General features: G+C 68.4%; 182 protein-coding genes, 2 tRNA genes, 1 other RNA gene, 4 pseudogenes and 1 riboswitch (1 of these 190 only partly in view). Of the genes and pseudogenes, 81 read left to right on the forward strand and 108 right to left on the reverse strand.

What is annotated here, in order from left to right; all coding sequences use genetic code 11:
• The 3 genes from HH310_RS06795 to HH310_RS06805 form a co-directional block, all read right to left on the reverse strand.
• Positions 1-283, reverse strand: the start of a protein-coding gene (locus HH310_RS06795; protein ID WP_169174557.1) for a glycosyltransferase 87 family protein. It extends 869 nt beyond the left edge of the window; 283 of the gene's 1,152 nt are visible here — the first part of the coding sequence; it begins with the start codon at positions 281-283; the stop codon falls past the left edge of the window.
• A complete protein-coding gene (mptB, locus tag HH310_RS06800; RefSeq protein ID WP_169174558.1) occupies positions 280-1,683 on the reverse strand; it encodes a polyprenol phosphomannose-dependent alpha 1,6 mannosyltransferase MptB in 1,404 nt (467 codons plus the stop codon). Before mptB ends, HH310_RS06795 begins: the two co-directional genes overlap by 4 nt.
• A 69-nt stretch (positions 1,684-1,752) precedes the next feature.
• Positions 1,753-2,598 (reverse strand): S-methyl-5'-thioadenosine phosphorylase, encoded by an 846-nt coding sequence (locus tag HH310_RS06805; RefSeq protein WP_169174559.1) that lies wholly within the window; start codon positions 2,596-2,598, stop codon positions 1,753-1,755.
• Between the two features lie 137 nt (positions 2,599-2,735).
• Between HH310_RS06805 and HH310_RS06810 the strand changes: the two genes are divergently transcribed.
• From HH310_RS06810 to HH310_RS06820, 3 genes are all read left to right on the forward strand, one after another.
• Entirely contained in the window at positions 2,736-3,293 is a 558-nt protein-coding gene (locus tag HH310_RS06810) for a YqgE/AlgH family protein (RefSeq protein WP_169174560.1), read from the forward strand.
• 72 nt (positions 3,294-3,365) lie between these two features.
• Positions 3,366-3,438, forward strand: a tRNA-Ala gene (locus tag HH310_RS06815).
• Between the two features lie 690 nt (positions 3,439-4,128).
• Entirely contained in the window at positions 4,129-4,344 is a 216-nt protein-coding gene (locus tag HH310_RS06820; RefSeq protein ID WP_169174561.1) for a hypothetical protein, read from the forward strand.
• A 53-nt stretch (positions 4,345-4,397) separates the two neighbouring features.
• Here HH310_RS06820 and HH310_RS06825 read toward each other — a convergent pair whose 3' ends face one another.
• The 3 genes from HH310_RS06825 to HH310_RS06835 all read right to left on the reverse strand — a co-directional run bounded on the left by HH310_RS06825 (position 4,398) and on the right by HH310_RS06835 (position 8,952).
• Positions 4,398-7,691 (reverse strand): S8 family serine peptidase, encoded by a 3,294-nt coding sequence (locus tag HH310_RS06825; protein ID WP_169174562.1) that lies wholly within the window; start codon positions 7,689-7,691, stop codon positions 4,398-4,400.
• Positions 7,692-7,973: 282 nt separating this feature from the next.
• Positions 7,974-8,516 carry a hypothetical protein gene (locus HH310_RS06830; protein ID WP_169174563.1) on the reverse strand — a complete coding sequence of 181 codons (543 nt, stop codon included), beginning with the start codon at positions 8,514-8,516 and terminating at the stop codon, positions 7,974-7,976.
• A gap of 43 nt (positions 8,517-8,559) precedes the next feature.
• Positions 8,560-8,952, reverse strand: a complete 393-nt coding sequence (locus tag HH310_RS06835) for a helix-turn-helix transcriptional regulator (RefSeq protein WP_169174564.1) — start codon at positions 8,950-8,952, stop codon at positions 8,560-8,562.
• 156 nt (positions 8,953-9,108) lie between these two features.
• Between HH310_RS06835 and HH310_RS06840 the strand changes: the two genes are divergently transcribed.
• Positions 9,109-9,498 carry a hypothetical protein gene (locus HH310_RS06840; RefSeq protein ID WP_169174565.1) on the forward strand — a complete coding sequence of 130 codons (390 nt, stop codon included), beginning with the start codon at positions 9,109-9,111 and terminating at the stop codon, positions 9,496-9,498.
• Between the two features lie 72 nt (positions 9,499-9,570).
• Here HH310_RS06840 and HH310_RS06845 read toward each other — a convergent pair whose 3' ends face one another.
• Positions 9,571-10,242, reverse strand: coding sequence for an SDR family oxidoreductase (locus HH310_RS06845; protein ID WP_169174566.1), 672 nt, complete (start codon positions 10,240-10,242; stop codon positions 9,571-9,573).
• A gap of 73 nt (positions 10,243-10,315) precedes the next feature.
• Here HH310_RS06845 and HH310_RS06850 point away from each other — a divergent pair, with 73 nt between their 5' ends.
• The 6 genes and pseudogenes from HH310_RS06850 to HH310_RS45725 all read left to right on the forward strand — a co-directional run.
• Positions 10,316-10,870 carry a TetR/AcrR family transcriptional regulator gene (locus HH310_RS06850; protein ID WP_169174567.1) on the forward strand — a complete coding sequence of 185 codons (555 nt, stop codon included), beginning with the start codon at positions 10,316-10,318 and terminating at the stop codon, positions 10,868-10,870.
• 274 nt (positions 10,871-11,144) lie between these two features.
• Positions 11,145-12,530 carry a stress response protein gene (locus HH310_RS06855; RefSeq protein WP_169174568.1) on the forward strand — a complete coding sequence of 462 codons (1,386 nt, stop codon included), beginning with the start codon at positions 11,145-11,147 and terminating at the stop codon, positions 12,528-12,530.
• Between the two features lie 293 nt (positions 12,531-12,823).
• On the forward strand, positions 12,824-13,888 hold the full coding sequence (locus HH310_RS06860; RefSeq protein WP_169174569.1) for a type IV toxin-antitoxin system AbiEi family antitoxin: 1,065 nt from the start codon (positions 12,824-12,826) through the stop codon (positions 13,886-13,888).
• A 37-nt stretch (positions 13,889-13,925) separates the two neighbouring features.
• The gene (locus HH310_RS06865; RefSeq protein ID WP_169174570.1) at positions 13,926-14,711 is read left to right on the forward strand and encodes a hypothetical protein; all 786 of its coding nucleotides are present in this window, start codon (positions 13,926-13,928) and stop codon (positions 14,709-14,711) included.
• Positions 14,712-14,792: 81 nt separating this feature from the next.
• Positions 14,793-14,951: a type II toxin-antitoxin system HicB family antitoxin gene (locus HH310_RS06870; RefSeq protein ID WP_169174571.1), complete on the forward strand. Its 159-nt coding sequence runs from the start codon at positions 14,793-14,795 to the stop codon at positions 14,949-14,951.
• Between the two features lie 71 nt (positions 14,952-15,022).
• Positions 15,023-15,172 (forward strand): annotated as a pseudogene (locus HH310_RS45725) (type II toxin-antitoxin system HicA family toxin); the annotation flags it as partial.
• A 404-nt stretch (positions 15,173-15,576) separates the two neighbouring features.
• Here HH310_RS45725 and HH310_RS06880 read toward each other — a convergent pair.
• Together HH310_RS06880 and HH310_RS06885 are read right to left on the reverse strand one after the other, a co-directional pair.
• Complete coding sequence (locus HH310_RS06880) at positions 15,577-15,828, reverse strand: Txe/YoeB family addiction module toxin (protein ID WP_169174572.1); 252 nt, start codon at positions 15,826-15,828, stop codon at positions 15,577-15,579.
• Positions 15,825-16,100, reverse strand: coding sequence for a type II toxin-antitoxin system Phd/YefM family antitoxin (locus HH310_RS06885; protein ID WP_169174573.1), 276 nt, complete (start codon positions 16,098-16,100; stop codon positions 15,825-15,827). The genes HH310_RS06880 and HH310_RS06885 overlap by 4 nt, the downstream gene beginning before the upstream one ends.
• Positions 16,101-16,294: 194 nt before the next feature.
• On the opposite strand from HH310_RS06885, the gene HH310_RS06890 reads away from it, so the two are divergent.
• Together HH310_RS06890 and HH310_RS06895 are read left to right on the forward strand one after the other, a co-directional pair.
• The gene (locus tag HH310_RS06890; RefSeq protein ID WP_169174574.1) at positions 16,295-16,711 is read left to right on the forward strand and encodes a hypothetical protein; all 417 of its coding nucleotides are present in this window, start codon (positions 16,295-16,297) and stop codon (positions 16,709-16,711) included.
• A 337-nt stretch (positions 16,712-17,048) separates the two neighbouring features.
• Positions 17,049-17,378 carry a hypothetical protein gene (locus HH310_RS06895; RefSeq protein ID WP_169174575.1) on the forward strand — a complete coding sequence of 110 codons (330 nt, stop codon included), beginning with the start codon at positions 17,049-17,051 and terminating at the stop codon, positions 17,376-17,378.
• Between the two features lie 667 nt (positions 17,379-18,045).
• On the opposite strand, the gene HH310_RS06900 is transcribed toward HH310_RS06895, so the two are convergent.
• The 8 genes from HH310_RS06900 to HH310_RS06935 form a co-directional block, all read right to left on the reverse strand.
• Positions 18,046-18,612 (reverse strand): hypothetical protein, encoded by a 567-nt coding sequence (locus tag HH310_RS06900; protein WP_169174576.1) that lies wholly within the window; start codon positions 18,610-18,612, stop codon positions 18,046-18,048.
• A 5-nt stretch (positions 18,613-18,617) separates the two neighbouring features.
• Positions 18,618-19,124, reverse strand: coding sequence for a hypothetical protein (locus HH310_RS06905; RefSeq protein ID WP_169174577.1), 507 nt, complete (start codon positions 19,122-19,124; stop codon positions 18,618-18,620).
• The gene (locus tag HH310_RS06910) at positions 19,111-19,866 is read right to left on the reverse strand and encodes a TIGR04255 family protein (protein ID WP_169174578.1); all 756 of its coding nucleotides are present in this window, start codon (positions 19,864-19,866) and stop codon (positions 19,111-19,113) included. Before HH310_RS06910 ends, HH310_RS06905 begins: the two co-directional genes overlap by 14 nt.
• A gap of 143 nt (positions 19,867-20,009) precedes the next feature.
• Entirely contained in the window at positions 20,010-20,351 is a 342-nt protein-coding gene (locus HH310_RS45730) for a transposase (protein ID WP_169174579.1), read from the reverse strand.
• 258 nt (positions 20,352-20,609) lie between these two features.
• Positions 20,610-21,149, reverse strand: coding sequence for a hypothetical protein (locus tag HH310_RS06920; protein ID WP_169174580.1), 540 nt, complete (start codon positions 21,147-21,149; stop codon positions 20,610-20,612).
• A 376-nt stretch (positions 21,150-21,525) separates the two neighbouring features.
• Entirely contained in the window at positions 21,526-22,035 is a 510-nt protein-coding gene (locus HH310_RS06925; protein ID WP_211191834.1) for a hypothetical protein, read from the reverse strand.
• Between the two features lie 126 nt (positions 22,036-22,161).
• Entirely contained in the window at positions 22,162-24,774 is a 2,613-nt protein-coding gene (locus tag HH310_RS06930; protein WP_169174581.1) for an ATP-binding protein, read from the reverse strand.
• 488 nt (positions 24,775-25,262) lie between these two features.
• Positions 25,263-25,844, reverse strand: a complete 582-nt coding sequence (locus HH310_RS06935; RefSeq protein ID WP_211191835.1) for an XRE family transcriptional regulator — start codon at positions 25,842-25,844, stop codon at positions 25,263-25,265.
• A gap of 245 nt (positions 25,845-26,089) precedes the next feature.
• On the opposite strand from HH310_RS06935, the gene HH310_RS06940 reads away from it, so the two are divergent.
• Complete coding sequence (locus HH310_RS06940; protein WP_169174582.1) at positions 26,090-26,728, forward strand: hypothetical protein; 639 nt, start codon at positions 26,090-26,092, stop codon at positions 26,726-26,728.
• Positions 26,729-26,799: 71 nt separating this feature from the next.
• A complete protein-coding gene (locus tag HH310_RS06945) occupies positions 26,800-27,348 on the forward strand; it encodes an HD domain-containing protein (RefSeq protein ID WP_169174583.1) in 549 nt (182 codons plus the stop codon).
• A gap of 3 nt (positions 27,349-27,351) precedes the next feature.
• Here the strand turns inward: HH310_RS06945 and HH310_RS06950 are convergent, their stop codons facing one another.
• Genes HH310_RS06950 through HH310_RS06960 form a run of 3 tightly spaced genes read right to left on the reverse strand, consistent with a single transcriptional unit; the run spans position 27,352 to position 29,015 of the window.
• Positions 27,352-27,804: a hypothetical protein gene (locus tag HH310_RS06950; RefSeq protein ID WP_169174584.1), complete on the reverse strand. Its 453-nt coding sequence runs from the start codon at positions 27,802-27,804 to the stop codon at positions 27,352-27,354.
• Positions 27,797-28,273: an NUDIX hydrolase gene (locus HH310_RS06955; RefSeq protein WP_169174585.1), complete on the reverse strand. Its 477-nt coding sequence runs from the start codon at positions 28,271-28,273 to the stop codon at positions 27,797-27,799. The genes HH310_RS06950 and HH310_RS06955 overlap by 8 nt, the downstream gene beginning before the upstream one ends.
• 7 nt (positions 28,274-28,280) lie before the next feature.
• Entirely contained in the window at positions 28,281-29,015 is a 735-nt protein-coding gene (locus tag HH310_RS06960; RefSeq protein ID WP_169174586.1) for a helix-turn-helix transcriptional regulator, read from the reverse strand.
• A 360-nt stretch (positions 29,016-29,375) separates the two neighbouring features.
• Here HH310_RS06960 and HH310_RS06965 point away from each other — a divergent pair, with 360 nt between their 5' ends.
• The 5 genes and pseudogenes from HH310_RS06965 to HH310_RS45735 form a co-directional block, all read left to right on the forward strand.
• Positions 29,376-29,570, forward strand: a complete 195-nt coding sequence (locus HH310_RS06965; RefSeq protein ID WP_169174587.1) for a hypothetical protein — start codon at positions 29,376-29,378, stop codon at positions 29,568-29,570.
• 1 nt (position 29,571) lies between these two features.
• A complete protein-coding gene (locus tag HH310_RS06970) occupies positions 29,572-30,261 on the forward strand; it encodes a DUF2637 domain-containing protein (RefSeq protein WP_211191836.1) in 690 nt (229 codons plus the stop codon).
• Positions 30,258-30,575 carry a hypothetical protein gene (locus HH310_RS06975; RefSeq protein ID WP_169174588.1) on the forward strand — a complete coding sequence of 106 codons (318 nt, stop codon included), beginning with the start codon at positions 30,258-30,260 and terminating at the stop codon, positions 30,573-30,575. The genes HH310_RS06970 and HH310_RS06975 overlap by 4 nt, the downstream gene beginning before the upstream one ends.
• A 59-nt stretch (positions 30,576-30,634) precedes the next feature.
• Positions 30,635-32,314, forward strand: a complete 1,680-nt coding sequence (locus tag HH310_RS06980) for an FtsK/SpoIIIE domain-containing protein (RefSeq protein ID WP_312033885.1) — start codon at positions 30,635-30,637, stop codon at positions 32,312-32,314.
• A 398-nt stretch (positions 32,315-32,712) separates the two neighbouring features.
• Positions 32,713-33,741, forward strand: a pseudogene (locus tag HH310_RS45735) (recombinase family protein); the annotation flags it as partial.
• A gap of 592 nt (positions 33,742-34,333) precedes the next feature.
• Here the strand turns inward: HH310_RS45735 and ssrA are convergent.
• Positions 34,334-34,713: a transfer-messenger RNA gene (ssrA, locus tag HH310_RS06995) on the reverse strand.
• Between the two features lie 22 nt (positions 34,714-34,735).
• Positions 34,736-34,981: a hypothetical protein gene (locus tag HH310_RS43610; RefSeq protein ID WP_312033886.1), complete on the reverse strand. Its 246-nt coding sequence runs from the start codon at positions 34,979-34,981 to the stop codon at positions 34,736-34,738.
• On the opposite strand from HH310_RS43610, the gene HH310_RS43615 reads away from it, so the two are divergent.
• On the forward strand, positions 34,974-35,573 hold the full coding sequence (locus HH310_RS43615; protein WP_248293762.1) for a hypothetical protein: 600 nt from the start codon (positions 34,974-34,976) through the stop codon (positions 35,571-35,573). The two genes, HH310_RS43610 and HH310_RS43615, sit on opposite strands and share 8 nt — an antisense overlap.
• Here the strand turns inward: HH310_RS43615 and smpB are convergent.
• From smpB to HH310_RS07030, 6 genes are all read right to left on the reverse strand, one after another.
• Positions 35,486-35,962 carry an SsrA-binding protein SmpB gene (gene smpB / locus HH310_RS07005; RefSeq protein ID WP_169174591.1) on the reverse strand — a complete coding sequence of 159 codons (477 nt, stop codon included), beginning with the start codon at positions 35,960-35,962 and terminating at the stop codon, positions 35,486-35,488. The two genes, HH310_RS43615 and smpB, sit on opposite strands and share 88 nt — an antisense overlap.
• A gap of 84 nt (positions 35,963-36,046) precedes the next feature.
• Positions 36,047-37,273, reverse strand: coding sequence for a peptidoglycan DD-metalloendopeptidase family protein (locus tag HH310_RS45250; RefSeq protein ID WP_169174592.1), 1,227 nt, complete (start codon positions 37,271-37,273; stop codon positions 36,047-36,049).
• Between the two features lie 181 nt (positions 37,274-37,454).
• Entirely contained in the window at positions 37,455-38,330 is an 876-nt protein-coding gene (gene ftsX, locus HH310_RS07015; protein ID WP_169174593.1) for a permease-like cell division protein FtsX, read from the reverse strand.
• A 69-nt stretch (positions 38,331-38,399) separates the two neighbouring features.
• Positions 38,400-39,080: a cell division ATP-binding protein FtsE gene (gene ftsE / locus HH310_RS07020; protein ID WP_169174594.1), complete on the reverse strand. Its 681-nt coding sequence runs from the start codon at positions 39,078-39,080 to the stop codon at positions 38,400-38,402.
• A gap of 132 nt (positions 39,081-39,212) precedes the next feature.
• Entirely contained in the window at positions 39,213-40,325 is a 1,113-nt protein-coding gene (gene prfB / locus HH310_RS07025; RefSeq protein ID WP_169174595.1) for a peptide chain release factor 2, read from the reverse strand.
• 57 nt (positions 40,326-40,382) lie between these two features.
• Complete coding sequence (locus tag HH310_RS07030) at positions 40,383-40,898, reverse strand: PadR family transcriptional regulator (RefSeq protein ID WP_169174596.1); 516 nt, start codon at positions 40,896-40,898, stop codon at positions 40,383-40,385.
• A 323-nt stretch (positions 40,899-41,221) separates the two neighbouring features.
• Here HH310_RS07030 and HH310_RS07035 point away from each other — a divergent pair, with 323 nt between their 5' ends.
• Positions 41,222-42,280 carry a hypothetical protein gene (locus HH310_RS07035; protein ID WP_169174597.1) on the forward strand — a complete coding sequence of 353 codons (1,059 nt, stop codon included), beginning with the start codon at positions 41,222-41,224 and terminating at the stop codon, positions 42,278-42,280.
• Here the strand turns inward: HH310_RS07035 and HH310_RS07040 are convergent.
• A complete protein-coding gene (locus HH310_RS07040; RefSeq protein ID WP_396027495.1) occupies positions 42,277-42,792 on the reverse strand; it encodes a DUF6912 family protein in 516 nt (171 codons plus the stop codon). The two genes, HH310_RS07035 and HH310_RS07040, sit on opposite strands and share 4 nt — an antisense overlap.
• 78 nt (positions 42,793-42,870) lie before the next feature.
• Positions 42,871-43,302 (reverse strand): rhodanese-like domain-containing protein, encoded by a 432-nt coding sequence (locus HH310_RS07045; RefSeq protein WP_169174599.1) that lies wholly within the window; start codon positions 43,300-43,302, stop codon positions 42,871-42,873.
• 93 nt (positions 43,303-43,395) lie between these two features.
• Between HH310_RS07045 and HH310_RS07050 the strand changes: the two genes are divergently transcribed.
• The 3 genes from HH310_RS07050 (at position 43,396) to HH310_RS07060 (ending at position 44,889) form a co-directional block, all read left to right on the forward strand.
• Entirely contained in the window at positions 43,396-43,851 is a 456-nt protein-coding gene (locus tag HH310_RS07050; RefSeq protein ID WP_169174600.1) for an Lrp/AsnC family transcriptional regulator, read from the forward strand.
• A 50-nt stretch (positions 43,852-43,901) separates the two neighbouring features.
• Positions 43,902-44,129 carry an AlpA family transcriptional regulator gene (locus tag HH310_RS07055; protein ID WP_169174601.1) on the forward strand — a complete coding sequence of 76 codons (228 nt, stop codon included), beginning with the start codon at positions 43,902-43,904 and terminating at the stop codon, positions 44,127-44,129.
• Positions 44,130-44,280: 151 nt separating this feature from the next.
• Positions 44,281-44,889: an Rv3235 family protein gene (locus tag HH310_RS07060; RefSeq protein WP_169174602.1), complete on the forward strand. Its 609-nt coding sequence runs from the start codon at positions 44,281-44,283 to the stop codon at positions 44,887-44,889.
• A gap of 253 nt (positions 44,890-45,142) precedes the next feature.
• Here HH310_RS07060 and secA read toward each other — a convergent pair whose 3' ends face one another.
• The gene (gene secA / locus HH310_RS07065; RefSeq protein WP_169174603.1) at positions 45,143-48,070 is read right to left on the reverse strand and encodes a preprotein translocase subunit SecA; all 2,928 of its coding nucleotides are present in this window, start codon (positions 48,068-48,070) and stop codon (positions 45,143-45,145) included.
• Positions 48,071-48,245: 175 nt separating this feature from the next.
• Between secA and HH310_RS07070 the strand changes: the two genes are divergently transcribed.
• Complete coding sequence (locus HH310_RS07070; protein WP_169174604.1) at positions 48,246-49,382, forward strand: GNAT family N-acetyltransferase; 1,137 nt, start codon at positions 48,246-48,248, stop codon at positions 49,380-49,382.
• On the opposite strand, the gene hpf is transcribed toward HH310_RS07070, so the two are convergent.
• From hpf to HH310_RS07145, 15 genes are all read right to left on the reverse strand, one after another.
• Positions 49,379-49,993, reverse strand: coding sequence for a ribosome hibernation-promoting factor, HPF/YfiA family (gene hpf, locus HH310_RS07075; RefSeq protein WP_169174605.1), 615 nt, complete (start codon positions 49,991-49,993; stop codon positions 49,379-49,381). The two genes, HH310_RS07070 and hpf, sit on opposite strands and share 4 nt — an antisense overlap.
• Before the next feature lie 302 nt (positions 49,994-50,295).
• Entirely contained in the window at positions 50,296-50,982 is a 687-nt protein-coding gene (locus HH310_RS07080; protein ID WP_169174732.1) for a phosphoribosyltransferase family protein, read from the reverse strand.
• Positions 50,983-51,028: 46 nt separating this feature from the next.
• A complete protein-coding gene (locus HH310_RS07085) occupies positions 51,029-52,849 on the reverse strand; it encodes an LpqB family beta-propeller domain-containing protein (RefSeq protein ID WP_169174606.1) in 1,821 nt (606 codons plus the stop codon).
• Positions 52,849-54,498, reverse strand: coding sequence for an MtrAB system histidine kinase MtrB (gene mtrB, locus HH310_RS07090; protein WP_248293787.1), 1,650 nt, complete (start codon positions 54,496-54,498; stop codon positions 52,849-52,851). Before mtrB ends, HH310_RS07085 begins: the two co-directional genes overlap by 1 nt.
• A gap of 99 nt (positions 54,499-54,597) precedes the next feature.
• Entirely contained in the window at positions 54,598-55,287 is a 690-nt protein-coding gene (gene mtrA, locus HH310_RS07095) for an MtrAB system response regulator MtrA (protein ID WP_169174608.1), read from the reverse strand.
• Between the two features lie 65 nt (positions 55,288-55,352).
• Positions 55,353-56,627 carry an iron uptake transporter deferrochelatase/peroxidase subunit gene (efeB, locus tag HH310_RS07100; RefSeq protein ID WP_169174609.1) on the reverse strand — a complete coding sequence of 425 codons (1,275 nt, stop codon included), beginning with the start codon at positions 56,625-56,627 and terminating at the stop codon, positions 55,353-55,355.
• 3 nt (positions 56,628-56,630) lie between these two features.
• Complete coding sequence (gene efeO, locus HH310_RS07105) at positions 56,631-57,755, reverse strand: iron uptake system protein EfeO (protein WP_169174610.1); 1,125 nt, start codon at positions 57,753-57,755, stop codon at positions 56,631-56,633.
• 9 nt (positions 57,756-57,764) lie between these two features.
• Positions 57,765-58,625 carry an iron uptake transporter permease EfeU gene (gene efeU / locus HH310_RS07110; RefSeq protein WP_169174611.1) on the reverse strand — a complete coding sequence of 287 codons (861 nt, stop codon included), beginning with the start codon at positions 58,623-58,625 and terminating at the stop codon, positions 57,765-57,767.
• A 170-nt stretch (positions 58,626-58,795) separates the two neighbouring features.
• Positions 58,796-58,999 carry a DUF397 domain-containing protein gene (locus tag HH310_RS07115; protein ID WP_169174612.1) on the reverse strand — a complete coding sequence of 68 codons (204 nt, stop codon included), beginning with the start codon at positions 58,997-58,999 and terminating at the stop codon, positions 58,796-58,798.
• 46 nt (positions 59,000-59,045) lie between these two features.
• Positions 59,046-59,987, reverse strand: a complete 942-nt coding sequence (locus HH310_RS07120) for a helix-turn-helix transcriptional regulator (protein ID WP_248293764.1) — start codon at positions 59,985-59,987, stop codon at positions 59,046-59,048.
• A gap of 818 nt (positions 59,988-60,805) precedes the next feature.
• A complete protein-coding gene (gene manA / locus HH310_RS07125) occupies positions 60,806-62,152 on the reverse strand; it encodes a mannose-6-phosphate isomerase, class I (RefSeq protein ID WP_211191840.1) in 1,347 nt (448 codons plus the stop codon).
• A 20-nt stretch (positions 62,153-62,172) separates the two neighbouring features.
• The gene (locus HH310_RS07130) at positions 62,173-63,135 is read right to left on the reverse strand and encodes a cation diffusion facilitator family transporter (RefSeq protein WP_169174613.1); all 963 of its coding nucleotides are present in this window, start codon (positions 63,133-63,135) and stop codon (positions 62,173-62,175) included.
• Positions 63,136-63,208: 73 nt separating this feature from the next.
• Positions 63,209-64,432 (reverse strand): SIS domain-containing protein, encoded by a 1,224-nt coding sequence (locus tag HH310_RS07135; RefSeq protein WP_169174614.1) that lies wholly within the window; start codon positions 64,430-64,432, stop codon positions 63,209-63,211.
• The gene (locus HH310_RS07140) at positions 64,432-64,617 is read right to left on the reverse strand and encodes a Trm112 family protein (protein ID WP_169174615.1); all 186 of its coding nucleotides are present in this window, start codon (positions 64,615-64,617) and stop codon (positions 64,432-64,434) included. Before HH310_RS07140 ends, HH310_RS07135 begins: the two co-directional genes overlap by 1 nt.
• A gap of 44 nt (positions 64,618-64,661) precedes the next feature.
• On the reverse strand, positions 64,662-66,041 hold the full coding sequence (locus HH310_RS07145; RefSeq protein ID WP_169174616.1) for a phosphomannomutase/phosphoglucomutase: 1,380 nt from the start codon (positions 66,039-66,041) through the stop codon (positions 64,662-64,664).
• 166 nt (positions 66,042-66,207) lie between these two features.
• Between HH310_RS07145 and HH310_RS07150 the strand changes: the two genes are divergently transcribed.
• From HH310_RS07150 to HH310_RS07165, 4 genes are all read left to right on the forward strand, one after another.
• Entirely contained in the window at positions 66,208-67,494 is a 1,287-nt protein-coding gene (locus HH310_RS07150) for a GAF domain-containing protein (protein ID WP_169174617.1), read from the forward strand.
• Positions 67,495-67,528: 34 nt separating this feature from the next.
• On the forward strand, positions 67,529-69,052 hold the full coding sequence (locus tag HH310_RS07155; RefSeq protein ID WP_169174618.1) for an aldehyde dehydrogenase family protein: 1,524 nt from the start codon (positions 67,529-67,531) through the stop codon (positions 69,050-69,052).
• A 6-nt stretch (positions 69,053-69,058) separates the two neighbouring features.
• Positions 69,059-69,436 (forward strand): DUF779 domain-containing protein, encoded by a 378-nt coding sequence (locus HH310_RS07160; protein ID WP_169174619.1) that lies wholly within the window; start codon positions 69,059-69,061, stop codon positions 69,434-69,436.
• Between the two features lie 1,564 nt (positions 69,437-71,000).
• A complete protein-coding gene (locus HH310_RS07165) occupies positions 71,001-71,837 on the forward strand; it encodes a polysaccharide deacetylase family protein (RefSeq protein WP_169174620.1) in 837 nt (278 codons plus the stop codon).
• A gap of 30 nt (positions 71,838-71,867) precedes the next feature.
• On the opposite strand, the gene HH310_RS07170 is transcribed toward HH310_RS07165, so the two are convergent.
• Entirely contained in the window at positions 71,868-72,236 is a 369-nt protein-coding gene (locus HH310_RS07170) for a DUF3499 domain-containing protein (RefSeq protein WP_169174621.1), read from the reverse strand.
• A gap of 186 nt (positions 72,237-72,422) precedes the next feature.
• Between HH310_RS07170 and HH310_RS07175 the strand changes: the two genes are divergently transcribed.
• A complete protein-coding gene (locus HH310_RS07175) occupies positions 72,423-72,899 on the forward strand; it encodes a metallopeptidase family protein (RefSeq protein ID WP_396027496.1) in 477 nt (158 codons plus the stop codon).
• On the opposite strand, the gene HH310_RS07180 is transcribed toward HH310_RS07175, so the two are convergent.
• The 3 genes from HH310_RS07180 to HH310_RS07190 all read right to left on the reverse strand — a co-directional run bounded on the left by HH310_RS07180 (position 72,900) and on the right by HH310_RS07190 (position 77,220).
• Positions 72,900-73,157, reverse strand: coding sequence for a WhiB family transcriptional regulator (locus tag HH310_RS07180; protein ID WP_014688021.1), 258 nt, complete (start codon positions 73,155-73,157; stop codon positions 72,900-72,902).
• Between the two features lie 350 nt (positions 73,158-73,507).
• On the reverse strand, positions 73,508-76,039 hold the full coding sequence (locus HH310_RS07185) for a bifunctional FO biosynthesis protein CofGH (RefSeq protein WP_312033888.1): 2,532 nt from the start codon (positions 76,037-76,039) through the stop codon (positions 73,508-73,510).
• A 92-nt stretch (positions 76,040-76,131) separates the two neighbouring features.
• Positions 76,132-77,220, reverse strand: coding sequence for a hypothetical protein (locus HH310_RS07190; protein WP_169174622.1), 1,089 nt, complete (start codon positions 77,218-77,220; stop codon positions 76,132-76,134).
• Positions 77,221-77,339: 119 nt separating this feature from the next.
• Between HH310_RS07190 and cofD the strand changes: the two genes are divergently transcribed.
• Complete coding sequence (gene cofD / locus HH310_RS07195; protein ID WP_169174623.1) at positions 77,340-78,299, forward strand: 2-phospho-L-lactate transferase; 960 nt, start codon at positions 77,340-77,342, stop codon at positions 78,297-78,299.
• Between the two features lie 91 nt (positions 78,300-78,390).
• A complete protein-coding gene (locus HH310_RS07200; RefSeq protein ID WP_396027497.1) occupies positions 78,391-79,560 on the forward strand; it encodes a coenzyme F420-0:L-glutamate ligase in 1,170 nt (389 codons plus the stop codon).
• 13 nt (positions 79,561-79,573) lie between these two features.
• Here HH310_RS07200 and HH310_RS07205 read toward each other — a convergent pair whose 3' ends face one another.
• From HH310_RS07205 to HH310_RS07215, 3 genes are read right to left on the reverse strand one after another with little or no spacing between them, the layout of a single operon-like run.
• Positions 79,574-80,140, reverse strand: coding sequence for an NUDIX hydrolase (locus HH310_RS07205; RefSeq protein WP_169174624.1), 567 nt, complete (start codon positions 80,138-80,140; stop codon positions 79,574-79,576).
• On the reverse strand, positions 80,121-81,236 hold the full coding sequence (locus HH310_RS07210; RefSeq protein ID WP_169174625.1) for a mannose-1-phosphate guanylyltransferase: 1,116 nt from the start codon (positions 81,234-81,236) through the stop codon (positions 80,121-80,123). Before HH310_RS07210 ends, HH310_RS07205 begins: the two co-directional genes overlap by 20 nt.
• Before the next feature lie 19 nt (positions 81,237-81,255).
• Positions 81,256-82,404 (reverse strand): glycosyltransferase family 1 protein, encoded by a 1,149-nt coding sequence (locus HH310_RS07215; protein ID WP_169174626.1) that lies wholly within the window; start codon positions 82,402-82,404, stop codon positions 81,256-81,258.
• A 193-nt stretch (positions 82,405-82,597) separates the two neighbouring features.
• On the opposite strand from HH310_RS07215, the gene HH310_RS07220 reads away from it, so the two are divergent.
• The gene (locus HH310_RS07220; RefSeq protein WP_169174627.1) at positions 82,598-83,317 is read left to right on the forward strand and encodes a TIGR03089 family protein; all 720 of its coding nucleotides are present in this window, start codon (positions 82,598-82,600) and stop codon (positions 83,315-83,317) included.
• Positions 83,318-83,406: 89 nt separating this feature from the next.
• Here the strand turns inward: HH310_RS07220 and HH310_RS07225 are convergent, their stop codons facing one another.
• The gene (locus tag HH310_RS07225; protein ID WP_169174628.1) at positions 83,407-85,344 is read right to left on the reverse strand and encodes an acetoacetate--CoA ligase; all 1,938 of its coding nucleotides are present in this window, start codon (positions 85,342-85,344) and stop codon (positions 83,407-83,409) included.
• A gap of 121 nt (positions 85,345-85,465) precedes the next feature.
• The gene (locus HH310_RS07230) at positions 85,466-85,990 is read right to left on the reverse strand and encodes an acyl-CoA thioesterase (RefSeq protein WP_169174629.1); all 525 of its coding nucleotides are present in this window, start codon (positions 85,988-85,990) and stop codon (positions 85,466-85,468) included.
• A gap of 123 nt (positions 85,991-86,113) precedes the next feature.
• Between HH310_RS07230 and HH310_RS07235 the strand changes: the two genes are divergently transcribed.
• The 7 genes from HH310_RS07235 (at position 86,114) to HH310_RS07265 (ending at position 92,384) form a co-directional block, all read left to right on the forward strand.
• Complete coding sequence (locus tag HH310_RS07235; RefSeq protein WP_169174630.1) at positions 86,114-88,336, forward strand: hypothetical protein; 2,223 nt, start codon at positions 86,114-86,116, stop codon at positions 88,334-88,336.
• Positions 88,337-88,397: 61 nt separating this feature from the next.
• Positions 88,398-89,030: a transcriptional repressor LexA gene (gene lexA / locus HH310_RS07240; RefSeq protein ID WP_169174631.1), complete on the forward strand. Its 633-nt coding sequence runs from the start codon at positions 88,398-88,400 to the stop codon at positions 89,028-89,030.
• Between the two features lie 220 nt (positions 89,031-89,250).
• A riboswitch (guanidine-III (ykkC-III) riboswitch) is annotated at positions 89,251-89,316 on the forward strand.
• Positions 89,317-89,327: 11 nt separating this feature from the next.
• Positions 89,328-89,642, forward strand: coding sequence for a multidrug efflux SMR transporter (locus HH310_RS07245; protein WP_169174738.1), 315 nt, complete (start codon positions 89,328-89,330; stop codon positions 89,640-89,642).
• A gap of 48 nt (positions 89,643-89,690) precedes the next feature.
• The gene (locus HH310_RS07250; protein WP_169174632.1) at positions 89,691-90,914 is read left to right on the forward strand and encodes an MFS transporter; all 1,224 of its coding nucleotides are present in this window, start codon (positions 89,691-89,693) and stop codon (positions 90,912-90,914) included.
• Positions 90,911-91,291 (forward strand): YbaB/EbfC family nucleoid-associated protein, encoded by a 381-nt coding sequence (locus tag HH310_RS07255; RefSeq protein ID WP_169174633.1) that lies wholly within the window; start codon positions 90,911-90,913, stop codon positions 91,289-91,291. Before HH310_RS07250 ends, HH310_RS07255 begins: the two co-directional genes overlap by 4 nt.
• A gap of 259 nt (positions 91,292-91,550) precedes the next feature.
• The gene (locus tag HH310_RS07260; protein ID WP_169174739.1) at positions 91,551-91,952 is read left to right on the forward strand and encodes a hypothetical protein; all 402 of its coding nucleotides are present in this window, start codon (positions 91,551-91,553) and stop codon (positions 91,950-91,952) included.
• A 21-nt stretch (positions 91,953-91,973) separates the two neighbouring features.
• Complete coding sequence (locus tag HH310_RS07265) at positions 91,974-92,384, forward strand: SitI3 family protein (RefSeq protein ID WP_169174634.1); 411 nt, start codon at positions 91,974-91,976, stop codon at positions 92,382-92,384.
• Here the strand turns inward: HH310_RS07265 and HH310_RS07270 are convergent.
• On the reverse strand, positions 92,381-97,648 hold the full coding sequence (locus HH310_RS07270; protein WP_169174635.1) for an SCO7613 C-terminal domain-containing membrane protein: 5,268 nt from the start codon (positions 97,646-97,648) through the stop codon (positions 92,381-92,383). The two genes, HH310_RS07265 and HH310_RS07270, sit on opposite strands and share 4 nt — an antisense overlap.
• A gap of 254 nt (positions 97,649-97,902) precedes the next feature.
• Here HH310_RS07270 and HH310_RS07275 point away from each other — a divergent pair, with 254 nt between their 5' ends.
• Both HH310_RS07275 and HH310_RS07280 read left to right on the forward strand, forming a co-directional pair.
• Positions 97,903-99,057 carry an acyl-CoA dehydrogenase family protein gene (locus HH310_RS07275; protein WP_169174636.1) on the forward strand — a complete coding sequence of 385 codons (1,155 nt, stop codon included), beginning with the start codon at positions 97,903-97,905 and terminating at the stop codon, positions 99,055-99,057.
• A gap of 128 nt (positions 99,058-99,185) precedes the next feature.
• Positions 99,186-100,010: an alpha/beta fold hydrolase gene (locus HH310_RS07280; RefSeq protein ID WP_169174637.1), complete on the forward strand. Its 825-nt coding sequence runs from the start codon at positions 99,186-99,188 to the stop codon at positions 100,008-100,010.
• 153 nt (positions 100,011-100,163) lie between these two features.
• On the opposite strand, the gene HH310_RS07285 is transcribed toward HH310_RS07280, so the two are convergent.
• From HH310_RS07285 to HH310_RS07295, 3 genes are all read right to left on the reverse strand, one after another.
• Positions 100,164-101,621 (reverse strand): pyridoxal-dependent decarboxylase, encoded by a 1,458-nt coding sequence (locus tag HH310_RS07285; RefSeq protein WP_169174638.1) that lies wholly within the window; start codon positions 101,619-101,621, stop codon positions 100,164-100,166.
• Positions 101,622-101,778: 157 nt separating this feature from the next.
• The gene (locus HH310_RS07290) at positions 101,779-102,621 is read right to left on the reverse strand and encodes an AraC family transcriptional regulator (protein ID WP_169174639.1); all 843 of its coding nucleotides are present in this window, start codon (positions 102,619-102,621) and stop codon (positions 101,779-101,781) included.
• A gap of 155 nt (positions 102,622-102,776) precedes the next feature.
• On the reverse strand, positions 102,777-103,481 hold the full coding sequence (locus HH310_RS07295; protein WP_169174640.1) for an alpha/beta hydrolase: 705 nt from the start codon (positions 103,479-103,481) through the stop codon (positions 102,777-102,779).
• A gap of 135 nt (positions 103,482-103,616) precedes the next feature.
• Between HH310_RS07295 and HH310_RS07300 the strand changes: the two genes are divergently transcribed.
• On the forward strand, positions 103,617-104,345 hold the full coding sequence (locus HH310_RS07300; RefSeq protein ID WP_169174641.1) for a TetR/AcrR family transcriptional regulator: 729 nt from the start codon (positions 103,617-103,619) through the stop codon (positions 104,343-104,345).
• 4 nt (positions 104,346-104,349) lie between these two features.
• On the opposite strand, the gene HH310_RS07305 is transcribed toward HH310_RS07300, so the two are convergent.
• The gene (locus HH310_RS07305) at positions 104,350-105,261 is read right to left on the reverse strand and encodes a sulfotransferase domain-containing protein (RefSeq protein WP_169174642.1); all 912 of its coding nucleotides are present in this window, start codon (positions 105,259-105,261) and stop codon (positions 104,350-104,352) included.
• A 201-nt stretch (positions 105,262-105,462) separates the two neighbouring features.
• Here HH310_RS07305 and HH310_RS45255 point away from each other — a divergent pair, with 201 nt between their 5' ends.
• Positions 105,463-108,168: an AAA family ATPase gene (locus tag HH310_RS45255; protein WP_312033889.1), complete on the forward strand. Its 2,706-nt coding sequence runs from the start codon at positions 105,463-105,465 to the stop codon at positions 108,166-108,168.
• A gap of 297 nt (positions 108,169-108,465) precedes the next feature.
• Here the strand turns inward: HH310_RS45255 and HH310_RS07315 are convergent, their stop codons facing one another.
• Together HH310_RS07315 and HH310_RS07320 are read right to left on the reverse strand one after the other, a co-directional pair.
• Positions 108,466-109,971, reverse strand: coding sequence for a protein kinase domain-containing protein (locus tag HH310_RS07315; RefSeq protein ID WP_169174644.1), 1,506 nt, complete (start codon positions 109,969-109,971; stop codon positions 108,466-108,468).
• A 92-nt stretch (positions 109,972-110,063) separates the two neighbouring features.
• On the reverse strand, positions 110,064-111,020 hold the full coding sequence (locus HH310_RS07320) for an aldo/keto reductase (protein ID WP_248293765.1): 957 nt from the start codon (positions 111,018-111,020) through the stop codon (positions 110,064-110,066).
• Between the two features lie 145 nt (positions 111,021-111,165).
• Between HH310_RS07320 and HH310_RS07325 the strand changes: the two are divergent.
• Positions 111,166-111,328: pseudogene (locus HH310_RS07325) on the forward strand (acyl-CoA dehydrogenase family protein); the annotation flags it as partial.
• Positions 111,329-112,220: 892 nt separating this feature from the next.
• On the opposite strand, the gene HH310_RS07335 reads toward HH310_RS07325, so the two are convergent.
• The 3 genes from HH310_RS07335 to HH310_RS07345 all read right to left on the reverse strand — a co-directional run bounded on the left by HH310_RS07335 (position 112,221) and on the right by HH310_RS07345 (position 114,644).
• Positions 112,221-112,844 carry a TetR/AcrR family transcriptional regulator gene (locus HH310_RS07335; protein ID WP_169174645.1) on the reverse strand — a complete coding sequence of 208 codons (624 nt, stop codon included), beginning with the start codon at positions 112,842-112,844 and terminating at the stop codon, positions 112,221-112,223.
• A 67-nt stretch (positions 112,845-112,911) separates the two neighbouring features.
• Positions 112,912-113,988, reverse strand: coding sequence for a HAMP domain-containing sensor histidine kinase (locus HH310_RS07340; protein WP_169174646.1), 1,077 nt, complete (start codon positions 113,986-113,988; stop codon positions 112,912-112,914).
• Positions 113,985-114,644, reverse strand: coding sequence for a response regulator transcription factor (locus HH310_RS07345; protein ID WP_169174647.1), 660 nt, complete (start codon positions 114,642-114,644; stop codon positions 113,985-113,987). The genes HH310_RS07340 and HH310_RS07345 overlap by 4 nt, the downstream gene beginning before the upstream one ends.
• An 86-nt stretch (positions 114,645-114,730) precedes the next feature.
• Here HH310_RS07345 and HH310_RS07350 point away from each other — a divergent pair, with 86 nt between their 5' ends.
• Positions 114,731-115,597: a trypsin-like serine protease gene (locus tag HH310_RS07350; protein WP_312033890.1), complete on the forward strand. Its 867-nt coding sequence runs from the start codon at positions 114,731-114,733 to the stop codon at positions 115,595-115,597.
• Here HH310_RS07350 and HH310_RS07355 read toward each other — a convergent pair.
• Positions 115,554-116,915: a carboxypeptidase regulatory-like domain-containing protein gene (locus HH310_RS07355; protein WP_169174648.1), complete on the reverse strand. Its 1,362-nt coding sequence runs from the start codon at positions 116,913-116,915 to the stop codon at positions 115,554-115,556. The two genes, HH310_RS07350 and HH310_RS07355, sit on opposite strands and share 44 nt — an antisense overlap.
• Positions 116,916-116,999: 84 nt before the next feature.
• Between HH310_RS07355 and HH310_RS07360 the strand changes: the two genes are divergently transcribed.
• Entirely contained in the window at positions 117,000-117,566 is a 567-nt protein-coding gene (locus tag HH310_RS07360; protein ID WP_169174649.1) for a TetR family transcriptional regulator, read from the forward strand.
• Positions 117,567-117,590: 24 nt separating this feature from the next.
• Positions 117,591-118,229: a TetR/AcrR family transcriptional regulator gene (locus tag HH310_RS07365; protein ID WP_169174650.1), complete on the forward strand. Its 639-nt coding sequence runs from the start codon at positions 117,591-117,593 to the stop codon at positions 118,227-118,229.
• Positions 118,230-118,232: 3 nt separating this feature from the next.
• On the opposite strand, the gene HH310_RS07370 is transcribed toward HH310_RS07365, so the two are convergent.
• The 5 genes from HH310_RS07370 to HH310_RS07390 form a co-directional block, all read right to left on the reverse strand.
• Positions 118,233-119,144 carry an NADP-dependent oxidoreductase gene (locus HH310_RS07370; RefSeq protein ID WP_169174651.1) on the reverse strand — a complete coding sequence of 304 codons (912 nt, stop codon included), beginning with the start codon at positions 119,142-119,144 and terminating at the stop codon, positions 118,233-118,235.
• An 82-nt stretch (positions 119,145-119,226) separates the two neighbouring features.
• Positions 119,227-119,727 (reverse strand): 5-(carboxyamino)imidazole ribonucleotide mutase, encoded by a 501-nt coding sequence (gene purE / locus HH310_RS07375; RefSeq protein WP_169174652.1) that lies wholly within the window; start codon positions 119,725-119,727, stop codon positions 119,227-119,229.
• Positions 119,727-120,869, reverse strand: a complete 1,143-nt coding sequence (locus HH310_RS07380) for a 5-(carboxyamino)imidazole ribonucleotide synthase (protein WP_169174653.1) — start codon at positions 120,867-120,869, stop codon at positions 119,727-119,729. The genes purE and HH310_RS07380 overlap by 1 nt, the downstream gene beginning before the upstream one ends.
• Positions 120,870-120,881: 12 nt before the next feature.
• A complete protein-coding gene (locus HH310_RS07385) occupies positions 120,882-122,882 on the reverse strand; it encodes a thioredoxin domain-containing protein (protein ID WP_169174654.1) in 2,001 nt (666 codons plus the stop codon).
• 117 nt (positions 122,883-122,999) lie between these two features.
• Positions 123,000-123,404 carry a cupin domain-containing protein gene (locus tag HH310_RS07390; protein WP_169174655.1) on the reverse strand — a complete coding sequence of 135 codons (405 nt, stop codon included), beginning with the start codon at positions 123,402-123,404 and terminating at the stop codon, positions 123,000-123,002.
• A gap of 219 nt (positions 123,405-123,623) precedes the next feature.
• Between HH310_RS07390 and HH310_RS07395 the strand changes: the two genes are divergently transcribed.
• Complete coding sequence (locus HH310_RS07395) at positions 123,624-124,418, forward strand: hypothetical protein (RefSeq protein WP_169174656.1); 795 nt, start codon at positions 123,624-123,626, stop codon at positions 124,416-124,418.
• A gap of 146 nt (positions 124,419-124,564) precedes the next feature.
• Complete coding sequence (locus tag HH310_RS07400) at positions 124,565-125,881, forward strand: ATP-binding protein (protein ID WP_169174657.1); 1,317 nt, start codon at positions 124,565-124,567, stop codon at positions 125,879-125,881.
• Positions 125,882-126,018: 137 nt separating this feature from the next.
• Here the strand turns inward: HH310_RS07400 and HH310_RS07405 are convergent, their stop codons facing one another.
• The 3 genes from HH310_RS07405 to mca all read right to left on the reverse strand — a co-directional run bounded on the left by HH310_RS07405 (position 126,019) and on the right by mca (position 130,065).
• A complete protein-coding gene (locus HH310_RS07405; protein ID WP_312033892.1) occupies positions 126,019-128,559 on the reverse strand; it encodes a bifunctional diguanylate cyclase/phosphodiesterase in 2,541 nt (846 codons plus the stop codon).
• Positions 128,560-128,809: 250 nt separating this feature from the next.
• On the reverse strand, positions 128,810-129,166 hold the full coding sequence (locus HH310_RS07410) for a hypothetical protein (protein ID WP_169174658.1): 357 nt from the start codon (positions 129,164-129,166) through the stop codon (positions 128,810-128,812).
• A gap of 17 nt (positions 129,167-129,183) precedes the next feature.
• Positions 129,184-130,065 carry a mycothiol conjugate amidase Mca gene (gene mca, locus HH310_RS07415; RefSeq protein ID WP_169174659.1) on the reverse strand — a complete coding sequence of 294 codons (882 nt, stop codon included), beginning with the start codon at positions 130,063-130,065 and terminating at the stop codon, positions 129,184-129,186.
• A gap of 112 nt (positions 130,066-130,177) precedes the next feature.
• Here mca and HH310_RS07420 point away from each other — a divergent pair, with 112 nt between their 5' ends.
• Together HH310_RS07420 and greA are read left to right on the forward strand one after the other, a co-directional pair.
• Complete coding sequence (locus HH310_RS07420; RefSeq protein WP_169174660.1) at positions 130,178-130,597, forward strand: DUF4307 domain-containing protein; 420 nt, start codon at positions 130,178-130,180, stop codon at positions 130,595-130,597.
• 173 nt (positions 130,598-130,770) lie between these two features.
• The gene (gene greA / locus HH310_RS07425) at positions 130,771-131,265 is read left to right on the forward strand and encodes a transcription elongation factor GreA (protein WP_169174661.1); all 495 of its coding nucleotides are present in this window, start codon (positions 130,771-130,773) and stop codon (positions 131,263-131,265) included.
• Positions 131,266-131,316: 51 nt separating this feature from the next.
• Here the strand turns inward: greA and ilvA are convergent, their stop codons facing one another.
• Genes ilvA through HH310_RS07440 form a run of 3 tightly spaced genes read right to left on the reverse strand, consistent with a single transcriptional unit; the run spans position 131,317 to position 135,114 of the window.
• Complete coding sequence (ilvA, locus tag HH310_RS07430; RefSeq protein ID WP_169174662.1) at positions 131,317-132,564, reverse strand: threonine ammonia-lyase; 1,248 nt, start codon at positions 132,562-132,564, stop codon at positions 131,317-131,319.
• Between the two features lie 21 nt (positions 132,565-132,585).
• Complete coding sequence (locus HH310_RS07435) at positions 132,586-133,941, reverse strand: amidase (protein ID WP_169174663.1); 1,356 nt, start codon at positions 133,939-133,941, stop codon at positions 132,586-132,588.
• A 21-nt stretch (positions 133,942-133,962) separates the two neighbouring features.
• Positions 133,963-135,114 carry a cystathionine gamma-synthase gene (locus tag HH310_RS07440; protein ID WP_169174664.1) on the reverse strand — a complete coding sequence of 384 codons (1,152 nt, stop codon included), beginning with the start codon at positions 135,112-135,114 and terminating at the stop codon, positions 133,963-133,965.
• Between the two features lie 24 nt (positions 135,115-135,138).
• Between HH310_RS07440 and HH310_RS07445 the strand changes: the two genes are divergently transcribed.
• The 4 genes from HH310_RS07445 to HH310_RS07460 all read left to right on the forward strand — a co-directional run bounded on the left by HH310_RS07445 (position 135,139) and on the right by HH310_RS07460 (position 136,931).
• Positions 135,139-135,552 carry an HIT family protein gene (locus HH310_RS07445; RefSeq protein ID WP_169174665.1) on the forward strand — a complete coding sequence of 138 codons (414 nt, stop codon included), beginning with the start codon at positions 135,139-135,141 and terminating at the stop codon, positions 135,550-135,552.
• A 48-nt stretch (positions 135,553-135,600) separates the two neighbouring features.
• Positions 135,601-136,260, forward strand: a complete 660-nt coding sequence (msrA, locus tag HH310_RS07450; protein WP_169174666.1) for a peptide-methionine (S)-S-oxide reductase MsrA — start codon at positions 135,601-135,603, stop codon at positions 136,258-136,260.
• Positions 136,261-136,359: 99 nt separating this feature from the next.
• Entirely contained in the window at positions 136,360-136,644 is a 285-nt protein-coding gene (locus HH310_RS07455) for a type II toxin-antitoxin system Phd/YefM family antitoxin (RefSeq protein WP_169174667.1), read from the forward strand.
• Complete coding sequence (locus tag HH310_RS07460) at positions 136,641-136,931, forward strand: type II toxin-antitoxin system RelE/ParE family toxin (RefSeq protein ID WP_169174668.1); 291 nt, start codon at positions 136,641-136,643, stop codon at positions 136,929-136,931. Before HH310_RS07455 ends, HH310_RS07460 begins: the two co-directional genes overlap by 4 nt.
• A 462-nt stretch (positions 136,932-137,393) precedes the next feature.
• Here HH310_RS07460 and HH310_RS07465 read toward each other — a convergent pair whose 3' ends face one another.
• From HH310_RS07465 to HH310_RS07475, 3 genes are all read right to left on the reverse strand, one after another.
• Entirely contained in the window at positions 137,394-137,873 is a 480-nt protein-coding gene (locus HH310_RS07465; protein ID WP_169174669.1) for a hypothetical protein, read from the reverse strand.
• Positions 137,874-137,942: 69 nt separating this feature from the next.
• A complete protein-coding gene (locus tag HH310_RS07470; RefSeq protein WP_169174670.1) occupies positions 137,943-138,479 on the reverse strand; it encodes a GNAT family N-acetyltransferase in 537 nt (178 codons plus the stop codon).
• Between the two features lie 40 nt (positions 138,480-138,519).
• Positions 138,520-139,638 (reverse strand): glycosyltransferase, encoded by a 1,119-nt coding sequence (locus tag HH310_RS07475; RefSeq protein WP_169174671.1) that lies wholly within the window; start codon positions 139,636-139,638, stop codon positions 138,520-138,522.
• Positions 139,639-139,749: 111 nt separating this feature from the next.
• On the opposite strand from HH310_RS07475, the gene HH310_RS07480 reads away from it, so the two are divergent.
• Positions 139,750-140,070 (forward strand): hypothetical protein, encoded by a 321-nt coding sequence (locus HH310_RS07480; protein WP_169174672.1) that lies wholly within the window; start codon positions 139,750-139,752, stop codon positions 140,068-140,070.
• Here HH310_RS07480 and HH310_RS07485 read toward each other — a convergent pair.
• Complete coding sequence (locus HH310_RS07485; RefSeq protein WP_169174673.1) at positions 140,064-140,249, reverse strand: hypothetical protein; 186 nt, start codon at positions 140,247-140,249, stop codon at positions 140,064-140,066. The two genes, HH310_RS07480 and HH310_RS07485, sit on opposite strands and share 7 nt — an antisense overlap.
• Positions 140,250-140,374: 125 nt before the next feature.
• On the opposite strand from HH310_RS07485, the gene HH310_RS07490 reads away from it, so the two are divergent.
• The 5 genes from HH310_RS07490 to HH310_RS07510 all read left to right on the forward strand — a co-directional run bounded on the left by HH310_RS07490 (position 140,375) and on the right by HH310_RS07510 (position 145,859).
• On the forward strand, positions 140,375-141,793 hold the full coding sequence (locus HH310_RS07490; protein WP_169174674.1) for a CYTH and CHAD domain-containing protein: 1,419 nt from the start codon (positions 140,375-140,377) through the stop codon (positions 141,791-141,793).
• Between the two features lie 53 nt (positions 141,794-141,846).
• On the forward strand, positions 141,847-142,785 hold the full coding sequence (gene ppk2 / locus HH310_RS07495; protein ID WP_169174675.1) for a polyphosphate kinase 2: 939 nt from the start codon (positions 141,847-141,849) through the stop codon (positions 142,783-142,785).
• Positions 142,786-143,106: 321 nt separating this feature from the next.
• Positions 143,107-144,012, forward strand: a complete 906-nt coding sequence (locus tag HH310_RS07500; protein WP_169174743.1) for a ribonuclease Z — start codon at positions 143,107-143,109, stop codon at positions 144,010-144,012.
• Positions 144,013-144,072: 60 nt separating this feature from the next.
• Complete coding sequence (locus HH310_RS07505) at positions 144,073-144,570, forward strand: SigE family RNA polymerase sigma factor (RefSeq protein WP_169174676.1); 498 nt, start codon at positions 144,073-144,075, stop codon at positions 144,568-144,570.
• A gap of 32 nt (positions 144,571-144,602) precedes the next feature.
• On the forward strand, positions 144,603-145,859 hold the full coding sequence (locus tag HH310_RS07510; RefSeq protein WP_169174371.1) for a hypothetical protein: 1,257 nt from the start codon (positions 144,603-144,605) through the stop codon (positions 145,857-145,859).
• A gap of 556 nt (positions 145,860-146,415) precedes the next feature.
• Here HH310_RS07510 and HH310_RS07515 read toward each other — a convergent pair.
• Positions 146,416-146,772, reverse strand: coding sequence for a YciI family protein (locus tag HH310_RS07515; protein WP_169174677.1), 357 nt, complete (start codon positions 146,770-146,772; stop codon positions 146,416-146,418).
• A gap of 369 nt (positions 146,773-147,141) precedes the next feature.
• Between HH310_RS07515 and HH310_RS07520 the strand changes: the two genes are divergently transcribed.
• The 3 genes from HH310_RS07520 (at position 147,142) to HH310_RS07530 (ending at position 148,256) form a co-directional block, all read left to right on the forward strand.
• Positions 147,142-147,408, forward strand: coding sequence for a hypothetical protein (locus HH310_RS07520; protein WP_169174678.1), 267 nt, complete (start codon positions 147,142-147,144; stop codon positions 147,406-147,408).
• A gap of 42 nt (positions 147,409-147,450) precedes the next feature.
• Complete coding sequence (locus HH310_RS07525; protein ID WP_169174679.1) at positions 147,451-147,642, forward strand: hypothetical protein; 192 nt, start codon at positions 147,451-147,453, stop codon at positions 147,640-147,642.
• Between the two features lie 77 nt (positions 147,643-147,719).
• Positions 147,720-148,256 (forward strand): hypothetical protein, encoded by a 537-nt coding sequence (locus tag HH310_RS07530; protein WP_169174680.1) that lies wholly within the window; start codon positions 147,720-147,722, stop codon positions 148,254-148,256.
• A gap of 11 nt (positions 148,257-148,267) precedes the next feature.
• On the opposite strand, the gene HH310_RS07535 is transcribed toward HH310_RS07530, so the two are convergent.
• Positions 148,268-148,936: a histidine phosphatase family protein gene (locus HH310_RS07535; RefSeq protein ID WP_169174681.1), complete on the reverse strand. Its 669-nt coding sequence runs from the start codon at positions 148,934-148,936 to the stop codon at positions 148,268-148,270.
• A 61-nt stretch (positions 148,937-148,997) separates the two neighbouring features.
• Here HH310_RS07535 and HH310_RS07540 point away from each other — a divergent pair, with 61 nt between their 5' ends.
• The gene (locus tag HH310_RS07540) at positions 148,998-149,516 is read left to right on the forward strand and encodes a GNAT family N-acetyltransferase (protein ID WP_169174682.1); all 519 of its coding nucleotides are present in this window, start codon (positions 148,998-149,000) and stop codon (positions 149,514-149,516) included.
• Positions 149,517-149,779: 263 nt separating this feature from the next.
• Here the strand turns inward: HH310_RS07540 and HH310_RS07545 are convergent, their stop codons facing one another.
• Positions 149,780-150,067, reverse strand: coding sequence for a hypothetical protein (locus HH310_RS07545; RefSeq protein ID WP_169174683.1), 288 nt, complete (start codon positions 150,065-150,067; stop codon positions 149,780-149,782).
• 218 nt (positions 150,068-150,285) lie between these two features.
• On the opposite strand from HH310_RS07545, the gene HH310_RS07550 reads away from it, so the two are divergent.
• Positions 150,286-151,230 carry a S1C family serine protease gene (locus tag HH310_RS07550; protein WP_169174684.1) on the forward strand — a complete coding sequence of 315 codons (945 nt, stop codon included), beginning with the start codon at positions 150,286-150,288 and terminating at the stop codon, positions 151,228-151,230.
• A gap of 26 nt (positions 151,231-151,256) precedes the next feature.
• Entirely contained in the window at positions 151,257-152,261 is a 1,005-nt protein-coding gene (locus tag HH310_RS07555) for a DUF695 domain-containing protein (protein WP_169174685.1), read from the forward strand.
• 57 nt (positions 152,262-152,318) lie between these two features.
• Here HH310_RS07555 and HH310_RS07560 read toward each other — a convergent pair whose 3' ends face one another.
• Both HH310_RS07560 and HH310_RS07565 read right to left on the reverse strand, forming a co-directional pair.
• Positions 152,319-153,677 carry a cystathionine beta-synthase gene (locus HH310_RS07560; protein WP_169174686.1) on the reverse strand — a complete coding sequence of 453 codons (1,359 nt, stop codon included), beginning with the start codon at positions 153,675-153,677 and terminating at the stop codon, positions 152,319-152,321.
• A gap of 3 nt (positions 153,678-153,680) precedes the next feature.
• Positions 153,681-154,025 (reverse strand): YkvA family protein, encoded by a 345-nt coding sequence (locus HH310_RS07565; RefSeq protein WP_169174687.1) that lies wholly within the window; start codon positions 154,023-154,025, stop codon positions 153,681-153,683.
• Positions 154,026-154,165: 140 nt separating this feature from the next.
• On the opposite strand from HH310_RS07565, the gene HH310_RS07570 reads away from it, so the two are divergent.
• The 3 genes from HH310_RS07570 to HH310_RS07580 are packed head-to-tail and all read left to right on the forward strand — an operon-like array spanning position 154,166 to position 157,362.
• Entirely contained in the window at positions 154,166-155,254 is a 1,089-nt protein-coding gene (locus tag HH310_RS07570; RefSeq protein ID WP_312033893.1) for an SGNH/GDSL hydrolase family protein, read from the forward strand.
• 26 nt (positions 155,255-155,280) lie between these two features.
• Complete coding sequence (locus HH310_RS07575) at positions 155,281-156,069, forward strand: SGNH/GDSL hydrolase family protein (protein ID WP_169174689.1); 789 nt, start codon at positions 155,281-155,283, stop codon at positions 156,067-156,069.
• 48 nt (positions 156,070-156,117) lie between these two features.
• Positions 156,118-157,362 carry an acetyl-CoA C-acetyltransferase gene (locus HH310_RS07580; RefSeq protein WP_169174690.1) on the forward strand — a complete coding sequence of 415 codons (1,245 nt, stop codon included), beginning with the start codon at positions 156,118-156,120 and terminating at the stop codon, positions 157,360-157,362.
• A gap of 63 nt (positions 157,363-157,425) precedes the next feature.
• Here HH310_RS07580 and HH310_RS07585 read toward each other — a convergent pair whose 3' ends face one another.
• From HH310_RS07585 to eno, 16 genes and pseudogenes are all read right to left on the reverse strand, one after another.
• Complete coding sequence (locus HH310_RS07585) at positions 157,426-157,716, reverse strand: hypothetical protein (protein ID WP_169174691.1); 291 nt, start codon at positions 157,714-157,716, stop codon at positions 157,426-157,428.
• 72 nt (positions 157,717-157,788) lie between these two features.
• Positions 157,789-158,610 (reverse strand): Bax inhibitor-1/YccA family protein, encoded by an 822-nt coding sequence (locus HH310_RS07590; protein WP_169174692.1) that lies wholly within the window; start codon positions 158,608-158,610, stop codon positions 157,789-157,791.
• A gap of 561 nt (positions 158,611-159,171) precedes the next feature.
• Positions 159,172-159,255, reverse strand: a tRNA-Leu gene (locus tag HH310_RS07595).
• Between the two features lie 58 nt (positions 159,256-159,313).
• Positions 159,314-160,672, reverse strand: coding sequence for an NAD(P)/FAD-dependent oxidoreductase (locus tag HH310_RS07600; protein ID WP_169174693.1), 1,359 nt, complete (start codon positions 160,670-160,672; stop codon positions 159,314-159,316).
• A 99-nt stretch (positions 160,673-160,771) separates the two neighbouring features.
• Positions 160,772-161,323, reverse strand: a complete 552-nt coding sequence (locus HH310_RS07605; RefSeq protein WP_169174694.1) for a hypothetical protein — start codon at positions 161,321-161,323, stop codon at positions 160,772-160,774.
• A gap of 2 nt (positions 161,324-161,325) precedes the next feature.
• Entirely contained in the window at positions 161,326-162,657 is a 1,332-nt protein-coding gene (locus HH310_RS07610) for a DUF58 domain-containing protein (RefSeq protein WP_169174744.1), read from the reverse strand.
• A 2-nt stretch (positions 162,658-162,659) separates the two neighbouring features.
• On the reverse strand, positions 162,660-163,661 hold the full coding sequence (locus HH310_RS07615) for a MoxR family ATPase (protein ID WP_169174695.1): 1,002 nt from the start codon (positions 163,659-163,661) through the stop codon (positions 162,660-162,662).
• The gene (locus HH310_RS07620) at positions 163,658-164,230 is read right to left on the reverse strand and encodes a hypothetical protein (RefSeq protein ID WP_169174696.1); all 573 of its coding nucleotides are present in this window, start codon (positions 164,228-164,230) and stop codon (positions 163,658-163,660) included. The genes HH310_RS07615 and HH310_RS07620 overlap by 4 nt, the downstream gene beginning before the upstream one ends.
• Entirely contained in the window at positions 164,227-164,931 is a 705-nt protein-coding gene (locus HH310_RS07625; protein WP_169174697.1) for a DUF4129 domain-containing protein, read from the reverse strand. The genes HH310_RS07620 and HH310_RS07625 overlap by 4 nt, the downstream gene beginning before the upstream one ends.
• A gap of 34 nt (positions 164,932-164,965) precedes the next feature.
• Positions 164,966-165,718 carry a uracil-DNA glycosylase gene (locus HH310_RS07630; RefSeq protein WP_312033894.1) on the reverse strand — a complete coding sequence of 251 codons (753 nt, stop codon included), beginning with the start codon at positions 165,716-165,718 and terminating at the stop codon, positions 164,966-164,968.
• A 33-nt stretch (positions 165,719-165,751) separates the two neighbouring features.
• Positions 165,752-166,417 carry a hypothetical protein gene (locus tag HH310_RS07635; protein ID WP_169174698.1) on the reverse strand — a complete coding sequence of 222 codons (666 nt, stop codon included), beginning with the start codon at positions 166,415-166,417 and terminating at the stop codon, positions 165,752-165,754.
• An 82-nt stretch (positions 166,418-166,499) separates the two neighbouring features.
• Positions 166,500-167,405 carry a Ppx/GppA phosphatase family protein gene (locus HH310_RS07640; protein ID WP_169174699.1) on the reverse strand — a complete coding sequence of 302 codons (906 nt, stop codon included), beginning with the start codon at positions 167,403-167,405 and terminating at the stop codon, positions 166,500-166,502.
• Positions 167,402-167,893 carry an amino-acid N-acetyltransferase gene (locus HH310_RS43100; protein ID WP_211191901.1) on the reverse strand — a complete coding sequence of 164 codons (492 nt, stop codon included), beginning with the start codon at positions 167,891-167,893 and terminating at the stop codon, positions 167,402-167,404. The genes HH310_RS07640 and HH310_RS43100 overlap by 4 nt, the downstream gene beginning before the upstream one ends.
• Before the next feature lie 72 nt (positions 167,894-167,965).
• Positions 167,966-168,466: pseudogene (locus HH310_RS43105) on the reverse strand (DUF501 domain-containing protein); the annotation flags it as partial.
• Entirely contained in the window at positions 168,466-169,053 is a 588-nt protein-coding gene (locus tag HH310_RS45740; RefSeq protein ID WP_211191845.1) for a septum formation initiator family protein, read from the reverse strand. The pseudogene HH310_RS43105 and the gene HH310_RS45740, both read right to left, overlap by 1 nt.
• 75 nt (positions 169,054-169,128) lie before the next feature.
• Positions 169,129-170,412 carry a phosphopyruvate hydratase gene (gene eno, locus HH310_RS07655; protein WP_169174700.1) on the reverse strand — a complete coding sequence of 428 codons (1,284 nt, stop codon included), beginning with the start codon at positions 170,410-170,412 and terminating at the stop codon, positions 169,129-169,131.
• Between the two features lie 146 nt (positions 170,413-170,558).
• Between eno and HH310_RS07660 the strand changes: the two genes are divergently transcribed.
• Both HH310_RS07660 and HH310_RS07665 read left to right on the forward strand, forming a co-directional pair.
• Positions 170,559-171,179 carry a hypothetical protein gene (locus HH310_RS07660; RefSeq protein ID WP_169174701.1) on the forward strand — a complete coding sequence of 207 codons (621 nt, stop codon included), beginning with the start codon at positions 170,559-170,561 and terminating at the stop codon, positions 171,177-171,179.
• 226 nt (positions 171,180-171,405) lie between these two features.
• Positions 171,406-172,098, forward strand: coding sequence for a hypothetical protein (locus HH310_RS07665; RefSeq protein WP_169174702.1), 693 nt, complete (start codon positions 171,406-171,408; stop codon positions 172,096-172,098).
• Positions 172,099-172,137: 39 nt separating this feature from the next.
• Here the strand turns inward: HH310_RS07665 and HH310_RS07670 are convergent, their stop codons facing one another.
• From HH310_RS07670 to mfd, 4 genes are all read right to left on the reverse strand, one after another.
• Complete coding sequence (locus HH310_RS07670) at positions 172,138-173,754, reverse strand: DUF885 domain-containing protein (protein ID WP_169174703.1); 1,617 nt, start codon at positions 173,752-173,754, stop codon at positions 172,138-172,140.
• A 10-nt stretch (positions 173,755-173,764) separates the two neighbouring features.
• Entirely contained in the window at positions 173,765-174,715 is a 951-nt protein-coding gene (locus HH310_RS07675) for a MazG family protein (protein WP_169174704.1), read from the reverse strand.
• A gap of 24 nt (positions 174,716-174,739) precedes the next feature.
• Entirely contained in the window at positions 174,740-175,468 is a 729-nt protein-coding gene (locus HH310_RS07680) for a hypothetical protein (RefSeq protein ID WP_169174705.1), read from the reverse strand.
• Between the two features lie 61 nt (positions 175,469-175,529).
• Entirely contained in the window at positions 175,530-179,156 is a 3,627-nt protein-coding gene (mfd, locus tag HH310_RS07685) for a transcription-repair coupling factor (RefSeq protein WP_169174706.1), read from the reverse strand.
• A gap of 221 nt (positions 179,157-179,377) precedes the next feature.
• Between mfd and ppc the strand changes: the two genes are divergently transcribed.
• The 7 genes from ppc (at position 179,378) to HH310_RS07720 (ending at position 186,126) form a co-directional block, all read left to right on the forward strand.
• Positions 179,378-182,173 carry a phosphoenolpyruvate carboxylase gene (gene ppc / locus HH310_RS07690; RefSeq protein WP_169174707.1) on the forward strand — a complete coding sequence of 932 codons (2,796 nt, stop codon included), beginning with the start codon at positions 179,378-179,380 and terminating at the stop codon, positions 182,171-182,173.
• A 118-nt stretch (positions 182,174-182,291) separates the two neighbouring features.
• Entirely contained in the window at positions 182,292-182,456 is a 165-nt protein-coding gene (locus tag HH310_RS07695; RefSeq protein ID WP_169174708.1) for a hypothetical protein, read from the forward strand.
• Complete coding sequence (locus tag HH310_RS07700) at positions 182,456-182,656, forward strand: hypothetical protein (RefSeq protein WP_169174709.1); 201 nt, start codon at positions 182,456-182,458, stop codon at positions 182,654-182,656. The genes HH310_RS07695 and HH310_RS07700 overlap by 1 nt, the downstream gene beginning before the upstream one ends.
• An 81-nt stretch (positions 182,657-182,737) precedes the next feature.
• The gene (locus tag HH310_RS07705; protein ID WP_169174710.1) at positions 182,738-183,655 is read left to right on the forward strand and encodes an ABC transporter ATP-binding protein; all 918 of its coding nucleotides are present in this window, start codon (positions 182,738-182,740) and stop codon (positions 183,653-183,655) included.
• On the forward strand, positions 183,648-184,508 hold the full coding sequence (locus tag HH310_RS07710; protein ID WP_169174711.1) for an ABC transporter permease: 861 nt from the start codon (positions 183,648-183,650) through the stop codon (positions 184,506-184,508). Before HH310_RS07705 ends, HH310_RS07710 begins: the two co-directional genes overlap by 8 nt.
• Positions 184,505-185,416, forward strand: a complete 912-nt coding sequence (locus tag HH310_RS07715; protein WP_312033896.1) for an ABC transporter ATP-binding protein — start codon at positions 184,505-184,507, stop codon at positions 185,414-185,416. The genes HH310_RS07710 and HH310_RS07715 overlap by 4 nt, the downstream gene beginning before the upstream one ends.
• Entirely contained in the window at positions 185,416-186,126 is a 711-nt protein-coding gene (locus HH310_RS07720) for an ABC transporter permease subunit (protein ID WP_169174712.1), read from the forward strand. The genes HH310_RS07715 and HH310_RS07720 overlap by 1 nt, the downstream gene beginning before the upstream one ends.
• On the opposite strand, the gene HH310_RS07725 is transcribed toward HH310_RS07720, so the two are convergent.
• Positions 186,127-187,014 carry an RNA polymerase sigma-70 factor gene (locus HH310_RS07725; RefSeq protein ID WP_169174713.1) on the reverse strand — a complete coding sequence of 296 codons (888 nt, stop codon included), beginning with the start codon at positions 187,012-187,014 and terminating at the stop codon, positions 186,127-186,129.
• Positions 187,011-188,162, reverse strand: a complete 1,152-nt coding sequence (locus tag HH310_RS07730) for an NAD(P)/FAD-dependent oxidoreductase (RefSeq protein WP_169174714.1) — start codon at positions 188,160-188,162, stop codon at positions 187,011-187,013. Before HH310_RS07730 ends, HH310_RS07725 begins: the two co-directional genes overlap by 4 nt.
• Positions 188,163-188,271: 109 nt before the next feature.
• Between HH310_RS07730 and HH310_RS07735 the strand changes: the two genes are divergently transcribed.
• On the forward strand, positions 188,272-188,904 hold the full coding sequence (locus HH310_RS07735; protein ID WP_169174715.1) for an NAD(P)H-dependent oxidoreductase: 633 nt from the start codon (positions 188,272-188,274) through the stop codon (positions 188,902-188,904).
• Positions 188,905-188,961 lie beyond the last annotated feature (57 nt).

A 188,961-nucleotide genomic window follows, 5' to 3' on the forward strand; every position in this document is an offset into this window, starting at 1 on the left:
CCGCGAACACGTTCACGACCAGGCTCGCGGCGATCGCCACCGGCCACGGCATCGCGGCGAGCGGGCTCATCGCCAGCGCGGCGAACGGCGGATACGTGAAGCCGTACTCGGTGCCCTGGTAGCGGAAGTCGTACAGGTCGTCGCCGCCGATCAGCCACGAGTGCACCGCCCCGCGATAGACGCCGAGGTCGAAGAAGTGGCGGAAGGTCGGGATCGTGATCAGGAAGACGGTGACGCCGATGGCGACCAGCGCCACGAGCATCACTTGGCGACGGGCGCTCATCGGGACATCCGGGCGAGTCGAAGCGTGGCGGGTGCCACGGCGAGGCGTACGGCAAGGAATGTGGCAATGCCGATCAGCGCACCCAGCACGGCCAGCAGGACCCGCTCGGCGTCCGGGGCGAAGCCGTCGGGCAGGGTGATCAGCACCAGGACCGCGCAGACCCCGGCGAGCGCGCGTCTTACCCGCAGGTCCGAGGCGACCGCGGCGAGCGGCACCAGACCCCACACCAGGTACCAGGCGCGGATCGCCGGACCGAAGGCGACCACCGCGACCAGCACGATGCCCAGGCCGTAGACCGGCCCGAGCCGCTGCCGGTACGTCCAGACCAGGCCCGCCACGATCAGCGTGGCCAGCATCCCGGCCCAGCGCCAGACGCCCTGCGCGACCGTGGCGCCGACACTGTCCTGCGCCAGCGCGGCGGCGGTCCAGCGGCCGAGCGCCGAGGTCAGCGACCAGTTCTGCGGGGAGATCGGGGTGCTCAACGCGCCGATCCAGCCGTACCCGGTGCCCGCCGCGGCCGTGATCAGCACCGTCGCCCCGGCGGCCGTGGCGATCACCGCGGACCCGGCGCGAACCTGCGGCCACCGCCCCCGGAGCTGCGCCGCCCAGATCAGCGCCACCGCGCAGAGCCCGAGCGCGGCCGGCACCTTGACCAGCGCGGCCGCCACCACCAGCAGGGTCGCCACGATCGGGCGATGCCGGACGGCCGCGGCCAGACCAGCCGCCAGCAGACCCACCATCAGCGCGTCGTTGTGCGCCCCGCCGACCAGGTGAATCAGCGTGAGCGGGTTGAGCACGGCAAGCCACGTCGCGGCCGACGGGCTCACCCCGGCCGAGCGGGCCAGCAGCCGGATCGAGTACGCCAGCAGGGCCAGCCCGGCCACCGCCACCAGGCGCATCGCGATGACGCCCAGGATCAGGTGCGAACCCAGCGGCCGCGCGACGGCGTCCGCCACCATCAGGAAGACCGGTCCGTACGGGCTGGGAGTGTGTTGCCAGATCGCCGGAACCTGCTCGGCGATCATCCCGCCGAGCACCGCCGGACCGTGCCGGTAGACGTCCATCCCCGAGTGGATCATCAGCCCCTGCGCCAGGTAGCTGTACACGTCCCGGCTGAACATCGGCGGCGCCACCAGCAGCGGCGCCGTCCACAAGGCGAGCGTGCGCCAGGCCGTACGACAGGTCTCGTCCGGGGCGTGCCGGGTCACCCGGCCGTACCACCACCAGCCGAGCAGCAGCAGCGCCAATCCGCTATAGACGCCGACCAGCCCCAGCTGCGCATGATCGGCCCCGGGCAGCCGAATGCCCACCGGCAACGCCCCCGCACCGAGACCGCCGAGCGCGATCAGAGCCGACCCGAGGAGTCCGACGGCGCGCGGCGCGGCATGATCGATGAACACGGCGACACCCTTCCAATGAACGGTGTCGAACTGTGGACGTGTTGCCGTCGCGCGTGTGACAGATCGATGTTATGGAAGGTCGATGGGGAGCTTGAGACCATCCAAAACCGAAGAGCACACACAATTGCGTACGCGGGGAAGTTTGGTCACCGCCTCCAGCAGTACGCTGCGTAGCCGCGCCGTGTTTTCCTGGAACACCCGGAACACCTCGTCCATGGTGACCCCGTGGTCGCCCTCGACCCCCGCGTCCAGGTCGGTGACGAGAGCGATCGTGGTGTAGCAGAGCCCCAGCTCCCGGGCCAGCACGGCCTCCGGATGACCGGTCATGTTCACGATCGTGCCGCCGATCGAGGCGAACCAGCGCGACTCGGCGCGGGTGGAGAAACGCGGCCCCTCGACCACGACCATCGTGCCGCCGTCGTGAGCGTCGACCGTGCGGGCGGCATCGAGGACGGCGGCGCGGCCGTCCGGACAGTACGGGTCGGCGAAGTTGATGTGCACGGCACCGGTGTCGTAGAACGTCTGCACCCGACCACTCGTACGGTCGATCACCTGATCGGGAACCACGAAACTGCCCGGGCCCAGATCCGGTGTCAAACTGCCGACCGCGCACGGGGCGATGATTTGGCGTACGCCCAAGGACCGCAACGCCCAAAGGTTGGCGCGGTAGGGAATCTTGTGCGGCGGGAACCGGTGATCGCGCCCGTGCCGAGGCAGGAAGGCCACGGTGCGCTCGTCTCCGCCGCTTTCTCTGCTGCTTTCTGTGCCGCTTTCTGTGCGGCTTTCTATGCGGGCGACCGTGATCGGGTCGGACGGCGCGCCGTAGGGCGTGGACACCACGTGCTCCTCGGCGTCCTCCAGGAGCGCGTACAGCCCCGAGCCGCCGATGACGCCGATCTCCGCCGCTGGGTTCATGCGCAGACCTTATCGGTGGTCGGATTCTCGGGCTAATGTGCTGAGCATGGCGTTGGTGGGAGACCGGAGGAGCCGCCGACGGGTAGCGGCGGCGGTGTCACGTGTATAGCGAGGGTCAGCGGATCGGAGGCCGGTCGATGGAGTCGATGACCGGCAGGCTGCTGGTGGCGACCCCGACCCTCAAAGATCCGAATTTCGACCGCACGGTCGTCCTGCTCGTGGCACACGAGAGCGGCGGCGCGCTGGGCGTGGTCCTGAACCGCGCGACCGAGGTGCCCGTGTCCGACGTCCTCGGCCCCTGGGGCGAGCTCGCCGGCGACCCCGCGGTCCTGTTCGAGGGCGGCCCGGTCCAGCCCGAGTCGGCGATCTGCCTAGCCCGCACCCGCCCCGACGTCAAAACCAGAGTGACCGGTTTCCACCAGGTCTCCGGAGCCTTAGGAACAGTCGACCTCTCCGCCGACCCCGACCGCCTCCGCGACAGCGTGGCCGGCATCCGCGTCTTCGCCGGTTACTCAGGGTGGTCGGCCGGCCAGCTGGAGGAGGAAATCGCCTCCGGCTCGTGGTTCCTGCTGGACGCCCTCCCCGGCGACCCCTTCATCAACCGCCCCGACGACCTGTGGGCCATGGTGCTCCGGAGACAGGGCGACATTCTCGCAGCTGTCGCCCACTTCCCACCCGATCCGGCCCTCAACTGAGGGGGTCCCGGCAGCCGCGCCCGCGAGGTGTGTAATATTTCCTCCGTGCCCGAGCGCGCTCGGGGATGGCAAGGGGCTGTGGCGCAGCTGGTAGCGCACCACACTGGCAGTGTGGGGGTCAGGGGTTCGAGTCCCCTCAGCTCCACGAGACTGGGGCTGGATAGTGTCCGCGGGACTTAACGCGGACCTGCCAGCCTCGTTCCTTTTGCGCGACTTCGTCGCGCGAGCGGGGGCTTCGCCACCCGCACCCCCGCTGCCGTATTCCTACGGCCGTAGACAATCGGCAACACCCTCCGGACGGCTGCGCCGCCCGCAACCAGGCGCCCTACCCCGGCCGAACACACGCTGCAACACCCCCGGACGGCTGCGCCGCCCGCAACCAGGCGCCCTACCCCGGCCGAACACACGCTGCAACACCCCCGGACGGCTGCGCCGCCCGCAACCAGGCGCCCTACCCCGGCCGAACACACGCCGCAACACCCCCGGACGGCTGCGCCGCCCGCAACCCGCCGCCGACGTTTACCCGTTGCCCGCACGGCGAAGCGAACCGCTCCGGGATGGCTTGCGCCGCGCAACCCGGCGCCCGTGCCGACCGCCGTGCAAACGGGCGAACTCTGCTGCTGGCTTTCTCGCCGCGCCCGCGCTGGGGCCCTCGCTGCTGGCCCGGGCCCCAGCACCCATCGACCCAAATCGGGCCGGCGAGCAATCGGGCGCCAAGCGGCAGGCCGATGGCCTGCCCGCACGAGGTCGTGCGCCGCCGCACCCGTCATCGACTCGGCTGATCACCCAAACTGCCTGCGCCCACGCGTTCCCGGCCGCTGAGGGACGATGGGTCGTGGCCGCCGAGGATTTCCCGTACAGATGGGTCTGGCGGTGGCGCACCGTGGGGCCGCCGTCGCGGAAGGTGCCGTGGTTCGGGGACGGCGTGGATCGTCACTCGCGGTTCTGCCGCGTCCTGGTGCGCGGCGGCATGAACAGCGCCCTGGTCGAGTTCGACGACGGCTACCGCGTGGTAACAAGCCGAGCCGGCTTACGCCGCCGTGACCCATGACCCGTTCTGCGCTCGGGGTGGGTGCGACGCTTCCGCCGCACCCACCCCAGATCTCACCTGATCCCGTACGCCCGGATCACCGTCACCGCGGCGGTGTTGCCGGCGGCGTCGGTGGCCGTGACTCGCAGTGACACGAAGCCGCTCGCCGGATTCGTGGCTTTCACGGTGCGTTGGTCACCGCTGCCGGTGACGGTGGCCGGCCGCCACGTCTTGCCGTCGTCGGTCGAGAAGTCGGCGGTCAGCCTGCGGTTCGCGGCGGCATCCGAGCCGGGCGATCGTTCGACCGTGGCGGGGATGGCGAAGGGGCCTGCCGGGGCGTTGTTGCCGGCGTCGAGGCGCGGGCTGAACCGCACGGTGGACAGTGGCAGGCCGGCGTCGCCGTCGGACGACGCGAAGGTCCACTCACCGCTGACCGAGGTGCTGAGACGGAATGGCGCGGACCGCCGGGCGGACATCTGGAGCCGGTAGCCGGCCCGGGCCGCAGGCACCTTGAACGTGCCGTGGTCGCTGGCCGCCTCGCCGACCAGGGTGTCTCCGGAGTACAGCGCCACCCGTGCGCCATCCAGCGTCAACGTCTGCCCGGGATTACCAGCGCCGTCGCTGAACAGCGGGATACTGGCCGAGATCTCGTTGTCCTTCCGCACGACCGGTGGGTCGTCGTAGACCTCACTGGCCACCGAGGGCGCGTACACCGCGGTGTTCCAATCCTGCTGGTTCACCGCACCTGGGGTGTACTGCCGGGTCGGTCCCGACGAGTGGGTGAGCGTCTCGGGGAACGAATCCGGGTCGTCGGTCTGCGTCTGTACATCGAGGTCGCTCTGCCAGCTGAACCTCTCCTGGCTGTTGAAGTACTCGGTACGGTTGGACGGCAGGGTGACCGGCACTGGGACGGTGGCCAGATAGTTGCCGTCCAGGACCGGCCAGTTGCTTTGGACGCCGACCGTGCCCGCGGGACCCGCGGCGTAACGCGCGTTCACCTTGCCCAGTTCCGAGGTGGTGATCCGCTTGTCGAAGCCGGTGAAGAAGCTGCCCTTGCGCGAGTAGATGGTGTCGTATGTGTACGAGCTGTCGCGGAAATCGCCGTTGTCGCCGCGGGCGAACACACTGTTGATAGAGCCGATGAATCCGTCACTTGTGGTCTTCGGCCCGATCTGCGCGGTGTAGATGTCACCCGGCGTCACGGAATCGGCGATCATGTAGGCGCCTACGGTCCAGTACGCGGTGGCTTTCAGCCCGGCCTGCCGGGCGTCGGGACGTGGCGGCGTGATCGTCACCGGCCGGCCCGCGCGCGCGTCCAGCGTCATGGTCGTGTCCGCGCCGACCACCACCGAGGGCTGCACCAGCATGGTCGTGTCGTTCGCCCCGTAGATCAGGCTGTACACGCCATAGGTGCCCTTGGGCAGCTGGACCGATTCCTCCTCGAGACCCCAATACGCCTCGGCACCGGTTCCCTGCCCGCTGAGCGGGACGAACCCGGTCCAGTAGTTGAGGTTGGGCTGGCCGTCCCGGCCGAGGTGGCGGAGCTTGACCGTGAACTCCTGCTCATGGCGGTCGATCACGACCGGCGTCTCCACCCGTACGCCATCGGCGGTGCTCGCGACGATCCGGGCACTCTTGAAGCCGTCCGTGCCCGCTCCGCTGGTGTCGGCGGTGACCGCGGTCGTCGCGGTCCCGCCCGCGGGCACGGTCAGGCTGTTCGTCGCCGTCGAAAACGTCCCGGTGTCGCCCTCGACCGAGAGCGTAAGGCTGACCGGCTGGCTGCCGGCGTTGCGGTAGGTGAGGGTCTTCGTGACCGGGACGTCGTCGTCGTGCGGCCATTGCTGCTCGCCGAAGGTGACGCTGCCCTCGTCCACCGACACGTTCTGGCCGATGGCCCGCGCCACGTTGAGTCGTCCGGCGCCCTGGCCGAACACGTCCGTGCCCGCGATCGGATCGGCGGCACCCATCAGCAGGGTCTTACGCTGCTGGGGAGTCCAGCGGGGGTGCAACTCGGTGATGATCGCGGCGGCGGCGGCCACGTGCGGTGTGGCCATCGACGTGCCGGTCATGTTGGCGTAGCCCGCCGGTGCCGGATCGCCGATGTGACCGTTCGCGGCGCGCGCCGCCGTGATGTTCACGCCCGGCGCGGTGATGTCCGGTTTGATGGCGCCGTCGCCCTGGTTCGGCCCCTTGGCGGACGAGTAGTACAGCCGGTCGGCGTAGTCGACCGAACCGACGGCCAACGCGGAGGGTGCGCTGGCCGGCGAGTCGATGGTGCCACGGCCCGGCCCGCCGCGGTTGCCGGCCGCGATCACGAAGAGTGTTCCGTACTCGGCGGTGAGATCCTCGACCGCCTGCTCCGTCGGGTCCATGTCCGGCGCGTCGTAGCCGCCGAGGCTCATGTTGACCACCGGAGCGGTTTGCGCGGCCCACTGCATGCCGGCCAGCACCGCGGACTCGTCGCAGAAGCCGGCTGCCTCACACACCTTGCCGATGGCGAGCTTCGCGCCGGGCGCCACGCCCTTGTACTTGCCGCCCGACTCGGCCCCGCTGCCCGCGATGATCGAGGCGACATGAGTGCCGTGGCCGTAGAGATCGTCGGTGCTGGGCTCGGTGGTGAAGTTCTGACTCGCGACGATCTTGCCGGCGAAGTCCGGGTGGGTGGCGTCGATGCCGCTGTCGAGCACGGCCACCGTGACGCCGGTGCCGTCCAGGCCCTGCTGCCAGGCCGTCGGCGCGCCGATCTGGGACGCGCTGATGTCGTCGCTGAGCTTGAGCTTTCCATCCAGGTAGATCCGGTCGATGCCCGGACGCAGTGTGCGCGCGGTCGCCGGGCCGGTGGTCAGAGCGGTCCAGAGGGTCGATCGCCCGGTGGCCGGCGTGCGCATCGACTGCATGCCGACGCCGGGGAGATCCCGGCCCAGTCGTGTCGTCGCGCCCGCCGCGGCCCGTACGGAGGACGGCCCTTTGCCCTTGCCGGTCTTCGGGTAGGAGACCAGCAGCGGCAGGTCGGCGTCGCCGGTGTAGCCGAAGCCGCGGAGCGTGGTGACATCGAAGAACCGTTGATCGAGGCGCTTCTGCCGGATCAGGGGCAACGCGTCGGTGGGAATGACGTACTGGTGGCCGTCCGCCGTGTAGCTCAGGGTCCGCACGCCGGCGCGGCCGGGTCCATGCTCGAAGGCGATGCCGCGACCCGAGACGGTCACCCGGTCACCGGTGATCAACGTGATCCGGATCGGCTGGTCCGGCGTCGTGCCCGGGGGTTCGGCGGTGAGGCGTGCGGCGGAGGCCGCGGACGGGACGGCGGCAGCGAGCCCGCCGGCCGTCGCCACCGCCAGCAGAGCAGCGGAAAGTCTTCGCAAGCGCATGTACGGATAGACGCATGTGACGTCGTGGATGTGCGCCGCCGAGTCCGCCGGGCACGGTGTCAAAGCCGACAGAACTGCCGAGCAACCTTTCGCTCGAAATCGGTGTCGCTCCGGACGAATCCGTCACCTAACGTGTCGTTGCGACTGAATCGCATCCGACACGTGGGTGAGCGGAACGCGGGCAGGTCCGCCCGGCGGCGGCGCGATGAGCGTGCGGGCAGTCCCGGCGTGGCCTGCTCCAACGGGAGTGGTGCGAATCCCGTACCTTATCGGGGGTTTCGGTTATTTCTGTGGGGGCGACCGGCGCAGGGAGCGCACATTCTCGGGCTGATCGGGCAATGTCGCGGTGCGCATGCCGTTGAGGTAGCCGTCTGTTTCGCGGCGTTCGCCGTATTCGATGGTCATTTCGGTGAGGCTCTCGCTGAGGTTGCGGAGTTCCTGTTCGCGTTCGGCGGCTAGTTCGGCGCGTAATTCGGACAGTTTGGTGGTCAGCTCGTCGGTGCTTACGCCGGGTTGCTGCTGTTGCCGTAGCTGCAGCAAGATCTGGTCGCGCGAGAAGACAACCAGGACGGCCAACCAGGACAAGACGAATAGGCCGGTGACAATGGAGAACACCACGAGGGGTTGCAGGTCCGGCGGGGGTGGTGGCATTCCGTTGGGGCCGGGTGGTGGGTGGCCGCGCTCGGGCATCTCGAACAGAATGGCGACTATGAGCGCGCCGGTGGCCGCCGTGGCGACGATGACGGCGGCGATCAGCAGCTTCGAGATTTGGACGTGCAATCCGCCGTTGGTGGATCGAACGTGCGGGAGAGACCTGTCGGTCATGGTCCGAGAGTACGGATACGATGCGCTTAGCGCGACAAATCTGTCACCCGGATCTGCGGCGGCGGGATAACTTTCGGTACGGGTCGAGCATTCGATCTAGAACCGTTTCGAGCGCCTCGCGGTCGGCCTGCGGGATCGGTGAGTCGTCGGCCAGCAGGCGGGCCAGCTCGTGGGCCAGCGGATGCATGGCCGGCGAGGTCGGCTCGGGGCCGCGGAGACGGTCCGGGTACGCGGCTCTGACCAGCTCGTTCATGGACTTTCCGAGCAGCGGGGCGATGCGTTCGATCGACCTGATCGTGGGGCGCTGCTCCTCGCTGAGCCAGCGCAACACCACCGACGGGTCGGTGCCGACGGCGCGGGCAAAATGCGTCGGTGTCGGGAATCGGGCAGCCAGGATGGCCTCTTTCAGGTACGCGCCGAAGCCGGTGGATGCCACCCGGTCAGCATAGGTCCGATGCCGACTGTGCCAGTTCCCCGTTTCGGGCGGGGGAAACAGCGATTCCGACGATTGGCTACAGAGGCAGGCGCTGATATCTTCGTTGTCTCGATAGCCAATGCCTCTGCTCCGGGGGGCATGACGGGGTGAGGGGTCGTGGACGGCGTGATCGGCACGGTGGTCCTGAGCATCGTCGCGGTGGGCGTCGTCGTGTGCGCGGTTGCCGGCCTGAGGTATGGCCGCTCCAATCGTGCCGGGAACGAGCCCGCACCCCGTCTACCCGAACCTGAGCCGGCAATGCCCGGTGCGGCCGTGGCGGCGGCCGCACCGTCGGCGGCGGGTGCGTTCAAGGCGGTGAGCGCACCCGCCGAGCCGCCGGCTACGGAAATCGCCGCGCGCGTCGTCCGGGAAATGCCGGATGCTGTCGTCCGGGAAATGCCGGATGCTAGAGCCGCGGAACGGCGGCAGTTGAGCAACAGTGGAGCGAGGCGATTCGGGCCGACCGGCTCCAATGCCCGGACGATTCGGAGCATCCAAGCTCGATAGTCCATGGTCCGCCCTGCGCCTCGCCGGCCCTTTGCCCGAGGGACCATTTGGGGCAAAGGGTCGGCGAGCGCCTCAGGCGGAAAGACCGGCCTTGATCTGGCGGGTGAGGTCGTCGGCGAGAATCTCCTGCTGTCCCGCGGCGAGGCCGTCGAGCGCGCGCTGGGCGATGATTACCGGCGAGATCTTCTGCTCGGCCGGGATGTGCGCCGAGAAGTCGGTGTCGATGAACGCGACGTGCAGGGCCGTGACGTCGATACCGTCCGGGGCCAGCTCTTCCCGCATCGCGTTGGTCAGCGCCCAGCCGGCCGCCTTGGACGCGGCGTACCCGCCGTCGGAGGCGAAGTGCACCCACGCGATCGCGGAGTTGATGTTCAGAATCGTCCCGCCGCCGTTGGCCTTGAGGACGGGCACGAAGGCGCGTGACACGGCGAGCGTGCCGAAGTAGTTGGTCTCCATCTCCAGCCGCAGCGAGTCCAGATCACCGCCGATCAGCGGCTGCTGGGTCGCCACCCCCGCGTTGTTGATCAGGAGCGTGGCGTCGCCTGCGATGCGCGCGGCGGCCTCGAGGGTGGCCGGGTCGTTCAGGTCGATCAGTAACGGGACGGCGCCCGGGATGTCGACCGACTCCGGCCGGCGGGCGCCCGCGTACACGTTGGCGCCGCGTTCGAGCAGTTGGATGGTGAGCTGGCGGCCCAGGCCGCGATTCGCGCCGGTCACCACGGCGATGGCGTTAGTGAGATCCACGCCCTAGAGATTATGGTCATCATCTCATGCTGACAATGTAAGAAATGACACCCATCATCTCTACGCTTGCTGCATGAACCGGGCACAGCAAGCGCAAGCAGAGGTCAACCGGAAGCGCGTCGTCGAGACCGCCGCACGCCTGTTCCGCGAGGACAGCGTGGCGAAGGTGAGCGTGGTCGACGTGATGACCGAGGCCGGCCTCACCCACGGCGGGTTCTACCGACAGTTCGCGTCGAAGGACGCCCTGGTCCAGGAGGCGCTGAACCAGGCTTTGGACGAGCACCAGGAGCGACTGGACGCGATCAGGGATCCGGCGGATGCCGAGGGACTCGCGCGGTTTCTCGACAACTATCTGTCGGAGGTGCACCGTGAGTCGCTGGGCGATGGCTGCCCACTTGCCGGGTTTGCCGGGGACATCGCCACACCCGGGGCGGACGCGGATCTCCGGGCTGAGTTCGCCAAAGGGATTGAGCTCTATGTTGAGAAGCTCGGGGATACGACCGCGGTGGCGACGATTGTGGGGGCGATGATCCTTGCCCGGGCTACGGCCGGTACCGAGCTCAGTGATCGGATTCTTAGGGAGGCACGGGCCTCCTTCAATGACGAGGCTCCGCGAGTGCATGGCTGAGCTGAGCGAGCCATGACCGCATCTCGGATACCGAATGCTGATAGCCCAGGCGAACGCAGAACACTTGACGCTGGTGACCCGCGATCCCGAGATCGCCAGGTACGACCTCGAAGTCCTGACGGCGTAACGCCGCTGCCTATTAGCACCTTCCTCGTGCCTCTCGGCCAGCCGGACGGATGACTCGTCTTACCTAAGTAGACAGTCGGTTCGGTACGCTCGCCGCCGACCTTTCGGCGTAGCCTCCGCACGATGCTGCGTTACGAAAGGGTGACCGATGAGTGAAGAAACCTGGCTCACCGCCCGGCTGATCCCGACTTCGGGGATTAACGGTGCCGACGAGCAGGAGCGTCGAGCGACATCAGCGTTGCTTGCCGTCATGAGCTCGGTGCGGGAATTCGGTCGGGCATTGACCCAACCCTTCGGCGCTCCTGCCGGACCCGTGCAGACCTTCATCGAGGTGCCCTTCAAACTCGGCGACGGCAAGTTCTTCCCCGACGGGCTCATTCGGGTGTCTCGAGGACAGCGCCAGTGGACGGCGCTGGTCGAGGTCAAGACCGGCGGCAATGAATTGCAGGTGGATCAGCTGGAACGCTATCTAGACATTGCGCGTGAGCAGGGGTTCGACGCATTGATCACGATCTCGAACGAGATTCCGCCGATCCCGGGCCAACATCCCACCGCGGTCGACAAGCGAAAGCTCAGAAGGGTTGCCCTCCATCATTTGCCCTGGTCGGAGGTTCTGACCGCCGCGGTGATGCAAAAGGAATACCGTGGCGTCGCCGACCCCGACCAGGCCTGGATCCTGGGTGAGCTGATCCGGTACCTGGAGCATCCCCGATCAGGCGCGTTGGAGTTCAGCGACATGGGTTCGAGTTGGGTCCCGCTGCGGGAAGCGGTGTCTGCGGGAACCCTGCGAGCCGCTGACCCGAAGGCTGCGGAGGTTGCCGGGCGGTTTGACGCCCTGGTGCGGTTCGCAGGTCTCAAACTCGGTCGGCAACTCGGCACCGAGATCGTTCCAGCGCTCAGCCGACGAGAACTGACGGAGCCTGCCATCCGGACACAGGCGCTTGTGAATCAACTTGCGGCGACCGGCGCGATGACGGCTGCCCTACGGATTCCGGGTGCGGTCGGCATCCTGTCGCTCACCGCCGACCTGCGCGCCGCACAGATCACGTGCTACATCGATGTGGACGCGCCAAAAGAGGGGAAGCCCACCACACGCGTGAATTGGCTGGTCCGTCAGCTCAAGAACGCGCCTGAGACTATTCGGCTGGAGTCGTTCGCCTCATACTCCCGCGGACCCGGCAACGCGGACCTCTTGAAGGTGGTACGCGAGAACCCCGCGGTCCTGGTGGGCGACACAAACAAGGAGATCCGATCGTTTCGGATCGCTGCCGGCTCTCCGGCCGGGACCAAACGCGGCACCGGCCGTGGTTGCTTCATCGATTCGGTTCTGAACGCGATCGATGTCTTCTACGAACAGGTCATCCAAAACCTCAAGCCTTGGATGCCGGCACCCCCGAAACTGCGTACCCCCGAGGAAGTGATCGAGGCAGAGCCGGTCGCCTCAGCGTTGATCTCAACCGCCATCTCCTCCCAAGATGGACCCCAACCAGACGCGCCCACCAACCCCACACCCACGCCGGCGACGCAAGGCTGAGGGCCGTCGGCCCGGCGACGCGCGCTGGTCATCGGCCCCGGGGTCGCGCTTTCCCCGGACGAGGGGCCGCCACGCCTTGGAGGTGCTACCGGCTTGCTTGAACCCCGTCGAGGAAGTGCGCAAGGTCCGCACAGCACTCGGCAAGCTTCGCCTTGACCAGGAATTTTGACAAGTCGACCACTCGATACGGCCCCCGGGCCCGATGCGACAGCTGGATCGACGACTGCTTGAGCCGACGGCGCGCGACCACCGATCTCGTTCAGTTTTCGATGCCGTTCAGTTAGACTGAACAGATGGCGGAACCGAACGACGACGAGGCGACGGACAACGTCGCCCGTCGCCTCCTGGACTCCGTACGGGAGCGGCTGCGAGAGCTCGGCATCGATCTCGAGGTCGAGCCTCAGGCACCTGATGCGGGTTTTGACGCGGTCGTCACGTTGTCACGCGCGGGAAACCGACAACGCTACGTAGCGATGATGAAGGAGCCAATGACCCTCACCTCCCTGACACACGGAGCCCGTGGTCCGGCGCGGAGAACGCCTCATGCGTTGATCCTTGGCAATCACATCAGCCGCCGGAGTGCAGCAGCCTTTCGAGACGCAGGTATTCAGTTCGTGGACGCGCTGGGAAACGCGTTCATCTCCTTCGGCGATGTTCTCGTCGAGGTGCAAGGCCGGGCCGAGACATCATTGCGGCTCAGCAACGAAACGCACACCGTGCGGCAGCACCGGCCAGCGAACATCTTCAGCTCTAGGCGCTCACAGGTCATCATGTCGCTCCTCGCCTGGCCCGAGCTCTCGACCGCGAAGGTCCGCGAGGTCGCCACTGCCGCCGGAGTTTCCACCGGACAGGCGCACGACGCGCTCACCCAGCTCCAAGACGCCGGATTCCTCGTCGCAGGCTCCAAGCGATTGCACCAGATCGACAGGCTCCTTGATCTCTGGACCGCGGCTTATCCGCGTGGGCTAAGCGAGAAACTCGAGATCGCCACCTATTACGGAGACCCCACCCGTCCGGTCAGCGGCCTACCGCCCGCACAGCCGTACTACCTCAGTAGCGAGTCCGCCAAAGGCAGTGGAATCGTGCGTCCAGCGACCTTGACCGTTTATCTCGACTACCTGGAGCCGAAGCTTCCAGTCCGGAATCGATGGGATGCGGACCCCGGCCGCCCCGCGAACATCTTCGTCCGGCGAAAATTCTGGACTTCGCCGCACGCCGACGACGAAGCAGCGGCAGCGGAGGGGCGCAATGCCCCGTGGCCGCTCGTCTACGCCGACCTGATGGCTACGAGGGACGCCCGACTCGGTGAAGTGGCCAGGGACTGGAGGGTCCGTTTTGCTCGACCTGACAAGGTGTGATCCAGCGCTACTGCAGCTCCCGGATTTGGTGGTCTCCGTGCTCTTGGCGCAGTCACCGGCCCTACGCGCCGAGGATGTGATGATCGTCGGCGCACATTGCCGCGACATCCTACGGAGTGCATTGGGCCAGCGTTCCGGCGAACGCACCACGGAGGACATCGACTTCGGCTTGGCTCTCGCGGGCTGGGGCACGTACAACGAGTTAGCGCAGAGACTAGAACCGGCTGGGGATACCGGCATCCGGTACAGAGTCGCAAACGTACCGACCGATCTCATGCCATTCGGCAAGGTGGAAAACCCGGCTGGCACAGTGACTCCGCCGGCTCGCCGCGACCAGATCAGCGTATGGGGCTTCACCGAGGTCTTCCGCGCCTCCCGCCCTCTCCCCCTGCCCAGCGCCGGAACCATCCGCGTACCAACGATTGCCGGCTATGCCACCCTCAAACTCGCCGCGTGGCTCGACCGCAGCGCGTACGGCCAGTACAAGGACGCTGCTGACATCGCCACGGTGCTGTATTGGTATTCCGAGCTGCCCGACGTCGACGCCTTTCTGTATGACACGGAAGACGGCCAAGACATCCTCGCGCAGGAGGAATCGGACTACCCGGTCGCCGCTGCAAGAGTTCTCGGACAGGACATCGCCGCAATCATCGGCAGCACTCGCCTATCCGAACTAGTAGCGCGCTGGCCGGGATCGCGAGAGGACTCGCTGTTTGCCGAAATGGCCGTATCAAACGTCCCCGGTTGGCCTCGCTCTCCAGAGCGCCGCCGCCAGTTTATGCAGGGGCTACGGCGTGGCCTGAGCAGCGACGCAGAAGGCTAACCGTCCATGTTCAGTTTCACCTTCTGTTCAGTAACACCGAACCAGAGCCAATACTGAACACACCAGGAAGATGACTGGTTCGTGGCGCGATGCCTCGAACTGGACGTGGCCAACCAGGGAGAGTCACTGGACGCGGCGCTGGCGAACCTCCGCGAAGCCGTGGAGCTGTACTTGGAGCAGGTTTCCCAGCCCGAGATCGAGGCAACGCCGTTCGTGACCGCATTTCAGATCGCAGCATGAGTCCTGCTCTGGCCGATCTGCCACTCCGCAAGGTGGTGAAAGCCCCGAGTAGGGCGTGATTCGTTCACGCCCGCATTAAGGGCAGCCACGCCGTCTACCAACATCCGAACGGCCGCGTCGTCGTGATCCCTCAGCATTCAACGATCAAGCGCGGAACACTCGCCTCAATCCTCCGGCAGGCTGGCCTGACCCCGGCCGAGTTCAAGCAACTGCTTCGGTAGGACCGCTGCACAGCGCTCCGGAGGCTCAGCCTCTGGGCAGGCACGCTCGCCCGCCAGCTCGATGACGACGAAACATCGGCGGCTCGCCGTTACTCGCGAGACCCCCAGGCGTCTCCTCGACCTACTGGCCAGTCAATCATCCCCGCCCGATGGGCGACCACCGTGGGCGACCACCGCACCGTGGGTTTCCGGGGGCTCGGCCCCCGGAGCAGACATACCGGAGCGGCCCCCGGTTCGCGCTTTCCGCGAACAGGGGGCCGCCAGCCGTGGAGGTGCTGTCCGCTTACTTGATTGAACTCGATGGAGGGCGTCGTGTCGCTCCGCGCCGACTTGGCCGATCCGCAGTCCGGCAATCCAGACTCCTCAGCATGTCCGCCGACCACGACGTGCGACCTGAACCTTGCTCAGTAGTGATAGCGCGCCTGCACGACGATCAGGTTCTCGCCGCGAACGGTGTAGACGAGCCGATGCTCGTCGGTGATCCGCCGCGACCAGTAGCCGCTGAGATTCTCGGTCAGTCGCTCCGGTTTCCCAATTCCCTGCCCTGGGTCACGCAACGCTTCCTCGATCATCCGATTGATCCGGCGAAGCGTCTTGGGCTCACCCACCCAGGACGTGTAGTCCTCCCAGCCGGTCTTGTCGAATGCGACATTCACGAGGCTTGACGCTCCGTCTCCTCCGCATCAGAGATCAGATCGTGCCGCTCGAACTCACCGGCCTCGACTCTGGCCACGCTGTCCAGGAGCCGCCGCGCGTTCGCCGGCGACCTGAGCAGGTACCGCGTTTCCACCAACGACCGCCACAAATGCTCAGGCACAAGGAAGGCAGTGCCTGACTTCGAAACGATCTCCACCGCCTCTTCATCGTCGTTGACCTGCTCGATCAACGGGAAAAGCCGCTTCCGCGCCTCACTTGCAGACAGCGCCACAGCCGCACCTCCTTCGGTTGTACCAACACCCGGTACCAGGTTACCCCCTTCGCTGCTCCGCATGCCAACAAACTCCCGACTCCAGGACTTGGCATAGTTAGCTTTCCCTTGCTATAGTTAGTTTCCCTCACCGCGGCTCGCCACCCACAGCAGGCAAGACCAGCGCGAGCGAAGCGCCGACACGAGGAGGCAGCTTGAAGGACATTGAGGTCAGCGACGAGGCTTACGAGAAGATCTCGTTCGCCGCGAACATCGCCGGGATCAGCTTGGCCGTGGCCGTCGACCGACTAATCGCGAAGGCCAGCGAGCCACCGAAACACGCCAAGGACACCGAGAAAACCTCCGAAGTGGACGCGGACGAAATCACCGTCGTCGCGAGCTACCGCGGTCACGAGGTGTCAGGTTTCCTGAACCTGGCAACCGAACGACTCCGCATCACAGCAGCACCCAAGGCGGAATTGATCAGATCCTACCGATCCCCGAGTAACGCGGCGGTAGAAATCGTGCGCGCACTCAATCCCGCCCGGCAGCGCCCAGAAACGAACGGCTGGCGCTTCTTCAACGGTCCCGACGGACAGGTGATCGACCGACACCGTCGACACCGGCCCTGACCCCGCTCAAACGGATGTGGCGCCAACCTTCTGGTCAGCGCCACATCCGCGTTCTTGCAGTGGAGGTGCTGTCGGCTTACTTGAACCCAGTGGTTCATGTACGGCCCCTGCACACCGCACTTGCCGACAGCCCATTCCTCGGCAGGTCAACACCCATCGACCAGCCGTAAACGGGCATCGCCGGATCTGACTTGCCTCCGGCGCGCGACGGCAAGCCTCTTCACCGAGCGCTCGCTGCGGCCCAAATCATCAGGGACGCAGGCCGGAGGCTAGGGGTGCTTCGTCTGATGCGCGGGGGCGACCGGTCGATACTGCCACATCGAGTAAGTTGACGAGTATGGATGAGCCAGACTGGGACAAAGAGCCCGAGGCCGAGCCTGTCTGGGTGTGGGACGCTAGGCACGGTTCTGTGGACGGCAGCAACGATGTGGTCGGCGAGCCATCGGGCATCGATGAGATCCGCGAACGTCACCCCAAGGCGTACGACCGCTGGACGGGCCGCGCTGACGCCGAGCTCGCTGCGGGATATCTCGCCGGTCGCACGATCGAGGAACTTGCTGTGGAGTTTCAGCGGCAACCGAGCGCTATCCGACGCCGCTTGGAAAAGATCGCGTTCGCGGCGATGACCCAGGCGCGTAGCAGACCGAGCGAGATTGAGCCCAGCTGACGCGTGGCGGCCGCACGCGAGTACCAGACCAGCTATGCAAGACCCTCTTGGCGGTGGCGACCGATGATCTTGCCGTGGACCTGCTGTCCGCTTCCATGAAGCGCGCCGACCGGATGCGGCGACTCCGCGAAGCCCTCAAGACGGCCGCTTCCGCCTCGCGATGGGTGACCACCGCACCGTGGGGTCTCCGGGGGCTCGGCCCCCGGAGCAGATATAGAGGGAGGCCCCAGTCCGCGCTTTCCGCGGACAGGGGCCTCCGCCTCTCGTGGAGCTGCTGTCGGCTTACTTGAACCCCGCCGACCAGATACACCAGCTCCGCGATGCCCTCGCCAAACTGCCCGAGCACTGACGGGTCCCGAGGCCCGCACCCCGAGGCTTCGGGGCCTCGGCGTCCGGCAGCCACTCGCGGAGCGTGCGTTCCAGCAAGTCCGGGTCGGCCGACGGGCGCGGGTACCGCGTCCAGAGCCGGCTCAGGCAGCCGCCGCCACGGTGCAGGAATCGCACCTTCAACCAAAATGAGCGCACACCCGGGTGCGCGGTCGCGCCGGGACTGAACGGCCGGGCTGGGCAACCGCACGCGCAGCATGGCGTGGCCGACCGCAGCCTCCAGCACGAGACCTAGTCGGTGCGCTATTTCATCGCTACTTTGCTCTGCCAGCGGGCCGCACTACAAGCCAGGGGGCAGGCCTTGGGACTCAAACCAAGCCAGGTCCTCCGCCTCGACTCGACCCCAGAAGAACTGCAACCTGATGCGAAGAAGGCGTCGCCCGGACGGGGTCATGCCAGCGACGCGCTTATCCTGAAGTTCAGTGACCCGAGAAGCATAAGTTTGGATCGTCGTAAAATCAGCCGCATGCACTGAGTACTCATTTTCTTCGAGATGTCCAGGCAGCGCAGCGAGAGGGTGACTATTGAAGGAGTACTTTGGACCGCCCTCGACCTTACTAGGAACTTCCAGCGCCAAGGCCTGCCGCTCTTCGTCAGACCTCGCCGAAATCCGCGAAACACGAGCCAGAGACAGAACGCCGCGTTGCTCAATCGTGCAGCACTGTGAAACCACGATATAGTAAGACTGTTTAATCGATTGGAGAACGACCGGCTGATCGGCGGCGGGCGGCTCCTCGGGGCCACGAGCATAATGAAGCGGCCATGAAAGCTTCGGCAAACACAGGCCAGCCAAAAGGTCGCCCTGCCGAAGGGTGGCGGTCTTTTCGGGCGCGACTTCAAGCCACATAAGTATCAGTCTTCGTCGATTATATCGAAGTCGATTCCTTCGCTCATGAACCCACCGCCTGAAGCGGTCACCACAGTCCGATAGTCAGCTCCACTGACCTCGCCAATCAAGAGGGAAGGTCCCGAATCGAAGTCACGCCAGGCAAATTCTAATAGCGCGCTCAGTGACTTTTGCGTCGACGCCCACAAATCTTCATGGAGTAATGCAGACAGTGGCACTATATCGCGATGCCGGAAACTTACGGTACCCAGATGACTGCGCATCAAGGCCAATGCGCCGCCCCACCCGCGCGATGTAAGAGCCGACTGTTCAAGAAGGAGATCTGCCATCGCGTCGATTGCGCCGGCCGGGCCGGTCGTCTCATGCTCTTCTTCTCGTTCAGCCTGCGGGCTCGGAGTTTGGCGTTGACGGCGCGCGGTATGCCGGTCGTAGATCTCACCTACTAGCGGGGTCGAGCGGGTAAATGGACGATCCGATGGCTTGAAGGAAACGTTCTTCTCAACGATTGGCATCAAACACCTCCCGCAAGTGATCCGTAATAGCGGCTTCGAAGGCCATGCGCTCAAGGTCACGCAACTCATCAAGCCTGGTTAGGATCTCACCCGCCGTAGCGGGGATATCAGCCGGCTCCTTGATGACATCCAAATCCAGCAAGACCGCAGGCGTAGATCCGGGCTTACTAGCGAAGGTCTGAATGAGCTTGATGTTGTTCTCGGGAATGATTGATTCACTCCGATCGAAGAAGTTTACTACCCTAAAGCCAAGGCTCTCCGGAACATCAACAGAGATGTTGAAATAGTCATTGAGTTCAACCGGATCGGGGGGAAGGTCAATTGTATTGACGTACCTGATGCCTATCCGTTCAACCTCAGCGGGAGCGGCTACGTCGATGTATGCAGACAGAGCACGTTTTATGTCGGAACGAAAGCCTTCCCAGCCCTCGTAAGGTGCGAGCATATGCACCGTAAGATCATTCCTGCCGACACGAATCAATCGGCGCGAATCCTTTGATGCGAACTCATATATAGGCTGCTGTGCCACGACCCTAAGAGCAGCCACTTCGGCTTCCGTTTCGTCATTGGCAATCTGGAACGAGCTTCCACTGATCTGCTTAGGTTCGACCGCGTACGTTTCCTTCAACCTGTCAAACAGCACACTCGGCGTCGAGAACCCCCAGTGTTCGCTCGCCATAAAGTGCGCAGCAAAGGTTGCCTCCAGGATCGGAGGCTTAAGGTACTCGCGGCGGCCGGCCACTAGGCCGCCTCCCTGGCTGTGGTCATATGACTACTCCTGGTGACTAGGCGCCTGCAGTTCAGGATAGCTTTCTCGGCGACCGGTGGGCACGGAGGATTGGTCGAGTTTTGGATACCAAGAGATCGTCGGCCTGGTTGACTCGCTCACGCAACGCCGCCCGTGTATACGGGCAAGTGGACTAGTTCCGCCGTTGGGGCCCGTCTCCGCTCGATCAGGTCTGGTCGCCGGAGGTGTCCGACCCGCGCACTCGCGGCCCTCAGAGTCTCATTGGCCTGGCGCTGTTCGGCGTTCTCCTTCGCCAGCCGGCGGTTCCCCTCCAGCAGGTCTGTGCTCGGCCGGTCATGTCGCTCGCCAGCGTCGGCCTCGGCCTGCCGGATCCAGTTCCGCAACGTCTCGTGATGCACGTTCAACTGCTCTGCCGGGCGCCGGATCGTCGGTTTCGGGTCCGACTCGCGATACAAACGCACGGCACGCGCTCGCAGCACGTCGGGCTACTTCTTCGGTGCTGCCACGGAGGCCTCCTCCCCTGATTAGTCCGCTTACTTGAACCCCGCGGCACAGGTACACGATCTGCGCGCCGCGCTCGCCGAACACCGTTCGCCAAGCTGAGTCGCCGACCGGTGCCCGAAATCGGCAGGCCAGGCGTCCGCCGCCCCGCCGTGATCGACTCGGGCGAGACCCGCGCCGTGACTGCCTTGTGGGCTCATACCCTGGAGCCGGCATGACGTGGATCGATTTGGAGGTCAACCGTCGAGTTCATCCCTCGCAGCTCGAATGAACTCATCTCGGGCCTCTGCGAACTGCGTACCTTCATCGACCTGTAACCTGATCAAATCTTTGACGTCGGCCGTGATGCCTAAGTCCGACAGCAGTGCGCGCATTAGCTCCATCGCCGCCTGTTCGACGGCTGTCGACCGGGTCAGCAGGACAACTTCTCGATACAGCCGGTCTGTCTCTCGGGATGAAAATCCGTCGAGGCCATGCCGATCCCAGCCGATAGCGGCGGTCTCAGGATCCTCTCCGAGTGCGCTCGCGCGGATCTCCAAACCAGTAATCCCATGCAGCCGGAACGTCTTGTCGGTCGACTCGACGAATTCGGAGTACACGCGCAAGCGCGAGTCATGGAACCGCGTGCGGGCGCGTTCCTCGACTTCGGCTCTACGTCGTCGCGTCTCCGCGTTCTGGCCGACCTTCTGTGTAACGACCGCGATGATCCCGGCGAGTATCGCTCCGAGCAGCGCGGCTGAGCCGGCGATGTACGCTGAGGCGACTTGAGGAGCCATATCCCCACACGCTAGAGACCCCTGCCTACCCCAGCGCCGGCCGCAGCGCTCGCCAAGTTGAGAACGTCGGCCTCTCCCGGACGACGGGTGCGGTCCCGACTGGTGTTCGGCCTACCCCTCAAGAATGAAAAAGCGCAGACATCGGTGTTGGATTCGGTGGCGATAGCGGTATGCGGGTACGTCGTTGAATCCCCGGCGGTCCCGATCATGCTGCGGTGGGAGGACTGTCCGGGCCGTACCGCCTGCCCGCGCGTTCACACTTCACCGCCGCTCGCGGGAACTGGCCAGAGGGTGAAGGGTGGCCGCATGCGCGGCCATCCCGGCGCCAACTCGGTTGACAAGGTGTTGTGATCCGCTAGATCGGGAAAGGCCGTTCTTAATGGATGTTCGGTAGCAGCAGCGTGCTCGCGTAAACCCACACAAAGACAACAGAACCGATGATGAATAGTAGAATATACGTCTCATACCATCGAAAAAGATTCCGCAACTTCGGTCTCTGGCGAAACCCGCGGTAGGCTATCCGGTCGGTCAAATCACATTCCTCGTTGCGGTAGTCAATCCAGTTCAACATCCCAACGACGAGTAGCAAGGCAGTAAAGAACGCGACGAAAGTCAACAACCAAAGCAGCGCCACTGTAGCGGCGTTTGCCACACTTGGAGATATGCCCCATTTCCGGTATCCCACAAAAAGCGCTAATCCTGCACCTACGAGCGCCGTGGCGAGCGTCTGATAAAGGGCAAGAAACTTATAGACATTCTCGTTCAAAGCATTCAGCTGCTGGAGGACGAATTTATATCGTTCAAGCTCGACGTTATCTCGCCGTGTATTCGTATGCGTTCGTGAGGCGGCCACCCTGGGCGGCGGGGCTACTCGCACTTTCGGCACGTTCCCAATCCTGTCCGCACGGTCATGGTTCGATCAAAACGCAAGCCTCGGACCCGAATCCCCCAATCTCCAGACGCGCTCCCAAGGTCTGCGCCCGCGATGCTTACAAGGAACTCAGCCCCTAAACTATAAATCGTGATAGGCAGCAATCGAGGTCCGAGAAAGGACTACGGCGTCTGCGAGAATATCCCCGCCGTTATAAGTCGCTACCTTGAGAGGTTTACCCTTCCTTTTGCTTTCTACTTGCGCCCTCCTACATGCATGAACTTGCTCCAGCGGAAATTCCCACGCCTCGGAAATCGCTGCCTCAAACAGCGAGCCAGGATTGAGCCTGTCATCAGCATCTGCCAATGGCCACATCCGAGTCGCATCATGAAGTGCAGGCCGCGCCCCGTCCTCAAACCAAACAGAGTTCGGGACCGGATCCGCATAGCCGGAAAAGGTTCCTACTCTAATCAACCGATGCACAGGATGGACTTCGATCACTTCGTCTCTCGATCGGAGCCATTCGCGAATTTCGACTTCAGTAAGCCGATGCTCGCCAACTTCCCACATTGGCAAACCAGTGTAATCTCCGCCCAGGACACGCATGGCTTCTGCGAATGTATCAGCCCACCACCAGGAGTCGTGATCGATTTGACGGGCCTCCGCCTTCTCAACCTCACCGGTAGCCCATTTAGCGATGCGATCCGATGTAATTACTGGCAATGCCTCATCTCTTGCAGCCCTAGACGGCTCTCCAACCAAAAGACCGACAACTCCAAAAACTCCGGTTCCAGTCCGGCCAGGGCCAGCAGTTACAACCGAAGCATGCCAGCCCGCCCAGCCGATTTTCTTAATCACAAGTTCGTCGGTCGCGCAGAAGCGCCCAACTATGGAACCATCGTTGTCGGTAACGACATCAAGCTTAGGAGAGTAGTGTCTAATGACGTCCAGAAGAATGTCATCTGCATCTTCGGCGATCGCCTGCTCAATACCGCTCCAGCCTCCTAGTATCCTTGCCAGCAAAACATCACCACCAACGGTAACCCAGTCATTCTGGGCAAGCACTTGTGAATAGTCGTTGTCTGACGGCTCTTTCACCCATATATTTGCTTCGGATGCGGGCAGAAGATATCGAACTATCCGCCCAAGGCTATCACTTTCAACGCTAAGATTCTTTCCACTGTAAAAGGGATTCGGCGTGTAGAACTCAATATTGCCATCGAAGTCAATAAAGTCTTGATCGATCAGGACACGAACTGTCGTCCCGGCTTCATCCAGCATCTCGTCCGACCTGGCACGCCTCATGATTGGGCGCCGGCTGAGGCCGTCGCCAAATTCAAGGACCCAGGTGTCCTCTCTTCCGGCGGCTAGCGATCGCGATATGACTTGCACACGGTCACCGAGCATAAAAATAGAAAAGAAGCCGATGCCGAATTTACCCGTGGGAGAGAATTGGCTTGCTATGAGGCCAGGGTTTGCGTGGGCGACCGAGTTTGAGAGCCAGGAAGAGCAGCCGAAGTCCAGAAGTGGCCCTGTCATCACCTCAGGCGTCATTCCGATGCCATTGTCACTTACTTCAAGCCAGATCCCGTCCTCTGCCTCGAACATTGCTAAATAGACATTCGGGCTTCCGGCTCGCCTTCCGCGATAGTCCTGGAGAGCTCTCTTGGCCTTGACCGCATCGCACGCATTCACGACGATCTCGCGTATTGGCGCCAGTACGTCACGCCCGTACAATTCTTTGCCGCCCAAACGACGGACTAGGTTTGCAACGTCAGTGACCTGGACGCGGGTGTCTACCGGTTCCCATCCGACGCACTCGACCAAACGGCCGAAGGCACGAGGCGAGTCTGCCCCAGCAACCGAATCTGCGGAAAGTGAAACCCGTCCATTCTCCAAAAGAAGGTTAGCAATTCCGCGCAGTTCTACATCCACCATGCCTACAGTTTCAAAAGCAAGCCACCAGGAATCGATATCTTCCTCGGAGAAAGCGCCAAGCGCCGTGAATATCAACTTCCCGTTTGCCAGATACGGCTTCGCCATTCGGTTCTGAAATACCCAGTGTGACAGACTGCCATCGGTTATCTGACGGACTGCGGCAAGGATATCGGGAGCTCTTCTTCCATCTAGGTGGGCGGCGTCAGCCGCTCGCAGCAAGCACGCCACTGCGAGTGGATCGACTTTCCAGTCCGCCGGAGCAAACGATGGAGCACCAACAGGATTCGAGAACTCCTGCGGCAGAGTTTCCCTGTCCCAATGATGACTTGCAGCCAACCGACCAATCAGTCGACCGAATCTGGATCTAAGTTCTGGATCAGCTATTAAGTAATGTTCAGATCCATCGAGACCCCTCCAGTGCCCAAGCGGTAGGTCCTCGGCTTGCCGGGCATGAAGATCACGCAACATACCGTCTTCTGCCGACCTGGCCACATCATCTGGAGGCTGGACTAGCTCCGAAGGATGCGGCAGCCGCCCGTACTGGCGTCTTATTTCCGCCGCGATACGGTCCGGCCATTCCGGCTGGTCCCTCAGACCCTTTTCGCTCAGGGCATACGCCGCTCGGCTCATGGCCAAATCGTGGCATAGCAGAGCAGCTCCGAAGACGAACGCGGCGGCAGGGTTCAGTTCAACCTTGCCTTCTGCCAACATATCAGCGATCTCCCAGAGTGGATCTAGGTGATCTTCATCGTGGCGAGTGAATGTTGGAAGGTCTCGCGCTATCTCACTGGAAAGAAGAAGCGCCTTCGACCGCACGTCGACGAGTCCTTGTCGTAATCGGTCCCTCGCGGACCGATCGTCCTCATACGACATGTCCTCGAAGGCAGATTTCCATAAACGGGTCCGCTGAATTTGCTCTATACCCATATCATCCCCTTGAACGATCGATTCTAGTCGACCAAGGATCCCATCAGAGGACGACAATACATCTCCCAGTCAACCCAAGGGGAGTCAGGATCTCGAATTTCGACACGAACAGGAATTCTGCTTCTCAGTCGTTCGGATCGTGGGGGCGTGAAGGTAACGGCATTCATAATCATCGGACGGTAGGACTAACCGAACTCTCCTGGGACGGCATCATGTGCCCGGACGTCCGCGTAGACGAGGTGACTGTTCGAGTTGACCACTGGCAGCCTCGTGATTGGCCGGTATCCAGATCGCCCCAATTGGGACACCGGTCGCTTGAGGCCCCGGTCGTGCGCGTTGTCAGAGCCGTGTGCGGCCGGGCGCCCGATGCGGGCACCTCAGCAGGCGATTTCGCAGCTTCCGGCCCATACTCGCTCAAACGAGTCGAGGTAGGTCGCGGCCATGCCGTGAGCGGCCCGCTGCTTCAGGTGGATCACCGGGGCGTGTGACGCTGGGTGCCCGTAGACGTGTGTGTTGATCAGTAGCTCATCGTCAGCTCGATAAATCGAGTTGTAGAGCACGGTGTCATGTAGGCGCAGCTCGCCGCCAGCGTCCGCGACGGAGCGCAAGCGGATCAGTGAAGTGCGGATTCGGGCGCTCATGCCATCGCCGACCTGCTCTTCATGGCCTCGATCGGCGACATGGTGCCCGTCCGGGCGCCCGAGTGCGATGCGTACACGTACGCCAGCTTCAGCCTTGTCTCGTATGAGCGTCGAGACGGCGAGGTCCTCTGCCAGGAAGAGCGCGCTGTACGCCAAGACGCTGATCTCCAGCTTTGCGTTGTCGAATAGCCGTGACCAGGCGCTCGCTGGAACGACGTTGCGTTGTGGGTAAACGATCCGCACCTCGTCGGCCTGGCCGTCAGGGTCGGCCGGCCGTGAGAGGTCTGGCCATAGCTCTTGGAGCGACCAACCGGTCATTCGTGCTAGGGCGTCGCGGTGCCGCGGGTAGGGCATGCGGCCGGCGATCCAACGGTCCACGGTCTTTGGGTCGACGCCGAGGCGTGCCGCTACCTCGACTGTGTTTATCCCGGCGCCGCGTAGGGCGCGGGCTAGAGGATGGTTCACGCAACGACTCCCATCGCTGGCGAGAACCGTCATCGTAGCTAAGAAGTCCCAAGACGTCCTAACGGTGTGGTTCACGGGCTGTTACCTCGCGTGAAGGCTTGGAAGCGATCACGACGAGAACGACGGGACAGGCTGCGATGACAGGAGACCAGAGCGCCGAACTGGCTGCGGCGCGGAAATCGGCGGACCGTCTGGCGATTGCGCTTGAGGAGATTGGCTTCGACGTGGGTCAAGAGTTCCCGGCGCTGGACGGTGCCGTCAGCCGGGAAGGCTCGGCTGTGGTTCGGATCGGGGACGTTCAACCAGACATCGCGGATGGACTTGCTTCGGCCCTCACGCGCGGCATGGTGGGCAGCTTCCTGGTCGCACCACGGCAGGACCGCCGCGAAGTGGACCACGCTGACGAGGAACGGAGCTCTCAGGCGGAACAGATCAGCGCTTGGGTGGAAGACATTCGGAAGTCGGATGGTGGCCGCGGACTGGCATTCCATATCCACAACGCGAGCGCGATGCCCGTCTACGAGGTCGAACTGCCGTTGCCTGGTCGGCCCGGCGAGGAGGAGCCACGCTCTGAGTCCGTAGGTCTGGTTCCACCAGGGCAAACAATCCGGCGGCCGGCGCCCGCGGAGTGGCTCGGAACGTATGTGGCGCCGGAACCCGCGAAGATTGAATTCACCGACAACGTCGGCCGCCGCTGGACCCGCGATGAGCGAGGCACGCTATCTCGCGCACGCTGACGCCATCTACCTGGCCACGTACGGCAGAGAAGCCTTGATCTTGCGGTGGCGTTATTGGTTAGTCTGCCTATGTGGATCACATCGACCGTGCCCGTGACCTGGCGCGTACGTTGCTGGCCGAGTCGATTCCACGGCGCTGGGCGCACAGCCAGGGCGTTGGCCGTAAGGCGGAGTCGGTTGCGCATTTGGTCGGCGACGTCGCTGCGGCGCTGGTATCTGCGGCCTGGCTGCACGATGTCGGCTATGCGCCTGACCTCGTCGTGACTGGGATGCATCAACTCGACGGTGCCCGCTACCTGCGGGACGTCGCCGATGCGGATGATCTGGTCTGCCGGCTGGTTGCGCACCACTCCTGCGCGTTCATCGAGGGCCGCAATCGCGGGCTGTCTGAGCAGCTTGCGAGTGAGTTCCCACCCGTCGAAGGTCTGGCGTCAGACGCGATCACCTATGCCGACATGACGACCAGCCCGGACGGCGAACCGGTTGAGGTGGAGCAGCGCCTCGCCGAGATCATCGCTCGGTACGGCGACGGCCATCTCGTCGCTGAGTCGATTCGAGAAGCTAGTCCGTTGATCGTCGAGTCCGTTCGGACCGTTACAGCGGCACTGGGCAAGGACTGACGTTCAGTCGGCGCGGGAGAGTGTTCCCTGTTCGTCGCGGCTCCAGCGACGGCCGGCGCTGTCTAGGAACTCGATTTGTACGGGTTCGGGCTCGACGTAGGTTCGTCGCCAGTCCGCGGGTGCCGGGCGTTGGATCGTCTGGCCGGGTGGGACGAGGCCGACGAACTCTGAGCCGGCGTCTTCGTCGCCCCGCGAGGGTAGGGGCAACTCGACTTCGTAGATCGGCATGGCGCTCGCGTTGTGGATATGGAAAGCCAGGAGATCGCTGCCGTCGACCTTGCGGATGAGTTCGACCCATGCGCTGATGCGTTCGGCCTGAGCGCGTCGTTCGTCCTCGGCTCGGCCGGCCTCGCGATGGTGCTCCCGACGGAGCAGGAGGAAGCCGACCAGGAACGCGCCGACGGTTCCCACGGCAGCGAAGACGTCGGCGAAGGCGCTGACCGCGTCGCTATCCAAGGTGTATGTCCTGCGGTGTGGTCAGGAAGTGGTCGAGTCGCATGCGCATCGAGCGGTCCATCGGCAGAGAGGCGATCTCGCGTACGGGAACCCACTGGACCTCGGTGGTTTCCGCGCTCGTCGTCGGTGCACCGCCTGTCGGCCGTGCTGCGAAGACGACGGAGAACTCCTGCCGTGCCTCGCCGTTGCTCGTATAGAGGATGACGTGACGAGGGTCGGTGAAGATGCCGACCAGGGCCGTTATCTCCACGTCGATTCCGGTCTCCTCGGCGGTCTCGCGTACGGCCGTTTCGGGCAGAGACTCGCCGATGTCCATGGCGCCGCCCGGAAGCGCCCAGTTGCCGTTGTCGGAGCGGCGAATGAGCAAGATTTCGCCGTCCTCGTTGGTGACGATCACGTTTGCCGAGGGCACAAGCGATGTGGCACGTGGCGCGTCAGGGTCGTCGTAAAAATCGATGCGCCGTGCCATGCTGCCCTCACCTCAACGGGGTCGCTTCGTCCCACACACGCTCGAAGCTATCCAGGTACGTCGACACCATCCCACCACCAGCGACCCGACGCAGATGGAGCACGGGCGCCTGAGCTGCGGTGAAGCTGTAAATGTGGGTGTTGATGAGGACCTGGTCGTCTGCGCGGTAGATCGAGTTGTAGAGCACGGTGCGGTGTAGTCGGAACTCGATGCCGTCGAGCTCGCGGAGCGGCCGGTACATCACCAGGGCGTTTTTGATCTTTCCCGCTTGTACGTCGTCTACGCCCTCGTCGGTGCCGCGCTGCGCGACTGCCTCGCTGTCGGGGTCGCCGAGCAGGATGCGCACGCGTACGCCGGCGTCGGCCTTCTGCCGGAAGATCCGTTGGATGCCGGCGTCCTCGGAGAGGAACAACCCGCTGTAGACCAGGACACCGATCTCCTGCTCAGCGCTACTGAACACGTGGCGCCACAGATCGGACGGCACGGTCCAGCGATGTGGATAGATGTTGACGATCTCGCTCTCACTGGCGCTGGCCACCTGGTCCGGACTGAGCGCGTCGGGCCAGAGATAGACCTCGTCGACCCCGAGGCGAGCGGCGACCGCATACCTGTGACGGCGGTACGGCGTTCGGCCGCTGATCCAGCGCTCGACGCTTTTTGGATCGACGTTGAGCGCCTCGGCGAGGTCGGCCGGAGTGATGCCGCGTTCCAGCATTGCGGTGCGTAGTCGCTCGTTCGGCATCGTCTTCCCATCGGGACGTCCGGCAGCGCGTCCACAGTAGGCGAGACGTCTCGGACACGTCCAGCCACTACCTGATCACGTCCCGTCCATTGATCGCACTCTCAATGGCGTCGATGCGGACCACGCATCGCCGAACCGAGAGGAGATCAACGGAATGGACACCCAGCACTTCGCCAGTGAGGTCCCGACCTGCCCATGCGGCGCACGGCTCGGTGCGGGACATCCGACGCTGTGCCGCAAGTGCGTCGCTCGGATGCGCTGGAATCGCCGGCACCAGCCGCAGGGCGGTCACGGCGGCGCTGACCGGGCCATCCGCACGCGACGGGGACGGCGTAACCGTAACCGAGACGGTGGTGACGCATGACGATCGCCGTCTCCGCCGTCATTCTGCTCGGCGTCTTCGTCTTTCTGTTGTGGCGGTACGCCCGACTACCGCTCTGGCAAGCGGCCATCTGTATGGCCTTCGGCTACTTCCTCGCCTCGTCCTCCATCGGCCCGGAAATCGGCAATGGGCTGCGCGCCCTGGCCGGCTTCGTCGCCGGATTGGACGTCTGACATGACCACGTCCGCCAGAGCCAGGCCGCGCGATTGGTGGGTGATCGTCGGCATGGCCGTTGCCGCAATCTCGGCCGCGGTGGCCAGCTTCGCCGGTCTTCGCGGACTTGCCCAAGTTGCTGGCTGGCCGGATCGGCTTGCGTGGCTGTTGCCGGTGACGATCGACGCGTACGCGATGACATCGGCTCGCGTGTGGCTTGCCGGAACACTTGGCAACGACCGAGCCGGAGCCTTCGCACGCGCCAACGCGATCGGCGCCATCGCCACGAGCGTCGTCGGCAACGCCGGCTATCACCTCGTCGCGGCCGGACTCGTGCCCATCTGCTGGCCCGTAGTCGTCCTCGTCGGAGCCATACCCGCCGCCGTCCTCGGGCTGACCGCCCACCTGCACGCACTCACAACGGTCGCGGCCACCAACCAGCTGCCAACGGCGACCGCTCGGAACGGTCCTCAGGCCAGTACCCGAGTCCGGACTCGGCGCGTGAAGCGCCGCACCGAAACCGACCTGCTCACCGCCGCCCGAGAGGCCGACGCGCGACACCGCGAAGCGCATGACGGCCGCCCGATCAGCCGTGACGGACTGCGAGCCGCGCTGCGCATCGCCGGACCCAAGGCAACCGAGCTGCGGCGACGACTCGCCGCCGAGACCAGCGAAAGCACCGACCGAAAGGAGGCTTCACCCCAACCATGACTAACCAATCGCGCATTCCGCGCCTGACCATCGACCGGGAGGCCGTTTCCACCCATGTACACGCTGCCCGGCATCGACCCACGCCGGTAGCTATCTGGACTGCCCTTGCCGACATCCCTGTCCTCCTCGCCGAGGTTCACCGACTTGCCGACCTGCTCAGCCGTACGCGATGGGACTTTGCCGACCTACTCGCCGCCGCCCGTGCCACGCTCGCCGCGGACCGCGACGGCGAACCCGACCCGTTGGCCTACCTTCGTGACGCGGTCGCCGAGCACCGGACTTGGGCGTCGCCCGACGACAGCGAACTTCGATGAGGGCCTACGGGCGCCGGCATCGCCGGTGGAGTCGCCGCAACCCGCAACCGCTCCTACTCGTGCCCGACGAACCGCTACTCATCGTCGGGATCGCCGCCATCGGGCGAGCGCTGTTTCGGTACCGGTCGGAACTGGCTCCGATCGTCGTCGGGCTCGGGCTCGATCTGGCCGGACTCCTGCTCCATAACAACCACCGCGGCGCCTGGCCGCTGGTCGCGGTACTGACGGTCCTCGTAGCGGTATTGGCCGCATGGCGCGGACTCCCTTGGGGCATCACGCGCACCGAGGAACGCGTCTACGCGGCAACGACGACCCTCGTGGCCGGAGGCTGGCTCGCGGCCGCGACGGCGTTCGGCCCCGGACGGAGCCCGTTGCCCGCGATCCTGATCGTCGCCGTGGTCGCACTCGGCATTCCCTGGTGGGCACACCGTCGCCGCCGTGCCCGCGTCCGGGTGGACCGCGTCATCCACGCGTGGCCCGACCTCGCCGAAGCGGTCGGCCTCGGCGGATCACGCGTCATGTCCGCCGTCGTCGACACCTGGGGCTGGCGTGCCCGCATGAAACTGCGACCAGGGCAAAGCGTCACCGACGTCGTCGCACGAGTGCAGGCCATCGAATCCGCGTTGGGCACGCGACCCGGCGCCGTCCGCGTCGAACAGGACCTCGCGCACGCCGGCCGCTGCACGATGCGCGTGCTCGCCGTCGACCCACACGCCGGCGCGATCCCATGGCCCGGACCAGTGGCGCGCACGCTGGCCGATCCCATCGAACTCGGCGTCTTCGAAGACGCGACAAAGGTTCGGGTGCCGCTACTCCGTCGGCACGCGCTGATCGGCGGCACCACCGATTCAGGCAAGAGCGGCGTCTTGAACGTCGTCCTCGGCAACCTCGCCGCCTGCTGCGACGTCGTCCTGTGGGGCATCGACCTCAAAGGCGGCATGGAACTCCGCCCCTGGGCACCCTGCCTCGCTCGGCTCGCGACAACCCCCGACGAGGCAACCCGACTACTCGCCGACGCTGTCGCCGTGCTCGACGCACGCGCGGACGCGGCCGGCCGCGACAACACCCGGGTCTGGGAGCCGACACAGGCCAGGCCGGCACTGGTCATCGTCATCGACGAGTACGCCGAATTGGCAGACACCGCACCGGCCGCCGTCCCGTACGCCGAATCGGTCGCTCGCCGCGGACGCGCCCTCGCCGTCGACCTGCTCGCCGCGACGCAACGGCCCACACAGAAGGCCATGGGAGGCGGTGCGTTGCGCTCGCAAATGAGCGTCCGCGTGTGCCTACGCGTCCGAGAGCGCCGCGACGTCGACCTCATCCTGGACAAAGGCATGCTCGCCGCAGGCTGGCACGCTCACACCCTCGACGCGCCAGGCAAGTTCTACGTCCTCGCAGACGGGCACAACCAACCGCGACGCGCACGCGGCTACCTCGTCACCGACGACCACGTACGGGAAACGGCCGCCCGATACGCCGACCAGCGACCGGAACTCGATGCGCTGTCGCAAGCTGCGATCGACCACCGGCCTCACGCCCTTGAATCGCCGACCAAATCCGGCGACGACCCGGAACGGGCACTGTTGACGGCCCTGGCCGAGGCGTCCGACGAGGGCTTGACGATCTCAGAGCTCATCGAAGCGACCAGCATGCGGCGCACGTGGATCTACGACCGGCTCCAAGCGCTCGCCGCGACCGACGGCGCCCGGCAAGTCTCACGCGGACGCTGGCGCGCATGACCCGATCGTCCGCGCGGTCGTCCGTCCGCTCCCGCGCGTCTGCGCACATCAACGCGCGGACGGACAACGGACGGACGACCGCGCGGACACCGCCCACCAACCGGAAGGAGGCTCAACGGTGACCATTAACGACCCGACCACAGAGGGGAGAAATCGCAGCATACGAACCTGCAAGACTACGAAAGTCGAGAATGACCAGCTCAAGACGTCCCAAGAAGTCCCGCAGCCTGGCAAGGGACGCCGACGCTCAGTGGCGCGCGACCGGAGACAGTCGAAACAATCGGTGGCTCGGCGCGAGCTGAACGTGAACGAAGATCTTCTCGCCCGCGCCTTGGCCATCATCGCGGCCGATCTCGCCCGAGAACGAGAGCAACGGACGGAGCAAGCGGATGACTGAGATGGAGTCCACCACCCGCCGTCATGACCGGCCGGTCAGGCGTCGGAAGCGCGCTTTCATCTACCTGCGTGTCTCGTCGGCCGGTCAGGTGAACACCGACTACGACCCGGAGGGCATCTCCCTTCCAGCGCAACGCGCGGCCGTCCAACGCCGAGCCGTAGAACTGGATGCGGAGATCGCCGCCGAGTTCGTCGAACCCGGCCGCTCCGCGACCACGGTCGACGGCCGGCCGGTATTCCAAGAGATGATGGCCCGGCTTAAGGCTGAGCCCGACATCGACTACGTGATCGTCTACGCCCGTTCCCGACTTCACCGCAACAGCATCGATGCGGCGATCACCAAGCGCGATCTCCGCCGGGCAGGCGTCACGCTGATCTCGATCATGGATTACACCGAGGACAACGCGATCGGCGATCTGGTCGCGACGGTGCTCGACGGCGTGAACGAGTACCAATCGCGCGCCGCGGGCGCCGACATCGCGTACAAGATGGGACAGAAGATCATCCGGGGCGGCTCGGTTGGCAGGGCGCCGATCGGCTATCTCAACATCCGCGAGAAGTTCGAGGGGCGAGAGGTGCGCACGGTCGCCGTCGATCCGACGCGCGGCCCGCTCGTGAAGATGGCCTTCGAGCTATACGCGAGCGGTGAGTACGGCTTCCACGTACTCATTCAGGCCCTCACAGACGCCGGCTTGCGTACGAAGCCGACCCGTCGCTACCCGGCCGGCATGCCGATCTCGATCAACTCGCTAGGCAACCTTCTCCGCGATCGCTACTACCTCGGCCGCGTCGAGTATCGCGGCCACGAATACCAGGGCCGGCACGAGCCGCTGATCACGGCAGAGGTCTTCGACCGCGTCCAACAGATGTTGGAGTCGAGACGCGCGGGCGGAGTCCGCGAGCGCACGCACAACCACTACCTCAAGGGCGCGGTCTGGTGCGCCCGATGCCAACGCCGACTCATGATCATGCGAGGCAAGAGCAAGACCGGCGACCTTCATTTCTACTACTTCTGCCGGGGCCGGCAGCTCCACGCCTGCGACCTCCCCTACCTGCCCATCGCCAAGGCGGAAACGGCAGTGCTCGACAACTACGCGACGGTCGCGCTGCCCGCCGAGCTGCGCGAGCGGATCGCCACGCTGGTCGAGGAGACACTGATCGAGTCGGCCGACGCCCAAGCGGAAATCCGGGCTCGCGTAGCGAAACGGCTGAAGGACTTGAGCGAGAAGGAAGATCGCTTCCTCGACCTGATCGGTGACCCTGACTGGCCGCAGGACAAGATCGCCGCCAGGCTGCGGGCCATCCGGGACGAACGGGACCGGCTCGCCCGCCAGGTCGATGACGACGAAAACCCTCGGCTCGAAGCGGCACGCGAGACCCTCACGTACCTTCTCGACCTGCTCGCCGACCCGCAGGAGCTGTACCGCCGCGCGAGCAAGCGTGGCCGCCGCGCACTCGACCAAACATGCTTCGCGAAGCAGTACCTCGACGATGACGGGCAAGGCCCGTACGTCGCGGCGGACGAGCTTGCCGATCTAGTCAAGCCGCTGGTCGACCACGTCAGAAACGAGAGCGGCACCGCCCTTCTGGGCGGTGCCGCTGCGGGTTCAAGTAAGAACCCTCTCGTGGAGGTGCCGGGAATCGAACCCGGGTCCTTCGTCGCTTCGTCAGGGCTTCTCCGAGCGCAGCTCACTCTGCCTCTACTCGGCCCTCCGGATCATGTGAGCAAGTCCGGATGACGGGTCCAGTCGCTGATTAATCTCGCCGCGCGGTCCCCGCGACCGGGACCGGTTGGCCAACCTCCTAGCTGATGCCGGAAATCTGGGTCGGAGGTGCTCCCAGTCCGACAGACCCCTTAGCTAGCCTCAGGCGGCGAGCTGGTAGTCAGCGCGGGCGTTAACCTTGGCGCTTATAAGTTTCCGACGACCGATTCTCGAGACGACGTCGGCTTCCTCGGCTCGCTTCCCCTGTCTCCACATTCGAAGTCGAAACCAGTCACCCCCTGGTCTGTGTAACTTTCCTATCTTAGCCCACGCGGCAGGACCCGCCCACCACGGAGCAGCCGGACGGCCGGGCGTTGCCGCGTCCGGTTTTGGTCACCGAGTACTGGAAGGTCGTTGACGTCCCTGGCTTCAGGCTTCCGCCGGTGAACACGATGCTGTCACCTTGCACCGAACCTCGCGCGCCCCACAGCCGAAGGTTGTCAACGTCGGAGTGGGTCACGGTAATCCGCCAGTCGTCCGCGGCGTTGCCCTTGTTCTGGATGGTCACCCGCCCCGTGTACCCGAACTGCCAGCTCCCGCTGACGCTGATCGACACGGTGAAGGAAGGCGCCGGCGGTGGCGTCGTGGTGCGCTGGGCGGTTGGCGTCGGCTTGGTGGTCGGCGGCCGAGTTCCCTCCGGTACGCCCGTAGAAGCGGCCCGCCGTACCAAAGTCGACGGAGAGGACGAAACCGACGGCGAGTGCGAAACGGTCCGGGACGCTACCGGCGATGAGGAAACGCTGCTGGAACTGGGCAAAGCAGGCGGCAACGACGTGGCCGAGGCGGCCGGCTCGACGGCGACCTGGGGCATCGACGGCAGTGCGACGGCCGGCTGGCGCGACGCCTCGGCCGGGCCGACCGCGCGGACCGCGACCCAGACGACTAAGAGGACCAGGATCGCCATGGCGAAGCTCATGACCATCCGGGCGGTGTTGAAAGGGCGCGAGGAGTGCTTTGCGGGCAACGACCGACCCTCCAGTGATCAACTTGTCTGGGGAGGCAGACTACCCCGTTACGCCATGCCCTTGGCACGGCGGCCCATCGCGCGGTTGATCTCTTTCTGGGCGTCTCGGGTGGCCATGTCCTGGCGCTTGTCGTAGCTCTTCTTGCCCTTCGCGACGCCGAGCTCGACTTTGGCGTACCCGTTTTCGAAATAGACCGACAACGGAACCAGCGTGACGCCGTCGTCGCGCAGCTTGCCGAGGATCTTGTGGATCTCGTCGCGGTGCAGCAGCAGCTTGCGGGTGCGGCGCGGCTCGTGGTTGGTCCAGGTGCCTTGCGTGTATTCCGGGATGTGCATCCCGTGCAGATAGATCTCGCCGTCGCGCTCGTGGCCGAACGCGTCGACCAGCGAGGACCGGCCGGCCCTCAGCGACTTCACCTCGGTGCCGGTGAGCACCATTCCCGCCTCGTACGTGTCGAGGATGGCGTAGTCGTGGTAAGCCCGGCGGTTGGATGCGACGACCTTGCGCCCCTGTTCGCGTGGCATGCCGCCGAAAACCCCCCGGTAAATAGGAACCTAACCGCTCAATGTTACGCCTCGGGCGGCTGCGGGTGGTCGGCCGGCCGTCGATCAGCAAAGGCAGCGGGGCAGGTAATTCAGGGGGTTTCGCGGCGCGCCGTTGAAGCGGGTCTCGAAATGCAGGTGGTTCCCGGTTGACGCGCCCGTCGTGCCGACCCGGCCGATCACCTCGCCGCGGACCACGTACTCGCCGACGTGCACCAGGATCGCCGACTGGTGGCCGTAGCAGGTCTGGAACGAGACCCCCTTGATCCGGCCGTGGCTGAGGCAGGTGTAGTTGCCGTAGCCGCCGTTCCAGCCGGCCCGGATCACCCGCCCGGAGGCCGCCGCGTGGATCGGGGTGCCGCCGCCGGCCGCGAGATCGGTGCCGGCGTGCAGCTGCCAGACCCGGTAGTACGGGTCGTAGCGGTACCCGAAGTCGCTGGTCTTCCAGCCGTTGACCGGCATCTCCAGCTTGCCGCCCGAGTATCGGCCCTCGCCGGACTTGGCCGACCAGCCGCGCAACGCGGCCTGCACCCGTTCCTCCTCGGCGCGCGCGGCCTGGTAACGAGCGAGAACTGCCGCACGCTGCGAGTTGGCCAGGCGAACTGCGGCGGCCCGGCTTTCCGTCAGCTTGCGGAGCGCTTCGCGAGCCCGTACGGCTGCGGCCTGTGCCTGTTTCGCGGCAGCGAGCTTGGTTTTCGAGTCGGCCTCGGCCTCCTCCGCCTCGCGCCGGGCAAGACCGGCCTTGTCCTGTTGGGTGCGGGCGTCGCGGCGCGCCAGGAGCAGCGAGTTGACGTCCTGCTGCTGGGTGCGCATGAGCTGGTCGACGATGCTGAGCCGGTCCATCATGTCGGCCGGCCCGCTCGCCGCGGCCAGCACGTTGATCCGGGAGAGTCCACTGCCCATGTAGCTGGCCTGGGCGATCTCATCGACCTTGCCGCGGGCCGCGGAGAACCGTTGCTGGGCGGCGTCGTAGTCGACGGCGATGGTCGCGTACGAGGCGCGTGCGGTGTTGGCCCGGCGCCCGGCGGTGTTGGCGGCGGCGAGGGCGGCGGCGACGGCTCCGCGAGATACCGCCACCTTGGTCTGTGCCGCCGGCATGGCAGCGGTGGCGGCTTCGAGGCGGGTGGCGGCGACACGCGCGGTGGCGGTGGCGTCCTCCAGGATCGACTGGGCACGCTGGACGGCACGGTGCGCCTTGTCAGCGTCGTGGTCGCCGTGCCCAGCGAGGGAGCCGAACCTCGGCGCGGCGACGAGCGCGCTCGACGCCGTCGCGGGAACGGTCGGTGCCGCCACGGTCAGGAGCGCTCCCAGGCCCGCCCAAACCACCAGAACACGAAATTTCCGGCTATGACGGCTATAGGACCCCACGGAGACCCACCGTACTCCGACCAATCGCTGATTCTCGCCTAAATCGCCCAACGGCCGCGTCCCGGCGAAGGGGCGCGGCCGTTGGACCGTGATCAGCGAAAGAGCGTCAAACCTTGAGGTAGAAGCGCAGCGTGACCCAGGCGGTGACCGCCGAGACCGCCGCGCCGACCGCCGCCAGCAAGGGCAGCATGAGCCACACGTTGCTGTTGTGGATCGGCGTGAGAATGTTCGTCAGCGCCTGGAGCCGCTGGTCGAAGACGATGATCTTGAACCCGAAGAGCGCGACGAAGCCCAGGATCGCGCCGATTAGGCCGGCGACCACCGCCTCGAGTACGAACGGCGATTGGATGAACCAGTTCGACGCGCCGACGAGTTTCATGACCGCGACTTCTCGGCGTTTACTGTAGGCCGCGACCTGGATGGTGTTACCGACCAGCAACAAGGCCGCCAGCGCCATCACGATCGCGACAATCAAGGCGATCACCTGGATCGCGTTGAAGATCTTGAAGACCTTCTCCAGCAGCGCGCGCTGGTCGATGACGTCCTGGATGCCCTGCATGCCCTGGATCTTGTCGGCGAAGGCCTTGTACTTCTCCGGATCCTTCAGCTTGACCCGGAAGGACTCCGGCAGGCTGTTCGGGCCGATCGACTTGACGAAGTCGGGCGAGTCCTGCCACAGCTCCTTGAAGCGGTTGAACGCCTCTTCCCGGGTCTCGTACGTCTTGTTCGAGACCAGCGGGTCGGAGGAAATCGCCTGATCGATCGCCTGGCGCTGCGCGTCCGTAACGTCGGAGCGCAGGAAGATCGACACCTCGATCTCGCCGTAGTAGTAATTCTTCATCTGGTCGACCTGCAAATACAGCAGGACACTCGCGCCCAGCATGGTCAGCGAGACCGCCATGGTGATGATCATGGCGACCGTCATCGTGACGTTGCGCCACAGGCCCACCAGGACCTCGTTGAGAACGTACTTCAAGCGCATCGGGGGGTTCCTTCCGGGACTCCGCGTCGTGCAGGTTCAGTCGGGGATGAGACGGAGCCGCGGTTCAGCTCAGCCGTAGACGCCACGGGCCTGGTCACGGACGATGCGCCCGCTTTCGATCTCGATGACGCGCCGGCGCATCTGGTTCACGATGTTCGAGTCGTGGGTGACCATCACGACCGTCGTGCCGGTCCGGTTGATCCGGTCGAGCAGCCGCATGATCTCAATGGACGTATCCGGGTCGAGGTTACCGGTCGGCTCGTCGGCGAGCAGGATCAGAGGGCGGTTCACGAACGCCCGCGCCACCGCGACACGTTGCTGCTCACCACCGGAGAGCTCGTGCGGGTAGCGGTGCTCCTTGCCGCCGAGGCCGACCAGCTCGAGCACCTCGGGCACGACGCGACGGGCGACCGCCTGCGTCTTGCCGATCACCTCGAGGGCGAAGGCCACGTTCTCGTACGCGGTGCGATTGGGGAGCAGACGGAAGTCCTGGAACACGCAGCCGATCGAGCGCCGGAAGTGAGGGATCTTCCAGGAGCGCAGGGTCGTCACGTCCTTCGCGTTCACGACGACCTTGCCGCTGGTCGGCTGGACCTCGTGCAGAAGGAGCTTGATCATCGTCGACTTGCCGGAACCGGAGGGGCCGATGAAGAAGACGAACTCACCCTTCTCGATCCCGACGCTGACGTTGTCCAGCGATGGGCGAGACGCCTTGGGGTACGTCTTCGTCACGTTCTCGAGCTGAATCACGGGATGGCAGTCTACGCGGTGTAACGAATTCGCCAAGCCCGGCGGGTCGGTCAAATTGCACTAGCGGTGGTAAAACTCGGTCGGCGCCTGACCAACGGTCCAGGCGCCGTCGCGCTCAGTGAGCGGCTCTCCTCAGGCGGCGGCCTGCGAAGTCTTGCGCCAACGGATCCCTGCCTCGATGAACTCGTCGATTTCACCGTCGAACACGGAGCTCGGGTTTCCGGTCTCCTGTTCGGTGCGCAGATCCTTCACCATTTGATAAGGGTGCAGAACGTACGAACGCATCTGGTCGCCCCACGAGCCGGTCGTGTCCTGCTTGAGGCCGGCCAGCTTCGCCTCCTCCTCCTGGCGCTTGCGCTCGAGCAGCCGCGCCTGGAGCACGCGCATGGCGGAGGCCTTGTTCTGCAACTGCGACTTCTCGTTCTGGCAGGTGACCACGATGCCGGTGGGGATGTGGGTGAGGCGTACGGCGGAATCGGTGGTGTTGACGCTCTGTCCACCCGGGCCCGAGGACCGGTACACGTCGACGCGCAGCTCGTTCTCCGGGATGTCGATGTGGTCGGTCTGCTCGACCACCGGCATCACCTCGACGCCCGCGAAGCTGGTCTGCCGCCGGCCCTGGTTGTCGAACGGGCTGATGCGGACCAGCCGGTGGGTGCCCGACTCGACGCTGAGCGTGCCGAACGCGTACGGGACCTTGACCGCGAAGGTGGCGGACTTGAGCCCGGCCTCTTCCGCGTAGGAGGTGTCGTAGACCTCGGTCGGGTAGCCGTGCCGCTCGGCCCACCTCAGATACATCCGCAGGAGCATCTCGGCGAAGTCGGCCGCGTCGACACCGCCGGCGCCGGCCCGGATCGCCACCACCGCCTCACGGGAGTCGTACTCCCCGGAGAGCAGGGTGCGGACCTCCATCTCCTCGACCGCCTTGCCGAGCGAGACGATCTCGTCGCCGACCTCGTGGATCGAGCCCTGGTCGTCCTCGGCCTGGGCGAGCTCGAGCAGCAGCTCGGCGTCATCCAGCCGGGACCGGAGCCGCTCCATCTTGCTGATCTCACCGGACACGTACGACAGGCGGCTGTTGACCTCTTGCGCGCGCGCCTGATCGTCCCACAGGTCGGGCGCGGACGCCTGCTCCTCGAGGTCCGCTTTGTCCCGGCGCAGCTTGTCGACGTCCAAGACGTTCTCAATGTTGCGCAGGGTGGCGTCAAGCGCCTTGAGTTGCTCGGGATAATCGGCAGCGGTCACAACACTCAAGACTACGCCGCCCGGCCAGGTAGCTGGCCGGGCGGTCAGGTTGGATCTTCAGGATGCGGGTGCCGACTTGAGCCAGGCCAAGGCGGCCTTGTGGTACGCCACGGCGAACTCGAGAGCAGCCGACCCGTAAGCGTCACCGTTCTTCTTCGCCTCCTTCGCTTGCTCCCTGGCCATGGCCATGGCTTCGGCGTGGTACTCGTTGGCGTTGCTGTACAGCGTCTGCAGTTGCGATCCGCTGTGCTGCTCACCGAAGGCGACACGAAGGGCCACAGGATTACGGAGCGTGTCGCGTCCGGGGGCCTCGGCGAGCCACCTGGAGAAGGCGCGCTTGCCGGAGGCGGTGATGGAGTAGGGCTGGCTGGACCGGGGTCCGGGCTTGCCGAGGCGGACGTACCCCATCTCGGCCAGAACCGGCAATTCGCGGTAGACCTGGCTCCGCGTCATCGACCAGTAGGGCCCGAGGCGGCGTTCGGCAGCCGCCATCAGCTGTCCGCCGGTCATCGGCCCCTCATGAAGCAGGCCGAGCAGAGCGGCAGCCGTGGGATTGATTTGAGTGTCGGGCATGCCTTCTAAGCTGCCACTTTGTCGCGCCGACGTCCAGGATTTCGCCCGATCCGTCCAGTTTGCGTCTCCACAAACGACTGTCCCGCACAGACAGTCCGACCACGAGGGTCGAGACGGCGCGTTACGCCAGAAATTGACTTGATGACCAGGTAAAATGGCTCAAGCGAAACGGTCAGACGGCGATGCCGGGCAGCAAACGGTGGAAATAGGACGGATCGCGGACCGAAATTCACGCGTTGATCAGCAAACCAGGGCAATCAACCCATGTGGACACTGACGGCCGGGTCGACGCCCGTTAAAAAGCGCCGCGTACCCTGGCTGGCATGACGGATCCGGACACCTCGGAGAGGTCTTCGACGCGCGGGCTGCTGCTCGCGGGCGCCGCCGTGGTGTGGATGGCAGCGATGCTCTGGTCCGCTCGCGCCACCATCACCGGGGGCGTCGACGCGGAGACCACGGTGACCAACACGGCCTATGCGTTGCCCGGTGCCGTGTCGGCCAGTCTGGTCGCCGGAGCCGCTGTCGGCCTCGCTGTCGTCGCCATGATCGCGAGGCGTCGCGCACTCGGTTCGACAACACGCTTCGTAATCGCCATCGGCTCCGGCTTGATCATCGGACTGCTCGGCGCGCTCGTCATCTTCACGATCAACACGGCCGGATGGGTGTTCGCCGTCGTGGCCGGCACGGTCGCCGCCGCGGCGACGATCGGCAGCGCGCTGGGCGGCTTCCGCGCGGCCCATGTGGTCTCCGCGGTGTGCTGGGCCGCCCTGGCGGTGTTCGTGCTCGGCTTCGTGCTCAACACCCGGGACGTGCAGGCCCCGCTGCTCTCGCTTCTCGGCAGCGGCAAGTCGCAGTCGTCGCAGTCCAGCGCGGCGTCCTGGTTCACGTTCTTGCAATCGGTGCTCAGTGGCCTGGCGGCCGGCCTGGTGGGCTATTTCTCGCTGCGCCGCGCGCGCCGCCGGGGTGACGTCGCGGACATCACGTGGCCGCTGTACGCCGTCACCGGCGCCGGCCCGGGGTTGCTGCTGGTCGTGGGCGAGGCCCTCACCCGTACGGCGGGTTCCCGGGTCATCGACCTCGCCGGCCAGGTCAGCGTGCTCGAGCTGGTGGTGCAGAAGATGCTCGGCGGCGCCCGGCTCAACAGCGCGCTGATCATCCTGTTCGTCGGGGCGGTCGCCGCGATCATCGCGTTCGGCCGGACACTGAAGCCGGCCGCCGACGAGGAGCCCGAGCAGCCGGCCGTGGTCGCGCGTCCGGCCAAATCGCGAACCGCCAGCTCGCGCACCGCCAACTCGCGGACGTCTAGCTCTCGGACGGCTAACTCGCGGACCCCCAACTCGCGGACCGCGGAAACGCGGCCGACCGAAACGGCCGCCGACTAGTCGCTGGTGAGCTCGTCCAACTCGGAAACCGCGTACCACTCCAGCTCGTGATCCTCGGCGCCGTCGACGGTGAACTGCGCGTCCGGATCGCCGGCCAGCGCCTCGTCCACCACTTCGGCGGCGGCCGCCACCTGCTCGATCGCGTCGGTCCCGTCCAGGTGGATCGACGCCACGTCGGCCAGCGCGATCGGCTGCGGGAGGCGTACGGTGCTGGATCCGAGCTCGACGTCCGCACGCACCAGTGAGTTCGCCGGGACGTCGGCCGAGACCACCACGCGCCGGCGAGGCGCCTCCGAATCGTGCCGGAGCAGCTGCAGGGCCGCCTGGGCCGCGCGGGTGAAGGCGACGTACTCCAGCTCTTCCTCGTCGCCCTCCGCGTACCACTCGCGCAGCGCCGGCGTCACCGCGTGCGCGGTCAGCGAGCCCTCACCGAGCTTTCCGGAGGAACGCAAGGCCGCGAGCATCGGCATGGTGGCCGGCACGTAGATGCGGACCAGCTCGGTGATCGCCACGTCTCCTCCTGCGCTAGGACCGTCCCGGCCGGTCCATTCCATCAGTCGTGTCCCGATGGTGCGGTGGCGGCCCTCCCGTCAGCAACCGCAGACCGCGGTGAGCGGGTCGACGGCGGCGACGATCTGCCCCTTCGCGGCTTGGAGACCAAAGCCAGGCACCGCAGCCGTACGCGTCGGGAAGCCCTCACGTATCCAGTATTCGATGCCGCCGATCATCTCCTTGACGTCGTACCCGGCCTCGGCGAGCTTGAGCGCCGCACGGGTCGCACCGTTGCACCCCGGCCCCCAGCAGTAGGTGACGACGGGCCTGGCCGGGTCGATCAGCCCCGCGGCGCGCGCGGCGATCTCGGCGGTGGGCAGGTGGATCGCGCCCGGAATGTGGCCCTGGTCCCACGCCGCCCGCGAGCGGGAGTCGACCAAGGTGAAGCCTTTGCCGGGCAGCGCGGCGTGCACGTCCGAGACGTCGGTCTGGAAGGCGAGGCGGGCGGCGAAGAACTCGGTTGCTTTCATGCACGTCAGGCTATTTTCCGTACGCTTCGTGCTGGAGGCCCGATCCACGGTGCTGTGCTCGATCAGCCGGGGAAAGCCGCGTAGATTGCTTCCATGGCCGGGGACATCTCGCTCGATCGTACGGATTGGCGCCTGTTGGCCGAGCTGCAGAAAGACGGCCGCGCGACGTACGCGGAATTGGCTCGGGTGGTGGCGATGTCCCCGAGTGCGGTGACCGAGCGGGTCCGCCGGCTGGAGGAGGCCGGGGTGATCGCCGGATATCAGGCGGCGGTCGACCCGGTGCGCGTCGGTCTGCAGGTGATGGCGTTCGTGCGGCTGCGCTACCCGAACGGGAACTACAAGCCGTTCCACGCTCTGCTCGACTCCACACCGGAGATCGTCGAAGCGCATCACGTCACCGGCGAGGACTGTTTTGTCCTGAAAGTGCTGGCCCGTTCGATGCGTCACCTGGAAGAGGTGGCCGGTCGCATCTCGGGACTGGGCTCGGTGACGACCAGCGTGGTCTACTCAAGCCCGCTTCCCGGACGAGCCATTGGTGCGCCTTCGTAGGCAAACGGTGGCAAACTGAAGGTCTCGGGGCGGGCGAGGAGGGTTTCGCGGTGGAGGCCAGATTCTTGCTGCTGTCCGATGTGGCGGCCGAGCTGAACGTCTCGGACTCGCAGGTCTACCACATGGTCCGAAGCGGTGAGCTCCCCGCCATCAAGATTGGCGGGCGGGGGCAGTGGCGGGTGGAGCGGGCGAAGCTTGAGCAGTACATCGAGCAGAAGTACGCCGAGACCGCGACCTGGGTGGAGCAGAACCCACTGACCACGTCAGACGCCGAGTAGGCCCTCTTTCTTGGATCAAGCGCCCTTTTTATCCCTCTTCTCGAATCGGTGGAGGGCGCATCGTCGTCGGTTGACGGCGCGTCGTCGGGCTCGGAAGAATCGCTGTCGAAGGCAAACGAAGGTAAACACAAGAAAAGACAGGCGGTGCAGGATGCGAAGATCCGTCGAGATCGCCCCAGACGGCCCGAGACCCCCGATCAGCCTCCGCCCGGTCCCGACGTGCGAGCCCCCGTTCGACGACGAGCTGGAGCCGACGGTCTGGGCGACCGCCCACCAGCTGACCCTCGACTGGTCCACCCTGAGCCCGGTCGCCGCCCAGATAGCGCCACACCCGGCCGTCGACGCCGTTCCGGGTGCCGGGCCGCCTCCCCTGCGCCCCGCCGTCGCCGGCGCATCCGCCGAGGCCAAGCACGCCGTGGCCCGTTTCGTCCGCATGTGCGTCGAGGTCCTGAACGGCTACCGTCCCGCCGCCCACATGCGACGGCTCGCCGTCCCCACCGAGGCAGGGGCCGTCGTCGCCCAGATCATGGCGACCGCGCACCGGGTCACCGAAATGCGTCGCCGGATGCAGTCGCCGGCCAAACGGCCTTCCCAGCGCCCGCTCCCGGTCGCGTTGGTCCGCCTCCGCCTGTGCGAGCCACGCCCGGGGGCGGTCGAGGCCGCTTTCGCGCTGGTCCTCGGCGATCGCACGTGGGCGATGGCGCTGCGCATGGAGGAGCACCAGCAATCGTGGTCGGCCACCACACTCCGCCTGGTCTGAGGCCAATCCGGACGCCCTCCCGAGACGAATCCCCAGCGAGACCCCAGACCGTCACCCCAAGCCCCCGGGGCGTCCACCTGGTACCCCAGCCGGTGGGCGTCTCGGGCACTCATCGCACCTCTGAAGCCCGAAACGCATCGGGCGGAGGCCTCCTCGCGCGGGGGTCATGGTCTGACCGCCCGGCGTGAGGATTCCTCCGCCCGAAAGCTCCGCCGCTTACCGCACGCAAAGCGTGCGTGGCGTTACGCCTCGATCACACCGCCCCGGGTGCGCCGTGGCAGCGCTTGTACTTCTTGCCCGAGCCGCAGTAGCACGGCGCATTGCGCGACGGGCCGTTCGAGGACTGCGGGGCGGCGCCCGCCGGGCGGCCGCGGCGGCCCGCCGACGTGTCGCTGGTGTGCGCCGGGGACGCCGGGACCGGGGAGCCGCCGGGGCCGATGCCCAGTGCCGGTGCCGCGGGCTGCTGGATCACCGGGGCGCCGTCGCCGGCCTCGCCGTCGATGGCGGGGGCCGTGTACTGGAGGTTCTGCGGCTGGCGTCCGCGGTTCAGGCCCTTCGCCTGCAACGCGCCGCGGCCGGCGACCTCGTCGTCCTCGACCGGGCCGCCCATGACGCCGCCGGCGGGCAGCTGGACCGCCTGCGACGGGTCGAGCGTGATGGTCGGGGCCTCCTCGGTCTGGACCTCCAGGTTGAAGACGTAGCCGACCGCCTCCTCCTTGATGCCCTCCATCATCTGGTTGAACATGTCGAAGCCCTCGCGCTGGTACTCGACCACCGGGTCGCGCTGCGCGTACGCCCGCAGGTTGATGCCCTCCTGCAGGTAGTCCATCTCGTAGAGGTGCTCACGCCACTTGCGGTCGATGACCGAGAGCAGCACCTGCCGCTCCAGCTCGCGGAGCGTCTCGGAGCCGAGCTCCTCCTCGCGGGCCTCGTACGACTTCGCCGCGTCGTCGCGCATCTGCTGGGTCAGGAACTCGGCGTCGATCGTGTTCCGCTCGCCGCCGGACTCCTCGACGATGTCCTCGATCGTGAGGGTCACCGGGAACAGGCGCTTGAGGTTGGTCCACAGCTGTTCGAGGTCCCAGTCCTCCGCGTAGCCGTCGGACGTCGCGGACACCACATAGTCGCCGACCACATCGTCGATCATGTTGCGGACCTGGTCGTGCATGTCCTCGCCGTCGAGCACGCGCTTACGCTCGGCGTAGATGACCATGCGCTGCTTGTTGAGGACCTCGTCGTACTTGAGGACGTTCTTGCGGATCTCCGCGTTCTGACCCTCGATCTGGGTCTGCGCGCTGCGGATCTGCCGGGTCACCATCTTGGACTCGATCGGCACGTCCTCGGGGATGTTGAAGCGCTCCATGACCGCCTCGACCGCACCCGCCCGGAACCGCTTCATCAGGTCGTCCTGCAGCGACAGGTAGAACCGGGACTCGCCCGGGTCGCCCTGCCGGCCGGAACGACCACGCAGCTGGTTGTCGATGCGGCGGGAGTCGTGCCGCTCGGTGCCCAGCACGTACAGACCGCCGGCCTCGACCACCTCGGCTGCCTCGGCGTCGCACGCCTCTTTCCAGGTGGGCAGCACCTCTTCGAGTGCCTTCGCGTACTCGTCGGGGCTCTCCGCCGGGTCGAGGCCGCGCTGGTGGAGCTCGGCCGACGCGAGGAACTCGGGGTTACCGCCGAGCAGGATGTCGGTACCACGACCGGCCATGTTGGTGGCGACCGTGACCCCGCCCTTGCGGCCGGCCTGCGCGATGATCGTCGCTTCCTGGGCGTGGAACTTCGCGTTCAGCACGCTGTGCGGGATGCCGCGGCGGCGCAGCAGCGTGGACAGGATCTCCGAGTTTTCCACCGACACCGTGCCGACCAGCACCGGCTGGCCGGTGGCGTGGCGCTCGGCGATGTCCTCGATGACCGCGTTGAACTTGGCCTTCTCGGTCTTGTAGATGACGTCCGGGTGGTCGAGCCGGATCATCGGGCGGTGCGTCGGGATGCTCACGACGCCGACCTTGTAGACCTTGTTGAACTCGCCGGCCTCGGTCTGCGCCGTACCGGTCATGCCGCCGAGCTTCTCGTACAGGCGGAAGTAGTTCTGCAGGGTGATCGTCGCGAGGGTCTGGTTCTCCTGCTTGACCTCGACGCCCTCCTTGGCCTCGATGGCCTGGTGCATGCCCTCGTTGTAGCGCCGGCCGTGCAGGATGCGGCCGGTGAACTCGTCGACGATGAGGACCTCGCCGCCCTCGTTGACGATGTAGTCCTTGTCGCGCTTGTAGAGCTCCTTCGCCTTGATGGCGTTGTTCAGGTAGCCCACCAGCGGAGTGTTGATCGACTCGTACAGGTTGTCGATGCCGAGGCGGTCCTCGACCCGGGCCACGCCGCGCTCGGTGACCGCGATGGTGCGCTTGGCCTCGTCGACCTCGTAGTCGCCCTCACCCTCGGTGCCGCGCTGGAGGCGCTTGACGATGCCGGCGAACTCGCCGTACCACCGGGCCGAGTGCTCGGCCGGACCGGAGATGATCAGCGGCGTACGGGCCTCGTCGATCAGGATGGAGTCGACCTCGTCCACGATCGCGAAGTTGTGGCCGCGCTGCACCAGCTCGTCTCTCGACCAGGCCATGTTGTCGCGCAGGTAGTCGAAGCCGAACTCGTTGTTCGTGCCGTAGGTGATGTCGCAGAGGTACGCGTCGCGGTGCTCCGTCGACGGCCGGTTCGGCAGGATCACACCGACGGTGAGGCCGAGGAACACGTGCACCCGGCCGACCCACTCGGCGTCGCGCTGGGCCAGGTAGTCGTTCACGGTGATGATGTGCACGCCCTTGCCGCTGAGCGCGTTGAGGTACGCCGGGAAGACGCCGGTCAGGGTCTTGCCCTCACCGGTCTTCATCTCCGGGATGTTGCCGAAGTGCAGCGCGGCGCCACCCATCAGCTGTACGTCGTACGCCCGCTGGCCGAGCACCCGCTTCGCGCCCTCCCGGGCCACCGCGAAGGCCTCCGGGAGCAGCGCGTCGAGCGACTCGCCCTCCTCGTAGCGCTCCTGGAACTGCCGGGTGCACTCGCGCAGCTCTTCATCGCTCAGGTCGACATAGTCTTCCTCGATCGAGTTGACCGCGTCAGCGATCGCCTTCAGCCGGCGCAACATGCGACCTTCGCCGGCGCGTAGGACCTTTTCCATTATCGACACGGGTCAGCGCTCCCCTAGACAGTCTGCCGAACCATGGTAGGCGCCCTCTCTGGGAACCTGTGACCCCAGCCTCCGGTAATCCTCACAATCAGGACGAAACGGCACACGGAGTTCGCTGATAGCGCAGCGATTCGGGCACGATGGTGACGAAATTTCTGGCGGGAGAGGGAGTGTCGTGGCACACGGGGAGATCAACGGGACCGGGGTACGCCTCCGCGCGTACCGGGCGGACGACGCCGAGGCGCTCGCCGAGGGCTACAACGACCCGGACAGCCAGCGGTTCATGTGGCCGCTGCCGTCCCCGTTCACCCTCGCACACGCCGAGCACTTCCTCGCCGAGCGGGTCACCGCGGTCTTCGCGGAGGGCGGCGCGCTGTTCGCGATCGCCGATCCGGACACCGACGAGCTGCTCGGCGGCATCGGCTTCGACAAGGTCGTGCCGTCGCGCGGCCAGGCCGAGGTCGGCTATTGGGTCGGCCCCCAGCACCGCCGGCGCGGCGTCGCCACGGCGGCTCTGCGGGCGCTCAGCACCCACGCTCTCGGCCACGGCCTCGAACGCCTGGAGCTGCTCACGCACTGGGAAAATCCGGCGAGCCAGCGGGTCGCTCTCGCGGCGGGCTATCAGCGTGAGGGCGTACGCCGGAAGGTGTTACCCGGTCGCGACGGTGCCCGGGAGGACCTGGTGGCGTTCGTCCGGCTCGCCGACGACCCCGGTGACCCGATCGAGCGCCTGTTGCCCGATCTCCCGGGTGATGAACTCACCGACGGGGTGGTCAGCCTGCGCCCGCTCGGGCCGGGTGACGTCGAATTCTGGACCGAGCTGCACGAGCTGCCGGACGTGCTGGCCACGAGCGTGCCCCCGGTCGCGCCGACGCCGGAGCAGATCCGCTGGCGCTGCGCCTCGTCCGAGGCGCGCTGGCTGGCCGGTGAGCGCGCCGACCTGGTCATCACCGACGTGAAGACCGGCGAGCGGGCCGGCGAGATCGGGCTCTTCTACCAGGAGCCGGTCACCTCCCAGGCGATGATCGGCTACAGCATGCTGCCCCGGTTCCGGGGACAGGGCTATCCGACACGCGCGGCCCAGCTCGTGGCGCTGTGGGCGTTCGCGGAGACCGGCATCGCCCGCCTCATCGCGGGTGCGCTGCCGACCAATCACGGCTCACAACGGGTGCTGGAGAAGGCCGGGTTCACCCGGGAGGCGTACCTGAAATCGCGTCTGCCCGGGCCCGGCGGTACTCGCGTGGATGACGTGCAGTTCGTCCTGCTCGCCGAGGACCTCCTGCGCGAAGGCCCCCGGCTGGACGGTCGCTAGGCGAGGCCGCCCAAGGACAGGATTCCGTAGTCGTAGCCGCGCCGCCGGTAGACGACGCTGGGCCGACCACTCTCCTTGTCGAGGAAGAGGTAGAAGTCGTGGCCGACGAGCTCCATCTGGAAGAGGGCGTCGTCGACGGTCATCGGGTCGGCCGGATGTTCCTTTTCCCGCACGATCTGCCACGGCTGGTCGCCGTCGTGCTCCGCGAGGGCGACGGCGGTCGCGTCCTCGGCCGGCTCGGAAATGCTGAGGTCAGTGGGTAGGCCCGCGGTCGCGGCCGCTACCGATACGGGCGCGCGGCGCCCGCGGTGGACCCGGCGGCGGTCGGCCGATCGGCGCAACCTGCCGTCCAACTTCGTTATCGCGAAGTCCAGGGCTGCATAGAAGTCTTTCGCGCAGGCCTCGGCGCGTACGACGGGCCCTCGAGTCTTGACGGTGATCTCGACGCGCTGGCAGGTGTCCGACTGCCGCGGATTGCGTTCGTGGAACAGTTCGACGTCGGCCCGGATCAGCTTCTGGTCGTAACGCTCGACCTTGCTGAGTTTCTCGGCGACGTGCTCGCGATAGTGGTCGGGAACCTCTACGTTGCGGCCCTTGACGACAATGTCCACTCGTGACCTCCCCCAACGTTTTGTCCTTCGACGCCCTCAACGGGAGCCAGGGGCGCCGAATTTGTGACGCGGTGTGGCTGGTAGCGGTGACGCCGGTTACAAATTCACGCGGCGTGACCGATCGCGAATGAGACGACTCCTTTCCGGTGCGGCGGTAGCGGAGTAGTCCGCGCTCCCGGTGGGTTGGTAAGCCTTGCCGCTTACCCTCGTCACCAAGACGCTAACGTGCCGATGCTCCCGCGTCACCCCTCGTTCGGGATACCGAATCCATGACGTTCAGCCCTTTTGGTACCCCTGGGGAGTTACCCGCCGAAACCGCCGCGGGACGATCTCCGCAATTGGGTCGCGGCCAGAGTTGCCGCACCGGCGACCTGCATCTTCGCCTCCCTGAGCCGACCCGTCACCGTGGCCAGGGTGGCCCCTGTGGTGACGATGTCGTCGACTACCACCAGCGTGCCTCTCGGCGACGCTCCGTGGCGGCGAAAGGCCCTGCGATGTGGCCGGATTCTCAGCGAACTCTCAGCGGCGGCGCGTCGCTCGGACGGGGTCAGCGACGCCGAGTCAGGCCGCGGCAACGCGCGCAGCGGCCTGGTCACGTCGGCGTCCCAGCCGGCCTCGCGCAGCCGGCGTACCGCGTGGGTCGCGAGGCGCAGCATGTGGTCGCCGTTGCGTTCCCGGGCGGCGGCCGCGGTAGACGGCACCGGGATCAGCAGGACCGGGGTGTCCCGCGGCGCGAGCCGGGCCACCGCGGTGGCCAGCAGCGTTCCCAACGGCTTGCCGAGCCGGTGCCGGCCCTTCTCCTTGTACGCCAGCAGGGCGCCCCGGAGCACGCCCCCGTAAGCGCCCACTGCCACGCACGGCGGAAAGCCCCGTGGCGGCGGCGAGGGGGCCGTGCGGAACGGCCGCAGCGTCTCCAGCACCGCGGCACAGGAACGGCACACGCCGTACGCCAACCGGACGCGCTCGTCCCCGCAACCGGCGCACGGCATCGGCAGCACCAAGTCGGCGAGATCGCCCAGAAGCGGCAGGCCCACCTCAGAACAGGAAGAACGGGTCCGTGGTGCCGGCCCCGGCCTTCGCGCCCGGAGTCGGCTCGGCCAGGTCGTCGACGGTGACCTCCGACGGATCGCCCACCACGTCCCAGGCACGGCCGCCGGCCTCGTACGACTCGGAGGCCGACGTGACCGACTGGGTGGGGTTGGCCGGGTAGGCCGTCAGGTAGGTCACCTCGGTGGTGCCGATGTCGCTCAGCCCGAAGCTCCCCAGCTGCAGGGCGCCGTCCACGGTCACCTCGTGCACCGCGTACCGCCCGTCGCCGAAGGCGCCCGCCACGGCCAGGTACGCCTCGCCGCTCCACGCCACCGCGGTGACCCGGTTGAAGATCGGCGGTGACAGCAGCTGCGGAGAGCTCAGCCCCGGCGCGTCACCGGTGTAGTCGATCATCGCGCGATAGAGCCGGCCGCCGGCCACCAGGGCCACCCGCTGGCCGTCCGGAGCGACCGACACGGCCGACACCTTGCCGAGCGTGCCCTGCCAGGCGACCCGTTGGGCGGCGTTGCCGTTCGCCCGGAAGCTGTACAGCTGTCCGTTCGCGGTGATCAGGCCGATGGCCTTGCCGGGATCGGCGTCCGGGGTGGTGGCCCAGATCGGGCGGCCGAGCGTGCCGGAGAGGCCGCCGACCGCCTTCAGGTCGCCGCGTTCGCCGAGTGCGGCGGTACCCACCCGCAGACGTGCGCCCGCGCCCGATCCGGTGATCACCGCGGCGTACGTGTGGGTGGCCGAGGCGCTCATGGCGGCGGCCGAGATGCCCTTGTTAGCCGCCGGCTTCAGCACTGGTACCGGTTCGGTGGCGTGCGGCGAGTCCTTCAGACGGCGGATCACACCGTTATAGATGGTGAACCGTTCCGGCTGATCGGCGAGCTGATACGACTTGTTGCTGGCCAGGTATTCGGTGTTGGTGAAGCTGAGCGGATCGCGGTTGCCGATCGTCAGCTCGAGCGTGGTCGGCTGCTGCGGACGAAGCGACCACAGCACCTGGCTGACCAGCCGATTGAGCGTCTGCCCGTCGTTCGGCTGGATGCTCGGCGCCTTGAGACTTATCTGCAGGGTGCCGTCACGCATCGCCGGCACGTTCTCGGCGAGCGTCGTGTTCGACGGCAGCGACGCGACATCGTTGTGCAGCCAATCGGACGCACCGCCGGTCAGCCAGGTCAGCACCGCGGTCGGCTGCTGCTCGAGCGGCAAGCTCTTGGGCATGTACCGCACGTCGGGCACGAGCGAGGTGTAGGCCAGGTTCCAGAAGTAGATCGTGCGTTGCACGTAGTAGTCGCGCATGGCGGTGTCGCTCATCAGCAGCACCGGCGGCGCCGACAGGACGTACAGCCCCTGCTTGTCGGCGATGTGGTCGACCTTGAGCTCGTACAGCTCGGTCTCGGGCGTGGAATCGGACGGCGCGAAGACGCCGTCGCTGGACAGGGTGCCGATCTGCTGGACGCTCAGCTTCACCGTGCCCTTACCGTCGTACAGCGGTGTCTGGACCTCGCGAACGACCCGCACGCTGTCGGTGTCGGTCGGCTTGAAGCTGGCCGCCAGCTCGGGCGACATGAACGCCTTGACCCGTTCGAGAGCGGTGTCCGAGTCGCCGGCGGCAGCCTGCAGGTAGTTCTCGGCCAGCTGCGCCGGGCTGCTCGCGGACTCGCGCGTGGGCTGCGCCGGGGCGGGGTCGGCGCCACCGACCGGCACGCCTTCCGCCGGACCGGTCTTGACCACTGTCACGCTGGTGTCGTCGGGGATGCCGCAGCCGCCCGCGATCAGGACGGCGACCGACGCGGCGACGAGTAACAGACGGCGGCGCATCACAACACCTCGGCTTTCGCGCCGCTGCTCGGTGCCGGGCCGGCGGACGGCTCGGTGGCCGGTGCCGGGGCGGGCAGGGCGAGCGGAGCGCGGTCGCGCGGGATCAGCGGCAGCGGTGCGGCCACCAGCCGGTCACCGGAGCGCACCGGCAGCGTCAGCCGGAACTGGGCGCCCTCGCCGGGCGCTCCCCACGCCTCCAGCCAGCCGCCGTGCAGCCGGGCGTCCTCGGCGCTGATGGACAGGCCCAGGCCCGTCCCGCCGGTCTGCCGCGCGCGCGACGGGTCGGCCCGCCAGAAGCGGTTGAACACCAGGCGTTCCTCACCCGGTTTCAGGCCGATGCCGTGGTCGCGCACGGTGACCGCGACGGCCGAGTCCTCACTCGCGAGGGTGACGACGACCGGGAGCGCCTCGCCGTGCTCGACCGCGTTGCCGACCAGATTCCGCAGGATGCGCTCGACCCGGCGCGGATCCACCTCGGCGATCACCGGCGTATCCGGCAGTCGCAGCTCGATGGTCACGCCCACCCGCTCGGCCAGGCCGGCCAGCCGGTCGGCGACGCGTTCGCAGATCGGCACCAGGTCAGTGTGCTCGGCGTCGAGCGCGGCGAACCCGGCGTCGAAGCGGCTGATCTCGAGCAGATCGGTCAGCAGGCTCTCGAACCGGTCCAGCTCGGCCTGCAGCAGCTCGGCGCTGCGCGCCACCGCCGGGTCGAAATCCTCGCGCTCCGAGAAGATCAGGTCGGCGGCCATCCGTACGGTGGTCAGCGGGGTACGCAGTTCGTGTGACACGTCCGAGGTGAAGCGGCGCTGGTTGCGCGACATCTCCTCGAGCCGCACGATCTGCCGCTGGAGGTTGGCGGCCATCTGGTTGAAGGCCGCCGCGAGCAGGGCCAGGTCGTCCTCGCCGTCGACCCGCATGCGCTGGTCGAGCAGGCCGGCCGAGAGGCGCTGGGCGGTGCGGGCGGCGACCCGGACCGGCGTCACCACCAGCCGGGTGACCAGGCCCGCCACCACGCCCAGCAGGATGACCAGGGCCAGCCCGGTGACCAGTACGGTGGTGCGGATCTGGTTGGCGGCGCTGTCCTCGGTGGTCAGCGGCACCATGTAATACAGCTCGACGTGTCCGAAACTGGTCGGCACCGGCGACCCGTACACCAGAAATTTGGTGTCCTCGCCGTCGAGCCGCGCGGTGCGGACCTGGTAGGCCTCCTTGCCGTCGGTGGAGACGGCCTTGACCAGGTCCGGGGTGATCAGCTGGTCGGTCGGCACGTCCGGCGAGGTGACCGGCTTGATGTCCGGGTGCTGCGCGGCGCGCATCGAGACGATCGACCCGCCGGACTCGGCCGGGTCGCCCTCGGAGAGCCGGTCGACGGTCTGGTTGATGGTCAGCGGGAGCCGCGAGTCTTTGTCCGAGCGGTGCACGGTGAGCTGGTCGATCGCGTACGTGACCTTGTTGGCCATCGAGGCGGTGACCTCGGCCTGCGCCCGGCTCAGCAGGATCTTGGCGCTGCGCTCGGCGACGAAATACCCGAAGGCGCCGACCAGCAGGCTGGACGCGACCAGGGTCAGCGCGACGACCCGGAGCTGCAGCGAGCGGCGCCAGGCCCGGCGCGCCGGCTCGGACCAGGTCTCGAACCGGCGCATGCCCATGACCCAGTACCGCCGGGCCACCCGGAGGGCGCGGCGGACGGGCATCGGTAGCCAGGCTGGAGCACGCATTCTGGCGGCAACCTTAGCCGCTCGGGGCGACTATCCGGTCCCGGCCTTGTAGCCGACTCCGCGCACGGTAAGGATGATCTCGGGCCGTTCCGGATCCGGCTCGATCTTCGCGCGCAGTCGCTGGACGTGCACGTTGACCAGTCGCGTGTCGGCCGCGTGCCGGTAACCCCAGACCTGTTCCAGTAACACCTCGCGGGTGAACACCTGGCGGGGCTTGCGGGCGAGGGCGACCAGCAGGTCGAACTCCAGCGGGGTCAGCTTCACCTCGTCGCCGTCGCGGGACACGGTGTGCGCCGGGACGTCGATCGTGATCTGGTTGCCGGGCGGGCCGATGGTCAGCATCTCCGGCGCGGCGTCCTCACCCCGGCGCAGGCGGGCGCGCATCCGCGCCACCAGTTCCTTGGGCTTGAACGGCTTCACCACGTAGTCGTCGGCGCCCGACTCCAGCCCCAGCACCACGTCGACGGTGTCACTCTTGGCGGTGAGCATGACGATCGGGATGCCGGACTCGGCGCGGATGGCGCGAGCCACGTCGATGCCACTCATTCCGGGCAGCATCAGATCGAGCAGAACGATGTCCGGGCGGCTTTCCCGGAATGCGGCAAGGGCACGCTCGCCGTCGGCGACGAACGAGGGCAGGAATCCCTCACTGCGCAGCACGATGCCGAGCATTTCGGCCAACGCTGGATCGTCATCGACGACAAGTACCCGGGCTCTCATGCGGTCCAATATTGCACTGTCCTCCCGAACCCCGCGTACCCCGGGGGCGATCTTGCCCACGCAGCCTACGCGAAGAGCGAGCGTCCCCAGAAGTCATCGGGCCCGGAAACTCCCGCTGGACAGGCGAAAAGCGCGCTCGATACGTGCCGGATGTACTCGTTCAGGGCATCATGGCGAGCCAGATTCATCTGTATCGGAACGAATCCCGTACGGACATCCCGCTGGTACGCGATGAAGAAAAGGCCCGCATTCAGCCGGCCCAAACCGTCCGATCCGTCGACGAAGTTGTAGCCGCGGCGCAACAGCCGGGCGCCGTTGTTCGTCGTCGGATGGGCGAGCCGGATGTGCGCGTCGTCCTTCACCAACGGATCGCCCTCGCCGTTGCGGGACACCAGGTCGATCTCGTCGAACTCCTTGGCCTGGCCCATCGCGGCGCCCTCGCCCTTGGTGCGGCCGAAGATGTCCTCCTGCTCGCCGAGCGAGGTGCGGTCCCAGGACTCGATCAGCATCCGGATCTTGCGGGTGACCATGTACGCCCCGCCGGTCATCCACTCCGGCCCGTCGCCCGGCTGCACCCACAGGTTCTGTTTGAGCAGGTCGGTCTCCTCCGCCTTGAGGTTGGCGGTGCCGTCCTTGAAGCCGAACAGATTGCGCGGCGTGGCCTGGGCGGTGGAGGTCGATGACGTACGCCCGAATCCCAGTTGCGACCACCGCACGCTCACCACGCCGACGCCGAGACGCGCGAGGTTGCGGATCGCGTGCACGGCCACCTGCGGATCGTTGGCGCACGCCTGCACGCAGATGTCGCCGCCGGAGATGCCCGGGTCGATGGTGTCGCCCGGGAAGTGCGGCAGGTCGGCGAGCGCGGCCGGTTTGCGGCTCGCCAGCCCGAAGCGATCCTTGCCGCTCGCGTCCCGGAACAGTGTCGGTCCGAACCCGATGGTCAGGGTCAGCCCGGACGGCGGCAGGCCGATCGCCTCGCCGGTGTCGTCCGGCGGCGCTTCCAGGATGCCCTCGGTCGCCCCGATCTCCCCGGCGTCCTGGCCGGCCGTCATCCGGGCGGCCGCGGCGGTCCAGTCCTTGAGCATCCGGACCAGTTGGGCGCGGTCCTTGGTCAGCACGTCGAAGGCGACGAAGTGCAGCCGGTCCTGGGCGGGCGTGATGATGCCCGCCTGGGCACCGCCGTAGAAACCGACCGCCCCGGAGGCGTCGGCGGCGACCGTTTGCGGCTCGTCCTCGCGGATCAGAGCAGCACCCACTCCGGCGGCGCCGGCGATCCCGGCCACGCCGACGCCGGCGAGCGCGATGGCTCGCCGGCGTGACAACGACTTTTCTGTCATGTCCTACTTCTTCGCGATGACACCGGCGATCTGGCTGATCGGCTGGGCGAGCGCGTTGATCGCGTCGGACAGGCCCTTCAGCTGCGCGTCGGAGAGGTCGGTCTGCAGCTTCCAGCCGTCGCCGACCTGGTACTTGGCGAGCTCGGAGTCGACGGTCGTGAACGCGGTGTCGATCTGCTTGACCAGGTCGGGGCTGCGCTGCTCAAGAGCCGGGCGCAACGCCGCGACGGCCGCCTGCGAACCGTCCACGTTGGCGGCGAAGTCCCACAGGTCGGTGTGCGAGTAGCGGTCCTCCTCGCCGGTGATCTTGCTGTTCGCGACCTCGTCGAGCAGTTCCTTGGCGCCGTTGGCGAGCTGCAGCGGGGACAGCTTCTCGTCCTTGGCCTTGGTGACGACCTCCTTGACGTCGGCGAGCAGCTGGTCGGCCACCGGGCCGTCCTTGGTGATGTCGCCGCTCACCCAGAGGTCCTTCTCGATCTTGTGGAACCCGGAGAACGGCAGCGCCGCGGTGGCGTCGTCCTCACGGCCGTCGATCTTCGGGTCGAGGTCGCCGAAGATCTCCGCGACCGGCTCGATCCGCTCGTAGTAGGTGCGCGCCACCGGGAACAGCGCCTTCGCCTTCGCGACGTCGCCGGCCTTGACCGCGGTCACGAAGTCGCCGGTCTTCTGCACCAGCGCCTCACTCTGCGAGGTCACGTACCGGCTGTAGCTCTCGGTCGCCTGCTGGAGCAGGGCGTCCTCGGTGAGCGCCGGGGCCGAGCCGTTGACGGTCAGCGCGGCGCGGATACCGGTGCCGATCATGCCCGGCTTGCAGGCGGTCTGGTACGCGCCGGCGGGCAGCTCGACGCGCAGCTCACGGGACAGGCCGGGGGTGATGTTCTCGACCTCGCCCATCACCCGGTCGCCGTCGGCGTACACGTAGAACTCGGTGACCTTGCTGCCCGAGTTGGCGATCTGGAAGACGTGGGTGCCGGCGTCCAGGGAGCTCTTGGCGACCTCGCAGGCGGTGTCCGACGCCTTCACGGTGATCGGGCCGGACGCGCCGGCGGCGGTGTCGTCGGATTTGCCACCGCTGCAGGCGGCCAGGGTGCCGACCGCGAGAAGCGCGATTATCGGACGGTATTGCACTTTGGTCTCCTATGCCTGTGGTGCTGGGGTTGCTGCGGGACTTGCGGCAGGGACCGACGGCTTCGCCTTCCGGGCCGGCCAAAGAAAAAGGATCAGGACCGGTACGCCGTACGCGATCCAGGCGATGACTTCGAGCACCGTGGGCTCGGGGGTGATGTTGAACATGCCGGTGAGCAGGGCCGTGTACCACGCGCTCGGGTCGAGAACGCCGCCCGCGTGGTACGCGATGGTGCCGATTCCGGGGAGGATCCCGGCCTCCTGGAAGTCGTGCACGGCGTACTTGAAGATGCCGGCCGCGACCAGGATGAGCAGGACCCCGGTCCACTTGAAGAACACGCTCAGGTTGACCCGCACGGCCATCGCGAACATCAGATAGCCGATCGCGATCGCGGTGGCGATGCCGCCGAGCAGCGCGTAGAGCGGACCGCCGTTGATGTCGGCGCCCTGCACCGCGGCGTAGAAGATCAAGGAGGTCTCGAGGCCCTCGCGGACCACCGCGAGGAAGGCCATGAACCCGACCGCGAGCGAGCCGACCGCCAGCGCTTCCTGAAGCTTGTTGCGCAGCTCGCCCGCGATGCCCCGGGCCGCCCGCCGCATCCAGAAGATCATCCAGGTCACGAAGCAGACCGCGGCGACCGAGGTGATCGCCTCGAACAGCTCCTGCTGCTTGTAGTCCTGCAGCAGGGTGGTCTCGGTGTAGTTCAGCAGCCAGCCGAAGAAGACGGAGAGCACGACGGCGGCGCCGACGCCGGCCCACACGAGCTTGAGGCGATCCCGGCGCTCCGACTTGACCAGGAACGCGATGAGGATGCTGACCACCAGCGTGGCTTCCAACCCCTCGCGCAAGCCGATGAGGTAGGTGGCGAGCATGACTCTCCCGATAGCTAAGGCGGCCCTAAGTAAGGTTCGGCATACCTTAGCCAGGAGATGGCTGCAGTCGTCAAGTTGAGTAGATGAAATTGATCGTTACGAGTTGGCGTCGCCCGGGGGCGCCACCCGCCGGGCGGCCTCGGCGGGAGGCCGCCCGTCTGGTTTGGACGTCAGGCGCCGGGCCGGTCGAACTCCCCGGCACGGACCCCGTGGATGAAGCCGCTCCAGTCGGACTCGGCGAATGTGAGCACGGGACCGGTCACATCCTTCGAGTCGCGCACGAAAACGGCCGACGGAATGGTGGCAACCTCGACGCAGTGCCCGGCGGCGCCGCTTCGAGTGCTCTTACGCCAGTGGAACTCGGCGTGCTGCATGTTTCAGTCCCTTTCAAAATGGATGGGGGTGCCCATCCATTTCAGCTCAGGACGCGCGTGCACACCGCAACGCTTCCTCCCTCAGAGCGATAGCCGTTCGGCTCTGATCTGGCGACAAAGCGCGTTCTCGCAGGTCATCGAGGGCGTCTTGATAGACCTCGACTTCGGTCGGCTTCACTCGGAAGAGGCCGCCGGTCAACCCCTCCATATGCACGATCGGGGCACGCGTGCCGCTTTCGAACTCCAGCACCATGAACGATTCCGTCTGGCCGGCGTGCGCGCCCGCGGAAAACGGCAGGATCAGTATCTCGACGCCGGGGCGGCGGCTCGCGTCCAACAATCGGGTCAGCTGGCGGCACAACACCTCGCGGCCGCCGACCTCGCGATAGAGCACGGCCTCGTCGAGAACGATTTGGAGGATCGGCGGCGGTTGCCGGGTCAGCACCGACTGACGGGCCATGCGCAGTGCGAGGCGGCGCTGGATGATGGCCGTGTCGCCGATGTCCGCGCCGACCTGGATCACCGCACGGGCGTACTCGTCGGTCTGCAGCAGACCCGGCACGACCTGAGCCTCCCATTCGGAGATCAGGACGGCCTCGGCCTCCAGAGCGAGATATTCGTCGTACGGGTCGGGCACCGAGGATCGGTACGGCGTCCACCAGGCGCGTGCACGGCCCCGGCGGGCGAGCTCTCGGAGGCGGTCACGGTCTTCGACGCGTACGCCATAGATGGTCAGCAGCCGGTCCAAATCGGTCTCGGTGATCCCGGTGTGGGCCGTCTCGATCCGGCTGACTTTCGACTCCGACCAGTTCAGCGAAGTCGCGACGTCGACGGCCCGGCGGTCACCACGAAGACGGCGCAACTCGCTGCCGAGTTCGCGCCGCGCCGTCGAAGTCGCCCTCGCCACGCCGAACACCATAGCGGCGTATCGGTCGCGTTCTGCAAGTTGCACGACACCCCCTGCACTTGCATGCAGGTCAGGCGGCATGCCGTAATGAATGCGAACGACGGGCAACCGGCGGCGGCAAACGCCGGCGGCCCGGAGAAATCGGGTCCCCGTCCAGCGAGCGGACGGGGGCCCGGTGCTGTGTGGGCGACGCTTGCCCCCGGGCAAGCACCAGGCTGCGCTAATGGCACGGCGGGTGGGCTCGTGCGGGCTCGGCGAAGCCCCGATTGCGGCGCCGAAAATCGGAGCCGGCACTCGACCTCACCGATCATCCACCCGCCGGCAGGCAGCGACGCGCATCATTTCAAAATCCGGGCGCTATCACCCCGAAAGTCCGATTACGCGCTGGGCCGGACCGGACGACAAGTCGGAAATGTCGGCGCGCCCGAAAGAGTGACCGGCGCGGGGCGGGAGAGCGCGGACGCGAGGCGGCCGGTGTGCGGTGGCGGCGCGGCGCGGTGGCGGAAGAAGCGCGAGGCGCGGGTCGCGAACCGGGTGAAAGCGAACGAGGCGACAGGCCTGAGACCCGCCGCCCCGTTCATCCCCCCGGTTTGGTACCGCGCGCGTCCGTGGGACCCCCCGATCACCAATGACGCTGCGTGGTTATAGATTCACACTCCGCACTCACTACTGTCAAGCAAATCCGGAAATTTCCTATTTTGTGGGGTGGTGGGAGCAACGGAGGGTGCACGACAGTCACACCGAAGTGGCACTCAAAGCAGGCACGCGATTTCGGGCGCCAGACCTCGCGACGATGCTTGCGCGCCGGGCCCAGCGACGATAATCGGGCACCGAGCCTGCGCCACGATAATCGGGCGTCGGGCCAAGCGACGATAATCGGGCGCCGGGCCTGGTCGGGGCTACTCCACCGTCAGCGGCTGGACGGACCAGGCGAGCTTCTGCGGGGTCGGGTCGGACGGGACCGCCGCCACGAACACCTGACCCTTGCCGGCGACCTTGATGTGGCCCGCGTCGGCGGGGGCGTACGCGGCGCCGCCCGCCAGCACCTCGACCGGCGTGCCGTCCAGGCTCTCGCCCACGAACACCTCGCCATCCGTGCACAGGACGATGCGCGGGCCGTGCGCGGGCACCTCCAGCGGCGGGAGGGTGCCGTCCAGGTCGAGGCGGTAGAGGGTGAAGTCGGGGACCGGGACCTCCCACGTCACGATGCCGGGCCCGACCGGCGTCGAGGGCAGGATCGGGTCGTCCAGGACCTCGAAGACGAGCACGTTGAGCAGCTCGCCGACGTCGACGCGCTTCGGGGTCAGGCCGCCGCGGAGGACGTTGTCGCTGGCGGCCATCAGCTCGACGCCGGCGCCGTGCAGGTAGGCGTGCAGGTTTCCGGCCGGCATCCAGATCGCCTCGCCCGGGGCCAGACGCACGTGGTTGAGCAGCAGCGCCACCAGCACACCCGGGTCGCCGGGATAGTGCGCGGCCAGATCCAGCGCGAGCGCGTAGTCGTCTTTCCCGGGCACGGCGGCCGCGTGAGCGGCTCCGGCGCCGAACGCCGCCTCGGCGCTCGCCGAAGCGAGCGCCGCGTCCACCCCGGCCGCCGCGAGTGCCGCCTCGGCCCCGGCCGCCGTCAACTCGTCCGCGCCGCGCGCCGCCGCCACCACCGCGTCGATCAAGGCCGGCCGGGAATCTGCCGGCCAGGTCAGCAGTGCCTCCACCGCGCCGCGCAGATCACCCGCACGCAGCGAGGCGACCACCGGGTCCAGCGCGGAAATACCGAACGACGCCAGCACCTCCGCGGACACCTGCGGGGACCGGAAGCCGCACAGCGCCGAGAACTCGGTCAACGCGACCAGCATCTCCGGCTTGTGGTACGCGTCCGTGTAGTTCTTCGGCAGCGCCGGGTCGGCTTCCTGCTTGGCGTACGCCGTACGGGCGTACTCGGAGGAAGGGTGTGCCTGCAGCGACAATGGCGCCTCGGCGGCCAGCACCTTCAGCAGGAAGGGCAACCGGGGGCCGAACGCCGACGCGACCGACGCGCCCAGCTGGCCGTTCGGATCGCCCGCGATGAGCGTGTCCAGGCTGACCGGGCCGTCCTTGCCCGCGACCGTGGACGGGTTGCCCGGATGGGCGCCCAGCCACAACTCGGCCTCGGGGGTCTCGGTGGGCGTCGGCCGCCCCTGCAGGGAAGCGATGACGGTGCGCGAGCCCCAGGCGTACGGGCGGACGGCTCCGGTCAGCGGATACACGCTCATATGCGGCAAACTACCAGCGATCAGGCAGTCGTCGACGGCGCAGTGGCATCGCCGACAGCCGCGGGGGTGCGTTCGTGGAAGATGTCCGGCTCGATGTAGATGACCCGGGCGATCGGGATGGCCTCGCGGATGCGGACCTCGGTCTCGTCGATGTGGCGGGCGAGGTCGTCGGCGCGCTCCGTGCTCGGCACCGCGATCTTCACCGCCACCAGCAGCTCCTCGGGGCCGAGGTGCAGCGTCTTCATGTGGATGATCCGCTCGATGCCGTCGCCGGCCAGGATGGCCTGCTCGATCTTGCGGGTGTCCTCGGGATTGGCGCCCTCGCCGATCAGCAGGCTCTTCGTCTCGATGGCCAGGATCACCGCGATCACCACCAGCAGGATGCCGATGGCCGCGGTGCCGATGCCGTCCCAGACGCCGTTTCCGGTGATCAGCGTCAGCACCACGCCGAGCAGGGCGAACACCAGGCCGATGAGCGCGCCGGTGTCCTCGAGCAGCACGACCGGCAGCTCGGGGGCCTTGGCACGGCGCACAAAGTTGACCCATGTCGTACGGCCGCGGGTGTGGTTGGACTCGCGGATGGCGGTCATGAACGAGTACGACTCGAGGCCGATCGCCACCACCAGGACGGCCACCGGCACCCACTGCCAGGAGTGGATCGCCTCCGGGTGCTGGATCTTGTGGTACGCCTCGTACAGCGCGAACAATCCGCCGACGCTGAACAGCACGATCGACACGATGAACGCGTAGATGTAGCGCTCGCGGCCGTACCCGAAGGGGTGTTCCGGGGTGGCCTTGCGCTGCGAACGCTTGCCGCCGATCAGCAGCAGGAGCTGGTTGCCGGAGTCGGCGACCGAGTGGATCGCCTCGGCCAGCATCGACGAGGAGCCGGTGAGCCCCCACGCGACGAACTTCGTGACCGCGATGCCCAGGTTCGCGGACAGCGCCGCGATGATCGCCTTGGTGCCACCCTCAGAACTCATGCCAGGGCTCCGCTGCGCTCCGCACTGGCGTGAGTCTCGACGCTGAGCCTAATGGTGACTCCGCTTCGCTTCGTCACTGAATACCCTCGGGCATCGGGTTGGAAAGCTCCTTCATCTCGTTGATCGCGGGCACGGCCATCGGGTCGAGCCCGTGCGCCAGCGCCAGGTAGAGCGACGCGAAATCGGGGACGGCGGTCAGCGAGGCCAGACGCTCCAGCGCGGACCCGCCCTCGGCGGTGAGCACGTCGCAGCGCACGCCCCGGCGCTCCGCCAGGATCTGCACCGCGTCCGCGCGGCGTTCCTCGACCGCGACCGGCTCGTCCGCGTCGTCCTCGGGGTTGAGGCCACCGTCGCGGAACAGCACCAGGCGCAGCCGGGTCTTCGAGTCGTCCTCGTCGTCGGGATCGGCGAAGATGTCGCGCGACGACTCGGCCAGGCCGCCGAACACGCCGTCGAGTAAGCCGACCCGGCCACGACCGGCCTCACCCAGCGCACCGGCCATCACCGGGTACCGGGCGTTGGCCGCGAGCGTCTCGGCAAACCGGCGGGCGGCCACGGTCGCCAGCGGCGACGAGCCCCAGACGATCGGGATCGACCCGGCCAGCCCGAGGGCCAGCGACTTCGCCGGGTTCACGAAGGAATCCGCGGCGGGACGGCTGCGCTCGGCGTCCGCGTCCAGCCGGGTCGCGGTCTCGGCCAGGTCGGCCTCGTTGACCTTGACGAGGCCGATCGCCCGCGCGGCGAGCAGCACCGGGACCGCGAGGCCCCAGAGGCTGGCCCGGGCGGGCGCGCGGCGCGGCACCGGGATGAACGGCGACCGGGCCCGCTCGGCCAGCTCCTGCAGCTCCGAGTTCGGGTTGCCGATCGCGACCAGCCGGGCGCCGCGGCGGGCCGCGGCCTCGGCGGCGGCCAGCGCCTCGGGACTGCGGCCCGAGGCGGACACGGCGAAGACCACGTCGGCGGCGCCGACCCAGCCGGGGATGCCGGCGCTGCGGTGCCCGATGATCGGCACCGGGCAGCGCGGACCGGCCACCGCGGACAGGATGTTGCCGGTCAGGCCGGCGGTGCCGATGCCGGCGACGACCACCGCGCGGGGCCGGCCGTCGTCGGAGAGGATGCTCAGGTCGGTCTCGTTCGCCAGCGACGCGGCCTCACGGACCTGCGCGCCCGCCGACGCGGTGGCCCGCAGCATGCCGCCGGGGTCGCTCGCCAGCATCGATTTCTCGTCGTCCAGCAGTGACTCGTCGGCGACCCGGTGGCCGTGCACGCCGGAGGCGCCCTCGAGCGGCCCAGCCATCAGGAGGCCTCGCTGCCCGGCTGCCGAGCCTCGTCGAGCAGCAGGACCGGGATGTCGTCGCGGACCTCGAACACCCGGCCGCACTCGGTGCACGTGAGCGTCTGCGCGCCGGCGTCATAGGTGAGCGGCGCGTGATGCGTGTCCGGGCACGCCAGAATGTCCAGCAGTTGCGAATCGAGGGCCACCGAACGAACTCCTTCAGGTGCTCAACAGGAATGGCCCCCTGATCCTAACCTCGTACGATCGCGAGCACTTCGTCCCTCAGCGCGGCCATGCGATCCGGCTTGGGGGCCTCGACGTTGAGCCGGAGCAACGGCTCGGTGTTCGATGCCCGCAGGTTGAACCAGGAGCCGTCGGGCAGCGTCGCGGTCAGGCCGTCGAGGTCGTCGAAGGTGGCGTCCGGGAAGGCCGCGCGCACCTGCGCGGTCTTGGCCGCCGCGTCGTCGACCGTGGAGTTGATCTCACCGGAGGCGGTGTACCGCTCGTACTCGGCGGCGAGCTCGGACAGCGGGCGGTCCTGCCCGCCGAGCGCGGCCAGCACGTGCATGGCGGCGAGCATGCCGGTGTCGGCGAACCAGAAGTCGCGGAAGTAGTAGTGCGCGGAGTGCTCGCCACCGAAGACCGCGTTGGTCCGGGCCATCTCGGCCTTGATGAAGGAGTGGCCGACCCGGCTGCGGACCGGCTTGCCACCGTTCTCGGTGATGATCTCCGGTACCGCGGCCGAGGTGATCAGGTTGTGGATGATCGTGCTGCCCGGGAACTTGGCCAGCTCGCGGGCGGCGACCAGCGCGGTGATCGCGGACGGCGAGACCGCGTCGCCGTTCTCGTCGATGATGAAGCAGCGGTCGGCGTCGCCGTCGAACGCGACCCCGATGTCGGCGCCCTGGGCCCGGATCGCCTCTTGCAGGTCGACCAGGTTGACCGGGTCGAGCGGGTTCGCCTCGTGGTTGGGGAACGAACCGTCCAGCTCGAAGTAGAGCGGCACGATCTGCAGTGGCAGCGCGGGCAGCTCCTGGTCGCCCAGGACGGCGGGCACGGTGAAGCCGCCCATCCCGTTGCCGGCGTCGACGATCACCTTGAGCGGCCGGATGCCGGACAGGTCGACCAGCGAGCGCAGGTAGGCGGCGTAGTCGGTGAGCAGGTCGCGGCGCATCACCCGGGTCGGCCCGTCGGCCTCCGCGTTGAGATCGCCGAGCAGTTGCTCGGCGCGCCGGCGGACGATCGCGAGGCCGCTGTCCTGCCCGACCGGGCGGGCGCCGGAGCGGCACAGCTTGATGCCGTTGTACCGCGCGGGGTTGTGGCTCGCGGTGAACATCGCGCCGGGCAGGCCGAGCGCGCCGGAGGCGTAGTACAGCTCGTCGGTGGAGGACAGCCCGATGTGCACGACGGCGGCGCCGGCCGCGTTGACCCCGCGGCCGAAGGCGTCGGACAGGCCGGGGCCGGTCTCTCTCATGTCGTGAGCGATCACGATCTCGTCCGCGGCATCCCCGGACTCGCGCAGCATTTCCACGAATGCGGTTCCGAGCGCGCGGGCCACCGATTCGTCGAATTGATCGGGAACGGTGCCGCGAACGTCGTACGCCTTGACGATCTCGGACAGATCAGACAACGCTGCTCAACTCCTCCACGGACGGAATACCCCGACGAGCGTATCGGAGCGAGTTGTTCGAACCGGCCGCAACGGTGATAGGCCCCTCTTAAGTGATGCGAGCGCGGTGGTCAGCTTGTCGCCGGGCGTGACGCGCGTCACGATGGGTGGGTCTGGAGGTTCCCCCGTGCCCAACCCCTGGCTCGCCCTCGACTCCGGCGCTGACCCCGCGGAGCACATCCGCGAGGTGGGGCGTGCCCATGAGCGGTTCGTGGCCGGGGATCTGCGCTCGAGCGGGCTGGGGATCCGGTCGGTGGTGGCAGCCTCCTGGCAGCGGTCGGCGTCGGCGTTGCCCAGCGCGGACAGTACGGCGCCGATCGAGTTGCGCGACGGCGCGCTGGAGGAATATCGCGCTGCCCACCCGCTGGCCCGGGTGCTGCCGTTGTTCCGGGACCTGCTCGGCGGCCTGGCCGAGGACGGCGACCAGCTGATGGCGGTCTGCGACGCGTACGGGCGGCTGCTCTGGGTCGAGGGGACGGCGTCGGTGCTGCGCGGCGCGGAGCGGATGAACTTCGTCCCCGGGGCCCGCTGGGACGAGGCGCACGCGGGGACGAACGCGCCGGGCACCGCGCTGGCCGTGGACCATCCGTTGCAGATCTTCGCGACCGAGCATTTCAGCCGGCCGGTGCAGCGCTGGACGTGTGCGGCCGCGCCGATCCACGATCCGGTTACCGGGCGTTTGCTCGGGGCCATCGATGTGACCGGCGGTGACCACCTTGCCAATCCGCACAGTCTCGCGCTGGTGCGGGCGACCGCGATGGCCGCCGAGGCGTTTCTGGGTGCGCACGCGCCGGTGAGCACGACGGCCGGGACGGTGGAGGTGCTCGGACGTAACGAGGCGACGCTGACCTTCGGCGGGCGCCGGCGGCGGCTCGGGCGGCGGCACTCGGAACTGCTCGTGTTGCTTCTGGCGCACCCGGAGGGGCGTACGGGCGAGGAACTGGGGTTTGACCTTTATGGAGACGACGTCAGCCCGGTGACCGTGCGCGCCGAATTGTCCCGATTACGCCGCACGCTGGGACCCGAGCTGCTCGATTCCCGGCCCTACCGATTACGGGCCGAGCTGGACGCCGACTTCCGCCGGGTGATCCGCCTGCTCAAGCGGGGACGCACGGCCGAGGCGCTGGCCGCGTACGAGGGTGCGCTGTTGCCCGGTTCGGACGCGCCGGGCGTGACGCGACTGCGCCGCCTCGTCGACGACCGGTTGCGCGCCGCGCTGACCGCCGCTCGCGACCGTGGGCTGTTGCAGTCGTGGCTGCATTCGCCGTGGGGCGCCGACGATTTGGAGCTGTGGGAGGCGTACGCGAAAACCCTGCCACCGGATTCGCCGCCGCGCGCGATGACGCAAGCCCGAATCCGCGAGCTGACTGTCGAATATGGGCTTGCAACGTCTCTGCAACGTCGTCGTCAATAACGTCGCCCGTATCCCAAGAGGTACGGAGGCAGCAATGACGGTGTATTCCGCGCCCGGAACTCAGGGCGCTATCGCCAACTACGAAACCCGCTACGACCACTACATCGGTGGCGAGTATGTGGCCCCGGCCAAGGGTCAGTACTTCGAGAACCCCTCCCCCGTGACCGGCGAGAACTTCTGTGAGATCGCCCGCGGCACCGGGGACGACGTGGAGAAGGCACTCGACGCGGCGCACGGCGCGGCACCCGCCTGGGGTCGCACCTCGGCCGCCGAACGGGCCAACATCCTCAACAAGATCGCGGACCGGATCGAGGCGAACCTCGAGGAGCTCGCGGTCGCCGAGGCCTGGGAGAACGGCAAGCCGGTACGCGAGACGCTGGCCGCCGACATGCCGCTGGTCATCGACCACTTCCGCTACTTCGCGGGCGCGATCCGGGCCCAGGAGGGCACGGCCGGCGAAATCGACGAGAACACCGTGGCGTACCACTTCCACGAGCCGCTCGGCGTGGTCGGCCAGATCATTCCGTGGAACTTCCCGATCCTCATGGCGACCTGGAAGCTCGCCCCGGCGCTGGCCGCCGGCAACGCGGTCGTGCTCAAGCCCGCCGAGCAGACCCCGGCGTCGATCCACTACCTGATGAAGCTCGTCGGCGACCTGTTACCGCCGGGCGTCCTCAACATCGTCAACGGCTTCGGCGTCGAGGCCGGCAAGCCGCTCGCCTCGTCCAACCGGGTGGCCAAGGTCGCGTTCACCGGCGAGACCACCACCGGGCGCCTGATCATGCAGTACGCCTCGGAGAACCTCATCCCGGTGACCCTGGAACTCGGCGGCAAGAGCCCGAACATCTTCTTCGAGGACGTCAGCCGGGCCGACGACGACTTCTTCGACAAGTCGCTGGAAGGCTTCGCGATGTTCGCGCTGAACCAGGGCGAGGTCTGCACCTGCCCGTCGCGCGCACTCATCCAGCAGAGCATCTACCAGGACTTCCTGGCTCAGGCCGTGAAGCGCGTCGAGAACATGAAGCAGGGCAACCCGCTGGACACCGAGACGCAGGTCGGCGCGCAGGCGTCCAACGACCAGCTCGAGAAGATCCTGTCCTACCTGGACATCGGCCGGCAGGAGGGCGCCCGGGCGCTGACCGGCGGCGCGCGGGCCGAGATGCCGGGCAACCTGTCCGGCGGCTACTACGTCCAGCCGACGATCTTCGAGGGCAACAACGCCATGCGGGTCTTCCAGGAGGAGATCTTCGGGCCGGTCGTGTCGGTGACCTCGTTCTCCGACTACGAGGACGCCATCAAGATCGCTAACGACACGCTCTACGGCCTTGGTGCGGGTGTGTGGACGCGCGACATCAACCTGGCGTACCGGGCGGGTCGCGCGATCAAAGCCGGTCGAGTCTGGACAAACCAGTACCACACGTACCCGGCGCACGCCGCATTCGGTGGCTACAAGCAGTCCGGTATCGGCCGCGAGAACCACCGCATGATGCTGGACCACTACCAGCAGACCAAGAACCTGCTGGTGTCGTACGACCCCAAGCCCATGGGCTTCTTCTAGGCCGCCATGGTCACCCGGGTAGACGTCACCCCCGCGGCCGCCGACATGATGCGGCGGCTGCGGGGCGAACACGGTCCGCTGATGTTCCACCAGTCCGGCGGCTGCTGCGACGGCAGCTCGCCGATGTGCTATCTGGACGGCGAGTTCCGCACCGGCAAGTCGGATGTACTGCTCGAATCGCTGGTTGTCGAAGGCGTTTCCGAGCCGATCACGTTCTGGATGTCGGCGTCGCAGTTCGAGCTCTGGAAGCACACGCATCTGACGGTGGACGTGGTCCCCGGGCGCGGTTCCGGCTTTTCGCTGGAGGCGCCCGAGGGCGTACGGTTCCTGATTCGTTCCCGCCTGCTCACCCCGGACGAGATAGCCGAGCTGGCGACGCGGTAAGACCCCAAGTCAAATGCCGATGTCGTAGCGGGGTGGGTGGCACAGACCGCAACTCCCGTCGAGGGCCGGGGCGAGGCGAGCAGGCCGCTGGCGCGGCCAGAACGCTCCCCTCCCCCCGGCGACCTGCGTGCGTGGTCACCCCCAAAAGCCGCCAGCGGCGCCCGCCCGCACCCCAACCGCAGTCACGGCCGGCCCCAGCCCAGCCCCGCCCCTGCCCCTGCCCCGCTCAGCCAACAGCCCACCCGACGGCCCAGCCGAGCCGACCGCCCAGCCCAGCCCACGGCCCAGCCCAGTCCAGTCCAGTCCAGTCCAGTCCAGTCCAGTCCAGTCCAGTCCAACAGCCCAGCCCACGGCCCAGCCCAGGTCACGCTCCGACCCCAGTCACAGCTCGGCCCGAGTCCGCGGCCCGACCCAGGTCACGGCCCAACCCAGGTCCACAGTCCGGTCCGGATCCGCAGGTCAGCCTAGGTTCACCGCTCGGCCAGCCCAGCCCGGCTCGGTCCGGTTCGGCTCGGTTCGGTTCGGCCCGGTTCGGTTCGGTTCGGTTCGGTCCGCAGCACCGTCATCACCGGCGGCACGACGCGTCCTGCAGGATGGGAATAATCCGCCACATCGTGGGATGGCCGTAGACCTTGGTAACTTGCGCCCACATATTGACCCGAACTCTCCAAGGTCTCCGGCCAACCGCGAAACAGCCGCGAATAAAAGCCGCATAGGCTAACAAAGGTGCCTCCACAGTGGATCCCAGTCCCACAGTCTGGACGCCAGTTCACCATGTGGCCGCCCGTCCCAGACAACGGACTGCCGTCCCAGAAAATGGAAGCGAGCCAGCGCATCTACGTCGACCCGGCGACACCACACTCGAGGACGCAGTAGACCGACGCCCCGCCGACTCAACATCCGGCGACTCAACCCCGCCACACCGCCAGCCGCCGCCCACGCGCTGCCGCCACCCGCCGCCCACGCGATGTCACCACCAGCTCTCCACGCGGAGTCACCATTCGCCCACATGCAGTGACCACCCGCTCCCCGCACGGAGTCACCACCCACCGCCCACTCGATGTCACCACCCACCGCCCACGTGGAGTCACCACCCGCTCCCCGCACGGAGTCACCACCCACCGCCCACTCGATGTCACCACCCACCGCCCACGTGGAGTCACCACCCACTCTCCACATGGAGTCACCACCCACCGCCCACGCGATGTCACCACCCACCGCTCACGCGATGTCGCCAGCCGCCGAAGTCCTTCGCGCGCGCCCGCGGGTGGCGCGGACCGCGGAGCGAACCCGGCGGTAGGCGCGATATCCGGGTCGCAGAACGTACGACATCCATCCGTCCAAGGTGGCCGGTCGAGGCTCGTTTGATCCCTTCGCGACGCGGTCCCGTATCACCTCTCGATGCCGTCCGGCGTCCAGAGCGGATAAACACCGAAATTTCGGTATTTGTCCGCGCCACGTGTCGGTGATTGTGCTCCCGAAACTGTGCCGAAGGCATGAGGTCCGGTAGCGAATCGGCGGTTCGGTTGGCATTGTCGGGTGTCGAACCGATTGGGAGGTTTGGATGCGACTGGCGCGTTCCAGGAAGATCGTTCTCCTCGGCGTGGTCCTGCTGGCGGCGGGACTGGCGGGGCGGGCTTCCGCGGATACGACCCAGAACCACCCGGCGACCGCGCTGCCCGCCGTGTCCGCATCCGCGCCCGCCCCGAAGCCGAAGCCGAAGCCGACAACGAAGCCCGCACCGACAAAGAAACAGACTGCGACGCCGCCGAGTAAGCCCTCATCGCGGCAGTTCAGCCTGGTCGGCGTCCGGATGACCACCGGTAGCAAAGCCGTGGCGCTCACCTTCGACGACGGACCCGACCCGGTGCAGACCCCGAAGATCCTCAAGTTACTGGCGCAGCAACACGTCAAGGCCACCTTCTGCCTGGTCGGCAGCAACGTGCAGAAGCATCCGGAGATCGTGCGTCAGATCGCGGCCGGCGGGCACACCCTGTGTAACCACACCTGGAATCACAGCCTCACGATCGGCAAGCAGTCGGAGGCCGCGATGAAGGCCGACCTCCAGCGCACAAGCAACGCGATCCATCAGGCCGCGCCCAAGGCGAAGCTCAAGTATTTCCGGGCGCCCGGCGGCAACTTCACGCCCGCCCTGGTCGCGACCGCCAAGCAGCTGGGCATGGCGTCGTTGTACTGGAAGGTCGACCCGCGTGACTGGGATCACCCCAAGGGCGAGACGCACGCGCAGCACCAGCAGCGCGTGATCAATCGGGTCTGCCACAACACCGGCAGCGGCGCGATCGTATTGTCGCACGACTTCGCCCAGCCGGACACGATCGCGGCGTACCGGAAGATCATCCCGACGCTGAAGAAGAAGTACAAACTGGTAGCGATGCCCTAGGGCCTGTCCTGCCGGCAGGACAGGCCCTAGCTAGTGTGACGGGGGGATCACCCGCAAATGGCCGCGGCGGCCGGTCTGGTGACCTGGCAGGGAATCCTGCTCATCGGTGCGCGGGGGTGGCGCGGGGGGTCGAGCCGCTTCGCGGACCGCGTCGGCGAGGGCGACCAGGTCATCGGTGGTGGGCGGAGGCGGTGCGAAATCACCGTCGTGCCGCACGAGCTCCCAGCCCCGAGGGGCGGTGAGGCTGCGGGCGTGCGGCTCGCAGAGGTCGTACGTGTGCGGCTCCGCGAACGCCGCGAGGGGTCCGACGACGGCGGTGGAGTCGCTGTAGACGTAGGTCAAAGTGGCAACCGCCTGTCGGGGACAGCCGTTCCGGGAGCAGCGCCGTGGTGACCTCACGGCGGCACGTTATCTCTCCGGCGCCTCGCGTGGGCGCGGAAACACCGCGACACGCCGACTTGCGATGCATCACGATTCGGTCATCGCCGGTAGACACGCCGCCCCGTTGGGACGAATTCACACCAGGGACACGCGCCGGAAGCAGGCAGAACCCGGGTACCACCTCGGGAGGACTAGTCTTGCGTGGTGACCACCAGTCCTGAGCGCCGCCGGGAGTCGAGCCGTTCGCAGGTGAAATCCGGCACGACGCATCCTGCCCGGCGCGACCGGCACGGGCGTGGCCTCCGCGGCCGGTTGGTCCCGGCCACGGTGCCACTCGCCCGCACGAAGGCGGAAATCTTCGACGACCTGGTCCTGGACACTGTCGAGGGCCTGGAGCGGCGATACGCGAAAGAGCTCGCCGGCGTCGAGTTCGCCGTCGAGGACGTCCCGCCGGAGCTGAACGTGTACGACTCGGATGTGCTCGAGGACGGCGAGGTGCCGCTCGCCCGACTGCTCCCGGGCCGCCCCGGCCGGCAGGAGCTTCCGCCCCGGATCGTGCTCTACCGCCGGCCGCTGGAATTCCGGGCGATGGACCGTGAGGACCTCGCCGACCTCGTGCATGACGTCATCATCGAGCAGGTCGCCAATCTGCTCGGGGTGGATCCGGACGAATTGAGCTGATCAGGCGACCCGCCGCTTGAGCTTGCGACGCTCACGCTCGGACAGTCCGCCCCAGATCCCGAACCGTTCGTCATGACCCAGTGCGTACTCCAAGCACTCGGCCTTCACCTCGCACCGCCCGCAGATCCTCTTCGCCTCGCGGGTGGAACCACCCTTCTCAGGGAAAAATGCCTCCGGGTCGGTTTGCGAACACAGCGCTCGTTCCTGCCACTCGGGCGCGTCTCCGAGCAGGTCGACCCCTTCAACCTGCGCTTCCATCGGCGTGCCTCCAATTCCGCGCCGGCATCACTGCCGAGCGCTGACCCCCCACGCACGCGGCGTGTTTTTTGCGGAGCGGACGCGGTTTCCGCAGCGTCGCGCCCCACAACCCCACCGAAATTACACGCGTGTAAGACGTGCGTCGTCAAGCCGAACCTGATAAATAGGCCCGTTTCCGCGGCGCGCCCCCGGCGCGTCGCGGTCCCGTTCCTGCCCTATCTGTCCGGACCGGCCCGAGGTAACGCCATCCCCCCACTACACGTCCAATTTAACCCGATTTGTGACATACAGGAGACGGGTGGGGTGAGTACCCACTCGGACGCCCGTAAACCCCAGCATGATCCAAAAGGTCAACGGCGTCCGTAGACAGTCGTCCTCTCGACAGCCGGGCGACCGGCCGCGGCGGCCAGTTCCTTGAGCTCGGCGACCGTCCGGGCGGAACCGTGCTCCGAGCCGGCCATCCGCGAGATGGTCTCCTCCATCAGCGTCCCGCCCAGGTCATTGCAGCCGCCGTTGAGCATGACCCGGGTGCCCTCGTCGCCGAGTTTCACCCACGAGCACTGAATGTTGTCGATCCGGCCGTGCAGCAGGATGCGGGCCATGGCGTGCACCACACGGTTCTCCCGCCAGGTGGGACCGGGGCGGGCGATGCCGGCCAGGTAGATCGGGGCGTTCGTGTGGATGAACGGCAACGCCACGAACTCGGTGAAGCCGCCGGTCCGGTCCTGGACGCCGGCCAGCACCCGGAAATGGCCCAGCCACTGGCGCGGGTGGTCGACATGGCCGTACATCATCGTGGAGCTGGACCGGATCCCCAGTTCGTGGGCCGTGGAGACGACGTCGACCCAGGCGTTGGCCGGGAGCTTGCCCTTGGTGAGGACCCAGCGCACGTCGTCGTCGAGGATCTCGGCGGCCGTGCCCGGGATGGTGTCGAGGCCGGCCTCCTTCAGCTCGGCGAGCCACTCGCGCACCGGGACGCCCGCTTTCGCGGCGCCGGTCACGATCTCCATGGGCGAGTACGCGTGGACGTGCATCCCGGGAACGCGCTGCTTGATCGCGCGCACCAGATCGGCGTACGAGGTGACCGGCATCTTCGGGTCGATGCCGCCCTGCATGCAGACCTCGGAGGCGCCGTCCCGCCAGGCCTGCTCGGCCCGGTCGGCGACCTGCTCGACGGAGAGCCGGTAGGCGTCCGCGTCCGACTCGCGCTGGGCGAACGCGCAGAACCGGCAGCCCACGTAGCAGACGTTGGTGAAGTTGATGTTCCGGTTCACCACGTACGTGATGTCCTCGCCGTTGACCTCCTTGCGCAGGTCGTCGGCGATGCGGGCGAGCTCGTCCAGGGCCCGGCCGTCGGCCTGGAACAGCGCGACGGCCTTGTCCTCGTGCTCGGGCAGCAGCAGGTCGGCGGGGCGTTCCGCAGCGAGTTTGAGGCCGGCCACCACGTCGGCGGGGGTGCTGTGCGCGGTGTCGGTGCTGATGTGCGCCGCGACCTCGGTCCAGTCACCGTAGACATCATCAAAATCCGACCGCCGATCTCCCGTACGCCCGGTCGTGTCGATGGTGGCGAACAGGTCGGTACGGCCCTGACCATAGACGTCGTCCGGCTCCTGCCAGGGCATCCCGCGGAGTTCCGCCCGCTCGTCGGCCAGGCCATCGTCGCCGGCCAGCGCCGTGACGTGGGCGGCGAGTCGCGGGTCGAGCCAGCCCTCGGAGGCGCGCTTCACGTACTCGGGGTAGATCGTGAGGCGCTCCCGCAGGACGAATCCGGCTTCGGCCGATTTTTCGCGAAGAAGGTCGATCTGCGGCCAGGGCCGTTCCGGGTTGACGTGGTCCGGCGTCACCGGCGAGACGCCACCCCAGTCGTCGATGCCGGCCCGCAGCAGCAGCTCGAACTCCGCGTCGATCAGGTTCGGCGGCGCCTGGACGCGGGCCCGCGGGCCCATCGCGATCCGGGTCACCGCCACGGTCGCGGCCAGTTCGCGCAGCTCCGCGTCGGGCATCCCGCGCATCGCCGTGTCCGGCTTCGCGCGGAAGTTCTGGATGATGACCTCCTGGATGTGCCCGAACTCGCGGGCGGCGCGGCGCATCGCGAAGATCGCGTCGACCCGCTCGGCACGGGTCTCGCCGATTCCGATCAGGATCCCGGTGGTGAACGGCACCCCGACCCGGCCGGCGTCGTCGAGCACGCGGAGGCGTACGGCCGGCTCTTTGTCCGGAGAACCGAAATGCGGGCCGGACTTCTCCGACCAGAGGCGCGTCGCGGTGGTCTCCAGCATCATGCCCATGCTCGGGGCGACCGGCTTGAGCCGCTGCAGCTCCGCCCAGCTCATCACGCCCGGATTCAGGTGCGGCAGCAGGCCGGTCTCCTCGAGCACGGCAATTGCGCACGCACGCACATAATCGAGCGTCGAATCGTAGCCCCGCTCGTCGAGCCACTGGCGGGCGGCGGGCCAGCGGTCCTCCGGCCGGTCGCCGAGCGTGAAGAGGGCCTCCTTGCAGCCCTGCGCGGCGCCCTCACGAGCGATCGCGAGCACCTCGTCACGCTCCAGGAAGGCCGCCGGCAGGCGGTGCGGCACGCTGACGAACGTGCAGTAATGGCAGCGGTCACGGCACAGCCTGGTCAGCGGGATGAAGACCTTTTTGCTGTACGTCACGACGCCCGGCCGGCCGGCTTCGCGCAGACCCGCGTCCCGCACGTGGCCGGCGATCCGGAGCAGCTCGTCGAAGCGCTCCCCCTCGGCCGCGAGCAGCGCCGCGGCTTCGTCGGCGTCGATAGCTTTGCCGTCCGCGGCACGGCGCAGGGCCCGCCGGATGCTCGCGTCGGTGGGCACCGGTTCGGGGCCTATTTTGTTGACGTTACCAATGTTGACCACAACCACCTGTGCAGCCTAGGCCGGAATGCGGGCGCATGCGCGAGCGGTGCCCGGGCGGCAGGTGGAATAGATCACGAGGCGCCCGGGCCCGTCATGCGCTAGTGGCGCGGCGGATCCTGTTCGGCCGGTCCGAAGCCGGGGCGCTCGGTCTGTTCCGTGTCCGCGGCCGGTGGTTCGGCTTCGGTGGTGGGCACCACCTGGGTCGGGTCCGGGGTCGCGGCGGGCATCGCCACCGGGGGCTGGTTCCAGGATGGTGGTTGCGGGGGCTGGCCGTAGACGCCCGGGCCGTATGCGGACGGAGGGCCCGCCGGTGCGGCTGGTGGCGCGGACTGCGGGCCGGCCGGTGGCGCCGACTGCGGTGCCGGGTAATGCGGCGGGAATCCTGGCTGGCCCGGCGGAGGGGGCGGGAATCCCGGATGCGGGTGGCCCGGCTGTGCGCCGAATCCCGGGTGCGGTGGCTGACCCATCGGCTGGCCCATCGGTGGCTGGCCTGGGTGCGGCTGGCCCGGGTGCGGCTGGCCCGGGTGCGGCTGGCCCGGGTGCGGCTGGCCCGGGTGTGGCTGGCCTCCGTGCGGCTGGCCGAAGCCGGGCTGACCGAAGCCGGGCTGGCCCGGGTGGGGCTGGCCGAAACCCGGCTGGCCCGGGTACGCGGCCGGGTTGTACTGCGGTGGCTGCCCGTAGACACCCGGCTGCGGCTGGGGCCGCGGCACGTAGAACATGCCGCGCCAGATCTGGAAGACCGCCCAGCCGGCCACCGCGAGCAGGCCCAGCCAGGCGAGGCGGACCAGCAGCTCCTCGAACGCGGTGCGGACCCCGCTGTTGCTCGCGTGGTCGATCACCCCGATGATCAGGCCGAAGACCACCCCGAAGAACGCGGCCACCGCGTACTCGACGACGGCGGCCAGGACGATGAGCTGGGCTCTCGGGTGTCGCGGCTGCACCATCAGGGCGAGCAGGACGGCACCGAGCGGGAAGAACACAATCTCCACGTTCACGAAGCCGTAGAAAGCGTCCTGCGTGCGGAAGCTGTATCCCTGCGCGGAGCTAGGAATCAACCGGAACAGCGCCACGAACAGCAGCACGCCGGTAACGCCCACCAGGGCGTACGCGGCAAGATCGCGCAGCGGGCGCAGGAACTGGCCGGCCGTCTTGCCCTCAGCCGGCGCGGGCGGCGGTTGGCTGGTCACGAAGTCTCCCTGGTCACAGATTGTCGAGATCGCGCTCAGAGTAGACCGGTTCCGCACGGGTGGCTCGCTCGATCACACCCGGGCGCGTTTTGTCGTAGGCGTGCGCAAGGATGGTCGGCATGCGAATCGTGGTCCTCTCCGGCGGCATCGGCGGTGCGAAGTTCCTGGCCGGTGTGCGAGCCCACGCGCGGACGCTCGGCGCCGAGGTCACCGCGGTGGTCAACGTGGGCGACGACGTGCGCATGCACGGCCTGCAGATCTGCCCCGACCTCGACAGCGTGATGTATACGTTGGGCGGCGCGCACGACCCCGATCGGGGCTGGGGGCGCGTCGGCGAGACGTGGGTGGTGAAGGAGGAGCTCGCCGCCTATGGCGTCGAGCCGTCCTGGTTCGGCCTGGGCGACAAGGACACGGCCACCCATCTCGTACGCACGCAGATGCTCAACGCCGGTTATCCGCTGTCCGCGGTGACCGCGGCGCTGTGCGCTCGCTGGCAGCCGGGTGTCACGCTGCTCCCGGCCACCGACGACCGCCTCGAGACGCACGTGGTCGTCGACGTCGACGATGAACGCCGGGCGATCCACTTCCAGGAGTGGTGGGTGCGCTATCGCGGTGACCTGCCCACCCACCGGTTCGTCTTCGTGGGGGCGGACAACGCGAAATCGGCACCCGGCGTCCTCGACGCGATCAACGCCGCCGACGTGGTGCTGATCGCCCCGAGCAACCCGGTGGTGAGCATCGCCCCGATCCTCGCGGTCGGCGCCCTGCGCGACGCGGTGGCGTCCGGCCCGGCACCGGTCGTCGGCGTCTCCCCGATCATCGGCACGTCCCCGGTCCGGGGCATGGCCGACAAATGCCTGACCGCGGTCGGTGCCGAGGTCAGCGCCGCGGGCGTGGCCGGCCTGTACGGCAGCCGCTCGGACGGCGGCGTGCTCGACGGCTGGCTGGTCGACTCGTCCGACGCGGGCACCGAGGTGGCGGGCGTGACGACCCGGGCCGTGCCGCTGTGGATGACCGACGAGGACGCCACCGCCGCCATGGTCCGGCACGCACTGGAACTGGCCGGGGTTAACGCGTGACCGCGGCCGAGGTCCGACACGCAGCTGAACTGGCAAGGAGGCAACGCGTGACCGAGGTCCGACACGCAGCAGACCTGGCAGGAGGCAAGGCGTGACCGTGGTCGAGATTCGCCCGGTGCTCGGCATCGGCGACATTGTGGCCGGCGACGACCTGGCCGAGGTGATCGCGGCGAACGCGCCGTGGCTGGCCGACGGCGACATCCTGGTCGTCACCAGCAAGATCGTGTCCAAAGCCGAGGGTCGCCTGGTCGAGGTCCCCGCCGACGGCCCGGAACGCGAGGCGGCGAAGGAGGCCGCCCTGGTCGCCGAGAGCGCCCGCGTGGTCGCTCGCCGCGGCCCTACGACGATCGTCGAGACGCACCAGGGTTTCGTGATGGCCGCGGCCGGCATCGACGCCTCCAACGTGGACAAGACACACCTGGTCCTGCTGCCGGCCGACCCGGACGCGTCGGCGCGCCGCCTGCGGGCCGGTTTCCGCGCCCGCGGCCTCGACGTGGCCGTGATCGTCTCCGACACGATGGGCCGCACGTGGCGCAACGGCCTGACCGACGTGGCCTTGGGCGCCGCCGGCATCGCCCCGTTCCGCGACCATCGCGGCGAGACCGACCCGTACGGCAACGAGCTCCAGATCACCCAGATGGCCCTGATCGACGAGTTGGCCGCGGCCGGCGAGCTGGTCAAGGGAAAGGTGGCCCAGGTCCCGGTCGCCGTGGTGCGCGGCCTGCTTCACGACGCTCCCCAGGACAGCGCTGGCGGCAGCCGCAGCCACGCCACGGCTGGCGATAGCCACGTCCAGGACGCGGCCGGCGATAGCCACGTCCAGGACGCGGCCGGCGGTGGCCACGGCCACGGCACGGCTGGCGATGGTCCCGGGGCGGCACCGCTGCTTCGGGACAGCGCGAGCGACATGTTCCGGTTGGGCACCGACGAGGCCCGCGCGGCCGGCCTGCTGCAGGCGGCGCGGCTCCCCGCCCACGGTGAGCTACCGGGCCACCCGACCGACCCGGCTGCCGTCGCGCGCGCCCTGGACGCGGTGGCCGAGTTTGTCTCGGCGGGCTTTCAGACAACCCCGGCCGAGCCGTCGCCCACCGCGGGCTGCACCGCCGCGCTGCACGTGCACACCCACGACGCGTCCCCGGCGGGCTGGATGCGTCTGGGCGCCGACGCGCAGCGCCTGCAGGCGGCGCTGGCCGCGGAGCGGGTCGTGTCGGTGTCGTTGCCGCACGAGGACGGCATCCGCCTGGAACTCTCCGGCGCGTAGCCGGAACGAAGCGCTAGAGACGCGCCAACGCCGCGGCTATCTGGCGATCCACACTGGGGGCCAGTGGTGACGGCAGGTCCGGCGGTGTGAACCACGCCAGCGCGGTCGATTCCTCGCTGAGCTGCTCCACCGTGCCGGCCGGGCAGCGCATCAGATAGCGCACGTCGTAATGCGCCGACGGGCCCACGACGCCCGAGTCGTCGGTACACCGCACCGGGTGCACATCTACGTCTATCGGCGTCGGATCCAGGATTAAACCGGAAATTCCGGATTCCTCCGTGGCTTCGCGCAACGCCGCCGCAGCGAGCGTCTCGTCGGCCGGCTCGCAGTGGCCGCCGAGCTGCATCCACATGTTTAGGCGACCGTGCAGGCAGAGCAGGAAACGCCCGTCCTCGTCGACCACCAGCGCGCTGGCCGTGATGTGTCCCGGCCGATGTGATCGAGTCATCGCCACCGGCCCCGCGGTCAGCAGCTCCAGGGTCCGCTTGCGGGCGAGATCCGCTTCTTCGGAGACGGCGGCCGACCAGTCGCTCAGCACCCGCACGGCGTCCGCGTGCAGGTCAGATATACCCGAGTTCACCCAGCTCCTTCAGCTCGTCGACCAGCAACTTGACCTCCTGCGCCCGGTCGCGCGTGCACACCAGCACGGCGTCCGGCGTGTCGACGATGACCAGGTCGCGGACGCCCATCGCGGCGACCAGGCGGCCCGATGTCGGCACCACCACGAGGCTTTCGGTGTCGCGCAGCAGCACCCCGGGCTTGCCTTCGGTGTCCTGCCCGACCACGACGTTGCCGCCGGAATCCGCGTCGAGCACCTCGCCGAGCGTGTGGAAGTCGCCCACGTCGTTCCAGCCGAAGTCACCGCGAACGGTGCCGACCCGGCCGGCCGCGGCCGCGCCCTCCATCACCGCGTAGTCGACCGAGATACGGGGCAGCGTCGGCCAGACCTCGCCGAGCACCTCCTCGCGGCCGGACGAGTCCCACGCCTGGGCGATCCGGGAGATACCGGCCGCGAGCTGCGGCTGCTGCCGGGCCAGTTCGGCCAGGAACGTATCCGCGCGCCAGACGAACATGCCGGCGTTCCACAGATAGTTGCCCGACTTGACGTAGCTCTCCGCCACGTCGTACGAGGGCTTCTCCTTGAATTCCTCGACCGCGAGAACCGGGGCGTCACCACGATTTCCGCCGCACTGCAGGTAGCCGTAGCCGGTCTCGGGACGCGTCGGCGTGATACCGAGCGTCATCAGCAGACCCTGGCGCGCGCCGACCATCGCTTCCCGGATGACCCGGGTGAAGGTGCCGGCGTCGGTGATCAGGTGGTCGGACGGGAAGCAGCCCATGATGGCGTCCGGATCGCGTCGCGCGATCACCGCGGCGGCCAGCGCGATCGCCGCGCACGAATCCCGCGGTGACGGCTCGACCAGCACGTTCGCCTCGGGCACCGTGGTCAGCTGCCGGGACACCGCGGCCGCGTGCGCCACGCCGGTCACCACGAAGATCCGTTCGGCCGCCGCGAGCGAGTCCAAGCGGTCCACCGTGGCCTGCAGCAGCGACGATTCCGTGCCGGTCAGCGGGTGCAGGAATTTGGGGTGTCCGGCGCGGGACAGCGGCCACAGCCGGGTACCGGTGCCTCCGGCCAGCACGACGCCGTACAGGCCCCCTGGTTGCTCGCTCATGCGCACAGAGTGTAAACGGTCAAATTCCGGCGACCCGCTTCCACGTGGTGACGTGTACTTCCGCGCTGGACGCCCACTGGAACTCCTTCGCGCGCTCGAACCCCGCCTTGGCCAGGGTCAGCCTGCGTTGTTCGTCGTGCAGAAGATCGGCCAGGTCGGATGCGATCCGGTCCGGATCCTCCGTCGTATAGGCGACAGCATCACCGCCGACCTCCGGCAGGGAGAGCCGCGGCGTGGTCAGCACCGGCGTCGCGCAGGCCATCGCCTCGAGGATCGGCAGACCGAAACCCTCACCGAACGACGGGTACGCCGCGACCAGCGCGCCGCCGAGGAAACCGGGCAGATCCGCGTACCGCAGATAGCCGGGGCGCAGCAGCCGCAGGTGCGACGGCACCTCGGCCACCGCACGGTCGATCTCGTCGTCGTGGCCCTGACCGCCGGCCAGCACCAGGGCGGGCGGGTGCGGCCAGTCGGCGACCGCGCGGGCCCAGCCACGGATCAGGTTGGGCACGTTCTTGCGCGGCTCCTTGGCGCCGAGGAACGCGACGTAGCCGGAGTCACCCAGGCCGAGACGGGCCCGGACCCGAGCCTTCTCCTCGTCGGTCGGCGGGTGGAACGCCCCGTGGTCGACACCGTGATAGGCCACGTCGATGCGGGTCGGGTCGGCGTCGAGCAGGCGGATCAGCTCGTCCCGGGTCGCCTTGCTCGGGACGATCACCCGTGCCGCCCGGCGCAGCGACGTCTTGATCGCGCTGCGGAAGAACGTGCGCTTGGTGTTGTCGTAGTGCTCCGGCTCGGTGAAGAACGTCGCGTCGTGCACGGTGACCGTCACCGGCGCTCCGGCGCGCAGCGGGCACGTGTAGAAGGGCGAGTGCAGCACCTCGGCGCCGACCTGCTGAGCGAGCAGGGGCAAGCCGGTCTGCTCCCAGGCGAGGCGGGCGGGCCGATGCGCGACCGCGGCCGGGCCGGCGATCACTTCGGCGTCGCCGAGCATGCGACTGTAACGCTCCGCATCCGAACGCTGCGCCACGACGGCGAGATCGACCCGGTCCGGGTCCATCCGCGCGAGGGCGCCGAGCAGTCCGTCGACGTATCTACCGACGCCTCCTCGATCTGCGGGAACGCTGGTGGCGTCGACGAGCACTCGTGGGGGGCGACCGGCGGTCACGAGGCAACTCCCAAAAAGGTTGTAATTCTGACCACTGGCTAGCCTACGCCCGCAATGCATCGCGGACGCGACGGCGACACTGCCTTGTCCCAAGCGTTTCCCGGAACTCATCGGACGTTCAGGGACAATTACCCAGAGTAACGCCCCATCGGTCGCCGTAAACCGGACCAACGGCCGCACTATCGTGGGCCCAATGGACCAGACGATCCCGCAGACTTTCGCCTCCGCGGTCCGGCGGGACCCGGCGACACCCCTTCTGACCTGGTACGACGATGAGTCCGGTGATCGCACCGAATTGTCCGGCGCGACGCTGGACAACTGGGTCTCGAAGACGGCCAACATGTTGATCGACGGATCCGGCCTAGGCCACGGCGACACCGCGGCCGTCCTGATGCCGCCGCACTGGCAGACCGCGGCGATCGTGCTGGCCGCGTCGTCGGCCGGCCTCGCGGTCGCGCTGGGCGGCGATCCGAGCCCCGCCGATGTGCTGTTCACCAGCGCCGACGCGGATACGACCGGCTGGGTCGCGCCGGATCGGTACGTCACCGGCCTGCTCCCGCTCGCGATGCCGCTGCGCGAGGTGCCGGCCGGATCTGTCGACTATGTGACAGAGGTACGAAACTTTGGCGACTATTTCGGCGGGCAGCCGGTGTCGCAGGACGATCTCGCGCTGGCCGCCCCGGTCGCGCTGAGCCACCTCGCGGTGCTCCGGAACGCTACCGAGCGGGCCGCCGAGCTGGGCTTGACCTCCGGCGACCGGGTGCTGATCGACGCCGGCGCTTATCCGGACGTGGCCGACTGGTTGTTCGCGCCGCTGGTGGCGGGCGCGTCGATCGTGCTGTGCGCCAACCTGATCCCGGCGAAGGTGGAGAGCCGCGCCGAGTCCGAGAAGGTGACGGTCACGCTCGTTTAGTGAGCGCCGCGGCTCTGGTGGGCGCCGCTCTCGTGGGCGCCGCTCTCGTGTGCGCGGCTCTCGTGTGCGCGGCTCTCCTGCACGCCGTTCTAGTGGGCGCCGCGCTGACGGGCCAACTCCTCGAACGCAACTAGCGACTCCGGATTCGCCAGAGCGCCTTTCGCGGCGGCGGCCTCCACGGGCGTACCGGTCAGAATGCGTTTGACCGGCACTTCCAGCTTTTTCGCCGAGAGCGTGCGGGGCACCGCGCGCACCTGGTAGATCGAGTCGGGCACGTGCCGCGGAGAGAGCGCGGCACGCAGCTCTGCGTTGATCCGCTTGCGCAGCGTGTCGTCCAGCTCGACACCCTCGGTGAGCACGACGAAGAGCAGCAACTCACCGTTGGGGTTGTCGTCCTCCTCCAGGTGCACGACCACCGAGTCGGCGATCTCCGGCATGCCCTCGACGACGGAGTAGAACTCGGCCGTGCCCAGCCGCACGCCGCCGCGGTTGAGGGTCGCGTCGGACCGTCCGGTGATCACGCAGGAGCCGTCCGCGCCCACGGTGATCCAGTCGCCGTGCCGCCAGACCCCCGGGAAGATCTCGAAGTACGCCTCCCGGTAGCGCCCGCCGTCCGGATCGTTCCAGAATCCGACCGGCATGCTCGGCATCGGCGCCGTGATCACGAGTTCGCCCAGCGCACCGACGACCGGCCGGCCCGCCGGGTCGTACGCCTCGACGCGCGCACCCAGGCAGCGGCAGGCGATCTGGCCGGCGCGCACCGGATGCAGCGGGCTGCCGCCGACGAAGCCGGTGCACACGTCGGTGCCGCCGGACAGCGACTGCACCTGCGGCCGGGTGCCGACCGCCTGATAGACCCACTCGAAGCCCTCGGGCGGCAGCGGCGCGCCGGTCGAACCGATGGCCTTGAGCTGCCCCTTCGCCGGAGTGATCCCGGCCTTGCGGCACGCCATCAGGAACGGGGCAGAGGTGCCGAAATAGGTGATTCCGGCTTCGTCCACCAGATTCCACAAGGTGGATAAATCGGGATATCCCGGGTTGCCGTCGAAGAGCACGATCGACGCGCCCACGGCCGGCGCGCTGACCAGGAAGTTCCACATCATCCAGCCGGTCGTGGTGAACCAGAAGAAGCGGTCGCCCGGCCCCAGATCGTGATGCAGCGCCAGGATCTTCAGGTGTTCCAGCAGGATGCCGCCGTGCCCGTGCACGATCGGCTTCGGCAGCCCGGTGGTGCCCGAGCTGTACAGCACGTAGAGCGGGTGGTCGAACGGAACGGCCGCGAACTCCATCGGGTCATCACCGTCGAGCTCGCCGAAGGTGTCGCGTGACGCATCGAGATAACCGATGGTGACGACCGACTCGATCGACGGGATCGAGGTGGTGATCGACTCGACCTCCGCGCGACGGTCCACCGGCTTGTCCCCGTACCGGTATCCGTCGACCGCTACCAGCAGCTTCGGCTCGATCTGCCGCCACCGGTCGATGACGCTGCGGGCACCGAACTCGGGCGCGCACGAGGAGAAGACCGCACCGAGACTGACCGTGGCGAGCATGAGCACGTACGTCTCGGGGATGTTCGGAGCGTAGGCGGCGACGCGGTCACCCGAGCCGATTCCCCGGGCCTTCAGCCCGGCACGCACCCGTCGCACCCGCTCGCGCAGATCACTCGCGGTGAGCGTTTGGGCATCACGCGTTTGCGAGTACGCCTCGACGACCACCGCACCGTCCGCAATGCCCGGCATCCGCAGGACGTGCTCGGCGTAGTTCAGCGTGGCGCCCGGAAACCATGTCGCCCCGGGCATGGCGCGATCCGCGAGCACGGCGGTCGGCGAATCGTGGGAGATCACCTCGAAGTAGTCCCAGATCGACTGCCAGAACCCGTCGAGTTCGGTGACGGACCACTCCCAGAGGGCGGCGTAGTCGGCGAAGACGAGCCCGCGCTCACGCTCCAGCCAGGACATGTACTGCCCGATGCGGGACGTCTCGCGCACATCGGCCGGCGGTTCCCACAACACAGTGCCCGTCATGACCACACCTTAACGCCCATTCAGCAGCCGTTCGCGCCGCGCGGGGGCGAGGCTGGCCGCCGTCGCCGCGGGGGTTGCGGCTGCGAGCGTTTTGGCCGTGCGTGTTGTGGCCGCGCGCGTTCTAGCCCTGGTTGTCGCCTCGGGCGTGGTCCGCGCGTGCCTGCTGGATCGCCGCGCGCCGATCCAGCCGATGCTGCCGCCTGATCAAAGCCTCGCGGAACCGCCGCTCGTCGTCCACCTCGCCGGGGATCACCGGCGGGACCGGACGCGGTTTGCCATCCACATCGATCGCCACGAACACCAGGTACGCGGTGGCCACGGTGACCGGCTCGGACTCGGCGGAATCCCAGCGCTCGGCCACCAGTTTCACCCCGACCTCCATCGAGCTGCTGCCGGTCCAATTCACTTGCGCGTACGCGTGCACGAGATCACCGACACGCACCGGCTCCAGGAAGACGATCTCGTCGATCGCGGCCGTGACCGCGGGTCCGCCACTGTGCCTGGCCGCAGCGGCTCCCGCGACGTCGTCGACGAACAACATCAGCACCCCGCCGTGCACCGTCCCGTACAGGTTGACGTCCACCGCGGTCATGATCTTGCTCAAGGTCACCCGCGAGTACGCGGTCGGCCGGCCGTTCAGGTTCATGCGCGGAAGGCTACGGCGTTCTTCCGAAAGCTTGCCGGACCCCGGTACCGTCGAGCAGCCATCCAACCGTCCCGCTATCCCCCGAACCGGACCGTGCAGCACCTCAGGCTGGGAGAAGGAACGTTGCGGCACTTCAGGTCGATCTTGTATGCGCTGGTGCTGGCGCCCGCCGTGTGGGTCCTGGCCGGCGTCGGCCTGACCCGCGATCTGAGTACGCGCGGGCGGGACGAGTTCGCGGTGGAGTCGATCACCGGGCTGGCGCTGCTGGTGCTGGCCGGCGCGGCGTACGCGATCCTGGTCTTCGCCCCGATCTCCCCGGCCGGGCCGACGCTCGCCGGTCTCGCCTACCTGGGCGTGGCGATCTGGACGCTGCAGGCGCCGACGGCCTACGCCGACGTCTGGCCGGCCGGCGTGGCCAAGGAGGGCTTCGACCTCAGCAGACCCGGGTACGGCTTGGCGGCGCTGCTGGCCGTCCCCTTGATCGCGACGACGTTGAGCGCCCGCCGCTGGAAACGGTACGAGCCGCCGGTGCTCCCGCTCGTCGGCCAGATCGGGCGCGCCCGCGTGGCGGCAGCCCCGGTCGCGGTGCCGATCGAGGCCGCCCGGACGACACTGCTGCCGGGCCGCCGCACCGACCCCGACCCGACGACGGTCCTACGCCTCCCGCCGCCGGACGACACCCCCACCGTGGTGACCTCCTCCGCCGACGACACCACCGTGTTCCGCACGACGGACGACACGGTGGCCTTCACCAACGACGACACCATCGCAGTCGACAGCAACGAAACAGCAGAGGTCACCACCACAGCCCCGCCGCCGCCGAACGACGACCCGACGCTGGCTTCCGCTCCGGAGGCCGACGACCCAACCGTCCCCACGCTGCCATCGGCTTCCACCCCACCATCCGACGACCCAACCGTGTCGACGACGTCTCACGCACTGCCGCCAGCAGCTTCCACCCCAGCGTCGGACCCAACCGCCTCGGCGGGGTCTGACGCGCTGCCGTCCACAGCTTCGACGGCAGCGTCCGACGCCCCAACCGCGACCTCTGCGTCTAGCGCGGTGCCGGCAGCGGCTTCCTCCCCCTCTTCCACGCCGTCACCGGACTCGCCGACAGCGCCGCCGGACGCTTCGGGTGAGGAGCCGACCGTGGTGGTCGCGGACAGCGCCGAAACGGCAGTGATCGGGGACTTGGGTGTCGGATCGGCTGCTGAAGACGCCGATCTCAGCGATGCCGCGGCCAGCCCTGCCGATGGGTCGTCCAAGGATGGTGCCACGCGCTCGGACGACGAACCGACTGAGCCCGTGGTCGCGTCGCAGACGGCGCTGGTCGACGACGACACGACCGGCGGGTTGGACGGGCCTGGCCCCAGCACGGTTCGGGCCGTTCCGCTCCCCCGGGCCGTCCCTGCGCTGGAGCGGCTGGATGACCACGAAGAGCCGACTCAGACCGGTGACGACGAGGAGCCGACACGGACGCTTTCGGTGGTGCGGCAGGCCAACGATGAGGAGGCGACGCGCACACTGGATGTGGCGCAGCAGGCCAACGGTGAGGAGCCGGTGCGCACTCTGCAGGTGGCGCAGCAGCCCGACGACGCCGAGGCGACGCGCACTCTCCGAGCGGCCCAACAGCCCGACAGCGACGACGAACCGACGCGCACCCTCCGAGCGGCCCAACAGCCCGACAGCGACGACGAACCGACGCGCACTCTACGGGCGGCGCACCAGCCCGACAGCGACGACGAACCGACGCGGACCCTCTGGGCGGTGGACACCGACCCGACCAGCGACCTTGGTGGGGACCCCGACGACGGGGAGCGGACGCGCGTGATTCGGCTGCCGGTGGGTGATCAGGCCGAGGGGACGCAGGTGGTACGGACGCCGCGCGCGACCGGGCCGGCCGTCTACCGGACTGGTGAGCAGACTCGGGTCATCCCGTTCCCGGGCACCGGTGATGTCGGCGGGGACGAGACGCAGGTCATCCGGTTGCCGGTGCGGTCCGACGACGGCGAGAGCACGCAGGTCATCCGGACCGACCTGGTGGAGCCGCCGCCCGAGCGCACCGAAGTCATCCGGCTGCCGGTTCGCACCGCCGAGAACCCGCGCGGACGGGGGAATGGCGAGGTGGGGGCGGAGTCCGGGCGTACCGGGAAGGACGCCGGAGGCGCGCCGCAAGCCGGCGCCGAACCGGACGCCGCGACCAGGCAGCCGTCGATCGTCGAGGCCGAGGCGCCGGACATCGCGGACGACCCGACCAGCCGGCTCGAGCCCTCTCCACCGAGGACCGACGACGACGCCACGCGGCCCATGACCGTGATGAAAATGGAACGACCGCCGGAAGACTAGTCGCGCGACATCGCCCGTTCGATATCGTACAAATGATCGAGAAATGTAGTATCGTCACCGCATGGCATCCCCGGATGACGTACGGCTGACAGCCCGCCAGCAGCAGATCATGACGATGATCCGTGACTGGGTCGACCGGCACGGGTATCCCCCTACGATGCGGGAGATCGGCGCCGCGGTCGGCCTGGCCTCACCCTCGTCGGTCGCGCACCAGCTGAAGTCGCTGGAAGAGCTCGGTCTGATCCGTCGCAACGCGCGCGGCTCCCGGGCTGTCGACATTAGAGCCACCCCCGTCGCCGCCCTCCCGAACACGAGAGATGCCGACGTACGCGTTCCGCTGGTCGGCGCCATCGCCGCGGGCGCCCCGATCCTGGCCGACGAGCAGATCGAGGACGAGCTGACGCTGCCCGAGAGCCTGGTGGGCCACGGTCGCCTGTTCGCGCTGCGGGTCAAGGGCGACTCGATGATCGAGGCCGCCATCTGCGACGGCGACCTGGTGGTGGTCCGCGAGCAGCAGGTGGCCGAGAACGGCGAGATCGTGGCCGCGATGATTGACGGCGAGGCCACCGTGAAGACGTTCCGGCGGGCCGGCCAGAACGTCGAGCTGGTCCCGCAGAACGCGGCATACGACGTGATCCCCGGCAACACCGCGGTGATCCTGGGAAAGGTCGTCTCGGTCCTCCGCCGCGTCTGACCGGGTGCTCGCCGGCACTGACCGCGACGGTCGCGTCGGGAGTGCGGAGCGCGCGGATCGACCGCCGCCGCGAAACGGCAACGGCGGAAAGCGCAACGCCGCGACCGCATCGCACCGCGAGCGCCCCCATTCACCCGCGTCGGAGGGTAGCGGTGGGCGCACCCATTGGTGACATCGGTTATAGACGGTTGCCATCGGCTCCCCGGTTGCTACTCTGAGGCCAGTGTCGCAATCGCGGCATTCCGGACGAGGGCGTGTCGTACCCGGCCTGCAAAGACGACCGTGCGTGAGGTTGTCATGGCCTGGATCGTCCTTTTCGTCTCCGGTCTTTTCGAGTCCGTGTGGGCGCTTGCCCTCAGCCGCTCGGAAGGTTTCTCCCGACCCGTACCCTCCGTCATCTTCGGGGTCGGCCTGCTACTCAGCATGGGCGGGCTCGGTTACGCGCTGCGCACCATTCCGGTCGGCACCGGCTACGCGGTGTGGACCGGCATCGGCGCCTCCTGCACCGCGATCGTCGGAATGATCGCCCTCGGGGAATCGACGAGCGTGCTTCGGATTCTGTCTCTGGTGCTGGTCGTGGCCGGTGTGATTGGTCTCAAGATCTTCCACTGAGCACAAACAACTTGCAAACCGTACGTACGTCTTGCTTGGATCTCGGGCATGACGAATCTCCGCATGCTCTCCGCGGCCGCGCTCGTCAATGCGTTCGGGAACGGGGCCTACCTGGCGACCGGCGTCACCTACCTGACGCGGATCGCCGGCCTCTCCCCGACGGCGATGGCTGCGGGGCTCAGCATTGGCGCGGCCGCGGGCATGGTGTCCACGACGCCGCTGGGCTACATCGCGGACCGTTACGGACCCAAACGGTTGCAGATCGCTGCGTTACTGGTGCTCGCCGTCGCGTACGGGATCCTGCTCGACGTTCGCACGCCGCTCGCGTTCGCCCTGATCTCGTGCGTGATCGCGATCGCCATGGCCCTCTCGAAAGGAGCGAACGGCGCACTCGCGGCGGGCATCGCGGGGCCGGCCGAGCGGCTGCGGGTGCGCGCCTACCTGCGCTCGATGACCAACGCCGGCGTCGGCCTGGGCACGCTGGCCGGCAGCCTTCCGCTGCTCATTCACACCCATTGGGCGTACGGCGTAGTCCTGCTCGTCAATGCCGTCTCCTTCGTGATCGCCGCGGCCGTGGTCACTCGGGTAACCGCCGTACCCCCTCAAGCGAAGCCGCAGAGTGGACCCCGGCTGATCGCCCTGCGTGACCGGCCGTTCCTGGCGTTCGTCGTCCTTGATGGAGTGTTGACCAGCACCTTCAACGACCTCATCGTGATCGGCCTGCCGCTGTGGCTGGCCGCCCGCACGCACGCTCCGCTGTGGCTGATCTCCGCGGCGCTGGTGGTGAACACGGTCGGTTGCGTGCTGCTTCAGGTCCGCGCCGCCCGCGGGATCGAGGGCCTCGACGCCGGCTCCCGCATCGCCCGGCGCGGCTCCGCGATCATCGCCGCGGCATGCGTCGTCTTCGCCTGGACCGCGGGCATGCCGAGCTGGGTCGTCGGCGGCCTGGTGCTGGTCGCCGCCGTGGTCCACGTGATCGGCGAGCTGTGGATGTCGACCGGCAGCTGGGCGATCGTCTTCGGGCTGTCCCCGGAGTCGGCGCACGGCCAATACCAGGGCACGTACTTCGCCGGCCGTCAGATCGGCGACATGCTGTCACCGCCGCTCATCACGTTCTGTGTTCTCGGTTTACACACCCTGGGTTGGTACGCCTTGGGCGCCGTCTTCCTGCTGGGCGGGCTGCTGTATCGACCCCTCGCCGCGTGGGCGTCAACGCATCGACACGCGTTGTTAGAATCCGAGCCCTCCAGCCGGATCGGAGTCCGATCATGACGGACGGAAACATCCTCGACCCCGATGCCGCGGGCGTGTACCTCGAGGACTGGCAGCGCCGCATCGAGCAGAAAGCCGCCGAGACGCGGGCGATGAGCGACCGCTTGGCCGCGTTGCGAGTCACCACAAAGGACGACAACGGCCTGACCGAAGTGACGATCGACGCCAACGGCGCACTGCTCGACGTGCGTTTCACCGACCGGATCCAGCGGGTGGCCCCGGACGCGCTCGCGCGAGCAGTGATGGGCGCGGTCACCGACGCTCGCCGCCGGGCGGCCGACCAGTCCCGCCGGATAGTCACCGAAACGATGGGCGAGCAGTCGGTCGCCGCCCACGCGATAGCGGAGCGTGTGGAGCACCAACTGCGCGGCGAGTGACGGGGGGCGAGAGACCGTGCCGAAGCGTGCTCGTGGCCACGGTGACGAAGGCGAAACCCCGGCTCGGCCACGTCAAGCCGCGGCGGCGCAGTTCGGCAGCATCCGGCAGGCACAAGACGCCATCGAAAAGGCGGCGAAGCTCGGGCGGCGCCGATCCGACCTGATCACGGCGAGCACGGGTGCGCCTGATGGGACGCCGCATGGTCACCCCACCCGCATTCCGCCAGGCAGCGACGATCTCACGCGCCGCTCGATCGAGATGGAGAACTCCGCGGCGGTCTTCCTGGCAGGCCACGGGTGGCGACTCAAACAGAATCCGACGCGGGACGAGGTCGCCCAGGCGCGCGGCGAAACCGGCGACGCGGGCAGCCCGACGACAAATCCGGACTTCCTGATGGAAGGCCGGATCTTCGACTGCTACTCCCCTACTTTGCCCACCAAGAGCCCGCGCGGTATCTGGGGCGAGGTCGAGGAAAAGGTCGTGGAGCGTCGGCAGACACAGCGGGTCGTGGTGAACTTGGAAGACTGGCGCGGTGACCTCGCGGCTCTGCGGAAACAGTTCGCGGACTGGCCGATCGAGGGGCTCAAGGAGGTCAAGGTCATCACGCCGGACGGCAAGATCGAGCAGATCGACCTACCTGACCGGGCGAAAGGGACTTGAGAGATGGCGCTTGAGTACAGGTTGGTCCTGGCCGGCAGCACCCTCGCGGATCAGGTGGCCGAGCGATCGCTGCCGGACCCGGCCGAACGCCCGTTGGGGCCGGGGCCGTTGTTGTCGGCGGACCTCGTCGGCAGGTACGGCTTCCTGCTCACCGTCCGAGCCGGACAAAACGGCTATGTCGAAGTAGCGGCGGATGATGGTGTCTGGGTGTGGGAGCCGAAGGAATACGTGTCGGTCAACTTCCGCCTGGACAGCTCCGCCGATCTCCAGCAGCCGGTGATCAACATGTTGACGGTGGTGCGGCGAATTCTGGATACCGGCGCCGAGGATGCCGCGCTTGTCTTCAACGCGGACATTCTGCTGCTCACCCGTTTGCACGGCGTGCTGCGAGAGCATCACCGCGACAGCTGGTGGGCCCACTACCCCGGCTAGCGCATGCGGACCAGCGCGTCTCGCAGCCCCTCCCGCGTGCGCCGCCTGTTCTCGTTCGTCGCGCCCACGATCAGCAGCACCACCCCCACGGGGACCAGCACCAGCCACGGGCCGACCAGCGTCACCGCGAAGTGGACCGCCGTGAACGTCGTAGCCAGGGCGCCGACGACCACGGGGGCCTGCTGGCGGTTCATCGAGCCGACGATCAGCGTCGCCACCGCGCCCAGCAAGAGCAGCACCTCGCGCAGCTCGCCGCCGTTGCCCGCCAGCACGATGCCGACGGTGGGCACGAACGCCGCCAGCAAGGCCGGGCCGTACGCGACCCAGCTGCTCAGGTCGTCCCGGGTGCGCGCCTCCATCACCCCGACGAGCAGGGCCAAAGCGGCGAACGGCAGCGTGTACGCCTCGGGGAGCCCGACGTTCGCCAACGCGATGAACAGCCACCAGCCGACGATCTCGAAGCCGACCGCTGTCCAGAACAGGGTCCGTCGCTGGCCCCGTGCGCGGCCGGGACGTGCCGCGGCCAGGCCCAGCACGGCGCCCCAGACTGCGAGCATCGCGGCCAGGTGGGCCGGCGCGTCGAAGGCGAGCACCCCGGCCAGCAGCGCCGAGGCGTACCCGCTCCACTCGACCGTCGTCGCCTCGGCCCGGTACTGCGGCAGACCCAGGCGGGGCAGCGTGGCCTCCAGGATGAGCAGCACCGCACCCACGCTGAGCACGCCGAACCCGGCCCACGAGCGTTCCAGCCCGGCGGCGATCGCGGCGGTCAGCACGAACAGCTGGGCCATCACGGCGGCGAACAGCCAGCCCAGTACGCGGGCCGACTGGCTGCGTCCGGCCAGTGCGGCGGTCAGGCCGACGAAGACCGCGGCGCCCAGCGTGAACAGCGTCAGGCGCTGCTGGGCGAGGCTGCCGGCCAGGCCCGCGCCGCCGGCGAGCAGGCCGATCACGAAGACGATCGTGCGGACCGTGCGGAGCAGCGAGCGGCGCGCCGCGATCGGCGGCGGGGTCAGTGCCAGGCCGAGCATCGAGATCGTGAAGACGGCCAGCGCCGCGGTCGTCGCCGTCGGGTACGGCAGGTCCCAGGCGATCGGGGCGATGAGCAGGGTAATCGCGAGGCCGGGCAGGATCACCGGCACCGCCTCGGAGGCCTTGCCGCCGAAGCCGATCGCGGCCAGCGCCGCGGCCCCGGTCAGCAGCACGATCGCGAGCACGCTGGTGGCGTCCACGAAGCCGGTGGCCGGGTCGGCGAGCTGCGGGATCGGGCCGTCCCAGATGTGCCGGACCTGGCCCAGCGGGTCGACCAGCGCGGCCTTCAACGCCGGGGCGATGGACAGGATCGCCAGGATGGTCGGGACCAGTGCCAGCACGATCGCGCTGGTGGCCGGGTCGACCAGCCAGCGGCCGCGGAGTCCGCTGGGGCGTGCCGAGGACGACCAGCGTGGCACGTATCCGCGCGCGGCCGCCAGCGTCAGGCCGGGCGCGGGCGTCGCTCCGCGCAGCAGTTCGGCGAGTACGCCGAGCAGGGCGGCCGCCGCGGCGTACAGGGCGGTGGGGAAGTCTGTCGGGATCGACGCGAAGGCCGTGATGGTGGCGCCGAGCACCAGGCCGACGGTCGCCCACGGCAGGTACTGCGGGATCCAGCGGCCGGTGAGCGCCAGCAACGCCAGCGACAGGGCCGATGCGGCGAGCGCGGCGGTGAGCACCACCTGCGCGTTCTGCCCCTGGTCGGCCGCCACCGAGGCGAGCACGCCGGGCAGCGCGAGCAGGATCGAGCCGGTGGCGGCGCCGCCGATCTGGGCGCGATGCCGGGGCATGCCGGTGTCGTCGCGCGCGAGGTCGGCCTCGGTGATCGGGTCGGTGGACCAAAACGTGCGCGGCGGTGGGAGCTCTCCTGCCTCCGGTGCGGCTGCCACCGGCGTACGGGCCATGGCAGCGACCAAGGTGCCCACGATGACCACCAGGAGCAGCCCCAGGGCCGTGGACCAGGGGCGGACCAGTCCCGCACCGACGGCATGCAGGAGCACGACCGCGGCGGCTCCGGCTCGGGCCAGCGCACCGCGCGGATCATTGGCGGCGACCGAGGCCATCCCGTACGCCACCGCGACCGCCCCACCGATCAGCAACGGCGCCCACCAGGGCAGTCCGAGCGCGAACGGTGCCCCGATCGTGGCCAGCGCACCGCAGGTCGCCGAGATCAGGTACGAGTACGGCGCGTCCAGTGCCATGGCGGCTGCGAAGGCGACCGCGACCAGCGCGAACGGCGCCTGCCACGCGCCCGTCGGCGGGACGGTCGGGTAGCTGGCGAGGTTCGCGTTCCAGATCGGGCCGTCGATCGTGAAGATGTGCGAGGCGCCGGCCAGGGCCTGGTATCCGGCGATGCCGAGGACCACCGCCCCGGCCACGGAGACCCCGCGCACCGGTCCGCGCCGCCATTCGTCGGGCATCGCGCCGACGCCGAGCCCGACCATCAGGATGACGATGCCGGCGACGGCGAGCGGCGCGCTCGGGAAGGCCAGCGCGAAGACCCGGGCCAGCGCACCGCAGATGGCCACGGTGGCGGCAGCGGCGGCGATGTCCGGGCCGTCCAGAGCGCGGTCGCTGCGCCGTCCGTTGTCGATCGACTTGGCGAAGAACAGCAGGCCGGCGGCGACCAGCAGGAGCAGGCCCACGTACAGGTCCGGTGTGGTGGCACCGGGCGCGACCAGGGCGGCGGCGGCCAGCGACAGCGCGCCGAGGCCGGTGCCGGCGGTGAGCGGGAAGCTGATCTCGCGCCGGGCGACCTGGAGCACCGCCGCGTAGCTGAGGGTCGCGGCCACCGCCAGGAAGCCGACCGCGAGCGCGGGCACGGTCACCGCCTCGGTCGGCGGCGGGCCGCCACCCCGGTCGGAGACGGCGAGCGCGGCCGTGACCACGGCACCGGGCAGGGCCAGCGCGGCCGCCCCGGACGCCCAGTCGCCGACCAGCCAGGCGTAGAGCCGCATCGGGATCTGCCGCGCCGCGACCGCGATCATCACGCCGGACCCGGCCAGCGCGGTGAGCACGGCCGCGGTCAGCCAGGACGCGCTGAGCGCGGCCCCGGCACCGAACAGCCCGACCACCCCGGCGGCGGCGATGTGCGTCACCGCGATCCGGTGGGTGCGCGCGGCGAGCCCGGCGGCGCCCAGCCCGACCGCGCCCACGACCAGCGGCCACGGCGCGTTCGACCAGCTCAGCGCCAGCGATGCGGGCACCACCAGGGCGGTCAGCGCGATGCCGATGACCGCGCCCTCGTGGCGGAAGCCGGCCGGCAGCGCGACGGCCGCCGCGATCGTGAGGATCAGCGCGCTGAACGCCAGCAGCCAGCCCTCGTTGCCGGTGGCGTCGGCGATGCGCGCAGCGTAGGCGGCCGTGTCGGCGTTCCAGATCGGACGGGCGGCCTGCAGCGGGGCCAGCGCCGCGCGGAGCCCGTCGACGACCAGCACCACCCCGATCAGCACCAGGGCGACCGCGGAGGCGATCTCCGGCCCACGGCGGATCGGCTCGGCGAGCATGCCGACGACGGTGCCGGTGAGGGCGACGACCGCGGCGGCGACCACCAGTGTCCAGTGCGGTGAGACGACGTCGGCGATCCGGGCCGAGGCGCCGATGATCGCGAGGACCAGGACGCCGCCGGCGATGTTGCGGGCGGTGAAGTTGCGCAACAGCTTGGCCGCGGCCGCGGCGACGATCGCGGCCAGTATCAGGATGCCGCCGGAGCGCAGCGCGTCGGTGATGGCCCCGGCCTGCAGCAGCGCGACCGACGCGTACAGCAGGGCGCCCGCGCTGGCCACGCAGAGCAGCGCGAAGGTGAGCTCGCGAAGCCAGTCCGAGGACGGCGGCCGTTTCGGCGGCGCCAGCGGCACCGATCCGGCGGCCGGCGCTCCGGCCGGGCGCGGGCCGGGGAAGATCCGGGTCGGCAGCCAGCGCCTCCGCCGGCCGCTCAGACCCTCGATGACCAGGTCGGGTTCCTCGGGCGCGGACTCCGGCCGGTCGGTGTGCTGGGCGTAGTCGGCGGCGCCGGCGGCTGCGGCGTCCTCGCGCGCGCGGTCGGCGGCGACCGGCCGGCCCAGCGGCCAGCGCGGCACCAGCCGGCCCTTGCGGATCACGGTGGTCAGCAGGAACAGGTCGAGCAGGGCGACGACGGCCAGCGCCATGGCCCAGCCGGCCGGGCTGTGGATCATCGGCTGGGCGAGCAGCAACGGCACCGGCTGCACGGCGATGACCGTGGCGTATCGAGGCGCCGCGAGCCGGGTCGCTCCGGCGTACAGGAAACCGACCACCGCGGTGACCGCGAAGCTGATCCCCAGATAGAGCGGGACGGGCACGTCCTCGCCGCCGACCAGCGGGCTGCCGTGCAGCGCGAACAGCGTCATCGGCAGCAGAACCATGCCGACCCCGGAGATCGTCTCCGCGGTCGAGCTCAGCCCCCGGCTGGCGATGCCGGGCGCCACCACCAGGGCGATCGCGGTGGCGACGGCGAGGATGGCGGCGCGGGCCAGCGGGTTGTTGACGGCCACCCCGGCGAAGACCACGGCGGCCACGCCGATCAGCAGCGCACCCAGCGCGAGCAGGATGTTCTGCACCGACTGCTGGGACGCCTCCGGCGGGTGATGGTGCTGCTCGGCACCGGTGAAGCCGGCCCGCGGGCGGGGCGACGGGCCGGGGTCCTCGGTGGGCGGCGGGTCGTCGAGGAGCTGGGTCACGCCGTCGGTGGCGACGCCGGGCGGGCCGGTGTGCGCCGAGCCGGGGGCGGCCCACTCGGGGCGCCGGCCGGTGGGGCGGGTGGCGCCGGTGCCCCGCCGGCGGCCGCGCGGCTCGGCGGGCGGCGTGGTGCCGCTGCGGCGCGGCTCGGAGGGCGCCGCGCCCGCTGGTGGCGGCGCGTCGTCGCCGGCGGGCCGTGTCGTGGTGCCGGTCGGTGGCGGCGGGGCATCGCTCACGCCCGCGCGGGACGACGGCGGCGGGGGCGGCGGCTCCTCGACCGGGTGGCTGCCGGGCGGCGGCGGAGGCGGGAACTCATCCGTCTCGCGGCGGCGCCCGCGCTTGGGCTTGGACGCCCGCTTCGCCTTCTGCTGCTGGTTGGCGTGGGCGAGGATGTCCCGCTGGAACCGCGCCGCCTGGATCTTCGCGGCGATGGTGGACCGCTCCTTGGCCGCGGCAAGGTCCTTGACCTTCAACTCCGCGATCGAGGCATCGATGCGGGCCAGCTCATCGTCGTAGCTGTCGGGCTGGTCAGCCTGCGCCACGGCACCTCCTGAAGATGACTGGGCCCGGTCGTTACGTAAAGCATGCCGGTCCGACACCTCATTAGAACAGTCGCACGGGGGCGGACATCCGTAGAAACGCGACAGAACCTCGCCATGCGGGCGGCAGGTGAGACACCGCTCATACGGACCGACCGGTCTGTCCGAAGTTCGATGCGGACAGATCAACCACTGGCTCCCGTACGCTACGCGCCAGTAACATCAGTCCGGAACGTACTTCGAGAGGGGCTTTCGCGATGACGGACTTCGAGGCCTACCAGCTTCCGGAGGACCACGAGACGATCCGGGCCGCGGTGCGTGAGGTGTGCGATGCGCGAGTGGCACCGAACGCGGCCGAGGCGGACGAGACCGGCGAATTCCCCAAGGCCTCGTACGACGCGTTGCGCGCCGCCGACTTCCACGCCCCGCACGTCCCGGCCGAATATGGCGGAGCCGGCGCGGACGCCCTGGCCACCGCGATCGTCATCGAGGAGGTGGCGCGCGCCTGCGCGTCGTCGTCGCTGATCCCGGCGGTGAACAAGCTGGGCACGATGCCGTTGCTGCTGGCCGGCTCGGCCGATCTCAAGCAGCGCTACCTGCCGAAGGTGGCGTCCGGCGAGGCGATGTTCTCCTACTGCCTGTCCGAGCCCGACGCCGGCTCCGACGCCGCGTCGATGACCACCAAGGCCGTACGCGACGGCGATTTCTGGGTGCTCAACGGCGTGAAGCGCTGGATCACCAACGCGGGCATCTCGGAGTACTACACGGTGTTCGCGGTGACCGACCCGTCCGCCCGCTCCCGCGGCATCTCCGCCTTCGTCGTGGAGAAGTCGGACGAGGGCGTCAGCTTCGGCGCCCCGGAGAAGAAGCTGGGTATCAAGGGCTCCCCCACCCGCGAGGTCTACTTCGACAACGTACGCATCCCCGCCGACCGCATGATCGGCGACGAGGGCACCGGCTTCGCCACCGCGATGAAGACTTTGGACCACACGCGGGTCACCATCGCGGCCCAGGCCCTCGGGATCGCGCAGGGTGCGCTGGACTTCGCCAAGGCGTACGTGAAGGAACGCAAGCAGTTCGGCAAGCCGGTGGCCGACTTCCAGGGCATCCAGTTCATGCTGGCCGACATGGGCATGAAGCTGGAGGCGGCCCGCCAGCTGACCTACGCCGCCGCCGCGAAGAGCGAGCGCGGCGACGCCGACCTGACCTACTTCGGCGCCGCCGCGAAATGCTTCGCCTCGGACGCCGCCATGGAGATCACGACGGACGCGGTCCAGCTGCTGGGCGGGTACGGGTACACCCGCGACTACCCGCTGGAGCGCATGATGCGCGACGCCAAAATCACCCAGATCTACGAGGGCACCAATCAAGTCCAGCGCATCGTGATGGCACGGCAACTCTTGAAGGACTAAAAATCACGGAGCTCGGCAGAAGATGTCCGGCACCGTGCAGAAAATGCCCCTAGAGTCCATGGGCCGCGTGCTCTCCTCGAAATTACAAGGCCTTGTCACGCAAAGGTCAAATGAGTAGGGGGAGCAAAATGCCAACAGTCATCAGCAGCGACGGTACCGAAATTTTCTACAAGGACTGGGGATCGGGCCAACCGGTTGTGTTCAGCCATGGCTGGCCGTTGTCGTCCGACGACTGGGACAACCAGATGTTGTTCTTCCTGAACAACGGTTACCGGGTCATCGCGCACGACCGCCGTGGACATGGCCGCTCAGCGCAGGTCGCAGACGGGCACGACATGGATCACTACGCGGACGACCTGGCCGCCGTGACCGCCCACCTCGACCTGCGCGACGCCATCCACGTCGGACACTCCACCGGCGGCGGTGAGGTCATCCGCTACCTCGGCCGCCACGGCGAATCCCGCGTCGCCAAGGCCGCCATCATGTCCGCCATCCCGCCCCTGATGGTGCAGACCGACGCCAACCCTGGCGGCACCCCCAAGAGCGTCTTCGACGACTACCAAGCCCAACTCGCGAAAAATCGCAGCCAGTTCTACACCGATGTCGCATCCGGCCCGTTCTACGGCTTCAACCGGCCCGGTGCCGAGCCCTCCGACGCACTGATCCAGAATTGGTGGCGCCAGGGCATGATGGGCGCCGCCCTCGGCGGCTACACCGGCATCGTCGCCTTCTCCCAGACCGACTTCACCGATGACCTGCGCAAGATCACGGTGCCGGTGCTGGTCATGCACGGCGACGACGACCAGATCGTCCCGTACGCCGACTCGGCTCCCCTGACCGCGAAACTGCTCAAGAACGGCACCCTGAAGACCTACCCGGGGTTCCCGCACGGAATGCCGACCACGCACGCCGACACCATCAACGCCGACCTGCTGGAGTTCTTCCGGTCCTGACGGGCGCGCCTGACTAGCAAACGTGTTCGTCTCGCCGATCGTGAAAGTGGATCGCTCGGGGTTCAGCAGAGCGCGGGGAGTCCTGCTGAATCCCGGGCCGCCGGGAGACGAGCAGCAGTCCACCCATGATCTGATCGTGACATCAGTCGATGATTAGCGAACCGGCGACGGCATTCCGCTGATTGTTTTCGCTGCGGTGGTGATCGCCGATACCAGGCCTTCGACGTGTTCGGCGTGTGTGCGGTGCGCCAGGATGCAGATCCGGCCGAGGAATTGACCGTTGACCGTGGTGCTCGACAGCATGTACCGACCCTCGGCGGCGATGTGGTCCAGCAATCGTCGAGTCGCCAGGTCGGCCTGGTCGGCTGCCGTGCGGCTGCTGGACGAAGGACGGACGCGGAAGGTGAGGGTGCTGAGGCCGACGTCCGTTGGGAGCTCGAGTTCGGGAGCGGCGGAAAGCGCGCGATGTGCCGCCGCGGCGAGGTCCATTTTCTCGTCGAGGGCCGCCCGGAAGGCCGCCACGCCGTGAAGGCGAAGAGGGAGCCAGACACGCACTCCGCGGACCTCACGGCTCAGCTCAGGACCAAGCGCGGAATAGTCCGGCAATGCGTCGGTGTCCACGTAGTCCTGCTGATAGTGCCCCTTGTCCGAGAAGGCGGCCCGCAGGGTCGCGGGGTCGCGCACTACCAGCGCGCCGGTGCCGAACGGCAAAAACAACGACTTGTGGGGGTCCAGCGTCACCGAGTCCGCGTCCTCCATTCCGGAGAGCAACTGGCGCCCCCGCTCGGTCAGGCGGAAGAAGCCGCCATACGCGGCGTCGACGTGAAACCACAGGCCGCGCCGGCGCGCGAGAGCGGCCAGCGACGGCAGAGGGTCGACGGCGCCCGTGTCGGTCGTGCCGGCGGTTCCGACGATCAGAAACGGTTGCAGGCCCTGACGCTGGTCCTCGATAATCATCGCTTCCGCCGCGGCGAGGTCCATCGTCAGCAGGCCGGTACTGGGGACGACGCGTATGTGCTCGGGCGAAATACCGGCCAGCCGCGCCGCTTTAGTGATTGATCGATGCGCATACTCGGTGAGATAAAGCGTGCCCCGGCCGATATCCGGGCCTAGGCTCGCCTCGCGGGCGGCCACGACGGCCGAGAAGTTGGCCAATGAACCGCCGGTCGTCAGGATCCCCCCAGAGCCCTCGGGTAGCCCGCAAACGTCACGAGCTATCCAACCCAGCACACCTTCTTCGATCGTGGCGAATTCTATTGACGTGTACGCCACGCCGCCGTAAGCGTTGGCGGACCGGGCATACCATTCGCCCAGCGCCGACACCGGGAGCCCACCGCTGGGAACGAAAGCCATCGCGCGTGGGCTGTCGAATGCCCATGCTCCGCGGGCGGCCTGGTCGAGTGTGTCCAGCAACTCTTCGAGCACACCCGGTTCCTCGGCTGGCACCTCCCAACGATCCCGGAGGTTTCCAACCTGCGCGACCGCAGGCCGAGCCGGCCGGTCCGGGAGCCGTTCCTGAAGTCCCACGATGCGGCGAAGCACCTGATCACCCATCGCTGAGAGAACCTTCGGTTCAAGATCGAGCGAACCCGCGGAAGCGTCATCAGCCATTGTCGTTCTCCCTTTCGGGGCTCCTGGACAGCCGGTTCGCCATCGCGGAAAGTGTCGTCTCGTCAGTACGCCAGGTACGGACACCTCCGGCCCGATGTGCGACATTGCTTGCCGGTTTTCCGGATGATGGTCCAGGCTGGCGGTAGCCAGCCGTCGCTCAAGAGGGAAATGTCGGGTTGTCGCCGGGCAAAGCTCGTGACGGATTGCTATTTCCATAATGCCGCCAGCTGTCCGGCGTGATCCCGAACTCTCGATGAAAGGCGCGATGGAATGTACGAGCTTGAGGAAATCCTGTCATCTCCGCGACTCGCCCGATAGAGAGACCGACGTAGCGAGGGTCAAGCAACATATTGCGAGCGGCCAGGAGTCGCTGCTCGCGGATGTAAGCCCCCGGGGTGGTATCGACGTATTCAAAAACGCGGTAGAGGTACCGCACCGAGATGTGGTGCCGTCGCGCCAAGTCCTCGATCAGGAGCGGTTCGGATACATGGTCGCGTACGTAGGCCTTCACCATCTCTAGAATCACCACCTCGGAGCCGTCCGGTGCGGCGGCCTCAGGGCTGCGCAACGCCATCGCCACCAAGGCGATTGCCGCCTGGCCTGCGTCGGCCCGCTGCACGGCGGTCAGATCGGGGGCGGACCTGTCGAGTTGATCGAGGTATCGGGCAAGCATGTTCGTTGCCGGCGAATGCACATGCAACCGCTGGGCGCTCTGGCGCACATCCCGCATCCCAGGCGGGAGCAAATCCCGCGAGAACTTGATCATTTGGGTTTCGGTGGTGCCTTCGGTAGCCAGCTTCCAGGCGCTGGGCGCCTGGTAAAGCGTGACGTTTCCGGCAGTCAGCGGAGTGAGACTTCCGTCCTGGCGCAGTAGAGAGCCTCCGGCTATGCCGACAGATATCCCCAGCAACTCATCGACAGAAGATTTTGCGGCGAGCTGTTCGGTACGGGCAGCATAAAAAGAACCGCCCGTCGTCGACAGTCTCGTCAGCCCGATCAACTCATCGAGCTTCTGCTCCGAACATTGGACGCGGCAACCCTTCCCCGCGTGAACGACGCACGGAAGGAAACACTCACAAGAAAGCTGACCCATCTCGTTGTCGAATACAAATTCGCTTCTCATATCGAACCAACGACATCCAAGTAACCGGGCAGTCAGCTCTGGCTCACGTCGGCGAGATCCTGACGCAGCAGTTCCGCAAGTTCTCGCGGCCTGTTCAAGAACGGCGAGTGTGCTGTGTCGATGGTGCGCACGCGCCGGGCCCGGCGAAGATAGGGGTCGAACATTTCGATCGCCGCCTGCTCGGTGCCGTGGATGTAGGTGGTGTCGATGGTGCGCCAGGCGGCTTGAGTCAGGGTTTGCTCCAACGACGCCACAGACTGCGGACCGAGCGCGTCCGCAGCCGATTTGGCGTCGACCGGGTCGAGGTCGGGGTAGAAGATCGTCAGCGGGTCGGTCATCTCGAAATAGCCTTCGGCGTAGTGATCCGTCCCCCAGAAATACGGGATCTGGAAGCCGAGGCTGGACGTCATCGAATCGCCGACATCGAGCTGGAACCCGGTGATCGACACGATCCGTCGCACGTTCTGCGCCCCGGCGAGGCCTTGGTTTGTCGGCGCAGCGCCGTAGGAGTGACACACGACGATCACCGGCCCGTCGACGGCGTCGGTTGCTGCCCGAATCGTCCGAGCATCGTCGTACAGATCGCCCAGCTGCGACGGCGGCACCGGGGCGCTTGAGGGCAATTGCAGTGTGCGAACGTCCAGGTCATCGGGCAGCTGCGCGATCAGCTTGCGCCACATCTCCTTGCGATGCCAGGCGCCGTGAACAAGCACCATCACAGGCTTTCGCTCAGACATCCTTCACGCCTCTCTAGTGTTTATGCTAGATAGCACGGCAGGTCGTGCTGGATCATGCTAAGCCTGGAAAACCCGGTTGACCTATGTGACCTACGAGACCTCTCGGCGCTGTCAGGGCCGCTGTACTCTCAGCCGATGAGTTCCACCGTGCAGCCGTCGCAGCGGGCTTCGCGCAGCGACGGCCGGCGCAGCCGCAGGACGATCCTGGACGCGGCAGTGAATATGGCTACCGTCGAAGGCCTTGAAGGACTGTCGTTCGGACGTCTTGCCGAGCAGGTGGGGATCAGCAAGAGCGGTTTGTACGCGCACTTCCGCTCGAAGGAAGAACTGCAGCTCTCCACGATCGAACGGGCTGCCCAACGGTATGAGGCCGAGATCGTCGGCCCGGCGCTCACCAAGACGAGCCTTCCGCTGGCCCGCCTCGAGGCACTCTGCGAGAACTTTCTCGCCATGGTGGTCAACGAGACTTTCCCGGGGGGCTGCTTCTTCGCTTCGGCGAACGCCGAGTTCGACACACGGCCCGGCGTCGTCCGAGACCGGCTCGTGGACCTGTACACGGCCTGGTTACACGAGCTCACCGACCAGTACGCCGCGGCTCAGGCGGCCGGCCAGCTCTCTGACTCGATAACACCGGAGCACGGCGCCTTCAAGCTCAACGCGTACCTGGCACTGGCCAATCAGCTCTACGTGATGTACCGGGATCCGCAGCACGTCGACGACGCCCGCCACGTCATCGCCGATCACATTCGATCCTCTCGTCCGCAGAGTCCTCCCACGAATCGCCATCTGTGCGAAGGACGTCGTCCACTGCCGGATCGCCGCGCCGGCCACCACGGGGTACCGACGTCGTCTCACGACAGCTGAGTGCTCACCGGATGCCTTGCTGGACCCAGTCGAGCAATTCCGGGCCGGCCATCGTGGCGACACGCTCGCGGTAGTAGGCGACATCCTCGTCATCGAGTACGGACCGCCACTGACCGTACGTGCCCTTGTTCAGGAAACGGGACTCGTCACGCCAGATGCCGCGGTCGGGGATCACGTCGGTCTCGTGCCGTTTCATGGCTCCGAACGTCGCCGCCTCCACAAGTTCCGGCCACTTCCGCTCGGGAACGTCTATTTCCAGGCCTGCCGCCAAGGCCCGCATGGACCCCTCCAGGTCGTCCTTCAAACGCTGATAGTGCATCAGAATGACGTTCGGCCGGTCGCGTTCCTGCCAGACGGTGTCCAGGTGTGCCAGGTAGGCGGGCATGCCGAACATGAACGCCGGGCTGTCCACCCAGAGGCGGAAACGGTCGTGAATCGATCCCGGTGGCGGCGGCACCGCGGGAAAGGGCGACCGCTCGATCCCGTCGACTCGCCCGGCGGCCACGTATCGGCGGGAGATGGCGCCGAGATCCATGTTCGCCATGTGATTGTCGTACGAGACGAACGCGTCGCGCGGGTCCCGGCCGACCGATAGATAGCTGACGCGCTCGTCGTACGGAAGGCCGTCCATCGGGGTATGCGTCTTGATGAACCGCCGGTGCCGCTGGCCGGCCAGCACGGTGGGAACGTGTGCACGGGGATACACGAGATAGTCCGGCCAGGGCGACAGGTCATCGAGCGGCTTCGGCAGGTCCGCCGTCTGGAAGATGAGCAAGGCGCAGATCATCTGCGTCCAGGTAGTTCCCGACTTCGGCGGCGTCGTGATGATGATGTCGCCTTGGCGCAGTACCACGTCGTCCCAGCGGGTGTTGTCGAAAAACGGGCCCTGATAAAGCTTTCGCGTCAGATCTACCATCGCAACCTTCCGATCAGAAATGGCTGAGTCATGCCCCGGGACAACCTGCTGCCTTCGGCCCGGGAGCGCATCAGTCATCCGACTGAGCCAGCGCCCGTCTGACAACGATTTTTCGTGGCCGCATTGATACCCCAAGTAACTTGGGTGACTCAGCGGACAAGGGCCGATTGAATTCGCCGCGCACGCAAACGTTAGGAAGACGTGCGAGCAAGGCCACCACAGCACATCGTCGGCAGAGGAGATGCCCTGACGGTGATCGACGGCGTCTGCGAGCGTTCCCGGGTGTCCGGCGATGCGCTGGTCCTGGTAGGCGAGCCCGGCATCGGCAAGACAACGCTTCTTCAGTACGCTTCCGGGCGTTGGACGGCGGAGGGCGGCCGCGTTCTTACCGCGTCGGCCGTCGAATTCGAGGCCGACGTCCCGTTCGCGGGTCTGCAGCAGCTTCTCAACCCGCTTCTGGATACGGTTTCGCACCGCGCCGCCGTTCTGGAATCACTTTTCGACCCGGACACCGCGGTGGTCCCGGACCGGCTGGCGATAGCCGAAACGGCGCGCAGACTGGTGCGCGAGGTCGCCGCCGATCGACCGATCTTGCTGCTGGTCGACGACCTGCAATGGTTGGACCGCTCGAGCGCCGCGGTGCTCACCATGCTGGTCCGCCGGCTCACCGGGGTACCCGCCGGGTTCATCGGCACGGCGCGCTCGGAGGCAGGCGGCTTCTTCGAGCGCGCCGGGCTCGAGGAGTACGCACTGAACCCGCTCAACGAATCGGCGTCGGCGCAGATCCTCAAGGACCGCCACCCCCGGTTGAATGCCGCGGTCGAGCGCGAGGTGCTGGCGCTGGCGGCCGGGAACCCGTTGGCGTTGGTCGAACTGCCACCGATCGTCGCGACAAGCCCGTCGTTCGACCTGTCCGCGGTGCCACTCAACCGGCGGCTGCAGACAGCGTTCTCGTCCCGGATCCAGAGCCTACCGCAGCTGACACGACGGTCTCTGCTGCTCGTGGCGTTGGACCCGGCCCAAGACCTGCGCACCCTCGAGGCCGCCGCCGACGGCGAGCTGCTGAGTGCACTCGAGCCGGCCGAAGACCTACGCCTGATCCGAATCACCGACCGGGTCGTCTTCGCACACCCGCTGATGCGCTGGGCCGTCATCGACACCTCCAGCACCGCGGAACGACATCAGGCTCACCGCCGGCTGGCCGGCACCGCGGCGGATCCGGACCGTCGTGCGTGGCATCTGGCAAACGGTGGCCTTGGCCCGGACGAGGATGCCGCGGCAGCGCTCGAACGCGCCGCCTATCGCCGGGTCCGTCGGGGCGACCCGATCGGCGCGGTCACCGCGCTCACGCACGCCTCAATGCTCAGCCCGGCGAACCAGGATCGCGCCCGGCGGCTCTCCGCAGCCGCCTACATCGGCGCCCACCTCGGCGGCGGTATCCCCACCGCGAAGGAGGTACTGCAAGAAGTCCGCCGGCTGGGCCCGCGGACCCTCGACATGGCGGTGGCCACGGCCTTCGTCATCCTCAACGAGGACGGCGACATCGACACCGCCCATCGCATGCTGACCGGCGCCCTGGCCGACGTCGACGACCAGTCACATCCGATCTTCTCGGTCCGCGCCGCCATGCTCACCCTGTTCTACGTCTGTGTCTTCGGCGGGCGCAGCGATCTCTGGACGGCGTTCGACGCGCTCGCATCCCGCCTCAAGCACCCGGAACTCGACCTCCTTGTGTTGATGCGTTACACCCACGCGGATCCCGCGAACGCCGGTGACGCCGAATATCACCGGTTGGATCGGCTCTTCGACCAGATCGACCAAGTCGATGATCCCGCCGAGATCGTCCTGACCGGACTCGCGGGTAGCTGGGTCGACCGGCTCGATCGCGGCCGCGCCGCCTTTCGACGTGCTCTGGACAAAGGCCGAGCCACGGACGACATGAACGTCGTGACGCAGGCGCTGGCGCTGCTGGCGTACGACGCCTTCTTCCAAGGACGGTGGGCCGAGTGCGAGCAGCACCTGGCCGAAGCGCTGAAATTGACCAAGAACCACGGCCTCCGCCTCTACGGTTGGGCCATCGACCAGTGGATCGCCCTTCTCGCCGCCGCACGCGGCGACGACGAGACCACACGCCGGATCACCACCGAGCTCGGCCAGTGGGCGGTGCCTCGTGGGGTGAAGCACGTGAGCTACCTTTCGGGCTACACGCGTACGCTGCTCGCGCTGAGCCGGCGGGACTGGGCACAGGCGTACCGGGAAATCATCTCGATGCATCCTCCCGGAACCATTCCGCCCCATCGTGCGGTGGCGACCTGGGGTGTCCTCGATGTGGTCGAGGCGGCGGTCCGCACCGATCACGACGCCGAGGCCCGTGCGCACGTCGCGGCGGCTCGCGCGGCCCGGCTGGACCGCATCTCACCCCGCCTCCATATGCTGGTGACCGCCGCCGAGGCGCTGGTCTCCGCCGACGACGCGGCGGGCTTGTTCGACCGGGCGCTCGCCACACCGGACGCCTTCCGGTGGCCGTTCGAACAGGCTCGTATCGAGCTTCTCGCCGGAGAACACCTCCGGCGGATCCGGACGCCGAACGCTGCCCGCGGCCATCTCGCCCAGGCCTTCGCGACCTTCGAACGGCTCGGCGCCCGCGGCTGGGCGCAACGAGCCAGCCAAGAACTACGCGCGTCCGGCCAGCCGGTCGATGCCAAGGCTCGCCCTGGCGATCTCACCGACCGCCAGCTGGTCATCGCCCGGATGGCCGCCACCGGAATGTCCAACAAGGACATCAGCGCCGAGCTGGCAATTTCGGAGCGGACCGTCGCCTCGCATCTCTACCAACTCTTCCCCAAGCTGGGCGTAGTCTCCCGATCCGGTCTGCGAGACGCCCTGAACCGCCTCGACGCCAACTGACCAAGACCTCTAACCCAAAATGCTTTCCCGTACGCCTGGACGTGGCGCAACGGTGTGCAACGGGGATCGATGGCTGATGCGGCCGACTGGTACGCGGCTTGACCACCGCACTGGCGACATGGCGCCAAGCCGCGTACCCCTCCGCCCTGTCGAATCCTCGGGGAGTGGGCGGATGTGTCGATGGTGGCTCACCATGCGGCAGACGACGTGACACCCGCTGCACGGAGTGAGGCAATTCTTGCAACGCGAGCAGTCCTGCCGCCGATTGCGCACGGCCGAGGCCGCCTGACGTCCGGGTCAGGAGTCGAAGGTGATGGTGTCGATGTCGGCGGCCCTGGGTCCGGTGAAGTCGATGTAGAGCGGACCGGAGCTCGTCGGCGACAGCGCGGCCGTCACCGTTTCGTAGGTGTTCCACGTCGGCGTGGCCGGCAAGATGACCGCCGACAGCAACGGGCCGGTCGCGGAGTTGGCCCGCAGCTCGATATTGGTGCCGCCGCCGTTCGCGGCCGCCGCATAACGCAAGGTGACGGTTCTTACTCCGGCGAGCGAGCGGTTGGCGTAGCCGACCCACATGCCCTTGGCGGTGTGCCCTACCGCCGCGCCGCCGCTGGCGTTCGCGTAGTGCGAGTCATAGGTGCCGTTGTTGGCGGTGTAGGACTCGGCCTCGAACGTGACGTGGATGGCGACGGCATTTGTGGCCGGAGCGGTGCTAGGCCTGGCGTTCGCCTTGACGCTCGCCGTTCGGGCGATCGTGGGGGCGACACCTGACGGGGTGGGAACGCCTGCCCGAACGGGAGCGCCTCGAGCCGTCGTCGGCCGGAGTCCATGCTTGTCGGACTCGGCGTCCGGACGCGCCGACACCCGTGGATCGGGCGGCAGTGCAGCCATGCGAGCGACCTTATTTCGTTGAAGGCCTTGTTTATCCTCGTGGCGTGACGGCGTCGCGTGCAGCGCGGTGGCGCAGGCCGCCACGACGATGGCGGAGCCGGCCATCAGCAGCGACGCGAAGACAACACGACGCCGACGCCGTGCCGATGCCGTCCGAGGTGCTCGGGCTGAGTCCTGTGGCGATGCCGGCTCCGCCACCGATGAACGGATGCTCGCGTTTTCCGTCCGGGCCGGCGTGATCGAGTGCACGGCCTCGAGCAATAGCCCCGCCGCCTCGTCGGCGTTCGCCCGCTTGGACGGATCTTTCTCCAGCAACGCCGCCAGCGCAGGCGTCAACGGGCCAGCGTGTACCGGCACCGGCACTTGGTCGACCATCAACGCGGCCAGCGTGGCCATCGGCGACGACCGCACGAACGGAGGCCATCCCTCGACCGCCGCGAACAACGTAGCCCCCAAAGACCACAGGTCGGATCCGGGGTGTGGCGGTCCCATGACGCACTCCGGCGCTAGATACGACGGGGAGCCAAGGACCACTCCACTGGCGGTCATTCCTGCGTCGCCCGCCACAGCGGCCAAGCCGAAGTCGGTCAGCACGACCCGGCCGTCGTCAGCAAGCAGGACGTTGGCGGGCTTCACATCGCGGTGCAGAATCCCGGCGCGGTGGGCCGCTCTCAAGGCGCTCAGCAGACCCGCGATCGCCCGCGCCTCACGAATCGCCCGCTCCGGCAGATTGCCCGTCTCCGCGGTGGACACCCGCTCCGGCGCGATCTCCTTGATCGCTACCGCACGGCCCAGCATCTCGTCTCGGGCCGCCCAGACCCGGCCCATGCCACCCTCGCCCAGCAGACCCGTCAACCGGTAACGGCCGTGAAGCAGGCCGCCCTCGGCTGCCGCCCCACCTTGTTGACCCCTCATCGTCAAGCCTTCCCGACTTGGCCGGCCCGTTGCCAATCAGCCGCCACAGAGATCGTGGCGCGCCGGCGACCTCACTCGACTATCAAATGCGCCTAGACGTCCCGGGTGAGGCTGGCGACCTCGGCCTGGGAAAGCTTGAGGTCGACGGCGGCCAAGTTCTCCTCGAAGTGGTCCTTGTGCCCCGTGCCCGGGATCGGCAGGTTTTGCGGTGAGCGGGCGAGCAGCCACGCGAGCATGACCTGCCGTTCGGAGGCGCCGTGCTGCTTGGCGATTTGACGAACCGCTTTGTCACCGTGGCCGCCGCCAAGGATCGGGGCGTAGGACGTGAAGGCGATCTGCTCCTGTTCGCACAGGTCGATGATTGACTCGGACCGCCGGTCGTCGAGGTTGTAGCGGTTCTGCACCGACACCACAGGAATCATTCGCTGGGCGATCCGGATCTGCTCCTCGTTGACGTTGGACAGCCCGAAGTGGCGGATCTTGCCCTGCTCCTTGAGCCGGACGAACGCGCCGATGGTCTCCTCGAACGGCACCTTCGGGTCCGGCATATGCAACTGGTACAGCGAGATCTCGTCGACCTTCAGCCGTCGCAGGGACCCCTCGCACGCCTCGATGATGCGGTCGGGCCGCCCGTCCCTGGCCCAGAAACCATCCGCCTGGGCGTCGTTCGGACCGGTCCGGGACATGCCGGCCTTGGTGGTGACGACCAGATCATCCGGGTACGGATATAACGCCTCGGCGATCAACTCCTCGCTCACGTTGGGCCCGTAGCTGTCCGCGGTGTCGATGAAGTTGACGCCGGATTCGACTACCCGCCGAAGTAAGGCAATAGCCTCGTCGCTATCGCGCGGCGGCCCCCAAAATCCGTCGCCGGTGATCCTCATGGCACCGAAGCCAAAGCGGTTGACGGTCAGGTCGCCACCGAGATCGATCGTTCCAGCAGAGCTGGCGTCAGGCATGGTGTAACTCTTTCTTTTCGCACGCTCGCGGGCGCTCCGGCGATAGGTCGCCGGGCCACTCATCTCCGCTGTTGAAAGCACAGTGATCATCGCTCGTCGCTCTGCGAGTCCTATGACATTCCCTGCACGATGTGGGGCACCTCTTGCTGTACACGAGGCAAGGAGCCGAGAATTTGGGCTCCTATCTGGACACCATTGGCGAGTAATCTTCGATGTGGACTTCGACGACGTGAACATCGCCGATTTCCAGGGCGTCCAGTTCATGCTGGCCGGCATGGGCATGAAGCTGGAGGCGGCCCGCCAGCTGACCTACGCCGCCGGCGCGAAGAGCGAGCGCGGCGACCTACTTCGGCGCCGCCGCGAAGTGCTTCGCATCGGATGCCGCCGTGGAGATCACCCAGCTTCGCACCCCACAAGCAAAGTGCGCAGTTCGTCCAAAGCTGGATGAGTAAGTCCTAAGCGTGGTGGTAGGCGGCGAGTGACCTGGTCACGGTGTGGCCGGTGGCGTGATGGTGCCGGAGCTGAGGTGCTGTGGCGATGCGTTCGCTACGGGGACGGTTCCGCTATGTGGACACCGCGGTCACATCGTGGATTTTTGTGAACCTTGGAGAGTTGCGCCCACATACGAGCCATAACTCTCCAAGGTTCACATTCGGCCGGAGAAAGCTGCCGGGCAAAAGCCTCGTTACGTGACAAAGGTATTCTCTACAATGGACGCTGGTCTCACATCGCGGGCGGTGGGTCCATGATGCGGGCGCGGGTCTCAGCATGCGGTCGCCTGTCTCACGGAATGGAAGCGCCGCGCGGCCGCGCGCCGAGTCGCCCGTTGCGGCAAGCCCGGCGGCGAGTTCGAATCCGCCCGAACCCTCCGTCCAACGGCCCATCCGATCCGACAAATCTCAGGAAATGTCGGATATGCGAGATGGATGGCGAGGGTTGGCGAACGGACGGCGATCAGATCGCTGATCGCCTACAGCCGCTGACTCGCCTACAGCCGCCGACTCGCCTACAGCCGCCGACTCGCCTACAGCCGCCGACTCGCCTACAGCCACCGACTCGGCTTAGCACTTACTCGTTTAGGTGCGAAGCTCGCAGACAAGTTCGGAACTTCGCAGACGGCGAGGCCGAAGGCGAGCCGTGAAGCCGGGGCGGATGGGACTAAACATGGCAGATCGGAATGGTTGACGCCGGGACTCCGAGGCGGTCCTGGGGGCAAATCGGGCAAATCTTGGCCGACTGACCGGGGCGCCGCGCCCATCGTGCCCATCACGGCGTCGCCGGTGCGTGGCGTCAGGTGGGGCGGCGGAAGGCGCCGAACCACTGGGCCAAGGCGATCTCGCGGGCGACGGCCGCGTCGTCGGTGCTGTCGCCCGTTGCTATGTGATGGGCGATCGTCTGCATGCCGCCCCAGACGAAGAGGCGGACCGTCGTGTCGGTCCGGACCGAACCCGGGGTGTGGCCGGCCTGCTGGGCGGCCTCGACGAACTGGCGGCCGCGCGCCACGAACTCCTCCAGCTGGGCGCTCCAGAAATCGCGGACGGCCTCGTCGTAGGCGGCCACCTCGAGCACCGCGCCCAGCAGGTGGGCCCGCTCCCGGTAGAAGCGGATCGTCTCGACCGTGACGGCAACCAGCGCGTCGACCGCGTCGTCGGCCTCCGGGTCCCACCGGGTGGTCATGCCGAAGACCGTCGTACCGAGGTTCTCCGCCAATCTCAGGATAAGTGCGGATTTGTCGCGGAAGTGCATATAGAACGTCGAGCGCGCCACCCCGGCCTCCTCGACGATCCGCTGCACGCCCAGGTCGGTGAACCTCTCGCCGCCGTCCAGCAAGCGCTCGACGGCGGCCAGGATCCGGGCCTCGATGGCGGCCCGGCGCTCGGCCACGCCGGAGCGGCGGGTGGTGACTGAAGGCATGGGGCCACCCTACGTGCCCGGCTGTACAGCCCACTCGAACACAATGTCCGAGTGACGACCGAAGTGATCAAGCCGCCGGGAAGTTGACCTCGACTCGTAGCCCGTCGTGGCCCGTTGACGACGCCGCGATCGTGCCGTCGTGGGCCCGGGTGATCGAGCGGGCGATCGCCAACCCCAACCCGGCCCCTCCACTGTGGTCGATCCGGGTCGCGCTGCGCCGCCGGAACGGCTCGAACAAAGCGGCCACCTCGTCCGCCGGCACGTCGTCGCCGGTGTTGGTGATGACCAGCGCCGGGTCCGCGCCCACCGAGACCTCGATCGTGCCGTCCGGCCGGTTGTACTTGATGGCGTTCTGCACCAGGTTCGTGACCAGCCGTTCCAGCAGCACCTGCTCGCCCAGCACCAGCCGTGGGCTCAGCCGGCTCACGATCTTGATGCCGGCGGCCCGCTCACGGTGGCTCTCCAGGACCGACGACGTGATGAGATCGAGGCGTAGCGGCGACCACGACATCAGGCCGCGGTCGCTTTCGCTCAGTACGAGCAGGCCTTCGATCAGGCGTTCGTTGCGTTCGTTGATCTCCAGCAACTGGGCGGTCAGCAGCTCGACCTGGTCCGGGGTGAGCGGGTGCGCCATGCCCACCTCGATCAGCGTCCGCTGGACCGCCAGCGGCGTGCGCAGCTCGTGCGACGCGTCGGCCGCGAACCGGCGCTGCGCCTCGTAGCCGACGGCTATCCGGTCCATCATCTCGTCGATCGCGCGGCCCAGCGTCGCCAGTTCCTCGCGGCTCGACCCCGGGCGCAGGCGGTGCCCGAGGTTCTGCGGGCCGACGTCGGCGATCGCCGGGGCCATGTCCCGGACGGGCCGCAGCGACCAGCGGATCAGCGGGATCGAAGCGGCCGCGAGAACGAGCAGCACCAGAACGATCGTGAGGATGACCGGGATGCTCGGGCGCCGGTACACCGCGGTACAGACGAACGAAGCGTCCGGGGCGGGCGCGCGCAAGGCCGGAACCCTGCACCAGGACGGCCCGAACTCGAGCCACAGCGCCCGCATCTGCTCGGCCACGAGCGGCACGAACGCCGAAGCGACCAGGACGATCGCGATGACGAGCAGCATGCGCCAACGCGGTGAGCCGATCGTCATGAGCCGAGCCGGTAGCCGACGCGCGGAACGGTGTGGATCAACGGCGGATCGCCGAGCTTTCGGCGCAACGTCATGATCGTCACGCGTACGGCGTTGGTGAAAGGATCGGCGTTTTCATCCCATGCCTGTTCCAGCAGGTCCTCGGCGCTGACCACCCGGTCGCCGGCCCGCATCAGCACCTCGAGCACGGCGAACTCCTTCGGCGACAGGGACAGCAGCAACCCGTCGCGCGCGACGGTGTGCCGGGTGACGTCCAGGACCACGCCGCCGCGCGACAGCACCGGTGGCAGCGCCGGGGACGACCGCCGGGACAGCGCCTGCAACCGCGCGACCAGCTCGGCGAACGCGAACGGCTTCGTCAGGTAGTCGTCGGCGCCCAGCCCCAGGCCTTCGACCCGGTCGCGGATCCCGACCGCGGCGGTCAGCATCAGCACGCGCGTGCCGCCGCCGGACTCGGTGATCATCCGGCACACGTCGTCGCCGCTGCGTCTCGGCAGGTCACGGTCGAGGACGGCCACGTCGTAGCGGTTGACCGCCAGCCGTTCCGCCGCGCCGTCCCCGTCGTAGACGACGTCGACGGCCATGGCGAACCGGCGCAGCCCCTCCGCCACCGTGTCGGCGAGCATCCGCTCGTCCTCGGCCACCAGCACACGCACCGGCCAAGGCTGACACAGCCCGGATAAAGCTTCCATAAGAACGCCGCTGACGCTCCCCGGACGCCCCGGTTCGAATCATCATCCCCGTGCTTCTGCGAAAAACTCTGATGATCCTGCTGGTTCCCCTCACGCTGCTCCTCACGCCCGGGAAAGCGCAGGCCATCGCGCATGGCGAGGACGTACGCGACGGCGACTACCGGTTCTCGGTCCGGCTCACCATGACCGGCATCGCCACCGAAGACGGCGGCACCCGGGACAGCTGGTGTACCGGTGCGCTCATCGCGTCACGCTGGGTCATCACCGCCGGGCACTGCTTCCGAGACAACGACGATCGACGGGTGAGTCACACGGTCGCGAAGCGGACCATCGCCACCATCGGCCGCCCCGACCTCAAATCCCAGGGCGGCCACGACGTCGCCATCGTCGGGGTCCACCAGTCGCCGACCGCCGACGTCGCCCTCGCCGAGCTGGAGACCCCGGTCACCGACATCCCGCCGCTGCGGATCGGCACCACCGCGCCGACCGTCGGGGAGATCGTGCGGCTGACCGGCTACGGCCTGGTGGCGGACGCGGGGACGAAAGGGCCGACGCGCCTCCAAACTGGACAATTCGCCGTTACGATGGTGAGCGACTCTCTCATCGGGGTCGCCGGCCACAGCCCGCGCAAGGACACGAGCGCCTGCCTGCACGATTCCGGTGGCCCCTACTTCCACGAGGAGCCGGACGGGCAGCTCGCCCTGGTGGCGGTGGTCAGCACCGGCCCGAGCTGCCCACACGAGGGCGACGACTTCAGCGCCCGCACCGACAATCTGCACGATTGGATCAACGACACGATCAACCCCGGTTTCCCCGTACGCCGGTACGCCGTGATCGTGGCATCCCTGCTGGTCGTGGCCGGCGCCGCAGTGATCACGCGATGGGGGCTCGCCGGTCGGCGATCTCCTCGGCCGTGAGGTTGCCGGCCGGGTCGTCCCAGTCGGTCAGGGTGATGTCCCGGGCGGACTCCGCGCGGTGCCGGCGCACGGCGATCGTGACGATCTCGGGCTCGTGATGCGCCGCCGTCACGACCAGGTGATGCAGGCCGGGGCGCACGTCGTCGATCGCGTAGGTCCCGTCCGCGTGGGTCATCGTCCGATGCAGTTCGTCGCCCGAATCGTTGAGGACCAGGACGGTCGCCCCGGAAACCGGGATGAGCCCCGTGTTCCGGACCGTCCCGTGCAGTCGCCGATGCGCGACCGCACCCTGCCCGCTCACGCCCTGCCCACTCGCGACAGATTCGGCGTCGACGTGATCGGCGACGCCCGGCTCGACGGTGACGTCCCGCGTGGCAGCGACAGCACCGGCGGCCGTTTCCGCAACAGCGCGGCCGGCCGCGGCCGGATTGACCGACCGCCGTGGCCGCGCCGTCCAGGCCAGCAACAACGCCGACCCGGCCACCCAGGACCCCAGAATGATCAGCGGGTGGGCGAGACCCCGCTGCCCGAAGTACGCCTCGTCGCGCGCCGCCTCCACGAACTGCCCGAACGGCAGCACGTCGTGCAGCCAGCGCAACCACGTCGGCAACATGTCCGGGTTGACCGTCGCACCGGCGGTCGGGATGCCGAGGATCAGCACGAACGTCATCGCGACCGGCAGGAAGAACTGCCGGACCAACCGGGGCAACGCCGTGGTCAGCCACCCGATCGCCTGGGTCAGCGCGAACCCGTAGAGCAACAACCACCCGTCCGCCGGAATGACGTCCCGGGACACCCCCACGACGAACGTGACCACAGCCGCGAACGCCCCGGTGGCGAAGACGGCGATGACCTTCCGGCGTACCGGCCACATGCCGAACTGCAGCAGCACGATCGACGTGATCAGGCCGACCAGCAGCAGCGGCAGCCCGAAGAAGAACAACCCGGCGCCGCTCACGTCGCCGTGGGCCAGCGGTACGACGTCGACCGTGCTGGCCGGGTGCAGGACCGCGTTCAGGTAGTTGGCGCGCGACGCGCTGGCGGCCGACGAGACGTAGAACGTGCGGGCCCCGGAGTCGTAGACGCCGGCGAGCTGATGATGGGCCACCCCCGCGGTGCCGGTGACCGCTTCGACGTCGATGCCGGCCGGCAGCGAGGGCGGCGGCGTGCCGATCACGCCCAGCCGCACGTCGTGGGGCTGCGGGTGGGTGTTGGCGAACGAGTAGACCAGCGCCGTGGCGGCGGCGAAGAAGAACGGGAACCAGAGCAGCGAGATGATCCGGCTTCGGGTGGGTTGCGGTGCGGCGGTGTGGTTCAACAGGCTTCCTATGCTCTCCGCGGCCTACTGACCGCCCGGACATTAAGAAGGTAGTCACTACTGACCGCGTGTACATTAGGAGCTGTGTCACAACCCAAGAGAACGCGCGACCCGGACGCTAAACGGGCCGCGATCCTGGCCGCGGCCCGCGCGGTGTTCGCCGAGCACGGGTACGAGGGCTCGACGATCCGGGAGATCGCGCGGCGGGCCGCTGTGACCCACGGACTGGTCGTCCTGCATTTCGCGAGCAAGGAGAAACTCTTCCTGGCCGCGGTTCCGGGTCCGTCCATCCTGGTGGCGAACGTTCCCGGCGACGTGGACGGCCTGCCCGGACGCATCGCACAGGCGTACGTGGCAAGGATGGAATCGGCCGTCGAGGGTGACCTTTTCCTCGCACTGCTGCGCAGCGCCGCCGGTGATCAGTCGGTGGCCCGGGGTCTGCTGCGCGCCGTGCGCGAGGAGGCCGTGATCGCCTACCGCAAGGTGCTGACCGGGCCGGACGTCGACGCGCGGGTGGAGATGCTCGGCGCGCACCTGATCGGGGTGACGTTCAGCCGCTACGTGCTGGCCGACGGGCCGCTGGCCAGCATGCCGGCGGACGAGCTCGTCGAGCGGCTGACCCATACGCTGCGCGGGATCCTGCTGGGCTGAGGCCGCGTGGCCTACCATCCGCGCATGGCGAAGACATCTCCCGGCCTGCGCGCCGACGCCGAGCAGAACCGTGAGCGGATCCTGGCGGCGGCCCGTCGCGTCTTCGCCGAGCAGGGGTTGGACGCGCCGATGCGGGAGGTGGCGCGCGCGGCCGAGGTCGGGGTCGGCACCCTCTATCGCCGGTTCCCGACCCGGGAAGACCTGATCACCGCGGTCTTCATGGACAAGATGCACGCGTACGCCGACGCGGTCGACCGGGCGCTCGCCGATCCGGATCCGTGGCACGGTTTCACCCGGTACGTGGAGACGGTCTGCGCCATGCAGGCCGAGGACCAGGGCTTCACGAACGTGCTCACCCTGTCGTTCCCGACCGCCCGGGAGTTCGAGGCGGAACGCACCCGGGCGTACCGCGGGTTCAACGAATTGATCGGCAAGGCCAAGGCCGCTGGCAAACTCCGGGACGACTTCGTCGCGGAGGATCTGGTGCTGCTGGTGATGGCCAACGCCGGGGTCGTCGCGGCGACCAGGAACGAGGCGCCGCGAGCGTGGCGGCGCCTGGTGGCGTACATGATCCAAGCTTTTGCCGCGACGGACGCCGAGCCGATCGCGCCGGCGCCCTCACCCCGCGCGATGTTCCGTGCGATGGTCCGGCTGAACAAGTAACGGCTACATCGAGACGGCTATCTTGCCGAGCGCCCCGCCGGCGAAGTCGCGGTACGCCTCGTGCGCCCGCGCCAGCTCGTACGTGGTGGAGACCGGAACCCGCAGCACGCCGTCGACGACGTCGGTGGCGAGCCGGTCGAGCAGGGCCCGCTGCGGCGCCGCCGCGTCGATCACGTGCAGGGTCAGGTCACGGCCGGAGTCGTCGGCGGCGAACAGCGTCGTGGCGATCCGGCCGCCGTCCTTGACCAGCGCGGCGATCTCCGCCAGATCGCCGGCGAAGTGCAGCGCCGCGTCCACCCCGGGAACCTGCCCGCCCAGCGGCGCCGAATAGTCGGCGAACTCGACCGGGGCCAGCGACGCCAGGAACTCCCGCTGCCGCTCGTCGCGTGCGGTGGCGATCACTCGCGCACCGGCCGCCGCGGCGTACTGCACGGCGATCGCCCCGACCCCGCCGGTCGCGCCGGACACGAGAACCGTCTCGCCCTTGGTGAGCGCCAACGCGTCGGTCGCGAGCAGGGCGGTCGTGCCGGCCAGCCCGAGCGCGCCGGCGTCGTGGACGGCAAGCGCGTCGGGCCGGTGGGTGACGCCCACCTCGGCGGGGACCGTCACATACTCGCCCAGCGAGCCGGCCCCGTAGTACGGCTTGGTCACCGTGCCGTAGACCGCGTCACCCACCGCGTACCCGGTCACGTCGTCGCCGACCGCCTCGACGACCCCGGCGAAATCCTTGCCCAGCACCAGCGGGAAGCGGTGCTCGACCATCCCCTGCCCGGCGCCGGAACCGATGAAGACATCGACGCCGTTGATCGATCCGGCCGCGACACGGACCAGCAGCTCACCTGGCCCGGGTGCCGGTTTGGGCAGGTCACCGACCTGTGGGTCGCCAGGGAAGGACGGTACGAAGAGCGCGCGCATACGACTACATCCTCTCAGATAAGCGGAACACAGCGTCCACTTACATGGCGATGTTAGCACCTATGCGGACGGGGTCGTCCGCTTACTGTCCCATGAGCCGTTCGCGGAGCGCGTTGTCCTTCTCGGCCACCATCTTCTCGAGGCTCGCCTGGAAAGCGGCCATCTTCGAGCGCAGCACCGGATCGCTGGAGCCCAGCACGCGTACGGCAAGAAGACCGGCATTGCGCGCGCCGCCGATCGAGACCGTGGCCACCGGGATGCCGGCCGGCATCTGCACGATCGACAGCAGCGAGTCCATGCCGTCCAGGTGCTTGAGCGGCACCGGCACGCCGATCACCGGCAGCGTGGTCAACGAGGCCACCATGCCGGGCAGGTGCGCCGCTCCCCCGGCCCCCGCGATGATCACCTGCAGGCCGCGGTCGGCGGCGGACTCGGCGTAGTCGACCATCTTGCGGACCGTCCGATGTGCCGAGACGACGCCGACCTCGAACGGCACCTCGAACTCGGCCAGCGCCAGGGCTGCGGCCTCCATTGTGGACCAGTCGGAGTCACTGCCCATGATGATGCCGACACGGGGTGCCATCAAACGCCTTCCTGAAGCCAGCGGGCGGCGCGGGCCGCACGGGCGCGCACCGAGGTCATGTCGTCGCCGAGCACGGTCACGTGGCCGATCTTGCGGCCGGGCCGGAGCTGCTTGCCGTAAAGGTGCACGCGCGCGCCGGGATCACTCGCGAACAGGTGGTGCAGCCGCTCGTCCAGCGAGATGCCGCCCGGCTCGCCGCCGAGCACGTTGGCCATCACGACGGCGGGCGCGGTCAGCGAGGTCGCGCCCATCGGGTAGTCCAGGACCGCGCGCAGGTGCTGCTCGAACTGCGACGTCCGGGCGCCCTCGATGGTCCAGTGACCCGAGTTGTGCGGACGCATCGCAAGCTCGTTGACGACCACCCCGTCCGCGGTCTCGAACAGCTCGACGGCGAGCAAGCCCACCACACCCAGCGTGTTCGCGAGGTCGATCGCCAGCTGCTGCGCGTCGATGGCGAGCGCCTCGTCGAGACCCGGCGCGGGCGCGAGCACCTCGACGCAGATGCCGTCGCGCTGCACGGTCTCGACCACCGGGTACGCCGCGACCTGGCCGAACGGCGAGCGCGCGACCAAGGCGGCGAGCTCTCGCCGCAGCGTTACTCGTTCCTCGACGATCAGCGGCGTGCCCGTCGCCAGCAAGGCTTCCGCGTCGGCCGGCGTGTTCAGCATCCACACGCCCTTGCCGTCGTAGCCGCCGCGGGTCGACTTGGCCACCACCGGCCACGCACCCCCGGCGAAATCCGAAATTTCGTCTTTTGTGGTGACTCGGCGCCACCTCGGCGCCGGCACCCCCATGGCCGCCAACCGCTCGCGCATCATGCCCTTGTCTTGGGCGAACACCAGCGCCTTCGAGCCCGGATAGACCTTGACGCCCTCAGCCTCGAGCGCCTCGATGTGCGCGGTCGGCACGTGCTCGTGGTCGAAGGTGAGCGCCTCGACGCCCTTCGCGAAGTCGCGCAACGCCGGCAGGTCGGTGTGCGAGCCGATCCGCACATCGGCGGCGACCAGGGCCGCACTGTCGTCGGGTGATTCGCTGAGCACGCGCAGCGACTGGCCGAGAGAGATCGCGGCCTGGTGGGTCATCCGGGCGAGCTGGCCGCCGCCCACCATGCCGACTACCGGCAAACCGGTTCGAGTATCCATCGCCCAACTAGCCTAGCGATTACCCACCGTTAGTCTTTCCACCAGGTCGTCGGTGGCGGTCACCGGCATCTCGCAGACAAAACCCTTGCACACGTACGCCGTGGGGAGTCCGTCGCGTAGCGGACGGTCAGCGAGCAGCGGCACACCGGGGCGGTCCGGGTCGCCCGCGACGATGACGGTGCCCGGCGGGGCGTACCGGAAAGCGGCCGTGACCAGCGGATCCCCGGCCGGATCGGGAGTCGCGACGGCGATCTCGTACGGCCCGGCGAGAGCCGCCTCGGCCACCGTGGCCGCGTACCCGGCGAACCGCGCGTGCTGGGCGATCAGCGGCCCGACCGTGGCCAGCGCCGCGTCCGCCGCCTCCCGGTACCGGGTCTCGCCGGCCAGCGCCGAATACGTGACCAGGGCCGCGGCGATCGCGGACAGGCCGGACGGCGTCGCGTTGTCGGTCGGGTCCGCGGGCCGGGTGACGAGCCGTTCCGCGTCGTCCGCGGTGTCCCAGAAGCCGCCCGTCCCGGTGGCGAAATGCTCCAGCGCCACGTCCAGCAGCTGCTTGGCGAGGTCGAGCCAGCGGCCGTCGGCGGTGATCTGGTGCACGGCCAGGAACGCCTCGGCGACCAGTCCGTAGTCGTCCAGCACGCCGACCGGCTCGCCCACCACGCCGTCGCGGGAGGCCCGGCGCAGCCGCCCGCCGACCAGGTGCCGCTCGGCCAGCACCTCGGCGATCTCGATAGCGGCGCCGCGGGAGGCCGCCGACCCGGTCAGCACGCCGTGCTCGGCCAGCGCGATCACCGCGAGGCCGTTCCAGGACGCGATGACCTTGTCGTCGCGGGCCGGCTGCGGGCGTTGCGCCCGGGCGGCGAGCAGCCGTCCCCGGACCGCCCGCCAGCGCTGCACCAGCTCGGGCGCGGCGGCGTCGATGTCGCGGGCCAGCACCAGCACGCTCTTGCCGTCCTCGAAGGTGCCGGTCGCGGTGACGTGGAACAGGTCTGCCGCCCAGGTCCCGTCCTCCTCGCCGAGCACGTCCACGAGCTGGGCGGGGGTCCAGGCGTACGTGAGGCCCTCGATCCCCTCGGTGTCGGCGTCGAGAGCCGAGGCCAGCCCGCCGGTCGGGGTGCCGAGGTCGCGGAGCAGGAACTCGGCCGTCTCGTCGGCGATCCGCCGGGCGAACGCGTCGCCGGTCAGGCGCCACAACTGGGTGTACGCCCGGAGCAGCAACGCGTTGTCGTAGAGCATCTTCTCGAAGTGCGGGACGGTCCAGGTCGCGTCCACCGAGTACCGGGCGAAGCCGCCGGCCAGCTGGTCGTAGATGCCACCGCGGCCCATCCGCTCGGCGGCGTGCCGGACCAGCTCCAGCGACTCGGGCGAGCCGGTGCGCTGGTGGTGGCGCAGCAGGAACAGCATGCTCATGTGCGGCGGGAACTTCGGCGCCCCGCCGAAACCGCCGTTCACCTGGTCGTGATGCGTGCGCAGCTCGGCCGCGCCGGCGTCCAGCAGCTCGGCACTGATCGGGGCGGTGAGGCCGCCGGACAGCTGCGCCCCGGCGATCGCCTCGACCACCTTGGTGCCCTGGTCGAGCACCTGCTCACGCTGCTCCTGCCAGGCCTTGACGACCGAGTTGAGCAGGCCGGTGAAGTTCGCCTTCGGGAAGTACGTGCCGGCGAAGAACGGGTCGCCGTCCGGGGTCGCGAACACCGTCATCGGCCAGCCGCCCTGGCCGGTCATGGCCTGCGTCGCGGTCATGTAGACGGCGTCGACGTCGGGGCGCTCCTCGCGATCCACCTTGATCGAGACAAAGCTGTCGTTCATCAGCTTGGCGGTCGCCTCGTCCTCGAACGATTCGTGCGCCATGACGTGGCACCAGTGGCAGGCCGCGTACCCCACCGAGATGAGCACCGGCACGTCCCGGCGTTTGGCCTCGGCGAACGCCTCCGGCGACCACTCCCACCAGTCGACCGGGTTGCCCGCGTGCTGAAGCAGGTAGGGCGAGGTAGCGCTGCCGAGCCGATTCATGGTTCAACACTCTCACACGGCTCGCTGGACCTCTTTCAAGGAAAGCCCCGGCCGGGATTGGCCCGGCCGGTGCCTTCTCGCCAAGCGATCAGCGGGTGCGGCGCCCCGTCGGCCGGGTCACACAGCACGAAACGGCTCAGGCCGGAAAAGATGGTCGTGCTCGGGGTAATAGACACTGTCAATGCCCATGTGGGCGACGCTGTCCAGCGCCTCGGCCGTTCGGTCGGCATCCCAGACGATCGGATGCTCACCCGGACGTGGGACGTCGCCAGCATGCGTGAACAGCATTTCGGGACCACCCGGAGTGAAAAAGAAGATCATGCGCGCGGCCTCCTGACCGACGTTCTTGAAACGGTGCAGCGTGCCCCTCGGCACGTGCACGAACGCCCCGGGCTCCGCGGTGATTGTCTTCTCACCTCCGAGAAAGGCGATCACCCCGGACAACAGGAAGAAGCTCTCGTCGGTTTGTTCATGGACATGCGGAATCGGACCACCGCCCACCGGCACCACCCCATCGATCATTCCGATCGCGCCGGTGCCGTCCTCTCGGGTCGCCAGCAGTCCCCGAGCTGATGCCGGCGCGCCTCGTACGCGATCGTCATTCTCCGATATTTACACGCGGCCCGGCCACGCGGCTTTGAGATCGGAATCACCGCGCCGGGTGAATACGCGTGTGAACAGCCATCTCATCGATACGCCTTATCTGCGTACGTCACCGCTGAAGTTCTTGAGGAGTAGCGCATGAGAAGGTCAGCAGCAACCGCGGTCGCCGCTGTCGGCGTCGTAGGACTGTCCGCCCTGTTCGGCCCGCCCGCATTCGCGGCAGAGGCAGCCACGTCGCCGAAGATTGTTTCGGTGACCGTCAATGGCGGGCGGGACATCGTCGTCAGTGATCTGACGACGGACCTGGAGGTTCCGGTCACGGCGGTCGCGCAGGCCAAGGCGGGCGTCGCGGGCATCGGGGTTGCCCTGTGGCACGGCCCGAACTTCAACCACATCGACGGGATGAAGCTCGGCCGGGGCACCCCTAGCTGCGTAACCGTCAACCTCACCACCATGTCGTGCACCGATGTCATCGACATCCAGGGGAGCTTGCGGGCCAATCTGGGAAACCCGATCTCCGAGAACGATCTCGCGGGCCGGTGGGCGGTCGACGCCGGCGGGACGGACAACAACGGCGGGTTCAGCGACGATCCCCACTTCGCGACGGTGAATGTGTTGCGCAAGGCGAGGATCACGGCCGAGACCTCTAGGACGCAGGTCAAGAAGGGCAAAAATGTCACCTTCACCGGTTCCATCAAGCGCGTCGACTTGGACACCAGCAAGTTCAAGGGCTACGACGAGGCATCGGTCCAGCTTCAGTTCAGCAGGGAAGGCACCGACGTCTTCACCACGGTCATGACGGTGAAAGCATCGGACGGCGAATTCTCCGCCACCGTCGCCGCGAACCGGGACGGGCGCTGGCGCTGGAACTACGCCGGTGACAAGACCACCTCGGCGGCCACCTCGCCGGTGCGATTCGTCAACGTCGTCTAGCTCGAGTTTGATCACGGCGCTGTCCCCGACCCTCGGGCCGGGGGCGGCGCCGCAAACAGGAAGCGCAGCTGGGTCGGCGCCTGCACGATGCGGTCGGCGCGCACGGACTGTGCTGGATCGTTACTCAGACCTGTGCTATCTAGTACATGGAGGGTGTGCTAAATAGGCAGCCTCCGGCGTGCTGGATCATCACAGGTTGGAGCTTTCCACTGAGCGCCTACGTCTCTCGCATCGTCGACACGGAGCTCGACGAGATCCTGGCGACTCACCCCGCGACGCTGGTCGTCGGCCCCCGCGCCTGCGGAAAGACCACCACGACGCGGCGATTGTGCCATTCCATCCTGCGGTTGGACGTTCCGGCTCAGGCGGCGGTCGTTCGCGCCGATCCGGACGCCGCACTTCGCGCTCTAGACGAGCCGGTTCTCGTCGATGAGTGGCAGGTGGTCCCCGAAGTGCTCGGCGCGGTCAAGCGGGCTGTCGATGACGATCCGCGCCCTGGCCGATTCGTTCTGACCGGGTCCTCCCAGACCGATCTGACCACGGCTGGCTGGCCCGCCACCGGCCGGATCGTCCGGCTCACCATGCACCCGCTCGTGGGTCGAGAACGGCACGGTGACCCGTCCGCGCCGTCACTAATTGATCGAATCCTCGCCGATGGCCCGGACAGCTTCAGCGACCCCTCGGACGACTGGGACATACACCGGTATGTGGCGGAGGCACTCACCACCGGATGGCCGGAAGCTCTTCGCGCCCCCACCGAGCGGGCGCGCGATCGGTGGCTGACCAGCTACGTCGATCATCTGGTCACCAGAGAGGCCGCTGCGCTCGGCGTCTCCAGAGACCCGGTCTTGATGCGGAGGTACCTACAGGCGCTTGCGGCCAACACCGCCGGTGTGCCGAACCACAAACTGCTCTACGACGCCGCCGGCATCACCCGGCACAGCGCGGTCGGCTACGACGACCTCCTCGACACGCTCATGATCACGCAGCGGGTGCCCGCTTGGGCCGGCAATCGGACGGATCGCGCTGTGCGGCTGCCCAAGCGATATCTCACCGACCCCGGCCTTCTCGGCCCGCTGCTCCGCATCGACCAGCGCCGCGTGCTGCGCGACGGCGATCTCCTTGGACGTGTCCTGGACACCCTCGCCGCCGCCCAGCTCCGAGCCGAATGCGCCGCCAGCGTCGTTGGCGCTGATCTGTTCCACTATCGCGATGCGAATGGCCGGCACGAGGTCGATCTGCTGATCGAAGCCAGAAATGGCCAAATGATCGCCGTCGAAGTCAAAGCAACCGCCGCTCCCTCGGCCGCCGACGCTCGGCACCTGGAATGGTTCGCCGAACGCGTCGGGTCCAACTTCGCAGCCGGCATCGTCCTGCACACCGGCCCTCGCGTCTTCCGACTAGCCGAACGGATGGTCGCCGTGCCAATCGCCAGTTTGTGGGCGCCGCAAGTGACTGGCTGAGCCCGGCGATGCCCGCCCGCATGCCGGCCACGTCGAACGCCCGAGGTGCCAGCGCAGGCCGAGCACCTCCGGGCCTTTCACGGCTCAGGCAGAGCCGGTTGAGCGGGTTCGCATTTGCATGAGAGATGACGGAAGCGCTAGGACGCGTCGTCGGCGCGGAGCTGGTGCACGTTGTCCAGCGCCGCGCCGGCCAGCTGGGTCAGCGCCTGCACGATGCGGTCGGCCGGCATCGGCTTGCAGAAGTGATAGCCCTGGGCGGTCGGGCAGTTCAGCGCGATCAGGGCCGCGCGCTGCTCGATCGTCTCGACGCCCTCGGCGACCACCCGGACCCCGAGGCGGCTGCCCAGTTCGACGGCGCCGCGCACGACCGCCTCCGCCGCCGGCGAATCGATCATGTCGTCCACGAAGGACCGGTCGATCTTGATCTCGTCGACCGGTGCGCGGGTCACGATCGACAGCGACGAGTAGCCGGTGCCGAAGTCGTCCAGCGAGAGCTGCACCCCGGACTCACGGAGCTGGGCCAGCACGTCGTCGACGATCTCCTCGGCGCTGACCGCGACCGACTCGGTGATCTCCAGGACCAGCCAGGACGCGGGCACGCGATGCCGGCGCAGAGCGTCCGCCACCTGCGCCGGGAAGCCCGGGTCGAGCAGGCTGCGGGCGGACACGTTCACCGACACCGGCACGTCCACGCCCGCCGCGTTCCACGTCGAGACCGAGGCCAGGGCCAGGTCGAGCACCCGGCGGGTGAACGGCATGAGCAGTTCGGTGTGCTCGACGGTTTTGATGAAGTCGTTGGGTGAGAGCTGGCCGCGGCGCGGATGCTGCCAGCGCACCAGCGCCTCCACCCCGGTCGGGGCGGCCGTCGTCAGGTCGACCGCGGGCTGCAGGTGCAGCACGATCTGGTCGTCCTCGGCGAGGGCCTCGCGCAGCTCGGCGAGCAGGGCCAGCGCGTCGGTGGTCATCGACTCGCGGGCCGCGTCGTACGGAGCGACGGCCAGCTCCTGCGCCTTGGCCTGGTCGAGTGCCAGCGACGCCCGCCGGATCAGCTCGCTGATGTCGGCGCCGTCGGCCTTGGTCACGGTGACGCCGATCGACACCTCGATGGCGAGCCGGACGCCGGCCACCTCCATCGGGCGGCCGACCTCCTCGACCAGCTCGCGGGCCCGGCGCAGCGCGACCGGCAGCGCGCCGGGCAGCTCGTGCAGCAGCGCGGCCGAGTCGCTCAGCGGCCGGATCGCGGGGATCAGCAGCGCGAACTCGTCGTCGCCGGAGCGCGCCAGCAGCTCGTGCTCGCGTTTGAGGTCGGTGAGCCGCTCGGCCACCAGCGCCAGGACCTCGTCGCCGCAGCGGTGCCCGAGGGTGCCGTTGACCTCACGGAAGTCGTTGATGTCCAGGAGCAGCAGGGCGACCTGACGCTGCTGGTCGTCCGAGCCCAGCAGCCGGTCGCCGTCGGCCACCAGGGTGGACCGGTTGATCAAGCCGGTGAGCTGGTCGTGCACGGCGGCGTCGGCCACCCTTTCCTCGAGCTGTGCGACCCGCTCGCGGGCCGACGCATCATGCAGCGCGCCGGCGAGCGCGTCGCCGTAGGCGGAGATGGCGGCCTCGTCGCGGGGCACCGGCAACGTCGGCTCGGCGAGCCAGACGGTGAACTCGCCGACGATCTCGTCACCCACCGCCATGGACCGGGTGATCGCCGGACCGGGCAGGCCGGCGACCGCGTTGTCCTGGCCGGGACCGTCCTGGGCGTAGCGGTGCTCGCCGTCGGCGGCCAGCACCTCGATCTCCACCCGGCGGGCGCCGAAGACGTCGAGGGCGCCGGTCAGGCCGGCCCGCGCCACCTCGGCCTCGCTGCCGCCCGGCAAGGCGGCGGTGGCCTCGGCGAACGCCTCCCACATCCGGCGTTCCTCCTCGGCGCGCAGGTGGAAACGGTATGTCCGCTGCAGCAGCCACAGGGCGGGCACGAAGGCGAACAGCCAGTACGGGGCGCGGATCAGCGTGAAGACCGCGGTCAGCCCGACCAGTGCGCTGCCGACGAACATCGGCAGCTTGGTGTACGCGACGCGGGTAAGGATCTGCCCGGCCGGCGCGTCCTGGTGCAGGGTCAGCGTCAGCACCGCCAGCGCGAACGTGATGACCAGATAGGTGATCGCGCCCGCGACCAGACCCGCCTGGGCCCGCGTGCTGAGCACCGGCGCGTCGCCGATGATCAGGTGGGCGACCGTCGCGGCACCGGCGGCGCCGAGGCTGAGCGAGGCCGCGAGGTGGGTCATCTCGGCGACGCTGCGGTGATCGTGCAGCCAGGACAGCAGCGCCCAGGCGACGATCGCACCGATCAGGGTGGCCGCGGGCACCCAGCCGGGCGGCGCCACCACGAAGCCGATGATGAAGGCCGCCTCGCCCCAGGAGACCGAGACGACGCCGCGACCGAGCCGGAACCGCAGCCGGGCGAGCTGGCCGGCGGCGGCGAGTGCGATCGCCAGGCCGACGCCGACGGCCGCCGACAATGGACGGTGCTCCGGACGCTCGACCGGCAACAGAATGCCGCCGACGGTGACCAACAGGGCGGCGGCGGCCACGGTGGCGGTGAGGACGCGCACGGTGCGGGAGCGCCCGGCAAGGCCCGCCGCGTCGATCCACGATCGACGGACGGTCTCCGCGACCGGCGGCGCGCTCACGAATTTGCCCGGTTCATGAGCGGCACTCGCGGATGCACGTGCATCTGCGTTTGATTAATCAAGGGGCGGAGAATGGTCATTTTTCTCGCCCCCCTTCCGCACAGGGTCCAGGGGCGGTTAAGCCCCCGGCGGAAGGCTAAATCAATCCCGATGAACACAACAGGGGTTGACGTACGACCCGTATTCGGTATAGGTCAGACCAATACGGTCCGTGCCCGGGACCGAAACGATCGCACCACGTCCTACGTGGTCAAACGCGGCCGCTGTCGCTGCCGGGCGAATCGTCGTCACCCTCAGTAGTCTCGGCTTTGACCTCGCCTTCCGTACGGGAAGGACCCGGGCCCAATCGATTGCGGTCTACGTTCCGCTGAACCGGTTCGGTTCCCGAGCGCTCCAGATCCTCGTTCAGCCGCGCAATCTCGGCTTCACGCTCCGTCTTCGCTTCGTCGCTGAAACTGTCGGGAAGCCGACGCAAGCGCTTGTTCATGTTGCGAATCAGCAGAACTGTTGCTATGACGAGCACGACAATGACGAGCAAGCCCATCGGGCCGGCCAGTCCACCCGACTCGGTATCGCCAAAATTGTTGACCGCGACAGCGCCTTCCATGTAATGGAGCGTACTGCTCAGCGGGCGTCGACGGACTCTCGGATCCCGGCGAAAAGGTCCGACTCCGGCAGCGGGCTGTCGACCAGCGAGCGGGCCAGCTCGAAATCCTCGGTCGGCCACACCTTCTGCTGGATCTCCAGCGGGATCTTGAACCAGAACCCGTCCGGGTCGACCTGGGTCGCGTGCGCGCGCAGGGCGTCGTCGCGGACCCCGAAATACTCCCCGCACTCGACCCGCGTGGTGATCTTGTCACCGCGGTCGTCGCGCTCGTTCCACTTCTCCAGCCACTCCGTGTACGGTGACTCGAGGCCCGCCGCGATCACGCCCTCGTGCAGCGCGAGCATCCGCGACCGGATCCAGCCGGAGTTGTAATACAGCTTCTGCGGCTGCCACGCCGCGCCCAGGTCGGGCCGATACTCCGGGTCGCCGGCCCGATCGAAGGCCACCATCGAGATCTTGTGGCACATGATGTGGTCGGGGTGCGGATATCCGCCGTTCTCGTCGTAGGTCGTCATGACCTGCGGCCGGAACTCGCGGATCAGCTTGATCAGCGGGACCGCGGCCTCGGCCGGGTCCTGTAAGCCGAAGCTGCCCTCGGGTAACGGCGGCAGCGGGTCGCCCTCGGGCAGGCCCGAGTCGACGAAGCCGAGCCACGACTGCTCGACGCCGAGGATCTCGCGGGCCCGGGCCATCTCGGCGCGCCGGATGTTGGTCATGTCGGCGAGCACCTCGGGGCGCTCCATCTTCGGGTTCAGCACGCTGCCGCGCTCGCCGCCGGTGCAGGTGGCGACCATCACCCGGACCCCCTCGGCGGCATAGCGTGCCATCGTGGCGGCACCCTTGCTGGACTCGTCGTCGGGATGCGCGTGCACGGCCATGAGGCGCAACTGCTCGGCCACGGAAATTCTCCTCACACCCGGCCGGTGGACGACCGGCCGGTGTCGGCTGCGAAGATGGACCCTGCCATTCTGGCGGATCCCACCGACAACAAGTGCACGAGAGGTCATCCAGGTGAGCGAGACGCACACCACACTCCCGGTCTACCCACCGGGCAGGTATGGACGGCGCCGGTCCGGCCGCCGCCGCCGGGTGCTGCCGCTCGCCCTCCTCGCGCTTGTCATCGTCGCCTCACTGCTTCTTTCCGTACGCCTGTACCAGCAGTACGGTGAATCGGACTACAAGGCACAGATCGTCGGCTGGACCGCCACCACCGCGACCAGCATGAACATCGAGTTCAAGGTGCAGGTCCCGGCCGGCCGCGCGGCCAGTTGCACGCTGCGCGCCCGCGATTACGGCGGCAACGAGCTGGGCCGGCGCACGGTGGTGGTACGCCCGACGGGGGACGCCACGACCATCCAGGCGAAAGAGTCGGTACCGACCACCGCGAAGGGTTCGGTCGGCGACGTCCTGGGGTGTCAACCGGCCGACTGACCCGCTGTCGGTCAGCCTGCTAATAGTGCAAGATCGAGCAATCCAGGCGGCGTGCATACCGCTGGTAAGCTTAGTGATTCGCTCCGTTCAGCAGTGCATAGCAAAAACAAGCGCTGTGGTGAACGTGTGCTTACTGATGTCGAGCGCGCCCCGTTCAAGCAAGGAGATCGACCGTGTCCAGTTCCGAAGCGCCCAAGACGTGGCTCTCGCAGGACGCTCACGACCGGCTGCAGGCTGAGCTTGACGAGTTGATAGCCGCGCGACCGGCCGTCGCGGCGGAGATCAACGCCCGTCGCGAAGAGGGCGACCTTCGGGAGAACGGTGGCTATCACGCGGCTCGTGAGGAGCAGAGCAAGCAGGAAGGCCGGATCCTGTACTTGAAGGAGTTCCTGCGTAACTCCGAGGTCGGCGAGGCTCCGACAGCCGGTCAGGTCGCTCCGGGCTCGGTCGTCACCATCTACTTCGACGACGACAAGAACGACACCGAGACGTTCCTGCTCGGCTCGCGCGAGATCGCCTCGACCACCGACCTGACCGTCTACAGCCCCGAGTCGGCGCTGGGTAAGGCGATTCTCGGTTCGGCCGAGGGCCAGACCGTGACGTACACGGCGCCCAGCGGCGCCGACATCAAGGTCACCGTGGTGAAGTTCGGACCGTTCGAGGGCTGAGTCCCCACATAGGGCAGAGGGCTCGCGGCAAACGCCGCGAGCCCTTCCTTTTCAAGGTGTCGCGTCGGCCAGCAGCGAAACCGCGTAACCCGACTCACGCAGCATCGCGATCAGGGCCCGCGAATGGTCCGGTCCGCGCGTCTCCACCGACAGCGCCACCTCCACCTCGCCGAAGCTCAGGCGCGGGCTCTGGCGCGAGTGCAACACGTCGACCACGTTGGCCCGTTGCGCGGCGATAAGACCCAGCAGACGGGCCAGTTCGCCGGGACGGTCCGTGCAGCGTACGGCCAAACGCAGGAACCGGCCCGCCGAGGCCAGCCCATGCTCGATCACCCGGAGCAGCAGCATCGGATCGATGTTGCCGCCGGACAGGATCGCGACCACCGGGCCGTCCAGCGTCGGGCGGTGCGCCCCGGTGAACACGGCGGCGGCCGCCGCGACACCGGCCGGCTCGACCACCATCTTGTGGCGTTCCAGCAGCACCAGCAAGGCCGCCGACAGGTCCTCGTCGCTGACCGTCACGACGTCGTCGACCAGCTTGCTCACATGCGCGAACGGGAGGTCGCCGGGACGCAGCACGGCGATGCCGTCGGCGATCGTGACACCCCGGTCGAGCTTCTGCGGTTTGCCCGCCGCCAGCGAGGGCGGGTACGCGGCCATGCCGCTCGCCTGCACGCCGATCACCCGGATGTCCGGCCGTAACGCCTTGGCCGCGACCGCGACACCGGAGATCAGCCCACCGCCGCCGACCGCCGCCACGATCGTGGCCGCCTCCGGCAGCTGCTCGAGGATCTCCAGCGCGACCGTGCCCTGCCCGGCGATCACGTCGGGGTGATCGAACGGGTGGATCAGGATCGCCCCGGTCCGCTCGGCGAACTCCTGCGCGGCCACGAGCGCGTCGTCCACGCTCGTACCGGCGTACTCGATCTCCGCGCCGTACCCCTTGGTGGCGGTGACCTTGGGCAGCGGCGCGCCCTCCGGCATGAAGACGGTGGCGCGGATGCCGAGCAGTTCGGCGGCGAGTGCCACGCCCTGAGCGTGGTTGCCGGCGCTGGCCGCCACCACGCCGTGGGCGCGCTCGGCCTCGGACAGGCGCGCGATCCGGGTGTAGGCGCCGCGCACCTTGTACGACCCGGCGCGTTGCTGGTGTTCGCACTTGAGCCAGGCCGGGGTGCCGGCCGCCTCGCTGAGCGGCCCGGAGGGAACCAGCGGCGTGGTGTGCACGACGCCGGTCAGGAGTTCACGCGCCGCCTCGATTGCGTGCAGAGATAACAGCTCGGGCGGCAGGGAGTTGCGCATGACACAGATCGTGCCAAACGCTCAGACGAAGGCGTGACGCTGCCAGGGGTTCAGCACCTCGAACTGCCCGGCAACGGCCAGGAGCAGCACTTCCGAGTCCGGCGGGCCGACCAGTTGGACGGCGAGCGGCAGACCGTCGGGGCGCAGACCGACCGGAACGACGATCGCCGGCAAGCCCGCGTAGTTCCAGGGTGCGGCGAACGGCGCGTACCGGACGTTGACTGACATATTTCGCAGCCAGGAGGCCGACGAGAAGGATTCGGCCAGTGGCGGCGCGGACGCCAGGGCCGGCATGAGCAGCAGGTCGATCGAGTTGTCCGCGAAGAACTTGATCGACGCCTCGCGCCAGCTGTCCTGGTGCGAGCGCTTGGCCAGGCCGGACCGCGACGCCCACTTGCCCAGCCGGATGTGCCGGCGGGTGCGCGGCTGCAGGCTCGCCACGTCAAGACCCTCCGCTTCCTGGTACGCCGCGGCGAACCAGCTCGCGGTCACCCGGATGCCGAGCGAGGTCGTATATCGAGGATTCGCCGTCACCGTGTCGTGCCCGGCGCGCACCAGCAACTTCGCCGCGGAGGCCACCGCGTCGAGGTTGGGCCGGTCGGCGTGCAGCCCCGCGACCGGCGACCGGGTGGAGACGCCGATCCGCAGCTTGTCCGGCTCGACCAGCCGTACCGGGTCACGCCCGGCCAGCACCGAGAAGCCCAGCGCCGCGTCGGCCACCGTGGTGGTGAGCACGCCGTTCTCGGCCATCCCGAAGAAGCTGCCCACGCCCAGGTCGGCGGGCACGACATCGCGGCCCGGTTTGAGTCCGACGAGCCCGCAGCAGGCGGCCGGGATGCGGATCGACCCTAACCCGTCGTTGCCCTGCGCGATCGGCACCAGACCCGCGGCCACCGCGGCCGCCGCGCCACCGGACGATCCGCCGGGCGTACGGTCGCGGTCCCAAGGGTTGCGGGTCGGCCCGTTCGCGTCGTCGGTGACCCCCCAGAGCCCCATCTCGGGCATCCGGGTCACCCCGACCACGACGGCGCCGGCCCCGCGGAGCCGGCGCACCACCTCGTGATCTTCCTCGGCGACGGCCGTTCGCATCGCGGCCGAACCCAGCCAGGTGGGCAGGCCGGCGACCGGCGTGTTCTCCTTGACCGCGACCGGCACCCCGGCCAGCGGCAGGTTCGACAGGTCCTCCTGATCGTCGACCTTCTCCGCCTCGGTGATCGCCTCGCCGGCGCGGATCACCCGGAACGCGTCCAGCGACGGGTCGGTGATGGAGATCTGTTCCAGGTGGTCGGCGACGACCTGGGTGGCGGTGACGTCACCGCGGCGCACGGCCCGGGAGATCTGTTTCGCCGTGGCGCCCACCCAGGTCGCGTCAGCCATGTCGGGTTACTCCGTTACGTCTCAGCCGAGTGCCTGCTCCAGATCGGCGAGCAGATCGTCAACGTTTTCGATGCCGACAGACAGTCGCACGAGATCGGCGGGGACTTCAAGCGCTGATCCGGCAGCCGACAGGTGTGTCATCCGCCCCGGGTGCTCGATCAGCGATTCGACCCCGCCGAGCGACTCGGCCAGCACCCAGAGTTTCGCCCGGTTGCAGACCTCCACGGCCTGCTGCTCGCCGCCGGCCGCACGGAAGGAAACCATGCCGCCGAACCGGCGCATCTGCTTGGCCGCGATCTCGTGACCCGGATGACTGTCCAGGCCCGGGTAGTAGACCTCGGCGACCGACTTGTGGTCACGCAGGAACGTCGCGATCCGCTCGGCGTTGTCGCAGTGCCGTTCCATCCGTACGCCCAGGGTCTTGATCCCGCGCAGCGTCAGCCAGACGTCGAACGGGCCGGGGACCGCACCCATCGCGTTCTGGTAGAAAGCCAGCTCGTCGCCGAGATCGTCGGTGGCGGTGACCAGCGCGCCGCCGATCACGTCGGAGTGTCCACCCAGGTATTTGGTGGTCGAGTGGACCACGGCGTCGGCACCGAGCGCGATCGGCTGCTGCAGGTACGGCGACGCGAACGTGTTGTCGACCATCAGCAGCGCGTCGTACTCGTGCGCGATCCCGGCCAGCGCGGCGATGTCGGCGATGCTGAGCAGCGGGTTCGTCGGCGTCTCGGCCCAGATCAGCTTGGTGTGGCCGGGACGGAACGCGGCGCGTACCGCATCGAGGTCGTCGAGCTGCACGGCGGTCCAGTCCAGGCCCCAGTTCTCGGCCACCTTGGCGAAAAGCCGGAACGTGCCCCCGTACGCGTCGCCGGGGATCAGCACGTGGTCACCGGGCCGGCACACCGTACGCAGGAAGGTGTCCTCGGCGGCGAGACCGCTCGCGAACGCTAAGCCGCGCCGGCCTCCCTCGAGTGCCGCGATGTTCTCCTGGAACGCGTCGCGCGTGGGGTTGCTGGACCGGCTGTACTCGTATCCGAGGCGGGGCGAGCCGACGGCGTCCTGCGCGAAGGTGCTGGTCTGGTAGATGGGGGGCACCACCGCGCCGGTCCGCGGATCGGGGTCCTGTCCGGCGTGGATCGCGATGGTGTCGAAGCCGTAGTGGTTAGCCGTCATGATGCGCAAGGCTAGTCTCACCTGGTGGCGGACTGTGTGTTCTGTGGCATCGTGGCGGGTTCGGTGCCAGCCTTCAAGGTCGTTGATACTCCGTCCGGGGTCGGGTTCCTGGACACCAGGCCGGTGTTCAAGGGGCACGTGCTGGTCGTGCCACGAGAACACATCCGGACATTTCCGGAAATGCCGGTCTCGCTCCTGCCCGGATATGTCGGTCTTGTGCAGCGGATCGCGGCGGCCGTGCCGCCGGCGCTGGGAGCCCAGGGCACCTTCGTCGCGAACAACAACGTCGTCTCGCAGTCCGTCGCGCACCTGCACTTCCACGTGGTGCCGCGGACGAAAGGGGACGGACTACGCGGCTTCTTCTGGCCCCGGACGAAGTACGCCTCGGACGAGGAGGCGTCGTCGTACGCCGCGTTGATCGCCAAGGAGCTCGGGTAAGGATCACCTCCCGCACGGTGTTGCACAGACCGGATGAAGGGAGTGACCGTGTTCCTGCGGTTTAAGAAGCCTGAGCTGCCCACCCCCGACCAGGCACTGCCCGGCCGTCTCCTGGAGATGCCGGTCGCCGACAAGCACACCGTGCTCGGTACCCCACTCCAGGGTCCGTGGCCGGAGGGCTACGAGGTCGCGGTCTTCGGAATGGGCTGTTTCTGGGGCGCCGAGCGAATCTTCTGGCGGCTGGACGGCGTCTACTCGACGTCGGCCGGATACGCGGGCGGTTTCACCGGCAACCCGACATACGAAGAGGTCTGCTCCGGGCACACCGGCCACGCCGAGGTCGTCCAAGTGGTCTACGACCCCGCCAAGATCGGCTACGACGAGCTGCTGAAGGCGTTCTTCGAGAACCACGACCCGACCCAGGGCATGCGCCAGGGCAACGACGTGGGCACGCAGTACCGCTCGGCGATCTACACCACGACCGACGAGCAGGCGGTCATCGCGGAGGCCACGCTGGCGGCGTTCCAGCCGATCGTGACGGCGGCCCGCCACGGCCAGATCACCACCGAGATCAGGCCGCTGACGCGTTACTACTTCGCCGAGGACTACCACCAGCAGTACCTGTCCGAGTCGAAGAACCCGAGAGGTTATTGTAACCATGGCCCCAATGGCCTGACTTGTCCGGTTGGTGTCGCCAAGATCGCCTAGGTACTACGGGGCATCGGGCTCGCCCACCCGATGACCCCGTCCCCGTCAGGCTCAGAAATCTGTACAGACTTCGCGCCAGTAACTGCCTATACTTAGCGCATGACTGCCGTGCCGTTCACCGACGCCCGCAACCGCCTTTCGGAACTCATCGATGAGGTGGCCTCGACCCACGAGCGGATAGAGATCACCAGACACGGCCATGCCGCCGCGGTGCTCATCTCGGCCGACGATCTGGCGGCATTGGAGGAGACCCTGGAGGTCCTGTCCAGCGCCGAGGCCATGCGGCAGCTTGCCGAGTCCAAGGCAGCCGTCGAAGCCGGCGACGTCCTCGACGCCGATGAACTCGCCGCGTTGATGGCGAAGCGGTCGAAGCAGGCACGGTGACTGGCCCGGCGCCCGGCCGCTACCGACTTCAGGTCGCCGGCCCAGCCGCACGCGCCTTGGCCGGACGGCTGCCAGAGAAGATCGCCGCAGCCGTCTACGAGTTCATCACCACTGCCCTCCTCGACAACCCGCAGCGCGTCGGCAAACGACTGCTTCTGCCGCCCTTCGAGGGGACCTGGTCAGCCAGGCGGGGCACGTATCGCGTTCTTTACGAGATCGACGAAGACGACCGCGTCGTGACCGTGACGGCCATCGAACACCGCGCCGACGCCTACCGATCGCGTTGACCCAGAGGCCCGAATCAGTACATCACTGCTCGTCAGAGTCAAAAAATCCGTACGACTATTGCAACCACGGCCCGAACGGCATGACCTGCCCGGCCGGCGTCGCCAAGGTCGCCGAGTAACTACTCCGTCGCCTTCGGGTGGCCGGGGCCTGCCTCGACCACCCAGACGACTCGTCGCTCGGGGTCAGGGCAGTACCAGATCCGACCGCCTGCGGTCACTTCGTACTGCCACTGATCGAGCCGCTTCCCGCCGACCTCGCGAGTGGCAAGTGGACCGCGGAGTCGATGTTGCCGCGTCGGATTCTCCGGCGCGGCGGGACGCTCGGTGAGAACAATCCACGCCTCCCACGTGTTCGACCGTGCCGTCTGGCACAGTTGCTCCCAGCCTTTCGCAGCATCGGTTGAGGCAAAGCGGGCTTCCCAACCGCCGGGCCGTCCGGGCGGTGCCACCCGGTCACCGCGCTTACCCGGCATCGCCGTCGACGTCCACCGGCGCGGGCACCGGACCGAAGTCATCGGTCAACGGCTCGGTAAGCCGTCGCAGAAGCGCAGGATCGGCGTAGACGGCGGCGGTGGCCTTCCACTCCCGCACGGCCTGTGTCAGTACGGACCATTGGCCAACTTCGGCGGCGATCTGGGCTGCTCTTGTGAAGTCCGCGATGAACTGGGGCAATTCCTCCACCGGCAGGAGTGTCAGCCACGGGAATTCCTCCGTCAGGGCAGCCGCGGCAGCCTCCAGCGGAAGATGGGTCAACACATTCCGTAGTGCGCGCGCAGCCGTGAAGGCGCCCTCGCCGGCCGCGTTGACCCGGTCCTCTCGCATGAGGAGCAAGGCAGCGCCGTCCCGGCGGCGCACTCGAACGTCGCCGTTGTCAGCGAGAGCAGCGACGCTCTTGGGATCTCGCTGCAGCTCGCTCCACTGGACTTCCTTGGTCGCAGTCACGCGTTAATTCTGAACTTTTTCAGAACTGTTGGCAAGTCGGTTGAGCCACTGCAGCTTGCGGCCGCGTTGTCAGGTCGGCTGCGAGTCGTCGCGAGTTATCGCATACAGGAGTTGGTCGTGCCAGGCGCCCTGGCGCCACTGCGCGCGGCGAACCCGGCCCTCCAGCCTCAGACCCGCGCGTTCCAGGCACTTCTGCTCGGCCACGTTCTCCGGATCCGTCGTCGCCTGGATGCGCTCGACGCGGGTGTGCGCGAACAAATAGTCCACCAGCCATCGCTGGCTGGCCGTGCCGATACCCATTCCCCGGTACGCCGGTAGCAGGCCGATCGCGATCTCCCAGCACAGCGACGTGTCCCGTCGCCCCCAGTACCGTGCGAGCCACTCCACCCGGCCGGCCAGCTCGCCCTTGTGCTCGATGACCAGCATGTTCGCGTCGCCGCCGAGCAGGCCGCGGGACTCGGCCTCGCGGCGCAGCCCGGCGAACGAGGTGAAGCCGAACCACTGGTACGCCCCGGCGCCGTCCACGTCCCCGAACTGGGCCTCGAACACATCGATGTCGGCGACGCTCGCCGGCCGGAAGGTCAGCTCACCATGGCGAACAATCATGCGGCTCCTTCGTGACGGGGGGCGTCAGCGTAGCCGCCGCCTACGAGTAGGTGCGACCCTTCCAAGCCGCGCCTCGGCCCAAATAGTGCTGCCGCGCGGAATCGAGCGTCATCGCCAGGTAAAGAGTCGCGGTCGCCGGCAGCAGAAAACCGGCCACCCGCGGCTGCCCGTAATACCGCAGCATCGGCATGAAGGTCGCCGCCATCACCAGCCACGCCAACGCACCGCACACCAGGACCGGCAGGTCGAGCGTCACCAAGCCGGCCACGGTCGCCACCGGCGGCACCACGAACACCACGGCCAGCCCCACCACGGTCCCGGCCAGGATGACCGGGTTCCGGCGCAGCTGGGCGTACGCGCTCCGGGCGATCATCTGCCAGAGCGTGGCCAGATCGTCGTACGGCCGGACCGAGTCGGCGAAGTCGGCCAGGCCTAGAAAGGTCCGCGAACCGGTGCGCTTGAGCACCCGCGCCAGCGCCACGTCGTCGATCACCGCGTCGTGGATGGCATCGAGACCGCCGGCGCGTTCCAGGGCCGCCCGGCGGACCAGGGAACACCCACCGGCGGCCGCCGCCGTCCGGGCCCGCGGGCGATTGCTCCACCGGAACGGATAGAGCAGCGCGAACAGGTACACGAACGCGGGGACGACCAGCCGCTCCCAGAAGGTGGCCACGCGAAGGCGCGCCATCTGCGACACCAGATCGAGGCCGTTCCCCTCCGCCACCCGCACCAGCGCACGCAACGAGCCGGGGCGATGGCGGATGTCGGCGTCGGTCAGCAGCAGGTAGTCGGCGTGCCCGGCTTCGGCGACCCCGGCCTGAAGCGCCCAGAGCTTGCCGGCCCACTCCACGTCCGGCTCGCCCGGGTGCACGACGGTGACCTGCGGCCACCGGGTCAGCAACGCCGCGGTGCCGTCCGTCGAGCCGTCGTCCGCGACGATCACCCGGAACGGCCCGGGGTAGTCCTGCGCGAGCAGCGACGGGACGGTGACGGGTAAGACGCCGGCCTCGTCGCGCGCCGGCACGACCACTACCACGGACGGCCAGTTGTCCACGGCGGCGGACGGCGACGGCAGCCGCACGTCGGTTCGCCAGAACATCCCGCGGAACAGCGTGAGCCACACCCAGATCACCAGGGCCACGAGCGCGAGGACGAACACCCCGTGATCATGCCCCTCGAAGGGGATTCACGCTTGCGTGTGTAAAAGATCGACACCCCCCGACATGATCCGCACACTGGAGATCAATGCGTTGGAACGGGAGGTGAACCCATGCCGGCCTTCTACAGCGACGACGAGCGCGCCGCCTGGAATCTCGCGGAATCGCTCGTCCGGCAGGCCCGGGAGATGATGCGCGAGGCCGAGTCGGCCCTCGAGACCTGGAAGGTCGGCAAGGAGATGAACCGGCTGCGCTGCGCCCGTCGCGGGATCAGCGAGTCGGACGCCGAGATCCGGTGGTCGGACTCGGCGGCCGCGAAGAACGCGCTCACCAACAACAGCTTCCACGTCGGGCTCGCCACGATGTACTTCGGGGCGGCGTCGGCCAATTACTCCCGCGCGCTATATCTGCGCAATCGGGCCGGGCTTCACTGAGGCTTCTCCGCGATCGGCGGCGTGTCCGGACGCGGGGTGTCCGTCGGTGCGGCGGCGGGCCGCGGGTTGTCCGGCGGCGCGGCGGTGGCCGGGCTCGCGAGAGTCAGCCCCAGCACGGCTCCGGCACCGATCAACCCCAGACCGGCGAGCGAGATCTGCCGGCGGTCGCTCTTCTCCATCAATCCTCCAGGAGGCCAACTCGACCGAGATTCGAGAGTGCCACCGCCACCTGTAGTAAAGCTGTGTGCAAGCTGCCAATGACTTGGCCCTGTGGCGGGGGCCCCGGATCAGGCACCATGAACATATGGAGATCGCCAGTGAAACAGAACGTAAATACGACGTTCCCGAGGCGTTCACGCTTCCGGCGCTGATCGGCACCGCGGGCATCCGGAGTACCACCGGAGCGAAGACGTTCGATCTCGACGCGACGTATTTCGACACCGACGACCTGACCCTGATGCGCAACCGCCGGACGCTGCGGCGACGCATGGGCGGCAGCGACGCCGGCTGGCATCTCAAAACTCCGGGCGAGGGCGGCAGCCGGACCGAGCACCGGCTCCCCCTGAACGGCAATCCGGACAAGGTCCCGGCCGATCTCACCGGCCTGGTCCGGGCGATCATCCGGCGCCGCGCGCTGAAGCCGATCGCGCGGCTGCGCACCCATCGGGTCGAGACGCCGTTGCGCGACGCCAAGGGCAACACCCTCGCCCTGGTCGCGCAGGACGCGGTGACCGCCGAGTCCGGGCAGGGCGAGCAACGCTGGCAGGAGGTCGAGGTCGAACTGGTCACCGGCGATGCCGCGCTTCTCGCCGAGGTCGAGCGACTCCTGCTCACGGCCGGCGCGCGGCCCGCCTCCGGTCCGTCGAAGGTGGCGCGCGCCCTCGGCAACCCGCCCGTCAAGGCGCCCAACATCATCAGCAAAGACCCGGTGCTCGCGTACGCCTGTGCCCAGCGCGACGCCTTGACCGAGTGGGACCCGGGGGTGCGTCGGGGCGACCCGGACTCCGTACACAAGATGCGTGTCGCCACCCGTCGCCTGCGCAGCACCCTGAAGACCTTCAAACGCACCTTCCCCGGCAACGACGACCTCAACGTCGAGCTGAAGTGGCTGGCCGACCTGCTCGGCGCCGTCCGCGACGGCCAGGTGCAGAAGCACAAGCTGTACGACCCGGTGGCCGCCGCCGGTCCGGACTTCGCCGCGGCCGCCAAGCGCATCGGCAAACACCTCGACGACCAGGTCAAGCACGGCCTGCGAGCGCTGTCCGACGAGTTGGACGGCGAGCGTTACCTGACGTTGCTGGACCGGGTCGACCGTCTCACCGTCGAAGGCGTACCGGAAAATGATCCGCTGGCCCGGGCTCGCAAGAGCCTGGCGAAGGCCGATCGCCTGCTGGACCAGGCACTGGCCGACGGCGAGGACACCGAGCTGCACGAGGCCCGCAAGGCGTACAAGAAAGCCCGCTACGCCGTCGAGGTCTTCGAGCCGTCCGCCGGCAAACCCGGAAAAGATCTGATCAACCGGTTGACTGACCTGCAGGACGTGCTCGGCGCGCATCAAGACTCGGTGGTCGCCCGCGAGCTGCTGCGCGAGCTGGGGCCGGACGACTTCTGGTTCGGGGTGCTGTGGGCGCGCCAGGAGCAGGTCGGCAAGGACACCTACGCCCAGCTGCCGGTGGTGGTCGAGGAGTCCCGGAACAAAAAGCTTCGGAAATGGATCAATTGACGTTCACCTCACCAGAGTTGCCCGAGGACCGCTCCAGGGTATGAAGTGCAACTATGCAGGCCGACGGATACGAGATCACCAACCCGTACGACGGACCGATCTCCGAGCTGGGCGGATACCGGGTCGCGGACGACGATGACGATGATCCGGTGCTGCTTAACGCGGACGGCACACCGGTGGACACGTGGCGCCAGAATTACCCGTACGACGAGCGGATGGCCCGCCACGAGTACGACCGGGACAAGCGGCTGCTCCAGATCGAGCTGCTCAAGCTGCAGAAGTGGTGCAAGACCACCGGCGAGCGGCTGGTCGTGCTCTTCGAGGGGCGCGACGCCGCCGGCAAGGGCGGCACGATCAAGCGGTTCATGGAGCACCTGAACCCGCGCGGATCGACAGTCGTCGCGCTGGAGAAGCCGAGCGAGCGCGAGAGTACGCAATGGTATTACCAGCGCTACGTCGACCACCTGCCGGCCGCCGGCGAGATCGTGCTGTTCGACCGGTCCTGGTACAACAGGGCCGGCGTCGAGCGCGTCATGGGCTACTGCACCCGCCCGGAGTACCTGGAATTCATGCGGTCCACCCCGGAACTCGAGCGGATCCTGGTGCGCTCCGGCATCCACCTGGTCAAATTCTGGTTCTCGGTCACCCAGGGTGAGCAGCGGACGCGCTTTGCGATCCGCCAGGTCGATCCAGTACGCCAGTGGAAGCTCTCGCCCAACGACCTGGCCTCACTGGACAAGTGGGACGACTACACCGAGGCCAAGGACGCGATGTTCTTCTACACCGACACCGCCGACGCGCCCTGGACGGTCGTGAAGAGCAACGACAAGAAGCGGGCCCGGCTGGAGGCGATGCGGTTCGTGCTCAACCGTTTCGAGTACGCCAACAAGGACGACGAGGTGGTCGGCAAGCCGGATCCGCTGATCGTCGGACCGGCGTCGCTCGCGGTCGAGGGCACCGAGATGTCGCCGCGCGTATTCCCGAGGCTCTAGTGCCGGTTGTGACATCTAAATCATTGGCATCGGCCTCCCGGCGTAGATAACGTGGCCGTACACGTGAAGGGAGGTGGTCCGAAGTTGTATACCAACGGGACTCGTGAGGTGGCTGTCCGCTAGCCGCTGTCCTTGACAGCTTCGTTCTTGTAGCACGTCAAGACCGTGTGGCAGCGGTCGCGGCGAATACCAGACAGCCATCCGACCCTCGGGGATCCGGCCTTGTCCGACCGGACCACGCACGTGTGCCTACACATGTGAGTGGAAGATCCCCGGGGGTCGCTTTTATCCGGCGGAGCTTCCGGCGACCCGGGGGAGCCGATCGTGAGCCGTGAGCTGGTCATCTTCGGCACCGCGAGTCAGGTGCCGACGCGGCACCGCAACCAGAACGGCTACCTGCTGCGCTGGGACGACGAGGTGATCCTCTTCGACCCCGGCGAGGGCACCCAGCGGCAGATGCTCATGATGGGCGTGGCCGTCACCCCTATTCGGCGCATCTGCGTCACCCACTTCCACGGCGATCACAGCCTCGGACTGCCCGGCATCCTGCAGCGGATCTCCCTCGACAAGGTCCCGCACCCCGTGACGGTCCACTATCCGGGCGAGCACCAGGAGTTCTACGACCGGCTGCGGCACTCCACCAGCTACTGGGACAACGCCGACATCGTCGCGTCCCCGGTCTCCGGCGCGAGCTTCTCGGTGCCCACGCCGGCGGGGCGCCTCACCGCGCTGCCACTCTGGCATTCCCTTCCCACGTACGGGTATCGAGTCGACGAACCGCAAGCCCGCCGCCTGGTCCCGGCCCGCCTCGCCGAACACGGTATAGCCGGGCCGGCCGTCGGCGAGCTGCTGCGCGCCGGACACCTCGGCGACGTGACGCTGGAGCAGGTGAGCGTGCTGCGGCCGGGTCAGAGCTTCGCCTTCATCATGGACACCGGGCTGTGCGACAACGTGTTCGCGCTGGCCGACGGCGTCGACATGCTAGTGATCGAGTCGACGTTCCTGGCCGAGGACGCCGAGACCGCCGTGCAGTCCGGTCATCTGAACGCCGGTCAGGCCGCGATGGTCGCGCGCGAGTCCCACGTACGCCTGCTGGTGCTCACTCATTTCTCGCAGCGCTACCCGGACGCGAGCCGGTTCCTGGACGAGGCGCGCAAGGAGTTCGACGGCGACATCGTGGTGGCCGAGGACCTGACGAGAATCCCGGTACCGTCCCGAAATCAATGACAACCGGATCGCCGCCCGGCCCCGTCTGAGGGGTGAGACAGGCCAACGAGGGGACGGGCGATGCGCGACGAAGCCGAGCAGGAATACGTCGAGTACGTGACGGCGCGGGTGCCCGCGTTGCGGCGGCTCGCCTACGTCCTGACCGGCGATGGTCACCGGGCCGACGACCTCGTCCAGCAGACCATCACCACGTTGTACCTGAAGTGGCATCGTGCGCAGGCCGCGGACAATCTCGACGCGTACGTGCGCACCATGCTGGTCCGCACCTATGTGGACGAGAAACGCCTGGCGTGGTCGCGGGTCCGGCTGTTCCGGGAGACCCCGGAGTCGGTTGTCGAAGACCGCGGGGTCGAGGAACGCGAGGTGCTGCGTCTCGCGCTGCGCAAGTTACCCCGGCGGCAGCGCGCGGTGGTGGTGTTGCGGTTCTTCTACGACCTCTCGGTCGAGGATGTAGCCGCGACGCTGGGCTGCTCGACCGGCACCGTGAAAAGCCAGACCTCGCGGGGGCTGACCACGCTGCGCTCGCTGCTGGGTTCGCGATCGCTCATCCCACTCTGATCTGTCCCCGATTCGTCCTAGGGAGCCGAGACATGTCATCCGAACTGGACCTGCTGCGGTCGCTCGACGACGAGCCGGACACCCCGTCCACCGTCGACATCCGCCGGGCCATCGCCACCGCGCGCCGCCGCCGGGTGCGCCGTTCCGTGGGTTATGCGGGTGCGGCAGTCGTGACCGCGGTGTCCGTCGCCGGGGCCTCGATCGCGACCGGGGTCTTCGGCGGCGGGCCGCTTACCCCGGCCGCCATCGCGCCCGCCTCCGGCGCCCCGGCCGCCTCCGCCGCCCCGGCCGCCTCCGCCGCCCCGCCCGGCTCCGCCGCGCCCGCCTCCGCGTGGGCGCCTGCCTCCTGCACGCTGGAGCGTCTGCCGGCGCCGGACAAGGCTCCGATGGCGATCATCGGCGGCATCGACCCGACCGGCCGCTACCTGGTCGGCCGCTCTTATCCGAAGGGCGGCGGCTATCAGGCCGTCCTGTGGCACGACGGCAAGCCGACGAAGGTCAACATGCCCGGCGACCTCGAGGAGGACCTCCGGGCGGTCAACTCGTCCGGCATCGCGGTCGGGTTCAGCTACGACTCGGGCGGCTCGGTGCCGTACGCGTATTCGAACGGCGATCTGACCCGGCTGCCCGGCGTGCAGCACGGCGACGCGTACGCGCTCAATGACAACGGCGAGATCATCGGCAGCAACGCGGACGACAAGCCGATCGTGTGGAAGTCCCTCACCGACGCGCCGGCCAAGCTGCCACTGCCGGCCGGCACGAAACAGGCGGCGGCCAGCGACATCGACGAGGACGGCACGATCGTCGGCAGCATCGACTACCGGATCCCGTACGTCTGGCTCCCCGACGGCACCCACCACGCGCTGCCGATGCCGGAGGTGGATGGCAAACCGGTGGCGGTCGCGCAGGCGCACAACGTCAGCAACGGCTGGGTGACCGGCATGGCGAGCGTTACCGACCATGCACTCCAGGGCCTCACAAAGGACGCCGCGGACCAGTTGCGGGCGGTGCGCTGGAACCTGCGTACGGGAGAGGTCGACATGAGCACGGCGCTCAAGCGGCCCGCCGACGACGTGAACCCCGAGGGCTGGCAGATCGGCACCGACCAGGCGGGCCACGCGGCGCTGGTGACCGGGAAGGGCACGGTGGTCCTGCCCGAGTTGGTCCCCCGCAAGCCCGACGGCGTCTCCACGATCGCCAACGCGATCAGCGCCGACGGCCGCCTGATCGCCGGCCAGTCCGACGACCGGAAGGACGTCATCCAGCCGGTCGTCTGGCACTGCAAGTAGCCCAATGCTCGACCGGCCGGCGAGGGGTAACCCTCGCCGGCCGGTGCGGTTCACGGACGGCGAGGGTGGCGCGCTCCACGACGTGCTGGAAGCAACCGTCCGGTGGAAGGCCCGAAACAGGGGCAGCGGACCTTCCACCTTTGACAGCGGATCGAGCCAGACGCGATCTAGATGAATAAGCCCTAGGTCGCGCGGTCAACGCGGAACTTAGCCCCGCGGCCATCCCTCATATATCCGACATTTGCGGTAAATCGCCAGATTGCTGGGCTTCGACGCAGCTGCGCTCGGCACGGCGCTTCCATTCCGTGGGACGGACGGCCGCTTGCTGAGACCGGCGACCACGTCGTGGGCTCAGTGTCCGCGATGTGAGACCCTCATCCATTGTGGAGGGTATCTTTGCCAGGTAATGGGCCTTTTGCCCGGCCGACACTCCCGGCCGAATGTGAACCTTGGAGAGTTGTGGCTCGTATGTGGGCGCAACTCTCCAAGGTCCGCGAAAAGTCCACGATGTGACCGCCGCGTCCCACATAGCGGGCGGCGGGCGGATCGCCGGCCATCACTGGATTGCGGCCTGCGACCCGAACCGCCGGACCTCCTGAGGCCAGCCGCAGGCCTCCGCGATCTTGCCGGCCCACATCCGGGCCGTTTCCTCGTCGGCAACGTCCACCACGGTCAGCCCGCCCAGCCACTCCTTGGTTTCGACGTAGGGCCCGTCGGTGAACATCAACGTGCCGCTCGTGGCGTCGGCGCTGAAGACGGGGGCGTCCTCCTCCAGCCCCCCGGCGAACACATAGGCCCCGGCCGCCTTGATCTCGTCCACGACCGCCTTGGCGAGTGGCCCGCGCCCGCGAAACCACTCCTCGGTGTGGTCACCGACCCACTGCTGGTTGAAGTAGATGAGGTACTCGGCCATGTCTGCTCCCTCGGCTCGGGCGAACCCTCTGTTCGCCCCATCGTCGCTACGAACGGCGTCCGCCCGATCCGACACCTCAGGCCGAAAAATGTCACATCGATGGCGGGTCCGTCACGAGTCCACGCGGCCCTGGCGCGGATCCGCGGACCCGCGCCAGCCGCACGGCGAGGTCAGGCGACCTTCGCGACGCCGACCGGGCAGGTCATGCCGTTCGGGCACGGCATGGACTATGAATCACAACGCACGACCAACTCCTGTACGCCGTCCTCCGCGACGACCGCAGCCAGCAGTGGCGGTGTCTGCGGGGTCCGACCGGACGCTTGTGGGGTACTTTGGTACCAGGCTACCCTCGTCGAAGGAGGTGTCCGTATGCCTGCCAAGGCCGCGCCCATCAAGGTTGACGTAGAAACCGATCGCCTCATCTCGCATGCCGCCCATTTCCTCGGCAAGGCCAAGAAGGAAGTCGTCGACGCCGCGGTGCGCGAGTACATCGATGCCCACCGCGACGAGATCAACCAGGGCGTCCGTGACGCGATGCAGCAACTGGACGGCACGCCCGAGAGTGCCGTGTCCCTGCTGACCGGCATCCCGAGCGATCGCATTGCCGATTATGGCGGTATGCGTAAAAGGGACTAATTCGCCCCGGCCTTCGTGAGGACTAGTCGCTAGACTAGATCGATGCAAGGTTCATCCCCCGCGGTACGCCCTACCCGGCTGTGCCTCACCATGCTGAACATCGAGATTCCGACCCTGGACGTGAAGATTTCCGACCTGAACCATGACGTGATCGTGGAGGCTCAACGGCTGCCGCAAGCGCACGCGGCGAACGGCGCTAAACGGATACTGTCGCTGAGCGACAGTTGTGGTTAAAGGTCAAGACCGGACGTTGGCGGGGAGCCGCAACACTCTTGACCCAAAGGGACGAAAGGCTGCTCGGTAACCCGCCCGTGGACCTGGCTCGTTGGTGGCTCGGCGCTGCGGGATTCCGGCGAGACGGTGATCCGGCCGATTTCTATGCGGCCCTCGAAGCGACGGCCAAGCGCGATGCCAAGGCTGTCACGGCAAGCGTGCGCACGGATCGCTGGCTGCCCGCCACGTGGGACTGGGAACGCCTTCGACTCGAGCACGCGGTCGCGTGGGAAGCCCAAATTCGACGGTTGGTCGGCACGCTGATCGCCAGGTCGTTACGTACTGGGCGCACCTACCAAGCTGACCTGGCGCACTACCGCGTCAAGGCGATGGCGCTGGCGCATGACGGCGAAACGTATCTGGTGGTGGGCTTCGACCATCTAGCCGACCCGCGGGTGCTCGCCGTGATCCTCGCTTCCGTCCCCGGCGTCGACAGAGACAGCTGGATGGTCGAACCCGGCAACGTCATGGGCATCGAACCGGAACCGGGCGAGATCGTCTGGTCGACCATCCTGCCGCCGGCCGTGGCCGCGCGGTTGCTCGCAGCTTTTCCCGTCGGGGACGACGCGGAATGACGAAGGCCCTCCTAAAGGTGGCCGGTGTCGTTGAAGGCGACCAGCATCGGTGGGCGGGCCGCGTTCCACTCGAGGATGGTCAGCGCGGCGTTTGCCTGGTTCAGGCCTAGCCAGCGCCAGTCCGGGGCGTCGAGCACGTGCCGGACGAACCAGCCGATCACGAAGTTGTGGGTGATCAGGAGGTGGCGGCGGTCCGCGTCGCCGGTTGCTCCGAAGTGTTCTACCGCGGCTCGCAGATAGGTGGCGTTTTCGTCGCGCTCGGCCGGGGGCACGCGGTCCAGCCACGCGTGCCACCGCTGTGGATAGTCGGTGCGGCGGTCGGCGGACGGGACCGGGGTGCGGTCGGTGACGTGGTCGCAGGGGTGGCTCGGCACCTGTGGGAGATGGGTGGCCACGATGTCGGCGGTCTCGGCGGCCCTGGCCAGTGGGCTGTGGTGGATCGCGTCGAACGGCACATCGGCGAGCCTGCGGCCCAGCCGATCCGCCTGCTCGCGACCCAGCGCCGAAAGACCGCCGCCGGCCCGGCCGTGCGCCAAAGGCTCACTGCCTGCCCGGCCGTGCGCCGAAAGCCCACCACCGACGGCCGGGGTGCCGCTACCCGTGGGTGGGGCGGCCGGGCCGTGGCCGGCGGGCGGGGCCTGCTCGCCGTGGCGGACGAGGTAGAGCCGCGTGGAAGGCATCGATGCAGACGATAGCTGACCCGATCATGGGGGTTGTGATCGCGGCGCTAATGTCGGGCGGGTGAGTGTGATGCTGCGTACGGCCGGGGAATCTGATCTTGCTGTTGTTGGCGGGCTGCACCAGCGGTCGCGGACGTCCGCGTACGCGCACATCCTGTCGGACGACGCGCTGGCCGGTGGGGCGGCGCAACCGCTTGGCGAGTGGTGGGCGGAGCGCTGGAAATGGGAGCGTGACACCCATCGCATGACGATTGCTGAAGAAGACGGAAAAATCGTGGGATTTACCTACGTGGGGCCCAGCGGTGAACCGGGGGTCGGCGAGCTCTACGCCATTCACGTCGACCCGGCACACATCGGTACGGGCGTCGGCAAGGATCTCATACGGCACGCGGAGTGCCAGCTCCGCGAGATCGGCGGGACGCGTGCCGTGCTGTGGGTGCTGGAGGAGAACGAGCGGGCGCGGCGCTTCTACGAGCGCGGCGGCTGGCGGCCCGACGGCACGACCCGGGTGGAGAGCGTGAGCGGCCAGAAAGTGCCGCAACTGCGCTACGCCAAGACGTTGGTGGGCGGGAGCGCGTGACCGAGATACTGCGGGGGAACCTGTAGTCACGCGCTCCCGCCAACCGCCCCGCCCAAACCGGGGGTCGCGCCTGGCCGGAGGCGCTGGACCGGCGGAGGCGTGCCGGTCCTTGACCAGTTCAAGGGCGGGTCCTGTTGCGGGATGTCACGACGCTGGCGGGGCGCCGGGACATCACCGCTGGGAGACGTCGCCGGGCTGGGAAGCCGGGGCCTGCCGGGGGAGGTCAAGCTGTCGGCGGCGTCAGGAGCCAGAAAATAGAGTTGTCAGTCGAAGTAACCGCGGTTCAGCGGCGGGTGGCCGGCCTTCAGCGCGGGCATGGCCCGGATGCTGTTGAGGTCGTGCCGTACGGTCCATGCCTCGCGCCACGGCCGCCGCGACACGATCGCGGCCCGTTCGGCGAGCCGGCGTGGTGCGCACGGCCAGCGCCATCCACACCAGACACAGTTGCCGTCGGGTCCGGCCGAGGCGTGCCGTCCGAGCATCTGCTGGGCGTCTTGCCAGAGCAGGTGATCCACGATGCCGGTCGGCGCAGTCTGGTCGGCGATGACCATTTTGAGCTAACCTCCCGTGATAAATCGTGAGAAACCGCTGCGGAACACGTCTGTCACGCCCTATACAACCGCCCGTCACCAAAACCTCGCCGGACTGTGTGTGCGACTGCCGCGACTATGTGTGACGAGCGATGTTCGCCGTGGGCTGACGAGCGATGTTCGCCCTGGGCGGACGTCCGAATGGCATGGAGTCCGCGAGCCCCGTTGTTGCGATCTGCATGGATACCGAACACACGGGTGTCGAACATGAGGCACTCGATGCCTACAGCCGTGTGGTGACCGGCGTCGCCACGAGTCTTCTGCCTTCCGTCGCGGCCCTCGCCGTGCGTACCCCCCGGGGCGCCGGTGCCGGCTCGGCGGTCACCTTCACCGACGACGGATTCCTGCTCACCAACGCCCACGTGGTCAACGGGGCCAGCCGCGGCACCGCCACGTTCGCGGACGGCACCGAGACCACCTTCGACGTGGTCGGCTCGGATCCGCTGTCCGACCTCGCGGTCATCCGCGTGCACAACGCCGGCGCCCCGGCCGCTCCGCTGGGCGACGCCGACACCCTCATGATCGGCCAGCTGGTGGTCGCGGTCGGTAACCCGATGGGTCTGGCCGGCTCGGTCACCGCCGGGGTGGTGTCCGGTCTCGGCCGGTCGCTGCCGGCCCGCGACGGCCGCCGGGTCCGGATCATCGACAGCGTCATCCAGACCGATGCCGCACTGAACCCCGGCAACTCCGGCGGCGCCCTGGCCGACTCGACCGGCACCGTCGTGGGGATCAACACCGCGGTCGCGGGCTACGGGCTGGGGCTCGCCGTCCCGATCAACTCGACCACCCGGTCGATCATCGGCGAGCTGGTCGGCTCCGGCAAGGTCCGCCGGGCCTGGCTGGGCGTCGCCGGCGTGCCGCAGCCGCTGCCGCCGGCCCTCGGCGACCGGCTGGGGCAGAAGCTCGGCCTGCGCGTGGTCGAGGTCGTTCCGGGCAGTCCGGCCGGCACCGCCGGCATCTACCTGGGCGACGTGCTGATCTCCGCGGGTGGTCAGCCGATCCAGACCGTGCAGACGTTGCAGCGGCTGATGCTCGGCCCGGCCATCGGCCAGAGCCTGCCGATCACGCTGCTGCGCAAGAACGCGTTGGTCGATGTGGTGACCGTTCCCGCCGAATTGGACTGACGAGACGACCGGAGTACTGTCCGCTAATGATCTTCCGGAGGCGGTCCAAAGCCGCCGCCATCACGGCCTTCTGGACGTGGTGGGAGGCGGCGCGCCCGCGTGCCGAGAAGATGATCAGCGGGGTTCCGGACGATCGCTTGGCGGCCGAGCTCACGGCTCTGGTCTCGGCGATCCACCCGGGGCTGCAGTGGGAGTTCACCACCGGCTCCGAGTCCACCCACGTGCTGGTGGTGACCTCGGGCGGCGATCCGGCCCTGCGGTCACTCGCCGAGCGGTGGCGGCGGGCCTCCCCCGAACCCGACGTGATCTTCGCCTACGCGGCGGCCCGCCCCGGAAACCCGTCCGCGCTGGCCGGCGTCCTGCAGATCGACGGGCACCGGCTCGCGCTCACCGACGCCCGCTTCGACGCCATCCCGGACGAGGCCACCCTCGCCGTACATGTCCGGGTCTGGCATCCGGAGTTCGCCGCGATGACCGAGCAGTCCCGTACGCAGGTCGCGTTCTTGACCTTGGATTGGCTGCTCGGCGAGGACGCGGTGGAGATCTGGGTGGGCGAGATCGCCGCGGTCAGCCGCCCTGGGCCCGACCTGACCGGCGGGGAGCTGGCCAACGTCGTGGCCGGCATGGCACCGCAGGACGGCACCGAACGCTGGGGCACGCTGACCGGCACCCGGCGCGGCAAGCCGCTGGTGGCGCTGGCCCAGGTGCCGCTGAAGCCGGCCCGCTGGCCGGGCTGCGACCTGCACATCCGGGTCGACGTGCCGTACCGGCTGCGGGACGAGAACGGCTTCCCGGCGCAGGACGCGTTTCCCGCGTTGTACGCCCTCGAGGACCGGATCACCGAGTTCGCCGACGGCGCCGTGGTGGTGGCGCACGAGACCTGCGACGGCGTACGCACCACGCACCTCTACACCGACCGGCGGGCCGCCGCGCACGCGCTGGAGCCGGTCATCGCGACCTGGCCGGACGGCCGGATCCGGATGACCGTCTCCCCCGACCCGCGCTGGGAAGCGGTCGCGCACCTGCGCTGAGCTCGCGCAAGGGCCGAGCCCGGCCGCGGTGAGCAGGCCGGACCCGGCAAATCGGACTCAGACCACGTGGGCCAGCAGGTCCTGCCTGGTCAGCACGCCCGCAGGCTTGCCGTCGATCAGCACCATGGCCGCGTCCGCCTTCTCCAGCAGCGCCACCGCCTCGCTGACCGGCTGGCCCCCGCCGATCACCGGCAGCGACGGCCCCATGTGGCGCTCGATCGTGTCGTGCAGGTGGGCCTGGCCGCTGAACAGCGCGTCCAGCAACGCCTTCTCCGCTATCGAGCCGGCCACCTCACCGGTGACCACGGGCGGCTCGGCCTTGAGGACGGGCAGCTGTGAGATGCCGTACTCGCGCATGTAGTCGATCGCGTCGCGAACCGTCTCGGTCGGGTGGACGTGGACCAGCGGTGGCATCCGGCCGTCCTTGCCCGCCAGGGCGTCGGCCACGCTCGGCTCGCCCTCGCCGGTGCGCAGGAAGCCGTAGCGCGCCATCCAGTCGTCGTTGAAGATCTTCGACAGGTACCCACGACCGCCGTCCGGCAGCAGGACGACCACGACGTCGTCCGGCCCGGCCCGGCGCGCCACCTCGAGCGCCGCCACCACGGCCATCCCGCACGAGCCGCCGACCAGCAGACCCTCCTCGCGGGCCAGGCGACGGGTCATCTCGAACGAGTCGGAGTCGGACACCTCGATCACCTCGTCGGCGATCGCCCGGTCGTACGTGGTGGGCCAGAAGTCCTCGCCGACGCCCTCGACCAGGTAGGGCCGGCCGGTGCCGCCCGAGTAGACCGAGCCCTCCGGGTCGGCGCCGATGATCCGGACCGGGCCCTGCTCCTTGAGGTAGCGCCCGACGCCGGTGATGGTGCCGCCGGTGCCGACGCCCGCGACGAAGTGGGTGATCCGCCCGTCGGTCTGCTTCCACAGCTCGGGGCCGGTGTCCTCGTAGTGCGAGCGCGGGTTGGCCAGGTTGCTGTACTGGTCGGGCTTCCACGCGCCGGGAACCTCACGGGCCAGCCGGTCGGAGACGTTGTAATACGAGCGCGGGTCTTCCGGGGCCACGGCCGTCGGACAGACCACAACCTCCGCCCCGTACGCCCGTAGGACGTTCTGCTTGTCCTCACTGACCTTGTCCGGGCACACGAAGATGCACCGATAACCACGCTGCTGGGCCACCAGGGCCAGTCCGACCCCGGTGTTGCCGCTCGTCGGCTCGACGATCACGCCGCCCGGCTGAAGCAGGCCGGCCTTCTCCGCGTCCTCCACCATCCGCAGGGCTATCCGGTCCTTGACCGACCCGCCGGGGTTGAAGTACTCGACCTTTGCCAGCACCGTGGCACGGATGCCCGCGGTGACCTGGTTCAGCTTGACCAGGGGCGTGTTGCCGATGATCTCGACGACGTTGTCGTAATAACGCACACCTCAGCCTACGACCACGCGGGCCCGCTGCTTCTCCCACTCCAGGAAGCGTGTCGTCTCGGACAGCACGGCACCGGCCAGCCAGGTGATCATCACGGCGTCGTCGACGAGACCGAAGACCAGAAAAACCGCCTCCGGGATGAAGTCGACCGGGGAGATCACGTACGCTGCGGCGGCCGCCATGGCCAGCACACGTTTACCGCCGTCATATTCACCACGTGCTGTGGCCTTCATCATGCGGGGCAGCGCCGCGAGTCGCCTGCTCAGCGATGGTCCGCCTCGGGCACCGGACATCAAAGCACGTGCTAGAGCAGTAAAAGCAGCCGTACGTTTGAGCGTTTTCGCCATGTTGTTCCCCTCTCCGCAACTCCAGCATGACTTGGGCGCGCCATGATTGCTCATCGCGTCAGCGCGTTAGCCTCGAATTCCCAGACTGTTTTGGATCTTCACGGAGCGACAGATCTTCACGGAGCGACAGCGAGGGTTACGTGAGCACGATCGAGATCACCGCCGACGACTGGCGCCGGATCAAACTGGCCGGCCAGATCATCGGCGGCGTCACGGGGGCCGCGGCCGCGATCACCGCGCTGTCGGCTGGGTTACTGATGCGCCAGGCGGCCGACGCCCGGCGCATCATTCCGATGGCCGAGGCGCCACCGCCACGGGGCGACGGCATGTACGGCGCCAAGTTCGGCGGCAAGGTCATCAACATGGTCATCATCGGCGACTCGCTGGCCGCGGGCTACGGCGTACACCGTCCCCGCGAGACCCCGGGCGCCCTGCTCGCCACCGGCGTCTGCCGGCGGCTCAAGAAACCGGTCCGGCTGCATCGAGTGGCCGTGGTCGGTTCCATGTCGACCGGCCTGCCGTACCAGGTGGACGCCGCCCTTGAATATCAGCCCGACGTGGCGGTGATCTTCATCGGCGCCAACGACGTCACGCACGCCATGGATCGGGCCGGGGCGGTGCGTCACCTGGCCGAGGCGGTCCGGCGGCTGCGCGAGACCGGCTGCAAGGTCGTGGTCGGCACCTGCCCCGACATCGGCACGATCCGGCCGATCAAGGCGCCGCTGCGCTGGATGGTCCGCCAGTGGAGCCGCGAGCTCGCCGAGGCGCAGACCGTCGCGGTGGTCGAGGCCGGCGGCGCCACGGTGTCGCTGGGTAACCTGGTCGGCCCGATGTTCGAGGCCGATCCGGTACGCATGTTCGGCTCCGACCGTTTCCACCCGTCCGCCGAGGGCTACGCTCGCGCCGCCGCGGTGGTGCTGCCGACGCTGCTCGCCACGCTCGGCGAGGACGACCGCCCGGCGCTGAAGGGCACCGAGGGCGTCCGCACGCTGGCCGAGGCCGCGCAGGAGGCGGTCCGCGCGGCCGGCACCGAGGTCAGCGCGACCAAGGTCGGCGGGCGTGAACGCGGTCCGGCCGGGCGCTGGGCCGTACTGCGCCGGCACCCTTGGTTCGGCGAGCCCCGATTCTGGTTCGGGCACCGGCCGGCGGCGCCGTCGGCTCCGGCTACCACCGTTCCCAGCGGCCGCTCCACCGGCGGGGCCGTAGGGTGGACACCAGAGGATCAATGACGCAGGACCCCGCAGGGAGGCGAGGAATGGCCGGGCTGAACGCACGGATCGGCAAGGCGGCGGCCACCGGCCTGGTCGCCGGCGTGGTGGGCGGGTTCGCGCTCGTGGCGGGCGAGGTGCTCGCCGCGAAGGCACGCCGCTACGCCAAGCCGACCATGGGTCTCGCGCTGCGGACCTCGATGGGCAAGATCTCCGCGCCCACCGTGCGCCTGGTTCTGCTCGGCGACTCCGGCGCGATCGGCGTCGGGGTCGAGTGGCTGTCCGAGACCGTCGGCGGCCAGCTCGCCCGGCTGCTGGCCGAGGGCACGGCGGACACCGGCGAGCGGCACGTGCTGCTCTCCAGCGTCGGCGTGGCCGGCTCCCGATCCTCCGACCTGGCCACCCAGGTGGCCCGCGCGCTGCTCGGCGACCGGCCGGACGTGGCGGTCGTGCTGATCGGCGCGCACGACGCGACCAGCATGCGCAGCCCCGAGGAGTCCGCGTCCCAGCTGGGCCAGGCGGTCCGGCGGCTGCGCGACGCCGGTGTGCGGGTCGTGGTGGGCACGTGCCCCGACCTGGGCGCGATGCGGGCGATCGCGCCGCCGCTACGCCAGATCGCCGGGTTAATGGGCCGCCGGATGGCGAAGGCGCAGGCCCGGGCGGTGCTCGCGGCCGGCGGCGTGGTGGTCGACCTGGCCGAGGAGACCGGCGCGGTGTTCCGCGCGGACGCCGGAACGCTCTGCTACGACGGCTTCCACCCATCGGCGGACGGCTATCGCGTGTGGGCCCACGCGCTCTATCCCGCGGTCGCCAAGGCGGCCATGAGCGGCGTGTGAATTATTGGCACTTCCGATGCATGTTACCGACCGGTTAACGTGGGGCGCATGCCGGAAGCCGTCATCGTCGCCACCGCCCGTTCCCCCATCGGACGCGCCGCCAAAGGCTCGTTACGCGACCTGCGCCCCGACGATCTCGTCACAACGATCATCGATGCGGCGCTCGCCAAGGTCCCGCAGCTCGACCGCACCCTGATCGAGGATCTCTACCTCGGCTGCGGCCTCCCCGGCGGTGAGCAGGGGTTCAACATGGCTCGCGTGGTCGCCACCAAGCTCGGCCTGGACGGCCTGCCGGGCGCCACCATCACGCGGTACTGCGCCTCCTCGCTGCAGACGACCCGCATGGCGTTCCACGCCATCAAGGCGGGCGAGGGCGACATCTTCCTCTCGGCCGGTGTCGAGACCGTTTCCCGGTACGCCCGGGGAAACTCGGACGGTCTGCCGAAGGAGGCACGCGAGCTCGTCGGCGGCGGCTGGGAGAACCCGCAGTTCGACGAGGCCCGTGCCCGGACGGCTCGCTTCGCCGAGGGCGGCCAGGTGTGGCACGACCCGCGCGCCGACGGGCTCCTGCCGGATATCTACCAGGCAATGGGACAGACCGCCGAAAACCTGGCGCAGCTCAAGGGCGTCTCGCGCCGGGAGATGGACGAGTTCGGCGTCCGCAGCCAGAACCTCGCCGAGAAGGCCCTGGCCGACGGCTTCTGGCAGCGCGAGATCACCCCGGTGACGCTCCCCGACGGCACCGTGGTCTCGGCCGACGACGGCCCCCGTCCCGGCGTCACCATGGACGGCGTCGCGGGCCTCAAGCCGGTGTTCCGCCCCGACGGCCGGGTCACCGCCGGCAACTGCTGCCCGCTGAACGACGGCGCCGCCGCGGTGGTCGTCATGAGCGACACGAAGGCGCGCGAGCTGGGCATCACGCCGCTGGCCCGGATCGTCTCGACCGGCGTCACCGCGCTCAGCCCCGAGATCATGGGCCTGGGCCCGGTGGAGGCCTCCCGGCAGGCGCTGGGCCGGGCCGGCATGACCATCGACGACATCGACCTAGTGGAGATCAACGAGGCGTTCGCGGCCCAGGTCATCCCCTCGTACCAGGACCTGCGAATCCCGATCGAGAAGCTGAACGTGAACGGCGGCGCGATCGCTGTGGGCCACCCGTTCGGGATGACCGGCGCCCGCATCACCGGCACGCTGCTCAACTCGCTGGAGTGGCACGACAAGAGCATCGGCCTGGAGACCATGTGCGTCGGCGGCGGCCAGGGCATGGCGATGGTGGTCGAGCGGCTGAGCTGAGCGCTCCCCAGATTTCCGCCGGGTCCGGCCTGCCACGAGCGGCCGGGCTCGGCGGAGCCCTTTCTAAAGCTTTTCCCGTACGGCGTCCACCGCAGCCGTGGCCTCGCCGAGCTGGTCCGGCGCGGCCGTCGCCAGCAGGTCGTCGGCCATCACGCGGATCTGATCGGGCAGGATCATGTCGTGCTCGCGCGGCACCGGGCGGCGCGGCCGGCCCTCGGCGTCGGCGGCGAGATCGGCCAGCAGCTGCACCAGGGCGTAGACCCGGTCGCCGCGGCCGTTGGCGGACCAGCGCGGCTGCTCCCAATGCCGGACCTGGGTGAGCAACCGGTCGGTCGAGGTGGCGAAATCGGTCACCTGACTATTCTGCGCGGACGCAAAAAGGCGCCCGGCCCGCGGGGAGTCGGACCGGGCGCCAAGCTGGTGGAGCTAGTCGTCGCCTTGCAGGAAACTCAGCAGGCGCAGAACCTCCAAGTACAGCCAGATGAGGCTGACCAGGATGCCGAACGCGGCCGTCCACGAATAGCGCGCGGGCAGGCCCATCCGCACGCCCTCTTCGATCTCGTTGAAGCTGAGAATGAAACTCAGCGCAGCCACGACGATGCAGACCAGGCTGAAGATGTATCCCAGCGGGCCGTTGTCGCGCAGTCCGGTGTTGACGCCGAACAGCGAGAGAACCAGGTTGATCAGCATGACGGCGAAGAGGCCGCCGATGACCGCGATGAGGCCGCGGGTGAACTTCGGCGTCGCCCGGATGACCCGAGCCCGATACAGCACGGCCATCAGGAAGAAGACGCCGAAGGTGGCGACCACCGCCTGCAGGATGATCCCGTCATAGCCCAGGAACTCCTGGTAGGTCTTGCTGACCATGCCGACGAAGATGCCCTCGACCACGGCGTAGACGACGACGAGCGCCGGGTTGGCCATGCGCGAGAACGAGATGATGAACCCCAGCACGAGGCCGACGAGCGCCGCACCGATCCAGGCCGCGGCCGACAGCGTGTTGGGAATGACGTTCCACGCGACGATCGCCGAGATACCGGTGATGCCGAGCAGCACCACCGTCTTGACCACGACGTCGTCGATCGACATCGGCCGGACGGCCGGTGGCGACGTCGGATATCCGGCGGCGGTCGGGTACGGCTGCCCCTGATCCGCGTAGCCGGCGGGGCCATAAGCCCCATACCCGGCCCCACGCTCACGCTGGGCCGCCTGCCCCAGGCGCGAGAGCACCGGATTGTTTGTCTTCACTGCGTCCAGCCTCCTCGAGGTTGATTAGGCGCCCATCTAGATTAACCGGACAACCTGATCACGAAAGTCCCCGCAGCCTGTGAGGACCCTGAAAACTCAACGACCACCCCACCCCCCAGCCCCACCAGCAAGCCCCAAATCACAAACACCGAAATTTTCGAAATGTCGGACAGGGAAAGAGGGGCTCGACTTGAGAAAAGGGCGCTTCGGCGGCCAGGGCGGCAACTGCGCGAAGTCAGGCGGGGCAGCTTTGCCGAAGGGCACGGCGACAACCGCACCAAGCCAGGCGAGCCACCGGTTTACCGAAGGCCACGGCGCCAACCGCACCAAGCCAGGCAGACCGCCCGTTTACCGAAGGGCACGGCGGCGACAGCGCCAAGTCAGGCGGGGCGCTCTCGCCGAAGGCAAACGTCGATAACCGCTGGCCGAAGGCCCCCAGCGAGGAGCGAATTGGCGCGTTGATGAGTTCAGGCTCCCCCGCCGCCGGCGAAGCCGTCGTCGGGGGAGCCTGAACTCATCAACTTCCAGCGCCGCATGAGCGATCGAGCGAATTAAATACAGTGCCCGGGGCGGGTCTCGAACCCGCACGCCTGCTTGAGGCAGTCGCTTTTAAGGCGACCGTGTCTGCCGTTCCACCACCCGGGCAGGGTTGTGGTGAACACCGTATATGTTGCCGCCCGGGCGGTGGAATCAGGCATCGGTGCTAACCGCGGACACCCGCTCCGACGGGGGTGCGATCGGCCGAATGCTCGGTCGGCGGGGTCACGTGCGTGAATTCTTCGCGCGGGGTGTGCAGCTGTCCCAGTGCAACAGTCTCGCGTCGCAGCATGAATGCCAAGGTCCAGTCTGCGATAACCCGGACTTTCCGGTTGAACGATGGGATTCGGCTCATGTGGTACGAACGGTGCATGAACCACGCGGGGAAGCCCTTCACCTTCACCCCGTAGACGTGCGCCACGCCCTTGTAGAGCCCGAGGCTGGCGACGCTGCCGACGTACTTGTGGCGGTAATCCTTGGGCGCGCCACCGATGATGACCTGCCGGATGTTGTCCGCCATCACCTTCGCCTGCCGCACCGCGTGCTGCGCGCTCGGCGAGCAGAACGCTCCGGGGTTGGCCAGGTCGGGCACCTGCGCGGAGTCACCGGCCGTCCACGCGCCGTCGAGCACGCGGTTGCCGTCGACTACCTGCAGCGTGGGCAGCGCCGTCAGGTGACCACGGTCACCCTGCGGCAGGTCGGTCCGGTCCAGCAGGGGCGACGGCTTGACCCCGGCCGTCCACACCAAAGTCTCGGCGCGGAACCGCTCGCCGTCGGACAGCACGATCTGGCCGTCGACACAGGACTCCAGCCGGGTGCCGAGCCGCAGCTCGATCCCGCGTTCGTCGAGTTGCAGCGCGGCGTACGCGCCCATGTCGGGGCCGACCTCCGGCAGGATCCGGTTGGTCGCCTCGACGAGCACGAACCGTACCTCGGACGGGTCGAGGTCGGAGTAGTACTTCAGCGCGTCGCGGACGACGTCTTCCATCTCCGCGAGCGCTTCGATGCCGGCGTAGCCGCCACCGACGAAAACAAAGGTGAGCGATGCTTTGCGCACCGCCGGATCCGGGGTGACCGCCGCAACGTCGAGCCGGTCCAGTACATGGTTGCGCAGGTAGATGGCCTCACCGATCGTCTTGAACCCGATGCCGCGCTCGCGCAGCCCGGGAATGGGCAGCGTCCGCGAGACGGACCCCGGCGCCACGATGATGTGGTCGTAGGCCATCTCGGTGGACGGGCCGTCGATCGGCTGAATGGTGACCGTCTTGCGCGCGTGCTCAACCCGGGTGACCTCGCCCGAGACGATCCGGCAGTTCTTCAGTGCCCGCCGGAGCGGGACGACCGCGTGCCGCGACGAGATGTTGCCCGCTGCGGCTTCGGGAAGGAACGGCTGGTACGTCATGTGCGGTTGGGGGTCGACGACGACCACCTCGGCCCGGCGCCGGTTGAGCTTCTTCGACAGGCGCAGTGCGGCGTAAAGCCCCACGTGACCTGCTCCTACTACAACAATGCGCTGCGGTTTCACTTAGCCATTGTGGCGACCCCGCAAGGTTCATGCTCGCACATGTGATGTACGCCAAAGTCTCGTTGTCAAGTACTGTGAAGCGGAGATTTCCGTGAGATTTCAGGCTCTTCGGATCAGGCGGGCGAGCAGCAGCGTCGCGCCGACCGCCCCGGCGAGACCGGCCAGCGTGGCGATGAGGAACGCATCGCCGGCCAGGTCGGTGGCCAGGCCGAGGGCGACCACGGTGAGAACCGCCGAGATCAGCACGACGACGAGCGCGCGGGCCAGCCAGGTGCCGACCACGTCCAGGTTTACCACGGCGTCGTACGGCAGCACGGCGGCCAGCGCGGTCAGCGTGTGTCCCAGGTAGAGGGTGGTGGCGATGGTCAGCACCCGCCACAGCGCCACCCTGGCGTCGAACCCGACCGTGTCGACCAGCCAGCCGGCCACCACGACCAGCGCCGCGAGGGTCGCCGCCCGCCCACGTGGCGCCACCGCGGGGTAAAGGGCCGACAGGCCGAGAAGGGCGCCGTACGGGCCGCTGGCGATGTCCAGGGGCCATGCCACGTAGACGGCGACCAGGCCGCTGACCGCGATGCCGATGCGGACCAGGAACGGCAGCACGGTGGCGCGGGCGACCACCTGCTTCGAGCGACTGACGAATTTGATCATTTTCACCCCCGGGGCGCCGCGGCCATCCGGGCCACGTCGCGCAGGACCAGGTCGAGGCTGCCGGCGCCGGCCCAGGCCACCACCGGTACGCCGTGTTCACGGAGGCGGCCGAGCACGTTCTCGCGTTCCAGGCGCCAGAGCCGGGTCGCCAGCGGGCTCAGCGGGCCGGTGCCGGCCGGGGCCGCACCCTCGGGCAGGGTGTCCACCGCGACCACGTAACGGCCGGACTGGGTCAGGTGGGCGAGCATGTCCGCGGCCCGCGGGTCGATCAACGGGGAGAGGACCATGACGAGCGCGTCCGACGAGACGTGGTGGACACCGAACACGCTTTCGTCGGTGTCCCACTCGACGGGGTCGGGGCGTACGTCGAGAAGCCATTCCAGGACGCGCAGGTACTGCCGGCGGCCGGTGGCCGGGCGCAGGCGGCGCGCGGTCGCACCGTGTTCGAGCAGTGACACCCGGTCACCGCGCTGCAAGTAGTGCTCGGCGATCGCGGCCGCGGCCCGGACCGTGGTGTCCAGCACCGACGCGCTGCCCGCGACGCCGCCGGAGAGGCCGACCTCGCCGAGCACGTCGAGCAGCAGCAGGACCTCGGCGTCGCGGTCGGACAACGTGGACGCGACGTGCAGATCGCGAGTGCGCAGCGAGACCCGCCAGTCGATGCGCCGCAGCCGGTCGCCGGGCGCGAACGGGCGTACACCCGCAAGCTCGCCGCCCTCGCCCATGCGCCGGGAGCGATGGTTGCCGACCAGGCCGGCGGCGGCCGGCATCGCCTCGATGGCGTTGAACGGCTCGGTCACCGGGTAGACCCGGACGGCCCGCGGCGGCATCACGACCGGGCGGCAGGCCAGCAGCCCGCCGCAGGCCGCGACCCGGGCGGCCGCCGGGCCCACCTCCTGGCGTCCCCAGCGCAGCGCGTCGCCGGGCAGATCCACCGCGGCCCAGCCGTCGGACGGCACGGTGATCGCGAAGGGACGGTCGGCGTGTTCCAGCTTCAGCCAGCGCGAGGTGCGGGTGCGAACGACCACCAGGTCGTACGGGATGATGTCGGGGTTGCTCACGGTGACGTTGGCCTGGACGTGACCGCCCTCGACGAGATGCTCCTCGTCCGCGTCGATGGTCAGCTCCGGCACCGACGTCGGCATCCGGCGCAGCCCGATCGCCGCCCCGATCGCGAACGGCGCGGCCAGCAGCACCAGATCGACCCGGCCCAGGGCCACGCCGAGCACCAGCAGCAGGCCGGTGAGCAGCACCGACCGCCCGAGCGCCCGGGTCGGCACCCAGGTCTTCTCGGGCCGCTCACCCGCCTCGCCGGGCGGTACGGCGTTGCGCAGTCTCACGCCTGGCTGGTTCCACTGGCGTACGTGGGAAGTGCCCCGCTCGCCGGCGCCGGAGTCCCGGCAAGCACCTCCTGGACCACGAAGGCCGGGTCGACGCGGCGCAGCCACATCTCCGGGCGCAGCGTGATCCGGTGCGCGAGGGCGGGCACGGCGACGTCCTTCACGTCCTCCGGCACCACGAAGTCGCGGCCGGTCATCGCGGCCCGGGCGCGGGCCAGCAGCAGCAGCGCGAGCGAGCCACGCGGCGATGAGCCCACCAGCACCGACGGATGCTCGCGGGTGGCCGCGGCGAGCGACACGATGTACCGGACGATCGAGTCCTCGACGGTGATCGACTCCAGCGCGGCCTGCATCGACTGCAGCGTCTGGGCGTTCACCACCGGCTGCAGGAACGTCTCCTCCTGCCGGCGGGTCATGCGCCGCCGCAGCACGTCGAACTCTTCGTCGGCGGTCGGATATCCGAAGGAGACGCGCAGCAGGAACCGGTCGAGCTGGGCCTCGGGCAGCGGGTACGTGCCCTCGTACTCGATCGGGTTGGCGGTGGCGAGCACGTGGAACGGCGGGTCCAGTCGGTAGGTGACGCCCTCGACCGAGACCTGCTTCTCCTGCATCGCCTCGAGCAGCGCGGCCTGGGTCTTCGGCGGCGTCCGGTTGATCTCGTCGGCCAGCAGCATGTTGGTGAACACCGGACCGGCCCGGAACGCGAAGTCGCCCTTGCGCTGGTCGTACAGGAAGGAGCCGGTGACGTCGGCGGGCAGCAGGTCCGGAGTGAACTGAAGACGCCGGAAGTCGAGGCCGAGCGCCTGCGCGAACGATCTCGCGGTCAGCGTCTTGCCGAGGCCGGGGAGATCCTCCAGCAGCACGTGGCCACCCGCCAGGATCCCGGCCAGGACCAGTTCCAGCGAGTCGCGTTTGCCCACCAACACGCTGCCGACCGAATCCAGGACGGCACCGGCCAACCTGCCCACCTCGTACGGGGGAAGGGCACTATCGCTCACAGTCGCTCCAACGCTTCCACGTAGGTTTCCAGCTCACGGGTCTTCGGCGTACGCCGGCCACGGTCGTGCAGAGCCGCCCAGAGCGGGTCACCGAGGAGCTCGCGAGCACGGCGCGGGTCGGATGCCCGGGTGATCCCGTGACGCAACCGCAGCCGTTCGTCGGTCAGCTCGGCCAGCACCGGCAGCACGTTACGCGAATATAGATCCGCGTCCGATTGCGCCCGGTCCAGTGTGCGCTCCCACCGGCGTACGGCATCTTTGAGGGCATCGGCGCCCGGGCCGTCCGGGTCGTTCGCCTCGAGATCGCGCCGGCGCGGGCGCGGGGGTGCCTTCACCAGGCCGACGGCCAGCATGATGAGCCGCAGGCCGACGAAGGCGGCGACCACGATCACGACCGAGACGTGGTAGTGACCGGCCTTCAGGGCGGCCATGGTCACCACGGTGGCGGCGGCGACCAGGGCGACGTTCAGCAGCACCCAGACGGCCCACGATCGCCTCTTCGGGCCCTTCTCCTCTTTCTTCGGGCGGCGCTCCTCGGGCTCGGCGCTGAACAGATCGTCGAGGCTCATGCGGCTGCCACCGCCCCCAGGTCGGCGCGCAGGCTCTCCAGCGCCGAACGCGCCTGCTGCCGCATCTGGTTGTCGACGGTGTGCGTCGCGTACCGGGCCTGGCGGTAGACCTCGAGCAGCGCGGCCAGCACGCGCGCGTCGACCTGCTGCTCGTTGAGCAGGCGTCCGACCAGGTCGGTGGGGCTGTCGCCGGGGTGCCGCGGCGTTCCGGCGGCGGCCGCGGCCTGCTCCAGCCGCACCCAGCAGGCGATCACCGCGCGGCGCGGGTCACGATCGGTGTCGGACAGTTCGACCAGGCCGGCGTCGAGGGCGGCAACCAATTCCTCGGCCGTACGCGGCTGGTGCTTGGCCTGGTGCTTCACCCGCCCGGTCTGGCGGGCCCGCCGCTTCAACTGGTCGCGGACCAGCGCGAAGATCGCCAGGCCGAGGATCAGCAGGACGACCACGGCGAGGGCGACCAGAGCGGCGGTGCCGACCCAGTGGGGCAGTCCCTTGGCCGCCTCGGGCACCGGCCCCTGCCCGTCGCCGGCCGCGGTGGCGCTCGGCCGGGTGGGCACGAGCGGCGCCAGGGTAGGCGGTGCCTCGTCGCCGGCGACCTGGTCGAGCTGCGGCGCCGACCTGGTCGCGGCGATGGCGGTGCAGAAGAGCAGCGCGAGCACAGCGGCGAGAGGCCACCAGCGGCGCACTGCGGCGAGATCCATCAGAGTGAGCTCCGGGGTTTTCGGTTCACGCGCATCATGCCAGGCCCGACAAAACCTTCGCACGGGCGAACACCGCGTCGAGCATTTGCGGGGTCAGCCGTCCGGTGAAAGTGTTCTGCTGGCTGACGTGGAAACACCCCACCAGGTGGGGGACGCCCGGAAGGCTGACCTCGGCGCCGTGCCCGAACTTCGGCCTGGGTACCGGCGGTTTCACGCCGTAGACGGCGGTCATGGCGGGCCACCACGCCTGCCACGCGAACGCACCGAGCGCGATGACGACCTTGAGGCTGGGGCGGATGAGATCTATCTCGCGATGCAGCCACGGGGCACAGTTGTCGCGCTCCTCCGGCAGCGGCTTGTTGTCGGGCGGGGCGCACCGGACCGCGGCGAAGATCCGGGTGTTCTTGGTCGCCAGGCCGTCGCCGGCGTCGACGCTGGTCGGCTGATTGGCCAGGCCGGCACGGTAGAGGGCGGCGAACAGGACGTCACCGGACCGATCGCCGGTGAAGATCCGGCCGGTGCGGTTGCCGCCGTGCGCGGCGGGTGCGAGGCCGAGAATGCCGATCTCGGCGTCGTCCGGGCCGAAGCCGGGTAGCGGGCGTCCCCAATACTCCTGGTCCTTGAAGGCGGCGCGTTTGACCCGGGCGACCTCCGCACGCCAGGTGACCAGGCGCGGGCAGGCGAAACAATCCGTGATGTGCTGGTCCAACACGGCGAGCGATGGCGCGGCGGCGGCGGTTGATATGACTTCCGCGGCCGTACGGACGGGCGACTCCCCCAGACTCACCAATGCAGCATGGCACTCGCGCGGCCGGGCCGATCAGGTGGTGGGCCGGAGGCAGAGAAGGTAGTCGGTGCCGCCGCCCTTGCTCGCGTAGACGAAGAAGTTTTCGCCGGCCTTGAAGTATTTGGTGCAGGCGTCGCTTTCGACGTCGTTCTCGCCGTCGACGCGGGCGACCACGGTGAATTTGGCGTCGGTGGAACCGCAGTCCACGACGTCGGCCGAGGTCTTGGTGGTCTGGCCCGGGGTCGGGTTCTTGGCGGCGGAGAGGCAGTCGCCGGCCTTGGCGTCCTTGGTGGCGTCCCCGTGGCTGGTCAGGGCGTAGCGGAGGCCGCCGATGACGACGAGGACGAGCACGAAGAGGGCGACGATCAGGAGGCGGCGGCCCTTCTTCTTCTCGACGGGGTAGGTGGGCTGGCCGGCCTCGGGCGGGTACGGCGGCTGGGCCGGTCCGGGCGGGGCGTATTGGGGCTGTCCAGGCGCGGCGTATTCAGGCGGGGCGTAGTAAGGCTGCCCGGGCGCGGCGTATTGAGGCTGCCCTGGATACGCGGGTTGCGCTGGATATGGGGGTTGCCATTGGCCCGGAGCGGGATATTGCGGTTGGCCTTGCGCGGGCGGCGCGTAGGGAGCTTGGCCGGGCGGTGGGTAGCCGCCTTGACGGCGCGGCGGATACCTGTCGTCGGGAGGGGGAACCGGGTTTGTCACGAGGGTTCCTTTCGCCGTCGGCCGGTCGCGGATGCAGATTAGCGACCGGCCGCGGCCCGAGCGACCCCGTCACCCGCGCGGATCAGGCCTGTGAGTAGGCGATTCCGTCGAGAATGTCGTGTTCCGAGGCGATCAGGAACGGGCGGCCCGAACGCTCCATCACGATGCGCAGGATCAGCGCGCCCGCCCCGATCACGTCGGCCCGGCCGGGATGCATCACCGGCAGGGCGCGCCGTTGCTCGAGGGTCATGTCGAGGAGTTCGCCGGTCACCTTCGCCACCGCGTCGTAGGAGACTTTCGCGTGGTGGATGCGGTCCGCGTCGTACTCGGGAAGGTCCAATGCGAGCGCCGTGACCGTGGTGACCGTCCCGGCCAGCCCGACCAAAGTCGACGCCGACCGGCCGGGCACGGCGGCCAGCGCCCGGTCGACCGCGTCCATGATGTCGCGGGTGGCCGCCTCGATCTCGGCGGTGGCCGGCGGATCCGCATGCAGGTGACGCTCGGTCATCCGGACGCAGCCGATGTCCACCGAGATCGCATGGTCGACGCCCGCGTCGCCGGTGACGAACTCGGTCGAGCCGCCGCCGATGTCGACGATCAGATAGGGCGGCTGCGCGCTCAGGCCGGCGACCGCGCCGGTGAAGGACAGCCGTGCCTCCTCGTCGCCGGTGATCACCTCGGGGTCCACGCCGAGCACGCCGCGGACCATGTCGCGGAACTCCTGCGCGTTCGAGGCGTCGCGGGAGGCCGAGGTGGCGCACATGCGGATCGACTCGACGTGCGAGTCGGCTATCTCCGAGGCGTACGCGAGCAGGGCCTTTTTTGTTCGTGCCAGCGCCGCGTCGGAGAGCCGGCCGGTGCGGTCGACGCCCTCGCCGAGGCGGACGATCTCCATGCGGCGGCTGACCTCGGTGAGCCGGCCGTCCGAAATGTCCGCGATGAGCAGGCGGATCGAGTTGGTCCCGCAGTCGATCGCCGCGACTCTCATAGGTGCAGCAGCATTCTCGTGTTCCCCAGGGTGTTGGGCTTGACGCGTTCGAGGTCGAGGAATTCGGCGACACCTTCGTCGTACGACCGGAGGAGTTGCTCGTAGACGGCGTGCGGCACGGGCGCGCCGTCGATCTCGGTGAACCCGAACGAGCCGAAGAACCGGGTCTCGAAGGTCAGGCAGAACACGCGCGACACGCCGATCTCGCGCGCCACGCCGAGCAGCCGGTCGACGATCTGGTGACCGATCTTGCGGCCGCGATGACGTGGGTCGACCGCGACCGTCCGGATCTCGGCCAGGTCCTCCCACATCACGTGCAGGGCGCCGCAGCCGAGGATCGCGCCGCCGTCGTCCGCGACCCAGAACTCCTGCACCGACTCGTACAGGGTGACAGTCGCCTTGCTGAGGAGGCGGCGATCATCGGTGTACGCGTCGACGAGCTGCCGAATCGCCTTGATGTCCGCGGTGCGGGCGCGCCGGATTTCCACCTATTCGCCCTCTTTGTCCGAAGGGGCGGGCGAGGGAAAGGCGGCGGGCGAGGGGGCCTTCGCGGGCGCGGCATCGGCGGGCTGCCGGGGCACGCACGGGCCGTCGGCCCACCAAGGCTCGATGGCGTCGCGGACCTCGTCGCCGAACGGATTCACGCCCCGGCCCACGGCCAGCGCGTGGCCCAACTGGACGTGCAGGCATTTCACCCGATTAGGCATGCCGCCGGCGGCGACGTGCGCGATTTCCGGGACGTCCTCGATGGCCTTGCGACGGGACAGATAGTCCTCGTACGCCTTTTCGTATTGCGCGGCCAGCTCCGGATCGGTGGAAAGGCGGTCCTGCATGTCGCGCATGACGCCGGCCGATTCCAGGCGGCTGCACGCGGCCACCGCGTGCGGGCACGTCAAATAGAACAGCGTCGGAAAGGGCGTGCCGTCGGGCAGCCGGGGCGCGGTCTCCACGACGTCGGGATTGCCGCACGGGCAGCGGTGCGCGATCGCGCGGGTGGCTCGCGGCGAACGGCCCAGCTGGGCCGCCACGATGTCGAGGTCGGCCGGGGAAGGTGTTTCCATTATTTCGGTTGCTCCGCATCGGCAGCTTCGACGCTGCTCCACAGCGTTTCGTACCAGCGGTCCGGGGCTGGCGCGGTGGGCTTCGCGGATTTGTCCGCGGGGTCGGGGGGAATCACCGTCAACGGGGTGTCGCCGGGATCCACGTAGAAGAGCTGTTGGCGGGCCTGCGCCCGGAGGTATTCCGGGTCCTTCCATTTCTGGAGGTCGATCGTCTTCGCGTCGATCGCTTTGCGCTGGGCCGCCTGATCAGCCTCCAACTGGGCGATCTGCGATTTCTGGGCGAGATAGACGCGCAGCGGATACGTATAGGCGAGCGCCAGCGCCACGAAAACGACGATCAGGACGGTGGCCCGGCCGGTCAGCGCCCTCGGTCGCGGTGCCGTGGTGCGTTTCGTCTCGCCACGGTTGACGTTGACGGTGCGGCGGGAGAGGGCCGGGCGTTGCCGCGTACGGGAAACGGTTTGGCTTTGGCGTGTGCGGCTGACCGGGTTTGTCTGGCGGGTTCGCGACCCCGTCCCTGGGCGGCGGGCCGGGCCCTGGCCGCTCGGTGCGCGTCGCTGTGTCACGCCAACTCCCCCTGCCTTCATGACGCTGTGGCGCCCCGCTGGAAACCTATGCCCCTTCGCGCGGGCGCCACAACTCCATGATCTAGCCGGTACGCCTCACGCGGTGCGGTAACGCGGGAAAGCGCCCGCACCGGCGTACCGGGCGGCGCCTTCCAGCTGCTCCTCGATGCGCAGCAGCTGGTTGTACTTGGCGACGCGGTCCGAACGGGCCGGGGCGCCGGTCTTGATCTGGCCGCTGCCGACCGCGACGGCCAGGTCGGCGATCGTGGTGTCCTCGGTCTCGCCGGAACGGTGGCTCATCATCGTCTTGAAGCCGGCCCGGTGCGCCAGGTCGACGGCGTCGAGCGTCTCGGTGAGCGAGCCGATCTGGTTCACCTTGACCAGGACGGCGTTGGCGGCGCCCTCGGCGATGCCCCGGCCGATGCGGGTCGGGTTGGTGACGAACAGGTCGTCGCCGACGATCTGGATCTTGTTGCCGAGCTGGCCGGTCATCGCGCTCCAGCCGGCCCAGTCCTCCTCGGCCAGCGGGTCCTCGATGGAGACGATCGGGTACGCGTCGGCGAGCTTCGCGTAGTAGGTGATCATCTCGTCGGTCGACTTGGGCGCGCCCTCGAAGACGTACGAGCCGTCCTTGAAAAACTCCGTCGCGGCGACGTCCATGGCCAGCACGATGTCGGTGCCCAGCGAGAAGCCGGCGGCCTGCACGGCCTCGGCGATCAGGTCGAGCGCGGCGGCGTTGGCGGACAGGTTCGGCGCGAAGCCGCCCTCGTCACCCAGGCCGGTGGACAGGCCCTTCTTCTTCAGCACCGACTTGAGCGCGTGGTAGACCTCGGCGCCGGTGCGCAACGCCTCGCGGAAGGTCGGCGCGCCGATCGGGGCGATCATGAATTCCTGCACGTCGACGTTCGAGTCCGCGTGCGCGCCGCCGTTGAGGATGTTCATCATCGGCACCGGCAGCACGGCGGCGTTGGGGCCGCCCACGTACCGGAAGAGCGGCAGCTCGGCGGAGAGCGCGGCGGCCTTGGCGACCGCGAGCGAGACGCCCAGGATCGCGTTCGCGCCCAGCTCGGACTTGTCCGGCGTGCCGTCCAGGTCGAGCATCTTCTGGTCGATCAGGCGCTGCTCGCTGGCCTCGTACCCGACGAGCTCGTCGGCGATCTTGTCCTCGACGTTCGAAACTGCCTTCTCGACGCCTTTGCCCAGGTAGCGGCCCTTGTCGCCGTCACGCAGCTCGATCGCCTCGAACGCACCGGTGGAGGCGCCCGAAGGCACCGCGGCGCGGCCGACCGTACCGTCGTCGAGCCCGACCTCGACCTCGACCGTCGGGTTGCCCCGGGAGTCGAGAATCTCGCGCGCGACGATCGCTTCAATGGTGGCCATGTGTCGTGTCGCTCCCTCTTCTGTGACCAGGTTCACCGACCGCGACCCTGCGGCCGACCACGGCACTGAGCGTAGCGAGGGTTGTTGTGAGGTTCTTCGGGGGGAACCCTCAAGCCCGGCCACCGCCTGCCGATAACCCGGGCACTATGAGCGCACCCTTGCTTCCCGCCGACGGGTCGTACATCGAGATGACCTCGTACGGCGAAACGCTGCCCGAGGTACGAGTCGTGCACGCCTCCGACGCGGTGATCACGCTGTCGCTGGCCCAGGCCTCGTTGCCACCCGCGAACTCGTCGGTGGAGTTGCGCTGGGCGGCCGCGCCGCGCGGACGTTACTCGATGGCCGGCCACGTGGTGGCGATCGACGGGAACCGGGTGGAGATCCACTTCACCGGCGACGTCTCGATGGTCCAGAGCCGAGATTTCGTACGCGGCGGCGGAGGCGAACCCATCGATCTGGTGCACGACGACGGGTTGGCGGCGCGCGGCACGGTGCACGACCTGAGCGAGCGGTCGGTGCGCGCCCATTTCACCGACGTCGACGTGCATGCGGGTGACTCGCTGCTGCTGCGGATCCAGGTCGGCGACGAGGTGGTGGAGCTGCCGGCGCTCGCGACGAAGGTGAACTCGATGCGCCAGCAGATCCCCCGGCGCGGGCCGTTGTCGGTGGAGATGGTCGCGGTCTTCGAGTCGTCGGATGAACATCAGTTGAAACTCATTCGCCGGTACATCATGCAGGTCCAGCTGGCCGCCCGCTCGCGAGCCTGACCGACCCGCCCGGCGCACGTGGGGAAACGGACAGTTCCGCACGGGTGACTCCCCACTGAGGGCGTACCGGCACTCAGGGTGCAGAACCTTGCCGTCCGCAGTGGCGCAACTCGTTACAGAAGCCGCATTGCGCAGGGTGAGCGGCCTTCGGCGGTGAGTTCACGGGCCGGGACCGAGACGAATACTGATTTGCGCGGGCTTGCGCGCGTCGGTCAAGGTGTCAGTCGTGCCCTCGGTAGTGCGCCTGACGACAGCCGGCCTCGCGGCCGCGGCGGTGATCGCCGGTGCCGCGGGATGCACCGACATCGACGAGGCGAGCGCCGCCAGCATCACCCGGGGTGGTCTCGCGTCGGCGATGGCCGGACAGTTCGCCGCCGGGTCGGGAATCACGTACACGGCCACGTATCAGGTGGGCGGCGACGGCAGCGCGACGATCACGCGGGCGCAGAGTCCCACCCGGACGGCCTACATCTATCCCGGCGGCCGGCTTGTGACCGGGCTGCACGGGACCATCCGCTGCACCGGCGACACCGCACCGACCTGCACCGAAAGCGATCCGGATCCGGCCGCGGCGGCCGCTCTCGCGGACACCAGGCTGGTCACGCCGGAGGCCGCGCAGACGATGCTGAACGCCGCGGCCCTCGACCCGGACGCGATCGCCACCCCGCACGACACGACGGTCGCCGGCCGCCACGCGAACTGTCTCGAACTCTCCAAAGTCGACGGCACGCTGGCGAGCGCGTTCACGGTGTGCGTCACCAACGAGGGCGCGCTGGCCAGCTTCAGCGCGACGATCAAGGGCGAGCACGCGGACATGGCCCTCACGGCGTACTCGGACAAGGTGACCGACCCGGACGTGTTTATCACCCCGCGCGACGCCAAGGTCACCAGCAAACGCGCCAAGTTTCCCGGGGCGTAGCGCTACGCCGCGGGTGGCGGCGGGCGGCGGGCCGGCGCGCTAGACCCCGAGAAGCGTCGCCAAGTGGCGGGGCGGCGGTGAGCCGTGCGCCAGCATCGCGTCGTGCCACGCCTTCGGCGTCGCGCCGAACGGGCGCGCCGCGGCGATCGCCGCGACCTCGGTGTAGCCCACGAAGTAAGTCGAGAGCTGCGTCGAGGTCAGCAACGCCCGCCGCCACTTGCCGGCCGCCTCGCCCTCCTCCTGGAAGCCCTGACCGGTCATCATCGACATCGCCTCGGACTCGGGCATGGCCTCGCAGTGGACCAGCTGGTCGATGATGGCGTTCAGGCTCATCCGCAACTGCATCTTCAGCTGCTGGATGCGGATCGGCAGGCCGCCGAAGCCCAGGCTGGCCATCAGCTCCTCGGCGTAGACCGCCCAGCCCTCCACGAACGGGCCGGACCAGCCGAGCGCCCGCACCCGGGTCGCGGCCCGGAAGCGCCGCGAGTGAGCAATCTGGAGGAAGTGGCCGGGCATCGCCTCGTGGACGGTCAAGTTGCGGATCATGTGGTCGTTGTATTCGCGGTAGAACGACTCGACCCGCTCCGGCGACCAGTCCGACGGGGTCGGGGCGATGCAGTAGAACGTGGGCACGTCGGCCGTCTCCAGCGGGCCCGGCGGGTCGCAATAGGCCACCGCGACGCCGCGCGCGAACTCGGGCATCTCCTCGATCACCAACGGGTCGTCGAGCAGGGTCAGCACGTCGTGGTCGCGGACGAACGCGGTCGCCTCGTCCATCGTCACCTTCGCCAGGTCGACGATCGTGGCGTTGCCGGGATGCTCGGCGGCCAGCGAGTCGAGCGCGCGGCGGACCGTCTTGTCGTCGGCCGGGCCGCCGAGCAGCTCGGCGGCGCGCTCGCGAAGCTCGTCGGTCACCTGCGCGAGATTGGCCCGGGCGCGGCTCAGCACCTCGGCGGCCGGGAGCTCGGTGTCGAGCGTGTGCCACAGCCGCGCCTCCCACAGGGGGCGGCCGAGACGGGGATCGCGGCCGGGCTCGCCGCTGTCCAGCCGGGTGCGCAGCCAGCCGTCGAACTCGGACAGCGCGGCCAGCGCGGCGGCCGCGGCCGGCTCGACCGCGGAGCGCATGCCGGGCTCCTTGTCGAGCAGGGCGGGCAGCTCGTCACGGATCAGCGCGGCCGTGCCGGCGAACTGGCCGACGGCTGTCTCGGCGTGGATGCGCGGCACATCGCGCAGCACCGCCCGCGCGGTGGCCAAGGCGTCGGGGATCGCGGCCAGCCGGCCACCCAGGCTCGCCAGGCGCTCGTCGGCCGGCGCGAACTGGCGGGAGATCAACGCGTGCAGGAGCGGGCCGGGATTGTGCTCCAGCGGGTTCCACTCGTGCTCGCGGACGTCGGTCAGCTCGAAGAGCCCACGCTCCACCATGGCCGCGAGAATGGCGTGGTCGACCTGATCCTCGGGGTCGAAGACCTCGGGATCGATGCCGGCGAGCGCGTCGGCGGCATCGCGCAGCATGGTCACCCGGTCGGCGATCGCGCCGGGCGACAGATCCGGGATGCGGTCGTCGAATCGGTGATCCCCGGCGTACGTCGCCAGGCCCGGGTCACTTTCGAGGATCGCATCGACGATGCCCTCGGCGAGGGGGACGAACTCTGGCATGTCGTGAAACCTACTCGGCGGGTCCGACATTTTTGCGTTCTGCCGCGCGCACGGCGTCGGCGTACTCCAACGCGGCCCGGCGCAGCGCGCCCTCCGCGTCCTCGTCGGCGGCCGCGACGAGCCGCAACAGCACCGATCCCAGATCGTCCGAGGCGGGGAGGCGTACCGGGACACCGCCTCGCTCCGCACGCCGCAGGATCTTGGCGGCGAGGGCGAGGGCCGGCTGGCTCAAGGCGATGCCGTCGAGCACCGAGTCGCGGGACTTCTCCGCCTTCTTGATCCGCTCCCAGTTCTGGGTGATCTCCTCGATGTCGGTGATGTCCTCGCCCGCGAACACGTGTGGGTTACGCCGCACCATTTTCTCGACCAGCACGCCGGCCACGTCGTCGATGGTCCAGCCGGACGGCTCCTCCTCGGCGAGCCGGGCGTGCAGCACGACCTGCAGCAACACGTCGCCGAGCTCCTCGCGCAGCGCCGGCAGATCATCGGACTCGATCGCGTCGTACGCCTCGTACGCCTCCTCCAGCAGGAAAGGCGCGAGGGTCCGGTGGCTCTGCGCCCGCTTCCACGGATCGCCGCCGGGCGAGGCCAGCCGGTCCATCACCGCGACCGCGTCGAGCAGCCGTGCGCCCGGCGGGTCCCAGGAGCCGTGCAGCAGTTCGAGCTCGGCCAGCTGCGGCTCCCGGGCCAGGCGCAGCCCGACCTGCCGGGCGAAATGCTCGTCGCCGGTGGCGCCGGCCAGCCACACCACGGCGTCGTGGCCGGCCAGCCCGGCGAGCAGCGTCTCCGGGTCCGGTTCGATCACGGTCACCGGCACGCCGGCCTTACGCAGGGCGTCGGCCTGGTCGGATTCGGCCGCGGTGAAGACCGGGTACGCCCGGACGGCGTCCCAGGCGGCGGCGGTGAGCAGCCCGGCGGGCAGCCGGGGTGAGGTGACGAGCAGGAGGATCCGAGCGGCCATGACCGCTACTGTGCCACTCGCGTCTCAGGACTGGTCGACCACCGTGGGCGACGAGGTGCTCGGGTCGAAGACCGCGGTGATCAGCGGCTTGGACTGCGGCGGCGTCTGCGGCACGTCGAGCACGGAGACACCGAGCTGGCCGTAGCGCGGGTTGACCCGGACGTCGATCGCCTTGGTCGTCGTCTCGATCGTGGTCTGCGCCGCCGCCGCCATGCCGACGGCCTGCTTGGTGTCGGCGTCCGCGCTGAACGTGTTGAAGTCGACACCCGCGGCCTGTCCGGCGGCGACGAGCTCGTCATACACCGTGCGGAGATCCGCTTGCGAGGGCGCGGCGTTCGGCTCCTTCTGCAGGATCAGACCGACCACGGTCTGCATGTGCGCGAAGAGCCGTGCGTACTCCGTGGTCTGCGGGGCGCCGGTGATCTGCGCGGCGGCCTCGTCGTTGTACTGCGGCGGCAGGCTGATCGACTCCTGCTGGGCGACGCGGTCGAGCACCGGAACGGCGACCAGCACCCGCACGACGTCGGCCCGCGTCATCGTGAGCGGCACGGCCTGCTGGGTGCTCTGGTCGGTGACCGGGGTCGTGGTCGCGGCGTGCTGCGCCTCGTCCCAGACGCTCTGCACCCGGGTCTCGGTCACGCGCTCGTTGCCGAGGTAGGCCGCCACATTGGGCTGGCTGCGGCAGGCGGAGAGCGCGGTCACAGCGAGGGAGGCGACGACGGCGACGGAGGCGAGTCGGCGAACACGGTGCATGTTCATGACTCTCTCACGCCCGGAAGCACACCCGCCGCCGACCCCCGAAATCGCGATCCGGTCAACTCCGGGCACTCGCGAGCGCCGGTACCTCCCCCAGCACGTCCTTCAGCAGTTGCGCGCACCACTCGAGCAGCGCCTGGTCGCGCAGCGGCTCGCCGCCCAGCCGACGGGTCGCCGGGCGGGGCACGCTCACCTGGTCGGTCGCCTGCTTGTAGACCGAGTCCGGGTGGTAGCGCTTGAGCCGCAGCTGCTTCGAGTCGGGCAGCGGCAGCGGCGAGAAGCGCAGGTGCTTGCCCTGCATGGAGACATCACTGAGCCCGTACGCCCGGGCCAGCTGCCGGAACCGCGCCACCGCGATCAGGTTCGCCACCTGCGCGGGCGGCTCGCCGTAGCGGTCGGTCATCTCGGCCACGACCTCCTGCAGGCGCTGGTCGTCGCGGGCCTCGGCGAGCTTGCGGTACATCTCCAGGCGCAAGCGCTCGACCGAGATGTACTCGGTGGGCAGGTGCGCGTCCACCGGCAGATCGATCTTGACTTCCGGCTCCTCCTCGGGACGCTCGCCCTTGAACGCCTGCACGGCCTCGCCGACCATGCGCACGTACAGGTCGAACCCGACGCCCTCGATGTGGCCGGACTGCTCGCCGCCGAGCAGGTTGCCGGCGCCGCGGATCTCCAGGTCTTTCATCGCCACGTACATGCCGGCGCCGAGCTCGGTGTGCTGCGCGATGGTGGCCAGCCGCTCGTGCGCCTGCTCGGTGAGCGGCTTCTCCCTCGGGTACAGGAAGTACGCGTACGCCCGCTCGCGGCCGCGACCCACCCGGCCGCGGATCTGGTGCAGCTGGGCCAGGCCGAGCATGTCGGCCCGCTCCACGATCAGGGTGTTGGCGTTCGGGATGTCGATGCCGGACTCGACGATCGTGGTGCAGACCAGGACGTCGAACTCCTTCTCCCAGAAACCGACCATGACCTTCTCGAGCTGTTCCTCGCTCATCTGGCCGTGCGCCACCGCGACCCGGGCCTCGGGCACCAGTTCGCGGAGCTTGCGCGCGGCCCGGTCGATCGACTCGACCCGGTTGTGCACGTAGAAGACCTGGCCGTCGCGCAGCAGCTCACGGTGGATGGCCGCGGCCACCTGCTTCTCGTCGTGCGCCCCGACGAAGGTGAGCACCGGGTGCCGTTCCTCGGGCGGGGTGGCGATGGTGGACATCTCCCGGATGCCGGTGATGGCCATCTCCAGCGTCCGCGGGATCGGCGTCGCCGACATGGTCAGCACGTCGACCGAGGCCCGCAAGGCCTTGAGCTGCTCCTTGTGCTCGACGCCGAACCGCTGCTCCTCGTCCACGATGATCAGGCCGAGGTTCTTGAAGCGGGTCGCGTTGGACAGCAGCCGGTGCGTGCCGATCACGATGTCCGCGGTGCCGGCGCCGGCCTCCTCCAGGGTGAGCGCGGCCTCCTTCGGCGTCTGGAACCGGGACAGCTGCTTGATCCGGATCGGGAACTGGTTCATCCGCTCGGTGAACGTGTTGAAGTGCTGCTGGGCGAGCAGCGTGGTGGGCACGAGCACGGCCACCTGCTTGCCGTCCTGCACCGCCTTGAACGCCGCCCGCACCGCGATCTCGGTCTTGCCGTAGCCGACGTCGCCGCAGATCAGCCTGTCCATCGGGATGGGCAGCTCCATGTCCTGCTTGACCTCGATGATCGCGGACAGCTGGTCCGGCGTCTCCGTGTACGGGAAGGCGTCCTCCAGCTCGCGCTGCCACGGCGTGTCCGGGCCGAACGAGTGCCCCTTGGAGGCCTGCCGCGCCGCGTACAGCTGGATGAGCTGCGCCGCGATCTCGCGGACCGCCTTGCGCGCCCGGGCCTTGCTCTTCTGCCAGTCCGAGCCGCCCATCTTGTGCAGCGCCGGCTGTTCCCCGCCGACGTAGCGGCTGAGCTGGTCGAGCTGGTCGGTCGGCACGTACAGCCGGTCGCCGGGCTGGCCGCGCTTGGACGCCGCGTACTCGATCACGATGTACTCGCGGTCGGCGCCGTTGACGGTGCGCTGCACCAGCTCCACGTACTTGCCGATGCCGTGCTGCTCGTGCACCACGAAGTCGCCCGGCTTGAGCTCCAGCGGGTCGATCGTGTTGCGCCGCCGCGACGGCATCTTGCGCATGTCCTTCGTGGACGCTCCGCGACCGCCGCTGATGTCGTTGCCGGTGATCACCGCGAGCTGCGAACCGGAGTCGACGAAGCCGTGGTTCAGCCCACCGCAGGTGACCAGCAGCTGGCCCGGCTCGATCGCGGTCTCGAGCGACTCCTGCGGGGTCACGCCGAGGCCCGCGTCGCGCAGCACCTCGGTGGCCCGCTGCGCGGTGCCGTGGCCCTCGAAGACGAGCGCGACCGACCAGCCGGCGGCGATCCAGTCCGTCAGGTCGGACGCCAGCCGGGCGGTGTCGCCGTGGTAGAGCGGCACCGGCTGCGCGGACAACGCGATCGCGTCGCCGGCGTCCGGCGTGACCTCGACCGCGGGCACCGGTTCCAGCCAGGGCTGCTCGTCCTCGGCGGGCGCGTCGTCCGACTCGGCCAGGCCGAACGGGGACACCGTCCACCAGGGCTGTTGCAGGGTGGCCGCGTGCGCGCGGACGTCCGCGAGGTTGCGGAAGGCGACCGCGCCGACGTCGATCGGCGCCTTGCCCCCGACGGCCGCCGCCGCCCAGGACGCCTCCAGGAACTCGTCCGACGTACGGGTGAGGTCGTGCGCCCGGGTGCGGATGCGCTCCGGGTCGCAGAGCAGCACATGCGTTCCCGCCGGCATCGTGTCGAGCAGCAGTTCCATGCTGTCGGTGCCGTGCAGCAGGGCCGGGGCCAGCGACTCCATGCCCTCGACCGGGATGCCCTCGGCCAGCTTGTCCAGGATCTCGGCCAGCTCGGGATGCTCGGCGGACAATTCCAACGCCTTTTCCCGTACGCCCGGGGTCAGCAGCAGCTCGCGACAGGGTGGCGCCCAGAGCCGGTCCACCGGGTCGATCGTGCGCTGGTCGGCGACCGCGAAGGTGCGGATCTCCTCGACCTCGTCGCCCCAGAACTCGACCCGCGACGGGTGCTCGTCGGTGGGCGGGAAGACGTCCAGGATGCCGCCGCGCACCGCGAACTCGCCGCGCTTGGTGACCAGGTCGACCCGGGCGTACGCCATGTCGGTCAGCCGCCGCGCGACCTCCTCCAGCTCGGCCGCGCCGCCCGCGGTCAGCTCCACCGGTTCGAGGTCGCCCAGGCCCTTGAGCTGCGGCTGCAGCACCGAGCGGACCGGCGCCACCACCACCTGCAGCGGGCGGTCGCCGGGGTGGGCCAGCCGGCGCAGCACGGCCAGCCGCCGGCCGACCGTGTCGGAGCGCGGGGAGAGCCGCTCGTGCGGCAGCGTCTCCCACGACGGGTAGACCGCGACGCTGTCGTCGCTGATCAGGGCGCCCAGCGCGGCGGCCAGGTCGTCGGCCTCGCGGGTGGTCGCGGTCACCGCGAGCACCGGGCGGGCCGCCCCGCCGATCTCGGTGGCCGCGGCGAGCGTGGCGACGACGAACGGGCGCAGCGAGGCCGGCGCGGTCAGGTCGAGCGAGTCCGAGTCGACGAAGCCCTTACGTGCCAGGTCACGGGCGCGCGCGAGGCCCCGGTCGCGGAGAGCGGCCGGGATGAGACCGGAGAGCTGCATGTGGTCATCCCAACGTACGAATGACCCCGGCGTCCGAGAGGACGGGGGTTCACGATGAAGTTTAGTCGGCGGCTCCGACATTTCTTCGAGCCCGCGGGGGCCCGCCAAGACGCAACGGGTGAGACTTACCTCAAATTCCCCTGGCTTGAACGCGTCTCGATACGATCGCGGGAGTCGGGACAGCGCCGTCCTGGAGCACCTTGAGACGAAGGAGCGCCCCGATGACCGACCAGCACGGCTATCTAGACCCGGACGGGTCCGACGCCGCGCTCCGGGCCGACATCCGGCGGATCGGCACCCTGCTGGGCCAGACACTGGCCCGCCAGGAAGGCCGCCCGCTGCTTGATCTCGTGGAGGAGGTCCGCGCCCTGGTCCGCCAGGACGCGACCGCCGCCGCCGACCGGCTCGCCGCGATGGATGTCACCACCGGCACCAAGCTCGCCCGCGCGTTCTCCACCTACTTTCACCTGGCCAACATCACCGAACAGGTGCACCGGGCCCGTGACCTGCGCCGGCGCCGCGCCCGCGACGGCGGCTGGCTGGACCAGGCCGCCAAGCTGATCGCCGAGCAGGGCGTGCCGGCCGACGAGATCGCCGCAGCCGCGCGCCGCCTGGCCGTCCGCCCGGTCTTCACCGCGCACCCGACCGAGGCCGCCCGCCGCTCGATCCTGTCCAAGCTGCGGCAGCTCGCCGACGCCCTGGACGCCGAGGCGGCCGGCGCGGTGCTCTACGGCCAGTCCGACACGACCCAGTCGACCAAGCGGTTCGCCGAGCTGATCGACCTGCTCTGGCAGACCGACGAGCTGCGGCTGGACCGGCCGGACCCGACCGACGAGGCGCGCAACGCCGTCTTCTACCTCAAGGACCTGTACGCCGACGCGGCCCCGCAGGTGCTCGGCGACCTCGCCGAGACGCTGCGCCAGCTGGGTGTGGAGACCGCGCCCACGTCGCGGCCGCTGACCTTCGGCTCGTGGATCGGCGGCGACCGGGACGGCAACCCGTTCGTGACGCCGGCCGTCACCCGGGACGTGCTGATGATCCAGCACGAGCACGGCATCCAGGCCACCGAGACCGCGATGGACCAGCTGATCGACGAGCTGTCGGTGTCGCGGCGGCTGCGCGGCGTGTCCCTCGATCTGTCCGCGTCGCTGGCCAAGGACCTGGACAACCTGCCGGAGATCGCCGATCGGTTCCGCCGGGTCAACGCCGAGGAGCCGTACCGCCTCAAGGTCCGGGCGATCAAGGCGAAGCTGGAGAACACGCGCAACCGGCTCCAGCTGGCCACCCCGCACGTGGCCGGCCGCGACTACCTGGGCAGCGACGAGCTGATCAGCGACCTGGAACTGATCCGCGCCTCGCTGGCCCGCAACTCCGGCCAGCTCACCGCGCTGGGCGTGGTCGCCACCGCGATCCGGACCGTGTCCGCGTTCGGCCTGCAGCTCGCCACCCTCGACGTGCGCGAGCACGCGGAGAAGCACCACGAGGTGCTGCAGCAGATGTACACGCAGGTCGGCGAGGTCGACGACTACGCGTCGCTGGACCGGCACGACCGGATCAAGCTGCTCGCCACCGAGCTGGCCGGGCGACGGCCGCTGTCCAGCGCCGACACCCCGCTGACCGACTCCGCCCGCAAGACGTTCGACGTGTTCAACACGATCCGCGCGGCGCAGGACCGGTTCGGGCCGGACATCATCGAGTCGTACATCATCTCGATGACCATGGGCGTCGACGACGTGCTCGCCGCGGCCCTGCTGGCGCGCGAGGCCGGGCTCGTGGACATCCACACCGGCCGGGCCCGGATCGGCATCGTGCCGCTGCTGGAGACCCCCGCCGAACTGGACGCGGGCGGCGACCTGCTGGACGAGATGCTCTCCCTACCGGCGTACCGGGAAATCGTCCGTGCCCGTGGTGATCTGCAAGAGGTCATGCTCGGGTACTCGGACTCGAACAAGGAAGCCGGTATCACCACGTCGCAGTGGCGGATCCACAAGGCGCAGCGGTCGTTGCGTGACGTGGCGGCTCGTCATGGCGTACGGCTGCGGCTGTTCCACGGTCGTGGCGGCACCGTGGGCCGGGGTGGCGGGCCCACGCACGAGGCGATCCTGGCGCAGCCGTACGGGACGCTGGACGGCGCGATCAAGGTGACCGAGCAGGGCGAGGTCATTTCGGATAAATACACTTTGCCGGCGTTGGCCCGGGAGAACCTGGAGCTGACCGTGGCCGCGGTGCTGCAGGCCACCCTGCTGCACACCTCACCGTCGGTGAACCTGGAGAGCCTGGCCCGCTGGGACGCGACCATGGACACCGCCTCGGACGCGGCGTTCGCGCAGTACCGCTCGCTGGTGGAGAACCCGGACCTGCCCGCGTACTTCTGGGCGGCCACCCCGACCGAGCTGCTCGGCCAGCTCAACATCGGGTCCCGCCCGGCCAAGCGGCCCAACGCCGACGCCGGCCTGGGCGGCCTGCGGGCCATCCCGTGGGTGTTCGGCTGGACCCAGACCCGGCAGATCGTGCCCGGCTGGTTCGGTGTCGGGACCGGGCTGAAGGCGGCCCGCGAAGCCGGGCACGGAGCGGCGCTGCGGGAGATGTACGCGGACTGGCAGTTCTTCAAGACGTTCCTGTCGAACGTCGAGATGATGCTGACCAAGACGGATTTGAACATCGCCCGGCGCTACGTCGAGACGCTGGTGCCGGAGGAGCTGCAGCCGATCTTCGGCACGATCGAGCAGGAGTACGCCCTGACGGTGGCCGAGGTGCTCGCCATCACCGGCGGCGAGGACCTGCTGGCCTCGCAGCCCGAGCTCAAGCGGACGCTGGGCGTGCGGGACACATATCTGGAGCCGCTGCACCACCTGCAGGTGGCGCTGCTGCGGCAGTACCGGGATCTGGGCGACGGCGAGCGCCCGCTGGCGACGGCTCCGGGGGCACGCCGGGCGCCGTCCGACTCGACGGCCCTGGAGCGGGCGTTGCTCACCACTGTCAACGGCATTGCCGCCGGCATGCGCAACACCGGGTGACGCGCGACTAGCTGACCAGTAACTAGCAGAGGAAGGCGGGGCTGTCCAGCCCCGCCTTCCGTTTTTCCGGTGGATAGGCGACTGCCACAAGGGCGAAGTCCGAGTTAGATACGTGAGCGTGAACGACAGAGAGAAGGACGAGTTCGAACGCATCCGGCTGGTCGCGCGCATGGAGTACGACTGGGAGCGGGTCGCCGACTACCGGAGGAACGAGAAATTCTACATAAATCGGCTGGTGGAGTCGTCCAGGGCTCTCGGCCAGCTTGAGGAAAGGTTGGCGTGATGGACAAGCTCCGGGAGCGGATCCGGCGAGACCTCAACGCCCATGCGGCGGCGGCGCAGGCTGAGGACGCGGAGATGTACGAAGAATTCGCCGAGCGTGCACGCGCGCGGGGAGACCTCAAGGACGCAGCGCACTGGGAGCAGGCGGCCAACCGGGCGCGCACGGTACCCCTGCCGTTCCCCGTGTCGAGCGAAAGCTGAGAGGCGGCTGAGAGACCCTTAGAGGGGTCTCAGGGTTGTGCCGGATTCGCCCGGGTGCGGCTTGTCCCTACTCTGAGCGGCGTGACCATCATCGCGACTCAGGCGCTGACGAAGACGTACGGCGGTGGGGTGACCGCTCTCAGCGACCTCACCGTCGACGTCGATGCGGGCGTCATCGGACTGGTCGGTGCCAACGGCGCCGGCAAGAGCACGTTCATCAAAATCATGCTCGGGCTCATCGCGCCGAGTTCCGGGGGCGTCCGCGTGTTCGACCTCGACCCGGTCGCCGAGACCGACAAGGTGCGGGCCCGGGTCGGCTACATGCCGGAGAACGACTGCCTGCCGCCGGACGTGTCGGCCGCCGAGTTCGTCACGCACATGGGACGCCTCAGCGGGCTGCCGAAGACGGCCGCCCGGGAGCGGGCCTCCGAGGCGCTGCGGCACGTGGGCCTCTACGAGGAGCGCTACCGCCAGATCGGGGGATACTCGACCGGCATGAAACAGCGGGTCAAGCTGGCCCAGGCGCTCGTGCACGACCCCGACCTGCTGCTGCTGGACGAGCCGACCAACGGGCTCGACCCGGCCGGCCGCGACGCCATGCTGAACCTGGTGCAGCGCATCGGCAACGAGTTCGGCATCTCGGTCGTGGTGTGTTCGCACCTGCTCGGCGAGGTCGAGCGGATCTGTGACTCGCTCATCGCGATCGAGGGCGGCCACCTGCTGCGGGCCGACCGGATCTCGGCGATGACCGCGGCCTCCGACGTGCTCGTGGTGGAGGTCAGCGAGGGCCAGGACGAGCTCGCCGCCGCACTGTCCGAGAAAAACCTGCGCGTCAGCAAGGACGGGCGCCTGCTGCTGGTGCCACTGGACTCGGAGACGGCGTACGACCAGATCCTGCAGGCCGTGGCCGACCTGGACCTGCCGCTGCACCGCCTGGACCAGCGGCGTCACCGCGTCGCCGAGCTGTTCACGACGAAGAAGGAGACGGCCGATGTCTGAGGCCGGCGTCATCCATGACATCGGATACCAGCGTTACACCGGGCCCCGGCTCGGGCGGGCATCCGTCTTCACCGCCATGTACGTGCACGGCCTGCGCGCCGCCTTCGGGTTCGGGCGCTCCGCGAAGTCGAAGATCTTCCCGTGGATGGTGGCCGGCATCGCGCTGCTGATCGCGGTGATCAACGCGGCGCTGAAGTCGCGCGGCATCACGCTGTTCAACTACTTCCAGTTCGTCGACACGTTGGCCTGGCTGGTCATCTTCTTCGTCGCGATCGTCGCGCCGGAACTGGTGTCGCGGGACATGCGCTCCGGCGTGCTGCCGCTCTATTTCAGCCGGCCGTTGCGCGCCGCCGACTACGTGGGCGCCAAGGTCGCGGCGCTGGTGACGGCGGTGTTCCTGCTCCTCGGCGCACCCCAATTGATCATGTTCCTGGGTGCCGCGTTCACCACCAAGACCGGGATGCGCGGGGTCTGGGACGAATTCCTCCGGCTGCTGCCGGGCTGGGGCTACTCGCTGCTGTGGGCGTTCCTGTTCGCGTCGCTCTCGCTGCTGATCGCGTCGCTGACCGGCAAGCGGGCGTTCGCGGCCGGCGGCATCGTCGCCGCCTTCCTGATGACCGCCCCGGTGGTCGGTGTGCTCAACGTCCTGCCGTCCGAGACCGCGCATCACCTGTCCGGTCTGGCCAGCCCGATGTCACTGGTCAACGGCATCCAGATCTGGCTGCGCGACGGTGTCGACCTCGGACTGGACGTCGGGCGGTTCGGCCCGATCTACGGCATCGAATGGGTGTGCCTGGTCGCCGCCTGCCTGTTGCTGTTGCTGGCCCGCTATCGGAAGGTGGCCTCGCTGTGAGCGTCGTCGAACTTCAGAACGTCAGCCGCTGGTACGGCAACGTCGTCGCGGTCAACGACATCAGCATGACCCTGCAGCCGGGGGTGACCGGCCTGCTCGGACCGAACGGCGCCGGCAAGACCACGGTGCTGCACATGATGGCCGGGTTCCTGTCCCCGTCCAAGGGCGCGGTGACCATCGACGACAAGCCGACCTGGCGCAACCCGTCGATCTACCGGGACCTGGGACTGGTCGCCGAACGCGAGGCGGTGCACGGCTTCCTGACCGCCCGCGAGTTCGTCACCGCGTGCGCCAGGCTGCAGAAGCTGCCCGACCCGAAGGCCGCCGCGAAGCGTGCGCTGGAAATGGTCGAGATGACCGACGCGCAGGACCGGCGGATCGACACCTTCTCCAAGGGCATGCGGCAGCGCACCCGGGTGGCCGGCGCGCTGGTGCACGAGCCGAAGGTGCTGCTGCTCGACGAGCCGTTCAACGGCATGGACCCGCGGCAGCGGATGCACATGATGGAGCTGCTGCACCGGCTGGGCGACCACGGCCACACGATCCTGTTCAGCTCGCACATCCTGGAGGAGGTCGAGCAACTGTCCGGCCTGGTCCAGGTCATCGTGGCGGGCCGGCTGGCGGCGTCCGGCGACTACCGGCGGATCCGCCGCCTGATGACGAACCGGCCGCACGTCTTCGCCGTCGCCAGCTCCGACGACCGGCGGCTGGCGGTCGCGCTGATCGGCGAGAAGTCGGTCAGCGGTGTGGAGATCGAGGCGACCGGGCTGACCGTGCGCGCCGCCGACTACGGCAGTTTCACCCGCGCGCTGCCGCGCATCGCCCTCGGCGAGGGCATCCGGTTGCGGCGGCTGCTGCCGTCCGACGAGTCGCTGGAGAGCGTCTTCTCCTACCTGCTGGAGGCATGATGTCCACGGTCGCCTACATCACCGTCCGCGGCCTGTTCGGCCGGCGCCGGGCGCTGCTTCTGCTGCCCCTTCCGCTGCTGCTGATGGCGCTCGCCGCGATCTGCCGCGGCTACGACGTCAAACCGTCCGACTGGGGTCAGCCGGTGATCGTCGGGCTCGGCCTGGCGGTCGTGCTGCCGGTGATCGCGCTGATCGTCGGCACCGGCGTGCTCGGGTCCGAGGTGGACGACGGCACGATCATCCACATTCTCACCAAGCCGCTCCCCCGGCGCGACATCATCCTGGCGAAGCTGCTGGTCGCCTGGGTGGTGACGGCGCTGACCACGGCGGTGCCGCTGTTCGTGGTCGGGTTGCTGGCCGATTCCACGCGGCTGGGCGTGGCGCTGGCGATCGCGGCCGTGGTCGGCTCACTGGCGTACTCGGCATTGTTCCTGCTGCTCAGCCTGGTGACCCGGCGGCCGGTGCTGCTCGGCCTGGTCTACGTGCTGGTCTGGGAGGGCCTGCTGGGCCGGTTCGTCAGCGGCACCCGGGTGCTGTCCATCGAGCAGTACGTGATCACGCTGGCTGACAAGATCGCACCGACCGGGCTGCTGGACGGCAAGGTGTCGGTGCCGGTGGCGATCGTGATGAGCGCGATCTTCGCGCTCGGCGGCACGATCTACGCGATCAACCGGCTGGGGTCGTTCAGCATGGCCGGCGAGACGAGCTGATCATTTCGCGCGAGGGTCGTCCAAGGCGTGGACGGCTCTCGCGCTTACGTCGGCGAGCTTGTCCGGATTTGCGGTGTTGTAAACCGTCAAGATGTGACCTGTCTCGTCCAGCTCGAGCGCGATCGTCCCGATCACCCGGCCGCCGCCCCGGATCACCACACCGAAGGCGCCGTTCAACTCCACGATCTCGGCGACCATGTCCTGCGGCGCCACTCCCTCGTACGGCCGGGAGGCCACCCCGGCCAGCCACGGCGCCACCCGCTCGGCCCCGAGGATCGGCTTCAGCGCCTGCCGCACCTTGCCGCCGCCGTCCGTCCACAATGTGACGTCCGGGGCGAGCATCTGCATCAGGTCGTTGATGTCGCCGCCGGCCGCCGCGGCGAAGAACCGCTCGGTCACCTCCCGCTGCGCGACGCGCGACGTCTCGAACCTCGGCCGGCGCGCGTCGACGTGGCTGCGGGCGCGGTGCGCTGCCTGCCGCACGGTGGCCTCGGAGCGTTCCACGGCCGCGCCGATCTCGGCGTACGAGAAAGCGAACACCTCCTTGAGCACGAAGACCGCGCGTTCCAGCGGGCTCAGCGTCTCGAGCACGACCAGCAGCGCCATCGACACCGAGTCGTCGGCCGTCACCGGCGACTCGGTGAGGATCGGCTCGGGCAGCCACGGCCCGATGTAGGTCTCGCGGCGCGCCTTGGCCGAGCGCAGCCGGTCCATCGCCACGTTCGTGACGATCCGGACCAGGTACGCCTTCGGGTCGGCGACCTGGGAGCGGTCCGCCGACGACCACTTCAGCCAGGCGTCCTGAACCGCGTCCTCGGCGTCGGCGGCCGAGCCGAGCAGCCGGTAGGCGACCGAGAACAGCAGGTTCCGGTGCTCGTCGAAGATCATCGCGTATACCTGCCGCCGCGCGTCCAGTAGTCACCGAAGATCGGACGCTTCGCGATTCGGGCGTAGGTGGGCCACGGTGCGGAACTCACCGTCTCCTTGTACCAGGTGGCCGCACGCCCGGTGAGGAAGAAACGCCTCGGCGTGTGGTCGGGCCGGGAGAACTGGACCACCGCGTCGTGCCGGCCGATGCTCACCGGCACATGGATGTAGCCGAACCGGAACCGCTTCGGCGCCCGCCCGGCCAGCTCGCGCGCGATCGACTGAGCGACGTGCGCCCCGGTCGGCATCCCGCTCTGGCAGGTGCCGTGCATGACCCCGTACGCCTGCCGGATCGCGGCCGCGTCACCCACGGCGTACACGGAATCGTGCGAGACGGAGCGCAACGTGTCGTCGGTGACGATCCGTCCGTGGTCGTCGGTCTGGATGCCGGCGGCGGAGGCCAGCGGCGCGATGCGCACCCCGCTGCTCCACAGCACCACGTCGGCCCCGACGGTCTCGCCGCCGGCCAGATCCACGCCGCTCGGGCCGATCTTGATGATGTCCACACCCGAGCGGAAGCGGACGCCCATCCGCTTGAGGGCGTTCTGCAGGTAAGCGCGGGCCTTCGGGCCCATCTCGACGCCCGGCTCCCGGCGGCCGAGCAGCGTCACCTCGGCGTCCGGGTGCTGCTCGGCGATCTCGGCGGCCGCCTCGACGCCGGTCAGGCCGCTGCTGCAGACCACCACTCTGGTGGTTCCGCTCAGGCGCGCCGCGAGCAGCTTGGCGTCGTGTGCGCTGTTCAGCGTGTACGCGTGGGCGTCGGCACCGGGGACGACGGCGGTGTCCGCCACGCCACCGAGGGCGTACACCAAGGTGTCGTAGTGGAGTTCGCGCTCGTCGTCGACGCGAACCGTGCGCTTGTCCGCGTCGATCCGGGTCACCCAGCCGATCACCAGGTCGACCCCGCTGCCGTCGAGCAGCGCCGGCAGACGCAGGTCGGCCAGTTCCTCACCGGCCGCCACCTGGTGCAGGCGAAGCCGCTCGGTGAACCGCTCGGTCGCATTGACCAGCGTGATGTGGAGGTCGTCGCGGCCACGGGTGCGTGCGGCCAGGCTCACCGTTGCGATGGTCCCGGCGTATCCGGCGCCGAGAATCACGATCTCATGCATGGTCCCGTTCCTTTCGGAGGATTCGATGACCACGAGACGAGGTCGATGTTTCGATTCGTGAAGCGCGGTGGCGTACGTCACACCGGAACGCTCGGCATATCGTCGGTGGGTGACACGCATCCTGCTGGTGTCGGGCAGCACCTATGAGGCGTCCGTGCAAAGTGCGGCGTTGCGTACGGCGGCCCGCATCGCGCCGCCGGACATCGCGGTGACCCTGTTCGACGGGCTGCGCGACCTGCCCGCGTTCGTGCCCGGCGAACGAACCACACCGAGCGCCATCGCGCTGCTGCGGCTGCAGGTCAACGCGGCCGACGCGATCTTGTTCAGCACCCCGGAGTACGCGGGCTCGCTGCCGGGCAGCCTGAAGAACATGATCGAGTGGCTGGTCGCAGGCGGCGAACTGGCCGGCAAACCGGTGGCGTGGCTGTCGGTGATGGCGCCCGGCCACGACGAGAACGCGTGCGCCACGCTGGAGGCCGCGGTGGGGCACGGCAACGCGCGCCTGCTCACCGCCTGCTGCGTACGCGTCCCCGTCGAACCGTCGTCGGTGGACACCGACGGCCTGGTCAGTGACGAGCGGCTGCACCAGGCACTGGGCGACGTGCTGCATTCGATCGGCCGCGCCCTGACCGCCGCCGAACAGCCGAAGCACGAGCAGCCGAACTGGCAGACGTATTCCAGCGTGCTGCCGGTGATCCAGCGCCGGCAGCCGGGATTCGGGCCGTCCGGCCGCGCTTCCTAAGCACGTAGGCAGAAGTTCGGTACGTAACTGGTGACGGGCTGTCCGGAGACATACTCA

It is taken from the genome of Actinoplanes sp. TBRC 11911, from assembly GCF_012933445.1.
In the GTDB taxonomy this organism is placed as follows: domain Bacteria; phylum Actinomycetota; class Actinomycetes; order Mycobacteriales; family Micromonosporaceae; genus Actinoplanes.

Bases quoted from the DNA above. Each gene is read 5' to 3' on its own strand.
- HH310_RS06805 (WP_169174559.1), bottom strand. From the start codon at position 2,598: ATGAACCCAGCGGCGGAGATCGGCGTCATCGGCGGCTCGGGGCTGTAC.
- HH310_RS06810 (WP_169174560.1), top strand. From the start codon at position 2,736: ATGGAGTCGATGACCGGCAGGCTGCTGGTGGCGACCCCGACCCTCAAA.
- HH310_RS06825 (WP_169174562.1), bottom strand. From the start codon at position 7,691: ATGCGCTTGCGAAGACTTTCCGCTGCTCTGCTGGCGGTGGCGACGGCC.
- HH310_RS06830 (WP_169174563.1), bottom strand. From the start codon at position 8,516: ATGACCGACAGGTCTCTCCCGCACGTTCGATCCACCAACGGCGGATTG.
- HH310_RS06850 (WP_169174567.1), top strand. From the start codon at position 10,316: ATGAACCGGGCACAGCAAGCGCAAGCAGAGGTCAACCGGAAGCGCGTC.
- HH310_RS06855 (WP_169174568.1), top strand. From the start codon at position 11,145: ATGAGTGAAGAAACCTGGCTCACCGCCCGGCTGATCCCGACTTCGGGG.
- HH310_RS06860 (WP_169174569.1), top strand. From the start codon at position 12,824: ATGGCGGAACCGAACGACGACGAGGCGACGGACAACGTCGCCCGTCGC.
- HH310_RS06895 (WP_169174575.1), top strand. From the start codon at position 17,049: ATGGATGAGCCAGACTGGGACAAAGAGCCCGAGGCCGAGCCTGTCTGG.
- HH310_RS06900 (WP_169174576.1), bottom strand. From the start codon at position 18,612: ATGTGGCTTGAAGTCGCGCCCGAAAAGACCGCCACCCTTCGGCAGGGC.
- HH310_RS06905 (WP_169174577.1), bottom strand. From the start codon at position 19,124: ATGCCAATCGTTGAGAAGAACGTTTCCTTCAAGCCATCGGATCGTCCA.
- HH310_RS06920 (WP_169174580.1), bottom strand. From the start codon at position 21,149: ATGGCTCCTCAAGTCGCCTCAGCGTACATCGCCGGCTCAGCCGCGCTG.
- HH310_RS06935 (WP_211191835.1), bottom strand. From the start codon at position 25,844: ATGACCGGTTGGTCGCTCCAAGAGCTATGGCCAGACCTCTCACGGCCG.
- HH310_RS06955 (WP_169174585.1), bottom strand. From the start codon at position 28,273: ATGGCACGGCGCATCGATTTTTACGACGACCCTGACGCGCCACGTGCC.
- HH310_RS06960 (WP_169174586.1), bottom strand. From the start codon at position 29,015: ATGCCGAACGAGCGACTACGCACCGCAATGCTGGAACGCGGCATCACT.
- HH310_RS06965 (WP_169174587.1), top strand. From the start codon at position 29,376: ATGACGATCGCCGTCTCCGCCGTCATTCTGCTCGGCGTCTTCGTCTTT.
- HH310_RS06970 (WP_211191836.1), top strand. From the start codon at position 29,572: ATGACCACGTCCGCCAGAGCCAGGCCGCGCGATTGGTGGGTGATCGTC.
- HH310_RS06975 (WP_169174588.1), top strand. From the start codon at position 30,258: ATGACTAACCAATCGCGCATTCCGCGCCTGACCATCGACCGGGAGGCC.
- HH310_RS43615 (WP_248293762.1), top strand. From the start codon at position 34,974: ATGGTCACCCGCCCCGTGTACCCGAACTGCCAGCTCCCGCTGACGCTG.
- smpB (WP_169174591.1), bottom strand. From the start codon at position 35,962: ATGCCACGCGAACAGGGGCGCAAGGTCGTCGCATCCAACCGCCGGGCT.
- ftsX (WP_169174593.1), bottom strand. From the start codon at position 38,330: ATGCGCTTGAAGTACGTTCTCAACGAGGTCCTGGTGGGCCTGTGGCGC.
- HH310_RS07030 (WP_169174596.1), bottom strand. From the start codon at position 40,898: ATGCCCGACACTCAAATCAATCCCACGGCTGCCGCTCTGCTCGGCCTG.
- HH310_RS07035 (WP_169174597.1), top strand. From the start codon at position 41,222: ATGACGGATCCGGACACCTCGGAGAGGTCTTCGACGCGCGGGCTGCTG.
- HH310_RS07045 (WP_169174599.1), bottom strand. From the start codon at position 43,302: ATGAAAGCAACCGAGTTCTTCGCCGCCCGCCTCGCCTTCCAGACCGAC.
- HH310_RS07050 (WP_169174600.1), top strand. From the start codon at position 43,396: ATGGCCGGGGACATCTCGCTCGATCGTACGGATTGGCGCCTGTTGGCC.
- HH310_RS07060 (WP_169174602.1), top strand. From the start codon at position 44,281: ATGCGAAGATCCGTCGAGATCGCCCCAGACGGCCCGAGACCCCCGATC.
- HH310_RS07080 (WP_169174732.1), bottom strand. From the start codon at position 50,982: ATGCCGTGCGCCGGTTGCGGGGACGAGCGCGTCCGGTTGGCGTACGGC.
- HH310_RS07085 (WP_169174606.1), bottom strand. From the start codon at position 52,849: ATGCGCCGCCGTCTGTTACTCGTCGCCGCGTCGGTCGCCGTCCTGATC.
- mtrB (WP_248293787.1), bottom strand. From the start codon at position 54,498: ATGGGCATGCGCCGGTTCGAGACCTGGTCCGAGCCGGCGCGCCGGGCC.
- mtrA (WP_169174608.1), bottom strand. From the start codon at position 55,287: ATGAGAGCCCGGGTACTTGTCGTCGATGACGATCCAGCGTTGGCCGAA.
- efeB (WP_169174609.1), bottom strand. From the start codon at position 56,627: ATGACAGAAAAGTCGTTGTCACGCCGGCGAGCCATCGCGCTCGCCGGC.
- efeU (WP_169174611.1), bottom strand. From the start codon at position 58,625: ATGCTCGCCACCTACCTCATCGGCTTGCGCGAGGGGTTGGAAGCCACG.
- HH310_RS07115 (WP_169174612.1), bottom strand. From the start codon at position 58,999: ATGCAGCACGCCGAGTTCCACTGGCGTAAGAGCACTCGAAGCGGCGCC.
- HH310_RS07120 (WP_248293764.1), bottom strand. From the start codon at position 59,987: ATGCCGCCTGACCTGCATGCAAGTGCAGGGGGTGTCGTGCAACTTGCA.
- manA (WP_211191840.1), bottom strand. From the start codon at position 62,152: ATGAGCGTGTATCCGCTGACCGGAGCCGTCCGCCCGTACGCCTGGGGC.
- HH310_RS07130 (WP_169174613.1), bottom strand. From the start codon at position 63,135: ATGAGTTCTGAGGGTGGCACCAAGGCGATCATCGCGGCGCTGTCCGCG.
- HH310_RS07135 (WP_169174614.1), bottom strand. From the start codon at position 64,432: ATGGCTGGGCCGCTCGAGGGCGCCTCCGGCGTGCACGGCCACCGGGTC.
- HH310_RS07155 (WP_169174618.1), top strand. From the start codon at position 67,529: ATGACGGTGTATTCCGCGCCCGGAACTCAGGGCGCTATCGCCAACTAC.
- HH310_RS07160 (WP_169174619.1), top strand. From the start codon at position 69,059: ATGGTCACCCGGGTAGACGTCACCCCCGCGGCCGCCGACATGATGCGG.
- HH310_RS07165 (WP_169174620.1), top strand. From the start codon at position 71,001: ATGCGACTGGCGCGTTCCAGGAAGATCGTTCTCCTCGGCGTGGTCCTG.
- HH310_RS07180 (WP_014688021.1), bottom strand. From the start codon at position 73,157: ATGGAAGCGCAGGTTGAAGGGGTCGACCTGCTCGGAGACGCGCCCGAG.
- cofD (WP_169174623.1), top strand. From the start codon at position 77,340: ATGCGAATCGTGGTCCTCTCCGGCGGCATCGGCGGTGCGAAGTTCCTG.
- HH310_RS07210 (WP_169174625.1), bottom strand. From the start codon at position 81,236: ATGAGCGAGCAACCAGGGGGCCTGTACGGCGTCGTGCTGGCCGGAGGC.
- HH310_RS07220 (WP_169174627.1), top strand. From the start codon at position 82,598: ATGGACCAGACGATCCCGCAGACTTTCGCCTCCGCGGTCCGGCGGGAC.
- HH310_RS07225 (WP_169174628.1), bottom strand. From the start codon at position 85,344: ATGACGGGCACTGTGTTGTGGGAACCGCCGGCCGATGTGCGCGAGACG.
- HH310_RS07230 (WP_169174629.1), bottom strand. From the start codon at position 85,990: ATGAACCTGAACGGCCGGCCGACCGCGTACTCGCGGGTGACCTTGAGC.
- lexA (WP_169174631.1), top strand. From the start codon at position 88,398: ATGGCATCCCCGGATGACGTACGGCTGACAGCCCGCCAGCAGCAGATC.
- HH310_RS07245 (WP_169174738.1), top strand. From the start codon at position 89,328: ATGGCCTGGATCGTCCTTTTCGTCTCCGGTCTTTTCGAGTCCGTGTGG.
- HH310_RS07250 (WP_169174632.1), top strand. From the start codon at position 89,691: ATGACGAATCTCCGCATGCTCTCCGCGGCCGCGCTCGTCAATGCGTTC.
- HH310_RS07255 (WP_169174633.1), top strand. From the start codon at position 90,911: ATGACGGACGGAAACATCCTCGACCCCGATGCCGCGGGCGTGTACCTC.
- HH310_RS07260 (WP_169174739.1), top strand. From the start codon at position 91,551: ATGGAGAACTCCGCGGCGGTCTTCCTGGCAGGCCACGGGTGGCGACTC.
- HH310_RS07275 (WP_169174636.1), top strand. From the start codon at position 97,903: ATGACGGACTTCGAGGCCTACCAGCTTCCGGAGGACCACGAGACGATC.
- HH310_RS07280 (WP_169174637.1), top strand. From the start codon at position 99,186: ATGCCAACAGTCATCAGCAGCGACGGTACCGAAATTTTCTACAAGGAC.
- HH310_RS07285 (WP_169174638.1), bottom strand. From the start codon at position 101,621: ATGGCTGATGACGCTTCCGCGGGTTCGCTCGATCTTGAACCGAAGGTT.
- HH310_RS07295 (WP_169174640.1), bottom strand. From the start codon at position 103,481: ATGTCTGAGCGAAAGCCTGTGATGGTGCTTGTTCACGGCGCCTGGCAT.
- HH310_RS07300 (WP_169174641.1), top strand. From the start codon at position 103,617: ATGAGTTCCACCGTGCAGCCGTCGCAGCGGGCTTCGCGCAGCGACGGC.
- HH310_RS07305 (WP_169174642.1), bottom strand. From the start codon at position 105,261: ATGGTAGATCTGACGCGAAAGCTTTATCAGGGCCCGTTTTTCGACAAC.
- HH310_RS07315 (WP_169174644.1), bottom strand. From the start codon at position 109,971: ATGAGGGGTCAACAAGGTGGGGCGGCAGCCGAGGGCGGCCTGCTTCAC.
- HH310_RS07320 (WP_248293765.1), bottom strand. From the start codon at position 111,020: ATGATCACTGTGCTTTCAACAGCGGAGATGAGTGGCCCGGCGACCTAT.
- HH310_RS07335 (WP_169174645.1), bottom strand. From the start codon at position 112,844: ATGCCTTCAGTCACCACCCGCCGCTCCGGCGTGGCCGAGCGCCGGGCC.
- HH310_RS07340 (WP_169174646.1), bottom strand. From the start codon at position 113,988: ATGACGATCGGCTCACCGCGTTGGCGCATGCTGCTCGTCATCGCGATC.
- HH310_RS07365 (WP_169174650.1), top strand. From the start codon at position 117,591: ATGGCGAAGACATCTCCCGGCCTGCGCGCCGACGCCGAGCAGAACCGT.
- HH310_RS07370 (WP_169174651.1), bottom strand. From the start codon at position 119,144: ATGCGCGCGCTCTTCGTACCGTCCTTCCCTGGCGACCCACAGGTCGGT.
- purE (WP_169174652.1), bottom strand. From the start codon at position 119,727: ATGGCACCCCGTGTCGGCATCATCATGGGCAGTGACTCCGACTGGTCC.
- HH310_RS07380 (WP_169174653.1), bottom strand. From the start codon at position 120,869: ATGGATACTCGAACCGGTTTGCCGGTAGTCGGCATGGTGGGCGGCGGC.
- HH310_RS07385 (WP_169174654.1), bottom strand. From the start codon at position 122,882: ATGAATCGGCTCGGCAGCGCTACCTCGCCCTACCTGCTTCAGCACGCG.
- HH310_RS07390 (WP_169174655.1), bottom strand. From the start codon at position 123,404: ATGATCGATGGGGTGGTGCCGGTGGGCGGTGGTCCGATTCCGCATGTC.
- HH310_RS07395 (WP_169174656.1), top strand. From the start codon at position 123,624: ATGAGAAGGTCAGCAGCAACCGCGGTCGCCGCTGTCGGCGTCGTAGGA.
- HH310_RS07400 (WP_169174657.1), top strand. From the start codon at position 124,565: ATGGAGGGTGTGCTAAATAGGCAGCCTCCGGCGTGCTGGATCATCACA.
- HH310_RS07410 (WP_169174658.1), bottom strand. From the start codon at position 129,166: ATGGAAGGCGCTGTCGCGGTCAACAATTTTGGCGATACCGAGTCGGGT.
- ilvA (WP_169174662.1), bottom strand. From the start codon at position 132,564: ATGCGCAACTCCCTGCCGCCCGAGCTGTTATCTCTGCACGCAATCGAG.
- HH310_RS07435 (WP_169174663.1), bottom strand. From the start codon at position 133,941: ATGGCTGACGCGACCTGGGTGGGCGCCACGGCGAAACAGATCTCCCGG.
- HH310_RS07440 (WP_169174664.1), bottom strand. From the start codon at position 135,114: ATGACGGCTAACCACTACGGCTTCGACACCATCGCGATCCACGCCGGA.
- HH310_RS07455 (WP_169174667.1), top strand. From the start codon at position 136,360: ATGACTGCCGTGCCGTTCACCGACGCCCGCAACCGCCTTTCGGAACTC.
- HH310_RS07470 (WP_169174670.1), bottom strand. From the start codon at position 138,479: ATGATTGTTCGCCATGGTGAGCTGACCTTCCGGCCGGCGAGCGTCGCC.
- HH310_RS07480 (WP_169174672.1), top strand. From the start codon at position 139,750: ATGCCGGCCTTCTACAGCGACGACGAGCGCGCCGCCTGGAATCTCGCG.
- HH310_RS07485 (WP_169174673.1), bottom strand. From the start codon at position 140,249: ATGGAGAAGAGCGACCGCCGGCAGATCTCGCTCGCCGGTCTGGGGTTG.
- HH310_RS07490 (WP_169174674.1), top strand. From the start codon at position 140,375: ATGGAGATCGCCAGTGAAACAGAACGTAAATACGACGTTCCCGAGGCG.
- ppk2 (WP_169174675.1), top strand. From the start codon at position 141,847: ATGCAGGCCGACGGATACGAGATCACCAACCCGTACGACGGACCGATC.
- HH310_RS07505 (WP_169174676.1), top strand. From the start codon at position 144,073: ATGCGCGACGAAGCCGAGCAGGAATACGTCGAGTACGTGACGGCGCGG.
- HH310_RS07510 (WP_169174371.1), top strand. From the start codon at position 144,603: ATGTCATCCGAACTGGACCTGCTGCGGTCGCTCGACGACGAGCCGGAC.
- HH310_RS07515 (WP_169174677.1), bottom strand. From the start codon at position 146,772: ATGGCCGAGTACCTCATCTACTTCAACCAGCAGTGGGTCGGTGACCAC.
- HH310_RS07520 (WP_169174678.1), top strand. From the start codon at position 147,142: ATGCCTGCCAAGGCCGCGCCCATCAAGGTTGACGTAGAAACCGATCGC.
- HH310_RS07525 (WP_169174679.1), top strand. From the start codon at position 147,451: ATGCAAGGTTCATCCCCCGCGGTACGCCCTACCCGGCTGTGCCTCACC.
- HH310_RS07535 (WP_169174681.1), bottom strand. From the start codon at position 148,936: ATGCCTTCCACGCGGCTCTACCTCGTCCGCCACGGCGAGCAGGCCCCG.
- HH310_RS07545 (WP_169174683.1), bottom strand. From the start codon at position 150,067: ATGGTCATCGCCGACCAGACTGCGCCGACCGGCATCGTGGATCACCTG.
- HH310_RS07550 (WP_169174684.1), top strand. From the start codon at position 150,286: ATGGATACCGAACACACGGGTGTCGAACATGAGGCACTCGATGCCTAC.
- HH310_RS07555 (WP_169174685.1), top strand. From the start codon at position 151,257: ATGATCTTCCGGAGGCGGTCCAAAGCCGCCGCCATCACGGCCTTCTGG.
- HH310_RS07565 (WP_169174687.1), bottom strand. From the start codon at position 154,025: ATGGCGAAAACGCTCAAACGTACGGCTGCTTTTACTGCTCTAGCACGT.
- HH310_RS07575 (WP_169174689.1), top strand. From the start codon at position 155,281: ATGGCCGGGCTGAACGCACGGATCGGCAAGGCGGCGGCCACCGGCCTG.
- HH310_RS07580 (WP_169174690.1), top strand. From the start codon at position 156,118: ATGCCGGAAGCCGTCATCGTCGCCACCGCCCGTTCCCCCATCGGACGC.
- HH310_RS07605 (WP_169174694.1), bottom strand. From the start codon at position 161,323: ATGATCAAATTCGTCAGTCGCTCGAAGCAGGTGGTCGCCCGCGCCACC.
- HH310_RS07620 (WP_169174696.1), bottom strand. From the start codon at position 164,230: ATGAGCCTCGACGATCTGTTCAGCGCCGAGCCCGAGGAGCGCCGCCCG.
- HH310_RS07625 (WP_169174697.1), bottom strand. From the start codon at position 164,931: ATGGATCTCGCCGCAGTGCGCCGCTGGTGGCCTCTCGCCGCTGTGCTC.
- HH310_RS07640 (WP_169174699.1), bottom strand. From the start codon at position 167,405: ATGAGAGTCGCGGCGATCGACTGCGGGACCAACTCGATCCGCCTGCTC.
- HH310_RS45740 (WP_211191845.1), bottom strand. From the start codon at position 169,053: ATGAAGGCAGGGGGAGTTGGCGTGACACAGCGACGCGCACCGAGCGGC.
- eno (WP_169174700.1), bottom strand. From the start codon at position 170,412: ATGGCCACCATTGAAGCGATCGTCGCGCGCGAGATTCTCGACTCCCGG.
- HH310_RS07660 (WP_169174701.1), top strand. From the start codon at position 170,559: ATGAGCGCACCCTTGCTTCCCGCCGACGGGTCGTACATCGAGATGACC.
- HH310_RS07670 (WP_169174703.1), bottom strand. From the start codon at position 173,754: ATGCCAGAGTTCGTCCCCCTCGCCGAGGGCATCGTCGATGCGATCCTC.
- HH310_RS07675 (WP_169174704.1), bottom strand. From the start codon at position 174,715: ATGGCCGCTCGGATCCTCCTGCTCGTCACCTCACCCCGGCTGCCCGCC.
- HH310_RS07680 (WP_169174705.1), bottom strand. From the start codon at position 175,468: ATGCACCGTGTTCGCCGACTCGCCTCCGTCGCCGTCGTCGCCTCCCTC.
- mfd (WP_169174706.1), bottom strand. From the start codon at position 179,156: ATGCAGCTCTCCGGTCTCATCCCGGCCGCTCTCCGCGACCGGGGCCTC.
- ppc (WP_169174707.1), top strand. From the start codon at position 179,378: ATGACCGACCAGCACGGCTATCTAGACCCGGACGGGTCCGACGCCGCG.
- HH310_RS07700 (WP_169174709.1), top strand. From the start codon at position 182,456: ATGGACAAGCTCCGGGAGCGGATCCGGCGAGACCTCAACGCCCATGCG.
- HH310_RS07710 (WP_169174711.1), top strand. From the start codon at position 183,648: ATGTCTGAGGCCGGCGTCATCCATGACATCGGATACCAGCGTTACACC.
- HH310_RS07720 (WP_169174712.1), top strand. From the start codon at position 185,416: ATGTCCACGGTCGCCTACATCACCGTCCGCGGCCTGTTCGGCCGGCGC.
- HH310_RS07725 (WP_169174713.1), bottom strand. From the start codon at position 187,014: ATGATCTTCGACGAGCACCGGAACCTGCTGTTCTCGGTCGCCTACCGG.
- HH310_RS07730 (WP_169174714.1), bottom strand. From the start codon at position 188,162: ATGCATGAGATCGTGATTCTCGGCGCCGGATACGCCGGGACCATCGCA.